Here is a 230,686-nt window from a genome sequence, read left to right on the forward strand (position 1 = left end):
GCAACATAGCTTTGGCCTTCCACCTCAAAACTGATCACTGATAGCTCAGTATCAACATCTGTGTCATTGGCTAACACGTTGCCGGTAGCGACTTCGTCTTCAGCAATGATATTGCTGTCATTTTGAGGAACTGTTGGGATATCAGTTTCAAAGCTGTATTGCTCTTGTTCTGTTAGGGTTGGGGCACTGACAAAACCTTGAGTATCGAAACCTGCTTGAGCGATTGTTTCTGCTGCATTTCGATCCAGAGAGCTAAACCCTGAACCACCTTGGTTGCTTGCTGCGGCTTCACCTGCTGCCGTTTCTGGTAACTCGGCAGTTGGATCTTCACCTGACTCAATGAGAGCTTGCAGTTGAGCAATTTCTTCAAGCGCGGCTAAATCTTCAAATGGATCTTGAGATTCTGGCGTTTCATCTATCGTAGTAGTCTCTGTGGAGTCTGAAAAAACTGTGCCATCATCAAACGTGATGACAAAGTTCAAGCCATCCTCGTAAGAAAGTGTTGCACCTGCAGGAATAGTGTCACCTGGAGTAAGAACAACTTGGCCATACTCAAGGGTTAAATTTATATCCCCTTCAGTAGTGGTAAGTACTCCAGATTTAGACGTTGTCATTAATCCCATTTTTTAGCTCCCAACAGCACAAAACAATAAATATAGTTAGTTTATATCGGCAAATTCATGATGAAATTAAGCAGTTGTTAACACTGCTTAACATGTATTTACCGCAATCTAACAATAATAACGTATTGATGCATAAAGTTCAATCGGGCTGGATTTTGTTATTGGATCTGAATGTGTGACTAAAAGTTAGTATTTTCAGTGTGTTAACTTGTACCTAAAAGTATTAGATTTGATATGTATCGCACTGGTACAGATTTGATCATTAGGTTGATGTTTTATAAATACTTTGATTGAAATATGTACAATTTTGATGATGTAAAAAATAAGAGGGTTCTATATCCGCCTTGTTATTCACTTGAGTTAACTTAATGAAATAAAATAGGTTAATTCTGACAGGAGGTTCAGAGATGCAGAATTTGAAAGCTGGGAGAGTAAATGGATTTGAATAGCCCCAAATGATGTATTAAGTCATTTGGAGCTGGAATGTGAAGTTGTTTACATCATTTTTCAGATTTTGCAGCTTTTCTATAGCAATGCATAGCATTAGGATTGTCGCCTAACTGCTCATGGATTTGCGCTAATGCTAGCCAAGCATCTGTACTTGGTTCTATTGAGCAAACAGATTGCCAATGCAGTTTAGCTTGCTTAACATCACGCGTTTGTTGGGCAAGTTTAGCCATACACTCATGGTATACCGCGTCTTGTTCATGTTGCATAGCAAACTGCTCTAGCTGCTTACGAATACCTTGATCATCAGCATTGATAATGTTGGGTAAGGACATCAGTAATTCATTAGTTAACCCTGACTTAATATGTTTGCTCATTAATTTTATTGCATCAGGCTTACGTTGATAACGGCATAAGCCCATAACATACAAGATGAATGTACGAGGGTGATTTTTTTCAGCCTTGGATAACCAATGCCAACGTTTGTCTAACTCGGCTTCACTGACACAGGTTGCTTCACGGATTAACGCTTGATTGGTTTCACATGTGAGCGTTTCTAATTCATTACTGTCTAGTATTTTCTTCTTGGATAGTATCGGTAGAAGTAGTTTGAGTGACTGCCAGTCTTTTTGTTTTAGGTACAGATCTTTAGCCAATTGAAGCACTGGCACTTTACTGCGACTGGTCGGATTCAATTTTGCTAAACAGGCTTTAGCCGTTTCAAAATCACCTTGTTGCATTAAGTAGCGCGTTTTTGTGGTCAGTGCCGCCGTTTCTGTTTTAGGCTCATTGGTGACACGTTCAAGATATTCATCTCGTAGCTCTATCTTATTTTGGTGATGAGCGGCCCTTGCGGCTGCAAACAAGTTTAATGCCGGTATTTCACCTTTTTCTGCACCCTTTACCATTGCTTTTTCGGCTATTGCCCAGTCTTCTTCAGCTAGGGCAAGTGCGCCTATTAAAGTATGTTTCTTAGCCGCTTGTTTACGCCATTTTTCTGGTAAATAGCGACTGCTTAAAAAGACATTTAAAATAAATACGATTAACCATTCAGCGACTTGTAATAGGCTGAAAAATAGTATTAAACCAAATACGGCAAACACCAATGACGTTTCAATTTGGTAGTCACCCGCAGCAATGTAGACATAGCCACTATGACCAATCAAATATGGACTAAGGCATAAGCCAATTAGGATAATAATCACATATGCGAGGGTTCTGATCATAACTCAGGCTCCTCCATTGGCATTAATTCACCATAAGTAATCAACTGTTGAAGCAGTTTTGTTGACTGAAATTTATGCTGCGAAATTCGTTCAATTTTTAATGTGCTCAATGCTTGAAGCGTGTCCAAACTTGCTTGAGTTTCTGTGGCTTCAAGGTCAAAATATTGGGTAATCCACTTATTGGCAAAAGAGATTGATTGTCGATAATTAACCTCGTCATAGTTATATAAGGCTAGTTGTGCTTGCAGTAGTTTGTTTCTGATATTCTCAACCAAATACCACTGCTGTTCAGGTGCAAGTAAGGGCTCTAAATCTGTTGTTCGCTTGCGCACAGTGATGAAGGTTTCTGTCATTTCCTGCCAGGTTTTTGCAAGATTTGACTGCCAATCACTGATTGAATCAGTAATGGGTTGCTGTACGACATCTTCTCCAGCTTGTGCTTTAGCACGGTTCAGCGGCAAAGTGTCAAGCTGCGAAATTAACGCATCGATGGCATAAACGGTGCCAACGACATCTGTGCTCTTTACAGATTTAGTTTGTTTGATATCGTTAGCCAGCGCTTGTCTGATCGGCATTAATGCTGGATCGCGCATAGACTTTATTCGTTCATCTGCCGCTTCAAGCAGCCCTGTTGCAGTTAATGGATCTTTTTCCAGCCATAATTTTCTCCCAGCCATTCTAACTAAATATTCAGCTTCTGAAGCCATCCAATGATTTGGGCTGCGTCTAGCCACAACAGACACTCTTTGGCTTAACTCTTCAGTGGTGGATTTAAGCTGCTGCAATTCTTGGTAGGCTTGAGTATCGCTGCGTTGTAACACTTCCAGTTCAGCAATTCGTTGCGACGTTTGGCTCAAAGATTGATTGAATTGGGATGCTGTTGAATCTAGTCGGCCGGTTTGGCTATTTAGCTGAGTTTCAATCTGGTTACTTGCTTGCTGCTGAGCATTGAGTGAAAAGTATAACCATGCTGAAAACCCGCTAACACCAATGGCAATCAATGCGATAAAAAACAAGCTAAGTTTCACGCCAATATGGGTTTTATTTTGCTCGTTTGCTGAGCTTGATTGGTTATCTTTTACCTTGGGTGCAGCTGCTGAACTCACCTCTGATACGGACTCAGATTCAGTTTTTTCCTCAATATTCTCTGAATGGTGCGCTTCTTGGGGCGTGTCGACAGCAGCGGTCGCGTTTTCCTTTTCGACTAAATCAGTCTCTGGAGAATTGGGCTTTTTGTTTTCCATGAACAGTCCTTGAAGCAAAATGAAACCAAAGTATTTCTGCAGCACAAACAATCGTCGAGGAAATTTATTTTATAATTGAGCTAATATCGCCTGAGTATTGGCACCTTGTGCATTACTCACATTTATCAATCCTAACTCAAGAGCTTGTAATTCGACTCGCGTACTAGGGACAATGATATGACATGAACGGAACCATGCAAATAGTTCTTTTGGTAATAGATTGACTAAGTTCGATAAAATTTCACCGCTGGTCACGACAATCGTATCAATATTGAAGTCTACCCATTGCTGGCAAGTATGGTTATCTAACTCTTGTGGTCGTTGACGTGTATAGGTTTCCCAGTAACTCACATGTGCGCCACGTAATCGTAATTGCTCGGCAATGGTCTCACGACCACCGTTACCTCTAACAATCAACACGTTTTGTTGATTTACTTGCTGAAGCTCAGTTAATGACAATAAACCTTCGCTGTCTTGGCTTGAACTCGGCGCGCGGGTGACTGCTAATCCAAATGATTCTAGTAAGTCGGCTGTGGCATTACCCACTGCAAAATAGTGGCAATGTTGTGGAAAGCCATTGGTTAATTGCTTTGCTGCAAATTCAACGGCATTTGTACTGACAAAAATCAGAATTTCAGCTTGTTGAAGCAAGTGGCTATCAACAGGCTGATTTGAGCTTATCACCTCAATCATTGGGGTGATAAGGTGAGCAATGCTACGTAGTTGCAATTGCTCACTCATCGCTTGATTACGTCCTTCTGGACGAGTTAACAAGACTCTCATTTAGGGTTAGTTTACTTATTGTAAACCGCATCCAAAATGGTTTTAGCGCCGCGGCTAAGTAAGTCTTCTGCAAGTGACTCACCTAAAGCAACAGCTTGTGTTTTATCACCTGTGACTGTGCCTTCAATGATTTGGCTGCCATCTGGATTACCCACTAAACCACGTAAAGTAAGACTATCACCTGTGATCTCAGCGTAAGCCCCAATCGGTACCTGACAACCACCTTCTAAGCGCGTATTCATAGCACGCTCTGATAATACTCTGTAGCGTGTTTCTAAATGCTCAAGCGGAGCAAGAAGTGCTTTAACGCGTTCGTCATTCGTACGACACTCGATACCTACAGCGCCTTGACCATTTGCTGGTAACGAAGTTTCAGCAGAAATAAAGCTGGCAATGCGTTGCTCAAGTTTAAGACGGATTAAACCTGCAGCAGCTAAGATAATGGCGTCATAATCACCGCTATCAAGTTTCGCTAAGCGAGTACCTACGTTACCGCGAAGATCTTTAATCACTAAATCTGGGCGTAATGCGCGGATTTGGCATTGGCGACGTAAGCTTGATGTCCCCACTACAGCGCCTTGTGGTAGCTCATCAATCGACTTGTAAGTGTTAGAGACAAACGCGTCACGCGGATCTTCACGCTCACAAATCACCTCTAGACCTAAGCCCTCAGGGAAATCTACCGGTACGTCTTTCATTGAATGCACGGCAATATCTGCACGATTTTCAAGCATTGCAACTTCAAGCTCTTTAACAAACAAGCCTTTACCACCGACTTTAGCCAAAGGAGTATCAAGGATCACATCGCCTTTAGTGCTCATTGGCAGTAGTTCTACTACTAAACCTGGGTGAATACGTTCTAATTCAGCTTTTACAAATTCAGCTTGCCACATTGCAAGTGGGCTTTTACGTGTCGCAATTCTTATTAAGTTCTCAGACATGCCAATAAATTCCATCAGATAGCGTAATTTCGATAATGCTAACATTGCCGCAAGCTTTATGTCACAAGCGGATAGTAATTGTTTGAACTCTGTTCATTAAATTTGCGTGATCAAGGTCACATTTACTGGCGTAATCGGATTTAACTGTTAATATGATCACACTTAGCCAATATATTTGACCTACTTCAAATAAGTTGAAGGTTAAAGCACACAAGCTGTGATGCTGTTATATGGAATAGGGATACCGTTAATGCCGTCTTCTTCAGTTGCACAACATGTTGAAGTTGCAGAAAAATTGAACAACGTGCGTTTGGCGCGCGTCAATGATGTTTTGTCTGAAACTCAGTCATGTTTGCTGAAGAGTATTCCAGTATTATTTCATGCAAACTCTCCCAATTTACCTGGCTATATTGATTCGCAAACCCCACGAGGGATATGCCAGTTTGTCCCAATGCAAGACTCTCTTAATGCCTGTAAACAATTACTGCTCGAGTTACCTTCTTCACAGCCCTATCAACCATGGGCATTTGAAGGTATTTACGCCATGGGGAGTACGGCAAGCTTTGGGCAAAACCCTAAAAGTGACGTCGATGTATGGCTGGTATATCGCCAAGATTTAACCGAGTCCGAGCTATCTGCTATTTCACAAAAAGCACAACGATTAACAGCTTGGTACGCGACTTTTGAATTTGAGGTCAACTTTTACCTGATCCATCCGCAACAATATATTCAATGTGACTTTTGTTCACCACAGCAATCTTTAGGTGCTGAGCACAGTGGTAGCAGCCAACATTGGTTGCTACTTGAAGAATTTTATCGCAGCCATATCCGCTTAGCGGGCAAACCTGTTGCTTGGTGGCCTGATGCTCCGCAAACTGATGAAAAATTATTGTATTTAGGTGCCGTTGAGGAATTACCAGCTGCAGAATATTTTGGTGCCTCTCTTTGGCAGTTGTATAAAGGCTTACAAAAGCCTCATAAAGCCTTATTAAAAGTACTGCTGTTAGAAATGTATGCAGCTGAGTATCCAAATAATTTATTACTCACCCAACAAATTTGGCGTTTATGTTTGGCCGGGAATTACTCTGATGCCAATGATGCTTATTTATTACTTTATCAGCGAATTGAAGCGTATTTACTGCATAAGCGGGACGTTAGGCGGTTAGAGATTGTACGCCGTTGTTTCTACTTAAAGTGCGGCATTAAGCTGTCTAAAAAGGCATCCCAATCCGCCGATTGGCGCACTGAATCAATGCGTAACATGGTCAACACTTGGAGCTGGCCGGAAAGCTTATTAACCACGCTTGATCAAAGTCAGCATTGGCACTCTGGCCAATTGAAATGGTTTAATCAACAGCTCAATGAACTGTTACTTGCTAGTTATCGCACTCTTTTAAAATTTGCTTCAAAACATACGCTTAGCGATACAATGAGAGTCGAAGAATTAGGTATACTCGCGCGTAAACTGCATGCCTATTTTAGTGAAGATGAACATCAATTATTACCTTTAAACCCACTTTGGAGTGAAGGGTTTGCTGAAAGCCAATTGTCGGTTATTTCATCTAAAAATAAGCAAGCCTATTTTTTATATCGACGCTTCGCTTCAAAAAGCCGACTAATGAGCGAATCGGCATTAGCCAGTGCTGATAATCTATGCGCGCTTGTTGCTTGGGCGGCTGTCAATCAAATAGCCATGCATCAAACCCAGTGGCAAGAATATGGTCGCAACAGATCACAGGCAGAAAAGCTCACTAACTTGTCGCGTATACTCGTACACAATATGTGTCGTCCCAATGTGTCGAAACGTGATTTGTGTCAGCCATGCTATTTCAAAAAAATTATTATTGTCGCAAATTTAGGGCTAGATCCTACCGAGCAATGGCAAGGCCAGGAAGTCATGCTGGATTACATGAATGCCACACCACTAGCATTAGGACCTGCAAAAGCCAATATGCTAGGTGATATCAATATTATTTGCCTTAATAGCTGGGGAGAGTGGCAAAGCCATCACTTTGATAACCAGCAAGGGATTTTAGAAGCGTTATCATTTATCTCTGTAGGAATGAAAACGGCCAAGAAAAGGGCTGATATTGTCACTGTGAGCTGCTCATTGAAATTGAAGTCGCACATTGAGCATCAATTAAATAATATTGTCGCAGAGTGTCAAAACTTACTATTACAAGCGGGTTCATCCAGTACATTTATGTACCCAATGCAGTTGGGTAAACAGCGCTATGGTTTGTATTTTAACTCTCGAGGCATGATTTATAAGAAATTAGAGTCACTGCCTTATAAAGACTTTTCGAGTTACTCCCAACCTCAGCAGTTTGAATCAGTGTTATTACCACGACCTGACTTAGGGGATGACCCTTTTTCCAGTATGCCAAGCGTGATCTTGCAGTACATCACTGAAGGTGCAGAACAATATTTTTTACGCCAAAGAGATGCATGTATTGATGTGTTTTTAATTGATGAGCATAACGGGCTGACGTATTTTGAATGTCATGATATGACAATGAGTGAGTTAGCTGTAGCGAAAACCAGTGAGTATGTCTTTCAAGCAAAAGACGATGCTAAACGCAACTATTTTAATATGCCTCAGTTTTTCTTATTAAAACGCAAGGATGGGGATTTAACGGTTGTTCCATTTGGTATTGATGATCAAGAATTAGGCTCAGAGTTTTAAGTCTGAGCCTAGGACCTGTTGATCTTTGCTGATTAGAATTTGTTCGAATTAAAAGCACTTTAATCGAGGCGTGAGCGATGACGTTTAGTAACCTAAACAAGTTCGCTCATAACAATCTGAACTATTAGCTAAGAGCTCAGTGCTTTTAAACGAACCTTACAGGCAGCGCTTGATGTCATTTCTACTGCGTTAACGACTTATCATGTGGAATAACCACACATCAAAGTCGTTGCCTTGTATTAATTTCCAACAAGTCGCTGCAAAAATAATCTTGAAAGATCAACAGACCCTAATCAAAACACTTCATGATAATAAACTTACGCAATACGTTTCCATCAAGCACAAATTCAACACTAAATCGATAGTTGAATACCTGATTGCTTAGTAATAGAGTCAAGTACAAAAGGCATGAATTCAAGGTTATTACGAGTATCTAACCATTTTCCGTCTTCATAACCAAAGTGATAACCACCAAATTTAGTGGCGATCCAAATTTCATGAAGGGGTTCTTGTTTGTTGATGACAATTTGTGAGCGATCTTCAAAGCTTAACTGAAGCACGTTTCCGCTAGCATCAATATCAACGTCAGCGTCTTGCTCATCAATGGCTTGCTCAATGGCTGTCTCTAATGCGGTAAACATTTCATCGGCCAAATGATGAAATTCTGAATCTGTCATAGCCATGTATATCTGTCCTTTGCTTTCTGCGAGATGAATGCGATTATAAGGCCATTATAAGACAGAAGAATAGATGTTGAGAAAAATGAGACTGCTTTTATTATTTTTGCTTGCTAGCCTAGCGATGACCGCATGCGGTCAAAAAGGGGATTTATACATGGCCCCGCCAGAACCTGTTGCCAATAAAACTGACGAAGAACCTAAACCCTCTGCCAAACAAACTGAGGTGCAAGCCCCAGAGAAGCAACAGCAGTAATTACCAACAAGCAAATTTAACAATAAAAAATATAGGAGTTTTCTCTTGGATTATTTTGGTTATCAACAACAATCGCTATATGCGGAAGGATGTAGTGTTGCTGAATTAGCAAAAGAACACGGTACACCTTTATATGTGTATTCAAGAGCAACATTAGAACGTCACTGGCATGCATTTGATAATGCCGTAGCAGAGCACCCTCATATGATTTGCTATGCCGTTAAAGCCAATTCTAATATTGCCGTGCTGAATGTATTGGCGCGTTTAGGCAGTGGTTTTGATATTGTTTCAGGTGGTGAGTTAGCGCGAGTGATTGAAGCCGGTGGCGATCCTAAAAAAGTGGTGTTTTCAGGCGTAGGTAAAACTGTTGCTGAAATGCAGCAGGCGTTAGAAGTCGGTATTTACTGTTTTAATGTTGAATCGAGTGCTGAATTAGAACAGCTTAACCGTGTCGCTGGCTCTTTGGGTAAAATTGCCCCAGTATCACTACGAGTGAACCCTGATGTCGATGCCGGCACACATCCTTATATTTCTACAGGACTGAAAGAGAATAAGTTCGGCATCTCCATGGACGAGGCTGAAGTCGTGTTCCAGCGTGCAGCTGATTTACCTCACCTAGATGTTAAAGGGGTTGATTGTCATATCGGTTCACAGCTGACAGAGCTGCAACCATTTTTAGATGCCATGGATAGAATGCTAGCCCTCATTGATCGCTTAGCTGACATGGGCATTAAAATTGCGCATTTTGATGTGGGTGGTGGTTTAGGTGTCACCTATGATGATGAAACGCCGCCACACCCAGATAAATATGCCGCGGCATTACTTGAGCGTTTAAATAAGCGTCCTCTCACTTTGATTTTTGAGCCAGGTCGAGCGATTGCAGCTAATGCTGGTATTTTTGTGACACAAGTGCTGTATCTCAAAGAAAACAGCGATAAACGATTTGCCATTGTGGACGGGGCAATGAACGACTTAATTCGTCCTTCGTTATACAGTGCATGGCAGAATATCATTGAAGTAGAGCAGTCTAATAAGCCTAAGCTGGCCTATGATGTAGTTGGCCCCGTATGTGAAACCGGTGATTTTCTTGGTAAAGATCGTGAGTTAGCTATTTCTGCAGAGGATTACTTAGCGGTACGTTCGAGTGGGGCATATGGTTTTACCATGGCGTCGAATTATAATACTCGCCCTCGTGCTGCCGAAGTCATGGTTGATAAAACTGAGCATTTTGTTATTAGACAGCGAGAAAAGTTATCGCAATTATGGCAAGGTGAGCAGTTACTCCCATAAGTTCTGCTAAAGCAGTATTTAGCGCAATTGTTTGCACAAGTTTAAAAAGGAAGATCATTTGATCCACTTTACAAAAATGCATGGCCTTGGAAATGATTTCATGGTGGTTGATGGTGTAACACAGAATGTGTTTTTTTCGCCGGATCAAGTGCGCCGTTTAGCAGACCGTAACTTTGGTGTCGGATTTGACCAACTTTTGTTGGTGGAACCGCCTTATGATCCAGATTTAGATTTTCATTATCGCATTTTTAATGCTGATGGCAGTGAAGTTGAACAGTGTGGTAATGGTGCCCGTTGTTTTGCCCGATTCGTAAAGAACAAAGGGCTTATTCAAAGGCATAAGATTAAAGTCAGCACCAGCTCCGGCAAAATTACCTTGCGTATTGAGCGAGATGGCAAAGTGACCGTCAATATGGGGGTGCCTGTAACTGAGCCGAATGCGATTCCTTTTAAAGCGAAAAAAGTAGAGAAAACCTACCTATTGCAAACGCCACTGCAAACGTTTTTGTGTGGCGCGATTTCAATGGGCAACCCTCACTGTGTGATTGAAGTTGATGATATAGACACGGCCGAGGTGGAAGAAATAGGCGCGTTGATTACCAATCATGAGCGATTCCCCAAAGGGGTTAACGTCGGTTTTATGCAAGTTATCAATGAAGGTCATATCAAACTTCGGGTATACGAACGTGGTGCCGGTGAAACCTTGGCTTGTGGTACAGGTGCATGTGCGGCCGCGGCAATTGGTCAGTTACAGGGCAAATTAAATCGACAAGTCAAAGTTGACTTACCCGGTGGTCAGCTCACCATTAATTGGGAGGGTGCAGGTAAGCCGTTATGGATGACTGGCCCAGCTGAGCATGTATACGATGGACACATTCAGCTATGACTGATTTAACAAAAGAGATCAATTCACTTGGAACAGATTTGAAAATTGACATGGAAGATATAGAACTAAAGCAACCGTTTGATGAAATGCTGATCCGTGAGTATTTATTAGATAACCCTGACTTTTTTAACCGATACCCTGAACTTTTGCTCGCATTAAGAGTGCCGCATCACGAACGCGGTGCCGTCTCTTTAGTTGAGCGTAGACAAGAAATGCTGTCTCAGCGGGTTGCCCAACTTGAAGAAGAAATTACCAGTTTAATGAATGTGGCGGTGCGTAATGAAAAGATATTTGAATTTAATACTCAGCTTTGCCTCGACGTTTTAGATAGCGAGGATTTAGGGCAGTTACGTATAACACTAGCCAATGGGTTGAAGTCAGAGTTTAATTTTAGTCACGTACGTTTAATTACTGTGCATGACATTGATAGTGAGCTTGCCAACATTTGGCGCAGCCGCATCAGCAATGATTACTACTTTGGCCGCCTCACACAATCAGAATCGAAACGGTTATTTGGCAGTGAGGTTGGTTCGGTCGCGTTGACACGCTTGAAGAGCGAAAATGGCCAAGTGATTTTTGCTATTGCCAGCAAAGATCCAGCTCATTTTCATCCAGAGATGGACGCATTGTTATTTAGCCAATTGAGAAGAATTCTAGCGCACAAGCTACCTAAGCTATAATTCATTGCATGTGGTCATATAGGTAAATGGTTTATGGCGAGCCTTGATAGCTCAACAACAAAAGCAATGTCTGAATTTCAGCGCTATTTAAGCGCTGAACGGCAATTATCAAACCATACTGTTCGTAATTACCTATTTGAACTTGAGCGAGTAGGCAATTTGCTTTTACCCACTTCACTGCCCCAAGCCGACCGGCAACAACTGCAGGCGGTGATAGCCAAGTTACATAGGCAAGGTTTAAGCCCTAAATCACTCGCTCTCAGCTTGTCGGCACTTAAGCAGTTTTATCGCTTTTTGATTGCTCAAGGTGAGTTAAACCAAAATCCTGCAGCCTTAATCAATGCACCTAAACAAGCCAAAACCTTACCTAAGAACATGGATGTTGATGCCGTCAGTCATTTATTGTCCATTGATGGTGATGACCCGTTAACTCTACGTGACAAAGCCCTAATGGAGCTTTTTTATTCCAGTGGTCTACGTTTAGCAGAATTGGCGCAACTTAATTGCCATGATATTGAGTTTGCTGCCAAGCAAGTTAAAGTACTCGGTAAAGGCGACAAGCATAGAATTGTGCCCATTGGTAACCAAGCACTTGCAGCCATTAGGCAGTGGCTTGCTTGCCGACATCAGTTACCTAATGTCGGGGCTGATGAAGCCCTGTTTACCAGTCAGCAAGGTAAACGTTTATCGCATCGCAGCATTCAGGCTAGGATCAATAAATGGGGTCAGAGCCAGGGGCTCTCGGTTAAAGTGCACCCCCATAAACTGCGCCATTCATTTGCAACTCATATGCTAGAAGCCAGTCAAGATCTACGTGCAGTCCAAGAGCTGTTAGGTCACGAAAACCTGTCAACGACGCAAATCTATACCAGTTTAGACTTTCAGCACTTAGCTAAAGTGTATGATGGTGCTCACCCTAGGGCAAAAAGGCGAAAATAAGTCTTAGCTCATCTGATTACAGCGATAGTTTATAAAGGGATAGTGATGATATTTCACCAGTCAATGCGGCCATTTTCTGCCATCAGTTTTGATCTTGATGACACCTTATATGATAACCGTCCATACATCATTGCTGCCGAACAGGCGCAAATACAATTTTTGCATACGCAATTTCCTAAAGTAAAAGGTTGGCACACTGGGAAATGGCGAGCATTAAAGACTCACTGTATCAATGCGCAACCAGAGTTAGCCCACGATGCCACGCTAGCAAGGTGGCAAACCCTCTATCAAGGGTTGTTACTGGCTGGATATGACACGTCCACCGCCATGCAAGGGGCTGACGCAGGTCTGCAATGTTTTGTGGAACACCGCTCAAATTTTACCGTCTCTGCTGAAGTCATCGATATTTTACAAAAGCTAGGCCAGTATGTTCCGTTAATCGGCATCACCAATGGCAATGTTGATAGTCAAAGAATTGGACTATCAAAGGTGATGAAATTTGTACTGAATGCCAGTGTAGATGCAAGAGTAAAACCCTACCCTGATATGTTTGAATACAGTTACCTGCAGTTGGGGATCCCACCTAAGCAATTGCTGCATGTGGGTGATAGCTACGCTGCAGATGTGCAAGGTGCACGCTTGAATGGTGCACAAGTAGCTTGGTTAAACCCAGCTGTAGGACGAACCCGCCAGCCATACGGTCAAGGTTGTTTGCCTCAAGTAGTCATTGAAGATATTGCAGAACTTATCCAATTATGCGAAGGCTTCGCTGTTAGGTAATTGAGCTGCTGAATCGATGATAATGCAGGTTGTTTTACTCAGACTTGTGTTAGCTGATTACTGTTAATTTGAATGCGTTGCAGTTAAAGGACGTGAATAAAACTTATCGGTGAAGAGGGCAAAAAAATGGCCCATGTTGACCACTTATCAAAGATAAGTGGGTGCAGAAAAAGTTGCACGCATGGGCTCAGTAAGCAGAGATAAAACAAAAATGGTTCAGTTAACTCCCCTAGGCTTGCGCCAAAGTACGAGTGAATAGTTGGTTATTTTCAATGTCGATATGCGCTAACAAGTCGGCCTCAAATTCTGCGAGTGTTTGGTAACAAAGTTTCCATGTTTTACATGCTGATTCAGGAGCTTGGTAGTTATCGGTTAACTCGCGCAATTTATTCAAAATATCGGTTGCATGATGATGTTCATGCTCCATTGCGGTGATTGGATTACCTATATGGCCAAAGCAGCTATTGACTTGATTACCTGTTTCCATGGCTTTAATAGCCGGAAACAATATTTGTTCTTCCTTCATTAGGTGAGGCATTAAATCTTCAACTAATGCATTCACCCACATTGACAGGTTGGTAAGCTCTGGGTGTTCGTCACTGTGCACTTCAACTAGGGTGCTAATGTATTCCAGTAACATGGGGGCCGTTTTGCGAACATACTGATGATGTGTTGCTTCAATATGATCGATTAACTGAGTCAAACTCAAGTTGCTAGTATCTAATGACATGGCCAACCTCAAAGTAACAATTGTGTCGCACTAAAGTAACACGCATATTATTTACCTGTTTTGGTCGGCACAATCTAAACCGAGTCATTCTGCTAAGTTGATCACATTGTAATAGGCAAAATATCCCTTAGGGAGTACACATTTCATCTGCCGCTAATGACTGACTTAACACGGCATCACTTACTTGTTGAGAGGCTAACATACCGCCGACCCTTAACAGCGTATTGTCATGGCATATTAGTCCTCGGTGATCCATGCTTGGTGTTTCTAGCTTTACTGCTGGCAACCAAGATTGACTGGCAAAATCAAAACTGTATTGCCACTGGCTAGGTTCACTTGGCTGGCCATTGTAGCCAATGCCTTCATAGTTATAGGGATTATCGCTGCCGCCCACAAAGGTGGCTTGACCTTGCTTAGTATTTGCCACACCGGTCGCTGCCATTCGGTACAGAGCGGTTACTGACTTTTGATTTGTTTCGCTGAAATGTTCAATGGCCTGCCAGCTAATACGCAGATGGTTGTTCGGGTTAATTTTGCCATATAAGCAAACGGGTGATGCTTGATAACTTCTGCGTTTATGCAAGTTGGCTTTCACTTTTACGCCATCACAAAACACCAGCTGGTTATCAACCATTGCCACTGCTTGGCCAAATACTGCAGGCGCTGGCATCGGGCTCGCTTGTTGCCAGGTGTTAGTTTGTGTGTCATAGACTTGCACTAAATTAACATTGCCATCGTTGTGCCAACCACCAAATAAATACAAATAACGGTTTTGATATACGCTAATTGCAGTGTCATCTACAGCGACAGGCATGTCTGCGATGCGCTGGTAAGTGTTGCTCAGTACGTCAAATCGATAGTTATCGACTGTGCTAATTTCTTGATGATTTTTCGCGACTGTGAATCCGCCAAATACATAGGCCATATCCGCAACGCCCACTGCGACGGCTGCAAGCCTACCAGCCAGAGGTGCAACATAAGGTACTGACTTAGCACTTTGCCATGTTGCTTGTTCATCATTGAGTTTTAATGACCAAACTTTGTTATGCACGCCAGTGTAATCTTTGGCATTGTTCAGACCCATAAATGACAGCAGATAACTTCCTTGTGCAGTAGATACTTTCGCGACTGCATTATTGGATACAGGTTCTGGTAAAGAAGGGTAAGCAGCTTGAGCATGGCTGCCCAAAATTACTGTGCTGGCAAGTACAGAAAATACTGTCCAATTGTTCATGAGATAATCCATTATTAATTTTACCCATAGCGTAGCGTAATTTTATGTTTGGTGTTGAACGTTTATTCGCCGCTTACCAAGATGATTAATCAGTCATTTAGATTAAAATGGCTGTTTTACATATCAAAAAATCTAAAATGGTAATGACTTTGTTCAAATTCTGAAAAGGATTGTGACCAGCTAGATTATTTACTCTATACATCATGGTCTTACACGTATTTCCGCGGCAAGATTGACACTCAAATTCATTTGTATATCACCACTTTATTATGCGAATTCATCGTTGCGGATTATATGCCGGCATTGCCCTAACAATATCGCTGAGTACGACTTCTTTAAATGCTGCAGAGGAAAACTTAGCCGCTGAAATTTCACCTCTTACTGTTGAGCGAATGAGCATTACCGGCAGTCGGATTCAACGTGAAGAGATGACATCAACTGCGCCAATGACGGTGTTCACCGCCGATGATATCGCTAAAACAGGGGCGACCAGTGTCGATGCCGTGTTACAGCGAATGTCTGCTTCAGCAGGTTTTGCCGGTAATCAAACTAACGCTTATTGGACTGATGGCGGATATGGTTCTACTCAAGTGAACCTTCGCGGCATTGGGGTTAATCGCACACTAGTGCTACTTAATGGCCGCAGAATGACCAATAGCGGCACAGGGGCTAATGCTTCTGTTGATTTAAATACGATTCCTGTCAGTGTTATTGAGCGTATCGAAGTACTTAAAGATGGTGCATCTGCCATTTATGGTGCGGACGCCGTGGCCGGTGTTGTTAACATTATTACCAAGCAGCATATTGATGGAGTAGAGTTTCAGGCGCGTACCGGAATAACCGCTGAAGGTGATGGTGAGCAATATAATTATGATTTAGCCATGGGGAAAACCACAGATCGCGGCAGCCTATATATGGCCATGAGTTATGACAAAACCCAAGCCGTGGATATGACCAGTCGCGCAGCATGTCCACTAACGGAAGTGAACGGAGAGTTAGTGTGTACAGGCAGTTCAAACCTCTCTGGTGGTTGGGGTGAAATATTAGATGAAAATGGTCAGCCAACGGGTGAGAAAATTAAGCTAACGCCAGATGGCAGCAGTGAATATGACCCAAGCGAGCGCGATAATTACTACAAGTACTTTAATGCCGTGCAGCCAAACGAACGCTTTAATGTGTTCGCCTATGGTGAATACGATATCAACGATAAAGTGCAGTTTTACTCCGAAGCAATGTTTACCCATCGCAACACTCATTTACCCGCAACCCCGCAAACAGTGAATGGTATTGTGGTATCAAGTGAACATGAATCAAACGATACCGGCCATGAGGTGATGATTTACGGTCGGCGCCTTGCTGAAGCGCCAAGAGAATTCCATATTAAAAGTAATACATGGCGTTTAGTGACTGGCTTAAAAGGTGAGTTTGACAATGGCTGGCTTTGGGATACCTCCATTAACTATGGCAGTAATCGTGGTACTGATGAAACCAGTAATGTCATCAATAATTCCCGCTTAGCAGAAGCAACAGATTATGCCAATTGCAGCAGCGACCCTGCTATTCCTTGTCCAGATTTTTGGGGTGAAGGTTCATTATCGCAAGAAGCGATGGATTACTTTCTTTTCGACATGAAAGATAGTGGTGGCAATGAGCAAATGAACATTAATGCTCAAGTCACGGGCGAATTGTGGCAACTTCCGGCTGGAACAATGAGCTTTGCAAGTGGTTACGAATACCGCAAAGAAAAAGGTTGGAGTGACCCAGATCCGTTGAAAATGTCTGGCGAGGCCGAAGCACCGCAACAGGATCCTATTAGTGGTAGCTATGTGGCTAATGAAGTGTTTATTGAAACCATGGTGCCACTTTTAAGCGATACACCTATGGCAAAGCAGGTAGAACTCACGGCAGCACTGCGTTATTCGCACTTTGACACCTTCGGTAGTGATACAAATTATAAGTTAGGTTTGCAATGGGCGTTGAATGACCAATTTAGAGTGAGAGCGACGCAATCAACTGCGTTTCGTGTGCCCAATATTCCTGAGCTATTTGGTGGTGTCAGCCAAGGTTATATGAATACGACTGATCCGTGTAGCAATTGGACATCACTTGACCCGAACTCAAACCGCTACCAAAACTGTCAGGCAGCTGGTGTGCCCGGTGGTTACATCCAAGAAGGTACCATTCTTACGGATCGTGGTGGTAATCCAGACTTAAAACCCGAGGAAGCAGAAACCTTCACTGCTGGAGTTGTATGGAATGTTGAGGCCATTAAAGGCCTGAGCATGACGCTAGATTACTATCGCATTGATGTCGACAATGCCGTAAACACAGTCAATGGCTCAAGCAAATTAGCTGCTTGCTATGATAGTGCGGGCATGAGTCATCCATTTTGTAGCGATGAACACTTTATACGTGACCCTAATACAGGGGAAATAACCTATCTACAGACTCAATTAGGTAATGCTGCAAATGAAACTGTATCGGGTGTCGATTTTGCGTTATTTTATCAGCGAGATTTTGGTGAGTATTCGACAAGCACCACGTTAGAAGTTGGCTATTTGGATGAGTACAGCATTCAGACCTATGAAGATGGTCCAGTAGAAGAGCGCGCAGGCACAATAGGCTATGACGGCAGCTATACTAAATGGCGTGCCAATGCGTACTTTGATGTCGCTAAAGATGATTGGCAAGTGAGTTATAACATCCAATATATTGGCGCTGCAGATGATCAATATGCGACTGCAGGAGACATAGGCGACTCGGTCGATGCGGTCACTTATCACAATGTACAAATGCAGTATCGCTTCAATCAACAACTAAGTGTGAATGGCGGTATTGATAATATCTTCAATCAACAAGCGCCTTACCATCAAAGTTATACCGATGCTAATACCAACACCATGACTTATGATCTCATGGGACGCCGTTTTTACATTGGGGTAAAAATGGCGATGTAAGCCAGTTGCATTATTCGGCGTTTAAGGTAATTTAAACGCCTGAGTTGATGAATTTGCATTGAGTAAACAGGAAACCTTAACTATTAACATCCGCACCAAACGTCTTACTGCTCACACTTTGCATCGCTGGCTGATGTTGCTGTTGGCAGTGCCTATTCTGATTTGGACGGTGACGGGTAGCTACTTTGTGTTATTTGATATCGGTTTTATTCGTAGCGATCATATTACTCCTGCGACACAAAAGACGCTGCCAGTCGCGAGTTTTTCTGTCTCTAAAGGAATAACAGTCACAGGAGCAACAGAAAAGTACCCCATTGCTCAGGTTTATCAGCGTTACCCTAAAGCACAGCAAATACATTTAATTCATGTTGCAGGGCAATGGGTTTACCAAGTCATGTTGACAGATGAAAAGCTCAGAATCGATGCGCAAACAGGTAAACAATTACCTCCTCTCACACAGCAACAGGCTGAATTAGTCGCCACGGCTCACCAGCATCAACAGTCAATCCCATCCTCAGCGAGTATTCAAATTACGCAGTTGATCACAGATAAAACCAGTGACAATATGCCAACCGAATTATCATCAAGGCACTTACCTGTTTGGCAGGTGATGTTTGATGATACAGCGCGCACCACTTTGTATATTTCCAGTGGTTCAGGCGAGGTGGTTACTCGACGTCATGAGTATTGGCGTTGGTTTGATTTATTCTGGAAATGGCACATCATGGATTATGATGACGGCGCTGATGTGGATAATAAGCTGCTGTTATTGACCACCTTATTGGCTTTAGTTGCCACAGTATCTGGAGGCTTGCTTATCTGGCAACGCCGCAAAAGGTACTGCTGATGCGCATGCAAAAATTGACTCGCACGGTTCGAATCATTCATTACTGGTTAGGCGTTATTGTGGGCTTACAATTACTTATTTGGTTAGGCACAGGGTTATATTTTAACCTTACTCCTTATGAGCAACTAAAGGGCTTAAATCAACAACAAGCCTTGCCAACTAGTATTACAGAACAATTTAACCCGAATCGTTTATTACCTCTTACAGAAATTTTGCAGCAGTTTGATTCAGTTGAAAAAGTCAGTATGACTGCAATGCTGGGACAGCCAATCTACCTGCTAGATACGCAGGTGACACGATACCCTCACGATTGCCAGCAACAAACCTTAGTTAATGCGTATTCAGGCAAACCAGTGAGCATTGATGCTCAAATGGCAACTCAGTTAGCTGTGCAAACTTATACCAGCGACGCGAAGGTAATTTCTACGCAGCAGTTGCATCCACCGATTGACGCCTGGCCTAAGCAGTGTAATGGCTTATGGCAAATTACTGTGCAAGATGAGTTAAATACGCGTATTTATATTAATGCCGTAAATGGTCAGTTGGTTGGCCATAAAAATGATCAAACGGATGTGGCTGACTTGATGTTTAAATTGCACTTTATGGATTACTTGCACCAAGGTAGCTTCAACAATCCATTCAGTTGGGTGTTTGGTTTAATGGCGTTATTGCTGTCTTTGTCAGGGGTATATTGGGTGGTAGAAAGTCTAGCCAAAAAGCGTTACCGCTTCAGTTAAACCATATTCAAAACATGGAAACATGAATGTCGGTAACGCAGTCGTGAGTATGTCAATTATTGCCAAAGCTGATTTAGCGTTTCTACCATGTGTTGGTTGTTTTTCGTGTCCATTGCATCAGGGTGAGGGTTAGCAAATGCGGCAATATCATTGTCATAGTATTTGCTATGTGCATCAGCGAACTCATCAGCGAGTGCCGCACTTACCAAAATATCAGCCCCAACACTTAAATCACTGCCTTTAATACCATAAGCATCTTGTACCATTTTACTGCCCAATAGCGATTTAGGATTAACCGACACAATCATAGGTCCAGTGGATTTATGCTGCTCACCTAGATATGCAGACCACATCGTCAATGCCAGTTTACTTTGAGCGTAAGCAGGGTTATCAGTTAACGTACGTTTGCCAAGTAGGGCATTATAATCAACCGTAGCTTGTGCGGCGGATGATAGGTTCACCACTCGACTGTTTTTACTCATTAATGGGAGTAGTTCAGTCGTTAATCGGTATGGCGCAAAGGTATTGACCACAAAGCGCACGTCAAAACCATCTTCAGTGTTAGCTTGGGCGACATTAAATACCCCAGCGTTATTGATGAGCACATCTAGGTGCGCAAAACCTTGCTTCACTTCAGCAATCATGGTTTCAACCGAACCAAATAAAGACAAATCGGCCACTAAAGGAGTTAGCTTAGCTTGTTTGTTTATTGGCGCTAGCTGATTAACTACCTTGTCCACCTTCACAGGATTACGGCCATGCACAATCACATGATGACCTAATTCAACCAGTTGTTTTGCCGTTTCAAAGCCAATACCGTCAGTTGCACCGGTCAGTAAAATAGTTTTTTGCATGGTGTATTCCTAAACAATTTTATGAATATACAAGAGTTAAAGGCGAACTCTGCTCTCCACTCTTTATGCTAGCTTACTTTCTGCAAAAGTTAGTTTAAAAATGATCAAACTCTTTGATTAAAAATGGCCTTTAACCTCAGATAAACTATCAAACACATGCGCAATAAATTAGTGCCTTTACCCTTGAGCAGATAACTCTTCCTCACGCTAAAGGCAAATTGCTGCTTGGCGTTTATAAACCGTTAATATACTGGCTGTCGGTCGACTCTGGCACCATGTTGGCTAAGTCTGTTTTAACGCTGTTATCACCTTGCAATAATTGCTCAAATTGGCGAATTAACGCGGTTTTGTCAGGCGAGACTCTATCGCCAGCACCAATATTGGTTAAATCAATCATAAAGCCATCAAATAAGTCACCTAAATCGGCAATGATGTCGGTATTCATAAATTGCTCTTGATGATAAATGCTCGGGTAACCGGCTTTTTGTTTATCAATAGCAAATGATTCACCTTTCAGGTTTTTAATGCTGGTGGATTTATCACAAGACAACATGCAGCCATTATCAATACGCGGTTTGTCACAGCCGACACTTTGTTGGAAAAAGCACTGTCTGCTGGCCATTAATAAAATGGGATGATAAATGCTGTAGAATAGCTTCATGTTTTGTGGACGCACAATTTGTTTGATTTGCTGGCGGTTAATTTCATTGGATATAAACGCGCCACTGCAATCAAACCCTTCTTTTAGTGCCATTAAGGCATAAGAGTTGGTGGTGTTTAACAGTGGCCCTGCAATCCAGTTAATGCCAAGTTGCTTGGCGTGGTAGGCAATGCCGGTATTGTTGGTGACAATTAGCGCAGGTTTTACTTGCTGTAATATGTTTAATGCCACATCAAAATCTTTGCCAATTAATACTGGCGGAAACCACGGGATTAACTTTGGATGCTGCTTGAACAAGTCCACATACTGAGTGCAACCACGCTTGTAAGCATCGGGTAACTTAAAGTAAATATCGGCGTCTGTATGGTCTGCAAGGCTGGCGTCGGCTTTATCACAAATGAGGATTGATAACGCCGCAGTATGCTCGCCCTCAGCGCGTGCTTGGCGGTTAAGTTTAGGCAGCTCAACTGGAGCCACCACGGCTTGGCCTTCATTTAAATAGGCTAACATGGCGTTTTTAAGCTGAGTGATCTCGCGATACGGAATGCTTAATCCGTCAGGTAGGCCACTGCAATCGAGTGTGACGAGGTCATAATTGGCGTTGTGAATATTCTTAAAGCGTTTTTCGAGTTCTGCTTTATCCACACTGAGTTTTTCACTGGGTAACATCTGACTTGTTGAATACAGTACCTGCGTATCCGTTTTTGCTTCAGCCAGCTGCGTTGCCATATGCTCGGTGATAATCGTTAGGCTTAACGGTTGCCCTTGTTCGCTGGCAAAAATCAGCGATAAGTTAATTTTATCAAGGCGTAATTGGGCAATTTTATCGTCGACCGAGGCATTGATTTGTTGTTTGTCTTGTTGCAATTGCTGCTTGGCATCGTGAATTTGCACCACAGAAATTGACTCGCCTTTATCGGCTTTTAATTGATCAACCATGTGATTTTTTGAATGATCACGCGGATTATCAATAAACATCGATTGGTTTAAATCGCCTCGCAAAAACGCATTGGTAAAGTCGCGATTAAATACTTTATATAAACGCTCACCTGTTTGGGTTAGCTCGCCTGTTTCAATATAGCCGTCAATTTGCTTACGAAAGCTATCAATTACGGTATGCACATAACTGGCGCCTTTAATGCGTCCTTCCACTTTAAAGGAGTATACGCCCGCTTCAATTAAAGCGGGTAGGTCAAAAAATGCTGAATTATCTTTTATATTGAGCGGAAAATTATTACCTGATTCAGTGGTTTCGTACTCATCACGACAAGCTTGGCTGCAACGGCCACGATTGCCTGAATTGCCTGCGGTTGCAGAGGTGGAGTAGCACAAGCCTGAGAACGCAACACATAGCGAGCCATGCACAAACACCTCAAGTAGCATGTCATGTTGTTTACTCACCGTTGCCAGTGAGGCGATTTCACGTAAGTTAAGCTCCCTAGACAAGTTAACCCGCGTGGCCCCTAGCTGTTTTAAGAAAGGAATTTGCCCAGCATTATGGGTCGTTAACTGGGTTGAGGCATGAATATCCAGTGTCGGAAAGTGTTTTCGCAAGACATAAAGCAAACCTAAATCCTGAACAATCACCCCATCTAGGGTGGTGTTGACTAGTTTATTGAGTAAGTTGATTAAGGTTCTAAATTCACGCTCTAGAATCACAATATTCAGGGTTAAGAATATTTTGCAATCATATTGATGGGCAAGGCGAGTGAGGCAAACCAATTGCTCGAAAGAAATATTAGCCGCGCGATTACGGGCGTTGAACGTATCTAGACCACAGTAAACCGCGTCTGCACCGGCAATAATGGCGGCTTTAATTGCTTCTGCATCACCACCGGGTGCTAATAATTCTATTTGGGGTTTCATAACTCACTAGCTCTATACATGTTAATGCAGGGGATCTTACGCTTATCTGTTGCGAAAGCCCACGTTTAAAGGGGATAATTAATTAGCAGTTTTGCATGTAGGCTTCAAGGAATGTGCTCTAGCATGAATAAAATCAGCCAGTTACCTATTATCTATTCGTTACGCAATTGCCCCTTTGCAATGCGTGCCAGAATAGCCATTTATAAGTCGCAACAGGCAGTACGGCTGCGCGATATTGTATTAAGCAATAAACCCGCCGACATGATCAGTGTTTCGCCTAAAGGCACAGTCCCTGTGCTGGTGACTCCTCAAGGGCAAGTAATAGAAGAAAGCTATGAGCTGATGCTATGGGCATTAGGGCAAAACGACCCTGATAACTTATTGTTTAGCGATGATGAGTCAAAGTTTACCGCCATGCTTGAACTCATTTACCGCTTTGACAGCCAATTCAAACCTTGCCTAGAAAACTACAAATGCGCCAAACGCTACAGCGAAGATAATATTGAGCAGTGCCGACAGGCCTGTGAAGTGCATATTGCTGAGTTAGAAAAGCGTTTATCGATGCATTCGTTTTTTATCGCCGACAGAGAAAGCCTCGCGGATATCGCCATTTTACCTTTTATCCGCCAGTTTGCTCGGGTAGAGCGCCAATGGTATTTAACTGCGCCGTATCCCAAGCTGAGGCAATGGCTGGATAGGTATTTACAGAGCAAAATGTTCAGTAAAGTGATGGCCAAACATCCGTTATGGATTGATTCAGGTGAGGAAGTCTTACTAGGTGGGCAACAGTAAAACACTGCGGCTATGGTTAATGTGATTGCCTATACAGCAGAAATCTAGGCCCCGAAAAGGTGACCTAGATTGGAGGGGGATTAGAAGTGGCTGCTTGATTCACAAACGTTTGAAACATAAAGAATCATGGTCACTGCATGATTTGCGAAGAATATTTGCAACCAAATTAAATGATTTAGGCATTGCGCCATATGTTGTCGAACAGCTACTAGGGCATTCGTTAGGCGGTGTAATGGCTATCTACAATCGCAGCAATTACTTGCCAGAAAAACACGCTGCACTCGACATGTGGTGTGAATGGCTGGAGCAACACATGAACCCTAGAGGTAATGTGGTCTTGCTTAACCCATCGCAGAGGTCACTAATTAAAATGGCTTAAGCCCTTTGTTACTTTCAATTGAGCACAAATGCTTTAACGCCTTTAGCGTGTAATCATGTGTGTAACGGTCAATAAAAAAGGGTTAGCCAATTACGGATAACCCTTTTCAATACATCATGTTAAGAATTGCTTCTTAGTTCATGCCGTATTTTTTTAATTTCTTGCGTAAAGTACCACGGTTGATACCTAGCATGTTGGCAGCACGAGTCTGGTTGCCACGAGTGTGCTGCATGATGATGTCTAGCAGAGGCGCTTCAACTTCACATAGTACCATTTCATATACTTCTTCAGCTTCTTGGCCGTCCATTTGGGCGAAAAAGTTAGTCACAGCGCGCTTAACTGCGTCACGTAGTAATTGTGGCTTGATAGTACCGTTAGCAGTTTCAATTTTGCCAACAGTAAGCTGATGAGGTTCTGTGTTAGTAGTAGTCTGATCAAACATTCGTATTCTGCTCTTTAATTAATTCTAAACTAATTCATCAAAATAGCGTTCTATAATAGAACGCTGTTGGGCGGCGCTTTCTAACCGATTAAACTCGGCGCGAATAGAGCGCTGCTCCTCTGTATTTAGGTACCATCCGATATGCTTTCTAGCAAAGCGGACTCCCTTAAATTCGCCATATAAGCCGTAAAGTTTTTCAAGATGTTCAAGCATCACTGTGCGTTGCTCTTCCATCTTGATTGGCGATAACTTTTCACCTGTTTCCAAGTAGTGCTGAATTTCTTTAAAAATCCAGGGCCTTCCTTGTGCACCTCTTCCAACCATCACTGCATCGGCGCCAGTGTAGTCCAAGACAAACTTGGCTTTCTCTGGACTGTCGATGTCTCCATTGGCGACAACTGGAATCGAGATATTCTGTTTAATGGCTTTGATTGTGTCGTACTCAGCAAAGCCTTTGTACATGCACTGGCGCGTTCGACCGTGAACGGCAAGTGATTGGATACCACAATCTTCGGCTATCTGGGCAATTTGAAGACCATTTCGGTTTTCTGGGTCCCAACCCGTGCGAATCTTTAAGGTCACTGGTACATCTACTGCTGCGACCACGGCTTGTAAAATATCTCTTACTAGCTCAGGTTTTTGCATCAGGGCAGAGCCTGCAAGTTTCTTATTCACTTTCTTTGCTGGGCAACCCATATTGATATCAATGATTTGCGCACCTTGCTCAACATTGAGTTGGGCAGCGTTTGCCATTAATTGTGGGTCAGCACCTGCAATTTGAACCGAGCGAATACCTTCTTCGCCAGAATGCATCATGCGCTGGCGGCTTTTATCTGTATCCCAAACTTCAGGATTGGATGAAAGCATTTCTGATACGGCTAAGGCTGCGCCATAGCGTAAGCAGAGGTTTCTAAAAGCTTGATCGGTGACACCTGCCATTGGTGCCACGATCAGCTGATTACTCAGTTGATAGGGGCCAATTTGCATTGCGAATTTCACCTTGCTCGTCAAAGGGGCGCTATATTATCCGTTTTTTACCAGCTTGAAAAGGTCAATAAATGACCTAAACGAAACTTTTTTTCTTGACTTTTGGCATTGGAGCTAAAAGCGCTAACTTTTTTGTGAACTGAGCATGTTTTTGAGTGCTGGCGCGAGTTACAGGGTAAAAATTTTGTTGAAAATGTTACTGTTTCGCATGAAAAGCGGGGGAAATGGCTAAATCTAATTTGGCTGTTTTTTATTCAAATTGTGAGGGGCGTCAAATGCCCCTCAGCAATAATATGGCTGACTACTTTCGAATACCGTTAAGTCGGCTCCAATCTTCCTTGTGAGTCACAGGTTCCATATCAAACCACTGACTGTAAAAGTCTGCCACATCTTGAGCTTGCTCTTGTAGCAGGCCTGATAAGGCTAATAAACCGCCAGGTTTCACTTTTTCTGCAATAAGTGGTGCTAACTCTTTTAGCGGGCCTGCAAGGATATTGGCTACCAGTACATCAGCTTGTAAGCCTGTGGGTTGATCTTCGGGTAAGTATAATGCCAGTTTATCAGCTACATCGTTACGCTCAGCATTGGCTTTAGAGGCATCAATCGCTTGATAGTCGATATCGACACCGGTGACTTTCTTGGCTCCTAGCTTAATGGCGGCAATGGCAAGAATGCCTGAACCACAACCAAAATCGATGACTTCTTTATCTGACAAATCCAGACCATCTAACCATTCAAGGCACAGCGCCGTTGTTGGGTGAGTACCTGTACCAAATGCTAAGCCGGGATCCAATATGACATTAACAGCATCAGGCTGAGGGATGTCACGCCAACTTGGGCAAATCCATAAACGCTCACCAAACTGAATAGGGTGGAAGCTGTCCATCCATTCACGTACCCAGTCTTTGTCTTCCACTTGTTCAATCTTATGCTTAAAGCCTTGGCCTAAAAATGGCATTGATTGTAAGAACTCAATGGTTGGGGTCAAATCTGTGCCGGCATCAAATAGTGAGATAACTACAGTGTCTTGCCACAATGGCGTTTCGCCTAGCTTAGGTTCAAAAATGGGTTCATCTTGGCCATCTTCATAAGTGATTGAGACCGCACCTTGGTCCATGAGTAAATCGCCAAGCATATCTGCATGGTCGCTGTGAGTGTGAATGCGAAGTTGGATCCAAGCCATGGTGTGTCCTAAAAATCAGAAGAAATGCAATTGAGCGGCATTATAACCTGATTGAGTCAGTGATGGGAAAAACCATCATCCTAGGATGACCCAAAAGGAAACAGCACCCAATTGGGTGCTGCTTATCGTAGTGTATGGTAGTGGCGTATTGCTAAAACCTTAATGACCAAACCCTTCAAGGACGATTTTGCCAACACTGGAGTTTGATTCGATTTGCTGGTGGGCTTTAATCAAATTAGTGGCATTGATTTCACCAAAGTGTTCGCCCATAGTGCCTTGTAGTTTTCCTTGATCAATGAGTTCTGCTACACGGGTTAACAAATGGTGCTGCGCTATCATATCATCGGTTGAAAACATGCTGCGGGTGTACATAAACTCCCAGTGCAATGATAAACTTTTTTGCTTCATTGACATGATATCTAAGGGCTTTGCTGGGTCGTCAATTAGTGCGAGTTTGCCTTGTGGTTTTAATGCTTTAATGCACTCGTCAAAGTGCTGTTCTGTGTGAGTTAAGCTACATACATGGGTCACGTCATTTAGGCCCACTTTTGCTAACTCTTCACTAATCGGTTTGCTGTGATCAATCACTACATCGGCACCTAGGCTTTTTACCCATTGTTGGCTTTTAGGACGTGAAGCTGTGCCAATAACCGTTGCACCGGTTAACTTAGCTGCAAGCTGAGTTAAAATTGAGCCAACACCGCCTGCTGCCCCAATCACGAGTACACGAGCATCTTTTGCACTGCCATCTTGAGGTAAGCCTAAACGATCAAATAGCATTTCCCAGGCGGTAATGGTTGTTAATGGTAACGCGGCAGCTTCCGCCATTGATAATGACGTTGGTTTACGGCCTACAATGCGCTCATCAACTAACTGATACTCAGCATAAGTACCAGATCGAGTTAAATCGCCTGCATACCAAACTTCATCACCTACATTAAATAGACTGGTTTTATCGCCGACGGCCTTAACCACACCGACAGCATCCCACCCCAGTATTTGTGCTTCACCAGCGGCTGGCTGCTTACGTTGACGTATCTTAGTATCAACAGGGTTAACAGCTATGGCGTTGACTTCAATTAACAGATCATGCCCAGTGGCTTGTGGCATAGGTAATTGAATATCTTCAAGTGCGTTATCGGCTTTTATTGCACCAGTGTGGTAATAACCAATGGCTTTCATGTTAACTCCTAGGTGAACATCGCTAAATAAAATGGCTATTTTGTCTAACGATACTGTTAAGATAAATAGGGTAAAGTTTGTTTGTTTTTCAAAAGGTTTTTGATAATCATGCATGTACAAGATTTGGCATTATTTATACGTATAGCAGATTGCGGCAGTATTTCAGCAGCAGCAATAGAATTAGACATGTCGGCTGCATCAGCTAGTGCGGCGGTTAAGCGTTTAGAAAAGGAGTTAGGTGCAAATTTATTTATTCGTACCACGCGTAATTTACGCTTAACTGAGCAGGGAGAGCGTTACCTTATTCATTGTCGCCGTGCGCTAGATGACTTAACCCTAGGTCAGCAAGCAATTATGACTGAGCAAGATGACTTTGCTGGTGCTATCAGTATTTCTGTGTCATCAGATTTTGGCCGAAACCTGTTCTTACCTTGGCTTGAACCCATTTTACAGCAACACCCTAAGTTGTCGGTGAGATTGCATATGGGCGATCAGTTATCAGACTTTTATCGTGACAAAATTGATGTTGGGCTACGTTACGGTAAACCTGAAGATTCGACTCAGGTTGCCTTTGAAATCTGCAAAGTCAGACGATTATTGTGTGGCTCTGCTAATTATATCGCCCAAAAGGGCGCGCCGAGTACGCCTGATGAATTACGTCAGCATCAATGTTTAATCTATAAACTGGATGAACGGACTCACGATCAATGGCAATTTAGTCGTGAACAGCAACAATTCAAAGTGAGAGTTACAGGAACCCGCAGTACTAATGATGCGGAAATTGCTCGCAAGTGGGCGGTTGCTGATCAAGGCTTGGTATTTAAGTCCACATTGGATTTAGCCGATGATATTATTAACGGCCGCCTGCAGCCAGTAATGCCCAATTATCTGGGTGAACAAATTAGCCTGTATTTGGTGTGCCCGAGCCGAGAACAAGTCACGCCAGTGATAATTATGCTCAGAGAAATGCTCAGACAGCAGTGTAAACGACTGTTACGGCAAGTATCGTCCTATTTACCAGAATAGCGTTTTAATTACAGAACAATATATGTTATTGATTTTCATCAAGTTGAATTCTTGTAATACAAATTAGTAATATATGTTGTTTGTGATCTGTGTCTAACAACTTTGGTGTGACCAGTGACCAGTGTCACGGTTTTTTTTACTGCTCCCTTTATTTACAGATAGTCTTGATATGCTCGTTGCTCTCGAGGGAACAACATAAGAGTAGTCATCATGAGTGTGAATGAATCGCAGCAGCCAAGTGCTGACCTGTGTGCGAACAAGGGGTTTTCACATCCTGTATGGGCGGCAAGAGCCGATCGATTACAAAGTGCTACTGGTGTGTTGCTTGGGCTATTTATTGTGGCCCATCTTCATTTCGAGTCTAGCATCATGTTGGGTAAAGACGCGTTTTACCATGTGGTGCAATTTCTAGAAGGTGGTATTTTTAGCGAATCGGGTCATGGCTTTCCCATTTTAACCCAAATCTTTTCGGTGTTTTTGCTGGTGGTGGTAATGATCCATGCAGCCTTTGCATTACGTCGATTTCCAACTCAAATCAATCAATGGCGACAGTTACGCAGTCAAATGCAGGTGGTAAGCCATCAAGATACCAAGCTATGGTTTTGGCAAATGGTAACTGGCTTTGTGCTGTTTTTCCTCGTGCCGGTGCATTTATACACCATGATTGCCACACCTGATATTGGGCCTAACCTCTCTGCTGAGCGGGTTTACCATGATAATGCTTGGATGCTGTATGTGCTGCTACTGCCTGCGGTTGTATTTCACGCCATTGTCGGCCTGTATCGCGTAGCGGTTAAGTGGGGACTGGTGAGCAATCGCTTTGCCTTACTTAAGTTTGCCAAAATCTTGATTGTGTATCTGATGGTATTAGGTATCGCTAGTTTAGTGACATATATCATTCTTGGCCGAGCGCTTGAATTACCAGTCGTGCCATACGTGCCAAATTAATGATGTCTTGGCTAACCGCTCAATGCCGTTAGCCAAGATGTATTAGTTCGCAAGATTTGAGTTTTAAATATTAAACAGTTGTCGAGGTAAACCTGTGAAAATTATATATACCGATTCACTTGTCGTAGGTGCCGGGTTAGCAGGATTGAGGGTAGCGATTGCTGCCAAAGAACGTGGCCTTGATACTGTCGTGTTATCGCTTATTCCCGCTAAGCGTTCTCATTCATCCGCAGCCCAAGGTGGCATGCAAGCATCCCTAGGAAATACCGTAAAAGGGATGGGAGATAATGAGGATGTGCATTTTCAAGATACTGTAAAAGGCTCCGACTGGGGCTGTGACCAAGATGTCGCCCGAATGTTTGCCCATTGTGCACCTAAAGCCGTGCGAGAACTTGCCAATTGGGGCGTGCCTTGGACACGTGTGACTAAGGGCGATCGCCAAGTGATTGTGAATGCTGAAAAGGTCACGATTACCGAAGCTGAACAAGCACATGGCCTAATTAATGCGCGTGACTTTGGTGGGACTAAAAAGTGGCGTACCTGTTACACCGCAGATGGTACCGGCCATTCACTGTTATATGCCGTGGATAATAAAGCGATTTCAATGGATATTCCTGTGCACGAGCGCATGGAAGCATTGAAAATTATCCATGATGGTAAGCGTTGTCATGGTGTCATTGCTCGGTGCCTGATCACGGGTGAGCTGCGTGCTTATATTGCCAAATCAACAACCATGGCCACGGGTGGCTACGGTCGTATCTATGAAGTGTCTACCAACGCCATTATCTGTGAAGGTGTCGGGCAGGGTATTGTACTTGAAACCGGCGTGGCAACACTGGGTAATATGGAAGCGGTGCAATTCCACCCAACAGCCATTGTACCTGTTGGTATTCTCACCACCGAAGGTTGTCGTGGTGATGGTGGTATCTTGCGTGATAAAGACGGTCACCGTTTCATGCCAGAATATGAGCCTGAAAAGAAAGAACTCGCATCACGAGATGTGGTTTCACGCCGTATGACTGAGCATATGCGAAAAGGAAAAGGCGTGGAAAGCATCTATGGTCCACACCTTTGGTTAGATATTACCTTACTTGGTCGCAAACATGTGGAAACCAATCTTCGTGAAGTGAAAGAGATTTGTGAAAACTTCCTAGGGATAGATCCTGCGAAAGATTGGATTCCAGTGCGCCCAACACAGCATTACTCAATGGGCGGGATCCGCACGACAGCAACCGGTGAAAGCCCACAACTGTCAGGCTTATTCAGTGTCGGTGAAGCGGCATGTTGGGATATGCACGGTTTTAACCGACTCGGGGGGAACTCGTTAGCTGAAACGGTTGTTGGCGGCATGATCATTGGCAAATATGTGGCTGATTATTGTGAAACAGCGACACTCGAAATAGACACTCAGCTGATTGAGCAGTTTGGTGAAGAGCTCGCTGGTGAGATTGATCAGCTAGTTGATGGTGACGGTACAGAAAACCCATTTGAAATCAAACAACAAATGCAACAAGTGATGATGGATTATGTGGGGATTTTCCGTAACGGTGAAGAACTCACTAAAGCTGTTGATGTACTTAAATCACTATTACAACGCGCCAAAAATATCGGCTTAAAATGCAAAAAACGTCACGCTAACCCAGAGTTAGTAGAAGCATTACGGGTAAGACGTATGTTGAAGGTGGCGCTGACCGTCGCTTGTGGTGCAAATGCGCGTACAGAAAGTCGAGGGGCGCATTCTCGTGAAGATTACCCACAACGAAACGACAGAGAATGGTTGAACCGTACCTTAAGCTCATGGCCCAATGCCAATGCATTAGAACCTATGCTTAGTTATGAACAACTTGATGTGATGAAAATGGAGTTGCCACCTGGATACCGAGGTTACGGCAATGACAATGCAATTGCTCACCCTGATACAGAGAAGCGTGAAGCCCAAATTAGTCAAATTTTGTCTGAATTAGGCGATGACGCTGATCGTCATCAGCAACAGGCGGCCATTATGCCTTTCGAGTTACCAGAAAGCTTGAGACCACATAATGAAAGGCTTGAAGATAGCCTTAGCCAAACCAGTGAAAAAACGGATAAATCAACCGTTTCAGGAGGAGCAAGCGAATGAGTACAGCGAGAACCTTAACGTTTGAAATTTTTCGCTATGACCCACAGTTAACTGGTGATAAGCCAAGGATAGAGACATACGAATTAGCAGAAGCGCCAGGCATGACAGTATTTATTGCGCTTAATATGTTGCGTGAAAAACAAGACCCATCACTGCAGTTCGATTTTGTTTGCCGTGCAGGTATTTGTGGCAGCTGCGCCATGGTCATTAATGGTATACCTACCTTAGCGTGTCGTACCCTAACGGCTAATTACCCAGATGGTGTGATTAAGTTGATGCCGCTACCAGGTTTTGAATTAATCGGCGATTTGTCGGTTAACACGGGTAAATTCATGCGTGAGTTGGCTGAGCGTCTACAGCTGTGGTTAAAACCAAATGATGCCGATAGCGATATTCACCGCATTGAGAAGCCAATGGACCCTGAAGAAGCTGCCAAGCTTTATGAGCTAGAACGCTGCGTTGAGTGTGGTGTGTGTGTCTCTGCTTGTGCCACTAAGCAAATGCGAGATACCTTTGTTGGCGCAGTGGGCATGATGAAAATAGCCCGTTTCGAGCTAGATAGTCGTGACAGTCGCACCAATGAAGATTTCTACCATGTGATTGGTAATCAAGATGGTGTATTTGGTTGTATGACCTTATTGGGTTGTCAGGATACCTGCCCGAAAGATCTGCCACATATGACACAAATCGCTTATTTACGTCGTAAAATGGCAACTACGATTGTGAGTTGTTAAATCAACTAATTGATAAACTAAAGCCGCATATCTGCAAAGATAAGCGGCTTTTTTGTTGGTGGGTTTTATACAAACAACCTAGTCGTTTCGCTTTGGAATCAGCCAGCGCTCCATAAGAAAAATGCAGAAGAAGCATAATTTTCGATGATGATTTCTACAACTGCTGATTTTGTTTGGCGTCCTAACTCATTTCTGCCCCCAAATGAGTTGGCTCGTAATTTCGGTAACTAAGGGCGTCTATCATAAAGTTAGAGCTGGGGTTGTTGACGAGCCGCAAAAACTCTAAAAACTTGTATTGCGGATGAGTGTTACGAATGGACGTTTTCTAAATCGGATATACTCCGAACTGGTGAGTCGAAGAATGAATTTTTTCACTTCAGATTGAAATAGTGCAATATTGGGCTTCTGCATAGTGAGAAGCCCTATTCCACGTCTATCTAACCGCCGTGGTGCCCACCCCCATGATGCCCACCATTACCGTTACCGCATTCATGAATGGTTTGCTGTCCCCCCTGAGATCCAGTCTCGATGATGATCTTGCCAGAATCTTTAAACATCACATACGGGCCACCACTGATATCGTCAGCTATTGGGTCATCCAGATGCCCTAAGCAGCTGTAGCCCACTCTGTACTCACCCGCAGGCAGGTATCCCATTGTGAAATACCAGTTACCGTTAATATCTTGCATCATCGGACTGACCGCCGAAGGCGCAGTACGTCCACTTGGAGGCGTAACTCCCATATCAGCCATCTGACTTATGTTGTTGATGGTTTTAGGATAAAGATAGGCTAAATGGGAAAACTGTCCGCCGATAGGTGCTAAGTTTGAGTAAGTCGACTCACAGTCGGCTATCCATTGAGGGTCGACTTCTCCTAGTAAGTGGCCCATATAACGGTTGTCTACACTCCACATCCCATCATGGTTTAATTTATATTGGCCTTGATGATATGAAAGCCCTCGATATAGATCAATCTCCACCGTTAGCGAAAGGTGCTGCCCTGCAGTCAGTTCGAAATCATGGATAGGTAGTTGTCCATCTGTCACATGGAGCCCATGGCGTCCCTGACCATTCTCTAAGTAACAACCTTGACCGCCGTCACCTTGATGAACGGTGATATAAACATCGTGATATCGACCTTGAGGCAGATCAATACCTGAAATCACCATATAACTGTCCATACCCTGGTAATTGAGCAAATTAAAAGACATATCTTGCAAATCATATCTATGCATAACGCCCGCAGCATCTGTCATGATGAGCTCGTCTAATACTAAGGCCAAATGAGAAATATCTGACATAGGGGAGTCAGAAACACCAAGTGATAACTTACCCATTGGCGACACCGTTTCTTTTTCAGGATTAGATCCGTCACTTCCACAGGCACTTACGAGTAGCAAAGAGGATAACAATAACAGCACTATATTAGTATTCATAGCAGGACCAGTGTTAAACAAATAGCACCCAAAGATAACCATTTGTAGGTAGTTTGTTACTGATCTGTATCAACACTTTCTGCTTTAGGATTGAAAATTTTACTGAGATATCCCTTCCGAATAAGAGTTAAATTAATGATGTAGCGGAATAGACAGCTTAGCCTTACTTGTCGTAATGTGGGCTGGAGTTTGTTTAATTATTAACTGTAGCTAATTTCTGTCCAGAAATGCGTTATATAGAATCTAATGTAGTGGCCAGTATTCATTGTCCACGACAAATTGCCACGACGTTTTTTGGTATTGATAAAATTTGAATACGCCAAATTGAAAATGTTGTTCAAATTATCAGGTGATTTATTGACTCAACCTCTGGTTGCTTAATGAGAAATTGATAGTCACTGTGCACGTTTTGCAAAGTACTTATGATTAATACGCACTATCTAAATGATATGTAGTTTGTGGACAGTTTAGTATCTCGAGGATAAAATTCGCGCTCGCGGCTGCACATAGGTTTCAGTCAATTTTAGAGAAAATACGATGATTGTAGAAAATGTGCTTCCTGAAAATCACGTTGAAATGCTTAATGTTTGGGAAAATTCAGTCAGAGCAACTCATGACTTCATCACAGAAGAAGATATTGAGTTTTTTAAGCCCATCATCATTGAGCAAGCTTTTCCGGCTGTCACTTTGAGATGTGTAAAAGATGAAAGCGGTTCAATACTAGGTTTTGTGGGCATCCACGATTCAAAAATTGAAATGCTATTCATTTTTAACGAAGCAAGAGGCAAAGGCGTTGGTAAAGTGCTACTGAAATATGCGGTAGAGCAACTAAAAGCAACCAAAGTAGATGTAAACGAACAAAACCCACAAGCGGTAGGTTTTTATGAGCATATGGGTTTCAAAGTTGTTTCACGTTCTCCACTTGATGATATGGGAAAACCATTTCCAATTCTGCATATGACACTGTAAAGCTCGGTTGTCGTCACCCAATTTGTTAGAAGAAACGCCCAAAGCTAATAACTTTGGGCGTTTCCGTATTTTGTGGAAATATCACCTAAATAAGCGTTATTGAGCGTTTTACACGGTGTTATTTGCTATGGGCGGAAATATACATATCGAGTATTGGCCGGTTCATGAGTTTATTCGTTAGTGAGGATTGTAGTCAGATTAACTGGCATGAAATAGAGGAATTTCTAGCATCAGAAGGTATGGCAACATATGGTGCAGAAAAGCACGAGTGAGCTTTTGAAGACAGTGATGCCAAAGTCTTCATATATGATGCTTTAAAACTAGTTGGTTTTGGTGCTATCTCTGATGGGGAATATTAAGCTGCTATCTATGATATTGCTGTATCCTCGGAAACCCAAGGAAAAGGGGGAGGTAAACGGGTCGTTCAAGAACGCTTTAATAGGTTACCAAACTGCAATGTTATTTTGTATGCAACAACTGGTATGGCTAGGTTACAAGTGAAGCAGCGCTGAAAAAGTTCACCAAAACATAAACCTAATAACTACTGTCATTTGAGCAGAGTGATATCAGCTCGATATTAGTTTTCATTTTAGTTTTAATTCCTCAGTATTTACTACTCAGCAATAATAAAAATGCTTCAACAAAAAAGCCGCTAAGTTAGCGGCTGTTTGATATTTATTAAAACGTTTGTTTTGGTGCTTCTGCTAATTCAGGGATAACATTTTTGTCTTTACCATCTTTCATATGCTTTGGATGATATTTGCCAACGGGAAGCGTTGTTACAGCATTTTCGTGTACGCGCCTTGCGACGGGAACATAATCAGTTGCAGCAGTAGAAACTGCTGTGACAATAAGGTCAGCGATTAAATTACCTGAAGAGCTTGAGGTATCTAACACAAAAGTGTTCTCATATGACCATAGCACTTGGTTTGTCGTTGAAGACATTAATATGTATTCCATACCAACAGTGACATTACCAGCGATGACCATATAGTTTGTTTCCCAGTCTGTTAGCTTAATGAATAGAACTGTATCAGCACCAAACTTCTCTTTATAGCTAGCCATTGGTATGCCTTTTAACTGTGCGCCATCGATAACTCCAGCCTGTTTGAAGATATGATTGACAATAGGAACAGGCATCACATAGTAGCCTTTGTTGGCTAGAGGTTGGGCGACAGTAGCATTCAGAAAGTCAGCAGCATCAGCAGCAGTTGTTTCATTAATAACAGGAACAATTAGCATAGCCTGACGATCAGAACCGTCATACATTGACGGAAAAGCTGATTCTTTGGTTGTAGTTGTTGCAGCGCAACCACTAAGTAACAGCAAAACGAATATAGATAATAAAAAGCGCATTATGAGTTTCCTTTCTCGTTATTATCAGCAATTAATCTTTCAATAAAAGGTTTTGACTCTGGGTAAAGTTGAGTTTCTTGTTGATAATAGTTAAAACTTTCTTGCTGTTTACCTTGTTTCGCTAGAATGTAGCCTAGTTCAGCGTAAATACCTGGCGGAACTTTTAAGCCATTTTTCTTTGAAAACTCAACTATTTCATATAGTTCTTCTATATGTCGATCAAGGGTTTTGTCTGAAGGTGTTTTAATATAATCATAATATGTTTCTGAATACCCTCCCCAGTAATAACCACTTTCAGTAACTGTGGCACATCCTGATATCAGCAGTATTGCAGAGAAAACACCTAGTTTTGCAAATATTCGCATTCTTATTCCTTAAAGTCTTATTGTTCTTATTTGGCCACTAGCTAAATATAATTCTTTAGCTAGAATGGTCGTTCCGTGAGCATTTTGAATAGATAATTTATGGTTACCTTTATCAACTTTGATTGATAAAATTTGCTTATTCTCATCAGCAGCATCTGCTGCACCCGCTACTCCCGTTTTATAAGGCGTTAAATCAGACTTTACAATAGTATGATTAGCCACTTTTCCTACTGAAATAGTCAGTCCTACAAGTTGATCGGCAATGAGGACAATTTTTTGTTCATGCTCTAGCCCAGACTGAGTATGCTGAACATTAGATCCACACGCAGTCAAAAAAAGAGCAGTAACAATAGCGATAAGATATTTCATCAAATAGTCCTTATTGATCAGATAAATAGTATTTAGAAAGCTCTTGAGACAATGAACCCTCAATCATTTCTACGAATGATATTTGTTCGAACTCATCCGTACCATAAGTCGAAATCACTTTAGCTTTACCGATTTTTTTCCCTGGTAGAGTCAGCATTCCACCAGTTTGAGGGTTTTTAACCAGTTTCCCTTTTTGATAAACAAATAGTTCTAGGTTTGGAGTGAGGCCTTGAGCATCGCCACCAGAAATTATCAAGCTATCATCTTCATTTGATAAGAAAAATGACTCCCAAGGTTCTGCTGTCATATTTTCAACTAAATTACTTATTAGTTGAGAAATTGCCTGAGAAAGTGCTTTGTCAGTAAGACTTTGGTCATAAGCTGCTGATGTACCTGCGCCGAAAGATTTTTTGGTTTCAGTAGTAGCTTCACCTGCGCCTTCTTCTGAGCTAATAATTCGGCCAGTTTTGATATCAACGAGGCGAACATTGACCTTGGTATAGGCTTTTTGTAGTTTAGAACGGGAAAATACACCTGTTGTGCTTTCTACTGAACGTCCAAATTCGCTCACCGAGCCAACTATCAGGTAATCAACCCCTACTCCTGCTTCGTTTATCCCTTGAAGAATGTTTTCTGCATTTACTTCATTTTGATCAATACGCTCAAACATGATGAACTTGTTTGTTTCTGCTAGCCTAGCGCTTAGTATATCGGCAGCTTGCTTACCAATTCTGTTACCAGCATCATCTACAAGAAAGCTGTTAGCTGCTTGAGTTTCATTTGAAAATCGTGAGATTGCAATTTTACGTTTTAAAAATGTTTGTGGATGTTGTTCTTGAGTAGTAACGGAAGCAGTTGTAGCGTCAAGCCCTGAAGCTGTGGATGATAAAGGTAGTAATACGAGGGCGGCCGCGAGATATAATGGCTGGAAATTCATAAAAGTCCTTTTTAGTAGTTTGCGGACAACTTTATAGAAAACTACACTATATTGTGTCTATTAAGTTAAATCCTTTTAAGTGAAATGAATATATCACTTATTTCACTTTTATGACAAAGACTTTTACGAATAACATTCTGATAAGAAAGTGATTTAGTGAAAAGTAATATACTATTTCAGTGAACTTTAATGATGATTTGTAAACACAAAAAAGCCGCTAAGTTAGCGGCTTTTTTAATGCGATTTTCAACAACTCAAATTATGATTTAGCGCGTTTCATTGCAGTGAAGAATTCATCGTTGGTTTTGGTCATCGCCAATTTATCGATAAGGAATTCCATTGCACTTACTTCATCCATTGGATTTAGGATCTTACGTAAAATCCACATCTTCTGCAGTTCTTCATTCGTGGTGAGTTTCTCTTCACGACGTGTACCTGAACGGTTGAAGTCAATCGCAGGGAAGACACGTTTTTCAGCAGCTTTACGAGATAAGTGAAGCTCTTGGTTACCCGTACCTTTAAACTCTTCGTAGATAACTTCATCCATTTTAGAGCCAGTATCAACCAGTGCAGTAGCAATAATGGTTAAACTGCCGCCATTTTCAATGTTACGTGCAGCACCAAAGAAGCGCTTTGGACGGTGCAGTGCGTTGGCATCAACACCACCTGTCAGTACTTTACCTGACGATGGGATGACCGTGTTATAGGCACGAGCTAAACGGGTGATTGAGTCAAGTAAGATCACTACGTCTTTTTTATGCTCTACAAGACGTTTTGCTTTTTCAATTACCATTTCGGCAACTTGAACGTGACGAGATGCTGGTTCATCAAAGGTTGAAGCAATGACTTCACCTTTCACCATCCGTTGCATTTCGGTCACTTCCTCTGGGCGTTCATCAATCAACAATACCATCAGTTTCACATCAGGGTTGTTGTTGGTGATGCTTTGCGCCATGTTTTGTAGCAGTAGCGTTTTACCCGCTTTTGGCGGCGCAACAATCAAACCACGTTGGCCTTTACCAATTGGCGAACATAAATCCAAAATACGCGAAGTGATATCTTCGGTTGAACCGTTACCACGCTCCATGCGTAAACGTTCTTCAGCATGCAGTGGGGTTAAGTTTTCAAAGAGGATTTTTGTGCGGGAATTTTCAGGCTTATCGAAGTTAACTTCAGACACTTTAAGCAATGCAAAATAGCGCTCGCCGTCTTTCGGTGGGCGGATTTTACCAAAAATGGTATCACCGGTACGCATGTTAAAGCGGCGGATTTGGCTTGGTGATACATAAATATCATCAGGGCCTGCAAGGTAAGAGCCATCTGCGCTTCTCAAGAAACCAAAGCCGTCTTGAAGGATTTCGAGGACACCGCCACCGAAAATATCTTCACCACTTTTAGCGTGGGCTTTTAGGATTGAGAAGATGATATCTTGCTTGCGAGCACGTCCCATATTTTCAAGTTTCATGCTTTCAGCAAGTGAAACTAGATCCGATATTGACGTGTCTTTTAATTCAGTTAAATTCATGAGTAGGAGGTCTTGTATTACGCGACAAAGCTTACCGCGATCAATCAGTAAGGTTGTTTAAGAATTTATGATTGATATGCGAGAATGGTTAGTTGAAAATCTGTAGAATAAATTAGCACTATCTGAGTAGTACGTCCAGATTTTTAGGGAAAAAGCGGCACAAATTGTTCATAACTTGTGCCATTTATCACTAATTGATGCTTGTCTACGGTTTATAGTTGCGCGTCGATAAATTCTTTCAATTGAGTTTTAGATAACGCGCCAACCTTGGTACCGACTAGCTCGCCACCTTTAAACATAAGCAAAGTAGGAATACCACGTACGCCGTATTTAGCTGGTGAAACGTTGTTTTGGTCTACGTTTAGCTTGGCTACGGTTACTTTACCTTCGTATTCTTGTGCGACGTCATCTAAGATTGGCGCAATCATTTTACAAGGACCACACCACTCAGCCCAAAAATCAACTAATACAGGTGTATCAGCATTAATCACGTCATTTTCGAAGCTGTCGTCGCTCAAGGTTACAATTTTATCGCTCATGTTGTTCTCCAGATTTGGTTCCATTGCTAGTTTATTAATGGCTTACCATGTATATTGGGTCAGCTAAATCGGTTTTCAAGAGACCGAATGAATATCCGTTTACTTATTTAACAAATTAGATGCATAGAAAAGATGCATTTTACATAAGAACGGATGAACAATGACGTTATTTCAAACGAAAGTTTATTTTTTTGCAACCCCAACAGGTATGCTGGTGCTATGAGCCAAACACATTTATCGACACAGAAGTTTGCCGACTTCCCTCTAAAAGATGAGGTTAAAGCGGCATTAAACGAGAACGGCTTTGAATTCTGTACGCCAATTCAGGCGTTATCACTACCAATATTACTGAATGCTAAAGATATTGCTGGTCAGGCACAAACCGGAACCGGTAAAACGATGGCCTTTTTAGTGGCCACTTTTAACCATCTATTGACAGTTGCAGCGCCAGAAGCGCGCACGGCAACACAACCTAGAGCCATTATCATGGCGCCAACCCGAGAGTTGGCTATTCAGATTGCTAAAGACGCGAACTTACTTGCAAAACATACCGGCCTTAAGGTCGGTATTGTTTATGGTGGCGAGAGTTACGAAACCCAACGTGAAGTGCTAGATAAGGGTGTAGATATTCTTATTGGTACCACTGGGCGCATTATTGATTATGTGCGTCAGGGAGTGATCAACTTAAATCACATTCAAGCTGTTGTGTTAGATGAAGCTGATCGCATGTTTGATTTGGGCTTTATTAAAGACATTCGCTTCTTATTCCGCCGTATGCCGGATGCCAATGCGCGTTTAAATATGCTGTTTTCTGCCACGCTTTCAATGAAAGTGCAGGAACTTGCATATGATCATATGAATGATCCTGAAAAAGTCGAAATTGCACCACTTGAGAAAACCTCAAAGAACATCAAAGAAGAGCTATTCCATCCTTCGATGGAAGATAAAATGCGTTTGTTGTTGAGTTTGATTGAGGAAGATTGGCCAGAAAAAGCCATTGTATTCTCAAACACCAAACACAGCTGTGAAAAAGTATGGTCATGGCTTGAAGGTGACGGTCATCGAGTGGGCTTGCTTACGGGTGATGTGCCTCAGAAAAAACGAATTCGCATTTTAGAGCAATTTACCAATGGTAACTTGGATCTATTAGTGGCGACAGACGTTGCCGCTCGTGGTCTACACATTTCTGATGTGTCACATGTGTATAACTATGACCTACCAGATGACTGTGAAGATTACGTTCACCGTATCGGTCGTACAGGTCGAGCCGGTGCAAAAGGTGTTTCTGTTAGCTTTGCATGTGAAGAGTATGCGTTAAATCTTCCTGCAATTGAAAGCTATATTGATCATCAAATTCCGGTCAGTAGCTATGACCATGAAGCGCTGCTTGATGACATTCCACCACCGGTGAGAATTCATCGTAAGCACCCGAGTAGTCGTACTCGTGATAACGCTTCTAGCCAAGGTGCCCATCGCAGTGGCGGGAAACGACCACCGCGTCATAGGACACGTCGTCATTCATAGTAGTAGTTGATATATGACTCAAGCTGCCTCGCCATTTTATGCGGCCATTACTTTGGGCTCTAACAGTTTCAATATGTTAGTTGCCCAAACGGTGGCTGGCCATCCAAGTATTGTTGCCAAATATAAGCAAAAAGTGCGTCTTGCTGAAGGCATTACTGACGCTGGTGCATTATCGACTGAGGTAATGCGGCGGGGATTAGATTGCTTAACCCTGTTTGCACAAAAAATTGCCGAACATCAAATTCTGCTAGATAACGTTGCCGTGTATGCGACAGCTACGCTGAGACAAATCAATAATGCTGACGAGTTTCACAAGCTTGCCTTGCCTATTTTAGGGAAGCCGATTGAAGTGATCTCAGGCTTGAAAGAAGCTGAGCTTATTTACCAAGGTATGGCGGCGACCACAGAGGGTGACGCAAAACGCTTAGTGATCGATATTGGTGGAGCAAGTACGGAGTTTATTGTTGGCGATGCTGAGCAATTGCTATTCAAGACCAGTTTACCCATGGGATGCGTCTTGTTTAACCGAGAGGTGTTTGCCAAAGGTCCATATACTTTAGCGCACTTTTCTCAGGCTAAAACCTTAGTCTCTGCTGCCATCAGTGATGACTATGATGATATTGCCCACGCGGGTTGGCAACAGGTATTGGGCGCTTCAGGTGTCGTGCAGTCGGTGATTTCAGTATTGAAGTATCGCCAGCAAGCTGAGCGAATTACCCTTGATGTATTGCTGCAACTGCGCGATGAAATCATTGCTTTACCCAGCACTGATTTAACACTTTTATCTGGGTTGGATGCAGAGAAAGCGCCTACATTCGCCTCAGGTATTGCCATTCTTTTAGCGTTATTTGAACTGCTAAAAATTGATCACTTAATACTCGCAGGTGGTGCACTTCGTGAAGGGGTGTTGTATCAGTTGGCAGCTAACATTCATTCCACTACAGATGATGAACCTGCCTGATTGAGCGAATAAGCTCAACACATTCAGTGAAGCTCATTTGTTCAAAGTTAGTGTGGCGACAATTAAAAATGCCTGTGATTATCACAGGCATTTTTCTATTGAGGCTATACACTTATGGGCGTAAAATTTTCAGCAAGTCTGCTTCTAAACTCACTGTTGGGCGTTCCACAATAGTTCCAATTGATTCACCTTTTTGGTGAACAATAAAGGTTGGAATGCGTTGGAAATCATACTGCGCAGCCAAACCTTCAGGATCTGTGCGGGTACGGTCAATACCGATGAACTTAAAGCTGATATTCGGGTTAGCCACTTGTTCCATAATACGAATGAAACGCGGCGTTTCTCGGTGGCAATCAGGGCACCAAGTACCAATGATAACCACGATTTCAGTAGGCTCATTAATTTGTTTTAGCTGTTCGATAATAGCTTGGTCGGCTTGGTAATCTCCATGTTCCATGGCATAACCAGGTGACTTCTGTTCAAGCTGTTCTTTTGTGACGATACCAGTAAGAATCACTTCTTGTTTTTCCTCGCTACAGGTTGCGATGAAGCCTTTGCTTTCTTCGTCAAAACCACAGCCACCTTCTGCAATTGCAGGTGAAATGAGGTTGGCTGAAAGAAGTAGTGCAGATGAAGCTAAGACTGTCTTTAGGGAATTATGCATATCAGAGTCTACTCAATGAACAAAAATTTCAAGTACTATTCAATCATTTCAGTGAGTATTTAAGAAGTTCCGCATGTAGTAGTTGCTAACTGGGTCACTAAAAAAGGGAAGCGGCTGCTTCCCTTTCACTTTGATTTAAGGTTTTGGCGTTACTTATCTTCTTTAAGCCACTGCGCAGCTTGCTTGGCGAAATAAGTTAAAATGCCATCAGCTCCCGCGCGTTTAAAGCAAAGTAGCGACTCCATCACGATGGCTTTTTCTGATAGCCAACCATTTTGAATTGCTGCCATATGCATGGCGTATTCGCCACTGACTTGATAGGCGAAAGTCGGCACGGCTAATTCTGTCTTAACACGGCGGACGATGTCTAAATATGGCATGCCAGGCTTCACCATTACCATGTCAGCACCTTCTTGAATATCAAGTGCGACTTCATGCAAGGCTTCATCACTGTTAGCTGGGTCCATTTGGTAGCTGTGCTTGTTGCCACCTTTTAGATTGCCTGCTGAGCCGACTGCATCACGGAATGGGCCGTAGTAGTTAGATGAGTATTTAGCTGAATATGCCATGATTTGCGTGTTCACATGACCCGCTTCTTCTAGTGCCTCGCGAATAGCACCAATACGGCCATCCATCATGTCAGATGGGGCAACCATGTCGGCACCGGCTTCTGCATGAGAGAGGGCTTGCTTAACTAAAATTTCAGTGGTGATGTCATTTAGGATATAACCTGTGTCATCAATGATGCCATCTTGACCATGGGTGGTGAATGGGTCTAAAGCCACATCTGTCATGATGCCTAATTCAGGGAAGGCGTGTTTCAACTCACGTACAGCACGTTGAACCAGACCTTCTGGGTTGTAGGCTTCCTCGGCCATCAAAGACTTTTTGTCACTCGGTGTCACTGGGAACAGTGCGATTAACGGAATGCCAAGTTCAACTAATTCAGCGGCTTCTTTAAGCAATAAGTCAATTGAATAGCGCTCTACACCTGGCATTGATGCAACTTGCTCAGTGCGATTATTACCTTCAAGTACAAACATCGGGTAAATAAGATCATTAACCGACAGTTGGTTTTCAGACATTAAGCGACGGCTAAAATCGTGTTTACGCATGCGGCGCATTCTGCGCTGTGGAAAGGCACTAGTAATAATATTCACATTTGGCTCCTAGACTGAGATTCTATTTCTGGCTCGTAGTTGCACACTTTATTGCGACCTGAGCGTTTAGCTTGGTACAGCGCCTGATCCGCTTGATCAAGCAATTCGTTCGGGTGGTTATCACTTTCAATGGTAGCCACACTGACGCCTATACTGATAGTGAGCTGAATTGACTGCTGTTGCCATGAAATATCTAACTCTTTGACGTCAGCACGCATTTGCTCAGCGACTTTCATCGCCCCTTCAGTAGAAGTGTTTGGCAGAATAATAGCAAACTCTTCACCCCCATAACGTGACACCAGATCGGTTGGGCGTTTTATTTGATGAGATAATGATTTAGCAATGGCTTTAATGGTGGTGTCACCGGCAAGGTGGCCGAACTGATCATTAATGGCTTTAAACTTATCTATATCAACCATTAAAATTGCAATCGGGGTTTGTTGTCGACGGCTAATTCTGCCTTCTGCTTTTAGTCTGCGGTCAAATTCGCTGCGGTTTTTGACACCAGTGAGTGAGTCAATGGTATTTTGCTCAGTCAATTTCTGGTTAACTTCGTTGAGTTCTCTAAGGGTGATTTCTAGTTCAAGGGTGCGTTCTTGCACCATATTTTCGAGCTTCTCATTGGCTTCTGCTTCGATACGGATCGCTTCTTCTCGGGTTTCTCGGATCCGCTGTGCTTGCTCAAGTGCTTTCTGTTGAATGCGCATTTTCTCTTTACGTTCATCTTGGTAACGTACAGCTAGCGCGGCTGACATAGTGATGACCTCAACTGTGAGCCCCAACATGATGGGGGTTTGCAAGTCCCAATTCAATGAAATCAAGCCAAAGTACATGCAACCACTGATGACACAGCCAAGCAAGAATAGTGTTCTGCCTGCAGCAAATAATGGTGCATTTCGCATACCTCTGAAGGCTTGTATGCTCGAAAAAACGACGAGGATTAATGTTGCAATGAGTACGAATGGTACTGCTATACGTATGGTGTAAGCGTAATTTATTACAGGAAATATAAGACACATGGCGAATGATATTGCTGCCAGCAAGCGGCAAGCTCTTAGCATGTTGATGCTGTAATATTTCAGTCGCAATAGCTTCTCAGTAAACATGAATGAGAAGCCAATTATCAATGGCACAAAAAAGGAAATGACAAATCGTTGCAGCTCAGGTGTATTTGGCCATAGGTACCGAAAAGTTAAGCCATGGTAGGTAGCAGTTAATACTGCAATGCCCATGACATAACAGCAATAGTAACTATAACTGAACGACTTTGATGCTAATGCAATGAACAGACTAAATAACGCAATAGCCGCCAATAGTCCTATTTGTAAACCTTGCAATAAGCTCTTTGTTTCAGTGTATTGAGCGAGCTGTTTAGGTGCCCATAATTTTATTGGCAAATCAATGTTGCCGAGGGTGTTAATTCTCAATAAAAAAGTATGTTGTTCACCAGGGCTTAACTCGATTGGCAGCATGAAGGTGTTGGCTTGTATAGGGCGCTCAGTATAAGGCAGTGAATCACCCATATGCTCAAAATTAACCAATCTGCCGTCTATCAAATGAAACAGCTTGATACTGTCGATCAACGGGTTATCAATAGTTAACACCCGTTCTAAATATTCATTGGGATTATAGACGCTAAAACCAACCCAGTAATTTCTTAACCCTATAGCATGTATTGGGTGTTGTACGACTTTATGCCAATTGTTTTCTGGCTGATCTAATAAGGTTGGCAGTCGTGTTATGTCGTTACTGTCATGAAAATAGAGCCAATCTTGTAGGTCTACTTTAGCTAAGGATGATGAGGTGATTCTGACAGGCGTAAAGTCTGGTGCATTATTGATATCTGTATTTGCGTTCGCAGGCGCTGGCAGGACGTTTACTATGACCAGTAGTAACATACCCAAATAGATATTAAAGATTCGGCGTAACCCATTACCAATCATTTGTATTCGCCTTACTCACATGGGGTAAACCAAAAAAATGCTGGCTATTTTGATAGCAGTGTTGTGCAAACTCCGCGACATTTTGTTGCCTTAAATTAGCCATATACTCGACTATATAGGGTAAATATTGCGGTAAGTTTTTGCTAGATTTTGGCTTGGGGCGCATACTCCTGGGTAACAAATACGGACTATCGGTTTCAGCCATAATGCGATTGTTGGGAATTAACGGCACCAGTTCAGCTAACTCTTTGCCCCTGCGTTCATCACAAACCCAACCAGTAACCCCAATGTATATATCCTGTGCTATGCACTCAGTAAGCTGCTCATGGTTGCCTGTAAAGCAATGCAATAACGCGTTAGGTAGGTGAGGGCGATACTGGCTAAGAATATCGATGAAATCATCATGGGCATCACGGCAATGCATTAACACTGGCATGTTGATTTCAGCGGCAATGGCGAGTTGTTTAGCAAACACATCACGTTGTTGAGCTCTGGGTGAAAAATCGCGATTGTAATCTAATCCACATTCCCCCACAGCGACCACATGTTCCTGCTGACATAGCTGCTTTATGATTTGTTCACTATGCTCATCCCAGTCTTTGGCATGATGTGGATGCACACCAGCTGTACTGTATAGCTGTTGGGGGTATTGCTGGCACAGGCTATTGGCATCTAGGCTTTCTTGAATATCGCTGCCAATAACAATTAATGGCGACACTTGATGAGATGCCGCATCATTAATCACATTATCTATTTTATCTGCAAACTGAGGGCTTAGCAGATTAACAGCAATATCAATATAGTTGGCCATTTACTTTATACGCTTGACTCGAATAGTCGTATTACGCTTGTCAGTACCGAGTATGAATGAACCTAGTGCCGCGGCTTCAATGTAGACTGTCTCGCCCTGTTTTACTTTATAGCGACGGCTTTCAATTTGTTTCCAAACTTGTCCATTGTCTAAAGTGACAATAAAGGCACCGTATTGATCTTTTTTAGATTCAGTGACAGTGGCATAGAGTTTTTCTACTTTTGCTTCAACTGGCGCTTGTTTAAGACCAAATTCGGCTTGTTGCTGAGCAACCGTCTTTGTTTGTGAAGTTGCTACAGCGACTTGAGGTGAAGTCACTTGTGTCGTGGGTACAGCTTGAGACGCTGCAACTTGAGGGGATGCCACTTGAACTGGTTGGTTTGAGTTCACTGAGGGTGATTGTACAGCCACAGATCCAGCTTGGGAGCTAGTTATTGATTGCGCCACTTTATCAAAGCAGATTAATCGCTCAAGTTTGTCTGAGTATTGAGTACATGCGCTGATTTGCTGTTCTAATGGGGATTGTGCAAAGGCGTTAAGAGACACAAGTAGAGCGGTAGCTGTCATCCACTGAAAACGCATAATAATCTTCCTTTTTTATTGTTTTATTTTTATCAAAAAAGGGTGGATATACCACCCTTTTTACAGTTTAACTTTTCTCTTGCTCGCTGTCGTTGACTTCATCGTCATCGTTTTTTGGGGTGTACATCTTCGCGGCAATGAGTCCACCTTCAAACAATATGAGCATAGGAATTGCTAGCATTGTTTGTGAAATAATATCAGGTGGTGTCAACATCATACCAGTAACGAACGCACCAACAATAATATATGGACGTTTTTCGGCTAAATCTTTAGGTGTTGTTACCCCAGCCCAGCACAGTAAGACTACTGCAACCGGAATTTCAAAGGCTAAACCAAAGGCAAAAAACAGTTTCAGAATAAAGCTAAGATAACTGCTAATGTCGGTGGCGACTTCTACACCTTCAGGTGCAACACTTGTAAAAAAGCCAAATACCACAGGGAAGACAACGTAGTAAGCAAATGCAATTCCCATATAAAACAACAAAGTACTACTGGTCAGTAGCGGCACTATCAGTCGTTTTTCATGTTTGTATAACCCTGGTGCGATAAAAGACCAGACTTGCAATAATACATACGGAATCGCGACAAAAAATGACAACACTAATGTCAGTTTAAATGGGGCAAAAAACGGTGCAGCAACATCGGTTGCAATCATGCTGCCAGTTTCTGGCAGCGCCTGCATTAATGGTGTCGCGACATATTGGTAAATGTCGTTGGCCCAATAAACAGTAGCAATGAACACCAATAGTACACTGGCTATGGCTTTGAGCAGTCTGGTTCTTAGCTCAAGTAAATGGCTAATTAACGGTTGCTGTTGCGACATGAATTACCCGTTAGGTTTGGAGTTACTATCACTTGCACTGGATGCTGTTGACTCTGATGACGGAGTTTTGGCTTCAGGCGTCTCTTTTGCTGCAGGTGCGACATCGTCAACGCTATAAGGACGATTCACAGACTGTGCGGCATCTTTCAGTTGATCAATAGACTCTTGCAACTCAGGTGAAAGGTTTGATAATCCCTTGCTTTCAGCTTTTTTCAAATCTGAATGCAATTGCTCGATCTTTAACTCTTGTTCAAGTTCATCTTTTACTGAGTTTGCCATGCGTTTTATTGCACGGATCCACCCGGTAATGGAGCGCACTGCGACGGGAAGTCTCTCGGGGCCAAGTACTACTAGCCCCAATATGCCAATCAGCAGCAGCTCTAAAAAGCCGATACCGTCAAACATAATTAATTACGCCTGTTCTTTATCCTTAGACTCAGGCTTTTTTTCTTCAGCCTGCTGTGAGGTTTGTGCTACTTCTTTCTCTTCTATGGCTTTTTTATCATCTTCATTTGCCATGGCGTTTTTGAAGCCTTTTACTGCGCCACCTAAGTCACCGCCCAGTGAACGGAGTTTCTTTGTACCAAACAATAAAACAACAATTAATGCGATGATAAGAAGCTGCCAAATACTAATGCCGCCCATGAAGGTATCCTCTAAATAATTAAAAAAGTAATGCTTTACTCTATATGCACACAAAATTAGCTAATCGTAAATTATAAGTGACTAAGTTGTGCGCTATGCGTACTTAGTATTATGAACTTCTAATAAATTAGTGCTAGCTAAAATTTGCGATTCTTTGGCCTAGATCGCCAACCTAACAACCAGAAAATAGTACCTAAGCTAATGCTTAAGTAAGCAGGCCATAGTGTACCGTTCTGGGATAATAATATTGTGCCGCAGATCAACAAAACGGCAGAAGTTAATAACATGTAGTTACTTTTATGTGACTTTTGCTGAAATTTCAGATACCTGTCAAGCATTTGCTGTTGTGAGCCGACTAATTTACGACCCATCTTTAGGTTGTCGTAAATCAGCTCTGGCAACTCTGGCAGTTTATCTGACCAATAAGGAAGATTACCTTTTACTTTATCGAACATAGCTTTAGGGCCAACTTGCTCAGCCATCCAGCCCTCTAAGAAAGGCTTAGCCGTTTGCCACAGATCTAATTGTGGATATAACTGTCGACCTAAGCCTTCAATGTAAAGTAAGGTTTTTTCTAAAAGTACCAGTTGTGGCTGCACTACAATGTCAAACTTTCTGGCTGTGCGGAATAGTTCAAGTAGTACATGGCCAAATGAAATCTCATCAAGTGGCTTGTTGAACATGGGCTCACAAACCACTTTTACCGCTTGCTCAAAGGCCAGCACATCAGTGTTTTCCGATACCCAGCCAGATTCAATATATAGCTGAGCGATCCGGCGATAATCGCGATTAAAGAACGCAAGAAAATTCTCAGCTAGGTAGCGCTTGTCTTGTTCGGTAAGGGTGCCCATAATGCCGCAATCTAGACCTATGTAGTAAGGGTTATCTGGGTGCTCTTTACTGATAAAAATGTTGCCAGGATGCATGTCAGCGTGGAAAAAGTTGTCACGGAATACTTGGGTGAAAAACAATTCAACACCGCGTTCAGCCAGTAGCTTTAAATTTGTTCCTTGCGCTTTTAGGGCTTCAACATCAGAAACGGGAATGCCGTAAACGCGTTCCATAACCATTAAACGAGTAAAGCAGTGCTCTTCGTATACGTAAGGCACATATAAGGCGTCAGATTCCAGAAAGTTATTTCTTAATTTAACGGCATTCAGCGCTTCAAGTTTTAGGTTCAGTTCACCTAAAATCGTGGTTTGGTAATCTTCAATCACTTCAGCAGGACGCAGACGGTTGCCATCGCCTAATAAGCGCTCAAGTAGCGCTGCACCTTGGCTCATGAGTTGTAAATCGGCTCGTATGTTAGCTTCTACATTCGGCCTTAATACTTTCAGTACAACTTCTTTACCATTTGATTTTAAGGTTGCTGTATGAACCTGAGAGATGGATGCGGAGGCCAGTGGGGTGTCATCAAAATCATCGAATAGGCTTTCGATAGGTGCATTGAGTTCAGTTTCAATGGCTTGCCGTGCAAGTTCACTGTCAAATGGTGGTACACGGTCTTGCAGCATCGCAAGTTGATATGCCCATTCATCATCAAGCAGATCACGTCGTGTTGATAACATTTGTCCAAGCTTAATATAAACCGGCCCTAGTTCTTGCATGGCTAGCTTAAGACGTTCAGCTGGAAGTTTGTCTTTATGCTTGTTGCGTAGCCAGAATAGGCAAGCGCGCATGAATGAAAAGTACCAAGGTGACTTATGTTTAGGGATTAAATCGTCCAAACCGTAATGGAGAACGGTTCTAATGATTTGATAGCCGCGCCTGATACTTGCAATCGTCATGGGGTTAATTTTTCTCTTATTTTATCGATTCGCTTGGCAATATCGTCAGTTTGCTTTTCTAATGTTTCGATGTTGTCGCAAAAATGCACAAAATTAATTTTGTGGATCGCCAGCTGATATTCTTCAGTGGTTAACTGACCAATGTGATCCCAGCTCTTGCTTGCTATACGCTTTGCTTGGTTGGATAACCATTTGCCATGCTCAATCGCAAAGTGAGTAGGTGCATCACCAATATATTTAGATAATGGCTCAGCAAAATCAAATTCAACCAATTGTAAAAACTGGCTAAAGCTTTGTAACAGTTGCAGATCGCCTTCTAACTTAAGTTTATCTTGTTTGATTAACTCAGTGAGATTGGCGCCTTCTGACACTTGATACAGAGTTGATGCGTCTGCATGGACAGCGACATCAACCTCGCCAGAGTATTGACTAAATACTTGAATTTGCTTGGCGAATACAAAATAGATAGGCCAGCTTAATTGGCTTAATTGAAAACAAAAAACCTTACCTTGTAAGGCTTTCTGTTTTTGATACTGCGCTTGAGCTTGGGGAGGTAACAGGCTAAAACCGGTTTCAATTGCCGCACAAGCGAGTATGGCAAGGTGGTTTACCTGCATTAAAATTTGAACCCTCGGTGCAGTGCAACAACCCCATCAGTCATGTTGGTGTAATCGACTTGCTCTAAACCTGCATCTTCCATCATTTGTTTTAATGTGTCTTGATCTGGGTGCATACGGATTGATTCTGCTAAGTACTCATAGCTGTCAGCATCCTGAGTGATCACTTGACCCATTTTAGGTAACACTTTAAAGCTATAAAGGTCATAGATTTTACGCATCACGTCATGCTTAGGCTTAGAAAACTCAAGGACTAGTAGCTTGCCGCCTGGCTTCAAAACACGCTGCATTGAACGTAATGCTTTGGCCTTGTCGGTGACATTACGCAGGCCAAATGCAATGGTGATGATGTCAAAGTGGTTATCAGGAAAAGGCAGTGCTTCGGCGTTGGCTTGTACATAACTCACATTATTGACGATGCCTTTATCGCGTAGCTTACTACGGCCAACTTTGAGCATAGAGTCATTAATGTCGGCTAAAACTACATTACCAGTTTCACCAACAATGCGTGAGAATTTTGCTGTTAAATCACCCGTGCCACCGGCTAAATCTAAAATGTTCATGCCTGGACGTGCTGCTGCCGTTTCAATGGTATGACGCTTCCATAGACGGTGGATACCGAATGACATTACATCATTCATGATGTCGTATTTGGCCGCCACAGAATGAAATACATCTGCAACTAAGTCGGCTTTCTTTTCAGAGTCGACAGTTTTATATCCAAAGTGGGTGTTTTTTGAATCGCCCTCAGACATCGGTAGTTTCCTATTTTGTGCATAATTTGGCTGCGAGTGTATGTCATTGTAACAAATTGCTGAAACACTGCGCATTCATATTGTGATGGCTATCAATGCAATGGATACGACACAAATAGTCATTTGGGTCGCTTTTGGCATATATAGCAATCAAATTGGGACTGCATTAGAGCATAAATCACGGATGAAAATCCACTTAAACACGCGCTTGCGATCGTCCTTGGATATAGGCATAAACCAATTCACTGAGTGATTGCCCTACATGCTTATAACCGGCTGCTTCACCAGCGCTATGGCAACAGGGGGCAGCCTCGGCTAAATGACAATAAGCACTTGGTGTATGCCGACCAAGATAAAACAAATAATGACAAGCATCTGCTAATGGCACTCCTGCGCAAGTAGATGCACTGCTTGGCATTGCTGTGATGGCATCAACATCTATTTCCACACCTACAGGCAGCTGTGTTCTATTGAGTTGTTTACAAGCATCTTCTAGCGCTTGCGTTAAGCTGATTTCACGGCGTAACCATATTTGTTGATAAGTATGCCAAGTGCCACCAAATAGACTCAATTGCTCTAGGCTAGCTTCACTGTTTTTTAGCTCATGTAACCCTAGTACATGATAATAATTGAGTGCGCCATTGGCTGCTGCGTAGCTAAAACCATTACCACTGTGACGTCCCTCTCGAGGCCTGAAATCACAATGAGGGTCAAGATTAATCGCTGAAATGGATTGATTAAATGCTTGCTTTGCTGCCATTAAAATTGGATAGGCATTATTGTGCCCTCCGCCAATGACAATGGGTTCTAGGCCTGCAGCAAAAATACTGTTGATAACAGGTGTCACAGCAGCATCCAATTGTTCAGTGGCTTTTCTGAGACTACCTATTGAAGCGGAATCCGTTGTTAGGCTGGCGCTTGTCACTTCATTAAGACTGACCTCACCTATCACAACACATTCATTGCCATTCAAGAAGCGGTTAGATTGCAGGTTTAACCATTGAGATAAAAATGCGTTAAAAGCGATATTGGCTCCACCGCGGCCTAAATTGGCTCTTGGACCTACATCCTCTGCGATACCGATGAGTGCGAATTTAGCACCAGACTGTTTGGCTAACAGTAATGATTGATCTAATGATTTGTCTTGAGGCAATAACTGCACTTGTTGGCCCAGCTTTATTTCGCCGTCTCTGGGCTTTAAGTGGTGCTGTTTTACCTGTTCATTAAAAAGAGTGAGCATACCGCATCCTTGGTTTTTATTATTGTGTGCTGAAGTGACTACGCAAAACCTAGCATCTAGGGTGGCGTATTGCTTTGGCTAAACATAGTAGATTGCTCGTGCAAAAAAACAAGCAAGATGGCTCATTGCAGGTAATAAAAAAGCCAGCAAAGCTGGCTTAAGTATTATACCCATAAACACAAGTATGTGATCATTCCTACTGGTTAAAATCGCTTATAACTTCGTTAGACATTTTGAAGTTAGCACAACTAGCTAGCCACAATTTTTGTCTTGTTCTAAGCGATTTTTCCTACGGAACATCTGGTCACTTAATTATCCCAATTGGTATTAGTTGAGCTTACAGCTCAGAGTCAACAAGGCGTATTGGCTATTATTCAATATCCAATGGTTCTGGCGATAGAATGATGCCCGTGTTGTCAGCGTATATATGATCGCCAGGTAAGAAAGTGACGCCGCCAAAGTTCACTGGGATTTCAGCCTCACCAACGCTATTGGTATCTGCGCCAACAGGAATAGACGCTAATGCTTGAATACCAATATCAAACTCTTCAATGGCATCAACATCTCTTACAGAGCCATAGACGATAATGCCTTCCCAATTGTTATTCACTGCTGCTTCAACAATGCTGGCATCAACTAGTGCACGGCGAAGCGAGCCACCACCATCAACAAGCAATACTTTACCTTCACCGTCTTCTTGCAGGGCTTGAGCAATTAAACCGTTATCTTCAAAACACTTGATTGTGCTAATTGCGCCGCCAAAAGAGCTGCAACCACCATAATTACTGAACATCGGTTCTACGACGTCTACCACATCAATATACATATCGCACAGTTCTGAGGTGTTGTATTCCATAGTTAACTCCTATTGGGCAGCAATATCGGATGCATTGCTGTATAAGGCAAAGTTTAATGAATTATATGAGTTTTTTGTAGAAATAAAAGCGCTATCAGTCACGACACTCAGTTAATTTCTCAATCTTTAAGTTCGCATTAAGAAACTCTTTGTTTTATAATTAGAACGTGAGGTGGTATTTTTAGTAATTTAATTTCACAATTAGGCGCTTATCAAATAACTGTTGCGCTAAATCACTATTTTTCGTTTTTTTATTACGAGTGTGGTTGTGGTTTTGTTATTATATTGCTCGGATTATTAACGTTTAATTTAACAGTTAGTCAGCTTTAGGGGCAGGGATCCCTCGTAACGCTTAGGGAAGGCAGAGAGCCTTAAAGAGGTTCTTATGGAAAATATCAATATGGTTGAAGTACTCGGCTACATGGCGTCAGTGATGGTCGCTATTTCATTAATGATGAAAGACATCATTTGGCTTCGCTGGATAAACTTCGTAGGTTGTAGTTTGTTTGTGATTTATGGTGTTCAAATCGAGGCTTGGCCTGTGGCGGGTATGAATGCATTTGTCGCATGTATTAATATTTATCACTTAACGAAAATTTACCGTGCTCGCTTAACCGGCAAACAAGCGGTAGCCGCGAGTTAGTATTTACTGCAGCGTAAATACGTCTACCTGTCCTAGAATGATATTGCGTTAAAGCCGGAACGCTCGCTTTGTATGATTCAATTAATCTACAAAGCGAGTGAGAAGGGTGGCACGTTTATGCTGAATGGCGAGTGTGCAGAATTTCCAACAATTGATCTTCCAGTTCAAATCGCGATTCCATCGCTTGGGCTAATTGAGATAAATCCCCATCGAGTTGATACAAGACTTGATCATCAATGACTTCAGAATATTTATCATTAAAGTCTAATGCCGAATCTGTGCTTTTACTGATTTTAGGTAATAACAGTTGCGCGGTTTGCTTACTCTGAACACCAAATTTTTCACAGGCTGATACGACGTTGTCATACACCTCAAAGTGTCCCTCAGAGACATAATCAACCAGTTGAGCACAAAATTGCTTTACGTCTTCTAAAGACGGTAAGGTTTTTTCATCGCGAGTGTAAGGTGCTAAGCCCGCCAGCATAAAATACTTGATCAGTAATTTACGTCTGTGGTTTAGCCATTGATCAATTAACTTGTTAGAACCACCCCAACGCTGCTCGGCTTTTTCTAATCTTGTAAGCATCTCAATCCTCTACTGATAACCTTCCCATAACATCTAATGTATGGGACAAGTTAGGTATTGATCAACTGTTTTATTTAACCAAGATAAATTATGCGAAGTATTCAGAGGGTTATTGTGTTTTATCTATATGCTAATTGGCTATAAAGAGATAATTCGGTGTGAAAATATATAAAAAACCCGGTGATAGTAAACTATCACCGGGTAAGTAAAATATACGGGCTCGATTCTTCGGGCTTCTTGATTGTTCTTGCTAGCGCACATTTTTTATATCAAACCCAGCATTGAGGTGCAACTATTTCTCCGCATAATTAATGTTTGTTGGTAAATATGGTGTTAAAGCACTGAAGATTATCAATTTGCTATCGAGATTTAGGAATAGCTCACATAAATTTACCTAGGCTAGTTACATTAATCGCGTAAGTGCTAAACTACCGCTCAGCGGATATCACAATAAGTAGGAAAGAAGCCAAATGGCAGAATTAAAGAATGATCGTTATTTACGTGCTTTACTAAAACAACCTGTCGATAGAACGCCTATCTGGATGATGCGTCAAGCTGGACGATATCTACCAGAATATAAAGCGACTCGCGCTGAAGCAGGTGACTTTATGTCTCTTTGTAAAAATAAAGAGCTGGCTTGTGAAGTGACCTTGCAGCCTTTACGTCGCTATGATCTTGATGCGGCTATCCTTTTCTCTGATATTCTGACGATTCCAGATGCGATGGGCTTAGGGCTATACTTCGAAACAGGTGAAGGCCCACGTTTTGAGCGTCCAACAGATACCATTGATTCAATCAAAAAGCTTTGCGTACCTGATCCAGAAGATGAACTGAAGTATGTAATGGATGCTGTGAGCACCATTCGTCGTGAACTAAAAGGCGATGTACCGCTGATTGGTTTCTCAGGCTCACCATGGACACTAGCAACTTATATGGTTGAAGGTGGCTCAAGCAAGACGTTTGAAAAAATCAAAAAAATGGCTTATGAAGAGCCTGCTACATTGCACATGCTATTAGATAAGTTAGCTGATTCAGTTACTTCGTACTTGAATGCGCAGGTTGCTAATGGTGCACAATCGCTGATGATCTTTGATTCATGGGGTGGTGCATTATCTCATCACGCTTACCGTGAATTCTCTTTACGTTACATGCAAAAGATCGTTGATGGCTTAACTCGCCATGCAGATGGTCGTCAAGTGCCTGTGACGTTATTCACTAAAGGCGGCGGTTTATGGCTTGAAGCTATGGCTGAAACCGGTTGTGATGCATTAGGTTTAGACTGGACTGTTGATATTGGTGATGCTCGTCGCCGTGTTGGTGAGAAAGTGGCATTACAGGGTAATATGGACCCATCTGTATTGTATGGTACGCCTGAGCGAATTCACCAAGAAGTTGACCAAATCTTATCTTCTTATGGTGAAGGTACTGGTCATGTATTTAACTTGGGCCATGGTATCCATCAGCATGTTAATCCAGAACATGCCGGCGCATTTATTAACTCAGTTCATGAGTTATCGCCGAAGTATCATAAGTAATCATCTACGCGTAAATGAGTTATTACGAATAAGATTGAAAAGGCGAGCCAAGTGCTCGTCTTTTTTATTGATTTAATTCGTGCAGTTGATCACAAGGCATTAGCTACGATGAATGATTATGTGATTACAAAGCATTTATTAATATTGGTGGTATGCTATTTTTTGGTGAGTTCAATTATCAACTTGTACTGTTACCTTTATAAAAAGTCATGATTCTCAAGATGAGTGAAATCAAGACCATTTTCATTTGATGGGAGTAACCCTATGAAGATTCAAATTATTGTTGCTTTGGTGTGCTTTGCGGTTTTTGCTGCGTTGTTACCAGGTTCACACTATTTCTATGTGGCGAACAGCGACACTATGATCGGCACATACATGTCATTTGTGGTTGTATTAGTTATGTGGGGAAGTTTATTTGCAGGTTTTGCGAGTTTATTCTTCCACAAACTAAAAGCGCTGTACCAATCCGTAATTGATTATCGCGCGGCATAGTTTTCTATACGACAAACAAGCCAACTTTCTGATGATAAGCCAACATGTATTTGTTGGCTTATTTTTTTGGATTACTTTGAACAAAGCTATACAACTTTGACCTCTTCAACCGATAACTTTCTTATCCTTTTGCTATGAAAACAAGCTTTTGAGCTAAGTTTGTATTTAATGGCCGATATTCATGGAATGTATGCACGAGTAGCAGGTACGCAATCTGAAATATATCTGGTCGCTGCGCTAGTATGCATGATCTGGGGGAGTTTATTTGCCAGCATTTCTAGCTTAGCATTATCTATGCTTCACAATGTTTATCATCAACGATGAGGGGGCGCCTTTGATGTGTACCCAAAATATCCAGTTAGCGTCATTAAATTACTGGGTTTATGTGGAATAGATTCAGGTCAGCTCAATCATAAATTCAGTGCCTTTTCCTGGGGTACTTTGAATATCAATTTTGCATTTCAGCAATTTAAGTAATTGCCGCACAATGGCTAACCCCACACCTAATTGAGGTAATGGCTGTTTAGCTTCAAAACTCAAGCTTGCGGGTTTGTCATCACTGGCAGCCAAAGACATCTGTTTTAACGCTTCAACTTCGTGTTGGTGCATACCGGCGCCAGTATCATTAACGGCCAACCAATGCTGTCCGTGTTTTTTGGCAGTATAGATTCGGATTGTACCGCCTTTAGGTGTATACCTTAAGGCATTATCAATTAAGTTATTGAGTATACGGCGCATTAAGTGCGGATCAGTGGTGATACGTTTTACTTTTATGTCGCAAAAATCCAATGTTATTTCTAGCTTATCGGCTCTTGGTAAAAATGTCTGCTCTATATCAGCTAGTAACTCGGTTAGTGATACTTGTTGAATTTGAGTGTTAATTTGACCATTTTCAAGTGCGGCCAGCTCCAGCAATTGAGCCAATAATTGTTGCAATGTTTGTCCAGAGTTGGCGGCGTATTGAATTAATGCCGCATCTCGCTCTTGTGGTGGTAATAATAGCCAGGTCTCTATGTAGCCCAGCAAGGCTGTGAGCGGTGTTTTTAAGTCGTGTGACAAGTGTAGAAGAAAGTCATGTTTGGCTTTTTGTTGGCGTTTAACTTGTTGTTGCTGGCGCGTAATTTCTGCCAGTAAGGTATTAATATGTTCACTTAATTGGCTTATCTCACTACTACCTTTGTAGCGTCTGGGCAGTGCAATATCTTCAGATAAAGGTTGTTGTTGTAACTGATTTAAGTCCCGAGTAAGTATGCCTAATGGGCGTGTGAAATAGCGCAGTAATATAACAAATAGCAGTAAAGCAAATATTACCCAGAAACCTAACGTTGCGCCCCACAACTTCGGTTGATTTTCAGCATTAATCAGTGCTTGCCAACTGTCATAGTTTTCGCCGCCAATGATGACGTATAAATAGCCACTATGTAGTCCTTCAGTATTAATTAGCTTACTTACCGAAAATATTTTTTGGGTTTCTCTAGAGCGCGGATCCGTGCCAAGTATCGGCAGGGTATCGCCAGAGAGAAACTGCTGGATATGTTGGAGGTTGACTCTGGATGTTTTAATCTTTTCTTCTTTAGCGTCATAAGCAATGACATTACCTTCAGGGTCGAGTGTATATATCTCAAAGCTGGGACCTAGCAACATAAAATCATGAAATGCTTCTTTTAGTGCTGCATCAGATGTAACCCCTTGAGATAAAAGCGGGTTAATGTGTGCCATGTGGTCTGCCAGCTCTCTATGTAGCGATTGTTGGATTTGGTTACGGCTAAACTGATGATTTAACTGCAGCCACTGCCAAAGCGCCACAAACAACAGTAAAACAATTGAGGTTGCTAATAAAAAAAGTCGGTTAAATAAGCGATTCATTAGTGTGCTAGTGCCTCAGGTGGAGAGAATTTGTAACCTACCCCCCATACTGTTTTGACCAATTCAGGGTGATCGGCGTTTTGCGCTAATTTATTGCGTAAGCGATTAATGTGGCTGTTAACTGTGTGCTCGTAACCTTCATAGCTATAGCCCCAAACCGCTTCTAATAATTGGTTACGGCTAAAGACCTGCTGAGGATGTTTTGCCAGAAATAGCAATAAATCAAACTCTCTGGCTGTGAGCTCTAAAGGGCAATCAAATGCCGTGACCTGACGTGTGCTAGGGTTAATGCTCAGGCCATCGTATGCTACTTCATCTATTTGTGCTTGCTGCACTATGCCACGTCTGAGTAGCGCTTTGACTCTCGCTCTAAGCTCTAAAACACTAAAAGGTTTGACTAGATAGTCATCAGAACCCGCCTCTAAGCCTAATACTATGTCAGCTTCAGTGTCTTTTGCTGTTAATAGCATGATGGGTAGGGGCTGCTGTTGTTGCCTGAGCTGCTGACATAGCATGATGCCATCGCCATCGGGTAGCATTCTGTCGAGCAAAATAAGGTCTATTCGCTTAGTTTCAATCACCTGTATTGCTTGTTGCAAAGTAGATGCGTGGATGACCTCGTAATCCATTGCTTTCAGATTTAGCATCACCAGCTTTGCTAAGTCTTGTTCATCTTCAACCAATAAAATCTGCTCGCGATGAGCATGTCCTTTTGTCGTTAAGGTATTCATTCTACTGTCTCCAGTCATAACCTATCTCGTGAGTTAGCTCACGATATAAGCAGACCAGAGTCAGATAGAATAAATTTCAGCAAGTGGCAAAATAATCATTTTGGATGATTACGATAGCCTGTTATTCAGTACGTGTAATAGTCACTTTAACGCCTGGGTTATCGAATCGGTGAGATGCATCGAGCACCGAATCCATTAAGCCATCGTACATAGAGATTACGCCTGGGTGTACATGAATAAAGTCCACGTCATCACGCATACTGTTGTAACCTTCGCCGCCATCTGCAGGGCCAGGTAAACTGCCTTTTGCTTCAGAGTTTTGCTCGGTACCTGCGTCATAAACCATCATGCTCATCATGCTGGTTTCGTCAACATCAAGCATGGTTAAGTTATAAGCATTCACACCTGCAAAAGCATCATTAGTATTGACCAGCATTGTCGCTAAACTCAAACTGGCAACGTCTTCTTCATCTAATGTCACAGAGATGGTTTCAGACATGCCCGGCATGATGACACCAGTGCCATTGGCTGAACTGGTTAAGCCATCTAACTCGGCAAGATCTGCACTATCGCCACCTTCAGCTAACTTCTCAAGTGCGACAGAGGCACTCATGCCCGCCTGCCACAGTGATAGGTCTGCACTGTGTGTTGCAACAAATACCGGTGATAAAGGCTGGTTAGCCGTTAAGTTAGTCACAGTGACTTCATAGGTTTGCATCACAGGTTCTGGCGTAGGCGGCACAGATGCGGCAACGGGATCATCATCACTGTCTGAGCAACCTGCTACTAATAGGCCTGTTAGCGTTACCGCCAGTAAGCTTGGTTTGAGTGAAAGTAAGTTCGCTTTCATGGTGAGCCTCCTTATTTCACTGTTACAACAACTTTAGCAACTGGATTTAACCAGCGGTGGATGCGGCTGTCTAGGTCACTGGCACCGCCATCGGCATCTGTGTCACCTAATACACCAGGGTGAACATGAACGTATGTATTGCTAGCACCATCCATTACACCTGTACCATTACTGCCACCATCACCACCTGGCGCCGCTGGAATACCTGCAACTCCCAGCATGCCACCACCATTGATTATTTCATCGTTAGCTTCGGTACCAGCATCATAAGCATTGACATAAACGGTATAGGTGCCTGCTTCAGATGGAATCTCCCAGCTGTCTAGGCCGATAAATGCATCATTAGTGGGTAGCACCATGGCAACAATTGATAAACGGTCATTATCACCCGTGTCTAGCATCACGCCGTCAACTGAATGGCCAGCGGCCAGAAGGCCCATAGCAGGATTCGCACTCGTCACACCATTGATGCCCATCACGGCCGAATCAAGATCGGCAATATCGCCGCCTTCAGCCATTTTTTGCAGCGCAGGTGTTGCCATTTCGCCTACTTGAAACAGGTGGTTGTCACTGTCATGTGCAGCCAACAAAATGGGAGTAAAGTGATTACCGTGAGTGAGGTTAGTGACACTAACTTCAATTTCAGCAGCATTAACAGATAAGCTTGATAGTCCAGCGAGTAATAAACCAGCATTGACAAGTGTACGTTTCATAACAGATCTCCTTTTGTTTGATTGCAAACAAGTATGGGAGGTAGACATCACTGGCCTATCGCTAAATTATCACAAAAGTTTAACATCGCTTTATTTTGACTTAATGTTCTGATTTTATTTGGAAAATGAAGGTTTACTTTTTGTGGTAAACTGACTGGAACACCAATAAATCTGATAAAAATAATGAAAATAACACAATTAACGCCAGCTGATTTTCACGCGGTTATTACCTTAGGTGAGCAAGTCCATGGGGCGGGTTATTTGGATATGGCTGAGCTAGAAAAAATTTACCAGCAGGGAATAAAAAATGGTATCAATGCGCACTTTGTTGCTATTGAGCAAGGTCAGTTAATCGGCTTTAGACTGACCTATGCTGCAGGTCAGTGGCCAAAAGATCAGTGGTGCAGTGTCGATAAATGGGGAATAGATTTTGAAGATGTGTGTTACTTCAAATCCAATACCCTGGCTGAACAAGCCAGAGGGAAAGGTTTAGGCGGTAAATTGCTGTCAGCGTCCATTGATGCGGTAAAAGCACAGGGGGCTAAAGCGGGAGTCAGCCATTTATGGCAACAAAGCCCGAATAATGCTGCGGTGAAATACTTCTCTAAAGCTGGTGGAAAGTTAATTGCAACGCATCCACAACGTTGGAACCAACGATATGTGGGTGACGACTACCATTGTGTGCTGTGTGGTGATGATTGCCAATGTGATGCATGTGAAATGTTGCTCGTCTTCTAGCAGAACCCCGTGGAAATAACGCAAGTCATATTGTCAGAGTTAATCATCATCAGGGGTAAGTTATGCATTATGACCCATTAATATCAGCATCCCCTCAAGGGCAAGCTAATGCCTCAAGCTACTGGGCAGATACCATTGATTTAGGTCAAGCTGAACCGGCATTAAAATATAGCCAGCACTGTGATGTAGCTATCATCGGTGGTGGTTACACAGGCCTGTTAACTGCCTATTATCTTGCCAGTGAGTTCAATCTCGATTGCCAAGTGTTAGAAGCTAATCAAGTCGGTTTTGGCGCAAGCGCACGCAATGCGGGATTTGTGTTAAAAGGGTCTGGTCGCTTGGGTTATGCAGCCATGACAAAACGATGGGACTTAGCCACAGCCAAGGGGATTTATCATGAATTCAGTGAAGCGGTTACACGTGTCCAACACTTAATTGAACAACATGAAATAGACTGTGATAAACAGCCAATGGGTTACATTAAAGTGGCCCATAATGCCAAAGCGCTACAGCAACTCTCGCAGGCGAATGACTTTATCACCAAGCACTTAGGCGATGATGCACAGCTATTGACACGCCATCAACTGTACTCTGATTACATGCATAACCAGCAAGCCCTTGGGGCGTTAAGGGTGAAACAGAGCTTTGGTGTGAACCCGCTAAAATTACTGCTGGGTTATAAATGTGCTGCACTAGCTGCCAAGGTTAAGATCAACGAGCATAGTTGCGTGCTTGATTGGCAACAACAGCATGGAAAACACCGCCTTGTTACAGCTGACGGTGAATTGCTAGCTAGCAAGGTTATTTGTGCTGGAAATGGTTATAGTTCAAAGCAATTGTCGAGTGCCATAGATAATAAGTTTCTGCCTTTTCTCAGCAATATTATTGTGACAGAACCGCTTACCCAGGCTGAGCTTGAACAAGCAGGCCTGCAAACCCATCAAGTGACCATGGATACCCGAATCCTTAAATATTATTATCGATTATTGCCTGATAATCGCATCTTATTTGGTGGCCGAGGTGCAGTTTGGGGGAGAGATTCCCATGATGATATTTATGCGCAGCGTTTAAAGCTCGCATTAGATAAATGCTTTCCTGTTTGTGCAAACAAAAAAGTGGATTATCAATGGCATGGTTGGATTGCTGCGTCTATGGACGATATGCCTCATGTGTACCTCGATGGTACAACAGGGTATAGCTTAGGGTATTGTGGCTCAGGTGTGGCATTTAGTGCTCAAGCGGCTTATCGTTTAGCTCAACAAGTTGCCGGAATAACCGTGCCTAACTTGCCCTTATACACACAACCCCTGCCTAAGCTACCATTCGCAAATTTACGACGTTATGGTCAGTGGGGGTACTACCATTATGGTTGGCTAAAAGATCGTTGGGGCTAATTCTAAGCATTTCTCTAGCGATAATGTCACATAATGCTGATGATGGTATAACCGTGATCAGCATTTTTAATGCATTTATAATTTTCTGGTATAAATCAATTTTAGTAATTGGCTAATATGGGTTAACTTAATTAAATACAGTTTATGTACATAGACATTTAATAGTATTCTTATCCTTCTTTGCAAGTTGCTTTTAGCCAACGGATATTGTCATGGATCTAAATCTACTTACTACCTTTTTGACTGTATATAAGCACGCTTCAATCACGATTGCTGCAGAAGAATTAAATATCACTCAACCCGCAGTCAGTGCAGCGTTGAAACGATTAGAAAAAGTGGTGGGTAAAAGATTATTTGTACGAGAGGGGAGAGGGATATCACCAACTGGAGCAGCAGTTGCTCTAGCGCATAAAATTGAATCTCCGCTAAGCGTATTAGATAGCATTGAGCAGCAACAAGAACACTTAAATATGTACTGTAGTGAGTCTGTGATGCACATGGTAGGTCACTTGAATGATATTTATTTTAGTGAAACCCCTTTAGATGAAGATGTCATTGTTGATGATCTCGTGACACAAAAAGTGGATTTAGTGATTGATGCAATGTCGAGTAAAAGGCATTCACTGATAGTGGAGGAGTTTCATCAAGAACGTGCAGTGTGCTTAACACGGTTAGCGCATCCAAGAATACAAACACAAATGACCATTGAGCAATTCTATGCAGAAGAGCATATTGCATTAAAAGTCAGACGTAACAACCTCAACACCTTAGGAAACTTGGCTCGTGAGCAAGTATTCAACCGCACGATTAAGATAGAAACTGGCTCAGTAGCGAGCATGTTAGCATTATGTGCTGAGTCTGATTATATTGCGGCTGCAACTACATCGATTGCTGAAAAACTCGCCCCAAAACTGGGCTTACGTATCCACAACTTCCCAATTGATTTAGCCCCTGTGAAGTACTTCATGCTTTACCATCGGCGTTATCTCCATGATCCTAGCCATAAAGAAAAGCGTGAGTTATTGAAAAGCACCATAGCTGGGGTTAAACATAAATGAAATTGATGTTTTAACTAAATCTTAGTTTATTTATCACTAAAGTAATTATCTCCATAATCCTCCCCACTTACTGATATGAGGATTAATTATGAAATTACGCACGATTGCAGCTTTATCAAGCACCCTGTTAGTTAGCTCAGCCTATGCAGCAGATGTTGAAGTATACCTTGAGCAAAATATCTCTTCTAATGCGACAGACCACGGTGTGTATACCACTGAAGCTGGTGCAAAAATTAATACCTCCGAAAATGGTTATGTGACTGTTCAGTTTGATGACCAAGGTTGGCTTGCTGCTGGCTACGGTCATCGCTTTGGCATTACAGAGCAAGCGTCTTTCACTCTTTACGGTGAGTTAGGAAAATGGGATGAAGCTAAAGAAATCTTAGTTGAAGCTATTTTTGACTACCAAGTGAATGAAAACATCAATGTATTTGCCGGATATGGTTTCAGCCAGATAGAGCAAACTAGCGGCCTAATGGGTGGTGATGACATTGACTCGCACAAATTTATCGCTGGTGCACATATGACATTCCATGGCTTCGATCTGAACTATGAGTACACGCATACAAATACTGACGGTAATAATGGTTATATTCACGGCCCAGGAAATAGCTTTTGGTATATGACAGAAAGCTTCAGAGCAAATGAACATGAGGTTATTTTGTCTAAAAAAATCGGTGACTGGAGACCGTACCTGAAATACACCTACTTCAATACTAGTGAAGGTAATTTAGGCTATGGTTATGGCCAAGGTATTGGTGATAGTAATGAATTTGCCCCTATAGATAATGACCATGTTTGGACATTAGGTGTGTCTTACACATTTTAATTTAAGAAGTCAGTAGTTTACGCTTGCTTAATCGTCCCCTCTATCGAGTTAAGTTGCTACTGACTTCACCCTTTAGCAACACTGAGGAACTTATGCTGCCGCTTTTTGTTTAGTGTGTAGGATTTCATCCGTCAAACCTGATTATCCGCTAGGGAGGTTTGCTATTACATTAGGGGCTGTTGATCTTTCAAGATTATTTTTGCAGCTACTTGTTGGAAATTTATACAAGGCAGCGGCTTTGATGTGTGGTTATTCCACATGAGAAGCTGTTAACGCAGTAAAAATGACAACAAGTGCTGCCTGAAGGTTCGTTTAAAAGCACTTTACTCTTTGTTGCGAGCGAGTTTGTCTAGGTGGCTAGACGTCATCGCTCACGCCTCGATTAAAGTGCTTTTAACTCGAACAAATTCTAATCGGCAAAGGTCAACAGACCCTAACCTCATTGAAGCACAACACACGAAATAAGAGACGGCAGCATGAACAAAGCAGTAATTGGTTTACTTGTAGCAACAGTGTCATTTAGCACAGTCGCACAAGAGAGTATTGAGCAACATCATTTAGATATCGCGATGGAGCAGTTAGAGCAGGTGGAAGCGAGTATTGTGGTTTTAGATAGTGGTGATCAGGATCATATTACTTTCACTGCTTTAACTGCGCCACGCTTTCGCGATGTTTACGTTAACCATGAAGCGGCTAAAGAACTTGAGCTAAAAGTGACTAAGCACTTTTTAGTTCAAAATCAACACAATGTTGAATCGTTGGCAGATGCAATTGCTACGCAGATTGAAGTTGATAATCCAACATTTTTCTCAGTGAAAATGCACCGTGAATATAATCGTATTAACGGCCATTACAAGCTGGGAGCAAAAGTTTATGAGTACCAGTAATGCCTGACTAGCATTAACCCTTTTTGATTAACCTTCTATGGATGGACTTTTGTATTGAAATCAACCCTAGTATTTCATACACCCTTGCCGAGCGCGTTGCTCGGCTTTTTTTTGTCTATGATTTAACCCTAAACGTAGCAGGTCATATTTGAAATATAAAAAATCCCTGTGATAGCAGTTGCCACCACAGGGATTGTATAATTTAAATAGGCGTTAGCTACAAACCTAGTTTATTTACCTTGCTCACGTGCAATCGCACGGTAAGCAATATCTGTACGGAAATACACATCGTCCCAATGAACAGCATCCACTAATGCGTAGGCACTCGCTTGTGCTTCTGTCACTGAGTTACCCAAAGCGGTCGCACATAATACGCGTCCACCATTTGTCACAATGTGACCGTCTTTTTCAGCAGTACCAGCATGGAAAACTTTGGCATCATTGTTACCTAAGTTTAAGCCTTCAATGATATCGCCTTTACGATAAGCTTCAGGGTAACCGCCGGCAGCCAGTACTACACCCACTGCAGCGCGAGAATCAAACTCTGCAGTCACTTTATCAAGCTCACCACGGGTTGCTGCAAGACATAATGCCACTAAATCAGACTGTAAGCGCATCATAATAGGTTGAGTTTCTGGATCACCAAAGCGGCAGTTATACTCAAGGACTTTAGCACTGCCATCAGGCGAGATCATTAAGCCTGCGTATAAGAACCCCGTGTATACATTGCCTTCAGCAGCCATGCCATCAACCGTTGGACGAATCACATTGTCAATGGTCCAATCGTGAACGGTTTGGGTTACCACTGGCGCTGGTGAGTAAGCACCCATGCCACCAGTATTTGGGCCATTATCGCCGTTATCACGGGCTTTATGATCTTGGCTAGATGCCATAGCTAAGATGTTGTTGCCGTCTACCATGACGATAAAGCTGGCTTCTTCACCTTTTAAAAATTCTTCGATAACAACGCGAGAACCAGCATCGCCAAACTTGTTGCCTGCTAACATGTCTTCAATAGCTGCGTCAGCTTCTGCTTGGTCTTGGGCGATAATTACGCCTTTACCTGCTGCAAGGCCGTCAGCTTTGATCACGATAGGGAAGCCAGTGCTTGCTGTAACTTCAGTTACATACGCTTTTGCTGGCTCAATTTCAGTGAAGTTTGAGTAAGCTGCTGTCGGGATGTTATGACGCGCTAAGAAGTCTTTAGTGAAGGCTTTTGAAGACTCAAGCTGTGCTGCCCCTTGGGTTGGACCAAAAATAGCTAAGCCTGCTTCTTTAAAGGCATCAACTACGCCTAATGAAAGCGGCACTTCAGGGCCAACGATGGTGAGTTCAATTTTATTGTCTTGAGCAAATTTAACCAGCTCTGAAATTGCTTCAACCTTAATGTCGACGTTTTCTAATTTTGGCTCTAACGTTGTGCCCGCATTACCTGGCGCCACAAATACAGTGTCAACTTGTGGTGATTGTGCTGCTTTCCAAGCTAACGCATGTTCGCGTCCGCCGCTGCCAATTACTAAAACTCTCATTGATTCACCCTCAAACAATTATAAATATAATCTTTTTAAAACGAAAAAAGCAGCCAAATGAGGCTGCTCTATTCAAATGCTATTTAGTGACGGAAGTGACGCATGCCGGTGAATACCATCGCCATGCCGTGCTCGTCTGCAGCTTTGATGATCTCTTCATCGCGGATTGAACCACCTGGTTGGATGATGCAGCTAATACCTGCTGCCGCTGCTGCGTCGATACCATCGCGGAATGGGAAGAAGGCATCAGATGCCATCACTGAGTTCTCAACCACTAGCCCTTCGTCAGATGCCTTAATGCCAGCAATTTTAGCTGAGTAAACGCGGCTCATTTGGCCTGCACCTACGCCAATTGTCATACCGTCTTTTGCATAAACGATGGCGTTAGACTTAACAAATTTAGCTACTTTCCAGCAGAACATCAGATCTTTTAATTCCGCTTCAGTCGGTTGGCGCTTAGATACCACTTTGACTTCATCAAGGCTTACCATACCTTGGTCGCGATCTTGTACTAGCATGCCACCGTTAACGCGTTTGTAGTCTTGGCTGATGGTTTGAGTATTCCATTGGCCACATTCTAATAAGCGTACATTTGCTTTGGCAGCGACTACTTCGCGAGCATCTTGACTGACAACAGGTGCAATGATCACTTCAACAAACTGACGGTCCACAATCGCTTTGGCTGTTTCAGCGTCTAGCTCTTGGTTAAATGCAATAATACCGCCAAAGGCTGAAGTAGGGTCAGTTTTGAAAGCGCGATCGTATGCTTCTAGTATGTTGTCACCTAATGCGACACCACAAGGGTTGGCGTGCTTCACAATGACACAGGCAGGTGCATCAAACTCTTTTACACATTCAAGTGCGGCATCAGTATCTGCAATATTGTTGTATGACAAGGCTTTACCTTGTAATTGCACTGCGCTAGCAACAGAAGCTTCATCAATGTGAGTGTCAACATAGAATGCCGCTTTTTGGTGACTGTTTTCACCGTAGCGTAGGTCTTGTTTTTTCACTAACTGAGTGTTGAATGTACGAGGGAAACTTGAATCTTCATGGCATTCATCTTTTGAATGCGCTGGTACCATAGTACCGAAGTAGTTCGCAATCATGCCATCGTATGCTGCGGTATGTTCAAAAGCAGCAATAGCAAGATCGAAACGCGTTTCTAATGTGGTGCTACCTTCATTTGCCTGCATTTCAGCAACAACGCGGTCATAGTCTTTCGCGTTAACCACAATTGTAGTGTCTTTGTGATTTTTTGCAGTAGAACGCACCATGGTTGGGCCACCGATATCGATGTTTTCTACAGCGTCAGCTAGTGTACAACCCTCTTTTGCCACAGTTTGTGCAAATGGGTATAGGTTTACTGCAACCAAATCAATCGGCTTGATTGCATTTTGCTCCATGACCACTTCATCAATGCCACGACGGCCAAGAATGCCACCATGCACTTTAGGATGAAGGGTTTTAACACGACCGTCCATGATTTCTGGGTGACCAGTGTAGTCAGAGACTTCAGTGACAGGGATATTGTTGTCAGCCAATAATTTAGCTGTGCCACCTGTTGAAAGTAATTCAACACCTTGTTCGTGCAAGGCTTTTGCAAAGTCCACGATGCCAGTTTTATCAGATACGCTTAACAGCGCGCGACGAATGGGTCTGATAGTATTCATGTAGGTACAGGGTCCACTAAGTTGTAGTTTAAAGATCTTTCGAAAAGCAGAAGCGATACAATTCAACTTTGCCAAAGATCCTCGATTACCTTGCCTATTATTGTTGTTATGAGGTTAACCGTGTTCGGGCGCGCGTATTTTAGCGTAATCCACTGCCCTGCGGGATTTTTATGCGCGATTTCACAATATTGAAATGCGAACAACAGAAAATACAATAAATCGCTTTCAAGTATTGACCTTTGATTTAACTCTAAGGTTTATACTTTACAATATTCGAGGTTATTGTCGTTAAATTTACGGCTATATAAGGTAGCAATTTATGTATCGAATTGGTGAGTTAGCAAAACGCTGTGGTATTAAATCTGACACCCTGCGATTTTACGAAAAGCAAGGCCTGTTAGCACCACTGCACAGATCAGATTCAGGCTATCGGGTATATTCCGATGATGATGAAGCTAGGTTACGCTTTATTCTGCGCGCCAAAGCTGTGGGTTTTACCCTGAACGAGATTGCTGAGCTGTTATCTATTGAGCTAGACAAGTCTAATTGGGCCTGTGCTGATGTGAAAGGGCTGGTGGATAGTAAGTTGCTGCAGGTGCAAACCAAGATTGCTGAGTTAATGCAATTTTCATCCTCATTACAAAGTTTGTCAGATGCCTGTTGTGGTGGACCCGACAGCGCAGAGCATTGTTCAATTTTAGAAGCCTTGGAATCATCAGATAATATGCAAGTTAAGCCTGAAAATCATCAACAGGTGATGGAGAAAACATCATGCTAGTCAGTAATTTTATTCACCTATTTTTAGAGTCAGCGCCTTGGTTGTTACTCGGTTTGATTCTGGCTGGCTTGCTAAAAGTATTTGTACCTATGCAATGGATGCAAAAGCAGCTTGGAGGGCACGGTTTTAAAACGGTACTTAAAGCCGCAGTACTGGGTGCACCTTTACCTTTATGTTCGTGCGGTGTTATTCCCGCAGCAGTGGGGCTGCGTCGTAGTGGTGCATCAAAAGCAGCCACCACATCATTTTTAGTGGCCACACCTGAAACAGGTGTTGACTCCGTCTCAGTATCTTATGTGTTATTGGGCCCATTTATGGCGATAATTAGACCGATCGCTGCCATTACCAGTGCCACAGTGGCCGGTTTACTCGTCGGCCGTGATGAATTAAGCGACACGAAAACCTCATCAGTTGAGCCTAAAGCGACGACAAAACAAGACTTAGCGACCAAAGCCGGTTCTACAGCAGCAACACAAAACAGTTGTTGCGCCTCAAAAAAAGCCGCTGAGGTCGAAGTGGTTAAGTCATGTTGTTCGAGTCAGCAAGCCGCTCCTAACGTTGCTTCTAATGTTAATAAGGAAAGTTGCTGCAGTAAGGGAGCAGCAAAAACGACTTCTCATGATAAAAATGAGAGCATTAATGAATCTGCTGAAGAAAGCTGCTGCGCATCAGCGCAAGACGATCTTGCTGCGCAATTAAAGCATCAATCTGTTATTGAACGTGTCGGCTCTGGCTTGCACTATGCTGCAACCGATTTAGTACGGGACACCACTTTGTGGTTGCTGGTCGGACTATTCTTTGCTGCATTAGTGCAAACCTATGTGCCGGGCGATTTCCTCGCGAAGTGGGGCGATGGTGTATTAGCCATGTTGGTCATGGTGCTAATCTCTGTGCCTATGTATATTTGCGCAACGGCATCCACACCGATTGCAGCAGGTTTGTTACTGGCAGGAGTTTCTCCTGGTGCAGTATTAGTGTTCATGATGGCAGGCCCTGCAACCAATGTTGCGACTTTAGGCGTGGTATCAAAAGAGTTAGGCAAGCGAGCATTGTTTGGTTATCTGGGAGGCGTACTGGGTGTCGCACTTTGTTTCGGTGTACTAGTGAATTATCTTGTGAATAACTTTGGCTTTGAAGTCATGCCACAAATCGGCGAAGAGCATGAGTTGCTGCCACAAGGAATTGTTATGTTGTCCGGTATCGTACTTGCTGGACTGATGCTAAAAGCCATGTGGGATAAAATCCCGAGAAAGTCAGCTGACAAATCTTGTTGTTCTTAAATTAGTACTTCCACCAGAAAAACTCTCCATATTGGGGAGTTTTTTGTTTTTTTTATTGTGAGCTGCAACTGCTTGTTGTGGTTATGTTGCTGTTGATGTTGTCATGTAATTATTTGGGGTGTTCTGTCGTGGTGATTTTCGAGATAAATTCCACTGTTAATCTATTTTTAATCTCTGCCACTTTTAAGATTTTTATCTTATTGTTTTTTAATAAGTTTAAAATATGAGGCAGTTTTGCTTAAAAAAAGAAATTGTTGATAATTTGCAGTGCTTCAATATTTTCAAATAAAGATTAAGTGCATGTTTTGATTGTACTTTGCTTGTGAATTGGCTCTCATCATAAATTATTAAAACCTAATAAAATGATTGATTATGGTACTAGCCATAAATAATAAATATGATGGGACAAATGATGAGACAATTTAATAAATGCAAAGTTGCATTAGTTATTGCATCAGCAATGACACTTGCTGCTTGTAGTGATGGTAAAGATGGCAATGATGGTGCACCTGGCGAACCAGGTCCTGGTCCAACACCTCCTTCAAGTGAAACTTCTCTAGAAACCAGTGTTAATGTACTTACTCACACTCTAGAAGAAGGTGTGATTAAGTTTGAGCTAGAAATCACCAATGAAGAAGATGTGCTTGTGACTGGCTTGCAAAAAGCCAGTGTAGAGTTTTCTGAGCTAACGGATAATGGTATTGCCCGCAGTCGTGATGGTCTTTTCGGTGGTAATGCTAATGAAGCAACAGAAGGTGCTTCACTCACTGAAACAGATCTTGGCCGTTATGAATTTGTCGCGCCAATTGAAAATATTAATGCCGCATCGGAAGGTATCATCCGTTTATCAGTAGGCGGTAGTGAGAAGGTTGCTTCTTCTAATTACATCGTGGTTGATAAAACAGACGGTATTCATACTACTAGCACTCAAGCGTGTTATGAGTGTCATATTGATTATGCCGAATTTGGTTCAAAGCACCCACACTACACTGCAATCAACACTGACGGTGAAGCTGACTTCCTAGGTGGTTGTATGTCTTGTCACGGTAACATTATTCGTGATGAAGGTGGTTATACCCGTAACACCATACAAAAAATTGGTCATATCAATCACATGAACTTCGAGAAAGGTTTCGAAGGCAGTAACTGTTATAGCTGTCACGTAGAACCTGTGACAGCAACATATTCAGATGCGACTTGCTCTGATTGTCACCAAGCAGCTGGTATGAGTGAATATGTTGATATGAATTCATTTGCAGCTGGTACAGACTTCCGTCGTTTGCACACTAAGTTCCCTGAGCAAGTGAAAGTGAACGAAGTACATTATTCGGTAATGTCTGAAGTAGTAGAAACTGAAGATGGTCTATCTTCTTGTTCAACCTACTCGCTATACAACACCGAAGGTGAAGAAGCGGTCATGTTGAATGCTGCAGAGATGGTTGTCGATGGTGACATTTCTCTAACCATTACCTTCCAACGTTTACTGCATAACATCATTGATAATGCATCAGGCACCACTACCTTTACTGATAATGAAGACGGTAGCCGTGAGTACTGTATTGATGCACTAGCAGTTGATGGTGAGTCTTTCTCAGCATTAGCTCGTACTGTGTTTCAAACGAATGAAGATGACAAAGTCATCATGGCAACATTGTCTGAGAACGGGCGTCGTTTAGGAGTAACACAAGAAAGCTGTTCAACTTGTCACAATGTGGCTGGTGAATACCACAGAACAGCAGGCTTTGCTGACGGTGGTGCTAGCTGCTTATCATGCCACTATGCAGGTAAAGATAGAAGAAGCGCATACTCAGGGCCAGGTTTCGGTCCAATGATACACAGCATGCACTGGGGTAATGGCGGCGAAGGCAACTCGGCTGATAAACTAGCAGCTAAAGGTTGTGTGGCTTGTCATGATGGTGTAATTGATTTATATGAAGTGCCTGCACAATACATGCCTTCTAAGTCAATGAACAACAATGTTTCAGGTGTTTACACTTCTCAAATTACTGCTAACTGTGCCGGTTGTCATACTGGTAACTCGGCTCGTCAACACATGCAAGATAATGGTGGTGACATCAATAAGCCTGAAGATGAGTTAGGTGGTGATGAATGGTTCTTAGCACCAACGTCAGAATCATGTGCGGTTTGCCATGCTGAAGGTAAAACTTTTGGTATTGAGAAATACCACACGTTTTAAGTGATAGCGATGTAAACTCAATTAAGGGTTTAAACCATAATTGAACATGGAGGCAGCGATGCCTCCATTTTTTATATCTATAGTCATATTTTTTATTGCTGGAACGATAAAATAATTAATATCAGTTCAAAGGTACATCCTGATACATTTGTTGGTATTTTGGGGGTGTTTATGAGTTCTATCATACTGATTTTATGACTTAATTCTCATTTGTGAAATTGGTAATTTTGATTAAACGAAAATTGTGAACAAGGTCGTCATCCACCATTGATTCTTCATTTAATATTCAGTTTCGTATACCTATAAAGATATACGGTGATGAGAAAAATAAAATGGTGAGGTAACGATGAGACAATTTAATAAGTGCAAAGTCGCATTTGTGATTGCTACGGCAATGGCAATGACCGCTTGTAGCGGTGATGACGGTAAAGATGGTGATGATGGTGCTCCAGGCGAACCTGGTCCTGGCCCAACTCCACCAGTAACTGAAGTTGCTGAAGTGACTAATATCAACGTGATTAGTCACACAATCGAAGAAGGTCAAATTCGCTATGAATTTGAAGTCACTAACGAAGAAGATGTGTTAGTGAATGGCTTGATGAAAGCTGAAGCTAAGTTTGCAGAAAAAACTGACAAAGGTGTTGTACTAAACCGTGACGGTGAAATCGGTGGTTACACTGATACTACTAAAGAAGGTTCAGTTCTTAATGCTTTAGGTGATGGCCATTATGAATTTATCGCAGCAATGCCAGCGGTGAATGCCGGTTCTGAAGGTATTGTTTGGTTACGTGTTGGTGGTGATGATTCAACTGAAATCGCCCGTTCTGCACCAATGGTCGTATCTAAAGCTGATATGGTTCACACTTCAACCACTGAAACATGTTTCAGCTGTCACGTTGACTATGGTACATCGAGCCAACGTCACGCAAGCTATACAGCAATTAATGCTGAAGGTGAGACTGACTTTGTAGCGGGTTGTATGGTGTGCCACAACAACGTATCACGCAATGAAACAGTTGGTGGTGGTTACGCTCGCGCTACTTTGCAGCAAATCGGCCACATTAACCACCAGAAGTTTGAGCAAGATTTTGCACCAACAAATTGTTATTCATGCCATGCTGAGCCAGTGATGAACACCAGCATTAATGGAAATGGTTGTAGCGATTGTCACTCATTAGACACTGCTTCTGATATGTTAGCGTCAATGAACGAATTTGATGCGCGTGCATTCCATGCTGAAAAAACAGGCCTTACAGAGAGTCAAGCTATTCGTGCTGAACACTCAACTAGCCTTTCAGCTGTATACATGAATGAAGGTGCATACTGTACTGATTTAACTCTTTATAAGGGTGAAGAAGTGCTAGATATCGAAGCATTGTACGCAGATGGCACATTAAGCTATGCAAGTACTTACCTTCACGGTTACTACAACGAATCTATCGTTGGTCGTGAGTCACGTAACTATGCAGAATCTTACAAAGGTGATGGCACTAAGACTTTCTGTCACCCAACGTTGGATCTAAACACTGCTCAAATCATGGCGAGCTCGCGCGTTACTTTCGCGATTGGTGACGATCCATCATATGAAGGTGTTTCATTCACTAGTTACTCTCCAGTAGCTGAGTTAGCAGATTTAACGCAAGTGACTGACTATGACCGTCGTCATGCTGTAACTGCTGATAGCTGTACTACTTGTCACACCAACAACTCTAACTTCCACAAAAACGGTAGTTATGCTGAAGGTGGTTTAGACTGTGTAGCTTGTCACAACAACGGTCAAGACCGTAATGCAAGAGGTTCTGCACCAGGCTTTGGTCCTATGGTTCACAGCATGCACTGGGGTATCGGTAATTCTTTAGGTGCAACAGCTCCTGATGCAAACTCAGCTGCAAGCTTGAATGCAGATAACTGTGTGTCTTGTCACGCAGACGGCATTGAATTGTCAGAAATTCCAAATCAATTCATCCGTGCTAAAGCATTCCACGGTGGTGATAACACTAAGATGGCTAGCCCAATCACAGCTAACTGTTTTGCATGTCATGACAGTGCTCAAGCATTGAACCACATGGAGCAAAATGGTGGTGAGATTGATGCTGAGGTTGTAGCTGATTGGTACATGCAACCTACCTCTGAATCTTGTGCAACTTGTCACGATACGGGTAAATCATTCGGTATCGAGAAGTTCCACGTATTTGAGCGTTAATTTGCCTAAATAAAATAACCTGCTAAGAGGGACAACCTCCCTTTTAAACAGTGTGATCAAATCAAAATGGGAGCCTTTGGCTCCCATTTTTTGTGCTTGATAATAAAGAAGGTTACTTAGTTGTCTGTTAGCTAACGGTCAAAAATAGTATCTAGATCACATTTTTGACATTTGGTTTAAACACTAACGCTGTCGTTTTGTCGTCATCCAATCGAATGCTCCACTATCTGCTTGGTACCATCACAACTAGAAGTACTAATGGCTGAAACTCACAACCAAGCGGTATTTGCGGTAACAGGGGCGCCCTAGTTGTGTTGAACACCTCACTAATTACGACCAATGTCTGATACATACAAACTGACTTGGTGATACATTTGGCTACACCTTGTTCTTAACTAAGTTTATGTTTTTAAGTAGTAATTTTCATGGTCGATAACTCTGTTTCTGTAATGTGAAATTTGTGAGCGAGGTCGACCTATTTTAACTATTCTTAAGCTATTGTTTAACCAAGGTGTATACCTAAAAATATATACATAGATATATAAACCACGGATTAGCAACAAGTTGTATTTGGCACGGACGGTTTTTGCAGTGAATTAGCAATAAGTGACCCAACAAGAAACAGGCTAATCAGCAAGTTTACAACAGTAAGATGATGAGGCATAAGATGAGACAATTTAATAAATGCAAAATCGCATTTGTCATTGCAACCGCAATGGCAATCTCCGCATGTAGTGACGGTAAAGACGGCAAAGATGGTGAAGATGGTGCACCAGGTGAACCTGGTCCAGGGCCTACTCCACCAGTGACAGAAGTTTCTGAAGTCACCAGTGTAAATGTGATTAGTCATGCTATCGAAGAAGGTCAAATTCGTTATGAATTTGAAGTAATGAATGAAGAAGGCGTATTAGTTGACGGTTTAGTAAAAGCTGAGGCCAAGTTCGCTGAAAAAACCGAAAAAGGCATGGTGTTAAATCGTGATGGCGTAATTGGTGGCTATACTGACACCAGTAAAGAAGGCGCTGTATTGACAGCCATGGGTGAAGGTAAGTATGAATTTGTCGCACCTATGCCTGCAGTTAATGTTGCATCAGAAGGTATTGTTTGGCTACGAGTAGGTGGTGATGATACTACTGAAATTGCACGCTCAGCCCCAGTTGTTGTTGCGAAACCAGACATGATCCACACGTCAACCACTGAAACATGTTTCAGCTGTCACGTTGATTATGCTACTTCAGACCAACGTCACGCGAGTTACACAGCGGTGAATATGGATGGTGAAACTGATTTTGTTGCTGGTTGTTTGGTATGTCATAACAATGTTTCTCGTGCAGAAGAAAACGGTGGTTATGCAACAGCTACACTTCAAAAAATTGGTCATATCAACCACCAAAAATTTGAAAAAGACTTTAACCCAACTAACTGTTACACCTGTCACGCTGAACCTGTAGTCAATACAAGTATTGCTGGTAATGGTTGTAGCGATTGTCATGGTGATGGTATGTCGGCGCCAATCGTACCTGCTGATGGCTTCGATGCACGTGCATTCCATGCTGACAAATCTGGTCTAGACACGCTTCAAGCAATGCGTGTAGGTTACATGGCTGAAACGACTGACCCGTTCAAGAATGATCTTGGTGAGTGGTGTACAACTATGTCGCTATATGAAGTTGAGGGTGAAACAATGACTCAACTAAATATTGGTGACCTGTATAACCCAGGTGATGAGAATGGCGATCAAGTTCATATCGCTGAGCAGCCGATTGTATACGCTGGCGCATATCTACATGGTTACTATGACGAGTCAATTGTAGGTCGCTTTGGTGGTCACACTACGGGTGAATACAAGGTTGACAATGATGACGGTACACGTACCCATTGTTACCCAGTGACTAATGCTGGATTTGAAAGTTCATCAATCATGGCTTCAGCACGTATTGGTTTAAGCTATGACGGTTGGATGGACAGCGATAATGAATACACTATCTCATTCACTGCTTATTCTGATGCAGTAGACTTCGACACTCTTGAGCCTGCAATGGCGTATGAGCGTCGTCTATCAGTTTCTAGCGATAGCTGTACTACATGTCACACCAGTGAAACTAACTACCACAAAAATGGTGCCTACAATGATGGCGGCATGGACTGTGTAGCGTGTCACAACAATGGTCAAGACAGAAGAGGTGCATACTCTGCTCCTGGTTATGGCCCAATGGTTCACAGCATGCACTGGGGTCGCGGTAACATGCTAGGTGCTAAAGCGCCAGAAGCTAACTCTGCTGACAGCTTAAATGCTGATAACTGTGTGTCTTGTCATGCTGAAGGCGTTAGCCTTGCTGATATCCCTAACCAATACATGCTTTCTAAAGCATTTAATGAAGGGGTTTCAGGAGTAATGACTAGCCCAGTAATGGCGAACTGTATTGCTTGTCACGATAGTGCTGCAGCTCAGAATCACATGGAGCAAAATGGTGGTGAGTTCAATGTTCCAGCTGTAACTGGTGAGTGGTATAAGCAAGATACAATGGAATCTTGTGCAACGTGTCATGATACTGGTAAGTCGTTCGGTATCGATAAGTACCACGTATTTGAACGTTAATTGTTCTGAGACTTAGACATCTGTTAAATAACGCTTCATCACGTTACACAAGGATGTGATTATAGCCCTGATGTTTGAGTCACTTAAAGGGAGCCTGTAGGCTCCCTTTTTATATTTATCTATCCGACAATCACTGCTTAATTAGCAGCATCATTATTTCTACATGGCACCACTTCATAATCACTTTCGATTAAGCTTCATCCTTAAATCGGTTATAGCTAGCTAACGGCTTGATAGATCGGGGAGTCGACATTCGTTACAGACATCTCATTTATTGAGTCTTTGAACGTGACTTTTAATGTGAACGTGACTTTGAGTGCGAGCCTTATTTTAAGTGCGAGCCTTATTTTAAGTGCGAGCCTTATTTTAAGTGTGAGAGTATCTAGACACGATTATGAAAATGAAAAAGCGCAGACCATATGTTGCGCTTTATTATAGGAGACTCAACTAGAAGGCTGGTTAAGTTTAATGACTCGTAAGCATATGAGAGTTACTTGGCAAAGAGAGTATTAAGCTTATCTGCTAAACGAATGCCAGCTTGTTGTAAGCGTAATTTAATTGTTGGAGTATGGTCGTACACATATTGCCAACATAGATCAGGTTGTCCATCACGGTTCTTTTCTAAATTGTAGGCGGCAGCACGCAAAGACTTAGACTCATCGGCCCAATCGTAGTAGCTTTTTCCTACCCAGTTTTTCATGTTTTCATCTGAGATACGACTGATGAAGTCAGTGAACTCTGTATAACTTAATTTTTGATGTTCAATCAGCTTGGTATCCCAAACAGAGTGTAGATTTGTCTCTTCACCAAACCATTTGAGCTTAATTTTATTACCACCATGATCATGATTGTAGCCAACATGCAATGGCTGATGAATATCACCAACAAAGTGGACGTAAAAAGCCAATGCCTGCCATTTTTCTAATTGGCTTGCTTTAGGATCGATTAACACTTTTTCAAACCTCTTGAGGCCTTCGATAATATCGCCCTTTGGGTTTCTATCTAGTGTTTTCCAAGTTTCATCATCTTCTATTGAAACATAATGCCACGGTGATGCGTGATGCCAGTTTGGGTTTGAGCGTATTTCATCAGCCCATGTTGACATTTGTGCTAGTGATTCGCCTAGTGTCAGCTGGTTAATATTGTCCTGTGCAGCTTGCGTGAGGTTTTTTTGCGCTAACTCACCTATTATGCGGTGACCATTTTGTCCCCACGCATGAGCATGAGAATTAATGAAGCTTGTTAACGCGACGGTTGCAGTAAATAAGATAATTGTAGTTTTCATTATAATTCCATAAATGATTTAGGTGGCTTGGCGCTTTTAGAGGCACCGAATCATGAAGTTAGAGTATTATGAAAATATCTTTTTTAAATTATATTTTTGTGACAAATTTGATTGGGTAGTGCTTGTATTCTTAAATAACTCATTGAGTCTAATCAAGTAAGCTGCCGCGGTGTAACTGCGGCAGAATCTAATATGTGCTGTATATGTCACTTTAATTCAGAATAAAATATGAACTGAGTGCTCTATAATTCTTAGCTGATCATACACTAGCTACTCTAGTAAAGTTGCCATTTTGTTTGATTTTATTTTCATGTTTGTAAGCGGCTTGTTTTGGGGTTGTATTGAGTCTTTGACTTTTAACTTAGTAGTAAAACTTTAAACAAACAGTCATAAAGCAATTTAAATATAAACACGTTCTTAAATGTCTCGCATTATTAATAAGATTAAAGTCTGTTAACCGACATTGTATCGGCTTTCTAGCTCGATCAATAAAAAAGAAGCAAGAATAGCCCGTTACATAAATGGGCAATCTGTAAATGTATAATTTATTTATCGATGCGTTTTTCTACAAACATGAAATATCTCTGAAATAAACGATTAATAGCATCCGCCCTGAAGTTTTATTACGGCTTCATATAAGGCTAAACCAATTAGCTAATTATAATTTTTCAGGGGTAACAAAATGATAAACCATAAAATAAGTCGTTTAGCGCTAGCGACTTGCTTTGCATTAGGTGTCGTATCTTTGCCTGCGACCGCGTCTCAAACAGCATCTAACATTCGAGGTCATATTGTTGGTCCGATGGGGAATGCTGTTACTGATGCAACTATTACCATTATTCACGAACCAACAGGCACTGTTACTGAAGTACCCGTCGGTGATGATGGTCAATTTTCGGCTCGAGGATTACGTGTTGGTGGGCCATACATCATTAAAATTGACTCTGACGAATTTGCCGATGATGTCGAACAAGGTTTGTTTCTTAATGTAGGTGAAACATTACGCTTTAATCGAGCGTTAAAGCCAGTAACTGAGATAGAACGTATTGGTGTTGTGGGAAATGCAAATTATTACCGCTCAGCGGGAAGTAACAGCGAGTTTGGTGCTGATGATATTGCCAATGCACCAGGCATTAGCCGTGATCTTAAAGATGTATTACGTCAAAACCCCATGGCCGTAGTGGGGAATGATGGCATATCGATGAGTGTGGCAGGGATAAACCCGCGTTTTAATACCTTTGTCGTTGATGGTGTATCACAAAATGATGATTTTGGTTTGAACTCCAATGGTTACCCGACTCAGCGTTCGCCAATTTCCATTGATGCCGTAGAGAGCGTAGCACTGAATACCTCACCGTTTACTGCGCGAAGTGGTGGTTTTTCAGGTGCACAAATTAATGCGGTAACTAAATCAGGCACCAATGAATTAACCGGCACCATGTTTTGGGAGACAACCAATGACAGCATGGCTGGGGATGGTAAAGATCAGTCAACGGGTGAAGCACTGAAACAAGATTTCGAAGAAACCACATTTGGCGGCACCATTGGTTTCCCGCTGATTAAAGATAAGTTGTTTTTCTTCGGTTCGTACGAGAACTTTGATGCTCCTCAAGCGGCTGAATGGGGACCAGCAGGTGCTGGATTCCCTAATGATTCAAGGGTAACACTTGAAGAATTAGAACGCATAAATAGCATTGCTAGCAGTGTATATGGCCTTGATAACATTGGTAGCTATAATGCGACTCCTCAAGAAAAAGATGAGAAGATCCTCGCTAAACTAGACTGGAATATTAATGATGATCACCGCGCATCGTTAACTTACCAAAAAACCGTCGGCAATATTACAAACCGAGTATCAGATACTGAAGGCTATTTAAACTTATCGAGTTATTGGTACGACAAAGAAGAGGATTTCGAGTCATTTGCGGCGATTTTATATAGTGACTGGAGTTACGACTTTACCACTGAGTTTAAAGTTGCATATAAGGATACTGTCAGTAATTCCAATCCTGTGGACAACCTAGGTATTGGCCAAGTAGCAGTGAAAACGGAAGGTGGCACGGTTACTTTCGGTACCGAACGCTCACGTCAATCTAATGAGCTAGACAATCAAAACTTAGAAGTGCGTTTTGTAGGTGATTACTACTTAGATGATCACAAAATTGGCTTTGGTTTCCAATACAACAATATTGATGTATTCAATTTGTTTGCTCAAGACACGATGGGCACATGGGACTTTAATTCGATTGAAGATTTTGAGCGCGGCATAGTCGCTCGTTTCCGCTATCAAAATGCACTATCGGGTAACCCTGATGATGTCGCTGCTCAATTTAACATGGAAACCCTCGCGATATTTTTAGAGGATACGTGGGAAATTAACCATGACTTGGAAATGACCTTTGGTATGCGCTACGAAAGGATCATGATGTCTGATTCACCTGAATTAAATGAGAACTTTGTTGAGCGCTATGGCTTTGCAAATAACAGTACCATGGATGGCTTAGATATTTGGTTACCTCGTGTAGGGTTAACTTATGTCATGAATGATAATGTGACTTTAAGAGGTGGTCTTGGACGTTATAGTGGTGGTTACCCTACCGTATGGATGTCCAATAGCTTCTCAAATGACGGTAACAGTTTATTAAGTTATACCGGTGGTTGGAATGATGAATGGGGTATCCCTGACTTTGGCAATGTGCCGGGCGGAGCACAAGATGGTCTTGTGGGTGGCGACGGGAATACTAACTCACTAGACCCTAACTTTGAGCTGCCATCTGACTGGCGTTTCAGTGTCGGTTTTGATAGTACTTGGGACTTAGGAGCGTTGGGTAAAGACTGGTTCTTCGGCGGTGAATTCCTTTATATCCAAAAAGAGAATGACGTTGCATGGGTTGACTTATCCCGCCGTAAGGTGAGAACAGATGATACCGGCCGCGTGATTTATGAAACCTGGGATCCATTAGCCAATGATGGTCAAGGCGGGAATACAGAGCGCTCAGATCTCATGCTGACCAATGCTGATGAAGATGGCTCAAGTAAGACATTGAGCTTTTCATTGGCAAAAAATTGGGACTCAGGACTGAACATGCGCTTTGGTTATGCATATAACCAAGTTGATGAGGGTAACCAAGGTTCTTCCTCTACAGCAGGCTCAAACTACCAATATCCAATTGTTGGTTACGACCGTAATGGTACAACAATGGGGCCTGGTTACTATGAAACGCCTCACCGATTTACCTTGAGCTTAGGCTATGACACAGAGCTGTTTGCGGGCTACAAGTCTAGTTTCAATATGTTCTATGAGGCGCGCCAAGGTAATCCTATGAGTTGGGTATTAGGTTCATATAATGACCGTGGTTTTGGTGACCAAGGTGATTACGCCTACTCAAACGCTTACTTGCCTTATATTCCAACTGGCGCTGATGATGCCAATGTTGAATATGCTGGTGGCCTAACCTATGAAGAGTTCAAGAGAGCGATTGATGAACTTGGATTAGGTAAATACGCGGGTGGATTAATTGGTAAAGGCACCCATAATCAACCTTGGGTTCATCAATTAGATTTCCGTTTTACTCAAGAACTACCGGGCTTTACTCAAAAGCATAAAGGCATGTTGTACTTTGACATTAAGAATGTGCTGAATTTACTCAATGATGATTGGGGTCGAGTAGAGTATCAAAGTTATGGTAGCAAGGTGCTTGTTGACCACAGCTACGATCCTGAAACAGGGGTTTACACATACTCAATCCCATTTGGACAAGATGGCATTGATACTTCAACGCATAATACTTATGACATCAATCAGTCTGCATGGCAGATGAAAATCGGTGTGAAATACATGTTCTAAGATGCCGTACCTTGTCAAAAATGCCGAGCATTTGCTCGGTATTTTTTTGATTGTTTAGATGTGTGTGAATGACACTATTTTTTCATGGTAAGATTAGCGGATAAGCCTCTTTGTTATTATTAATCACTATGCCTTTAACAGATTCAATAAAGTGGAAATTCCTCAGTTTTAATGAGCTTAGCCTTGATGAGCTTTATAACATTATGCAGTTGCGTGTGAATGTGTTTGTCGTTGAGCAAAACTGTCCCTATCCGGAGTTAGATAATAAAGACAGACACGCTGAAGCCGTACACGTATTTGCGGTTAATGACCAACAAGACATGGTTGCTTATGCCCGAGTACTGCCGCCGGGGCTAAGTTATCCGCAAGCAAGCATAGGCCGAGTGATTGTTGCGTCAAAATACAGAGGCCACAATTTAGGCGCGCCATTAATGCATCATGCCATCAATACAGCGTTAGCTAAGTGGCCAAAGGCGGGTATACAAATTGGTGCACAACAAGCGATAGAACGCTTTTATGTGGAGCTTGGTTTCAAAACCATATCCCCCATGTACCTTGAAGATGACATCCCACACATTGATATGGTTTATCAAGCTGAATAGTGATTAACAACTCAATGCTTTAAAGCCTTACGCAATATAAGCACTCACCATATTTACAATTAAAAATAAGGATTTACATGTCTGACTACACTATTAATACAGCACAATTAGTTTGTGTGGCGCAATTTGTTGCAAAGCCAGGTAAACGTGATGCGTTAGTGGCTGCATTGGCCGCACTTATTCCTGATACTCGTCGTGAATCAGGCTGTATTCGCTATGAGCTGAATGTCAGTTTAGAAGATGAAAATAAAGTCGCATTTGTGGAAAAGTTTGTAGATAGAGCGGCTTTTGATATGCATTGTCAAAAAGATGCCATCCAAGATTATTTTCATAATGTGATGCCGCAATTAGTTGAGTCACATCATGTGGAACTATTCAATCAGGTGATTGCGTAGCGCATATCATTATATGCCATTAAGCTTTTTTCGTGTGGAAGATGTTAGGGAGCTGGAGAGAGGTCGTATTTCACTCGACTCGTTTGTTAGAGAAGGGCAGTGTGCCCTACCTACGGGTAAGGCATGAATCACATTGGCTATTTATATTACTGCTTAGTGCTTAGTGTTCAGTACGCAGTGTAATTTTGGGTCTTAAATCAACCTCTCCATCTGCATGAATCACAGCAATGTCATTATTTTGAGTGACGACTGCCAGTGGCCCTTTTGGGGTTTGTCTGACAAACATCAGTTGATACCCGTAACGATTCAGATCATATAGCGCGACTTTTTGATCTGCAGTTGTGTTATCCCAGTGTGCTTCATTAGTTAAACTCGTTTGGCGACGATCATTTAATTGATGTGCGACTTGGTTCATAATCAATGCTACCTGTATATTTATTATTGTTAATAGAAGGTTAACGGAACTAATATAACAATAAAAATGGGTTTGGAAAGTAGTTTTAGTCAAATACTCATGCAAATACCTACGTAAATTATGCATATTGAGTTCACTTTTAATGTGTTATTGATCGTGAATTTGACATTGTTCAACAAGGGATGCCTGTGATCCAGTATATTGAGCCCGTGTTTCGACCTCCTTCTGAGTGGAAATCATTAATTTTGCAAGTGACTAATGGTTGCAGTTGGAATCGCTGTAGCTTTTGTGACATGTATACCCAGCCTCAAAAAAAGTTTAGGGCTCAGAAAGTGGATAAAATTGAGGCGGACATCTTGGCTGCTGCACAATCGAGTCAGCCTATTTCAAGGGTCTTTTTAGCTGATGGTGACGCGATGAGTCTACCTTTTGCACGGTTAAAGGCCATTTGCCAACTGATCAATACACATTTGCCCAGTGTGACGCGAATAAGCAGTTATTGCTTACCTAGAAACTTGAATAATAAGACGGTAAGTGAGTTAACTGAATTACGTGAAATGGGCTTATCGCTTATGTATGTCGGTTGTGAGAGTGGTGATAACGAGGTACTTGAAAGAATTGCAAAGGGTGAAACTTATCAGAGTTCGCTTACCGCGTTACAGAAAATCCGTGATGCCGGCATGAAGTCTTCAGTCATGATATTAATGGGGCTGGGCGGTGAGCAATTATCGCAGCAACATGCTCGCCATTCTGCGTTGCTAATGAATGAAGCGCAGCCAGACTATTTATCCACACTCGTCGTCACTTTACCCTTAGGTACTGAAAAAATGGATGCCGCATTTGATGGTCAATTTTTATTGCCTGATCAGCGAGGTCTATTAACGGAAATGCATACCTTATTGGATGGTTTAACGCTCAACAAAACGATATTCCGCTCTGATCATGCGTCTAACTACCTCGTATTAAAGGGCGTGCTAGGCAAGGATAAACCAACATTGCTTGCTCAAGTAGAGCAGGCACTGCAAGGCATGGTGCCATTAAGGCAAGAGTGGCAACGGGGTTTGTAAGACGATAATTTTGTACTTTAACCTATTTCTCATCCTTGGGCTTTTAGCACTTAGTTTTAGCACTTAGTTTTAGTACTTAGTTTTAGCTCTTAGAACTAAAACTTTATTAAGAAGCTGTGCATTAGCGAATATTCCAATACAAGCTTCATGGCACCCGAGCTTGGTAGCGCGAGTGCCATTAAGGCTATACCTCATCTTGAAATATCTCTTCAATTTTTAGCTCAAATAAGCGGGCAGCTTTAAATGCTAAAGGTAAACTAGGGTCAAACTTACCTTTTTCAATAGCGTTAATGGTTTGTCTAGAGACACCTAGTAAATCTGCCAGTTGTGCTTGAGTGAGATCGCGTTCAGCTCGTAACACTTTGAGTCGATTCTTCATTGATATTTCCTATTGCCCAGTAAAATGCCCGACATATATGTTAGCGACATTAAAATGACCAAGTGTGAGATCTCTGCATGGCTATTAATAATGCCAGTGGTATCGAGTGTTGAATAACTGATACCAGCCACTAATCCGATACCTAAACTGAGCCCCATGGCATTTAATTGTATGCGCTGTTGTAGTTCATCAAGACCAGTTAAATGTTTCTTGTTAGCAATAATCATCACTAAACCCACTGCAAAATTGATCAGAATAGCGGATAAGGTCATTGAAGGATCTTGCCAAATAAATTCTGGGCCAAAGACGGCTACCGCTAACGAAACGACCCATGCAAAGGTCCAACGAGCTAAACGTTTGGTATTAACACACTGCTGTTGCTTCCATTCATTGTCTGCTGATTTCATTTCTTTCTCCTTAAAGTTACCTTGTCATTATGTAAAGCTAGCTTGACCTTTACTATGTGCTGAAATATCAATCATGTCAAGTTTGTTTTACTTAATGTTTTGTAAAGTTGACTTTTATGACTTTAATAATCGTTTTGTAAAGATTTTAGGTATTTGATTAGAAAAACAATGTGTCAATAGCCGAGCTGGAAGTTGGGCGTGCTATTAAAGAGGAAGGTGGCTATCTAGGTGTGCTGCAGGCTTAAAATCTTGTATCAAGCTGAGTGCTTGAAAAGTGCTAAAATGCTTGGCCGCCAGTTGCACTGATGCGAAATGGCGGCCTTGTGTAGGAGCTAAAATTAGTGTTGTATATGAACTTCTCTGACCGGGCATGGGATGCTGATGCCAGCGCTGTGTAATGCGTTAATCACAGCGAGGTTTGTTTGATATTTGGCTTCAAAATACTGCGGTGTTGGCACCCAATAACGAATGCCGATTTCGATGCCGATAGAGTTAAAGGCATTAACACCAACCAGAGGTTTCTGCTGTTGATTGACAAAATTTGACTGGGCGAGCTGTTGTTCGATGATGGCAATGACTTGGTCTGTGTCGGATTGGTATTCAATATTCAAGCGGGTTTCAACAAGCTTATATTCAAAGGAATTATGTAAAATCTCGCCCACAATATGCTTATTAGGAATGCTGATTTGCTCACCTTCTTCATTGGTTAAAATTGTTTGTCCAAGTTTGATTTCATCAACAACACCTGCAACACCTTTGATTTCAATCGTGTTTCCCACAACAAAGGGGCGGGTCACAATGATAGTGATACCTGCGGCATAATTAGACAACATGCCCTGCAATGCAAGACCAGCACCTAATGAAGCCGCACCGATGGCGGCAACCATTGGCGTTACACTTATCCCCAGCTTGCCTAAACAAATCACCGCAACCATGATGATGATGGTTATTCGAATTAAATTCGAGGTGAATTGGGTTAAGGTAATATCGATATTGTGCTTTTTCAGTTGCTTGGCAACTAAATTTGAAACCTTGCTAGCAACGAGGAGACCGATCAAGAAAATCACAATCGCGCCAATAAGTTGTAAGCTATAGCGCATTAAAAAGTCGAGAATAAAATTGTAGGCATTTTCGAGTTGTTGCAATTCTTGGTCTAAACTTGCTTGGTTCATTGGATTGTCCTTTATCACATGTGGCTTACAGCGGTTGCCAGAGTGAGCATGATAACAATTTTTTTATCTTTGATCGAAGTTGTTTCTGGGTGTGACACACTTCAAGGAAAACTCTCCTGTTGCTAGTTAAATCACTGAGATAGTGCAAGATACCATCAACAAATATCATTTATAGGATTGAGCATGGCCTCATTATTAAAATCTGCATTTTTATGTATCGGCTTTTTAGCCAGCTTCGCTGCTGCAGCCCAAACCATCAATGTGGGTAGCCAGTTGGCTGAAATTAAACTGGAAGACCAGTTTGAGCAATCGTTGTCACTCACGAGCGAAACACAATATTTACTGTTTAGCCGGGATATGAAAGGGGGCGAAGTGGTACAACTTGCGTTAGAGCAGCATGAAAATAACGATGCCGTTGACATTATTTATCTTGCGGACATCAGTAAAATGCCTGGTTTGATTTCTCGATTTATTGCGGTCCCAAGAATGAAAGACTATCCATTTTCAGTTGGGCTTGATAGAGAAGGTGATGCAACATCAAACCTGCCAAGCAATAAAGATGTGGCGACATTGGTGACATTAGATAACTTAACCGTTAAAAGTATTCAGTTTATTGATGATGCGGATGCATTGGCAAAACTATTACGTTAAGTCATTAAACTTAGGCAATAAAAAGGACGCTTAGCGTCCTTTTTTATTTTCAGCCCTAAACCACCAACTTCAGTAGGTGGTTATCATCAATTAGGGTTTGCCTGTATCTTTGTTTGTATGGCATGCCAGCTTGAGGTTGATTCAGCTATGCAATGATATTTAAAGCACGCAGCAAGCACATCCCTGTGGGCTCGACGAAAACATCCATGTTTTCAACGGCTTTAAATATCATTACTCATAGATGCTACTGAGGCTACAAAATAACTGAAACGCCCCCTTTTAGGGGGCTGAATGAAAGCCACCTTCTTCAGAAGGTGGATTCTTTACTTAGTAAACACGATTACGAATAGTCCATGACTGCTGCGTAAGCCTATGCTGATTTTTTGCGCAATATTTCGAAAATTTCTTCTTTTAAATGGAGTTTTTTGGATTTAAGCACTTTGAGCTCAGAATCTAGATCGGTACTGCTGTGGGTTTCAAGTTCCTTTATTTTTTCATCTAGTTGATTATGTTCGGTAAACTTTCTTGAGAAGTAAGCGTCACTGGTCTTTAGTTGGCTAATAAGTTCGCGATATTCTGGAAACATAGGCTGGGCTCCGTGAGTCTTAGAAAAATCCTTATTGATTAATTTAACCCTATGCCTTTATGGGGAATATATATTTGATATAAATCAAATTCACAGTTAATTCACAAATGAAACCAGATAATTGGACTATGCTAGCTGCCTAGCAAATGAATTATTTGATAGCAAAATTTATCTACAACTCAATACTGGTGGGCGTTATCCGTAATATCAGTTGAATGAGGGTAATTGTGAAGTTAATAGAGGGTTATCAGAAGATAAAAGACATTATGTGATCCAGTTAACCTTTTTTCAGTGTAGACTAGTATACAGTTTTTAAAACAATGAATTTCATATACAAGATAATTAGAGGTTCCACATGTCTGATGTATTTCACTTAGGACTGACCAAAAGCATGTTAGATGGGGCGACACTGGCAATTGTGCCTGGTGACCCAGAGCGTGTTCAGCGTATTGCCGAACTGATGGATAATGCTACTTTTCTTGCCAGTCATCGAGAGTACACTTCTTACTTAGCGTACATTGACGGTAAGGCTGTTGTAGTTTGTTCTACAGGTATTGGTGGACCTTCGACTTCTATTGCTGTTGAAGAGCTAGCACAGCTTGGGGTAACCACTTTCTTGCGCGTGGGTACTACTGGTGCAATTCAGCCAGAAGTGAATGTGGGTGATGTGATTGTGACACAAGCTTCAGTACGTTTAGATGGTGCTAGCTTACACTTTGCACCACTAGAATTCCCAGCCGCTGCTGATTTCAATTGTACTACTGCAATGGTTGCAGCTTGTCGTGATGCAGGAGTTGAACCTCATATTGGCATTACTGCTTCTTCAGACACTTTCTATCCTGGTCAAGAACGCTATGACACCGTTTCAGGCCGAGTGACTCAGCGCTTTGCCGGTTCAATGAAAGAGTGGCAAGCCATGGGGGTGCTGAATTATGAAATGGAATCGGCAACCTTATTTACCATGTGCGCATCGCAAGGTTGGCGTGCAGCTTGTGTCGCAGGTGTGATTGTTAACCGCACTCAACAAGAAATTCCTGATGAAGCAACAATGAAGAAAACGGAAGTAAGCGCCATTTCAATCGTGGTCGATGCCGCGAGAAAACTGCTGTAGAGAGTGGTGTTTATTAATAATAAAAAGGTGCTTAGGCACCTTTTTTTGTGGTTTTTTTAGCTTTGATATCATGTCAGACAAGGCATTTTTTTCATGGATTAAAAGGTAAAAGTAGCAGAGTGTATTTGAGGATAAATGGCTTTTTTACCGATAATATTTTGCAGTATGTCAGAGGTTAATATTTTGCTTTTAAGTGCAATTGCTGTATTGTGACATATTATGTCTCGCAGTGACGTCGTACAATTATGCTGTAACGTTATTGAATGGTAGGTTAGCTTTTTTAAATATATTCATGGGCTTATCTTTGGAGTAGAGTTAACCAACATTTTTATAGTTAGCTGCCTTCATTAACTATTTCTATTAGGCCATATTCAAGGAGTTGAGATGGATTTATCAAACCCAACTGTTGTGTGGTTCACCATCGGGGTACTCCTGATGCTATCAGAAATTATCCTGCCAGGTGGGATAGTGATTTTGCTCGGTGCGGCGTGTGTCATAGTCGCAGCAGCGTTAGGGCTCGGTATAGTGGAAGGGCTTGCGCAGAGTATGACCTTGTGGTTTATCGTGTCGATAGTGCTGCTACTTAGCTTTAGACATGTGACACAACGTCTTATTGGTGGCGATTCACATGTAGATAATACTGACGAAGAATTAGATTTATACAATCAAGTTGCCATAGTGAAAGACCAAATTGGACCAGGAAATAAAACAGGAAGAATTAGTTGTTTAGGCTCAGATTGGGTCGCGTTAGGTGACGGTTCCGTCATCGATAAAGGGATTCAGGTGAGGATTATTTGCCGCGACAATATTGGTTTCGTGGTGGAGCCAGTTACACCCAAACAAGATTAAATTACGGCTGAATATAAGGAAATAATATGTTCGTTTTTACCATCGGATTTTTGTTTATCGCGTTTATTTTATTCAAACTCATGCTCATTGTGCCAATGCGTGAAGTGAATGTCATTGAGCGCCTAGGTAAGTTTAAGAAAGTCTTAAAACCCGGGTTTCATTTTTTAATCCCCTTTGTTGATCGCGTGGCTTATCGCCATGATACACGTGAAGAAGTACTAGATGTGCCACCACAAAGCTGTATCTCAAAAGACAATACACAGTTAGAAGTGGATGGCCTCGTTTATCTTAAAGTGATGGATGGCAAGCTAGCGAGTTATGGTATTGAAGATTACCGACGCGCGGCAGTGAATTTAGCACAAACGACCATGCGCTCTGAGATTGGTAAATTAACCTTATCGCAAACCTTTTCAGAACGAGACAGCTTGAATGAATCCATTGTGCGTGAAATTGATAAAGCCTCAGATCCTTGGGGGATCAAAGTACTGCGTTATGAGATTAAAAACATTACGCCTTCACGCCATGTTATTCACACGCTTGAGAAACAAATGGAAGCTGAGCGTCAAAAGCGCGCAGAAATTACCTTAGCCAATGCTGAAAAAGCAGCCATGATCAATATGTCTGAAGGTGAACGCCAAGAAGCGATTAACTTATCAGAAGGTCAAAAACAAAAGCGGATTAATGAGGCTGTCGGTACGGGTAAAGAGATATCCATCATTGCCAATGCTAAGGCACAAGGCATGGAATTAATCTGTCAGTCATTGGCGACAAAAGGCGGCAATGACGCCATGAACATGCTGCTTAAGGAGCAGTTTATTGAGCAGGTGGGTCATATCTTATCTGAAGCACAAGTCTCTGTGGTTCCCGCCGAAATGGCAAAGCTTGAAGGCTTCTTCGAGGGGATGGAACAAGTGACAAACACAGTTGCTGGTAAAGCAAAAGGAGCACGCTAATGATTAATATCAATGGAATTGATACCGACATGATTGTGATGGTGATTTGGGGGGCTATTTTTGCCATTTTTGTGGTGAAGCTATTCCAGTCAATTCGTTTAGTGCCGACTAAATCTGCTTATATTGTTGAGCGTTTAGGTAAATACCATTCAACCCTCGATGCGGGTTTTCATGCCTTAGTGCCATTTATTGATAAAGTGGCTTACATTCATGACTTAAAAGAAGAAACCATTGATGTGCCACCGCAAGAGTGTTTCTCAAGCGATGAAGTGAATGTTGAAGTGGATGGTGTGATTTATATTTCAGTGACTGACCCCGTAAAAGCTAGCTACGGTATTACTGATTACCGTTACGCAGCGATTCAACTGGCACAAACTACCACACGTTCAGTGATTGGTACATTGGATTTAGACCGTACTTTCGAAGAGCGTGACATTATTTCTGCCAAGGTTGTTGAAGTGCTCGATGAAGCCGGTGCTATGTGGGGTATTCGCGTACACCGTTATGAAATTAAAAATATTACCCCACCTGAAACCGTTAAAAATGCGATGGAAATGCAGGTGAATGCAGAGCGAGAGCGCCGTGCATTATTAGCGAAAAGTGAAGGTGATAAGCAATCTAAAATTAACCGCTCTGAAGGTGTAATGGCAGAAACCATTAACTTATCAGAAGGTGAAATGCAGCGCCGTATTAATGAAGCTGAAGGTAAAGCGGAAGAGATTTTAACCCTTGCAAAAGCCACGGCTGAGTCGATTGAAAAACTGGCCGTAGTCATTTCTGCTGAGGGTGGTCAAAGCGCGCTAAGAATGCAATTAGGTGAGCAATACATGAAACAGCTAGATGGCTTAAGTAAGTCTGATAGTCGTATTGTGCTGCCGGGTAACATGGTTAATTTTGAGTACTGGCTAGACAGTATTGGTTTGAAGGATGATAAAACTTCAAATTCATAATTGAGACTAGAAAGCCGGCCCAGCCGGTTTTTTATTTTCAGCCCTAAACCACCTACTTCAGTAGGTGGTTATCATCAATTAGGGTTTGCCTGTATCTTTGTTTGTATGGCATGCCAGCTTGAGGTTGATTCAGCTATGCAATGATATTTAAAGCACGCAGCAAGCACATCCCCTCTTTGTTTTAAAAGATGGCTCGACGAAAACATCCATGTTTTCAACGGCTTTAAATATCATTACTCATAGATGCTACTGAGGCTAAAAATAACTGAAACGCCCCCCTTTTAGGGGGCTGAATGAAAGCCACCTTCTTCAGAAGGTGGATTCTTTACTGCATAATTGTCGGGTGCGGTTATTCAATTGCAGGGCGTTATAGTCCTGTTTTTACAGAAAGTATTGATGTATTTTTTTAGCTGTTATCGCTTTGAGTTATGTGCTAATCGCAACTGAGAAGCTTCAGTTAAGAAAAAGCCCCTGTGACATTCACAAGGGCTGACTTTATCAACTTAAGTTCATTATCTAATGTTGCTTAGCTAAAATGGTATGAGCAAGTAACTTACTCTGCCACCTTGCTTGCTGCAGCACTATTTACGTCAGCGTTTTCAGCTCCTGCATTTTCAGCATTAGCATTGTCAACATTAGCACCGTTCGGTTGATTCTCGACTTGCCAGTCACCGCCTAGCGATTTGTTGACCAATAACAGGTTATTAGCCACGTTTAACTTGGCTAATACCATGGCATCTTTGACTTGATTATCTTGCCTTTGTGCATCCAGCACTTGTAAATAATCAATTAAACCAGCTTGATATAAGCTTTTGGCTTTGGTTACCGCCATTTGTGATTGTTCGGCAGCTTCAGCGAGTTGCTCGTGGAACATCATGCTGTTGCCATACGTCATCAAGGTGGTTTCCACTTCATTGAATGCGTCATTCACGGTTTGTTGATATCTCAGGCCAGCTTGTTTGAAGCGAGATTCTTGTAATTCAACCATGGCATCACTGCGACCACCATCAAACACATTCCAAGTTACACCAGCCACACCTAACCAACTGCTCGAGCCAGAGCTAAATAAGTCATCGGCATTTTTCGCTAAGGTTGCCGGTGATGCCGTGATGTAAAAGCTAGGATACTTAGCTGCGATACTGGCACCGAGTTCTTGGTTGACTGCTGCCATCTCACGTTCAGCAAATGCAATATCGGTTCTTCGCTTTAACAAGTCAGACGGTAAACCAACAGGGATTTTTCCGGTAACTGTTGGCAAAGGTGCATCTTCAAACTTACCTTCTAAGCTACTTGGGTGTTGTCCTAGCAGCGTAGCAATACGATATAAATGCACTTTCTCAGCAGTTTCAAACACGGTTTGTGAGGCTCTAACGCCCGCTAAAGCCGCTTTGGCTTTGGCTAAGTCTAAATCAGAACCATAGCCTGAATTAACTAGGCTTTTGACCATGTCTAATGTTTGATGCTGTTCGTCTATATTTTGCTTGGCAATGTTGAGCCTTTCTTGCGCGCCACGGTATTGAATGTAGTTATGAATGAGATCCGTAGTAATTAAGGTCACCATGCCTTGCTGCATAATCTCAGCTTGTTCAAGTCGAATGCTGGCAGCTTGGCTAAGAGCATCTAATTTACCAAAAATGTCCATCTCCCAACTGATGTTTGCACCGACCATAAAGCCATACTGATCTCTGTCAACTAAATCGATAGTTTGCCCGTTAAGTGGGTTGTCTATGCCTGAGACAATGCCACCTAATAGTGGGTCTTTCTCAGAGATGCCATATGAAAAACCGCCAGCCCCTAATGAAATTGTCGGGATGTTAAAAGAGGATACGGCTTGTTCATAGGCTTTGGCCGCTTGGATTCGTTGGGCAGCAATACTAATGGTTAAGTTTTGCTGCTGAACTTGTTCAATTAACTGGTTCAGTTGGGGATCGTTAAAACCTTTCCACCAATGATCCGTGTTTTCTTCAGAGGAAGTCACGGTATCCGCTTGGTTAAGGTAAATCTGATCCATACCAATTGTTTGTTCAACTTCATAATCTGGGGTGACACTACAACCAGCCAAAAGCAATGCGATAGCAAGGGTTAAGTTACGCTTTTTCATTCACATACTCCTGAGATGAAATTGAAGCTGAATTGCTGAACCAGACTTTATAAAGCGCTGGCATCAATAATAAGGTTAAGGCTGTTGCCACCATAAGACCGCCAATAATGGTGGCTGCCATTTGGTCGAATAGCAGATCGCTTAATAGCGGGATCATGCCCAATGCTGTGGTTAACGCACCCATGGTAATGGCCATCGTACGATTTAAGGTGGCATCGAGGATGGCATCATCCAGTGACTTACCGTTTTTACGCTCCAGTTCAATTTGGTCTGCTAATACGATACCGTTTTTGATGATCATGCCAGACAGTGCGATAGCACCAACCAAGGCCATGAAACCAAATGGTTTATCAAACAACAGTAGTGACCAACACACGCCAATGGCTGCTAATGGCACTGTGGTTAAAATAATCAGCGGTTGTTTAAACGAACCAAATAAGGCCACCAAAATGATTACCATGATCAAAAAGGCTTTAGGTGTTTGCAGCAAAATGTCGTCAATGGCTTCTTTTTCATCGGCATACTCGCCGCCCCAATGCATGCTATAGCCTGGTGGAAGTGCAATGGCTTCAATCTGCTCACTGACCTGATTGCGTACGTTACCAATCGTGTCACCATGAACACCTGCTTGAACGGTTAAGGTCGGTACTCTATCTCTACGCCATAACATGCTTTGCTCACCTTGAATTTCAAAGCCGTCGATAACGTGGGATAAAGGTACACTGTGCATGCCTAGCATTGAGCGCACAGGAATGTCACCCATGTCATCAATACTGGCATTTGGAGAGCGCATAATAATCGGCATTAATGTGTCGTTTTGACGTAACTGACCTATGGTAAAGCCGTCTGTGGCGCGCTTAATCGCCAGTGAAATATCGGTACGATTAACACCAGCCAAGCGAGCTTTTTCTTGGTTGATTATCGGCACTAACACTTTACTTTCTTGGCGCCAGTCGTCACGTACATATCGAGTATGTGGATGTTGATCCAATATCTCTTGCGTTTGACTTGATAACTCATGTAGCACTTCAGGATCTGGCCCTGAGTATCTTACTTCGATACTGAACTTATCTTTAGTTGCCAGTTTTAAGTCGCGAAAGCGTGGTTGTGCTTGCGGGAAGTTTTCTGATAACCATGCATTACCGTCACTTACTAACGTCGTTATGCTGTCGTAATCATGAGTATTGATAAGAATTTGGCCATAACTGCTGTCCAACGGCTCAGGTTCAACCGTTACCGAGAATCGTGGTGCACTTGCACCGATGTAGCTGGCAATACTGTCAACTTCAGGACGCGCAAGTAACCATTGTTCGATGTCTTTCATGTCTGCAGAGACTTGCTCTATCTGGCTGCCACTGGGTAACCAGTAATCAAGAAAGACCATTTCCCTGTCAGATGTCGGGATAAAGTTTACTTTTACCATTGGCGCAATGAGTACAGTTAATGCGACTGCTAACGCTGCCGATGCAATAGAGCGTTTCGGATTGCTGATAGTCCACTTAATGATATGGGTAAACTTTTGAGTTAATTTATTTGGTTTTGCGTCTTCGGTCTGTGGTTTGACTTTGACAAACAACCAACACATTAATGGTGTGAAGGTCATGGCAATGACCCAAGAGAGCATCATTGAACTCGCTAGAATTTGCACAACTGAAATAGCAAACTCAGATGCATCCGTGGTTGAGAAAATCACTGGGCTTGCACCCATAATGGCAATTAATGTTGCACCTAATAATGGTATCGCCGTTTCACTGATACTTTCTGTTGCTGCAGCTAAACGCGCCTTACCTTGTTTGAGCTTTGAGGCAAACATATCGGTGATCACAATGGCGTTATCTACCAGCATACCCAGTGCCAGAATAAATGAGCCTACTGATACGCGCTGTAAATCAATGTTAAATACATTCATGAAAATCAGCGTAGCAAGGATAGTCAGTAATAAGCTACTCCCTACAATCAGTGCACTCTTCCAGCCCATAAATATCATCAGTACCACGACTACAATCGCAATACTTTCGAGTAGGTTGTTGATAAAGGTAGTGATGGAGTCGTGCACTTCTTCAGGCTGAAATGCGATGGTGCTAATCGTTACGCCTACAGGTAATTGGGCTTGATAGTCGTCAATGATCTGCGTGAGCTGATCGCCCAAAGATACCACATTAATCCCATTTACAGGGCTAACGGCTAGGGTGATAGCTGGCTCGCTATTATAGCGACTTTGTGTCAGTGCCGGTTTTTGATAGTCATAGTAAATATTGCTGATGTCGCCTAACTTGATTAACCCAGTTGAAAGTGGGCCAACGCCAGATTTGATCATCAAGTTTTTGATGTCATCAATGTCATTAAATGCACCGGTTTGCGCCACTCTTAAGCGCTCAATACCCATTTCGAAGCTGCCGGCATCGAGTGGAACATTTTGACTGTTTAGCTGACTAATCACTTGCGCAGCTGATAAGCCTGACTCTGCGATGCGTTCGTCGCTGATATCAATATGCACGACACGATTTTGTACACCATGCAGTTCAATTTTTTTAATGCCAGATACGCTTTTTAAGCGACGCTGTAATTCTTTTGAGTAATCTTTTAATTGATGTGGCTGTGCATCGGTGCTGTGGATCGCGAATAACATGCCATACACTTCAGAAAACTCATCTTGCACAATACTGATTTGCGCTTCGGGTGGTAATAACAGTTTAATATCACCTACCTTTCTTCTGAGTAAGTCCCACTCTTGTGGTAACGCATCACTAGGCAGCTCGCTGACTAAATCAACAAAAATCATTGATACACCAGGCTTTGACAATGAGCGTAGCGTTTTAAGTGAGGCCATTTCTTGCAACTTGGTCTCAACAGGATCGGTAACCAACTGCTCAACTTCACTGGCCGATGCACCTGGGTATAGCGTCACAACCACCGCTGTTTTCACAGTAAAAGATGGGTCTTCAAGTTTACCTAGATCGAAGTATGAGTAGATACCTGCAATCGCCGCTAATACAAAGAAGAAAATAACGAACACACGTTGTCTAATCGCAAATTCAGCTAAATTCATTTTTTATCTTCCTAAATCAACAATATTGGTTGCGTCAGCTCCATCAGTTAAGAATGAAGCGCCAGCAATAATGATGGTTTCTTCTCCGGTGAATTCCCCTTGGATGCAGCTTGAGTTCATCCCCGCACTGACCAAGGAAACTGGCATAACCTTTACTTTGGCCGATTCAACTTTAGAAACATGGATTTGCTTATCAATGCTGAAGATGGCCGTTGAAGGAACGCAGTAGGTTTTTGCCGATTGTTGTGCAGGTTGGATGCGCGCATTGACAACCTTGCCTGGGTAAAAGTTTGTATGTGGCGGCTTAATGGTAATCGTCGCGCTATAGGTGCGTTTAATCGGGTCGGCAATGGTGGTGATCTCGGTGATATTACCTAGTACTGTTTGCTCAGTGTCTGAGCTGCTTATCGTGGCTTGTTGACCGCGGTAAACATCACGTAACTGGGCTTCTGACACATCAATAACTGCTTGAATTGAATCAGGTTGGTGCATGATCACAAAGCTGATGCCAGGTGAAACTTGCTCAAAGTTATCAAAATTGCGCTTACCAATAACACCGTTAAATGGCGCGGTTAACTCGGTGTAAGCTAATGAATCTTGTGCTTGTTGTAAATTCAGCGACACAATATTAACCGCAGCTTCTGCTCGTTCGACACTGGTTTGTGCGCGTTCGACATTCACATCGGCAATGGCTTTGTCTTTATTGGCTGATAATGTTCTAGCTAGCTCATTTTGTGCTTGTTGATAACTTGCTTTTGCTTCTACTAAGCGGGCTTCAAGCTCGTTTACTCTTACTTGAAAATCATGTGGGTCTAACCTCGCAATCACTTGCCCAGCTTTTACGTGTTCACCTTGATTAAACAGAATTTCGTTTAAGGTGCCTGGTACTCGAAAAGCCAAACTTGCCTGCTGCTGAGACTCGATTACGCCAGAAAAACGTAAGCTCTGCTGTTGATTAATATGGTCGATATTAATCACAGCAATAGGTTGTGATGGCTTAATGTCTACATTTGTTTGGTTGTTACAAGCTGTCAGTGAAAGTAGTCCGACGGCCACTAGCGTGATCTGTTTCTTTGGCATTTTCATGTGCATCCCCTTAGTTTGCGGGGGCATTTTAAGTGCATTGGCTAGTGCTCATAAAGCCACCATTTTGGGTTTAATTGTCTTGTAAAATGAGACAATTGGTTTTTAAAGCAATTAGCTCATTTCATTTTGGTTAATCTCGTTGCTGGTGTTACCCGCTATTGTTTAATGATTATTTTCTGTTATTTAAAATGTTACATGTTTGGGTTAGGAACTTTGGGAAAATGTATCAAATTAATGCTTTTACCTTTGTCTCTATTTTGGAGACAAAGAGAGTCGGTTCAGGCGGTTAATAACCGCAATGGTTTGAACTAATATTGACCTCGTTAAACACTCACTCATTGAAAATTTACGTAAGGTGAAAATTATGAAAGCAAAATTATTTAAATCATTAGCATTAGCAGGAATGGTATTAGGTACAACTTCAGTCGCTAATGCTGCTGATATTGAATTCTTTGCTGGTGTTGGCGCTGGTTATCAAATGGATACAATAAAAGGTGATTTACGTAAGGATACGGAAGGCGCAGCATGGCAAGGCCGCATCGGTATGATTATCGAACAGCAGCACCGTATCACAGGTACTTTCAGCTACATGGAAGATAAGTTTACTCAAGGTGGCACCGAGTATAAGCAAGAGCAATACAGCTGGTTAGCTAGCTATGACTACCTTATTCCAGTTCATAAAGACGTCAACTTATTTGTAGGTGTGACAGCAGGTGCCAATGACAACAAAGTGGCTGGTAAAGCTTCGGCAGACTTTGTTTGGGGTGGTCAAGTTGGTATGCAGTACAAGTGGAATGAGAATTTCTCATCAGACCTAGGTTATCGCTACCTTGATCAAGACTATGACAAAAATGGCATCCAAATTAATGATAGCCAACAGGTCTATTTAACGCTTGATTACAAGTTTTAGTCGTTACCCATTTATCATTTAGGGTTAATGGTGTAACGCACCATTGCCCACCTTATATTTACATTCTTAGTTTTGTACACATTGTAAGGCATAGTGATTATCACTATGCCTTTTTTGTATTTGTGTGCCGAGTTTACGGTAGTTAAGAGGGGTTAATCGATGATAAATGAATTCGATTTAGTGCTATCAAACTGTTGAGCTACATCGATAATATTATTGGCAAATATTTTGGCTGCAGACGTCATATGCTGCCGACTTGGGTAGACCAAGTAAGAATCCAGTGGCTGTGACTCTATCTCTGGAAGTATGTTGACCAGCGCTCCCTTATCGACATAGTCACTCACGATACTGAACGGTAAAAATGCAACCCCGGCACCCGCTAAGCAAAAGCTAAATAACGAATTAAAGTCATTCGTGACTAGGCTGTAGTCAATAGCGATAGGATGCTCATCCACTAGGATATGGTTTTGCAGGGTGCTACCGCTAGATGAAAGCATCGAGTGATTGGCTAGGTCTTCCACGTGTTCAATAGGAGGATGTTGTGCAAGGTATTCTGGGGTTGCAAATAACTTTAACTTAAATGACGTGAGCTTTTTAGCAACGAAGCTGCTGTCTTCAAGTTCACCCACATCAATGACAAAATCCAACCCCAATCGAGTGAGTTCGCGATAACCGCCTGACACCATGAATATTTCTAGCTTCACTTGCGGGTGCTTGCGCATAAACTCGGTAATATGTTTGTCGAGCAACTTATCCATAAAAGGTAATAAGCCGATTCGCAGTTTACCTTGCAATTGTGATTGTTGATTTTCCACCAGACGTGCAGCATTAAGAAGCTGATCCACAAGGGGCTCAACTTGTTCTAAAAACTGTTCACCACTGGGTGTGAGCGACATGGCTCGAGTTGTACGGATAAACAAAGGAGCACCCAGCTGTTTTTCCAGTTCACCAATCCGTCTACTGACCAGTGCTCTGCGAGTATCAAATGAGTCTGCTGCTTTCGAGAAACTACCTAATTTTGCTACTGCAATAAATAGTTCTAAGTCATTGATATTCAAGTGGTAGCCTAATAGTCATGTGATAAGTTAGTGTAGGTGTATCCTAAGTTTACTGTCAAATAGTGCGTTGATAAGCATGATAGATCTCACAACGTCATATGGCCTTATGGTTCAAGTGCTTGCTTAAAATCAAAAACATGACAAATGTATATGACAGCTTTTTCTTTTGGGTTAACTCACTAATACCCATATTGACTTTAACGCCAGTATGCTAGCGCTCGTGCCACAGAGAATGAATGTCAGTTTACGGGTGATGTCTTTATCAATGGTATGAACCCACTTGCCCGCCACTTTATAACCGAGTACCACTGCTGGTAGTAGCATTATTGAGATTTGCAGCTGTGCTATTTCGACTAAACCCAGACTAAATAAAATCGCTAAAGCGATGAGCGAGCTAAATACAAAAAAAGCGGAAAGCGCGGCGCGGAATTTGGCAGGATCTTTCCCCGCAAGTAAGATCGCTAATGGTGGGCCACCAATAGCGGCAATGTTACCGAATATGCCAGACACTATTCCGGCGATAAACAATGAGATTTTATTGACTGGTGCTTGGATACGGTAAATGCTCAGTAAAATAGCAAGAAACACAATGCCAGCAATGATTAGGCCTAATACTGCCTGAGGTGCAAACAACAATAATCCAGCCCCTAAAAAACCACCTGGCACTCGCCCAATTAGAGCATATTGAAGACCATGAAACTCCAGTTGGCCACGATCACGCAATAGATTGAGTAATGAAATTGAAAACCCCATAACAATAACTGGCACTGGCACCAAAGCGGGATCAACAATATATAGCAGTGGGCTGGCCACCACGGCAAGACCGAAACCAATAAGGCTTTGGGTTAACGCGCCAGCAAAGATAATTACTGAAGCCAATAAAAACGTCATTGGGTCAATCATGGTGTTATATCACCTAGTTAAGGAAACGCATTAGGTACAAGGTAGAGTCGCGTTGTTTAGGGGCATTGCATCAATGTGGTTGGAAATTTACGCCGCGAAAATTTTTCATCATCTATAAAAATGCTCCAACCACGCTTAGGCGATTGAAGCACTATTTTACATTAAGTGGGGCTAATGGTGGGTGACACCAAAAGATTTATTCTAGCTCTTCCCACTCAATGCCCATCTTATCCATCAGCTCTTTGGCTTCTTGAGGGATACTGTCAGGCAGCTCTTTTGATAAATCGCCATCATTGGGTAAAGGCTGGCCTGTGTATGCATGCAAGAATGCTTCACACAGTAGTTCACTGTTGGTTGCATGGCGCAAGTTATTCACTTGGCGTCGAGTACGCTCATCTGTCAGTACTTTAAGAACCTTCAATGGGATAGAAACAGTAATTTTTTTTACTTGTTCATTCTTTTTACCGTGTTCAGCGTATGGGCTGATATATTCGCCATTCCACTCAGTCATTAACTCACCCTTTACTTATAATTCGGTGCAGATTTTAACCCCTTACAACCTAGTGTCAAATTATTGCAGTGAATATGTGCTCAATGCAAATAGAATTCTTGATGTTTAGACGTCTAAACGGCTGATAATGGTTGACTGATCTCTTAAGGTTAGGTAAATTTAGCCATCTAGACATCTCTATGTGTATTCTTCAGGAGTGAATTATGGCTAAACCTCAGCTTGACTCTGCCCTTCAAAGTGCAACTTTGGCAGTGAGACAAGGTATTGAAAGTGATACACAGTATGGCGCCATCGTGCCGCCGATTTATTTGTCTACCAATTACTCATTTGATGGTCATCAGACTCCAAGAGAATTCGATTATAGTCGCTCAGGTAATCCAACGCGTTGCGTGTTGGGCGAAGCCATTGCCAATTTAGAAAAAGGCGCAACGGGCGTCGTGACATGTACAGGTATGGCAGCGATTACTTTGGTCACTAGCCTGTTAGGCCCTGATGACCTTTTGATTGTACCTCACGATTGCTACGGCGGATCTTATCGTCTGTTTACCAACCTTGCGGCAAAAGGGCAGTTTAAATTACAAGTTGTTGATCAAACAGATGAGCAAGCGTTAGCAAAAGCCATTGCTGATAAGCCTAAAATGGTGTGGTTAGAAACGCCTTCCAACCCTTTGGTACGCGTAGTTGATATTGCTGCTATCGCAAAAGCCAGTCATGAGGTGGGAGCTCTGGTGGTGGTTGATAACACATTCCTTTCCCCCATTTTGCAGCAACCACTTGAGCTGGGTGCCGATATTGTGATCCACTCAACGACCAAATATATCAATGGTCACAGTGATGTAGTGGGTGGTGCTGTTGTCGCCAAAGATGCAGAGGTTGGTGAGCTACTACATTGGTGGTCAAATACTCTGGGGCTAACGGGTTCTGCCTTTGACAGTTATCTTGCATTGCGCGGATTACGCACCTTAGCGGTACGAATTCGTGAGCATCAAGCGAATGCGCAGCAAATTGTAGAAGTGCTAACAGCCAGTGATTGTGTTGCTAAAGTCTATTATCCAGGCTTAAAAGATCATCCAGGTCACGAAATTGCAGCCAAACAACAAAAAGGCTTTGGCGCTATGTTAAGTTTCGAGCTTGAAGGTGGTGAGGCTGAAGTTGTGGCATTTTTAGATGCGCTTAAATTGTTCAGTGTTGCTGAAAGTTTAGGCGGTGTGGAAAGTTTAGTGGCCGTTCCAGCCACTATGACACATAGAGCAATGGATCCAAAAGCAAGGTTAGAGGCTGGTGTTAAAGACACATTATTGAGATTATCTGTAGGGATAGAAGATAGTGTCGACTTGGTCGCAGATATTCAGGCTGGTTTAGCTGCTGTAGCAGCTTGTCGTAGTTAGTTGTAGCAAGTTTACATAGGGTGGTGGAGCATCATCCTGTGCTGATAGGAGTCAAAAATGGCGCGTGGTCATTTACATAAGTTTGGTGGTTCAAGTCTAGCAGATGCTGATTGCTATCGCCGTGTCGCCCATATTTTGCTAACTCACGGTCATAGTGATGACTTAGTCGTGGTGTCGGCGGCAGGTAAAACCACAAACTTTTTATACAAGCTGCTGCAACTGCGTGAGGATGGCCAGTTTTGGCAAGAAGAACTCCAAGTCTTAATTAGCTTCCAGCAAAAGCTGATTGAGCAACTGCTTTCTAATGAACAAGCCCGTAATTTGCGCGAGCGTTTATCAACCGACAAATCGCAATTAATCGCACTACTATCACTTGATACGCTGACTTCATATCAATTAAACCAAGTTGTCAGTTTTGGTGAACGTTGGTCGGCTAAGCTGATGGCTGCTTTGTTACGTGAATCAGGGGTTGCTGCATCGCACGTAGACGCTTGTTCAATTTTATTAGCAGACGAGCAAGCTGTACCCAATATTCGACTTCAAGCATCACGCGACAAGGTGCAGGCATTACTCGCCAAGCACCCAAATGAGCGTTTGGTCATTACAGGTTTTATTTGTGCCAACGATCAGGGTGATACCTTGTTACTTGGGCGTAATGGCTCAGATTACAGTGCCACATTGATTGCGAGTTTAGCTGATATTGGCCGAGTGACCATTTGGACAGATGTTGAAGGCGTATTTAATGCCGATCCGAATAAAATCAATGATGCCAAGTTACTCAATAGCCTTTCTTTAGCAGAAGCTGATCGCCTTGCACACCTTGGTTCTCCAGTACTGCATTGCCGTACATTACAGCCACTGTTTAATACTGAAGTGAGCTTAGCGGTTCGTTCCAGTTATGCTTCTCATACAGATTTCACCTTAATTGCACCACAAAGTTCATCAGCCAGCGCGCCTGTGGTAACCAACTTAGCTAAAGTGGCATTGTTTAGTTTTAGCCAAACAGCCCCTGTACCGCAGCTGTTGAACCTGTTGGAAGATAAAGAACTTCTGCCGTTGGCACATTGGCAATATGCAAATAATAAAGTGGAACTGGCATTTACTGTTGAGAACATAGCGTTAGTTCAAGCATTATTGCAAGCGCATGCTGATACACTGGGCATAAAGCATCTTGAGCATCACTGTGATTTTGGCTTAGTTGCATTAGTTAGCGCCGATGCTAAGTTGTTCCGTCGCAGTTTTGCACGTTTATTAAGTCGTGAAGCTAAACCTATTTTTGAAGATGGGTTAAGTCTAGTGACCTTAGTGCCACAGTCGCAAATCAACTTACTCACCCAAAAAGTACATCGCCGCTGTGCTGGGCCAAGAATGCGTATTGGCGTGTTGTTGTTAGGTGTCGGTAATATTGGTGAAGCATGGATTGATCTATTTAAGCGTTCAAGTCTTGGATTAAACCGTGAGTTAGAAGCCTCTGTCGAACTTGTTGGCTTAGTGAGCTCTAAAAAAGCCTTAGTGACCAGTGAAGGTATTGAGTTAGATAATTGGCAACAACAGTTTGAGCAACACTCTGATGAGTGGGACTATGCTTCTTTGTTTACACAAATTGAAGCATTAGGCTGTGATGAAATAGTGGCGCTTGATATTAGTGCAAGTGCTTCACTAACCTTGCAGTACCCAGAGTTATTTACCCGCGGTATTCATGTTGTTAGCGCTAATAAGTTAGCAGGCTCTGGGCCATTACCTTTTTATCAAGAATTAAAGCAGCAGTTAAGTAACCGCCGTTTATTCTGGCGCTACAATGCAAGCTGTGGTGCGGGTTTACCTATTCAACATGCATTAAATGATTTGCATAACAGTGGTGATACCATTGAGGCTGTTGGCGGTATTTTCTCAGGAACTTTGTGTTGGTTGTTTGAGCATTTTGATGATGTAAAACCTTTCTCGGAATTGGTGATTGAAGCCAAAGGGTTAGGGATCACTGAGCCAGACCCAAGAGACGATCTTTCCGGTCGAGATATGCAGCGTAAGCTATTGATTTTAGCACGCGAAATTGGCTTCTCTATTGAATTAGATGACATTAAATTGAATTCCTTAGTGCCTCAAGAACTGGCCGATGTGCCACTTGATGAGTTTTTAGCTCGGATCGGGGAGCTTGATGCGGATTTATCGCGTCAATTCACAACAGCTGCGGAGCAGGATAAGGTGCTGCGCTATGTCGCGTCTTTAGATAAAGTGGATGGTGAATTAGTAGCTGAGGTTGGTTTGCAATGGGTTGATAATCACCATCCATATGCCAACTTAACACCAGGTGATAACGTCTTTGTTATCCGCAGTGCTTTCTATCAAGGTAATCCACTGATTATTCGCGGCCCTGGTGCAGGGCGGGAAGTGACGGCTGCGGCTGTACAATCTGATTTAGTGCATATTTGTAAAGATCTCTTGCAAGAGTAACAACTAAGTCATGCACAATATTTAAAGGCTCTTCGGAGCCTTTTTTGTTATATAAATTATTAAAAATGCGTTGTTGACTATAATTCATCATCAAAAGCCGTGTTTTATCGACTTTATGGCTTGACTTCATTGTTGGATAATCTAGTATGTAGACATATAGACGTCCAAACGGCTAAATATGTATGTGTTTTACTTATGCTTAACTGCGACTGTGACCGATGTCTTTCTCATTTTGAAGTTGAAGGAATTTGAATATGGCTTTTCATCATGCACAACATGCACAATCTCTTAACCAAAGTTTGACCGAGTTAAGTGATATCAATGTTTCATTTGAATTCTTTCCACCTTCAACACCAGAAATGGAGAAAATCCTTTGGAACTCGATTCGTCGTCTTGAGCCGCTAAACCCTAAATTTGTGTCTGTGACTTATGGGGCCAATTCAGGTGTACGCGACCGTACTCATAGTGTGATTGAGCGTATTCAACAAGAGACTAACCTTGTGGCTGCGCCGCATCTAACCTTAGTTGATGCGAGTGATGAAGAGCTGGTTGAATTAGCCAAGCATTATTGGAATTCAGGTATTAAAGATATTGTGGCATTGCGTGGTGATTTACCTGATGGCAGCCCTAAGCCAACACGTTTTGCTAATGATTTGGTTAGCCTGTTGCGCTCCGTGGCTGACTTTGACATCTCGGTGGCAGCTTATCCAGAAGTGCATCCCGATGCCAAAAATGCCCAAGCTGATTTAATTCACCTAAAGCGTAAAATTGATGCGGGTGCTAATCGTGCTATTACCCAGTTCTTTTTCGATGTTGAGTCTTATTTACGTTTTCGTGATCGCTGCGTTGCTGCCGGCATTGATGTTGAAATTGTTCCTGGCATTTTACCTGTCACTAACTTTAAACAAACCAAACGCTTTGCTGATATGACCAATGTGGCTATTCCTTCATGGCTTCATAAGCAGTTTGATGGCCTCGATGATGATGCCAGTACGCGTCAGCTAGTAGGGGCAAATGTAGCAATTGATATGGTGAAAGTACTCGCTCGTGAAGGAGTGAAAGACTTTCATTTCTATACACTAAACCGTGCAGAATTAACTTATGCGATTTGTCATACCTTAGGTGTGCGTCCTAAATAGCCGGTTGTGACTGAAAAACTAAAGCCTAGCTCTGCTAGGCTTTTTTGTTTTCAGCCCTAAACCACCAACTTCAGTAGGTGGTTATCATCAATTAGGGTTTGCCTGTATCTTTGTTTGTATGGCATGCCAGCTTGAGGTTGATTCAGCTATGCAATGATATTTAAAGCACGCAGCAAGCACATCCCTGTGGGCTCGACGAAAACATCCATGTTTTCAACGGCTTTAAATATCATTACTCATAGATGCTACTGAGGCTACAAAATAACTGAAACGCCCCCTTTTAGGGGGCAGAATGAAAGCCACCTTCTTCAGAAGGTGGATTCTTTACACTTGCATTTGGTTAAGGTGCTATTATCGAATTAAGCTATTTTCTTTATTGTGAGCTCACCACCATGTCCAGTTCAGCCGCGTTATGTCCTATTTGTTTGCATGAAAATGGGTGTGCCATGGTTCGAGGAGAATCGATTGAGCAATGCTGGTGCCTTGAGCGAGGTGGCGATATTACACAAGCACTGAACGCCTATCTGCAAGCTAACCCTGAACATAACATTAAAGCTGATAAGTGCCTTTGTGCTAACTGCTGTACCAAGTTACAAGCGATGTTTTCCACGAAAGATAATTCGCTACCAAGCCAGTTAAATACAGATCCTATTGTGAAGCACTACAAGCCTTAACGGGTCGTAAAAGTATAATGTAAACTATTTGTTAGTCGTTATTGTGGCTATTGTTGAACTGGGTATACTTAACCATTCAGCGTAACTGTCTAATAGAGAATAATAATTATGTTTAAAAAGTTACTTATCTTCTTCATCATGCTTTTTGCCTCGCCATTTATTGTGGCCTTATTTGTCCAAAAAGATTACTCAGTTGTGAGAAGTGTGGTCATAGAAAAGCCACTCCCTGAAGTGTTTGCTTATGTAAAGCTGTTGAAGAATCAAAACGAATACAGCAAGTGGGCGCAAATTGACCCTCAGATGGAGAAAAGTTTTACCGGCGTTGATGGTACCCCGGGCTTTATATCTGCTTGGGCAAGTGAACACCCTGATGTGGGGGTGGGTGAACAAGAAATTTTATCCGTTGTTGATGGACAACGCATTGAGTATCAACTGCGGTTTATCAGCCCATTTGAATCTACTTCCCCTGCGTATATGCAAACAACAGCTATTTCAGGGCAACAAACCCAAGTTGATTGGGGGTTTAGCGGCCATATGAATTATCCAATGAATATTATGTTCTTGTTCATGGATTTTGAAGCTATGATTGGTGATGACTTACAGCAAGGATTAGATAACTTAAAAGTCATTGTTGAGCAATAAGACTGATTAGAAAAAGCACTGCATTAGCAGTGCTTTTTTTGTGGCTTTCTCCGATATAAGTTTGGCAAATAACTTACTGTTTGTACTGTATTGGAAACATTATTTAGCTGATAACAGACTGAGTTAGCTTGGATTGCTGTTTTTTAAGCATAACTATGGTTTTGCTTGTTGCTAAATTTAGTTTAATCGAGGTAATCTAAAAAATTGCTGCTTTACTGAATGTACTGCATTTTAAGGAAAATGACTTAACCCTTTGGCTGAGTCATTTTACAGAGCATTTTAAATACTCTAGTACAGCAAATAACAATTAAAACGATAACAAGCATGCTAACAAGCAAGCGTAAAGAGGTTTTGCATGGAAGTGGTTACAGATATAGTTAATACGATCAATGGCGTAGTGTGGGGTGTACCTATGCTTGTCATGATTTTGGGTGTGGGTTTATACCTCTCTATTGGTCTTAAATTGATGCCCATTTTGAAACTTGGTCGAGGGTTTAAATTATTATGGAGTGGCCGTCAAAGTGACGGCAAAGGCGATGTCAGTCCATTTAATGCATTAATGACCTCCCTGTCAGCCACCATTGGTACCGGTAATATTGCTGGTGTTGCCACTGCGATATTTTTAGGTGGGCCAGGTGCATTATTTTGGATGTGGTGTACGGCACTCGTAGGTATGGCTACCAAGTTTTCAGAAGCCGTATTAGCCGTAAAATTTCGAGAGACAGATAGCTCAGGTAATCACATTGGTGGCCCAATGTATTACATTAAAAATGGCCTGAGCAGTAAATGGGCTTGGTTAGGTACTGCTTTTGCCTTTTTTGGTGCCTTTGCTGGGTTTGGTATTGGTAACACAGTGCAAACCAATTCAGTAGCTGATGCCATGAGTGCCAATTTTGGTGTACCAAACTGGGTAACTGGCTTAGTGTTAATGGTACTTGTGGGTGCCGTTCTCATGGGCGGCATTAAGCGCATTGCTGAAGTTGCCGGTAAGTTAGTTCCACTAATGACGGTATTTTATATCACTGCAGGGTTAGCTGTGCTGGTGGTTTACGCTGATAGAATTCCAGATGCAATTAGCTTAATTATTCATTCGGCATTCAACCCCGTAGCTGCACAAGGTGGATTCGCAGGAGCTGCAGTTTGGGCTGCGATTCGCTTTGGTGTCGCTCGAGGTGTATTTTCAAATGAAGCGGGTTTAGGTAGTGCGCCGATTGCACATGCTGCAGCGAAAACAAATGAGCCAGTTAAGCAAGGCTTAGTGGCTATGTTAGGTACCTTTATTGATACCATCATTGTCTGTTCTATTACGGGTTTAGCGATTGTGGTATCTGGTGCGTGGACTTCAGGTGAAACGGGTGCAGCACTTACTTCGCAGGCGTTTGCACATGCTATTCCTTTAGGTAATTATATTGTTGCTATTGCATTAGCTGTTTTTGCATTTACCACCATATTAGGTTGGAGCTTTTACAGTGAGAAATGTGTGCAGTACTTATTCGGTGAGAAAGCCATAAAACCATTTAGATTAATTTGGACAATTGTGGTGCCGATTGGTGCGGTCAGCTCGTTAGAATTTATCTGGTTATTAGCTGATACGCTTAATGCTATGATGGCGATTCCTAACTTAATCGCGCTGGCATTATTAAGCCCAATGGTATTCGCTCTCACTCGAGAATACTTTATCAAGCAGCGCCAGATAAAAGCAGATTCAGAACAAGCTTAATCGCTGTTAATCGATATAAAAAAACCACCTTTATGAGGTGGTTTTTTATTGGGTACGTCCTGTTAATTTAAAAGAAGTCATCTTCTCCAATATCCTTACGTAGCTGTACATCAGCCAGATAATCATCAATTTTTCGCCTAACTTCACGTTTATGTTCTAATGCTTTGGCCGCTTTTTGGTTACGCGGCGTTGCCATTGCATCAATCTCAGCATCATTGGGCACACGATCAGCAAGATTAGCCATAACAAACCTCATCAATTAGTGTTGATATGAACCGGACTTACACTTTCAGCATAGCACTAAACTTGGTTGTTGCTAGAAGGTCGCAAAAGATTTTGATGGTGGAAAAATGAATACGCCACCCTGTTAATGGTGGCGTATTTGAACATCAATGATAGGTTTTTGTTAGCAAACAGCTTATAAAGTGAAGCCGTATGAGTAACCTAAGACTAATTTAGCATCATCATCATCGAGGTCAGTTTTAGATACCATAAAAGATACTGTGCCAATATCAGTATCTGAACTTAGTGTGGCATTATATTCAGAGTAATCCTCTGTGCCATACCAGCTTTGGATAACATCACCCTCAGAGTAGCCATAGTGCAGACCCAATGACAGTTTCTCAGTTAACGGATAGCTAAAGTTTACCTGGGCATACATCATGTCTTTAGAATCTAGTGGTGACTCAGCGATATCATCGCCACCATTCACTGTGTAAGAGTATGAAGCATCAAACCACTTCCAAGCTAACCCTACAGTGACCTCACCGAAGTCTACGCTGCCTGGCGAATCAGGATAAGCGTAATAGAGGTAATTAATATCATATGAAAGATCTTCTGTGATATTGCCACCAAAACCTGCATAAATATCCAGCTCATAAGATGTACCATCACCAAAATCAACATTTGATGCCCATGAGCCAACATAGAAACCAGACTCGTGGCTGTAATCAATACCACCTTGAACCGCAGCGCCGCCTGTTTGAGATACACCGCGCCATAGGTAATCAGACGTTGCACCAATGTTGCCTGTTACTTCAGCTGATGCACTGGCACTAGCAAGTAAAGTACTGATTAATAGCGCAGTATAAGTTGTGGTTTTTTTCATGCTCATCCCCTTAAGATTTATGTAGCTAACATTTGTGGTGCAGACCACTCAGTTAGGCTTGTGTTTTGTTATTGAATGAGCGAAACCTGTGCCAATTTTAAAAAATCCATAAAATCAGTAGGTTATATAATGTACTGTTGTAGCAATATTAGTTTTTGCTACTTAATGAGGCGTTGCTGCACTTAAGTTGTGCAAAGATTGAGCAGGAATTTGATTGGAGGGCATAAGTCATATTTGCGCGGAAGACATAAAAAAACCTCCACTTTGGGAGGTTTTTTTTTAAAGAAGCTAGGTTTAGTTAACACTATCTTTAAGTGTTTTGCCTGCTTTGAATTTCGGTACAGTTGCTGCAGGAATTTGAATTTCTTTACCGGTTTGTGGGTTACGACCAGTACGAGCAGCGCGTTGGCTTGTCTCGAATGAACCGAAACCAACGATTGAAATCTTGTCACCGTTTTTCATCGCTTCAGTTACTGCTTCTTCAAAAGATTTAAGAGCGCGACCCGCTTCAGCTTTTGTTAAATCGGCATTTTCAGCCATTTTTGCAATTAGTTCACTTTTGTTCATTGTAATAATCTCTGCTTTCCATAGACACGTTTTGTTAAAACTTAGTTAACATGCCACAAGCCTGTAGGGTTGAAAAGCCTTTTATGCGATAAATAAAGGCTTCTCGAGACTTTTTCAGGTTATTTTATTAAAAAATGTGGCGTAAAACCTGTTTACTCTTCAAGCAGTTGATACAGAATTTGTTTCACTAATTTAGGCTCAAATGGTTTATCGCACAGTGCGTTGACGCCAGCACTGGATACATTACTCAAATGGGTATCATTGGCTTCTGACGACACCATTAAGATTGGCACATGCGATTGGGTGCTTTCATTGCGGATAAACTGAGTGAGCGCTAACCCATCAACACTGGGCATGTTGTAATCGGTAATGACTAAGTCAAACATTTGCTGCTGCATTTGATCTATGGCTTCTTGACCATCGGTTGCCTCTGTAATATTCACTATGCCTAAATTACCAATGGTACGCTTGATGACATTACGTGCCATACGAGAGTCATCTACCACGAGAACACGTAGGTTTTGAACATCAAAGTGGGTTAAGTCGAGCTCTTCATGGGAGATAAGATCGATCGTTGAGTTCAATGCAGTGGCTAAGTGATGTGCATCAAAAGGTTTAGGTAAAATAGCGACCACACCTGATTGACGAAACACTTCAAGATTTTCTCGGCGGCATTCACTGGATACCAACATAAATTGAATATCTTGCAATTGCGGGTCACTTTTAATGTAATGCAAAAGCTCTGTTGCTTCACCGTCATCAAAGTGCAACGCGCTGGCTATAAGGTCGGGCTTGTAGCGGGTAATGGACTCAGTGGCTTGTGCTAAGTTAGCAGCGGTTTTAATTTGAGTGACGCCTTCTTTATTTAGCAATGATCTTATGATCTTACGTTGTGTTTCTGAAGGTTCAATCAGTAATATTGACAATTCTTCTGGCGAAAGTTGATTCATACTCTCAATCTCAATGTTTGCTTATTATGGGGCAGAACCCCTTATGTTTTTATGCTTAACTTATTTGTTGACGTTGCTCGTAGTTTATTGCTGTTTATTCACTTGGTTGGCTGGTTTTATTGGAGTTGTTCGGTTTGTAAGTACTTTTTAGCAACTGCTGACAGCGCTACCCACCATTGAAAAATAATTAATGCCAGCAAGGTGAAGCCAAAGGGAATCACTGGAATATTGATGCCCATAAAAGTCAGTTTCACATCTTCTGGCGTTATCTGGTATGCAATCAGTGCGACAACTGACATAGCGATGAGGCCAATCGATTGGATAATGATAAACATAAACCAAACGACACGTGCCCACTGTGCTTTTATCCAAAGTCCTATGATGACAGGAAATACTGCGATACTTAACAGGTCATATGCGCTGAATGTCGCTGTTCGCCATAAAGTAATGATAGCAAGCACAGTATATAGCACAAAGATGAAAGACATTCTTACAGGCATTGTTGTGGACATAGAGCAGTTCCAAATCGTCTCAATAGATAGTTTTGCTGTAGAATACCTCATTCATTTTTATTTGGGTAAGATTACATCATGACTGAAGAGCAGTTTTGGCAAATAGTGACTCGGGGATCTGCACAACAATCATCGCAAGAGTGTATTGCTAGATTAAGTGCACAGCTACAAACCTTAAATGATGAAGAGTTAACCGCGTTTGATAAAATGCTGGGTCAACAATTGCGCCGCAGTTATTTATGGTCCGTGTGGGGCGCGGCTTATGTCATTACAGGTTGCGACTCTGAACATATGTTTACTGAGTTTCAATGCTTTTTATTGTCACTAGGGCAAGATGTTTATGAGGATGTGATAGTTAATCCAGATAATTTAGCTAAACTTGAACAGTGGCCATTAAAAGATGATTACCCTTACCCGTTTATTGAAGATTTTGACTTGATTGCTGGCCAAATTTTTGAGGATAGAACTGGGGATGAATTACCGTTTGTACCAGCAGGTACACATAGTCCTGCTGGTAAAAAGTTTAATAATAAGCCTAAGTTTTTACGTAAAGCCTATCCGCAGTTAGCCGCGGCATTTCCATTTTAGTGACGATGAGTATTTAATATCAAAGCGAGAGTAAAATAAACAGCCCGCACTTAGTGTCTAAGTGCGGGCTGCTTTTAGAAATATGTATAAGGTAAGCTTGACCCACTTTTAGCTTCTGAGCTGTTTAACCATGCTAAAGGTAGCTATCCAGTCTCAATTACTCGATGCAGATATGGCTGTCGGCGTCATATTTCATATCATGCTGCTCACAGATATCAGCTACGAAACCTTGTTCTGCTTTAGCTAACGCAAGTTCAAATTGATCTTCTTGCTGCTGCTCTAGTTTATTTTCAGCTTGTTGCTGCTGCTCGGCCAAAATATCCCAATGTTTGGTGACTGCTTGGTCGATTTGGGCTTCTGTTAATCCTTCAGCCTGACTGGGTAGCGCAATAAATGCTGCGGCAAATAAACTCATGGTTAGGGTAAGTTGTTTAAATGTAGGTAACTGAGTTGTGTTAGTCATGTTTTTCATAGTTGGCTCCAAAGTCTTTAAATATTATTGGCGACGTTGAGTCCATTAAACGTGCTAAAAATGTGGTGAATAATTCGTGTCTGTTGACGTTGAGGCAAATACTATCATCGACATGTTGAACGTAAACTGAACAAAGTGTTCAAAAAAACATCTGCTTTGTTCTGACTGAATAAACGTATGAAGAAGGAAATTAACGGACAAGTGTTAAGGGAGTGTACAGGTTAATTTTTGTATAGTTATGCCATCAAATGTAAAACAACGTCATTTTGAGTGATTGAATTTACCCTATTAAGATGACTTGCTCGAAGAGAGAGGAGCTGATTATGAAATTAAGAATGCTAATAATGCTTGGGGCATTGGTTTGCCATACTAGCTTTGCAGATGAAGCGAAAGATGAACATCCTATCACTGAAGATGGCATGGTGAAAATTGAATGGCAAGATCCAAGCAGTTACCGAGATATTAAAACTTCAAATGAACGTCAGTCGCGTTTCGAAGTTCGCTTATTTGATACTTTGACAAAAAACTTGAATAAGGAAGCTGAGAAAACCCTTAAACCCGAGCAAAAATTGGTCATGCAGGTCACTAATGTTGATTTAGCCGGCGACATGCGTCCAACCTTTGGCGCAACTGCTGGTGACTTACGTATTATTAAAGACTTATATCCACCGCGTATGACGTTTACATATCAGGTACTTGAAAATGATCAAGTCGTCGTAGCGGGTAGTGAGAAGCTAGTCGATATGACTTTCATGAATAGTGTTCGACGTTCAAACCCTCGTCCATTTGAGTATGAGTCGACGATGCTTAAAAATTGGCTGAACAAAACTGTGGTACCCCAATTAAACTAATAATAGCCCACTGATGATTGTCAGTTGATGGCTGTGAATATTCAACAAAACCGCTTAGTATTATCACTAAGCGGTTTTTTGTTGTTTCAGTGCCGCTAAAGATTGCAGATCATAGCTAGCTGACTGGCTTAACTGGGGTAATATTGCAAAACCAGTTTCATTCGCCTTAGCCATTTTCTTTGCTTGAGCACTGAGCATAGATAATTGATGTTCAGTCACTTGGGTCGTTAATTGGGGCGCGATAATACCGACACACAAGGATAATAGAGGGTGTTGATATGGTTGCCCTTGACGGTCACTGGCGAGCATTGTTTGAGCCAACCAATGTTCACTATTATAAAAACTAGGCTTCTTTTGCTCAAACTGGCTAACAATGGATTGGCATTGGCTAACGATTTGCGTTTGAGTACAAATCATCACAAAGTCATCTCCGCCAACATGACCGACAAAACAATGTTCACTTTGATATTGTCCTAATAAGTTTGCCACGAGTTGAATGACTTCATCACCACGACTAAAGCCATAGATATCGTTATATGGTTTGAAGTGGCACAAATCAAAATATGCCAAATAAAATGGTTTCTGTTGACTCTTTAACCTTGCCAACTCTTCCTGAATGGGCACATTGCCTGGAAGGTTTGATAACGGGTTTGCATGGCGAGCGATCTTGATTCTATGTTCAGTGATCCTTTGGAGTAAATCCTTCGTGAGTCCAATTCCGAGTAATTTTCCATGACGTGTGATCACAAATTGTTGTGCCACAGTGTTAGCTGACTCAGAGGTGATTAACTGACTGACATTAGATAAGGGTTCACTTGCTTCAATTTGAATGATGCGTTTTTCCATCACGGCATTGGCTTGATGGTTTTCGTGTAATGCACGGCCGTAAGGTGTACTAAATAGCTCAAGTAAGTAACTGCGATTGACTATTCCCAGTGGGCGTTGCTGATCGGTAATGACTATACCTTGCAAACTAGGACGCTCAATGAATAACTGGCTGAGATCTTTTAAACGGCTTTCTGGTGTTGCCGTTATCGCCTTCATACACAGACTTTCAGCCGTTTCGCAGTAACGAGGTTGGAACACTTGGTTAAGATTGGTGAGCGCAGAGTTGAACGTCGACTCAGGTGCCAATGCTGGCCGCCCCAGTAAATAGCCTTGGCAGTATGTGACGCCTAGCTGCTTGATAATGGTTAACTCTTGTTGTGTTTCTATGCCTTCAGCAATGACTTTACAGGTGAGGCTTTGGCATAGATCGACAATCGATCGTACGAACTCTTGTTTGACTGGGTGTTGGTCAATTTGGTGGATGAAATGGCGGTCTATTTTCACGTAATCTGGTGCGAGTTCAGACCATAACCTTAACCCAGAGTAGCCTGCTCCAAGGTCATCAATAGCCGTTAAAAAACCTTGTTCACGATAATAGTTTAAACAAGATTTGAGTAGGTCAATATCATCAGCTGGATGTTGTTCTGACAATTCGATAACCACATCAGAAGCGGGGATGCCCAATTGCTTTATTAGCTGAAGCGTTAAGCCTTTAGGGTGCTTTGGATCGAGCAATGCTTTAGGAGAAATATTAATAAATAATTTGCCTCCTAATTGCCTTTGATGAAACGCATCAATTGAAATTGAGCGGCACAGTGTTTCTAAATCGCTCAGCATGCCATGGTGTTCAGCCGTTTTAAATAAGGGCACTGGTGAAAATAACGGACTGTGCTCAGGGCCGCGGGTGAGGGCTTCATAACCATGTAGCTGATGGCTATTGATATTAAAGATAGGTTGGAAATATGCGCTGAGTGATTGGCGCTTCACTATTTTATGAAGCTCGCTAGCAAGGTCAATGACGCTCATAATATGTTGAATATGGTCGAATTATAGACCCAGCGTAAGCAATCAGTATGACAAAAAGATGTCATTTAAAATGAGCAGAGTTCAGATTCTGGCTACCAAGTAACACCAAATGGTAGCCAGAGCAGTGTTATTTACTGGATTGCTTAAATGCCTGCATTGTTTGCAGTAAGGTAGCTAAGCGCTTAACAAAGCTTTCTAATGCTTCAGGTTCAATATGCGTGCTGTCTTGAAATGTTTCAAACTCAGTAGCGAGTTCTTTTACATAAGGCAGAAAACGGTTACTTTTTTGGCTAAAACCTTGTTCTTCTGTAAAAATAGCGACAAACTTACCATGTCCAGCTTTACGCAGCTCATCGAGCCTTGTATCGCAATCAATCGACTGACGATAAGCGGTTTGAAGGTTTTCTTTAATTTGCTGGAGCACTTTAGTATACGGCATGACAATCTCAAAAAACGGTAATAATCGTTAATTATACCTAATCCATACTAAGATGCGAAAGTCACAACCGTTATGGACAATGGATATCAGTAATAGTGAGTTTTCGCTAACAGTATGATCAAAAGGAAATCAATGTGAAACGACTCTTGATATTTATTCTTGTTTCAAGCCTGTGCTTGGTTGCGCAGGTTGCATCTGCCACAACTAATCCTGTTTTTTATAAAGTGACTAAGCAAGGTAATACTGCTTACCTGTTGGGGTCTATTCATGTGGGTAATACAGACTTTTATCCGCTAACCCCCGTGATTGAATCAACATTCACTGCTTCTGATGCATTAGTCATAGAAGCGGATATTACCAAGGCCAACGTTGCCCAATTACTACAACGTTTTGGCATGATAGAGCCAGACATGATGGCGAAAGCAAATCAGGTAACCGCTAAATATTGTCAAGATAAGCAGGTGATTTGTCAGTCGTTACAAGGCTTTGCACCTTGGTTACAAGCTTCACAAATTAGCATGGCGAGGTTTGCTCAATTAGGTTATTTGCCCGATCATGGCGTGGATCTATTTTTACAGGCTCGGCACGGCACAAAGCCACTTTATGAGTTAGAAAGTGTGGCATTCCAGTTTGATTTGATTTCATCTTTTTCTGAGCAAACTCAACTGACGATGCTAGATGAAGCTGTGAATGCATCTGATGAAGAAATGTTAGCCTTAATTAATGCATGGCGGCAGGGGGATAAGCTGCAACTTGCTAATATTATGGAAGGGCAAGCTGCAGATTCGGATGAGTTGTTGGAAAAGCTATTGTGGCAACGTAATCATTCAATGGCTGCTAAAATTGAACAGTTGATGACTCAACACTCAGGTAAACAGTTATTTATCGTTGTAGGAGCAGGGCATATTGTGGGGCGACAAGCTATCCCAGATTTATTGAAGCAACAAGGCTTTACGCTAACGCAATGCCAGGAGAAACTGTGTGATTAACGGTCTTAGTTTCTGTGCGTTAGCACATAGATAAGGAATGCCTTAGTGAACAATGCACCTCATTCACAGCAGTTAGTTGCTTCCACGAGAAAGTTTAATCGTGAGCAAAACGCGATGATGGTGCGCGTCGATCCTGGGCAATTCTATGTCAGTGGTCAAGATGAGTTGATTTTTACCCGTTTAGGTTCTTGTGTCGCAGCCTGTATTTGGGACCCTGTGACGGGAGTGGGTGGCATTAATCATTTCTTATTACCAGGTAATGAGCAACAAAATGAGTGGCAGCAAGTCACCAGTTACTCTTGCCGTTATGGAAACTGGGCGATGGAGCAATTGATCAATGGCATACTAACATCTGGCGGTTTACGTTCTCGTTTGCAAGCTAAAGTGTTTGGTGGAGCGAGGATGAGTGCGCATATCCAACAAAATATCGGACTCGATAATATTGAATTTGTGAAACACTATCTCGCACTGGAGGGGATAAATATCGTGAGTGAAGATTTAGGGGGAGAGCAACCTAGGAAATTAATGTTTCATCCACAGACTGGTCGTGTGTTATTAAAGTGGCTGCCTGCCAATATTATTGAACAACTTCAACAACAAGAAACCCAATACATTAGCCACCTTAAAGATGATGATGCGGATACCTCTGATATCGAGTTATTCTAATCAACTTTGTCGTGTTGAATAGGTTGTCCAATAAAGTGTATATAACGGCCTAATGACAAATAAGGTTGGCGTTGGGAGTATTTCAGCTCCATTTCAATCAGTTGTTGTTTATCAAAATTTTCTGGCAAATGGGTTTTAAGATAATCGTTGATCACTCTAACACCTGACTGACATTGCAGCGTTAGTTGCCATTGATTAAACCAGTCAGTGACTTGGTCAATGTACAGAGGGTAAGTTGGCGTGAGACCAATTTTCTTTTTTACCTTCAAGCCTTTGGCGACATAATCAAGATTACCCGATACCAAGCTGTGAAAGCGCAACGCCTCTTTGTTATAAAACATCAGCGAGAATAAGCCGGTGGGTTTAATAAATGCGAGTAAGCCTTGCAAAGTTGCTTGTGCATCACTGAGCCATTCTGCCACAGCATGGCACATAACGAGATCAAATTGCCCTAGTTGTGACACATCTAAATCTTGAATCGCGCTGTGTACTAGCGTGATATCAAGCGGTGTATCACTAGCATCAATCTGCTGCTTAGCCTGTTCAAGCATGTTTTCAGATATATCACACAACACAACTTCGTGTCCCTGTTGGGCAAGCTTCTGGCTTAGATAACCAAAACCGCCACCCGCATCCAAAATTCGAATCTTGGTTTTTCCTAACTGTTCTATTGCAGGCATCAGATCGCGCCATAGCACCGCAGCACGTATTTCGCCTTTGGTGGTGCCATAAATATTCTTGGCAAATTTTTGGGTGAGCTTGTCGAAGTTTTTATCTTTCACGGGTATTGAGCTTCTGGTATCGGGCATTTGGGGTTTCAGGATACGAGCAGTGTCATATAAAATGGATTGTCGCATTGGCTTAGACTGTATGCAAATGCGATGTTTGTATGATGTACTTTGTTGTCATCTCTTACCGAGATAGACATGGTTTCATCAAACACTAAAGCCATATTGTGTATGGTATTTTCTGCACGGTTAGACCGAGCCGCAACAGTCAGCTATAATATGCGGCTAATTTTTAGCTGTGCATATACATTTTAGGTCTATTTAGGGGTTTATTACTTTGAGTCACGACTATTCCATCGAGTTTAAATCGATGCCATCTTTGTTTTCCTTGTATCGCAAAATATTTTTTAGCCGCAAGCCAGGATGGGACCAACAGCCATTACCAAACATTTTCATTTCTGCTGATAATGTGCAATTGGCTGAAGATAAAGTCGCGCAATATGCCAAAGTTTGCGAGTTTAACTTTGATGGTGAAACCATACCTCCCACCTATTTATACGTTTTAGCCTTTAGGTTACATGCCAGCATTTTCACCCATAAGGCGATCACTTTCCCATTATTGGGCATGATCCACTTAAAAAACAGCATCACTGTTTATCGCCCTGTGAAAATGGATGAAAAATTAACAGTACAGTGCGAGCTAACTTCTAGCACAACGACAGACTCAGGTTTGGAATTTGAGTTAACCTCGAAAGTGTTTGTCGGTGATGAGCTTGTTTGGCAGGCATTATCGACTTACCTATACCGTTTTGAATCTAAAAAACGTGTCCGCCCACCAAGAGCATCAGATATGGCGTGGGAAAATGTTCAGCATTGGCAATTATCTGAAGACTTAGGATTAAGATATGCCAAGGCATCAGGTGACTATAACTTGATCCATTTGCACCCAGTACTATCAAAGCGTTTTGGCTTCGAGCGCGTATTGGCGCATGGTATGTGGTCAAAAGCCCGCTCAATGGCTCACTTAATGACATTTGTAGGTGATAAGCCATTTAAGTTGGACGTTGAGTTTAAACTGCCTGTGTTTATGCCGTCTGAAGTGACCTTCGGTTATGAAAGTATCGAAGGTGGAAAACGCTTTGAAATGCGCGATGTAAAAGGCCGCAGACCTCACTTAAAAGGTGAACTCAGTTACCTATAAGCTTTTCAGTTTGCCATTTCTGTAGTGATACTAGAAAAGTCCAAGGCTTGCCTTGGACTTTTTTGTTGCCGTAATTCCTAAGTGTATCCACGTCTACCTTTGTTTGTAGCATCTATCCGTCCATAAATCTTAAACGATAAAGCTGCGATGTTTATGAGGGATTATTCATTTGGGCTGCATTACAATTGTGTTAGATAAGTCATTAAATGATAACTAACCACTACTTTGGTTAAAAAATTTTATTGACTCAGCAGGCATTCAACATTAATTTCTCAGCAATTATTAACAATCAGTCGTTGCGACATAATCAAGGATAAATGTAATGACAGAGCCATCAGCAATCAGTTTAATTCCTCCTGTCGTGGTGCTAATGCTAGCAATTACACTGCGTCGCCCGATCTTGTCACTGGTGATCGGTGCCATTGTAGGCTTGCTGTTGTTATCACCTGCTGATGTATTGCATAACTTTTCAGATATTTCACTTAAAGTGATGGCCGACGAAACCATAGGTTGGTTGATTTTAGTGTGTGGCACCTTCGGGGCATTAATTGCACTGCTAGTCAGGACTGGTGGCGCTTTTGCTTTTGGAAAGCATGCACTAACCGTGGCAAAAGGGCCTAAATCATCGTTATTAATGACCTACTTGTTAGGTGTGGCTATTTTTATTGATGATTACTTAAACGCACTGACTGTGGGTGAAACCATGAAGCGGGTGACGGACAAGTTTAAAATATCCCGTGAAATGCTAGCTTACGTGGTTGATTCCACCGCAGCACCAATATGTGTGTTAGTGCCACTGTCAACTTGGGCAGTATTTTTTGGCGGTTTGCTGGTGGATAATGGTATTGCCGAAGCTGGCCAAGGTATTTCGGTTTATATGCAGGCGATTCCTTATATGCTGTATGCTTGGGTGGCAGTGTTGATGGTGCCATTGGTGATTTTGGGCGTAATACCGATTTTTGGGCCAATGAAAAAAGCGCAAGCATTGGCGCAGCAAGGTGATAGTAAACCTGTGGGCGAAACCGATGTTAATACGGCTGACGATTATGCCGTTAAAGCGATTGAAGATGAGTTTGCAGGAGCAGAGCGTAAGGGCAAGTTACACAATTTTTTAGTGCCCATCATCATGCTGATTAGCTTTACTGTGTATTTTGATATTGATGTTTGGTTAGGATTGTTAGCCACAATGGCATTAACTATTCCGTATTATGCCGTGCAAAGATTAATGCCAATCTCTGAAATGATGGAACAAATGATCGATGGCTTTAAGAGTATGCTCCCCGCGATTGGTACTGTCGTTGCGGCTTTCATTTTCAAAGATGTGTGTGATCAATTGCTGCTACCTCAATACGTGATTGATAGTTTAAGCCCATATATGACCGCGCAGTATTTACCAGCGGTCGTGTTTGTTGCGATGGCCATATTGGCATTTGCTACTGGCTCTAGCTGGGGGATTTTTGCTGTTTCAATTCCGATAGTGATGCCGTTATCGCAAGCCGTTGGTGCTGATACGCCATTAGTGATTGGTGCATTGTTATCTGCATCATCTTTTGGTAGCCAAGCGTGTTTTTATAGCGACTCTACCGTACTGGCAGCGCAAGGTGCGGGTTGTAACTTGGTGAGTCATGCTGTCACGCAATTGCCTTACACACTGATAGCAGCAAGCATTACGCTTGTTGGGTTTATCCTGTTAGCGTAAACCCCTCTTCATGACAAAAAAGCTGTCCTACCTGGACAGTTTTTTGTTTTCAGCCTACTGATAAAGCATAACTTTTTCGCTGTCTTTACTTATGGCCTTATTTCAAACTTGGCACTTTGCTTAATGTCATCGGATGATGCTGCAGCGTGCACTTTAAATTTGCCCGGTTCGACGACCCACTTTTTTAACATTGGGTCGTAAAAGCTAAAATCATCGGGAGTTAAAGTCATTGACACTGTTTTACTTTCGCCGGGAAGTAGGTGGACTTTTTCATATCCTTTAAGCTCTTTTATTGGGCGAGGTAGACGGCTTTCAATATCCTCAACATAGACTTGAATCACTTCTGAACCTGCACGTTGGCCGATATTTTTAATGGTGACTTTTGCCGTTAGGTTTTCAGTCGTGTTAATTTTGTCGGCACTAATTTCAAGCTGAGTGTATTCAAATTGGGTGTAGCTTAATCCATAGCCGAACGGGAAGCGTGGTTTTTGCTGCACTTTGTCCCAATAACGGTAACCTAGGAAAATACCTTCACCATAGAACACTCGCAGATCGCCATCGTCGTCAAAATAGAAAGGGTATGCTGGATTTTCTTCAATACGTTTAGCAAATGACGCTGGCAGTTTTCCACTCGGGTTAGTGTCTCCATAAAGGATTTCGGCAAGTGCAAGCGTGCCTTCTTGTCCTGGATACCATGCCATTAATACGGCATTAACCTTATCAATCCAGCTTTCCATTTCGACATTTCCACCAGAGTTAATAATCACAATGACATTGTTATTTACCTCAGCAACCTGGTTAATGAGTTCACTTTGGTTATAGGGCATTTCAAAGCTACGATCATAGCTTTCGCCCTCTGTTTGCCAGTCAAACCCGACAGCCATGATGACATAATCGACGTCTTTCGCTAAGGCAATGGCTGGTGCAGAGTAATCATCTGGGCTTTTACTCATCTCAGCAGGTTTGATACCTAATTGAATGGTTGCACCGCCGCCAGCTTGATAAAATTCAACAACAACTTTGTACTCTTCTCCGGCGTTCATGAAAACTTCGTGTTTCGCCGCAGTCGGGCCTTGGTTGCGCCATAAACTGACGACTTCAATGTCATTCAATATGATACGATAACCGTCGTCACCTATGCCTCCAATACTGTAATACCCAGTTGTTTTCGGGCTATAAAAACTGGTGAAACGCACTGAGAAATCTGTTTTAGGCACTGTTGGAAATTGCCATAACTGTTCATTTTCGAGCTTCAGCCAATCGAAAAATTGCTTATGAACTGGGTCTCCTTGTAATTCAGTTCCTAGATAAAACTCAGCATGGGTACCTTGTACTTTTTGATCATCTTGATAAATGTACAGTGGAAAGTCATCCCAGAGATTTTCAGGATACGGTGCGCCAGTAAACACGCCGCTATCGGAAACAATGTCAGTACCTTGGTGTGATATCTGCTTTAATGCATTGACTAGTGAAAGTGGGTGCAAGGGGGCTACCCCAGAGCTGCCACCGCCACCAGTAACCACACGATTACCATTTGGGCCTATGACACCAATACGTGCAGGCTTATCACGTTCAAGAGGCAGAATGCTATTATTTTTCAATAACACGGTACCGGAACGTGCGGCATCAATTGCGACTTGCCTTACCCAAGCTTCATCTAATGTAAAGCCTTGTGATAAGTCACTTTGTTTGAATAAGCCAAACCTGTCATAAGTGCGCAATATGCGTCTGACTTTGTCATCAATAGTTGCTTCATCGACTGCGCCAGAGTTTAATAAGGGAATTAAATTTTGCTGGTTCATAAAGGCAGCCGAAGGCATTTCTAGGTCGAGTCCTCCATTGGCTGCATTTTTGGCATCATATGTCGCCACCCAATCAGAGACGATAAAACCCTCAAAGCCCCAATCACCCTTTAAAATTTCGTTATTAAGTTGATGGTGCTCGCTCATATGGATGCCATTGACTAAGTTGTACCCTGCCATCACAGTCGCGACATTTGCTTGTGTTACCGTTGGCTTGAATGCCGCTAAGTAAATCTCGTGCATGGTTCTTTCATCCATGTCTGAAGATACATGATTACGATTAAATTCTTGGTTATTCGCTAAGTAATGCTTGGCATCAGCCATGACGCCTTGGTCTTGCATACCATTGATGTAAGCCACAGATGTTTGCGCTGCTAGATGTGGATCTTCACCGAAGTATTCGAAATTTCTACCTGTAATAGGTAAACGGTAGATGTTTAAACCAGGTCCTAATAATAAATGAACATTTTTAGCGCGAGCTTCAAGTGCAATGGCTTTGCCGAAATCATAAGCTAATGATTTATCGAATGAGGCTGCCAGTCCGATTGCAGCAGGATAGGCAGTTGATTTACCAAAATTGCGAACGCCAACAGGACCATCAGAAATACGAATTTGCGGAATGCCTAAATGCTCATAACCTCTGATATAGAAATCATTGTAACCACCAATAAAGTCAATCTTTTCTGACAGTGTCATAGCTTGGATTTTCTTCTCTATGGCTTGATGACCAATCGTTGTCTGAGAGTTTACCGAGGTAAGTAGACTAAAAAACAACGTGATACTCATGAGTAATCTGAACATTTGATGAATTTCCTTTCCCTATGAATGTTTCGTGTTCATTTCAAACTACAATGCTTTTTCTAAAGATGTGTAAGCGCTTACATTTCATGGTTAAACTATATTAGAAAAACACAAAGCAAACTAGGCTTCCTGAGAAAACATTGCAAATAAGAGTGTTTAGGTAAAGGGATATCGTGGTTAACTCATTAAGCTGAACAGGTCATTGTCTCTGTGGCGCCGATGCTTAGTGGCTTTTATCATTAAAGCTATCTAGAAGGAATCAGGCCAGACAATAAGTCTGACCTGTGTTTCAGCTTACTTACCAATGATTAGTCGGCTTTGGTTTGATAAATATGCACATCGCGCTGCGGGAATGGAATAGAAATACCTTCTGCATCAAAGCGCATTTTCACTTCACGGGTAATGTCCCAATAGACATTCCAATAATCTTCTGGGCGAACCCAAGGACGGACAACAAAATCAACTGACGATGAGTTTAGCGTGTGTAATTTAATGGTCGGTTCTGGCGAGGTTTGCACGCTTGCATGCTTGTCTACAATCTCTTTTAATACACGTTCAGCATGTTCAATATTGTCGCTATAGCTAATACCGAAAACCATGTCTACTCGGCGTAAATGCTCAGCAGTAATGTTATTAATCGTATCACCCCAAATTTTGTTATTTGGAATGATTAGTCTTTGGTTATCAAGGGTTTTTACTGTCGTCGAGACTAGGCTCATATGGCTGACTGTACCTGTGACTCCTGCAGCATTGATTAAATCGCCCACATCATAGGGGCGATAGATTAAGATCATCATGCCCGATGCGAAGTTAGACAGGGTGTCTTGCAACGCAAAACCAATAATCACACCAGCAATACCAAAACCTGCTAGTAATGGACCCAGTTCAAAGCCTAACTGCGATAAGGCAATTAACAGCCCTAGAGCGTAAACTGCTTTGGTAGACAGTGAGATGAAAAACTCTTGCAGTAATTTACTGAAGTTGAGCTTCGAAGTTCCCACCGCTTTTGAGACCACCTTGCTCACCACTTTTGAAATAAGGTTTGCCACGACCAATATGAGTAGGAAAATAAATATCTTAAAAGTCATGCTTGGACCATTCTCAATGACCTGATTTTTAACGACTTCTCCCCATTGTGTCAGTAAGCTGGTAGCAAAGTTAATACTGAGCACATCTTGAGTGATATCGCCTGACACGTTGAATAAGGTCTTCTTGATGGATGTTGTATCTTGGCCAAGTTGCTCAAGGACTTCTGCGCTGACAGTCAGGCTTTCGATATTTTTTTCAACGCGGGTTTTTAAAAATAACACTAAGGCTTTTTGTTCAGATGAGGCATCCGCACCAGCATTTGCCACATCTTCCACTGCCGTTTGTAATTTGCTCTGGTTATAATTAACCAGGCTTTCAAATTTATCCGCTCTGACAGTTAAATCCGCTATTAAAGTTTGTTTTTGTGTTTGGGTATCGATGCTTAATTTGTCAGCCCACAGTAAGGTTTCAAACTGTGCTTTGATAAATAAATCTCGCTGATTTTCTCTGTCTGACATTTGCAAAATGGTTTCAGCATCATTGTCTGTGCCCAACTGGCTATTCAGTAGAAGTAGTTGCTGATCAAGATAGTTTTGAATGCCTTCAAGAAACTTAAGCTGGTGCTGCACTAGAGGAGTGACGTATTTTGTGTCTATTGGAGAAACATCCATTAATTGTCGAATATGTTCTCGCAACTGCATAGTTTTATCAGTGATGCGATATTCAGTGATGGTTTGCATCTCGCCTTTTCGAGAGGGCAGAGCATCAACATCTTTGTCGATAAACTGCTGTAAGCTGGCTATTTCAGATTGAGTCGTTTGTGGTGTGTCAGCCAATACAGATGGCGAACTGACAAGGCAGGCGAGGGCGATGATAATTGGATAAATGGCACGCAACATGATGACTTCCATATGCAATTGTTGGCTTGAATCCTCATCATAGGTGCTAGCTAGTCTAAGCTCAACCAAGGAATTTACATAATTTACAAAAAATGGCTCTTTATTGTTAAAGCTGAGCCTGTATTGCGCTGAAAATACCTATTATTAATAAACTTTGATAAAATCGTGCCGGTTTTTATGAGGATAAATCAATGCAATTAAAGTGTGCTCACTGCTACCAGTCATTTAATGCGACAACAATTGAACAAACCCGTGGTAAAGGGTTACTTACCCAAGTGCAATGCCCACATTGTGATGCCTGGTTGTCGCGTCATAAATGGTTAACGTTAGGGAAGCTTATTGGCTTTTATATTGCGTTATCCATGGTGATATATGGTGTGTTTTTTGGTGGGAAAATGATGGTGGTAGTGCCGTTATTGATACTCTCGGTAGCGATGTTTGTTGCGAGCCATATGATGGATCACTTAGTCGTGATTGAACCTGGTAAGGATGCTGAGCAGCTAGAGGCAGAGAAACAAGCTAACAAAGGGGAAGGAGCAGAAGAGTAGGATACTCCTCTGCACAATGCTGATATTTACTCAACAACAATCACTTGGTTTTGTAGTGATGTTTCTACGTAGTAAATGCCGCCTAATACTACAACACCGATGACTACCATCGCTGTAATGATACCAATGTTTTCACGTAAAAAATTAGCCATATCTTTGTCTCATCTATGTTGAAATAGGCAGTCAAGCTGCATAAAGTCGTTCATTAGTAATGTTGTAATTTTATGCAGTTGAGCTTAAAGCTATCTTAAAAAAAACTTACTTTAGTGCTTTGAAATATAGTCTGGCGCACACAATTAACATTAAGCATAGCAAAAGCCCAAAAATGTTTCGCTTGTACGGTTTTTCAGCAATGTGTGATTTGTAACATTCTACTTGTTGCAAAATTAGCAATGTCTTTTAAAATACGTGACAACTTATTTGGCTCGCTTCACAAACGGACATTGCTTTTATGCGCCAATCAACGACAAAATCGCTTTCAATATGGCTAAGTGCCATATTATTGCTATTGTCGTTTTCTACCTCGGCACATATCGCAGAGCTTGATCATGACCATGATCTAATTAGTGAATGTACTCTGTGCTTTAGCCAAACCCAACTTAGCCAAGCATTGCTAACCGATGATTTTGGCTTACTTCCACAAAAGCAAGTGCAAGATTTTTCCCCTTGTGCCAGCTACACATCTATTACTCACTTCTTCGCTGTTTACCACAGCCGTGCGCCACCTGTTATCTCTTAATTCAACATTACTTACACATTTATCTATTTTTTTCGGCTTCATTAAGAAGACCGAGGTTTGTTGTATTAGGAGACAGTATGTCTGTTTTAACTGCGCGTGTTTCAGCTGTAGCGATTGCTTGTATGTTTGGTTCTGTGTCAATGGCTCATGCCAACTCAACCTCTAGTTTGTCTAATCCCAATATCAGTGCGGTACTAGACGGCTATTATCAGAGCGGTGAGCGCGCTATGTCAGAGCGTGTTGAAGGATTTGGTCTAGGTGAAACTGAGCTTGCTATTAGTGCCAACATTGATGATATGTTCTACGGTAAGTTAACCACAGTATTAGAAATGCATGACGGTGATACTGAAGTTCATTTAGAAGAAGCCTTTATTCAAACCTTAGCGCTACCAGGTGGTATGTCTATTCGTGCGGGTCGTTTTTTATCTGATATTGGTTATTTAAATAATCAACATCCTCATACAGATAGCTTTTCTGAGCGCCCAGCTGCATACCGTGCGTTCTTAGGTGGTCATTATTTTGATGACGGTGTGCGCTTTAGTTACGTTGCGCCAACCGATCTTTATTGGACTATGGGGGCAGAAGCCTTCAGTGGTAAAAAAATGCGCGCTGAAGATGAGCATGGTGAGCGTGACTTCAAAGATGTAGGGATTTATACCGCCTTCACAAAAATTGGTGGTGACATTGGTCAGCATAGTTCATGGCAGCTAGGCTTGAACTATATGCGCAATGAGAATGGTAAAACCATTGGTGAAGAAGGGCATGAACATGAGCTTGTTGATGAAGATGAACATGATCACAGCCATAGTGCACATTACATCGGTGAGAATACCTATATTGCTGACTTTGTCTATAAGTGGGCTCCGCAAGGCAATTACAAGTACCAGCATTTAACCTTGAGTGGAGAGTACTTCCGTACCACTGACATCTTTGCGGTTGAAGAGCATGATGATCATGAAGAAATGCATGAACATGATGATTATTATCAAGGTTGGTATTTAAGCGGTGCTTACCAGTTCTCACCTAGTTGGTCTGCTGGTATTCGTTATGGCGAAGTGGATGGTTATGAAATCCATGGTGATCACCTTGATGAGCAAAAACTAAAAGAAACAGAAGTGAGTTTAGCTTGGCACAGCAGCCATTTCTCAACGGTACGTTTACAATATACCAATCAGCGCGGCACGAATTTCGATGGTTTTGAAGACGATAATATTATTACACTTCAATATGTCATGACATTAGGAGCTCACGGTGCACATCAATTCTAAATGGTTAAAGATGGCTGCAGTTGCTGCCATCACGCTATCTAGCTCAGCTCAGGCAGACATTAATGTGTTTGCATGTGAGCCAGAATATGCAGCGCTTGCAAAAGAGTTAGCACCTAATGCGAGTATTTATTCGGCAACGACAGCAATGCAAGACCCACATTTGGTGCAAGCTAGGCCGAGCCTCATCGCGCGTATGCGTCAGGCCGATATAGCTGTTTGCGCAGGTGCGGATCTTGAAATTGGCTGGTTGCCAATGCTGCAAATGAAAGCCTCTAACTCAAAAGTGACTTCAACAGATCGTGGCTTGTTTTTCGCCGCGGATCATGTTGAAACATTAGATCAGCTAGAGCATGTTGATCGTTCAATGGGCGATGTTCATGCGCAAGGAAATCCTCACTTACATTTTGATCCGATGCGTTTACTGCAAGTCGCTAAAGCGCTGTCGGCCAAACTCGGTCAAGTTGATGCTGATAACGCAGCGCAATATCAAGCTAACTATGCTGATTTTGAACAACGTTGGTTAGCTAAAGTACCTCAGTGGCAGGCACAAGCTGAAGGGTTAAAGGGTAAAAAGGTTATCGCATATCATTCAAGCTTTCGCTACTTATTTAAGTGGTTGGGCATTGAGCAAATTGCTGACCTAGAACCTAAGCCTGGCTTAGCGCCGACCAGTGGTCATTTGGCTTCATTATTAACCCAAGTGCAAGAGCAGGATGTGATGGCTGTATTAGTTACATCATATCAGGATGTGCGTGGTGCTAATTGGCTAGCTGACAGGGCTGATCTTAATATGAGAGTCTTGCCTATGTCTGTTGGTGGTAATGCTCAAAGTCAGGATCTGTTTGGGCTATACGATAGTGTCATAGCCTTACTTAATGAGGTGAAATAGGCCTATGGTCGATTTCCAGTTAGTGTCGATTTTACTGCCAGCGTTTGTTGCTGGTTTACTGGTGTTATCCACTCATGTTGTTCTAGGTCAGCAAGTGCTGAAGCGTGGCATTATCTTTATCGATCTTGCTATTGCTCAAGTTGCTGCCTTAGGGGCTATTGTGTCGCATATTAATCACGATATTGAAGCTTTGCCCTTTTCACATGTTTGGATGCCAGCTATTTTCGCACTAGCTGGGGCGGGCACTATTGCTTGGTTAGCGCGACATTTTGAACAAGAGCTAGAGGCATTTATTGGTAGCTTCTATGTATTAAGTGCTGTCGCAGCCATGCTTTTGTTAGCTAATGACCCTCATGGTGCTGAGTTACTTAAGCAATTAATGAATGGCCAAATACTATGGGTAAGTTGGGAGCAGCTCACCTTACCCGCTATTGCTTATGGTGGCATTTTGTTGCTGATTGCCTTGAAGCCACAAGTTTTAGAAGGTGTTGGTTTTTATTTCTTGTTCGCTTTAGTTATCACATTATCAGTAGAGTTAGTGGGGGTTTACTTAGTGTTTAGCACATTAATTTTACCTGCGTTGGCGTTGAATCAGTATGCAGGCAAAGGCAAATTAGCCATAGCCTATGTGGTCGGTGTTGTCGGTTACATGCTCGGGTTGCTATTGTCTGCCAGTCTAGACTTACCCAGTGGTGCCGCAATTGTGGCTTGTTTAGCCGTAAGCGCTGCTGTCTGTCGAGGCTTGTTTGCCGTTAAGGCCAGACGTACACTTGGTTGAGTTATTGTTATTGTAATGTAACTCAATCTTGAGTTTCAGCGTACAGCTGTAAACAAAATATTGAGTCTGGTGTCTAGCCTGTTTATACTGTCGCCAACTTAAATGCAGGAGTATGCTGTGCTGCTAATTCTACGTTCTATATTGCTAGGCTTGATGCTTTGCTTAGCGTTCATATTTTCTATTGTATTTTGTCTTATTCGTCCTATGCACCGTGACAATGTACATGTGATCGCTGGTTTATTCGCATCTGCAGCCCCTATACTTGGGGTAAAGGTTATTAAGCGTAATGCGCAAAAACAGCAATCTGAAGCGCCAAACATCTATTTGGCGAATCACCAGAATAATTTTGACTTATTCACTTTAACCTCTGTTGTGCCTAAATCTACCGTGAGTATGGGTAAGAAGAGCCTTGCTTGGATGCCGTTATTTGGCCAGATTTATTGGTTATCAGGCAATATTCTGATTGATCGTAAAAACCGCCATAGTGCATTCGACACCATGGCAAAAACAGTCACTAAAATGAAGCAAAAGTTGTTGTCTGTTTGGATTTTCCCAGAAGGTACTCGCTCTCGCGGTAGAGGTCTACTGCCATTTAAAGTGGGAGCATTTCATACTGCTATCGCTGCTCAAGTGCCTATCATTCCTGTGATTGCATCCTGCCAGAATCATATTAAGCTCAACCGTTGGAATAACGGTGTTGTCATTGTTGAGATGATGGCACCGATAATGACCAAGGGTCTTGAAAAAGCAGATGTGAAAGATTTATGTAAACAAGTACATGATAAAATGTCTCAACGATTAGCTGAGCTGAATAACGAAGCTAAATCGTTGATGGTGAAGCCAACTAACGCCGCCTAAACACTGTATTGAGCAAGCATAATAATTGCTTGCTCAAGCAGGTGATTGTTCATGTATAATCCCTTGGTTGAGAATTTCATTACGGAGTTGACCCATGTCTATTGAACGTCTGTTAAAAGAGCAGCAAGAAGAAAACCGCGAAATTGTGGAAGCGTTGCTTGGTGATGGTTCAGATCCTGATGCGGAATATACCATTGAGCATCACTTTTCATCGAGTCACTTCGATAAGCTAGAAAAAGCGGCGGTAGAAGCTTTTAAGCTAGGTTTTGAAGTCAATGATGCTGAAGAAATGGAGCTAGATGATGGCTCGGTAATCTTCTGCTTTGATGCGATTGGCTACCACAAACTAGAAGTGGCATTACTTGATCAAGCCAGTGAGCAACTTATTCAACTTGCCGTTAAACAGAAAGTCGATTATGACGGTTGGGGCACATATTTTGTCGGTGACGAAGTAGATGATGAAGATGATATTGAAGAGTAGCCTTTTCTAGTTTATTGAGCTCAATTGGCTAAAATATATAAATAAAAATGCCCAAACAAGACTGTTTGGGCATTTTTATTGGTCAATCTAAGCGTCTATTCTTCAATGCTATCTTCTTTATTGATAACACTGCAGTTTCGGCCCTGCTGTTTAGCTTCATATAAGGCTTTATCTGCTCCTGATAACCAATTAGAACTGCTCTTTATGCTAGGGGTTAAATCATTAATTCCTAGACTGATTGTTACCTTAAGCTTGCGATGGTTATACACCACTTCTGATGACTCAATCTTTTTACGTAAGCGCTCAGTAAAGTGTAATGCTTCTTCTGCATTGGTTTTAGCCAATACCACAGCAAACTCTTCGCCGCCATATCGTCCTGCACAATCGGTTTCTCGCAAAGACTGTTTCAGCAAGTGGGCAATATGTTGGATGACTTTATCACCAGCAGGGTGTCCATACTGATCATTTACTTTCTTAAAGTGGTCGATATCAAGCATCACTAGAGTGGCACTGTCGTTATACCGCGAGAAACGTTCAAACTCACGCTCTAAGCAATGCTGCCAATGGCGACGATTGTGTAACTGAGTCAACCCATCTGTTTGGCTTAGTTCCTCTAAGCGTAAGTTGGCATTTTTCAGTTGTAACTTGTTGATGGCGATATCGGTTACATCGTAAATAATGATGCTGATATGGGTAATTTCACCTGTTAATGATGCCAGAGGTAACAAGGTGATATTTTGGTACATGCTATCTGCACGACCAGTAATAGGGCGGTAGTTTTTGAACTTAAATACGTAAGGTCGTTGTTCCCAACTAATGAAAGTACGGTTTTTAAGCAAAAATACCGACTCCATTTTTTGTTTCAGCCATTGCTCAGGTAAGTCAGAAAACTGCTCGAAAACATTTTTGCCTTTAATGGCATTAGGTGACACACCACTGTGGTTTTCCATGAAACCATTCCACAACTGAATGTTGTATTGGCGGTCTAACACGACTAAGCCTACTTCAATGGTCTGCACCATATCAATTAGCCAGTGAAGTTCATTCATCGCACTTTGGTCTTTTGACATATTAAAGCCTAGCGTTAATCGAGTAAGTACCCAAGCTTATAATTAAGCGTGGGAATTGAGTCTTCAGTGAACAACAGTAATAAATCACATTGAATGTTGTAATCTTCAATACGGTAGTTAATTTCCATTGCCAAAGTGCGTTGCCATTTTTCAGAGTTATCGTGGATAAGGTCATTAACGGTACAGTGTCGACCAATGACCACCGGATGTGATTGGCTAAATTTCATGTCTAGTTGCTCAGAGATCCCGTTAAGAAAAGCGCCGATGAGGACATTACCGGTATCCATCATCACTTCTACTTCGTTGTTACTGTCTTCAGGGTTAGCCAGTCCCATTAGTTTAGCCATGTCTTCAAAGCTTGAATCATGAAATAACAGCAATGCTTCACCCGCTACACCTGCACCAATAAAGCCCTGACAAAGTGCAGAGACCATTGAGCTTTCTTCAGTCGCTTTGAGCGCCATAGTGAGCTCGCTCACTTCGAGAACATTGACGTTAGGGATAGGCAGTAGCACGAACACATCTAATAATTTTGCCAGTAGATCTGCTGCGCGCCCCATAGCGACGTTCGCAATCTCTTGACATGCGTCGCGCATGTCAACTTCGAACATGGGTTGGCTATTTTCTTGTGAGGTTTGCGCTAAAGTCAGGATGCCATATTCTTGCAAAATATTGCTGATAGCATCGGCGCTGACAGGCTTTTGAATGAAATCGAGTGCGCCTAAAGCTTTGACTCGCTCATGGGCTTTAACTTGAATATCACCAGAGACAACGATGACCAATGCGGGTAAATCTTCACTTTGAACGGTTTGAAGTACTTCATAGCCATCCATCACAGGCATATTCAAATCGAGGAAAACAATCTCCCCTTTACCTGCGCGAATGACTTCTAAGCCTTCAGCACCATTCGTAGCAAAAGTGACATCAACATCCCACTCTTTGGGCAGGGTTCGTGCCATTTGCTTTCTGGCTAATGCAGAATCGTCGCAAATTAATACTGGGATTGTCATATTGAAAGGTTGTCCTTATTCGCCAATGGCTCTGACTCAAACGTTTGCGTTACGCTGCAATCATTGGGGCGTTTTTATAATTATAAGACAGAGGTATAAAACAATGTTGTTATCCTAGTAACACTTTCTATCGTTAACGCTACGTTAACATCAAACCATTGTTGTCGTTAAGGTTTAACTTTAGACGCTACTTCATTTGACGCCACTTCATTGTACACCTGATTATAAGTAAGGTGATATTCACTTTTGTCGACTTTTTGACTGATGACAATAAACTGCCATGTTATAACTATTCGACACGCGCAACAATTATGCTACCATGAAAACTGGACTGACCAGTAAGGGATTGTTTCATGGAAGACAAGTTAGTGAGTGTGACGGTGGATAATGGCATAGCTCAGGTACAGCTGAATCGACCTGATAAATTTAATGCCCTTAATTACGATATGTTTGTCGCCATTGATCGCACCATTAAATCATTAGCCAAGCAACGGCATGTTCAAGTTGTGGTGTTATCTGGAAGTGGTGGAAATTTTAGTTCTGGCCTTGATGTGAAAGGTATCTCTAAGTCGCCGATGACCGCAGGTAAATTACTATTTAAATGGTTACCAGGTAATGCAAATTTAGCTCAACGTGTATCAGTCGGTTGGCAACGCTTACCGATTCCTGTCATTGCTGTGTTGGAAGGTTTTTGTTATGGCGGTGGCACTCAAATTGCGTTGGGTGCTGATTATAGAATTGCAGGAAAAGACGCTCAGTTATCCATTATGGAAGCAAAGTGGGGCTTAGTTCCAGACATGGCAGGGTTAGTGGGGTTAAGGCAAATTATGCCTAAAGACCAAGCTATGCGATTGACGTTAACGGCAGAGATATTAGATGCACAACAAGCTTTAGCTTTTGGTTTGGTAAGTGAAGTCAGTGCTACCCCGCATGAGCAAGCATTATTGCTTGCAGAACAAATCAAACATACCTCACCAGATGCATGTGCCGCCATAAAATTAAGTATCAACAAAAGCTGGACAGCAAGTGTACGCAGCCTACTTAGCCGCGAATCGCTCAGTCAGGTTAAGTTACTTGCAGGTAAAAATTGGCGTATTGCTGCACTAAGACAAACTAAAAAGCCAGATAAGCAGTACAAGCCTCGTGCTGGCGGCTGGTGGTAATCTGAGTCAAATCTTAGCTGTAACAGCCTTATTTCAATTGTAATCACTCTGTATTATGCTGCCTGCGAGATATCGTTGAAGATACTTCGTTTTTAGGTGGCTTAATGCCTTAATTTATAATGCGTTACTAATGTAAAAAGTTACTAGGTAATGTGTTGTATGCAATATAGGGAATGTGTTGGTTATGATGGCTTTTTTTGAACGCCTGCTATGGGGGAGCCGTTTATCGGTAGTCACAGGAGTACTTGCCTGTGTGTTGGCTGCGTTTGTTATTTTTGCGTTGGGTCTTAAGGACCTTATCCATTTATTTGCTTTGTTATGGAGCTACATTGTCACCAGTAATCTTGATGTTAGGGTTGAGTTAGTGATGGTGGTCGTCGAGTTATTAGATACGTTTCTATTAGGCTCAGTATTACTGATATTCGCATTTGGTTTATATGAACTCTTTATCAGTAATATCGACGTTGCTGACAAACAAGAGTCAGGTGGAAAAATTCTGGTTATTTCGAGCATCGATTCTTTGAAAAGTAAGCTCGGTAAAGTCATTCTCATGATGCTGGTTATCAAGGTATTTGCATACTTTAATGAGCTCAAACCTACCTCGATGATTGAATTGCTCTATATGGCTATTATTGTGGTGTTAGTCGCTTTGGCATTAATGCTGAGTAAAGATAAAGCCAAGCCATAATTGAACACAATCAATAGAAACCGTAGCTAGATTGTTTTGAATAGACATTGCTGCGGTTTTTTATTGTCTGACAATCGCTGGGCTATTGCTTCAATACTCGATTACTAAAGCCTTTTAATACATATAGCACTTCTTCCCATGCACTTGGGGTGTCCATGTTTAAGCTTAAGGTGTATTGATGGTAAAAGCTGACCGGCTTGATCTGATTTAAGTTGTAACGCTGAGGAGCATGAAGCTGTGACAGAGGGTGTCCGTCAGGCGACTGAATATCCAAAATAGGTACTGATAATGCAGTGAGTTGTTCAGCAATGCTTGCTGTTTGTTGTTCTGCATCTAAGTCTTGCTCAAACTCGCGATATGGGTTGATGACTGCCAGAAGGTTGGGGAATGGTATGGCGTTTTCATATAGCAAATTACTGATTAACCCTGCGCTATCATCGACCACAATAATCATTCTTTTCCCTGGGTAAGCCTTGCCAATTTCGGTCAGCTGCGCCAGTGCACTTTTTAAATAGTCTTGTTGGTAGTTTCTCAGTTCTAACAGTTGCTGTGCTTGGTATCTAGGCGTGGTTTGATTAGTTGCCAGTGCTAATTGCTGCTCTCCCGCTTTTTCGACAGCTTCTGCTGACGTCGCAAAGTTGGGGTAAAACATGCCTTCACTGGGCTCGATGCTGATTGTTGCCCAACCATATTGATTAAGTTGTTGGCGTAAGTAACTAATGATGCCAGCAGTATCAGGGTGGTGATCTGTTGGGCCAATAATAATCGCAGCGCCATGACGTGTTTTGCCTGACCATGGCCTGACTAAGACATGTGCGTCTTTCTCATTGACCGTAATGGATTTGACTTCGGATGGGTCAAGGTGAACATAAAAAGGTTGTGCAGACAATTGATGAGAAAGCGTAAAAAAAGTCAGCAGCCCAGTTATCCAAACTAGGATAAGGCGTAAGAATCTGTTGTGTTGATTTGTGGTTAACTCAATCAATGGCTACTCCAACAGATTGCTAATAATAGTGTAAGTTTAACAAGTGATAAGCAAGAACACATCATTTTAGGCAGCTTCCTTGCTACCTAACATGTGTCTTATGGATCAACTATGCATGGCTGACTAATACCATTCTAATGGCATCAAGTTGCAGCTGAGCATCATCCATATAATCTGCCAGTTCAAGCATTTGGTTACGTAAATAATCTAATTCGTCTTCACGAATATTTGGATTAACGGCCTTTAGCCCTTGTAGACGTTCAAGTTCAGTGGTGAGCTGTTGCGTCATAGACTCTCTAGAGGCGCTCACTAACTGATCCAGCTCTGTTTGTGCGTGTGTTTCACCTTGAGCAAATAACGGATGCAGCAATGTCTGAGAGGCGCTCACTAGCTTACTGGCAATATGACGATTTACAGCACTGAGCTGTTTGTCGAAGCTGGTGTAGTCAACTTTATCAGCCATATTATTACCGTTTTTATCCAGTAATACTCGGATAGGTGTGGGTGGCAAGTAACGGTATAACTGACTTGATTTAGGCGCAGATGCATCAGCCATATAAATCAATTCTAAAAATAGGGTACCAGCAGGCAGGGCCTTATTCTTTAAAATAGCCACACTCGTGGTGCCCGTTTCTGAACCTGTGATTAAATCCAAACCGGTTTGCACAAGAGGGTGTTCTTGTGAGATGAAAGCAATATCGTCACGTGATAACGCGGTCTCACGATCAAAGGTTACTGTGATGCCATCTTCTGGTAAACCTGGATAGGTTGGGAACATCATGTGCTCTGATGGACGCAAAATAATGGAGTTCTCACCGCGATCTTCTTGATCGACACCAATAATGTCCCATAAGCGGATCACCGAGCCAATGAGGCTAGTATCGTTGTCCTGTTCAGCTAAGCGATAAATAAGTGCATTAGCACGCTCGCCGCCGTGAGAGTTAATCTCTAGCAGTTTGTCGCGGCCTTGTTCCATTGCTTGCTTTAATGCTTTGTACTGAGATTGGGTATGATTGAGCAGCAAGGTCATGGCTTGCTCATCTTCAGACAACAGCACTTGCAGTAACTCTTCACTGAATTCTTGGAATAACAGGTGACCACTGGGGCAGGTAAGCTCGAATGCATTTAATCCTTCATGGAACCAACGCATTAAGCGTTCTTGGGCAGTGCCTTCTAGGTATGGCAAATGAATTTGTACATCATTTTGTTGACCAATACGGTCTAAACGTCCAATGCGTTGCTCAAGTAAATCAGGATTAAGCGGTAAGTCGAACAATACTAGATGGCTGGCAAACTGGAAATTACGCCCTTCTGAGCCAATTTCAGAACAAATGAGTGCTTGAGCGCCGCCTTCTTCTTGGGCAAAGTACGCGCCGGCTTTATCGCGCTCAATGATCGACATGCCTTCGTGGAATACGGTAGCTTGAATGCCTTCACGGGTTCTTAATGCTTCTTCAAGGCTCAGTGCGGTTTCTGCTTGGCTGGCGATGATCAGCACTTTTTTGTTGCGGTGTTGCTTTAAGAAATCAATTAACCAATCAACACGAGGGTCAAACTTCCACCAAGCTGCACTACCTGCATCAAAATCTTGGTAGATTTTTTCGGGACATAGTGCTTGTTTGGCTTGCTCATTAGCGCCTTTATTGCCATTCATCATGGCATTAACGCGTGAGGCGGTTACATATTGCTCAGGCAAGGTTTGCGGATAAGCATGGAAAATACGTTGCGGGAAACCTTTCACTGAAGCGCGACTGTTACGGTATAACACGCGACCCGTACCATGGCGGTCTAGTAACTCTTGCAATAATTCTTCACGCGCAGCTTGTTGTAACTCTTCATCCACATCATCAGCCTGAATGAGACGAATGCTTGGGCTAATGTCTTTCTCTGATAATAACTCAGTGAGATTGTTAATGGCTGTGTCTGGCAGCTTTTTAGCATTTGCTAGTGCTTCTGCCGCTTCAGCAACTTCTTTATAGCTGTTTTCTTCATTCAAAAACGCTTCATAGTCGTAGAAACGATCTGGGTCGAGCAAGCGTAAACGGGCAAAGTGACTTTGGTGGCCGAGTTGATCTGGGGTTGCTGTGAGTAGCAACACGCCCGGAATAGTTTGGCTTAAAGCTTCAACGGTTTGATATGCGCGACTCGGTTTATCTTCTGACCATTGCAAATGATGGGCTTCATCAACCACCATCAGATCCCAGTCAGCATCCATCGCTTGATCTAAGCGGCGCTTACTACGCAATAATTCCAGTGAGCAAATCACCAGTTGCTCGGTATAAAATGGATTGTCATTGTCTGCATAAGCTTCAACGCAGCGGTCTTCATCAAACACGGAAAAGCGCAGGTTAAAGCGGCGCAGCATTTCAACTAACCATTGGTGGCGAAGTGTATCTGGCACAATCACTAAGATACGTTCCGCTCTGCCAGTCAATAATTGCTGGTGGATAATCAATCCAGCTTCAATGGTTTTACCTAGGCCTACTTCATCGGCTAATAGCACTCTGGGTGCATAGCGGCGTCCTACTTCATGGGCAATCCATTGTTGGTGGGCAATTAAGCCAACGCGTGGGCCTTGAAGGCCTAGCAAGTCTGAGGTGGCTAATTGATGGCGTAATTGCTGGCATTGATAACGCAGGCCAAAGCGATCTAAGCGGTCAATTTGTGCGGCAAATAAGCGATCTTGTGGCTTATTGAAACGAATATTATGATTCAGCTGCGTCTCACGCAAAGTGACCGTTTCTTGGGTCTCGACATTGGTCCCATGATAAGTGACCAACTGATTTTGCTCTTCAATGTCACTGATCAATAAATGCCAGCCTTCACCACTTTCCACTGTATCGCCTGGATTGAAAATGACCCTAGTAAGCGGTGCTTCACTGATTGAGAACATTCTATTCTCACCCGTAGCCGGAAACATCAAGGTCACCATGCGACCTTCTATTTGCACCACGGTGCCTAATCCTAATTCTGACTCGGTATCACTGATCCAGCGTTGACCTAAGGCAAACGACATTGCTTCACTCTCATTTTTGACTGCAAATAAAAAAGGGGGCGTATGGTAAACCAAAGCTATCTAGAATGAAATTCTAGCATTGATATTAGATTTAAATGGCGTTTATTTGTACGTAATGACACATCAGTGTCATTTAACCTAGCTAGCTTGGTGTTGGTATGGCACCGCTTGTGGATAATCTTGGGTATTTATCTGGGCGATTAGTGATGGAAAAACGTCATAAAGTGATGTAAAAATAATGATGACAGTTGTTTTTTAAGTTATGCCATTGAGATTTTCAGGAGACGATGTACCCACAATAACTATCATCTAAACACTCTGGAGGCACCATGAGTCAAAACGACAAGAAGTTGTTTGTATTGGATACCAATGTGTTACTGCATGAACCGTTAGCGATATACTCATTTAAGGAACATGATGTTGTCGTACCCATGACGGTGTTAGAAGAACTCGATACCATTAAAGACCGAAAGCGCGACGTTAGCCGTGATGCCCGAGTCGCAATACGCGCCCTAGAAGATATATTAGGTGGTAAGATTACCCCAGAGGAAATTATCAGCGGGGTGCCCTTGCCCACCAGAGAGGGGCATACCGATGCATCAGGCAGCTTATCCATTTTCCCCGATCACCAGGTCAACTTTGAAAGCCACTCTCTCCCCGATAGCAACAACGACAACCGCATTATCAATACCGCGCTCTACCTTCAACAGCAATATCAACCTCGGCAAGTCATCCTAGTTACTAAAGATATCAATATGCGCCTGAAAGCTAAAGGCGCGGGTATTGAGCAAGTGGAAGACTATCGTACCGATCAGCTAATTGATGATATTCGCTTTTTAGCTAAAGGCTTTTATGAATTTGAAGGTGATTTCTGGCAGCAGTTCGATGATGTTGAAACCGAAAGAGCAGGCCGCCACACTATGCACCTTGTACCTAGGGAGCAATTGGGCAAAGAACCGTTTTACATTAACCAGTACCTCATTGATGAAGATACCGAATTTTGTGCCAGAATTAGCGGACATACTGATAGCCAACTTCAGCTTATTGATAGGGGTAGAGACAGGTTAAACCATTACGAAGCATGGGGTGTTAAACCTAAGAATATTTATCAGGGAATGGCGTTAGATGCCTTACTTGACCCAGATATCGAATTAGTCATTCTCACCGGTCCTGCAGGCTGCGGTAAAACCTTACTTGCAATGGCTGCAGCACTTGAGTTAGTGGTTGAACGTAAGCAATACGACAAAGTGATCGTGACGCGAAACACCCCAGAAATTGCTGAATCTATCGGTTTTTTACCAGGAACAGAAGAAGAGAAAATGGCGCCCTGGCTAGCCGCCATTACCGACACGCTAGAAGTGTTACATAAGAATGACGTCAATCCTTCTGGTAGTGTGAATTACATTATGGAAAAGGCGAACATTCAGTTTAAATCAATCAACTTTATGCGTGGCCGCTCAATTCAAAACTCTGTGGTATTACTCGATGAATGTCAAAACCTTACAGCGTCGCAAATTAAAACCATGATTACCCGTATGGGCGAGGGGACTAAATTAATTTGTAGCGGCAATTTGGCGCAAATTGATTCCACGTATCTAACTGCTGTCACTTCGGGGTTGACGTATATTGTGGAACGCTTCAAGGACTTTGAAGGCAGTGCCAATATTTATCTCAATGGCGTGGTGCGTTCTCGCCTCGCTGAATTTGCTGAGGAACATTTATGATTTAACCATAAACAATCGTGATTATTTTTAGGATAACCATCATGCAAAAGGCATGTATGCTGGCGTCAGTATGCATGCTTTTGTTATTTGAGTGAGCGATTGTGGTAGTCATTTGCACTTGTATTGATGCGCTCACTTTACGGACAAAAGTAAAGTTTTGACAAAATGCTTTCTTCTAATCACATTTTTTTTGTAATTTACTCACTTTATGAGTGATATGGGTGCGCATCTTAATATGTTCCTGATATTATGAAAAAATGATGGTTTTAATGCGCGCGATCTATACTTAGTCGCTGCATCCAGCGCAACCCAAGGTAAGTGAATGCTTTCTAAAGACTCAGATCCACAATTAAAAGCACCAATTCAAAAGAATTATAACCGTGCGGTGTTTTATACCTATATGGGCGTGATTGTCATGGCCCTATTGACGGCGGTGGTGTTTTTTGAGCGTCAAAAGGCGCAACAAGTTGAATTGCGTGAAGATCAAATTGCACGTCATGTGCTGCAAATAGACTTATTGTTGGAGTCTGGCATTCGGGCGGTTAAGAGTCTGCGAAATGTTGCAGTCGATCATTTGCGCTTAGGAGAGCTCGTTCGTAAAGAGCGTTTGCCTCAGTATGAAAAATTCAACGAGGACGGACAGTTTTTTACTCTTGAGCCAAGTTATGCCCTCTCGGGCGAGCCATTTACTAATATGGGGCGCATCACCGGTATGGGCTCCCTCGATGGCAGAACCGAACAGTTCTATCAAGAGTTGGAAATGATGTTTGAGTTGTCACTGTCGTTTCCAGTCGCCAAAGAAGCCGCGCCTAAAGCTTCATCTATCTATTATATTTCCAACCGTAAAATGATGTCGCTCTACCCCTGGCCGAATGAAGAGCAAAGGTTTAGAGAAGAGTCACTTAATAAACAACAATTTAAATTAACCACCCCAGAAATGAATCCACAAAGAAATGTGGCATGGAGTGGCGTATACGTAGATGAAGCTGAAGATGGCTTATTAACTACGCTAGGTATGCCTGTGTATTTAGATGATAACTTTATGGGGTCAATTAACCTTGATATGAAGTTATCATCGCTGGCGAAACAAATTCGCACCTATTTCAAAATGCCGGGTACGGTAATTTTACTCGATCAGCGCAATAACATCGTGTCACACAGTGACTTTAGTGCGAATGAAATGGGTCGGGTTTACCATATTAGTCAGCGTATCCCATCCGAGTTGCACTCACTGCAAGAATCTGAATTACTTGATACTTCTGATGGGGTGATCCGTAACGGTTACTACATTCAATCAATCCCGTTGCATAATCCACCTTGGCGCTTGTTGTATTTACAACCTGAAACCGAGCTATTTAAGGACTCTTGGGAAAAGTTACAGATGACTTTCCTGATGGTTGTACTTGCCTTGTCGATCCTTGTGACCATAGTACATTGGCAGACTCGCCGTGCATTCGTAAGCCCTGCATCGAGACTGCTTTCACACCTTGATGCTTGTTCGCAATCGCCAATCAAACCTCCTGAGAAAATGACTCAGGGCTGGGAGCCGTGGTTTGCCTTGGTCAGTCGCATTTTTGATGAAAACCAGCAGTATACCAAAAACCTAGCTGAGCAAAATAAACGTCTTGATAACCTTGTGGCAAGACGTACTCAGCGTTTACGAGAATCGACTGAGCGCCGCGAGCGAGAATTTGCATTGTTACGGTCACTGATTGACTCCTTACCAGAAGCCATCATTTTCAAAGACAGAGAGGGTAAGTTCTTAGGTTGTAACAAATCTGCTGAGCGAATGTTGGGTCATGCTGAAGATGAGATAATTGGCCTATCTGCTGATGAGCTTGATTTGCCAGTGCAGGGCAAGCAAGTGCAATCGGAAGACCGTCAGGTATTGCGTGATAAGCAACCTCTACGATACCAAGAAAAAATTGATATCACGGGCAAGTCCATTTTATTCGATACCCTTAAATTGCCATTTTACAATCGCCGCGGTGATTTATTAGGGTTAATTTCTGTATGGCGTGACATTACCCATGAATTTGAGTCAGCTGAACAACTGAGGTTGTCCGAAGAGCGTTACCACTTGGCCATGGATGCTGTAGAAGATGGACTTTGGGATTGGTATTTAGACTCAGAGCAAATTATCTGTAACCCTGCGTTTTATTCCATGTTGGGCTACACGCTTAATGAGTTCCCTGCATTGATGAGCTCAATTGATAATTTGGTGCATTCAGATGACATCGACAGACTGCTTGAGTCGCGTAAAGCCTATCTAGAAGATCCGCAAGGCACTTATGAGATTGAATTCCGTATGCTCAGTAAAAATGGCGAATACCATTGGATACTGTCTCGTGGACGGGCTGTAGAGTTTTTCAACAATGGCTGCGCTAAGCGTATGTTAGGTACACACAAAGATATTACTCGCCAAAAGAGCAACGAAGTGGCCATGTTGGAGGCGAAGCAAGATGCTGAATCTGCCAATATGTACAAGAGTGAATTCTTGGCCAATATGAGTCATGAAATCCGCACGCCAATGAATGCCATTATTGGTATGTTGCAATTGGCGCAGCGAACTCAACTCACAACACAGCAACAGGATTACCTAGATAAAGCAGGATTTTCGGCACAGTCACTGCTGCGGATTATCAACGATATTCTTGATTTCTCAAAAATTGAGGCAGGTAAGCTTGAGCTTGAGCGAGTGTCATTCCCGCTTGATAAAGTGCTGGATCATGTGATTGATATGAACGCCCTGAAAGCACAAGAGAAAGGTGTAGAGTTATTATTATATGCGCCAGTGACTGCGGGTTTAACCCTAAAAGGTGACCCATTACGCTTGGGCCAAGTCCTCATTAATCTATTGTCAAATGCGGTTAAGTTTACTCAAGAAGGGGAGGTTGAACTGGGCTGTGAGGATGTCGGTGAGCGCGATGACCGTATCACGATGACATTCTGGATCCGCGATACCGGTATTGGGATCAGTAAAGAGCAGCAAAGAAAGCTATTTGATGCCTTTGCACAAGCGGATGGTTCAACTACCAGAAAGTATGGTGGTACAGGACTGGGCTTATCTATCAGCAAACATTTAGTTTCCTTGATGGGTGGCACAATGCAAGTGTCTTCTGAACCCAATGTTGGTAGTACTTTCAGCTTTACAATCAGTTTTGAAATTGCAGAAGAGAACACCGCGCCGCCGTTGGTTGTGCCGGAGCAATTAAATAACTTATGCACACTGGTGGTCGATGATAATCCGAGTGCGCTGCATATCTACTCTTCAGTTATGAAAGAATTCAGCTTTGAGGTTGAACAAGCCGGTGGCGGTCAAGAAGCGTTGAATATCCTACAACGCAGCGAGATTGACCTGCTATTGCTTGATTGGATGATGCCTGAGCTCAGTGGAGCGCAAGTTATCGAGACAATCGATCAGATGGTGGCTGATGGTCGGATTAAAAAGCGTCCTGTGATCATAATAATGACAGCTTACAGTGCGGAGCCATTAGAGAAGCAACTGGACGATGAAGCGGTCTATGCCGTGCTCCAAAAACCATTCAAGCCTTCGGCATTGTTCGATTTAATCATTGAAGCTTTTGCCAAAGTCCCTAAACTCAATGCGATACCAGTGATTGAGGAAGTAACAGAAGCGAAAGATTCAGGTCTCGTATTGTTGGTTGAAGATAACTTTATCAATCAGCAAGTTGCTTCAGAATTACTAAAAAGCGCTGGCTACGAAGTTGTGATGGCAGATAATGGGCAAATAGCGTTAGATCTGATTGATACTCGTGACTTTGATGCGGTATTAATGGATATTCAAATGCCAGTCATGGATGGTTTAACCGCAGCAAAAGAGTTGCGTAAACGTTATACCAGCGAACAAATGCCGATTATTGCCATGACCGCCCATGCGATGACAGGCGATAGAGAGAAAAGCTTACAAGCGGGCATGAATGCGCATATTACTAAGCCGATTGTATTACCCGAGTTGTTTGAAACATTGACTCATTGGATTGATTATAAAAATAAACATAAAGGCTCTTAGCTTTGTCTTGAGACAAGGATGTGAGTGATTTAGGGAGAAAACACCATGAGACGACGCAGTATATCCTTTGCGTTACTATTACTGAGTACACCAATGGTCATGACAGGTGCCGCCCCTGCTCTGGCAGCTTCTGAGGCGCAAACTGTTGTTAAAAACAGCGTTGCTGCCAATGGCTTTTTAAATATGTTTTATCACACTTCAGGTGAGTTATACCTTGAAGCGAATCGTCTTAATCAACCCTTTTTACTGCTCACTAGCTTACCTCAAGGTGTTGGCTCAAATGATATTGGGCTTGATCGGGGGCAGCTAGGTTATACAAGAATGGTGCAGTTTGAGCAGCAAGGGCCGTATATTGTGCTCAAGCAGCTCAATACTGATTATCGCGCGAGTGCAGAAAACCTTGCCGAAAAAAATTCAGTAAAACAGGCGTTTGCAGAGTCTATTTTGTGGCGTGGTAAGTTGCTCGAGGGTAAGCGTGCGATTGTTAATATAAATGAATTAGTCGTTAACGATTTACATGGTGTTGCTGACCGACTTGAAGCTACCAAACAAGGGAACTTTAGACTAGACACGCAGCGCTCAGTGCTTATCAAAGACAGCGTGAAGTCGTTTGAAAAAAATGCTGACGTGGATGTCAATCTCACCTTCACAACAGGCAAACCTGGTGAATATGTGTCGTCTGTCACGCCAGATCCTAAGTTTGTTTCGGTTAGAATGCGCTACTCCTTTATTGCCCTTCCAGAAGAGGGCTACCAAGCACGTTCATATCACCCCATGAGTGGTTACTTGTCTAACTCGCATTTAGATTATTCAGTGCCGGTTGACCAAGATATTACTCAGCGCTACTTACTTCGCCATCGTTTAGAAAAAGTCAATCCAGGGCCCGAACCAAGTCCTGTGGTAGAGCCTATTGTTTACTATCTAGACCCAGGTGTACCTGAGCCAATTCGAACGGCATTATTAGATGGTGCGCGCTGGTGGGAAGATGCCTTTAACGCCGCCGGATTTATTGATGGTTTTCAGGTGAAAATGTTACCTGAAGATGCCGACCCACAAGATATACGCTACAACATGATCCAATGGGTGCACCGTGCCACACGTGGTTGGTCATATGGTGCAGCGATTACCGATCCGCGCACGGGTGAAATCATCAAAGGCCATGTGACCTTAGGCAGCTTGCGTGTTAGACAAGACCACCTTATCGCACGTGGTTTAACCGCCGGTTGGGAAGACAGAGAGGCAGCAGAACAAGCGGCTATGGATTTATCTTTGGCGCGCATTCGACAGCTCTCGGCACATGAAATTGGCCATACATTAGGTTTAGATCATAACTTTGCAGCATCGAGTAAGAATAATGCCTCTGTGATGGATTATCCACATCCGAACGTCACCATTGAAGGCGATAGAATCGATATTTCTGAGCCTTATACTGAAGGTATTGGCCCGTGGGATAAATACACGATTGCTTTTGGCTATGGTGATGAAAGCCAGCAGGCAGAATTGCTTAATACTGCATTATTAGAGGGCTACCGATATATTGGTGAGGCGGACTCACGTAGTCAATCTGCAAGCCATGTTTACGCCAGCCTTTGGGATACAGGCAATGATGCTGTTGCCGAACTCGCTAGATTAGAGCAAGTAAGGCGTAAGGCAATTAATGAGTTTAATGCAGATGCGTTACTTCAAGGTCAACCCATGGGTGAGCTTGCAGATGCATTTGTCCCTATTTACCTATTAACGCGTTACCAAATACAAGCTGCAGCGAAATTTGTTGGGGGTACAGAATACAGCTATCAACAGGTGGGTTCAGGTCTACGCTGGAACTATGTTTCACCAAAACTTCAATTGCGAGCCTTAGAGGTCTTATTACAAAGTTTGCATTGGCAAAGTCTGGTTATTCCGGCAAATGTGGTGGAAATGCTAGTACCTAAAGCAGGTAATTATCGCAAAACAAGAGAGAGTTTTGATTCGCAACTTGGGGTCGCAACAGACCCATTAGCTATGGCAGAAGTCTTAGGTCGCCATGTAACAAAGTCATTACTTAATTCAGCTAGGTTGAATCGCGTGAATCAGGCTTACATGGGTGATAATGAACAATTGTCTGTGCCTAAGTTGGTTGATAAATTACTCGCGGCAAGCTTGTATAGTGATTTAAAGCGAGGTGAATCTTTAGGGATTCAAATGCGCATAAATGCAGTGGTCGTTGATGAGTTGCTAGTAAGTTATCACCATAAACAGACCGCAGTTGAAGTCAAAGCACAGCTTAGGCAAAAGCTGCAACAAGCAGCAAAACAATTAGAGCGTCGCTCCCGTCGTGCCAGTGATTATCAGTCTGCACATTATGACTGGCTAATGCTTGGTTTGAAAAAAGGCTTAGCAGATCCTAAGGTGAAAATTTTGTCGCAACCGATGAAAATGCCACCTGGTTCACCTATTTAAGTTTGAATCAGTTTGAAAAAAGCGAGTCTTATGACTCGCTTTTCTGTTTAATTTTCCTCAGTCCCCATAACCGATTTAGGGTTACGAGGATAGAAGTGGTCAGCTTTTTTATCGATATGCTCAAATTTACGGGTATTCTTATAGGGCAGTTTCATAAAACCAGAAATACCATGGCCTTGGATGCGATTACAGTGCGCCATAATCCTATCTAAGCTGGCTCTAAATGCGGCCTGTTTGCGTGGATTGAGCAGTCGCAAATAGCTGTGTACCTTGAGATGATTGGGTAAAGCTTCAAAAATAATACAGCCGGTATGGTGGATCTGGTTAATCCGATTAAGTTCAGCAATAATCTCGCTTGGCAATTCAAGGTTCTCTTCTGGATCTCTGCCATCTTCAAAGTAAGAGTGTAAACGAGACTTATCTTCTAGTAATGGTGCATCACCTATCTCAAAAGGGAGTTGGGTATCACCAGTAATTTGGTAAGGTTCATCAGTCGAACTGCGCTCTAGATGTAAGGTGTCTTTAGCATTGAAGAAGCAGGCTTTAAATACCCCTATGCGACGGATCCCGCGGGCTAATGTCACAATGTTATTGATGGCTTTAATCACTGAACTGCGTACGTCACGGTCGTATATCGTTAAGCTCGAGTCGATGAACACTCCTGTTTCCTGCCAATGAATAACAAGGCCACCTACCATGGGGTATTGGGCTAAACGGCTCACTGCGGCGATAAATCCTTTTGCGGTATCACCCATGCCGACCATGAAATTACGATAATATTTCTCAATCTGAATATCGTCCATTTTGGCTACTGGATCATCGACATTGTGTTCTTTTAAAAAGGCTTTACGCGAACTATAAGTTACGGTTTCAATCGCGCGTGTGCGTGGGTGATGTAATACGGGAATTTGCGCAGGTTCCGGCGTTAGTGGAATATCAGGTAAGTGAATAGGGTGGTGGGTACGCAGCGTCTTTAAAAAGTAATCACCGGCTTTATTACGGGTTTGCACGCAGTCACTTAGCATGCCATCCAGTGTTTTAGCGAGCTCAATGGGTAAACCAATACTAGTGGCAGGGATCACCTTGCTACCAAAACGGCTGGCTTGTCCTGAAGCAAGTGCGTATAAGGTGGCAGCGACGCCTTGTTCATCAAATCGTGGACTGGATAATGCGCCATTAAGCTGCTCGTCTCCAATAAAATACACATCGCCCATGCGTGCGTTGGTTTGATGTTGATCGCTTGACATTAATGACATGACATTGTCTTCAACAGGGCGGTTATACTCATCTCGTTGGGCAAACACCGCTGAGCCCCAATCAATCAGAGACAAATGATCATTATCAATGTCATAGACTAAATTTGATGGTTTGATATCGCCATGAACCAGCGGTTTTCCGGTGCGTAGGTAGAACAAAATATTGGCCAGTTGCCGTGCGATACTCATTATCATGGCTGCTGGTAAAGCCCCCATACGTAGGCAAACTTGCTCTAAATCTTCGCCTTGTGCACGCTCCATGACCATGATGCCTTGTTTACCCACCCGCTGAAACTTTATCGCACTCGGTACATTTGGGTGATCAACTTGACTCAGCATATACGCTTCTTCTTCGAGTCGGTCTTGGATATTTTGCGGTAAATTGAGGCGAGAGAATTTAAAAACGTGTGATTCACTTGAGGTATTCTCACCAGAAAATACGAAACCATAAGCGCCTTTACCAATAAACTCTATGTCTTGGTAACCTAACTTACTCAGTTGCTGCTTACATAAACGGATCCACGCCTTGTGTTTTCGTGCATCGGTCGCTCCTAGCAAATAGATGGATTGCTCTTCGTTAATATAAAAGTGCTGTAATTCTGGCGTTTGCAAGGTTTACTCCTTTACTGGCATAGGCTCATTAAACCTTTTTATGACCTTGTTGGGCAAGTTTCCCTAACGAATTTCTCACAATATGTAAACCTTGACCTGTATCAATAATTAACATGCCTATAATCGGTAAGATTAACTTACGCTAATTAAAGTTGTCGAAAGGAAAGCAGCTATGGCAGAAATTAAAAAAGAAGAACTAATTCAACTATTTGATTTTCCGAGAAAGCGAATTTTGCAGTCAATGGAAGTCACTCACTGCCCCCATGCCGTGTTCTTTAATGCCGCTGACGAACAATGCATTAACTGTCACCAAGGCGAAGAGTGCATTTGGATGAATCACAATGATGAGCTGGTTGCCTTAGAGAAAAAATCAGTGGATGAGTTAAAGCAACAATTGTTGATTGCTGTGGATTTTGTTGACTCTAACTTGAGCCCGCATCATTTATCTCGACGTAATTGCGATTGTGATAACTGCGCGTGGTTACGTAAAGTGAATGCCACTCTTGCTTCTAAATAGTCACTCCTCAACCGTTTATCTTGTCATCAGCTAAGCCTGATAATGATGGCACCTCGCTTTAGCTATGGTCAGTGTTGAAAAGACTATAGCTTGGCTTTGTTTATTGATTATCAATTAAAAATGTTGCCTTATAACCGAGTATTATGGTGCGCTTTGTTGCATCTCAAAATTGCATCTCAAATTTGAAGCGATTAAAGTAGCCGCATCTCACAATAATGGTAGAGCAATAACATGGAACCGAGTTTTTGGCATCAAAAATGGGAATCAAAACAAATTGGTTTTCATCAAGATCAAGTGAATCCTTTTTTAGTTAAATATTGGGCGAGCGTGAAGGCTGACCCAAGGCAAAGTGTATTCGTCCCCCTGTGTGGCAAGTCTCTTGATATGTGTTATTTGGCTGAACAAGGCCATCGGGTGATAGGATGTGAGTTGAACCTAACCGCGGTAAAGGATTTCTTTGTCGAAAACCAACTGAGCTATCAAACTCATCAACATGGTGAGCATACTGTACTTGAGGATGACACTATCAGCCTCTATCAAGGTGATATTTTTACTCTACCACCTGAGGCGACTCAACATATTGGCAGTTTTTATGATCGAGCAGCACTGATTGCTTGGCCAGATGATTTACGTCAACAGTATGCAGCTAAATTAGCGCAACTTATTCCCGCTGGTACTTCAGGTTTACTGGTTACCTTGGATTATCCGCAGGCAGAGCTTAACGGTCCACCATTTGCAGTTAGCCCGCAGTGGATTGAGCAATATCTTGCTACTCACTTTGACGTTGAATTACTTACCTGTGAAGACGTATTGGCTGAAAATCCACGTTTTGTAAATAAGCAGGTATCTTGGCTGAATGAAGCCGTGTACCGGCTAACACGTAAATAGTTAATTTTTTTAACATATGCTCATAAAAAAAGGCGACCTTAGGTCGCCTTTTTTGAAAGAGTATATTTAATTAGAAGTCGTAACGTAAGCCGACAGTGAATACGTTGTCATCTGTTAAATCAAATTTTGTACCAGCAACTTTGTGGTCGCCTTCGTACATTGCATAGTGGCCATACACTAACGTTGACTTAGCAATACGGTAGTCGGCACCAACAGTGATATTAGTGACGTTAACATCAGTACCAGCTTCTTCAGTGATGTTTGAGTAGTACTTACCAAAACCGGCTTCATCTTTACCGTATTCAGCTTTTAAGTTCACACCATTTAAGTTGTAAGCAATATTCACAAAGTACGTGTTACCATCAACACTGCTATCTGTTGAGCTTTCAGAGTTTTGGAATAAACCACCTACTTTGAACTCGCCAAACTTAACTTGGCCTACAACACGGTATGCATCAATATTTGAAATACCTTTGTTGTAAGCACCTGCAATATAGTAATTTTGTGCTTTAAGCTTCTTGTCACCAATCGTTGCACTAATTGCATACTGGCTATCGTCGCTAGATTGGTTATCTTCCATTAAGTAAGTTGCATTGAAAGTAACAAGATCAGCTAATTTTGGTGAGTAGTACCAAATACCATCAGCACTACGAGTTTGGCCACCGACTAAACGGTCGATATCGGCGTTTGAGTTACCAAATAGGTCAACACCACCTTCAGACTGCTTAAATACCGTGTCATTACGACCAACTAACAGACGGCCAGCATCGGTTTTAATACCTAAGAATGTGTTACGCGCTTTGAACACATCGCTGTTGGTAGATGTATTTTCTACCTGGAATTCCATTTGGTAAATGATATCAACGCCATTAGCAACGGTTTCGCTGCCTCTAACGCCTAAATGTGAAAAGTTGTTTTCGAAAATCGTGCCATCTTTACCTTCTTGAGTAGTAGCACCTTCATCAGAGCTGGTTACTGCGATATCTAAACGGCCATAAAAGTTAGGGCCTTCTGCCATAGCGCCAAATGATGCGAGTGTTAATACTGAGGCTACTGATGCAGAGATTAATGCTTTTTTCATGTTCATGCTCCCTAGAACGCGGCGTTCTAATTCCATTTTTACAATGGATATTATGTAAATTAAGCTGAGGATACAGCGCGTTAACAACTAGGTGCGAATGGTTACAGTTTTTACCTATGTTAAGTGTGCACTAGATCAAAGTTTGTAGCGGACACATGGCTAAAAAGCCCAGAAATGTGATCTAAATTGGTGTTTTGGTAGGTTCTTAGTAGCTTTTTTGTGTTCAAACGGTGTTTTTGTTACAGGCTGGGTGCTTGTATGTTGCGGTGGTTTGAGTGGGGCTAAGGAACAAAAAAGCGGCAATCAATGCCGCTTTAAACTTTATGACTATCTAACTTTAAAATAGCTTATAGGGCTTTCTATATTTAGAAGTTTAGACGTAAACCAACAGTGAAAATATCATCACTGATGTCATGCTTGACTGTTTCAAGTGTCATGTCACCATCGTATTTAGTGTAGTGGCCGTAAAGCATCGCGTTTTTGCTTAACTTGTAATCAGCACCAACACTGAATTGCTTAAGATCAAAGTCAGTCATGTCTTCATGAGCACCGTTGTCATTAGCAAAGCGTTTTGCGTAGTGACCTAGGCCAGAATCATCTTGACCGTACATAGCTTTCAATTTCCAGTCACCGATAACATACGCAGCGTTAACAAAGAAAGTATCACCCTTGATGTGCGACAGTTTCTCGTCAGTACTTTCACTGTTTTGGTACATTGCACCTACGATGACATCACCGAACTTAGCTTGACCTACAGCACGGAAAGCTTCAATGTCACCAATTCCGTCTTGATAGGCAGCCGCGAAATAGTAGTTTTGAGCACGTAATGCTCTGTCACCGAGGGTAGCACTAACAGCATACATAGTGTCGTCACTCTTGCTATTGCCGTCTGCATCTACATGGTTGTCATCCATTAAGTAGGTAGCGTTAAGAGTGATAAGATCGGCGATCTTTGGTGAATAGTAAGTTACGCCGTCTGCTTCACGGTTTTGACCTGCAGCCATACGGTCGATGTCTGAGTTAGTGTTACCAAATAAATCTACACCACCTTCAGATGCTTTGAATACAGTGTCGTTACGACCAACAACTACAGTACCGTAATCGGTTTTAGCACCCACAAATGAGTTACGTGCAGAGAAGGTGTTACCAGAGTTGTCGAAGTTCGTTACGCCAAACTCCATTTGGTAAATGATTTCAACGTGCTCGTTTACTTTTTCGGTGCCTTTAACACCTAACCAAGAAAAGTTGTTTTCTAGAACAGTTCCTTCCTTTTGGTTGTTTGTAGCATATTGATTGTCGGCATTAGTTAAAGCTAAGTCAGCACGACCGTAGAATTGTGGTCCAGAAGCAGCTGCGCTAAAAGAGGTAATTGCAGCGCAAGAAATGATTGCGGTGGTGATCAGGTTTTTTTTCATCTCATCTTCCCTTAATACAAGGTTTATTTAAGTAAGCGGCAAAAAGATTTGCCTGTTATAACCTTTTTCTGGCACAGAGTGTCGCACATAAAATTCAGGTGTTTTTGTGATCAAAATCATAAGCTGATAATTACAATGTTATTCAAGCTATTGTTTTACTTTAATTTTAATTTCTTGCAACAAGGTGTGGTGGTGGTGGTAACTGAAAGTGTTTTTTTGGGTACAAGTGGTGCTGGGGTGTAACTTGAAGCAAACGAATTTCACCAAAGCGAGATATGTGTAACGGTGTTTTAGGGGTTACTTAAGGTAGCAGCTTTTGCTTTAGCTTATAGATACGTTAAAATCGCCAGCATCAAAAGTATATTTATCAAATATAAGGCTCTTTTATGCTTACAGACGCGTATCTTAATCGGTTTAGTGGCATTGGCCGATTGTACGGTCAAGCGGCGCTATCACAGTTTGCTAAGACACATGTTGTTGTTGTTGGTATTGGTGGCGTGGGTACTTGGGTAGCAGAGTCCTTAGCGCGTAGCGGTATTGGTCAAATAAGTGTAATTGACTTAGATGACATCTGCGTGACGAATACCAACAGACAATCGCATGCTGTGGCAGATACAATTGGTCAGTCAAAAGTGGAAGTGATGTCCGCACGCATTAAAGCAATTAACCCTGAATGCGTTGTGAATGAAATAGAAGACTTTGTCACATTAGATAATTTGGGAGAACACTTTCCAAATAAGGCTAATGGTGGCTCGATTGATTATGTTATTGACTGCATTGATGCCGTGAAACCAAAAGCCGGTTTAATTGCTTGGTGTAAGCGCAATAAAATCAACATTGTGACCATAGGTGGTGCCGGTGGCAAAACAGACCCTAGCCAAATACAGGTGACAGATCTTGCGAAAACAGTTCAAGACCCTTTATTAGCAAAAGTGCGTAATATTCTACGAAAAGAGTATAACTTCAGTAAAAATTTACAGCGACGCTTTGCTGTAGATGCGGTGTTTTCAACGCAGCACCTTGTTTATCCGCAACAAGACGGTAGCGTATGCTCAACCAAGGCATCAATGCAGGGGAGTGCCAGAATGGATTGCGCTTCTGGTTTTGGCTCGGTCACTATGGTAACTGGGACCTTCGGGTTTATGGCTGTTGCACGGGTTTTAGACAAAATTACTGCTAAGGCTAATCAAGCCAGTTAATCGCTTAGGATGGATTAGCAGTTGCACTTGACGTTTATTGCCTAACTGACGCTTATTCGAAATGCTCGATGTTGTTACCCATATCGGGCTCTTTTTCGCAGGTGAAGCCTTTCGGGAAGCTTAGCACAAACGCTGGCCCGCCCAGAGAGTGACTCTCAAAATATTGGATGGTCCCTTTGAGTAATGTAGCTGCATTAAACGCAGCAGAGAGGCCTAACCCCGTTCCTCCCTTATTTCGCGTAGTAGTATAAAAAGGTTCAAACATGTGCTCAGCCACTTCTTCTGGTATCGGCACACCATTATTTTGGATTTCTATTTTGACCACCCCTTCCTCAACGTAGGCATTAATCAATATTTTGCTGTACTCGACCCCAATAAAAGCATGAGTGAAAGCGTTTGATAGGATATTACCAATAATCTGATTTAATAAGCTTTGATTGCTACTGACATAAATATCTTTATCGACGTTTATGCCAATCTCAACATCTTGCGGTGAGAACATAATCTGTGTTGATTCAGCAATGTCAGTGATGAGTTGCAGCAAGTTAAATTCGGAATGCTTTTCATTGCGTTGCTCAGCAGCCATAGACTTAAACTTTTGGATCAAGCCGCTAGCACGGGTAATATTGTTGACGATCAACTGACAACTTTGCTTGTACTCTTCCAATATGTCATTAATTTGCTCTAACGTAGCATGATCGCTGTGAATTAATTCAATTAACTCTTCAACGTGCGTCAATTGCGAGCTGGCCGCTGTTAAACAAATACCAATAGGCGTATTAATCTCATGGGCAACTCCAGATACAAGCCCACCCAAGGCGGCCATTTTTTCTTGTTCAACTAGCACTTGTTGTGCACGTTTTAAGATAAGTAAAGACTGTTCAAGCTCTTTGGTTTGCTCTTTTACTTGTCTGGCTAATTCATCTTTATAGCTTCTTTCTAACTCAAGCAAACGTTCTCTATCTTCTAGTGCGGCTTGTAACTCATCTTTAGATTCTTGTATTGTTTTAAAGGATGCGCGTACTTGCTGCTGCATAGTATTGATCGCATCAGCCACCAAAGAAAATTCGTCTTGTTTGTTTTTTCGGTCAAATTCTAAGGGAGTGAAAGGGGTGTCTAAGCTAATTTGCTCGCAATATTGACTTAGTTTGAGTAGATGCTTAGTGACGTTTAACCAGACTAAAAACAAAATAAACCCGGCAACCAGGAATGTTTTTATCGCATTGGATAACAGAATAATAATGGCTTTGTCGTATAGGCGCTGGTAAATCGTGTTTAAATCGGCTTGAACAACTAAGGTACCGACTTGTACATTGTCGGTATTTTGATACATGAGTGGAAAGCTTCGCTCAATCACATCGCGGTTTTTGAGTTCACCATAAATCCACTCTTGGCCACTGTCGTCTTTTATCGATATGTAGGAAAAGTCAGGTAATTGGCTCAAACCATTAAGTTGAGTATTAATTAAGCGCTCGTCAATCACCCATATACTGGCAGCTAAAACGTCTAAATTTACTTTTTCGATACTTGAAAACGCACTATCAATTCTAGAGATATCGCTTTTATAGTCATTAATTAATTGATAAACCGTAGTGAGCAAGGTAATTAACGAACTAAACAGCACAATGGACAGCATGAGTTTGCGGCCAATTGGACTTTTGAGTAGTTGTTTAGACGAAGAAATCATGGCATTTATCTAATCATTATAATTACTTGGCTATAGTATTACCCAAGTTACTCTAGTTTGCCGCTTTCGGCCACAATTTATTCACATTTGCTCTTTGCCAACAAAAAAGTAGCATATAATTTTGGCATCAAGCTTGCTATGAATTAGGAAAGTAACAATTTTCTGACGCAGTGAGTGATATATGAATAAAGTTGAAGTGACCAAAATCGTCAAAAACAATAATAAGCGCCATTTTGCCAATGTGATGCTGTGGTCGGTAATTGCGTGTGCCAGTTTATTGTTTATTCCACAGCACATATTGCAAAAGCTCGCGCTAGCGGAGTTTGTATCGCAAAACTCGCATTTCATTGGTTTGGGGATGTTAGTTGGGATAGCTTACTTTTTAAGTCAAATGTTATCTTTCTTTGCCGATGAATCGATTGCCTACTTGAAAGAGAAAAAAGTCACCGAAAACATTGAGTCAAAAGTGCAACTACTTGACCCGAGTGAACGTGCGCTTCTCAGAGAGTTCTTTTTACAAGGTGCCACCATTTTGACATTACCGCAAAATGAATTAGCAGTTAAAAACTTAGTCGCGACCAACATTCTAGAAATGTTAGGTAATGAACGCCATTATGCGATTCAAGGACCAACGGCTGAATACAAAATTTCCATGCAAGCACGTCACTACCTAAACCGTGATGTATTACGCTTACCAAGTGGTGAACCTAGTCAGGAAGAAATGACTTACCTAATGAAAGCCCGACCACAATTTATTAATGGCTTAGTACAAGCCCGCAAACATGCCGCATAGACCGAATGTGGTTTGAATAAGTGGTGAAATGACCTTGCTAGGTATATTTGAATTGTTTGGAAAAGAGAAAAACAAAAGGGGCTAAAATTAGCCCCAAAATGATTTACTTTCACATGATTTGTGGAGATGAGCCACTCATGTTTAGTTGTTGATTTAGCTATTTGGGAGCTGATTTCACAACAAACATCCACATAAGGTACGAGATGATACCTATTGTGCTGAAAATCACGATCATGGAGAGTAATCCTATTGGGTTACCGAACATTAAATCTAACCAAAATGCCATGACTGCTATCCTCTCAATTGTGAAATCACAGTTATCATAATGCTGCAGAATGATTCGGGTTATGATCTAAATCAACTTTATGTTGCATTCGTGTAACGGTTGGTGGCAGTGGGACATTAAGCTGCTATTTAGATCACATTATTCCGGCTGAATTTTACTGAAAATCTAATCTTGAAATTGCTGTTTAACTAAAATGAACCAATTAAGATTTTGCTCAGTATTCTAATGCAAATCATGATTTCATCGCACTTTTGAATAGCACATAATAAAGTTGCATGAGAAATAAGCGGTCATGTACTTTTTCATTAAAAGGCTTCGTAAAGGACTTGCCATTCAATAAGGTAAAGGTATAATCCTTGCCACTGATTAGCGTCTTGCTAAGCAGTGTGTATAAAGCATTAGGTTTTTCGCCAGCAATGGCACCGAGAGTTTAATTCTTTGCATACAGTAATGTTTGCTCATCGCTTTGCCGGAGTGGTGGAATTGGTAGACACGACGGATTCAAAATCCGTTGCTTTCGAGCGTGACGGTTCAAGTCCGTCCTCCGGTACCATTATTAAAAAGCCTCAACTTTGTTGAGGCTTTTTTTGTGCCCGCTATTTTATCAAGTATGTTGGATTTTCTTAACTTGATGGAAGCAAAAGTGTATAACGATTGATGTGGGCGGTTAATCAATACCTAGCCATAATTTTGTTCACAGTGAGATCATTAGGCAATAAAAAAACCGGCTTAAAGCCGGTTCATGTATGTGTTTATCAATCGTTTATTTATTTGATAAACGCAAATGCATCGCCATAGAGGTGCGCTTCGTCTACCCCTATTTCTCTGAATACTTCTCTTGCAGCACCGACCATATCAAAGCGACCCGCAATGTAGATGTCATAAGGGGTTAAATCTGCGTAATCTTGCTTGATCTGTGCCAGCAAATTAGCGGTTTTGCCATCCCAGTTTTCATTGGCTTGCTCAACCACAGGCACAAATGTCAGCCAGTCATGCGCTTCATGCCACTCACGGGCAATTGATTGGTAGTACATAGCTTCTTCAGTACGGCAGCCCCAATAAAGCGTTGTGGGGATATGCTGTTGGCGATGTATTTGATCTTCAACAATGCTTTTGATGTAAGAGAATCCTGTACCGCCAGCTACTAATAAGCGGGATCGTTCACTTTGATGGCGCAATTGAGCATTACCAGCAGGGGCTTCAATGTCGATATAATCACTGTTTTGCAGGCGCTCAACTACTTGCATTGGGTAGCTTTCTGTTACGGCAGCACCAATATGGAGCTCAATCGTTGTTTGTGATGGGGCAGAAGCAATCGAGAATGGGCGCTTATCTTGTTCGCCCATAACAATGCATAGGTATTGTCCAGCATCAAAGTCAAACGCGACTTCAGGTGTCAAGATGACTTGATAGACGGCTTCATTAAATGCGTTAACTTGTTCTATTTTACAACGAATGGTGTTCATCTAATTTCCTTTAGACCTTTCTGCTGAAGGCTTATATTTGTTTATCGCGCTAGCTCTTCATAAGCATAGCGCGTGGTACAGTCAGTGATTACTTTGCTGGATCATCAATACCGAGATCTTGCCAGATTTGATCAACTTTATCTTTTACGGCTTGCTCCATCACGATTGGAGTACCCCATTCGCGATCGGTTTCACCTGGCCACTTATTGGTGGCATCTAAGCCCATCTTGGAACCTAAACCTGCAATAGGTGAAGCAAAATCCAAATAGTCGATAGGTGTATTATCGACCATAACCGTGTCTCGTGTGGGATCCATACGGGTAGTGATCGCCCAAATAACATCATTCCAATCACGGCAATTGACATCGTCATCGACAACCACAATAAACTTGGTATACATGAATTGACGCAAGAAAGACCAAGCGCCCATCATGACGCGTTTTGCGTGCCCTGGATATTGCTTACGTATGGATATCACTGCCATTCGATAAGAACAACCTTCTGGCGGTAAGTAAAAATCGATGATTTCAGGGTACTGTTTACGCAAAATAGGCACAAAAACTTCGTTCAATGCCACACCTAGCATTGCTGGCTCATCAGGTGGCCTGCCGGTATAAGTGCTGTGATAAATAGCATCACGTCGTTTGGTTATGTGAGTGACGGTAAAGACTGGAAATGAATCAGTTTCATTATAGTAGCCTGTATGGTCGCCATACGGGCCTTCTTCAGCCATCTCATCAGGGGCTATGTAACCCTCTAGAATGATTTCGCTGGTGGCGGGCACTTCAAGGTCGCAGCTGATAGCTTTACAAACTTCAGTGCGCTCGCCTCTCAATAAGCCTGCAAAGGCATACTCACTCATCGCATCGGGTACTGGCGTAACAGCCCCAAGAATCGTCACAGGATCACTGCCGAGTGCAACCACTACAGGGTAACGTTCACCTGGGTGTTTTTCTTTAAAGTCTTTAAAATCCAGTGCGCCGCCACGGTGATCTAACCAACGCATTATTAGCTTGTTTTTACCCAATAGCTGCTGACGGTAGATCCCTAGGTTTTGCCTTTTCTGACGCGGGCCTTTAGTGATAGTTAGCCCCCAAGTGACAAGTGGTGCTACATCTCCTGGCCAGCAATGCTGTATGGGTAAAGCTGTTAAATCAACATCATCCCCGCTAATAACCACTTCTTGGCAGCTTGGGTTACGCACTGTCTTAGGAGGCATGTTCAAGGCTTGTTTGAACATTGGGATTTTTGATATTGCGTCTTTAAACCCGCTTGGTGGCTCTGGCTCTTTTAAAAAGGCGAGTAACTCACCTACATCACGCAGTGCAATAGGGTCTTCTTTGCCTAATGCCATGGCGACACGTTTTGGCGTGCCAAATAAGTTAGCTAATACAGGCGTACTATTGTTGGTAGGATTTTCAAATAGCAACGCAGGACCGCCTGCGCGAAGCACGCGATCACAAATTTCTGTCATCTCTAAATGGGGATCGACAGGGTGGCTTATGCGCTTCAACTCACCTTCTTGTTCTAGGTGATTGATAAAGCTACGCAAATCTTTAAAGCTCATGATTGATTATCCATATGAAAGACCCTGTAGGGGCGCACTATAGCATTTTTATAAAAGTGGGTTAAGGCATTTAGTTTGTTGGCATAGCTTATTGTCATTGTTTTTTAGTGTAGGCGAAATAGCTTGATTTAGGACTTGGGTAAATAGACAAAGGAGGATGATGGCGTAAAATACAGGAATGGGGTAAACGTTTGGGGGAGTATGTTGATGCAATTTCGTATTGGCGTAATGTTTAGTGTGACAACAATGCTGTTGTCTGTCACTGGGGATTGCTTGGCAAAATCTCCAGTTGATTATGACACCCTTGAGCAAAGTCGACATAAGGTCTCTCATTCGGCTTCACATCGCTACAATTCTAATGCTTGGCGTTGGGGTGGGCACTGGAATAATCGCTGGGGTTCAAGTGTTGGTATTAGCTGGGGCAATGGCTTTTATGATCCTTGGCGCAGGTATAGACCCTGGTATGGACCGTATCGTCACCGATACTACCGAGACGATTATCATTATCGTCAGCCTAGGATTGAACCCAAAGTGACACCGGTGCAGTCAGCTCCTGTCACACGCTCTACTACCAGTCTGACTGTTGATGAAGGGCTAAGAAGTTTGCCTGCTAATGCGCGCGTGGTGCAGCGTGATGGACAAACTTATTATCAATGGCAAGGTAACACTTACCGCTTTGATTGGATTCAAAATAAGTATTTGATAGTGAATGACTAAATCTGAAATGAATTAATGTTGAAAGTAAAAGAATTCACGGCCGTTGAGTTCTTTCGCTTGATACATTGCCGTGTCTGCGGCGATGATTAGGCTAGCACTATCGCCCCCATCTTTGGGAAATTGGCTGATACCGATACTTGCTCCAACAAATAACGTTAAGTTATTGACATGTATCGGCTGTTTTATGACTTCCAATATATGATGAACTTTGAGCTCTACATCTACATTACTGTTGATCACATCTAACCAAATGACGAACTCATCACCACCTAGTCGACCGACAACATCGGTTGTACGCGTGGCTGACGAGAGCCTTTTGGCGATTGCTTCAATGACTAAATCGCCTACCTTATGACCGTGGGTATCATTAATAATTTTGAATTTATCAAGATCGATAAAAAGTAGTGCCGCGCCATCGTTGCTGCGCATATCCCGAGCGATGGCGTGATCAATCTGTTTGATAAAGGCGCGTCGATTAAAAATACCTGTCAATTCATCATGCTCTGCCAGAAAGGTTAATTGCGCTTGTTGCTCTGTTAATACTTGGGTTTGTTTTTTCACTTCTGATTTTAATGCTTCTTTGCGAATCGTGATCTTATTTAATGATATTTTCATTTGGTTAAAATCTTGCGCCAGCTTTGAGAACTCATCTGTTTTGTTAACGGTAATTTGGCTGTCTAAGTCACCTTTAGCTAGCGCTTTCATACCTTGTTTCAAAGAAAAGAATCCACTGCGAAAGCGGGTTAATGAGGTAAACGACCAAGCTATAACTAAGGTGGTTAACATCCCAAGGATGCTACCACTCACTATGATGAGCATATGTTGCGTATACCTAGCTTGGCTAATAGTTTGCTGATGAAGCCGAGACATCTCACCGCTCATTTCCTCAATAAGAATATTGTACTTTGATTGCAGTAAATCAGCAGCAGAGGTAGATAACCCCGAATTAGCTTGAAAAGCGTTAGTGCTGATTTGGGTATTAATTAATGCTCGAATATTGGTATTTAAACGGTTTAGATTTTTGAGATGCTGTTGCTGACGCTCACTCCAATCAATGCTTTTCATTAATGCGGTTGCTAGGTCGGCTTGGCGAATATTGATGGCTTCTAAACTCAGGTTGTCGCTGTACTTTTGGTGAAGCCATAATTGTGCCCGTAAGCTGTCGATGCTCATTTGTAATAGCATGGAATGCTCAAGTTGTGTGTAGATGATTTGCTGATAGCGGTGGGCTTGCCAAAGCGTTGAGGCTATGACTAAGCCTAATAATGTGCTAAATAATACTGTCAGTTTTAATCTTTTTGATAGTGTCATATTACTAGTCGACCCTCCGGTTTAAGGTCGTTTCTAGTAAGTGCTTATCTATGATTGTTCTAAGGTCAGCACGATTATCTTTTGCCACAATACCAGACTCCATCGCCCACCTGGCTTGAGCCTCAACACTAGAAATGAGTGCATTACTCATTGATAAATTAAATACATAGTCATCCCAAGAATATTGAAGTTGTTCTTGAGGAATGGATAGGGCTTGGCTCATCCCTTGTTGGCTTTTTATCGGGTTATCAGCAATGTATTCAATGGCATCATCTAGTGCATAAAGCACACGGGTTTTAGTGTGATTATCAATATTGGGGTTATTTTTCATGGTGATTAAGTTAAAGAACAAATGATTTAATCCGCGGGTGCTCATGAGTTGTGTCGATTGGGGCTCAGATTTAACGGACAATTGATATCCAATCGGCTCCCATGCCGAGATGATATCTACTTGGTTTGCCATCAGTGCAGGAATTAAGTCATCTGGCTTAAGGTATATGCGTTTGATAGGAATGTGTTGTTTGTTAAATAACAATAACAGACTATCTAAAAAATATTCGCTGGCACTATTTTGGATAATACCAAATCGTGCGTTTTCAATATTTTGTAGGTTATGAAATTTACTTGGGGTAAGGCTGAGTAGTTTGAGATCGTTATCGGATTCAACAAAGCTGCTTATTACGGTAAAGTCAGTACGGCGAAAGCTTTGGAACATGACTACCGAGTCTGATGCAGTGGCAAAATCTACTTGTCTCTGAGTTAATAAGTCAAAACACTTAACGCCTCCAGAGGCTTCAATGAGTTCTACATTTAAACCATACTTTTTAAAAAATCCTAATCTTTTGGCAAGAAAGACCGGACTAGACAGTGGTGTCGTTGAGACTGCTATTGTTAGGCTTTTAGGCTGAGTTTGAGGTGATGGTTGATTGTCGTTACAGCCAAGCAACAGCATCCATGTTACTAACAATAAGCTGAATCGAAATCTATCATTCATGACTGTTACTCCAATCCTTGGGATGTAAGTCTAAGTGATACGGGCGAGTTCATTAGCACAATCAACGAGCGCATTATTGGCAAAGATACTCAAAACCTTGTTGGTGACTATCTGGTATTGAATAGTATTTGATAGTTATTAGCTAAACACTATCTCGCAATTAATAATTAAATACTATATTCAATGTTTTAGTGTAGTTGTGATTCATGAAAAAGGCTGATTTTTTAGCCGTGAATTGTAAATTTTGTTGTTGATACTACAACTATACACCTGAGCTAGGCATGAGTATTACGTCATAGGAAAGGATTTATCTGTGGCGAGTAGTATTATTGAACACACTGCAATTGGTGACAATGAAATGGCACTTTATTGAAAATAGAAAATGGCAAGAACATAAAGGCGGGCAGACAAAATATGCGTTACCGATGTTGATAATCGTGGTGGGGGGACACTAGATATCAACCTTCATGTTCTTGCCGAAAGTGGGGCGCTTATTGCGGTTCTGGTAAATAAGTGCCTAAAATATTTTTGCTAAACAGGCGCTATCTCAGCTGCTCTTGGTTATATAACTCTTGATTTAGCAATAAAATCTTTTGCTGTAAGTAAGCAATTTCATTCCTGAGTTCACTTTGGTTTTTCAACTCACTTGTTTGGGATTCTTTTATCCACTGATAAATCTTTTTAGCTGAAATACCATACTCTCTAGCCACTGCCGACAGTAGTTTATTTTGCAAAGTCACTTCTTCAATAACTTTAGATTTTAACTCTGGTGAATAGCGTAGAATTCTGTTCATTTTGTTGACCCTATACTGCTGGCGTTAGTTGACTTTCCAAGTGCTTAATCCTAAATGACGGTAGAAAAAATATTCTTGCTGATAGCGCTTTTTAGCTTGTTTAATAAGTATGTTTAGGTTCGTGTAATTGAATATATATAAGACTTTATTCATGACGATCTCCTTGTTAAATTAAACGTTTTATCTATCAAAACATTGCTTTTTTTATCTAGTGACTGCCCAAAAGTATGCGTCGCTGAATAAAAAATGAACTACCTCTTTAGGGGTACACTGTTGTATATGAAATTCCTGTGCCAATTTTAAAATAATTTTTTTGTCATAAATATCAGCTGTTTATGGTTGTAGTGGTATTTGAGTCTAAAAAGGGAAATATTAGAAATGGTGCAATTGCACTAGACTGGTGCTTTAGCAGGTATAACTTTTGGGGCGTAAGAGTGAGTTAGTGAAGGCCGTTCTGTTGAAGGAAGTTTATTTTAGCTGCTATCGGTATTATTTTTGGTAACGAGAAATAGCTTTTAAAGAAATAGCTTTTAAAGAAATAGGGCGCCACTAAGCCTACAAAGCACAGCTCCGAGTAAGCACCTTTTGTCGTCTTATGAGGGGGTTAACTTGATAATTAGCAGCCAAGCTAGCCCATAAAAATCGAGTTAGTTCATTAACAACTAGTGAGACTATTAATAAACGGGTTAATCAATAAAACTAAGTCCATTATAAACTTACGCCATTAACCGCTTATGCGATTAAGAACTTAGGTCATTAAGAACTTAGGTCATTAAGAATAAAGTTGCTAGGCCAAGGAATGCAAATAAGCCTACAACATCAGTGATTGTGGTTAGCACCATGCCGCCAGCAAGCGCGGGGTCAATATTAAACTTTTTCAAAATAAGCGGAATACTGGCACCAGCTAATCCGGCAACTGTCATATTGATCATCATTGCGCCGCCAATCAATCCACCGAGCGCGATATCATCTTTCCAGAGCCATACTGCTAAAAATACCAATACAGACCACATCAAACCATTCAAAAAGCCAATGGCAAGCTCTTTGCCTATTAACCAGCGGGAGTTACTTTGGCCAATATGACCAAGGGCAATACCACGGATCACAAGTGCAAGAGTTTGATTACCCGCTACTCCTCCCATACTTGGGACAATAGTCATTAAAATGGCAATGGTTGCAAATTGCTCCAAGGTTCCTTCAAACATGTTACTCACAGAGGCTGCGAGCAAGGCTGCAAATAAATTGATGGTTAGCCATAATGAGCGGCGCAAAGTACTTTTAAAGACTGGGCCGAAGGTATCTTCATCATCATCCATACCTGCCATTCCCATCATAGAATGTTCAGCATTTTCACGGATAATATCAACAACATCATCAATGGTGATACGGCCGAGTAACTTAGCATCAGTATCAACCACGGGGGCAGACATCCAGTCATGGCGCTCAAAGAGCTGAGCAACTTCCGATTCAGGCATATCTGCAGGTATGGATTCAAGTTCCGGGTCCATTACACTGCGAACAGTATCACTTGGGTTACAAGTTAATAAGTCGGCTAAGCGCACACCACCTAAAACATGATCATTACGGTCAACAACATAAAGCATATCAGTGGCTTCTGGAAGGTGGCCGCGTTGGCGTAAATAGCGTAATACGACATCGATGCTCACGTCAGGACGTAAGGTTACTGTGTCTGTATTCATGATACTGCCAGCAGTATCATCAGGATAGCTCAAAGCTTGTTCTACCCTATGTCTGTCTTGTGAGCTCATCGATTGCAGTACTTGCTGGTAAACCGTGTCAGGCAGACTACGTAAGATGTAGGCTAAATCGTCGGTATCCATGCCGGCTGTCGCTTGAGCCAGTTTTTCAGGAGACATGGAACTGATCAATGTATCTTTTAGCTCTTCGCCCAGTTCTTCCAGAATTTCACCGGTATGCTCTTGATCAATCAGTTGCCATAATACTTGGCGGCTTTTAGGTGGAGAGGATTCTAGGATGAGGGCAACATCTGATGGTGCCATGTCATGCAGCATGTTTCTTACATGGACAAACATACCGCTACCAAGGGCTTGAGTAAGTCGGTTTAGTCTTTGCTCTGTTAATTCAGCATCCAGTACTTCGACACCCATTGATAGACTCCTCAAATGAAACTGTGCTAATGGTAGCTTAACAATGTAAAGGCTACTAAGTGTTTTTAAGATAACTGATAAAAAAGAAGTGTTTAATCATTTATTGCGTTTTACGGGAATAAGCTTTAATGATTAAGAAGTACAAGTAATAGGTTAGCTGTTTTCGTCAAACTTAGCTTCAATAAGGCCGCTAATAGCATTAATTGCTGCTAAGGCATCCGGCCCAGATGCCGTTAGCGTGATGGTTTTTCCAATACCACTTTCTAACATCAGCAATCCTAGTACGCTGGCTGCACTGGCGGTTTTCTCACCATTAGACAAGGTGACATCAGCATCAAATGTAGTGGCTAACGTCGCCAGTTTAGTCGCTGCTCTAGCATGCAAACCGAGTTTGTTAGCAATGTTGACCTGGCGTTGATAGGTATTAGTTTGTTGGTTCATCAGCGTAATTCACTTTGAGCTTATCCAGCTCTCTATGGCTAACATTTACTTTATGTTTAACATTCGCAGTGAGCTGCTTAGCAAGTTGTTCAGCAATATATACTGACCGATGTTGGCCTCCGGTACAGCCAATAGAAATTGTCACATAACTGCGATTGTTTCGTTCAAGGTGCGGCATCCAAGTTTCAAACAAATTATCAATTTGAATAATGAGTTTATTGACGAGGTTACTGCTGGCTAAAAAAGTCTGTACCGGTTTATCTAAGCCTGTAAGAGGTCTTAATTCAGGTTCCCAGTGAGGGTTGGGTAAAAAGCGTACATCAAACATGAAGTCAGCAGCGCTTGGCATGCCATGCTTAAAACCAAATGATTGAATATTGATGACAAGCTCTTTAGCAACACTGCCTAATAATATTTCTCGGACCGTATCACTGAGGTCGTATATTGTCAGTGCCGAAGTATCGATGTAATGGTCAACAATTTGAGCAATAGGCTCAAGCAGCTTACCTTCTTGTACAATGGCGTCTTTTAGTGACAAGGCGGCTTTTGAAAGAGGGTGTAATCGGCGGGTTTCACTGTAGCGCTTTAAGAGTACTTGATCACTTGAGTTTAAAAATAGGCTAGTTAATTCGATACTATCTGAAAGTAATTCAAGCTGGGCTTTGAGTACAGTGCCTTGTTCTTCAATATTTCTTACATCAACACTGATGGCGACAAGTTCATTACTGTCTTTTAGCTGTTCTAATAAAGTATTAATTAACGGGACGGGTAAGTTATCAACACAATAGTAGCCAAGATCTTCTAGGACCCTTAGCGCCACTGACTTACCTGAACCTGAACGGCCAGAGACAATAACAAGTTTCATTGAGTGATTACCTGATACAGTTGTTGATCATCGTCTATCTTGCGTAATTGTTTTAGCATCTGTTTATCACTGAGTTTTTCGGCCATGGCAGCTAAAGTACTCAAGTGCTGTTCACATTGATCCGCAGGTACAATTAACGCAAATAATAAATCGACAGGCTTTTTGTCTAGCGCATCAAACTCAATTGATTGGTCACATTTTATGAATGCTGCAATCGGCCGTGTGATGCATTCAAGCCGTCCATGTGGAATAGCAATGCCATTACCGATACCTGTGCTGCCCATTTTCTCCCTCGCAATGAGGCTTTCAAATATTTGCTGAGAAGAAAGAGGTGGGTACTGGGAAGCAGCCAACTCGCTGATTAGCTCCAGCACCTTTTTCTTACTGCCTGGAGTAGCACAGGTGGTGCATTCCGGCAGCAGTAGTGTACTTATTTCCATTGTTAGTGCTTAGTCAACTTCTCTTTATGTTTGATAACCTGACGGTCTAATTTGTCGATTAAGGTATCAATCGCGGCGTACATATCAGCATGTTCTGAGGCTGCAAACACCTCTGTACCTCTTAAACTCACTTTTGCTTCGGCTTTTTGTTGTAATTTCTCAACATTTAATACTACGCGTACATTGTTGATTTGATCAAAATGACGTTCCAATTTTAAGAATTTGCTACTGACATATTCGCGCAAGGAATCGGTGATCTCGACATGGTGCCCAGTTAGGTTAATGTGCATATATCTTCCTCCAATTTAGTGATGAGCTATAAGCTCTTACGTTGGTTTGAGGGTGGGATAAGCATTGCTTCTCGATATTTTGCGATCGTACGGCGGGCAACATTAATCCCTTGTTCAGCTAAAAGCTGCGCCATTTTACTATCACTTAATGGCTTCTTTTGGTTTTCGGCTGCAACGAGCTTTTTAATAAATGCGCGTATTGCAGTAGAAGAGCATTCACCACCGTCATCAGTACTGACGTGGCTTGAAAAGAAGTATTTTAGTTCGAATAAGCCGCGAGGGGTATGCATATATTTTTGCGTGGTCACTCTTGAAATTGTTGACTCATGCATGTCTACAGCCTCGGCAATATCGTTAAGTACCATAGGTTTCATCGCTTCTTCACCATACTCGAAAAAGCCTTGTTGGAATTGCACGATACAATTTGCCACTTTTAGTAGTGTGTCGTTGCGGCTTTCTAAGCTTTTGATGAACCATTTGGCTTCTTGTAAATGACCACGAATAAATTGACCATCAGCCTGGCTTTTAGTGCTTCTGGCCATCGCAGCATATTGCTGATTGACGCCAATTTTAGGCATGTTATCAGGATTCAGCTCAACCACCCATCGACCATTCTTTTTAAGTACCGAAACATCGGGTATGACATACTCATCTTCAGCGGGCGCGATAGCTTCACCTGGGCGAGGGTTAAGAGACTGAATAAGGTGAATAGCCTCTCTTAAATCATCCTCTTTTAATTTGGTTTTACGCATTAGCAGTCGGAAGTCTCGCCCTGCAATCATGTCGAGGTAATCTTTAATGAGGAGTCGTGCATTTTCAAGGTGAGGTGTATCTGAGGAGAACTGGGCAAGTTGAATGAGTAAGCAATCTCGTAAATCTCTAGCCGCTACACCAATGGGGTCAAAATGTTGAATACGTTTTAATACCGCTTCAACTTCTTCTAGTTCAACCTCTTCATCGCCCATTGCTGTTAAAATATCTTCAGTTGTTTGGGTAAGGTAACCTGTGTCATCAATGGCATCAATAATAGCGGTTGCAATCGCCAAGTCAGTATCAGAAAACGGTGTCAGATTCATTTGCCACTCAAGGTGCTCATGCAAGCCGACAGTCGTTTCGCCTTGAAAAGGCATATCATCATCACTTCTTATTGCTGAGCTTGAGCCTGTACTCGCGGCTGGTGAAGCTGAATAGACTTCATCCCAAGTGGTATCGACAGGTAAATCATCAGGCATAGATTCTTTAGTGAGCGAGTCGCCAATATCTACGTTCGAAGTGTCTTGTTCTTTGTTCTTTTGATTGGTTTCGCTAAAGTCAGTGTCGGCGATATTTTGATTATCTTTCGGTGTGTCTTTAGCATCAAAATACTCATCCTCGACTTCTAATAAGGGGTTCGAGTCTAGGGCTTGCTGGATTTCTTGTTGAAGCTCCAAAGATGATAATTGCAATAGACGGATGGCCTGTTGCAATTGAGGGGTCATTGTCAGGTGTTGACCCATTTTTAGTTGGAGAGACGCTTTCATTTACCACTATTCCCTAGGTATTGTTTGAGAGAGAAGGCCGTGGAGGGAAGATTTTTTATATAATAAATTTAATGATTTACTAAAATAAAAAATAATTCAGCCTATCTCTTACTGACTCGTATACTCTTAACTATAGCTTGAATTGTTCACCTAAGTATACAGCTCTAACTTGCTGATCGCTTAAGATCTCATCAGGTGTACCTTCGGCAATTAAATTACCTTGGCTAACAATATAAGCGTGCTCACACACATCGAGCGTTTCACGGACGTTATGATCTGTAATTAATACCCCTAAGCCGCGACTTTTCAGTTGTTGAATAATTTTTTTAATATCAATAACTGAAATTGGGTCAACCCCGGCAAAAGGTTCATCGAGTAGGATGAATTTGGGGTTCGCAGCCAGTGCTCGCGCTATTTCAACCCGGCGACGTTCACCGCCAGACAAGGCCATGCCTTGGCTATCACGAATGTGGGTAATATGAAATTCTTCAAGTAGATGTTCAAGTTGTTCAAGGCGCTGCTCTTTGGTGAGTTCGTCTCGGGTTTGCAATACGGCCATGATATTGTCGTGCACAGTGAGCTTTCTGAAGATGCTTGCTTCCTGTGGGAGATAGCCGATACCTTTACGTGCTCTAAGGTGCATTGGGTCCGAAGTTAAATCATCACTATCGATAAAAATGGCACCATTATCACTTTTAACTAAACCTACAACCATGTAGAAAGTCGTGGTTTTACCTGCACCGTTCGGGCCTAACAGACCCACAATTTGTCCAGTTTTTACTTTGAGGCTAACATCTTTGACGACTTGGCGGTTTTTATAGCTTTTTGCTAAATTCTTTGCCGTTAAAGTGATTTGTTCAGTCATTCAAATTCCTACTGATTATTGTCAGTGGTTGTCGATTCAGCATGTTGATTTTCGAGCTCATTTGCAGGCTGTTCTTCTTGCTGCTCTGGCAAATCATCTTCTTCTGGTTGCTGTTCTTCACTTGGATCTTGGAAGTTTTGCGGTTGAATGATAGTAATCACGCGATCTTCACCAGTACCTGAGCTTTCTGCAATAAGCTCCTGTTTGCTGATGTTATAGCGGATCATTTTACCTGTAACCTGACTACCCGCTTGGTCCAGTTTAGCATCACCCGTTAATGTTAACGTTGTTGTTGCCAGCTCATAACGCACTTCTTTAGCACTTGCTGTGCCCTTTTTGCCATCGTCTAATGTTTGTGAAAATGTGGCAGGATTACCTGTAGCAACTAATGTTTTAGTGACGGAGTTTTCATTGGTATAAGCGCGTAATTCGTCAGCTTGAATATTGATACTGCCTTGGGTGACTTTAACTGGGCCAAAAAAGATAATTTGGTTGTTTTTAATATCAGCTTTCTGACTCACGGCACTGATTTTCACTTCCTGCTGCAGATCGCCCTCTATAGCATGACTGATACTCATGCTAAAAAATGCAATTATGGCAATCGGTATAAGGTTGATTCGCTTGCGTTGCACGCGAGTATTAATGTGGTTCATAAATTCCTTCTACCTGACTAAGTAGTGTTAATTCCTGAGTATTCAGATCGGCATGCAAGCCTAAACCGTCAATGATAAACCCTTTACCTTTAATATTCACTCTCTCTTGAGAAGTTCCTATCATGGTGGTCAGGTTGAGTGTCATATCTTTAGTACGAAGAGATTGCAGCGGTTCGTCTATATCAATGGCATCAATCAGCACATCGTCAAATAAGGTTACTTCACTGTTTTCTTTGTCTAACTGGCCTTTCGTGGCGCTGAGTCGCCACTGCGCCTCACCATTTTCAGGGAAAATCAAGTAGACAGGATCGGTAAAGTGAGTGAGATTTGTTGATTCAAAATGCTCCATATGGGTCGCAGTGACTTTACTTTCGATATATCCCTGCTCATTAAACATGGTTGTTTTCAAATCATTGGCGATAAAGTCTGGGCGCTCCACCGTTTTGACTTTACTATCTTGCATGGCATTACGTTTGACTTGTACTTGCCAGTACAAGGCAATTGCCGTAGAAAAAAAGATAATAATGGCCAGTGTGACGCGGTTCATATACTCATTCCGTGGGCAGACTCAAGCTTTCCTTGACTGAGTAATATTAAATCAGTTAACTCACGTAGGGCACCATGACCGCCGTTAATGCTGGTTGTCATATCACAATGTTTCATCACATATGGGTGACCGTCGGCAACACATACGGATAACCCAACCGCCTTCATAACCGGTAAATCAACCATATCATCACCAATATAAGCTACTTCGTCAGGGGTGACTTGATAGCTCTCTAATAAGGCCTTAAAAGGTACGAATTTATCATCAATACCTTGATAAATATGCGTGACTCCTAGCGCTGTCATGCGGTTTTCTACAATTTGAGACTTTCGGCCGGTAATTACGGCAACTGCAATATCACTAGATAACAGTGAGCGCACGCCATAGCCATCACGGGTATGGAAAGCTTTGGTTTCTTCGCCTGCGTTGCTTAAGTAGATACGGCCGTCAGAAAATACCCCGTCAACATCACAAATGAGCAATTTAATCTTTTTTGCCTTTTGCCAAATGTTGTCGCTGACTGGCCCATATAGCCCTTGATGTACATTCATTAAATGACTCCTGCTTTGACCATATCCAGCATGTTCAGTGCGCCAATTGGTTGATTTTGGGCGTTCACAACAATTAAACCATTAATGTTTTTATCATCCATCACTTGCAGTGCTTGTGCTGCAAGAATGCCTGCTTGGATAGTGACGCAGTTTGGTGTCATCACTTCGCTGATATTTGTACTACGTAAATTGACTTCAGCATCAATGACTCTGCGTAAATCACCGTCGGTAAAAATACCGACTAAGGTATTATTGTTGTCAATGACGCCAGCCATACCGAGGCCTTTCTTGGTGATTTCATACAGAGCGTCGGTTACGCTAATATCTTGCTGCACAAGCGGTAAGCTATCACCTTGATGCATCACATCATCCACTTTAAGCAGTAGCTTTCTACCTAGAGAGCCTCCCGGATGAGAGAGTGCAAAATCATCACGGGTAAATCCGCGAGCTTGTAATAAGGCAACAGCGAGTGCATCGCCCATGACTAAGGTTGCTGTTGTGCTTGATGTTGGTGCGAGACCAAGTGGGCAGGCTTCTTCAGGCACCTCAATGCATAAATGTAATTTCGCAAGTTTTGCCATGTTTGATCGTGGTTTGCCCGTTACAGCTATAACAGGTACGCCCATGCGTTGAATTACAGGCATTAGCGTGAGGATTTCACTTGATTCACCAGAGTTAGAGATGGCTAACACAATGTCATTTTTGGCTAATGCGCCTAAATCACCGTGGCTTGCTTCTCCGGGGTGAACAAAAAATGCAGGCGTGCCGGTGCTAGCAAAAGTGGCTGAAATCTTATTACCAATATGGCCTGACTTACCCATTCCCATGACAATGACTTTGCCTTTACACTGCAAAATCAATTCACAGGCTTGGCCGAAAGCATCAGAGTCTACATATTGGTATAGGTTTTCCAGAGCTTTTTTTTCAATATCAATTACATTGCGGCCCCATTGGCGCAACTGTGTTTGGCTGGTCATTCGCTATCTCTTTTGAAATTAGTTCAACTCAGTCATCGTTATGATTGAAAAACGACAACTTGATAAGCAATAAAGGTGGCTAGTAAAAGCAGGCCGTGGAAACGAGTGAGCTGTTTCTTCGCCCCTGTAGATAACACCAAAACTGCCAAAGCGGCACTGGTTCCCAGTACCATATAAAAGTCACGTCCACTTGCCGATGCATCAATTTCACCTGGGGCAATTAAGCCTGGTAGCGCTAATACAGCAAGAATATTAAATAAATTTGAGCCGACAATATTACCGATGGCTAAGTCATCTTCGCCTTTTAATACACCAGCTATGCACGCTGCTAATTCAGGTAGGCTAGTACCAACAGCTATAATGGTTAGACCAATGACTAAGTCAGATAAACCGAAGAACTTCGCAATACCTACAGCGCCATCAACCATCCAACCAGCTGAAAGCGGTAATAAAATCATGCCGACAATAATCCATATAATAGCATGAAGTGTTGAGACATTTTTTGGGATTTCGGCTTCAAGGTCTTCATCTAAAGTATCTGGCGAATCTTTAGACATACCTTGCCAAACAAAATATGCCATTAGCGCGATAAACGCGCTCATCAGTATTACCCCGTCAACAAAGGTCAATAGCCCATCATGGATCAGGTAGCCTGCCAGAGCTGTGGCAGCCAACATCAATGGGATTTCACGTTTTAGGGTTTTTGAGTTAACACTAATAGCACCGAATAAGGCTGTAATACCTAAAATTAAGGTGATATTGGCGACATTTGACCCTAATACATTTCCGATTGCGGTATCTAGCATGCCTTCTTTTGCTGCCGTCGCTGCCACGAACATCTCAGGTGCCGAACTACCCATTGCTACAATGGTTAGGCCAATCAACATTGGTGGTAACCCCAAATTACGAGCAAAGGCGGCTGCGCCATACACAAACCGATCAGCACTCCATACAAGCACTAATAAACCGACAATGAGTAAACCAATATTTAGTAACATGATATTTCAGATAATATAAGTAATAAGCGGGCATTTTCGCTGGAATTTAACAAAAATGAAAGCTCTGAAATGCAAATGTTCATCTTTGGCATGTCTTATGTGCAGATAATGTTGTTTGTATTAACTAAATTGCGTACAATTTTATTTTGAATTTATTGCCAGGAAGGCAGTGGTCTCATACTAATCATGTCAGATCTAAATGCATTGCACTCACCCCCTTTAGTTGAAGTCAAACAAATGGGCTTCAGTCGTGGATCTCATGTCATCTTCGATGAAATATCGTTAACTATTCCCAAGGGCAAAGTTACTGCCATTATGGGCCCCAGTGGTATTGGTAAAACAACCTTGCTCAAACTCATCGCGGGGCAATTAGTGCCAGATCAAGGCCAAGTCCTTTTTGATGGGCATGACATTCATAAACTGAATCGTAAATCTTTGTTTGAAATTAGAAAACGGATGAGCATGTTGTTTCAAAGTGGCGCTTTGTTCACCGACATAAATGTGTTTGACAATGTTGCCTTCGCCTTGAGAGAGCACAGTGGTTTGCCCGAGGCGATTATTCGTAAAATTGTGTTGATGAAGCTGCAAGCTGTTGGTTTAAGAGGTGCAGCCAAACTGATGCCAAACGAATTGTCTGGTGGTATGCAGCGTCGCGCTGCACTGGCTAGAGCAATCGCATTAGAGCCAGAGATGGTGCTCTATGATGAACCGTTTGCAGGCCAAGACCCAATTTCAATGGGTATGTTAGTCAAATTAATTCGCGAGCTGTCCGACTCGCTTAATTTAACTTCAGTCGTGGTCTCCCATGATGTCAGAGAAGTGTTGGATATTGCTGATTATGTTTATGTCATTGCAGATAAAAAGATTATTGCTCATGGAAGCCCACAAGCGCTGCAGCAAGCTGACAATCCGCAATTGCAGCAATTTGTTAATGGTAGGCCAGATGGCCCAGTACCATTTCATTATCCTGCCAGTGATTATGACGAGGAGCTGTTAAGTGAGCGTGATTGATCGTATTGCCTTTATTGGTGAAGCAGCAATGAAGTATATCGCTGGTCTAGGCCGCGCAACCCTTATGTTATGGGGCGCGATTGCACACCTTCCCAACTTTCGAAAAGGCTTTCCTTTACTCGTTAAGCAACTGTATGTGTTAGGTGTGCGATCAATGGTGATTGTCATTGTATCTGGGCTGTTTATCGGCATGGTATTGGCATTACAGGGTTATACGATTTTAGTGGACTTTGGAACTGAGGAAAGCCTTGGTCCTATGGTAGCGCTAAGCTTGTTGCGTGAACTTGGCCCAGTAGTGACTGCGTTGCTCTTTGCCGGTCGAGCGGGCTCTGCGTTGACGGCAGAAATTGGTTTGATGAAATCAACAGAGCAACTATCCAGTTTAGAAATGATGGCCGTGGATCCATTAAGACAAGTGATTGCCCCACGTTTCTGGGCTGGTGTCATCAGTCTGCCACTATTAGCAATGATGTTTACCTTAGTGGGGATATGGGGTGGTCATTTAGTTGGCGTAGAGTGGAAAGGCATTGATAACGGTGCTTTTTGGTCAATTTTGCAAGCTTCGATAGAGTGGCGACAGGATATTGTTAATTGCCTAATTAAGAGCGCCATATTTGGTGTCGTGGTGACTTGGATTGCACTGTATCGAGGCTATGAGGTGATGCCAAATCCAGAAGGAATAAGCAAAGCAACGACATCGACTGTCGTGCAAGCCAGTTTAGCGGTTTTGGCATTAGATTTTTTACTGACAGCTTTAATGTTCGGCAGTTAGTCTGCAGCAATCATTGTGTAATTACGCTGATGGTTAATACTGAATAATAAAGTTGGCTGAAATAAGTCAGGGTTGTATGAGTTAGCTCTGATTAAGTTTGTTTCATTTTATAGATAAATTTGAGTGGTTCTATCGTATGTTGTCAAGGAAGCTAGAAGTACTGGTGGGTGTGTTTGTATTAGCAGGAATATTGGCTTTTTGTACATTGGTGTTCAATGTAGCCAATGTCAAAGTTCAAGCTAATAGCAGTACCTACGAGCTAAGAGCAGAGTTTAATAATATTGGTGGCTTGAAAGTGAGGTCACCAGTCAAAGTGGGAGGTGTTGTTGTTGGCCGAGTAAGTGATATTACTCTTGATGATCGAAAGTTAGTGCCAATCGTGACCTTAACTATGGATAAACGCTTTGACCAGTTTCCTGAAACCAGCAGCTTATCTATTTTGACTTCTGGGTTGCTGGGCGAACAGTTCATTGGTTTGACACCTGGTTTTTTGGATGACGATATTGAAATGCTAGCAGATGGTGACAAGGTTTATGACACACGTGGTGCCCTTATTTTAGAAGATTTGATCGGACAATTGTTATATAGCATGTCATCAAAGGATTAGCAGGAGGCTGAGATGAAGCGATTTAGCGTAAAGCTTATTTCATTAATAGCAGGGGTGTTGGCTTGTATCTGGTTACCTGTTCAGGCGGTTGAGCAAACTCAGTTAAATCAAACAAATCCTTATGCGTTAGTACAACAGGTCGCAGACAAAACCTTTGCTCGATTTGCTCAGGACAAAAGTCTCATAGAGGCTGATTTAGGTCACTTAAAAGTCATTGTTGCTGAAGAGCTTATTCCGCATGTAGATTACAAATATGCTGCTTACAAAGTGATGGGGCAATATTTAAGGGAAACCTCACCTCAGCAACGAGCAGATTTTGTTGAAGCTTTCAAAGGCTATATGATTGCTACTTACGCTCAAGCGTTAACTGAGTATACAGATCAAACCGTTGAGTATGCGCCAGCAATGGATTTTACTGGTGAGAAAATAGTTGATGTGAATGTCCAAATTGTTGAGCAAGGTCGTCCTCCGATTAAAATACAATTTAAGGCCAGACGCTTGAAAGATAATACTTGGAAAGCCTTCGACATGGTGGCAGAAGGCGTGAGCTTGTTGGCGTCTAAACAGGCTGAGATTTCGAATTTAATTCGCAAGCAAGGTATTGATGAAGTGATAGTTTTATTGCGAAGTAAAACGGATCAAACCATTGATCCTGAGCCCCAAAAGGATAGCTAGCTTGGTCAATTTTCAACAACAGGATTACACAGTCTTCGTCGATGGACGTCTGACTCAGTCTCAGGTCGCACAATTGTGGACAAATCGACATCAGCTATTTACTGAAAAAACTCAAGTGGTAGACTTGTCGGCTTTGGAATATGCAGACAGCGCGGGAATTGCGTTATTAATCTCGTTGATCAGAGCAGACGACCGTTCGCCGGCAAGTGATACAGACACTAGAAAATTGGTGAACCCAAGTCCACAGCTTCAAAAAATGATAGCGCTTTATGACTTAGATGCGTTTTTCACCATTCAATAGAATTCATACAAGGTATATTTTCATGGATTGCAAAGAAATCGAGCAATTATTACAAGCTGCCATTGAGGTTGATGAAGTACACGTAACTCAAGATGGTAGCCATTATAAAATTATCGCAGTCGGTGAGATGTTTGATGGCATGAGCCGAGTGAAGCAGCAGCAAACTATTTATGCACCATTATCTGAGCAAATAGCAAGTGGTGCCTTACATGCGCTGACTATCAAGACATTTACGCCGACACAGTGGAAGCGTGAAAAAATGTTCAATATGTAAGTTGAGATATTCCATTGGATAAATTAACCATTAAAGCCAGCCAACCATTGGCGGGTAATGTTGTTATTTCAGGCGCAAAAAATGCTGCGCTGCCAATATTAATGGCAGGGGTATTAGCCGAAACAGATTTTGTTATTTCGAATGTGCCTAACTTGCGCGACGTAAACACCAGTTGTAGTTTGCTGCGTTGTTTAGGTGCAGATGTAGAGCAGCGAGACGATGCAACTATTCGTATTTCTACGCAAAACTTAAACGAGTTTTGCGCGCCCTATGATCTTGTTAAAACCATGCGTGCCTCTATTTTGATTTTAGGGCCGTTACTCGCTCGTTTTGGTACTGCAGATGTTTCTTTACCTGGCGGTTGTGCCATTGGTGCTCGTCCTGTGAATCTTCACCTCAATGGCCTTGAGCAAATGGGTGCCAAGATTGAAGTTGAAGAGGGTTACATTAAGGCGCGAGTGGATGGTCGATTACAAGGTGCGCACATCATCATGGATATGGTGAGTGTCGGTGCCACTGAAAACTTGTTAATGGCTGCAGCCTTAGCTGAAGGCACAACAGTGATTGAAAATGCCGCCCGAGAACCTGAAGTGTCAGATTTAGCACATTGCTTAGTTGCAATGGGGGCTAAAATTTCTGGCATTGGTTCAGCTACGCTGACAATTGAAGGTGTTGAACGACTCATGGGCTGCGAGTACCGTGTGATGCCTGACCGCATTGAAACCGGTTCATTTCTAATCGCAGCAGCTGTTACGCGAGGCAAAATTCGTTGTAATCGTGCGGACCCTAAAGCCTTAGAGGCTGTGTTAGTAAAACTGGAAGATGCAGGTGCTGTTATTCAAACAGGCGAGGACTGGATTGAACTTGATATGCAAGGCCAGCGTCCTAAAGCAGTTAATATTAAAACGGCACCATACCCTGCTTTCCCAACTGATATGCAAGCCCAATTTTGCGTGCTGAATGCATTAGCAGAAGGAACGGGGCGTGTTACTGAAACCATTTTTGAAAACCGCTTTATGCATGTGCCTGAGCTCAGCCGTATGGGCGCAAAAATGGAGTTAGAAGGCAATACTTGCATCATCGAAGGCATTGAAAAGCTAAATGGTGCACAGGTAATGGCCACGGATTTACGTGCGTCGGCAAGTTTAGTTATTGCTGGGTTGATGGCTGAAGGCACAACAACAGTTGATAGAATTTATCATCTTGATCGTGGTTATGAGCATATTGAAGAAAAATTCAAAGGTTTAGGCGGAGAAGTCATCCGTGTGAAATAATGGTATTTTTCCAACGGTGTCTTGAGACTTGACTCTCAATTTGAAAAACCATCAGCTAATGCTGGTGGTTTTTTATTTTCGTTTGCAAACGGGATCACTCTCAATTGTCTTTGTAAGTGTTAGTTTGTTTAAATGTCGACTTTTCTGATCTTTAATATCTACCTTTTCTATGGCCTCGTATTCTTTGCGATTGGTTGTGTAGTCGTATTTCGAAATTTTAAATACAGTCAATTAGCAATATCTCCAACACTTTGGGCTTTGGCTTTATTTGGTTTTTCTCATGCGTTCCATGAATGGTCAGAATTGTATGTTATTTTATTCAACCATGAATTGAACCGCTTGTCTCAACAGGTGGTTCAATGGCTTATTTTACTGAAGCTTTCACTGTCTTTTGCTGGCTTGATGATATTCGCTTGGCTACTATTTCATATTGATCACTCTCGTTTTTCGAAGCTTGGTAGAGTACTGGCAATAATTGTGATTGTGGTTTATTCCTTGTTAATGCTGAATTACTACTTTGATGGGTATTGGTTTGCAGAAACATATTCTGATGCGACCACTTATACTCGATTCTTGATGGGCTTTGGTAGTGCAACATTAGCTGGTGTTGGATTAATAAAGTACGGATATGATTTGGGTCAAGATGATCACCAGTACGGCGGCTACTTTATGGCTACAGGTGCGAGTCTATGTTTATACGGAGTATTGGCTGGGCTAGTGCCAACTGATGCGCATTTTTCCGTACCGGTATATAGAACAATAGCTGCTGCATGTGTACTAGTGTCACTTTACAAAGCATTAAAAATTTTCGATATTGAGAAAGAAAATGCCACAGAAGCAAAGCTGACTAGAGCAATAGAAGCTGATAAATATAAAGCGATTGGCCACTTAGCCATGGGGGTGGCTCATGAAATAAATAACCCGTTAGCCTCCTCAAACCTTGCACTGGATCTCATCGAGCGTAAATTACCGGATAATAGCCAAGCAATAACACCTTATATCGAAAGGGCACGTTTAGGCATTTCGCGCGCATCATCAATCAGTAAAGAGCTTTTGACTTATGCGCGACCGGATAGTGCGCCTGAAAGTAATGTGCAGTTATTAGAGGTGATTGAAGGTGTGACGCATTTATTAAGTCATAAATTCAATGATTATGATATTGAATTTCATTGCCCTGTATCAGCCCGTATCTGCGGTCGTAAAGTAAAACTTGAAGAGCTGCTCATCAATCTCATCAACAATGCTATGGATGCTAGTCAACGAGGACAACGCATTCGCGTCAATGTTACTGACACTGATAATGCGATTACTGTCACTGTGAAAGATGAGGGAGAAGGCATGGCATTATCGGAGCTAAAGCGTGCGACAGAATTGTTTTATACGACTAAACCTATTGGTGAGGGTACAGGGTTAGGTTTGGCCATTTGTGAACAAATAGTCAGTGCTCATGGCGGTACTATGGAATTACACAGTGAAGTAAAAAGTGGGACTGAAGTGTTACTTACATTCCCTAAGCAAGGATTTATTAATGATTAATGTTCTTATTGCTGAAGATGACTGTGACTTGCGTGACAACATGACAGAGTTACTTATCTTAGAAGGCTACAATGTCACTGATGTTGGTTCAGCCGAAGAAGCCATTGCTGAGTGTGAAAAAAATACGTTTGATATTGCTCTCCTAGATTTGGTGATGCCTGGTATGACTGGTGTAGAAGCTATTTCAAATATCAGGCAACACAACCCATTTATGGCTGTGGTAATTGTCACTGCTTATGCCACAGTAGATACCGCGGTTGATGCTATGAAGAAAGGAGCAGACAGCGTATTAACTAAACCGTTTCAAAGTAATGAACTGATTATTACTTTGAAACGCAGTATTCAAGAAAAGCAGTTATTAAAATGTAGCCATGATATTGACCCTGATACCGTTTATGCAGCGTTAGCCAACAGTATTCGTCGAGAAGCCTTAAAGCATCTAGCCGTCAATAAACAGCTTAAATTTATGGACTTATGTCGGTTGCTTGAAATTGAAGACCACACCAAATTTAATTTTCATTTACGTCAGCTTAAGAAGGCGGGTCTAGTTATGCAGAATGAGAGCAAGGTCTATATTTTGACAAATACCGGTCAATTTGTACTGCAAAATCACAATCTAATTTAGTTATTAAAACTGTTTTATATCAATAGATTACCTTTTCTTTGTGAAGTTTGGTTCACAGTGAACAAATGAGTTGTGAAATTCGTTTATCTATTTCTTTTTATGTAATCCACAAATACTAATTGCATGTCCAAAGAGACATGGCAGTTGCTAAACAAAGTGATTTGGCAATTGGATATTACATTTGAGGATGACTTATGATGAACGACATTCCGTATAAAAAGCTCGTACTTGCAAGTACGATTACCATGCTTGTTGCTTGTAGTAGCGACAACGACAATGATGTAACTCCTCCTCCCGGAGATAATACGCCACCTGTTGCTGACAATAGCACTAGAGTTACTGATGCAAATCAATCAATGATTATTAACCCCATGTTGCATGTCTCTGACGCTGATGAGTCAGATGTGTTAACACTAGTCAGTGCCACGAGTGATAAAGGTAATGTAACACTACTGGATGACAATAAAATATTACTCGATCCAGAGCATCAGCAAGGTGATATCGTGATTAGCTACACGGTAACCGATGGCACTGATGAAGCGAGTGCTGAGATAGTTGTTACGGCTAATAAAGCCATTTTTGCTGGCACACAAAGATGTTTAGATTGCCATGGTGCAGGCAGCCCTATCAGTGATATTTCAAGTCATCAGTTACATGGTCACAATTTTAAAATCAGTAAAATTGATAATGATGAAACGCCGTCATTTCCATATTCAAGTGTTGAAGGGGCAATCGATAAACTATTGGCATCAAGCGAAGGCGTCGACAATAGTTTAGGTAAGCCAAACAGTTATGCCGACGTTAGTTACACCTCTGGTGGCTACGGCTGGAAATATCGCTGGATGGATAAAGATGGTTACTTGGTTACTGGTAGCGAAGCTCAATTCAACATACATGCAGAAAATTTAGGTTTAGATGACCAAATCATGGTGAACTACAACGGAGGCTCAGTAGACAAACCTTATAATTGTGGCCACTGTCATACTACAGGTTGGAAGCCTTACTCTGCGGAACTTCATGATCAAAAACAAGATGATCTTCCTGGCATTCATGGTAGCTTTTTTGAAGCTGGCGTTCAGTGTGAGGCATGTCATGGTGCAGGTTTAGCGCACTCAAATTCTGGTAATCCTGATGATATTGTTAGAAAAGCGACGCCAAGAGCAACAGCATCACTGCAGTCAGAAAGCATGGGGTATGGTGAGCCGATCCACTGTGCAGAATGTCATACTCGGGATGGCGATCGTAATGTCAATAATGGCTATATCAGTAGTTTTAACAAAGCTTTTCCAGAGGGGCCTGAGTACGGAGCGCGTGTTGCAGTCCGCAGCGGCTTACCTCGCCATCATCAAGGACATGATGAATTCATGCGAATCGACCCTGATACTGGCGAAATCATGAGTAAGAAATTGCAAGCTGGAATGACTTGTAGCTCGTGTCATGACACACATAAGTCAGTGTTAAATCAAGATCAAGCAGAGCATATTGGCGCCATAAGCACAGATTGTACTACCTGCCACTCTGATAAAGTTGATTTGAATGCAGGGCATGGTCCTAATGGTTACTTTGCAAAAGCCTGTATAGATTGTCATATGCCAGATGTAGTGAAAAATGCAGTGGCATATGAAAATGAGCATGGCAATAAAGTAGCAGATATCCGAATTCATACATTTGCCATTGATTTATACAATGAAAAAGGCCAACTGCAGGATAGCGAAGCTAAGGACACCTACATGTATCCATACTTGCAAGATGGCTTTGCTTGTGGAGAGTGTCACGAGAAAGGTTCGAAATTAGACAGCCTTCAGAACAACTATGGTGGAAAAATGCACCAAAATTAAATGTAACTCCTCAACTTAAATCTTACTCATCACTTTCAAGCCCAACATTCGTTGGGCTTTTTTTATACTGGCTACGTAACACTCTCAGTTTCTGTAGAAGGTCGTTTGAGGATATACAGGGAGGTATTCAATATAAAGGTAGCTACTGTGGGTGTCTTATATTGAAAGTGAGTTTGAGTCTGCTGTATTCAACATTAAGATACTAATCGGGATTTAATCAATGATAAGAAATGAAGCCTCTTGGAATTGACTTTATATATTTAGAATTGATTTATCAAAAGGAAAAGCTGAACCTGATAAGTCGTATGAGATGCGACACTGACTGAGCAAGAGTTATCAACCATAAAACTCGCTCGGGTTGGTATTATAGTGTATCGGATGAATGCAGCTTTATATTTAACGGCACGACTACTGCGTATCTACAACGGCGAGTATTTTTCGCCAACAATCACTTCAATGGCTTGCTCTTTACCGCCGCGAATAACGGTTAATATTGCCTTATCTCCCGGTAAGGTTTCTGCAATTCTGTCCATGAGGATTTCAGTGCCAGGTATATCTTCACCATTATATCTGATGATGACATCTCTAGGCATGAGATCTGAGCGGGCAGCAGGGCCATCTGGATCTATATCTGTTACCAAGACACCATTCAAATCGGGTAAATTCAAAATTTGAGCTACGACAGGGTTTAAGGCTTCACCAGAAAAACCTAACGCCCCACGTATTACACGGCCGTGTTCAATGAGTTTACCCATAATGCTGTGAGCAAGTTTAATGGGGATTGCAAAGCTAATACCGTTACCACTACTTTCGCCACCAACTTGGAACGCTGCTGTGTTGATACCGATTAACTCGCCTGTGGAATCAATTAACGCACCACCGGAGTTACCTGCATTAATTGCAGCATCAGTTTGTAAGAAATCAAGAAACCCAGAGCTTAAACCGTTACGACCCGTTGCACTAATAATACCTTGGGTGATGGTTTGACCTAGGTTATATGGGTTACCAATAGCCAGTACAAGATCCCCCACTTTCGGCGTTTTGTTAAGATTGATTGGTACTAGGGGTAAATTGTCGCCTTCAATTTTAATGACAGACAGATCTGTTTCAGGATCGGAGCCCACCACTTCAGAAGTGAACTTGCGACCATCTTGCAGTGCAACCACAATTTCATCAGCTTTTTTGATCACATGGTAATTGGTCAGAATGTAACCTTCATGACTCATAATGACGCCGGAACCTAATCCTTGGAGTGAACTTGAAGTGAGCGGTCGCTGCTGATCAATGCTTAAACTGTAAATGTTCACTACAGCAGGGGCTGCATTTCGTACTGCTTTAGAAAAAGAAATAACCTTGGTTGATTGTTGAGTTTGAATCGACAAGTTAGGGAATGAATCATGCTGCCATAATTTATTGAACAGTAAAAATACTCCAGCGATCACTAGACCGAAAAGCACAGCTTTTGCTAAATACAAAAATATATTTTTAATGTTCATGGTAAACAGTAACTGGTTAATTGGCATGGGGATCTTATCATTAAACCAAAAAATAAGCACTGCATGAGACCATTGCAGTGCTTAGTTGATAAGCTGTTGTACTTTTATTCACATGGTCTCGTGATCAAAGATTCACTTTTACCACTATATATCTAATAAGCACTTAACGTAATACAAGATACATTTGATTATTATCCCGCAGAATCTTCAGTGCAACAGTACCTTGCTCTTGCTCAAGCGTTGATTTAAGCGACTTAATACTGTTGATCTTGGTGCGGTTAAGACCCGTTATCATGTCACCTTTGCGTAATCCACTTCTCGCAGCTGGAGAGCCATTAGCTACTTCAGTAATCTCAATGCCGTCATCAGCGTTTTTCAATGTCGCTCCCTCGAGCATAGGGTGCACACCACCGTTAGCATTTTCTACTTCATCAGCCGCCCCAAGTGTGGCACGCACGGTTTTTTCATCGCCATCTCGGATCAAATCAAACTTAACTTTTGCACCCGCTCCCATGGTTGCGACACGTGCACGTAACTCTTGGAAGGACTTAATTTTCTTACCATTGACAGCAATGATGACATCACCGGCTTTAATACCTGCATCATCAGCAGCACTGTCTGGCATGACTTCGTTTACAAAGGCACCGTGTTGAGACTCAAGTCCAAAGGCTTTAGCGAGTTGGTTGTCTAAGTCGCGGCCAGCGACGCCTAATACACCGCGACGCACTTCACCATGCTCGATAATCTGTTCAACTAGGCTATTGACCATATTGGCAGGAATCGCGAAACCAATACCCACATTGCCACCGGTTGGTGCGACAATTGCTGTGTTAATACCGATCAACTCACCATTAAGGTTGACTAAAGCCCCGCCAGAATTACCACTGTTGATAGCGGCATCAGTTTGAATGAAGTTTTCAAGCATCTCTATGCCTAAGCCACTTCGTCCAAGCGCACTCACAATGCCAGAGGTAACGGTTTGTCCCAAGCCAAAAGGGTTACCAATAGCAACGGCAAAGTCACCGACACGAATGGCATCAGTATTGGTTTGTTTAATTTCAGTGAGGTTATCAGCTTCAATTTGTAGAAGAGCAATATCCGACTCAGCGTCAGCACCAATCAATTTAGCTTCAATCTCACGGCCATCTGATAGACCAATTTGAATATTGTCGGCACCATTGATTACGTGATTATTGGTGACAATATATCCTTCTTTAGCATCAATAATGACCCCTGATCCTAAGCCTCTAAACGGGCGCTCTTGCACTTGCTCTTGTGGTGCATTTGGGCCAAAGAAATAGCGAAACATATCTGGAATTTGTTGCTTAGAGACTTGAGTACCAGAAACCGCAACGGACACAACTGCCGGTGTTGTTTCTTGTAACATAGGAGCAAGACTAGGTAATGCCTGACCATCAACTGAGTGTGGCAGGGCGGCATGCGATGCAATTGGCGTTAATGCGAGTGAAGCAGTTAGTACAGCTGCAGAAAGTAAACTGAGTTTAGTTTTCATTGAATAGGTTACTCCTTAAAACAATTCAAGCTTATCCATTGATATAGTGGTGAATGGCCAAAAGTCAAAATTAAACTTCTTTCATCGAATAATACGTTGAATGTAATCCCAATAGATTAATTGTTGAATGACAATATATTTAAATGCTCGGTTACCTCATCAGAGTAGACTCAACTTGGATAGTTCCAGTGGGATTAACAAAGGTTAATTTTATTTTTCAAGGCAGTTATTCAATCAGTGCAATAGTGTTATTATCTTGAACATAATCAGCGTTTAAAGAGATGTGGCAGTGACACAAAGTAGTACTCAGCAGTTAAGCCCTTGGCAGCACTATCAACAAGACCTTACCCGTGAAGATTTCTCTCATGACAGCGCACAAGAGCGAGCTGTGCAGTCTTTACAACGAGTTTATGATGAATTGCTCGAAGCAAATATGCCGCAAAAAGGCCTGAGTCGCTTGGCTAGAGTATTTAAACGCCAGTCATCGGCACAGGTCAAAGGGCTTTACTTGTGGGGGGGGGTAGGTCGCGGTAAAACCTATTTAATGGATACCTTTTTCGACGCGATCCCAGGTGATAAAAAACTTAGGGCGCACTTTCATCGCTTCATGCATCAATTACATCAAGAATTAGACAAGCTAAAAGGTGTCCAAGATCCACTGGTAACCATAGCTAAAAAGATGGCAGAGCAATATCAAATTATCTGCTTTGATGAGTTTTTCGTATCGGATATTACCGATGCAATGTTGCTAGGCACTTTATTTGAACAGTTATTTGCCAACGGTGTTGTGTTGGTTGCTACATCCAACATTATCCCAGATGACTTATATAAGAATGGTCTGCAACGTGCGCGCTTCTTACCTGCCATCGCACTGATAAACCAACATTGTGAAGTGTTAAATGTCGATTCTGGTATTGACTATCGATTGCGTACGCTGGAGCAAGCTGAAATTTATCATTACCCATTAGATGAGCAAGCTGACTTAAATTTAGTCAAATATTTCGGCCAGCTGGCGCCTGAATCTGAAGTGTTCACCGACGACATTGAAATTGATGGCAGACATATTGCGATTAGGCAACAGTCGCAAGGCGTATTGTTAACCAACTTCAGAGATCTATGTGATGGGCCGCGATCGCAACGTGATTATATGGAGATCGCAAGAATTTATCATACGGTTCTACTCAGTGGTCTTGAGCAAATGGGCGCGCAACAAACAGGTGATGATATCGCTAGACGTTTCCTTGCCATGGTCGATGAATTTTATGAACGTAACGTCAAATTAATCATATCGGCTGAAGTGGATTTAGATGGCATTTATACAGATGGGCAGTTGTCTTTTGAATTTCGCCGTTGTCGCTCAAGGTTAATTGAAATGCAGTCTCATGATTATCTGATGTTGGAGCATCTACCTTAAAAGGTAGCGTAACCGGACAGCACTTCTTTACTTCATTTTGTGCCGCAGTAACCCAATATTGAAGGATGCTAAACATCAGCATCGAGCAATTCTAATTTTTCTGTAAAAAGCAGGTGATTTTTAATGCGATATTACGTATAATCCGCGACCTGCCCACGTTAATCCGCCGAGTGAGGCGGAAGTTGTAAGCCAATATTCTTGCTCGAAGGGGCACAGAATCGGCATCTTTGTGTTGATTGCAGGTGCATTCAACATGTGTGACAGAATTTAAACTTTGGGTTTTTGAAATAATGAAAACTTTTACTGCTACGCCAGAAACTGTAACTCGTGACTGGTATGTCGTTGATGCAGACGGCAAAACATTAGGTCGTATCGCTACTGAGATTGCTTCACGTTTACGTGGTAAGCATAAGCCAGAATACACTCCTCACGTTGACACTGGTGATTACATCATCGTTATCAATGCTGAAAAAGTAACTGTAACTGGTAACAAAGCAGCTGGTAAGACTTACTACTCTCATTCAGGTTTCCCTGGTGGCATCAAGCAAATCAGCTTTGAAAAGCTACAGGCTCACAAACCTGAAATGATCATCGAGAAAGCAGTTAAGGGTATGTTACCTAAAGGTCCTTTAGGACGCGCTATGTTCCGTAAACTTAAAGTTTACACAGGCGCTGAACATAACCACGCTGCACAACAACCACAAGTTCTTGATATCTAAACGGGAGTAAGAAATGTCTGCAACTCAGTACTACGGCACTGGCCGTCGCAAAACTTCTACTGCTCGCGTATTCGCAAAAGTAGGTAGTGGCAATATCGTTGTTAACCAACGTCCTTTGGATGTTTACTTTGGTCGTGAAACTTCTCGTATGGTTGTTCGTCAACCACTTGAGTTAGTTGAAATGACTGACAAATTAGACATCTACGTAACTGTTAAGGGCGGTGGTACTACTGGCCAAGCTGGTGCAATCCGTCACGGTATTACTCGTGCACTGATGGAACTAGATGAGTCATTACGTCCTGCATTACGCGGCGCTGGTTTCGTTACCCGCGATGCTCGTAAAGTTGAGCGTAAGAAAGTTGGTCTACGTAAAGCACGTCGTAAGCCTCAATTCTCAAAACGTTAATTCGTTTTATGGAATTACGAAAACCCAGCATTTTGCTGGGTTTTTTATTGCCTGAAATAAATCGACTTGCTTCGCTCTGTTGACAATTTATTAGTTTGACAACGTCAGGTATGATGCTCTCAAGTTAGTGAAACAGGCAGAAAGTTAATGACAACTCAAACAATTGTGATCGCTTTGGCATTAGTTTTGATCGTTGAGGGGATCGGGCCGTTATTTTTTCCCAATCGATGGAAAAAATATCTTGCAGAGATTTCAGTGCAAAATCAAAATGTTCTCAGACGTTTAGGTGGATCTTTAGTCACGATCGGCATCGTGTTATTGATTATTTTTTCATAAAAAACTTGCCTAACGCCCCCTAAAATCTGTTAAAATTCCCCTTTATACCACAACCTTGCAGCAAACAATGGGCAAAAATGTAGTCGTACTCGGCACTCAATGGGGTGACGAAGGCAAAGGTAAGATTGTCGACCTTTTAACAGAACAGGCAAAATACGTAGTTCGTTACCAAGGCGGCCATAATGCCGGCCACACATTGGTCATCGATGGTGATAAAACCGTTCTTCATTTAATTCCATCAGGAATTTTACGCGATAATGTTAAGTGCATTATCGGTAATGGTGTTGTACTTGCACCTGATGCATTAATGAAAGAAATCAGCATGCTTAAAGAGCGTGGTATTCCGGTTGACGATCGCCTTCTTATTTCTGAAGCATGTCCGCTAATTCTTCCATTCCATTGCGCACTTGATATGGCTCGCGAAAAAGCGCGCGGTAACAATGCAATTGGTACCACTGGTCGCGGTATTGGTCCAGCATACGAAGATAAAATCTCTCGCCGTGGTTTACGTGTGGGCGATTTATTCAATGCTGAGTTATTTGCTAAGAAACTGAAAGAAGTGATGAAATATCACAACTTCATGTTGACCGAATACTATGGTTGCGAAGCAGTTGATTACCAAAAGACCCTTGATGATGCATTAGCGATTGCTGATTACTTCAAGAGCATGTGTGTTGATGTAACAGAGTTGCTAGATACTGCGCGTAAAGCTGGTGAGCCAATTTTGTTCGAAGGTGCACAAGGTACGTTGCTTGATATCGACCATGGTACATATCCATTTGTTACGTCTTCAAACACGACTGCTGGTGGTGTTGCGACGGGGTCTGGTTTCGGTCCACGTCACTTAGACTACGTACTGGGTATTATGAAAGCCTATACCACACGTGTTGGTGCAGGTCCTTTCCCAACTGAATTAGACAATGAAATCGGTGATTACATCGGTGAAAAAGGTCAAGAGTTTGGTGCGACTACCGGTCGTAAGCGTCGCCCAGGTTGGTTAGACGTTGTTGCTATGCGCCGCGCCGTACAAATCAACAGCATTAGTGGTTTCTGCTTAACTAAGCTTGATGTACTTGATGGCCTAGAAGAAGTTAAAATCTGTGTTGGTTACCAATACCCAGATGGCACGATTGAAAAAGTTACGCCATTGGCAGCTGAAGGCTATGAGCAGGTAACACCTGTGTATGAGTCAATGCCTGGTTGGACAGAAAATACCTTTGGTGCTACGTCGGTTGAGCAACTACCTCAAGCCGCTCTAAACTACATTAAGCGTATTGAAGAGCTACTTGAAACACCTGTTGATATTATTTCAACCGGTCCAGATCGAAATGAAACGATGACATTAGTTAATCCTTTTAACTAATTTCAACATTTTGATGAATAAGGCCGCAGATAGCGGCCTTTTTGTTGGGCGTTAACTAATGAACTGACTCATGGAATAAGAGATCCAGTTCAAGAAATGCGCTATACTGCCGATGCAATAAGTAACAAGATTGTCATCGAGAGTAAGTATGTTACGAATCATATTAGTCCTATTAGCAGTGATCAGTTTTCAAGCTCAAGCAGAGTTAGAAGCCATTGATATTTATGGTGACGAGGAGCTGATCTCACTTATCCGTTCAAATCAATATTTGCAGCGGGTAAAAGATGATGACTGTCAGTTAGTGCAAGATATTGAGGCCAGAGCAGAAGTGCTGCAACAGCCAATGTATCAATTTTTATGGGGTGAAATGCTCAATCATGGTGTGTGTGTTGAGCGCCACTCATCCCGTGGCATGAAAATGCTACAAACGTCAGCGGATCAAGGTAGTGCTGAAGCAATGCTCAGGTTAGCAAGATATTATTATCAAGGTAACTTGGTAGTTAAAGATAGAAATCGTGCCGTGAATTACGTAATACCTGCCGCAGCAAATGGCAATGTAAAAGCGCGAATATTATTAGTGAGACTGTTTGGTGAAGGTTATGGTAGCCCACGTGATTATGAATTGGGTTATCACTGGCTTTACAACAGTTATTTTGATGACAAGGCACAACATACAGAGGCCATGTCATTACTCGACATGTTAGCGGCAAAGATGCCTGAGTCCATTGTAAGGCGGGCACAACAGTCGCAGATATATACACAGTAAGGCGCCAAGTGTGCCTAAATAATGGAAATTGAATGATCAACGATCCTCATTTTGAGAGAGAACAAGACAAGTACCAAAACCCAATCCCAAGTCGCGAATTTATCTTAGCGTACTTACGCGAGCAAACCTCGCCAGTCACCCGCGACAATATAGCCAAAGCGTTAAATATTGTAGATGAAGAACCACTAGAAGCATTGCGTCGTCGCTTACGTGCGATGGAGCGTGATGGCCAGTTGGTATTCACTCGTGGCCAGAGTTATGGGTTACCTGAAAGAATGGATCTGATTACGGGGACAATTATTGGTCACCGTGATGGTTTTGGCTTTTTTAAACCAGAAGAAGGCGGAGATGATTTATTCATCAATAACCGCGATATGCTTAAGTATTTTCATGGCGATAAGGTATTGGCTCAAAAAGCGGGTACAGATCGTCGTGGCCGCCGTGAAGCAAGAATTGTACGCTTGGTACAAGAACGCAGTGCAGCATTAGTTGGCCGATATCATGTTGATAGTGGTATGGGTTTTGTGATTGCCGATGATAAGCGAATTACTCAAGAAATATTAATTGCCCAAGAAGACAAGAGCGGTGCACGTGCTGGTGATGTGGTGGTGGTTGAGCTAACAAGACGTCCAGGACGGTTTGTAAAAGCTGCAGGCAAAGTGACTGAAGTGCTAGGTAAAACCATGGCGCCGGGGATGGAAATTGAAATCGCCCTGCGTAATTATGATTTGCCTCATACTTGGTCGCCTCTCATCGAGAAAAAGTTACGCAAAATTCCTGATGAAGTCCCTGAGTCAGATAAGCAAGGGCGCGTAGATTTACGTCACTTACCGTTAGTGACCATTGATGGTGAAGATGCACGTGACTTTGATGATGCGGTATACGCAGAAACTAAGCCAAGCGGTGGTTGGCGGCTATGGGTTGCTATTGCCGATGTCAGCCATTATGTCAGAAGTGATTCTGCATTGGATAGAGAGGCACGCAGCCGCGGTAACTCGGTGTACTTCCCATCGCAAGTAATCCCAATGCTGCCAGAGAAAATCTCTAATGGTTTATGTTCGTTAAACCCGCATGTTGACAGATTATGTATGGTGGCTGAAATGACAATTTCAGCACGAGGTAAGCTATCGGGTTATAAGTTTTACCCAGCCGTGATGCACTCACATGCCAGATTAACTTATACCCAAGTGGCTGACATGTTAGAAGGTGGCCATGTTACTGCTGAACATGAGCCGATATTACCGCATCTTAAATGCTTACAATCCTTGTACTTAACCTTGGATGAAGTTCGCGCACAACGTGGTGCGATAGCATTTGAAACTGTTGAAACGCAGTTTGTTTTTAACGAGCAGCGTAAGATTGACAAAATTGTGCCAAGAAGCCGCAATCAAGCCCATAAAATCATCGAAGAATGTATGATTCTGGCCAATGTAGCCTCGGCTAAGTTTGTACAAAAAAATAAAGGCGAAGTACTGTACCGCGTTCATGAATCGCCATCAGAGCAAAAGCTCACCCAGTTTAAAGACTTTTTATCTGAACGTGGGTTGAGTTTAGACGGTGGATTGGAGCCAGAGCCCAGTGATTATCAAGATTTGATGCTGCGTATTACTGACAGACCTGATGCCGAGTTAATTCAGGTGATGTTATTGCGCTCTATGCGACAAGCCACGTATACGCCCGATAATGAAGGCCACTTTGGTCTAGCGCTGGAAGGCTATTCACACTTTACGTCACCTATTCGACGTTATCCGGATTTGGTTTTGCACCGTGTGATTAAATATTTGCTGGCAAAACAGCAAGGCAACGTGACGGATAAGTGGACTGCCGATGGTGGTTTCCATTATGAACTTGATGAGCTAGATAAGTTAGGTGAAGAGTGCTCTAACACTGAGCGACGTGCTGATGAAGCCACTCGCGATGTCAGTGATTGGCTTAAGTGTGAATATATGCAAGACCATGTAGGTGATACCTTTGATGCAGTGATTGCCTCTGTCACCAATTTTGGTTTATTTGTCCGCTTAAGTGATTTATTTATTGATGGCTTGGTGCATATTTCAAGTTTAGCAAGTGATTACTATCAATATGATGCTAGTCGTCAACGTTTAATCGGTGAACATTCACGTAAGATTTATCAAGTGGGTGATGAAGTCACAGTAAAAGTTGCGGCAGTAAATTTGGATGATAGACAAATTGATTTGGTGATGCTGGGTGATAATGTCAAAGGCCGTGGCCGCAAACGTAACCCCAACAAACCGCTTAATGCCCGTGAACGTGCCAATTTAGAAGGTGCTAAACGAGCAAGCAAAGAGCAGCGTGGTAAACAAGCTGAAAATACATCTTCAGGCAATGAGGCTAAGAGCGCTGGTCTTAGCGGGTCTGATAAAAAAGCTAAATCGCCGAAAAAGTCTCGCGTAAATAAGTCGAGTAACAAGAAACGTTCAGCTAAGAAAACAACAGCTAAACGCAGTAAGAGAAAGTAATTGATGAAAAAACAACAAATGATTTTTGGTATTCATGCCTTAAAAGCCCTTTTGAATAATAGTCCTGAACGGGTTATTGAAATGTGGGCGCTGCAAGGGCGTGAAGATGAGCGTCTTGAGCCATTACTTGCTTTAGCTGCAAGTATGGGAGTGACGGTACAAAAAGCCTCTCGTAAAGTCCTCGATGAAAAAGCGGCGAGTACGCAACATCAAGGTGTAGTGGCGCGTGTGAAACCAGCTAAGCAATTGGGTGAGAATGAGCTGGACGATTTATTGGCAAATACCGAAACGCCATTTTTATTGATCCTTGATGGTGTAACTGACCCACATAACCTAGGCGCCTGTTTACGTAACGCAGATGCCGCTGGCGTGCATGGCATAATTGTTCCGAAAGATAATTCGGTGGGGTTAACCGCAACCGTCAGTAAGGTGGCTTGTGGCGCGGCAGAAGCTGTGCCGTTATTTCAGGTAACAAACCTTGCTCGTACTATGCGCCACATTCAAGATAAAGGCGTATGGATCGTTGGTACCGCGGGTGAAGCTGAAGGTAATGTGTATCAAGCAGATCTAAAAGGTTCTCTTGCGATTGCAATGGGCGCCGAAGACAAAGGTTTACGTCGCTTAACTCGTGAAAGCTGTGACTCATTGGTTTCAATTCCAATGGCTGGAAGTGTTTCTAGCCTAAATGTGTCAGTGGCGACAGGTGTATGTTTGTTTGAAGCAGTAAGACAACGTTTAAGCTAACTTATACTCTGAACAAAAACGGCGCTAAGCGCCGTTTTTTTATGTTCTCAATATTGGTGCCTTGTACAAATCAGCTAACAAAACGAGTTAACTCATATATTAGCGGAACGTATAAAGTAGATTGAAGGTGGTAATGGTATCGAGCTTTTCAGAATCTTCAGGCACATCACTGTTGTATTTGAAGTTCATTCCCACTTTAAACGCCCAGTCTTGTATAAAGGTATTTTTGTAGCTTAAGTCGAGAGTTAGCGTGTTGTTATCTTCACCAGTTTCGGCTGTTAAGTCAGCATTTAAGCTAGTGTATTCCTGCAGTTTAAGTGAGTACTTGGCAGCAGAACGTACAATGATCGAGCTATTGTCACTCGGATTAGGCTCAGCCTCACTTGATTGCGGTTGGTCATAACGATAACCAGGACCAATCTCAAAGCTCAGTGTCGTGGTGCTGTCGTTAATGATATCGAAACCGTAACCGGTAGACACAGTGTAAATGCGTGTAAATGAACCAAACTTGTCCCAGGTTAATTCACCACGGCCGTATAAATAACTGTCGGTGAATTTATAATTAGACTGTAAGTATATATCAAACTTTTCAGCCGTCGACTGATCGCCATCTGCAGCATAGTAAGCTTTTAGCGTTGCTTCTTGTTTGGCCTGGTCTGTGTCATAAGAAAAGAAAGTGCGGCCATTAAAGTTTTTAGTTGAGTTATTACCACTATTTAATTGCAGCCCAGCCTCAACTTCTGCAGTAAAGTCACTCGGCGGTTCTTTATAGTCAGGCGGCACCAGTGCCCACGCTTGCGCAGGAAACAATAAAAGGCAGGTGATATAACACAGTTTGTTCATTTATCTTTAGTTCTTCTTTATTCGCTGGGTATTTATAGCACTTAGCTGCCACATCATACTCGCTATCTATAGTTGAGAAAAGGCCTAGCTATTGAAGTGAATATTCATCATCTATTCTTTATAAACATCGTGCGTATAAGTGGCGAGGGATAGGTTTCACACCGATATAGTATGTAGCTTCAGCGGGTTATGCCTAGGCGAGACATAAAGATGATCCCAGCTTCGTTTATTTCTTGAGTTTTGGATTGTTTTTCTGTAGTATCGCGCGCTCAAATCAGTCACTTTAATTCGTTCCTTGCCTCAAACTTGGTCTGACTGAGCCAAAACGAGGCTACATAACCGTAAGGAGCAATAAATGCGTCATTACGAAATCGTATTTATGGTTCACCCAGATCAAAGTGAACAAGTCCCAGGTATGATTGAGCGTTACACCGGTGTTATCACCGCTGCTAACGGTACAGTTCACCGCTTAGAAGATTGGGGCCGTCGTCAATTGGCTTACCCAATTCAAGACCTACATAAAGCTCACTATGTTCTTATGAATGTAGAGACTACTGCAGAGTCTGTAGAAGAGTTAGAAACAGCTTTCCGTTTCAACGACGCTGTTCTGCGTAACATGGTAATGCGCACTAAAGCTGCTGTTACTGAAGCTTCTCCAATGGCTAAAGCAAAAGATGAGCGTGATTCACGTCGTTCACCTGCTGCTGAAACCAAAACAGAAGAAAACGCTGAAAAAGCTGAATAATTTACTCTGTGAATAACCACTTAGTGTTGTCGGGCGAAATTAAGCGCAGTAGACAATTTGAAAGCCCAAGCGGAATCAAGCACACAGTGCTGACCCTTGAGCATAAATCACAACGATATGAAGCAGAGTTATTACGAAACGTATACTGTTTAATCCAAGTGATATTAAGTGGCCCACGCTTTATAAGCGTAACAGATGAATTAAAAGCAGGTATGCAAGTTGATGTTGAAGGGTTTCTTTCACTACAACAAGGGCGAAATGGCCAAAACCGTTTAGTCTTGCATGCTGAAAATGTCGAATTGAAAACTTAGGAGACTGTCAAAATGGCACGTTATTTCCGTCGTCGCAAGTTCTGTCGCTTCACTTCTGAAGGCGTTACAGAAATTGATTATAAAGATATCGTAACTTTAAAGAACTACATCACTGAAAGCGGCAAGATCGTTCCTAGCCGTATCACTGGTACTAGTGCTAAATATCAACGCCAACTAGCTCGCGCTATCAAGCGTGCTCGTTATCTTTCTCTTCTGCCATACACTGATTTACATCAGTAATTGCAGACTTTAAACAAGAGGATTAGATAATGAACGTTATTCTACTTGATAAAATTGCTAACTTAGGTGGCTTAGGCGACCAAGTATCAGTTAAAGCTGGCTACGCACGTAACTACCTTTTACCACAAGGTAAAGCAGTTGTTGCTAACGCTGCAAACGTTGAAGTTTTTGAAGCTCGTCGCGCTGAATTAGAAGCGAAACTAGCTGCTGAACTTGCAACGGCAAGCGAGCGCGCTGAAAAACTTGCTGCATTAGAAGCTGTTGTTATTGCTTCTAAAGCTGGTGATGAAGGTAAGCTTTTCGGTTCTATCGGTACTCGCGATATTGCTGATGCAGTTACTGCTGCTGGTGTTGAAATTGCTAAATCTGAAGTTCGTCTTCCATTAGGTGCATTACGTACTACTGGTGAGTTCGAAGTTGAAGTATCAGTTCACACTGAAGTTCAAGCTGTTGTTAAAGTTTCTGTTGTTGCAGAAGACTAATAGCAATTTGCTTTGAAGAAAACACCGCCAATTGGCGGTGTTTTTTTATGTCTGAAATAAGGTTGTTCAAGCGCTGTGATTTTACTCGTAAGTGTGACGGATGTTATTTTTATATCCTGTTACTCGCACCTGTCTCACCGTTCCCATTGCTTATTATTAATCACAGCAGTTTACTTACAATGGCATTAAGCTAGCTTAGCTAAAAGAGCTACATTGCTAATCTAATTGAGTTATTAGGCTGTATGCATAGCTGGTAATATTCAGCCAGGTTTTGGTTTGAAAGTGCCATAAAAAAGCCACCAGAATACAGGTGGCTAATACTTGAAGTCTTTGGCTCTAGGATTAATTAGTCACGAGTTCTAATTCTTGCATCAAGTTTTCAGCATTATCTACCTTGTCCATCATCCACAAGATATAGCGCACATCAACATGTACAGCGCGAGTGATAGTAGGGTTGAAGAACCAATCTTTAGTGATTGCTTCATAGGTGGAGTCAAAGTTTAATCCAACAAGCTCTCCTTTACCGTTAAGTACGGGTGAGCCAGAGTTGCCTCCTGTGGTATCAACGCTTGACAAGAAGTTAACCGGTACGGAATTAAACTCATTCGGTTCAGCTTCACAGGACATCAGCTTACACATCCAAGAACGTGGGTCTTGGTAAACAGATTGAATACGGTGTTGTCCATGCTCGCCTTTGCTAATCGCGTCTAAGACTTTTTGCGGTGCATTAAACGGTTCTACACCCGTATGCTTAGCGACAATACCCTCTAAGCGCGTAAATGGTTGCTTGTACAAGGCATCTTTAGATTGATAGCCATCAACCATACCGTAGGTGATACGCAAGGTTCGGTTAGCATCTGGATACACAGGCCAATTATTGGCTTTGTAGTAGCTAATTACTGCGCTCATATATTCTGGGCGAGCTTTGGATAACTTACCTTGCAGCGTTTTTTGCTGCTTTTCTAGTGTCATATTTGCATCATGCAGCGCAACGGCTAAACGAATGAAAGGATCATCGCTGGTTTCAAAGTCTTTCGCTGGCTTTTCCATCCAAGCTAAACGAGCTTGTTGATCTGACAACTCTGTCAGCGCGTAAAAACCGTCAATTTTTGCAATCAAATCTTGCTGATCCGTTGACTGGCTTAAAGCGTTATCTAGCACTTTTACTTTTAGCGGTTGTGCGATGTATGCATTAAGATCTTGCAGCCACAAGGTTTTATCTACGCTCGCGTCAAAGCTTGTGTCGAGACGTTTTAATCTCGCTTTGAACATTTTCATGTCACGTTGTTGATAGCCAGACTCTCTTTCTTCGTCAGGTAACTGATTTTCTTTAGCTAAACGATATAAACGTTTTGCGGCATCAAGTAATGAGCTTGATTGTGCATTTTCAAAATAGTAGTTGGTTTGAGCAAGTGTTTGTTGCTTTTCAAGTAATGCTTCAAGTTCGCTGATCACCTGTTGATTAGCATTTTCATCTTGTTTCAACCAAGTCAAAAAATCATCTTCACGGCTTTGCTTAATACCAACGATATCAGTAGCTTTAAAGCCATCTAATAATCCGTTAAGTTTTTTCATGCGGTTAGCCATTGAAGCAAGCGTGCCGGCATATTTTATTTTAACTGCTTTATCTTCATTACCCATTCGCTCAATAGTATCGATGCGTAATTGATAGCGTTCTGCATGTGTTGGGTATAACCAATTGCTGGCAAATTCTAGTTCGCTAGTTAAACGGTAGCGGCTAGTTGAACCTGGGTAACCTGCCACAAACACGCCATCGCCTGCTTTGACGCCATCACTATTTATCTTTAAATAGCTTTTAGGTTGGTAAGGTACATTGTCTTCAGCATACGTGGCAGGCTGTCCATCTTTGCCCACGTAAGCGCGTAAGAAAGTAAAGTCGCCTGAATGACGAGGGTATTCATAGTTGTCGATATCGCCACCAAAAGCACCTACGCTTTCGGGCGGTGCGTATACTAGGCGAACATCACGAATGATTAACTGCTTAATTAAGTAGTATTCAAGACCATTATGAAAACTACTAACCGAGCAACGATAGTTTTCATCGGTTTCACAGTCTTTAATCAGTGCTTTACGATTACGTTGAATATCTTGGTAACGAGTGAGTGGGTCATCAGATAAATCAGCCGTGACTTTTTGAGTTACATCTGTGACAGACTCAGTAATGTATAAACGCTCGTTAGGGCCTGCAGAAGGCTCATCTGCCATAGCACTCGCTAAGAAACCATCAGCGAGGTAGTTATGTTCAGTTTTACTGTTATATTGAATGGCTCGATAAGCGCAATGATGGTTTGTGACAACAAGTCCTTGGGGGGAGACAAAACTGGCTGTACAATACCCTAATCCAACAACCGCATTCATTGGGTATTGAGTTAGATCAGCAAGTTGTTTTGCAGGTATTTCAATACCTCGTTGTTGTAATTTATCAGCTATCGAAGGCATTTGATGAGGTTGCCATTGGCCTTCATCGGCATAGGCAAAACCAGAAGACAGCACTAGAGCCGCAATCAATGCAGTACGCATGTTTATTCCTTAGGTTTTATTGTACTTATTAGGTGGATATTCTTAGTTATGGAGGCGTTAAAATTGTGCCCCAAGAATCTCTAGGCTGTTATATCATATTTCATTAAGAAAAGACGTTGTTAATTGGGAGATTTAATGTCACAACAAGGTATGTTTAAGGCAAAGAAAAGGCCTGTTGACGCAGAAGTTAATGCGTTAAAGCTACCTCCGCATTCTATTGAAGCAGAGCAGTCAGTATTAGGTGGGCTAATGCTCGATGCCGATGCTTGGGATAGAGTTGCTGAAGCTGTGGTACCAGAGGATTTTTATTCTCGTTCTCATAAGATGATTTTTAATGCCATGCAACGTTTGATGGAGCTTGGCCAACCCATCGATTTGATTACTGTGTCTGAGCAGCTCGAAATTGAAGACCAACTCGATGATGCTGGCGGTTTTGCTTACCTCGGTGAAATTGCTAAAAACACGCCAAGTGCCGGTAATATTTTATCTTACGCCGATATTGTGCGTGAACGTGCCGTTGTGCGAGACATGATTGGTGTCGCCCATGAAATTGCCGATGCGGGTTATAACCCTGAAGGGCGTGACTCTAGCTCACTCCTTGACTTAGCTGAATCCAAAGTATTTAAAATTGCTGAGATGCGCGCCAATTCTAATGAAGGCCCTGAAGGCATTAAATCCATTCTTGAAAAAACCGTCGATAAGATTGAAGAGCTCTACAATAACCCGCATAACGGTGTAACGGGTGTCTCTAGTGGTTTCCGTGATTTAGATAACATGACCGCAGGTTTCCAATCTGGTGATTTGATTATTGTGGCAGCTCGTCCTTCTATGGGTAAAACCACCTTTGCGATGAACTTGTGTGAGCAAGCTGCCATGAATGAAGATAAGCCGGTGCTTATTTTCAGTTTAGAGATGCCTTCTGAACAGATTATGATGCGTATGCTCGCCTCATTAGGCCGAGTGGATCAAACCAAAATTCGTACTGGCCAACTCGATGATGAAGATTGGGCGCGAGTATCATCCACTATGGGGATCATGCTTGAGCAAGGCAAGATGTACATTGATGATGGTTCAGGCCTTACACCAACAGAGGTTCGAAGCAGAGCAAGGCGTATTGCACGCGAGTATGGTGGGCTATCGATGATCATGATCGATTACCTCCAATTGATGCAGGTACCTGCGTTAAAAGATAACCGTACCTTAGAAATCGCCGAAATTTCTCGCTCGTTAAAAGCGCTTGCTAAAGAGCTGGAAATCCCTGTCATTGCGCTGTCACAGCTTAACCGCTCGCTTGAGCAAAGAGCCGATAAACGCCCAGTAAACTCTGACTTACGTGAATCAGGCTCTATTGAGCAGGATGCCGACTTAATCATGTTTATTTATCGTGACGAAGTGTATAACGATGATTCAGAAGATAAAGGTACGGCTGAAATTATTATTGGTAAACAACGTAACGGTCCTATTGGTCGTGTCAGGTTGGTATTCCAAGGACAATTTTCGCGTTTTGACAATTATGCTGGTCCACAAATAGAAGAAGATTAACGGGCACAAAATGCCACGTTATCAATGAACGCCCTGTAACTTTTAAAGATAAAATGGCCCATGACTGATGGGCTAGAGGCAGTCGTATTTGAAACCCTTTCCACGTGCTGAGATTAGCCAGCAAGCTATTCAACATAACTTGCAGCGGCTAAAACAAATTGCACCCAATAGTAAAGTGATGGCCGTTGTGAAAGCTAACGGTTATGGCCATGGTTTACTTAATGTTGCTAATTGCTTAACCACCACAGAGCATCGAGCCGATGGTTTTGGTTTAGCACGTTTAGAAGAAGCATTGCAGTTAAGAGAAGGCGGAGTAAACGCTAAGCTGTTATTACTTGAAGGTTGTTTTAGGCAATCTGATTTACCTTTGTTGGTTAATCACGATATTGATACTGTTGTGCATCATGAATCACAGCTGGTCATGTTAGAGCAAGCAGAACTCTCTAGCCCTGTCTCTGTGTGGTTAAAAATCGACTCTGGTATGCATCGATTAGGGATTGGTATCGATGAGTTTAAGTCGATTTATCAGCGGTTAGCGAGCTGCAGCAATGTCAAAAAGCCGATTAATCTAATGACTCACTTTGCTTGTGCAGATGAGCCAGACAACCCCATGACAGCAAAACAAATTGCCGATTTTGAAGCCACAGTGGCGCATTTAACCGGTGAGCAGACACTTGCCAACTCAGCCGCAACATTATTTTGGCCTCAAAGTCAGGCGGACTGGATCCGCCCAGGAATTGCCCTTTACGGGGTTTCACCTGTTACTGGCGATCGTGGCTATCAACATCAGTTAATCCCTGCAATGGAATTGGTCTCTAACTTAATTGCTGTACGTGAACATAAGCAGGGGCAACCTGTCGGCTATGGGGCGTATTGGACTGCTCCTAGGGACACACGTTTAGGCGTTGTGGCAATTGGCTATGGTGATGGTTATCCGCGAAATGCGCCTGAAGGCACGCCTGTGTGGGTCAATGGCCGCAGAGTCCCCATTGTTGGCCGAGTATCGATGGACATGCTCACCGTCGACTTAGGGCCGGATGCCACTGATGTCGTGGGTGATAATGTGCAGCTTTGGGGCAAAAGCTTAGCTGTTGAAGAAGTCGCTGAGCGTATCGGTACCATCGCATATGAATTAGTGACTAAGCTCACCCCACGCGTTATAGTTGATTTGATTGAATAATATAGGGATATGTCTTGAAAAAACATTTCTGGTCAGTTGTTTTTTTGACAAGCAGCATTTTCTCCGTAAGTGCTTATGCTGAGGTTTCAGAGAACCATCATTTGCCTTCAATGCCTAATGCAGAGCCGGATAAGGGCCAAATTGTTGAATTTGACCCAGAGCTTGAGCTAAAGCAAGAGCCTGGCGAAGAAGTTGATGAGCTAGAGGAGCTCGAGGCTGAATACCCAATGGCTTTCCAAGCAGTGCCGATTGTTTTACTTTCTGAGTCGATGAAAACAGCGTATGGCGCAGCAGGTATCATCAAACATGCTGGCCAAGTTCAAGCGAGTATTCTTGGTGTCGGCTTATACTCCAGTAATGATAGCTGGATTGGTTTTACCGGTCTCTACAACTACCAATTGCCTAAAATGGATCAATGGTTTTTCTCTTTTGAAGCTTACCAAGGTCATATTACAGAAGCTGTGATTTTTCTAGATCCAGATGACTCACAAGGAGATTTATCAGGTGCGCAAAGCCCTGAGCGAATTATATCTTTGGTCGATGAATCTTCTTATAAGTTCCATGCTGAATATGTGTTGCCTATTGGTGCTGGCCGTAATGGGGCTTTATTCAGTATGTTTGAAAGAGATAAAGAAGTTAGTTGGAACCCTTTAAAATCAGGTGTTTCTAGTATTACATTTACGCCTTTTTATGAAACTCGCGAATTAGCTTACTTCCCTGAGGTGCCTGATACCGCAAAAGGTATGCAAGTTAAGTTTGAGTGGGATAACCGCAATAACACCTATAGCCCAACTCAAGGTGGTAGAAGTCAATTTATTGTAAAGCATGGTGTTGATGTCGATGATGAGGCACATTGGACGACGTGGGAGTTTGAGCAGAGTTTCTTTTTTGATCTTTCTGACAATGATTGGTTTAAAGAGCAAGTTATCGCGACCAACTTCTATTTGGCTGATACGCCTACTTGGAATCATTACGACAATAGCACTGGCAAGTACCGACGCCCGCAAGATTTTTCTGGGATCAGCCTTGGTGGCTTTGACCGACAGCGTGGTTACAATACTCAAGAGTACACTGGTAGAACGGCATTGAATTACTCTTTGGAGTATCGTGTCAAACCTCATTGGCAACCTTTACCTAATTGGCCGCTGTTTAAGCTGTATGACATTCCTTGGTGGCAATGGGTTGCTTTTGCTGAAGTCGGTAATATCACTGATGAATTTAGTTTTTCACAGTTGCATTCAGATATGCTTTATACCGTAGGCGCTGGTGTGCGCCTTGAAGTAGAGGATCTTGTTATCCGTGCTGATTACGCTTTCAATCAAGATGGTGATAGTCACTTTTGGGTGATGGTAAACCAACCTTTTTAAGGTTGGTTATGTATCCTCAAAACATATTTCAATGTATGCATTACCACTTTCATGGGTAAAAGGGACAAGTAACTTTTTACCCTTAGATTTATGGGCAATCGTGTGGTTTTTTCCTGCTACGACAACCGGTGTGGCCATATCAAAATTATAGCCTTTTTCACCTAACAAATTCTTAGCGCCGCCTGTGACCATATTAGTAATTTCGCCAACCAAATCGCTGACTTCTTCGTTGATATTAGAAGGCTTTTCTCCCAGCATCTTATTCATGACTTCTAAGATCAAACCTTCTTCAAACGTAATAGACATTGAACCTTTTGTTTGCTGTCCAACCATGCCTATTAAGCCAGAAATATCACCTTTTGCGATATCATGACCTTTTAATTGGGGTTTCCCTGGAGTCAGTTCCATCATTGCCATCGTGGATGTGACGTTAAGTAGTGAGGTTAAAAAAGGGTTGATAAACTCTACATTCATGAAAAATCATCCGATAAAAAGCTTGGAAAAGTAGCTAAATTATAAGTTTAGTCTTAGCTAGGCTAAATGCATAACTAGTTAGTTAATCAAATTTTCATTACAACAATTAACTACATACCTCAGAATACAGGATACAACATAAAAATATAGCTAATCGCTCACATAAAGCCGTGAAGACGAGTCTGAAAAATGTATATTCTCTTCATTGTTACTTCTGTCATGGTTATAAAAGCGGTGTCTCATCAAATAGCTGATATTAATGGCATAAGATCCAAATGCAACTTTAATAAACCGCAGACATTATTGAACAACCTGATATGCCAATTGAAGCTAAGGTATCTGAGCTGTATAATCCTCCGCCTTATTCGCAAATTAGTTGCTGGCAGTACAATAACACTCTTTTGTTCGTAAGGGGGTTAGGCTTTGCGTTGTACATCCGTTTACATTGAAAATGAACATATCATAAAGTGAAATCAGCTTTTTCTCTGATCATTAACTAGGTTACTTATATGCACTTATCATCACGCTTTTCTGTCGCACCTATGCTTGACTGGACAGATAGACATTATCGTTATTTTGCGCGAATTATGTCGAAGCAAACCTTGTTATATACGGAAATGGTGACAACAGGGGCGATTATTCATGGCAAGGGGGATTACCTCCAGTTCAATGAAGAGGAGCACCCCGTTGCATTGCAACTTGGCGGCTCAAATCCTGAAGATCTTGCTAAGTGTGCGAAGTTGGCTGCTGAACGTGGTTATGATGAAGTGAACCTCAATGTAGGCTGTCCATCGGATCGAGTGCAAAATGGCCGGTTTGGGGCTTGCTTAATGGCTGAGCCTGAATTGGTTGCCCAGTGTGTTGATGCAATGCAGCAAGTGGTCGATATCCCTGTGACGGTAAAGTCACGCATTGGTATAGATGAACAAGATAGTTATGAGTTTTTAACTCGTTTCATTGACGTGGTATCAGCCGTTGGCTGCCAAGACTTTACCATTCACGCTAGAAAAGCGTGGCTACAAGGCTTAAGCCCCAAACAAAATCGTGAAATACCTGAACTGATATATGAGCGTGTTTACCAAGTGAAACGTGATTATCCTGAGCTAAATATTGGGATCAATGGTGGTATTACTAGCCTTGAGCAAACAAAGCAGCATTTAAACTTTGTTGATGGGGTGATGGTAGGGCGTGAAGCCTATAATAATCCTTATATACTTGCAGAAGTTGATCAGCAAATATTTGATTGCACTAACCCAGTGGTGACTCGCGAGCAAGTGGTCGAGCAAATGTTGCCTTATATTGAGCGTCATTTACAGCAAGGTGGCCGATTAAATCATATCACTCGACACATGATTGGTTTATTTCAGGGATTACCAGGTTCAAGGAGTTGGCGACGTTATTTAAGTGAAAATGCTCACAAAGCTGGGGCAGGTATCAGTGTAGTGACCGATGCCATTGAAGCCATGAATGCAGGTAAGTAATGCCGCTGTCAGCAATGAAGCATTAATTCACTGTAGGTTATGATGATAACAGCAGCATGATGCTCTAGATTAAGCGCCTAATGGCGCTTTTTTTATGCCTCAAATAACCAGATATAGTCGATATAGTGAATTTGACTAAGCAGGTAGTGAATTTCACTACCTGTTGGTTTTTTGGCCTAAGGCATAAATGTATAATCAGCGAATATTTTACGATTTGCTTGATTAAGCAGTTGTTTTTGTTTGCTTTGTTAAAGTTGGCACGTAGGTTGTAATACTAAGTCTGTACCCAGTTAAACAGGGGTTTAACTGAAATAACATACAAAAGGATTGCATTATGTTTACTTTAAACTCAACCAATATTATTTCTCGTACTATTAAGTCAACGATTGCTGTAGCGGTATTAGCAACAGCGAGTTTATCAGCACAAGCTACTGAAATTTCTGTCTCAGATACGCTAGTGTCAATTGAACAAAATATCTCACGTGCTAGCCAAGACATGATAGCCAATATGCAGCAAGAAATGATGCTGACATTACAAGCGCAAATTGCGGAGCAACTGTTCGAAGTTGCACAAGATACATCAGAGCAAGAGTCTGTATCTGAAACCCAAATTGCTGCGGCTAAGGACGAGTAATGCTAGAGAATGTCGGATTTGTGGCCCCATTAGTTTCACTGTTATTGCTACCGGTTTTAAGTTTTATGGTGTGTGCATTGATGGCCAGTGTAATGTGGGGCGCAACTTGGAACAAAAAATAGCAAACATTGGTCAGGTAACGCTAAGGAGCGATTATGTTAGATAGCATTGTAGACAGACTGAAAAATGATAAGCGCATAGTGTGTGGTGTATGTGCTAGATTAGCGAAACAGTACGATTGGTCATTAACGGTGACAAGGTTAGTAGCAGTAGTGATTTTATTAACTAACCCAAGTTTAACGTTATTAGCTTATTTTATTATCGCAGTAATCTTTACCCAGAAACCAACTCGTTATTAGCATCAATTATTTTCATTGATGCTAATAACTCGAACAAATTAAATAGCATTGATGAGCATTCACTCGTAAATACGAGCTTCTTGTTTATCGCTTATACAATCCGCGTTACAGCATTTGATAGACAAACAGACAACTCAGCTACCTGGTTAGAAACGTTATTTAGTTAGAAACGCTACTGAGTTAGAACAGCTATTTTGAGAGAAACTGTTTGAATTTAGCCTTAGCTTCATCACTGTGTAAACGTTGATCGAATATTTCCAACTCTTTTTTCATCTGCTCAACCACCTGCTGCTGGTTATAGCGCAATAGTTTTTTTGATGCCTGCATGGCTAATGGTGGCATAGAGGCTAATTGTGTAGCCTTGGATAAAGCGAAATCATATAACTCATCTGGCGCCACAATTTGATTGACTAAATTCAGTGAATGGGCCGTACTTGCCGTGAATGGCTCTCCCAGTAAAATGAGTTCAGCTGCTTTTTGCTGACCAATAAGTTGCGGTAGCAATAAGCTTGATGCCGCTTCAGGTACCAGCGCTAAATGCACAAATGGCATATGCAGCTTGGCTGTTTTATCGGCGTATACTAAGTCACAATGTAATAGTAGTGTGGTACCTATGCCGACAGCGGCGCCAGAAACCGCCGCAACTACAGGCTTAGTTAATTGGGCGACGCACATTAAAAATTTTACGGTTGGATGATTTGCATCTAAACTGCCACTTTGTAAAAAGTCACTGATATCATTACCTGAAGTAAAACAGTTATTTGTACCGTGAAACATAAAGGCACGAATATCATTGTCCGCTTCACCTTGGATCAGGTATTCTGTGAGCTGTTGATACATTTCCAGATTAAAAGCATTTTTTTTCTCTGGACGATTAAAAGTGATGATGCGTACCCCTTGCATATCATTAACCTGTATGAGACTCATTCGTTATTTCCTTATTTAAGCGGATAGGTATTAAATGGAGTTTAAGACATTGAAAATAATATTCAAACACTTGTTTAAGTTTATTGCTGTTGCGAGTTTCTCAATCCCAGCTTTCGCAAACATTATTACCACTGACGGCTATGTACGAGCGATGCCACCAAGTGTGCCTAATACTGCCGCTTATCTCACCATCCAAAACCACGGCGATAAACCCGTAAAATTGATTGCTGTGAAAACGGATGCCGCTGCCAAGGCTGAAATACATACCATTGTTGAAGAGAACGGTATGGTGAAAATGCGTCAAATTCCACATATTGAAATTGCCTCTCATGGTGCAAAGAAGCTGAAGCCTTCTGCAGAACATATTATGTTGCTATCGCTAACAAGCCCATTAAAAGAACATGATAAAGTGAAGTTGCAGCTAATATTCGAAGACTTAGAAGCCGTAGATGTTGAATTACCCGTGATGAAAAAAGCCGTCGAATCAGCTGATGCACATCACCATCATCACCACTAATTTATGTATTGCCTGAGAGGGTGTTCAGTTACCTTAGGTACAACAAGGAGTGAGTATGCAAATTACCAGAAATAGGATTCTTGGTGTTATTGGAGTGGTATTGCTTATTGGTCATTTGCTCAGCGTATGGTGGAGCATTGAGCCTTCCCCTATAGAGCCTGAGACCTATGCAGGTTCATCAAAGCATGTTGTTGGTTATGCCACAACAAGCTCGATTATTAATACGATGGAAACCTTATTAGATAAGCCAGGAGGTTGGTTATCGAATGATGTTATGCCACCTTCAGTGTTAATGGACAATATGCCTGCGTTTGAGTTTGGTGCTCTAGAACAAACGCGCGATTTGGCTTTGATCATGCGTAAAGAGTTTAGTCGCTCTCAATCTCAGTCAACAGCAGACTCTGATCTTTCAGAAGCTCACTCTAAGTTGAATATTGATCACACTAGCTGGCTCGTACCTAGCAGTGAAAGCCAGTATCGTGAAGCCATAAAATTGTTTAAACTTTATCGCGCTAAAATCAGTGATACTGAAAACAGCGATGCACAATTTTATGCAAGAGCAGATAACCTGAACGAATGGCTTAAAGAAGTGCAAAAGCGTTTAGGCAGTATATCGCAGCGATTGTCGGCAAGTGTTGGTCAAGAGCGAATCAATACAGATTTAGCCGGTGAAACTGCCGCAAGGCAATCAACACCAGGCTATGCAATAGCTGAAGTCAAAACGAGCTGGTGGGAAATTGATGATGTGTTTTATGAAAGCAGAGGCTCAGCGTGGGCATTACTGAATTTCATGAAAGCCGTCGAAGTTGATTTTGCCGATGTATTGCAAGATAAGAATGCAGAGGTCAGTCTGAAGCAGATTATTAGAGAGCTTGAGGCGACTCAACAAACAGTTTGGAGCCCTATGGTGCTCAATGGCAGTGGTTTTGGTCTTGTGGCCAATCATTCACTGGTCATGGCTAACTATATATCACGTGCCAATGCGGCAGTGATTGATTTAACTAACTTACTTTCTCAAGGATAAAGATGAAAAAATCACTGATTGCCACAGCCTTAATTGGCATGTTGGGTGCAACAAGCGCACAAGCGGCTACCTTAGTTGGCTTCAAAGTCGGCGGTGATGTATGGCGTGCAGACACTTCAGGTACCTTCAACGATGACGATGGTGGCCAACAAGCCTTTAATTATGAGTCTTCAACTTCAGGTAGTGTTTGGTTAGCAGTAGAACACCCAGTCCCAATTCTGCCTAACTTGAAAATTCGTGAAAACAGATTGGACTCTAAAGGCAGCATGGCTGATGCCGACTTTACTTTTAATGGTTATGATTTTACCGGCAATGTCACTACCTATAACAATCTCAATAATACTGATTTCATCTTGTACTATGAGTTGCTGGATAATGATCTAGTTGAGCTTGATTTAGGTGCTGCATACAAAAAAATGAATGGTTCATTACGTGTGCAAACTGAGCAAGGGCGTCCTGAAGACAGAGATGTCGATAGTGGCGTCATTATGGGGTATGCCAGTGGTAAAGCTGGGATCCCAGGTCTTGGCTTATATGCATTTGCAGAGCTAATGCAAGGTGTTGATGAAACTGGTGTTCATGACTATAGCGCTGGTTTAGGTTGGGAGTTCGATGGCATAACTGTCGACACACGAATACGTGTTGGCTACCGTGATTTTACCTTTGATGTGAGTGATTTTTCTAACGTGACTCAAGACATGCAGTTTAAAGGTGCATTTGCAGGTTTAGAGCTCAATTTTTAATGTTGAGCTGATGGGACTTGATTCATATCGATAACAAAAAAACCGCCATATTGGCGGTTTTTTTATTAAGCAATTTTGCTTATTAGTTTTGAGAAATCAAACCATTGTTGATGGCAATGACATCATCTTCATTTAACGTACCAGCAGCCTGCTTAAGTGCGACGATAGAATTGATGTAGCCATAACGTGCTTCAGATAGCTGACGCTTTGAATCGTATAAATCACGTGTACGGTTTAGTACGTCAACAATCGTACGCGTACCCACTTCAAAACCTGCTTGAGTGGCTTTTAGGGCCGATTCGGAAGAGATAACCGATTGCTCGTAAGCTCGGATAGAACTAATTGAAGCGGCAACGTTGTTGTAGTTGTTACGCACATCACGAACTACGCCGCGGTGAGTTTGTTCAAGCTGTTCACTCGCTGTAACAAAATCATACTGTGCTTGTTTAACCTGTGATGACACACGGAAGCCTTCAAACAGTGGAATGCTCAAATTTACTGCGATATTTCCATTATCGTAGTCAGGCCCAGGTGTACGCTCAAAACCTTTAGAATAACCCGCATTAAGGTTTAGTGATGGCATGTGACCTGCTTTATATAGGTCAATGGTTTCTTTGGCAATATCTCTGGCAAGACGCTGTGTCATCAGGTCAATGCTGTTGGTTTCAGCCATTTTTAACCATTCATTTGATGAGCTAGGTGCAACTGATGATGCTGAGAAACGGTTCGTATCGAGTACATTAATCGACTTGTGGTCGATACCCGTAATTTCACGTAGTGCTTCATAGCTATTGAATAGTGTATTTTCAGCTAGAATTTCTTGAGCAGATGCTAAGTCATACTGCGCTTGAGCTTCATGTACGTCTGTAATTGCAGTTAAACCAACGGCAAAACGCTGTTTAGTTTGTTCAAGTTGACGCTCAATGGCACGTTTCTCTGCACCTTGGAACTCAAAGCTATCTTTAGCTGTTAGTACGTTGAAGTAGGCTGTCGTCACGCGAGTAATCAAAGATTGTAATTGCGATGCGTACGCAGAGTCAGCTTGCGAAGCTGCCAACTCAGCCAAATTTAAACCAACCCATGCACTGTGATCGTAAATCACTTGGTTTAAGCTCACATTACCCACAAAGCCGTCTGCATCATCAGACGGGTCATTCCATGCTTTGTCATAACCTACATTAGCACTGATGGTAGGTAAGAGTGGTGCTCGGTTTTCTTCGATTGCTTCATATAATGAGTCACGCTGAGCTTTAGCTTGCAGCACAATTGGGTCGCTGGTTAGCGCTTGTTGGTATATTTGCAGTAAGTCATCAGCTTGTAGTGCTGGTGCTGTAAAGGTAAAAGCCAATGCAGCGTATATAGAACTCATTTTGAATTTCATGTTCTGCCCTTATAGACATGTCTCAATAGAGATGATGGTAACTCATTAACGTTTAGCAAATTAAAAATTTGGTTTTCACTTGCTGAAAATCAATATAGTTGAACATTCGGTTTAAACCATATTCAACAGATTTTTTATCTACTATAAAACACTAATATATTTAGTATAAAATAGTAAGAAGACTTGTGATTTCAAGTCAACTTATAAGTGTAACAGATTTTATTTATATATCGTTTAGATCACATATAAATAGTGTGACAGCTTTACAATTTTTTACCTAACACCCGGTTAAATAGCCAAATATGGGGCTTTTATGTCTAAAAACTTACAAAATTCTCCACTGAATGCCAAAGCTGATGTTGAAATTTTAGAGAAAAAGTCGCTATATCAAGGTTTTTTTCGTCTGGAACAATACACATTTAGACATAAATTATTCGCAGGTGGCTGGAGTCAGCCCATAACACGGGAAGTATTTGAGCGTGGACACGCGGTGGTTGTGCTGCCATATGATCCAGTAACCGACCAAGTTGTGCTCATTGAGCAAATTCGTATTCCTGCCATTACCACGACCGATAAGGTGTGGTTATATGAATTAGTGGCTGGCATGATAGAACCTAATGAGTCGCATATTGATGTAGCAAAGCGTGAACTACAGGAAGAAACAGGATTAAGCGCCAATACTTGGCAATACATTAATAGTTATCTTTCAAGCCCTGGTGGCACTAGTGAGCGATTTTACCTTTATCTTGCTCATATTGATGCTACACAAGCGGGAGGCGTGCACGGTCTAGAAGATGAGTCTGAAGATATTAAAGTGCATGTGGTATCACGTCAGCGGGCGTATGCCATGACGCAAACGGGTGAAATAGATAACGTTTCCACGGTATTAGGTATTCAATGGTTGATGCTCAATCACTCACAAGTAATTGAAGATATGCAGTAATCATTGTACAAGCCACATCACAAACTTTTTCATAATGGGTGTTATGTGAACGTTAGTTCATTTATAATTATCACCGCTTCGCAGGTCAGTTAAACTGCCTTCGTTGAAATACAAGAGCACACATTTATCAATGCGTAACAAGCAAAAGTATCAACCAAACCTGAGTGCGTTCCTCGCATTATGTACACGCAATTATGTGAACATACTCAAATGGTTACCTGAAAATATTCAGGAAAATGATACTTGGGTAGTTAAAGGGCAATTTGGCGACTTGAACATAAAACTGATTGAAAACACCAAATATACTCAGTTATTGTCGCTTTCTCGTCATTTACCAACGAGTTACTTTTTTAAGTCTCCCAGCGCTTTGGTACGCGTTTATCATGATGCGAAATTAGCAGAAGTGTTAACTAGCCAGCAGATTTTCAGGTTAAAACCTGTGTATGATTATCCAAATCTGTACATGTATCAATCTGATGAAAAATGGCGCGTAAATGCTTTTCTTGAGGAATTACTTAAGATTGGTCGCTTACCTGTGTCAGATTTTTCTTAATTATTTACACAACTTTGGGAATGTTGCGTGTTGCAAAATGAAATGAATTATTCCAATCACCAGAATGATTCTGTGCGTATAGTCCAAATGACCGACCCGCACCTATTTGCTGATCCTGAATCTCAACTGTTAGGGGTGAATACCTTTAATAGCTTCAGTGCTGTGATTGATACTTACCTTCAAAGTAAAGTTGAAAGTGACCTCCTATTGGCGACAGGTGATATTAGCCAAGACTATTCTCCTGAGTCCTATCAAAGCTTTACTAAGCATGTTGAACGCGCAAATGTGCCTTGTCACTTTTTACCGGGCAATCATGATGACCCACGTTTGATGAATCTGCATATGCAAGGTAAGCATATGTTTGGTCATCAAGTGGTAACCATCGGTCACTGGCTTATTTTAATGCTAGATTCAACGGTTAGGGGGAAGCCTGCAGGTTTCTTAGGTAAATCTCAGTTTGAACTTATTGACAAAGCTATTGCTGACAACCCTGACAAGCACGTATTGCTGGTGATGCACCATAATCCAGTATTGGTCGGCTGCAAATGGTTAGATCAACATTGTATGGCTAACGGTGAGCAGTTTTTGAGTCATGTTGGCCAATATGCTCAAGTCAAAGGCGTGCTTTGGGGGCATGTTCATCAAACCTATGATAAATTTTACCAAACTGAGCATGGTGCGATTCACTTAATGGCGACTCCCTCTACCTGTATTCAGTTCAAGCCAAAGTCTTCTTATTTCGCATTAGATGGTTTGCAACCGGGTTACCGTTTGCTGGACTTAGCGAGCGATGGTAGCATTCAAACTCAAGTTTATCGTGTCGAAGGTGACCGATTCTCTCCAGATAATGAAGCTAGCGGTTATTAATAAAACCTGCTTAACAATTTGTCACTTGAGTTATCGGTTGTAGCGTGAGGAAATATGCTGCTTTATATACATGGATTTAATAGCTCTCCAAAATCGGATAAAGCGGTACAAACAGCCGAATATATCCAACGCCATTACCCAGATTTAATCTTTCATCAGCCGCAATTGCCCACATCTCCGAATGATGCAATGTCGCTATTGTGTGGTATAACAGAGCAAGCGAAACAGTCAGGGCAACCGCTACGCTTTTTAGGCTCGTCTTTAGGCGGGTATTTTGCGAGCTTTTTGGCTGAAAAATATGGTGGTAAGGCGGTTTTAGTCAATCCAGCGGTAAAACCGTTTGAATTATTTGAAGAGTTCATTGGAGCGCAATACAATCCTTATACTGATGAACATTATCAAGTGCTTGGGCAACATAAAAATGATGTTGCGCAATTTAATACACCAGTGATCCGCCACCCTGATAGATTTATGGTGCTGTTGCAAAGCGGCGATGAAGTGTTAGATTATCGACAGGCGCTACATAAATACCACTGTTGCGAGATGCGATTAGAGGCGGGAGGTGATCATAGCTTTGTTGGTTATGACAAGCATTTAAACCAAATCTGTCAGTTTCTTGAACTGGGTAAATAATAATGAATGAGTCCTGTGAGCCTTATCTCCAGCGACAAACAAACAATATGTGTGGACTATGACCAACCAATATACCTCTGATGCCATTGAAGTCCTTAATGGACTTGATCCTGTAAAACGCCGCCCAGGCATGTACACAGATACCACTCGTCCCAATCATCTAGGCCAAGAAGTTATTGATAATAGTGTTGATGAAGCATTAGCAGGGCACGCGTCAAAAATTGAGGTGACACTGCATCAAGACAACTCACTTGAGGTTGTAGATGATGGCCGTGGTATGCCTGTTGATATTCACCCTGAAGAAGGGATCCCTGGGGTTGAACTTATTCTGACCAAGCTGCATGCTGGTGGTAAATTCTCCAATAAAAACTACCAATTCTCAGGTGGTTTACATGGTGTCGGTATTTCGGTCGTAAATGCCTTATCTACCCGTGTTGAAGTCACTGTCCGCCGTGATGCGCAGGTGTCTCAAATTGCCTTTGAAAATGGTTTTAAGGTTGAAGATCTGCAAGTTATTGGTACATGTGGTCGCCGTAATACAGGCACTAGAGTGCATTTCTGGCCCGATACAAGTTACTTTGATTCTGCCAATTTCTCGATTACCAAACTGATTTACCTGCTGAGAGCTAAGGCCGTATTGTGCCCAGGTTTAAGAATTAAATTTACCAATAAGCAAACCAATGAAACCCATGAATGGCATTATGAAAGCGGTTTAACCGACTATTTGAAAGAGGCGGTTAAGGGGTCTGAATTATTGCCGCAAGAGCCATTTGTAGGCAGTTTTAAAGGCGACTTAGAGGCTGCGGATTGGGCGATTACTTGGTTGCCTGAAGGTGGCGAAAGTATCAACGAAAGCTACGTTAACTTAATTCCCACACCATTGGGCGGCACCCATGTTAATGGTTTCCGCCAAGGATTATTAGAGTCAATGCGCGAGTTTTGTGAGTTTAGAAACTTGATACCTCGCGGGATTAAATTATCACCAGAAGATATCTGGGATCGAGCATCTTTCATTTTGTCGATCAAAATGCAAGATCCGCAATTTGCTGGCCAAACCAAAGAAAAGCTCTCTAGTCGCCAAAGTTCAGCGTTTGTATCTGGCATTGTCAGAGATGCCTTTTCACTATGGCTAAATTCCCATACCGATCTGGCACAACAATTAGCTGAACTGTGCATTAATAATGCGCAGCGACGTTTGAAAGCCGCCAAAAAAGTTGCCCGTAAGAAAGTCACTTCAGGGCCTGCACTACCCGGGAAATTAACCGATTGTAGCGGACAAGACCCCATGCGAGGTGAGCTATTTCTGGTAGAGGGTGACTCGGCAGGCGGCAGCGCAAAACAAGCTCGTGATCGTGAGTTTCAAGCCATCATGCCGCTTCGAGGTAAAATTCTAAATACATGGGAAGTTGATGCTTCTCATGTGCTTGCTTCTCAAGAAGTACACGATATCTCTGTCGCGATCGGCTGTGATCCAGACAGCGAAAATATTGATGAGCTGCGCTACGGAAAGATTTGTATCCTAGCGGATGCTGACTCTGATGGACTGCATATTGCCACCTTGTTGTGTGCATTATTTTTAAAGCATTATCGTGTGCTGGTGGAAAATGGCCATGTGTATATTGCTATGCCGCCACTCTTTAGAATCGATATCGGCAAAGAGGTGTACTACGCCTTAGATGAAGATGAGAAAACCGGCATTTTAGACCGCCTCGTTGCAGAGAAGAAAAAAGGTAAAGTGCAGGTAACTCGCTTCAAAGGATTGGGTGAAATGAATCCTTTGCAGTTGCGGGAAACCACAATGGACCCCAATACACGCCGCTTAGTGCAGCTAACTATTGATGATGCGCAAGAGACGTTAGCTGTCATGGATATGTTGTTAGCGAAAAAGCGCTCTTCTGACAGAAAAAGCTGGTTGGAAAGTAAAGGGGATTTAGCGCAAATCTAGTTTGCACTAAAAACAAGATGCAAACATTACATCAAAAAATGTTTACGTATAAAAAATTGAACCAAATGGGTACAGGGATGGACTGTTTTCGTTATCTTTTAGGTAGCATTGTACTATCACTGGCGTTAGCGCCGACTAAACAACTCTACGCTGCAGATTCTGTCACGATTACCGTGACCAAGGGATTTGGCATTAGCCTCTATGCGTCAGAGCTTGGGGATGTAAAACAAATGGCATTGGGTGATAAAGGCACACTCTTTGTTGGCTCAAGGAAAAAGGGCACGCTTTATGGGTTAGTTGATAGCAATAATGATGGCAAAGTTGATAAACAATATTTGATAGCTAAAGGGTTGAATTCACCTGAAAGCGTCGCGTTTAAAGATGGCCATTTGTATGTCACTGAAGATGATCGCATTGTGAGATTTTCTGATATTGAAAGTCGGCTTCGTAGGCCGGGGCGCGCGCGCGAAGTCTTTTCTAATCTGCCCGATTTAGGCAAGAAAAAATATACTCGCTCAATTCGCTTTGGCACAGACGGCTTGTTGTATTTAGCCATAGGCTCACCTTGTAATGTGTGTGAGGCCGATATGCCTTATTCCAGCATTTTAGCAATCGACATTGAAACGGGAGCTTCTGAGCAAATTGCCGCGGGTGTGCGTAAAGTTATCGGATTCGATTGGTCGCCAAAAGATGGCAAGCTTTGGTTTGCAGACCTAGGTCGAAATTGGATGGGTGATAATATTCCGCCAGATGAAATAAATCGATTAGATACAGCAGGCAGTCATTTTGGTTTTCCCTATGTTCATGCAAAGAGCATTAATGAGCCTGCCTATAGCAAACCAGAAAACTTAAATGTGGTCGCGCCAGTTTTTGAGTTGCCCGCACATGTTGGCCCAACCTCAGTGCACTTCTATGCAGGTGACCAGTTCCCTGAACGCTATCAAGGGCAAATGTTCATTGCTGAAAATGGTTCATGGAATCGTTCCAGTAAAGTGGGTTACCAAGTCGTGATGCTTGCTGAGCAAGAAGATGGTAGTTTGAAAAGAGAAACCGTAGCCAGCTTTTTAGACGGAGGTTTTCCCGTTGCTAGACCATATGACTTAGTCACAGCACCCGATGGGAGCATGTACATTTCAGATGATTTGAAAGGCAATATTTATCGCCTTTATTATAAAAATTTAGAAACTTCACAGGATTAAAATAATGAGTGATGCGATCGAGTTAAGTCTTGATGGGGTTGAGCAAATGCCGATTAGGCGCTTTACTGAAGAGGCCTATCTTAATTATTCAATGTACGTGATCATGGACCGTGCATTACCGCACATTGGCGATGGGTTAAAGCCTGTTCAGCGTCGCATCATTTACGCCATGAGTGAGCTGGGGTTATCAGCACAATCTAAGCATAAAAAATCTGCTCGTACTGTTGGTGACGTACTTGGTAAATATCACCCACATGGTGATAGCGCCTGTTATGAAGCGATGGTATTAATGGCACAGCCATTTTCTTATCGCTATCCGCTTGTTGATGGTCAAGGTAACTGGGGTGCACCAGATGACCCTAAGTCATTTGCCGCAATGCGTTATACGGAAGCAAGGTTATCCAAGTTTTCTGAAGTATTGCTTTCTGAGTTAGGGCAAGGGACAGTCGATTGGGGCGTCAACTTTGACGGCACCATGAAAGAACCGCTGACGTTACCTTCAAGACTGCCACATATCCTACTTAACGGTATCACGGGTATTGCTGTGGGTATGGCGACAGATATTCCCCCACACAATGTCAAAGAACTAGTGGGTGCTTGTGTTGAATTACTAGAAAACCCGAAGGCCGATCTTGAGCGTCTAATGGAGTTTGTGCCCGCTCCGGATTATCCAACCTCTGCAGAAATCATCACGCCTAAGCGCGATATTGAAAAGATTTACAGTACCGGTCGCGGCTCAATTAAGATGCGAGCGGTATATAGTGTTGAAGCTGGTGAGGTGGTGATCACCGCGCTGCCACACCAGGCGGGCAGCGGCAAAATCCTTGAGCAAATTGCGTCGCAAATGCAGGCGAAAAAACTGCCAATGGTGTCTGATTTACGTGATGAATCAGATCATGAAAACCCAGTCAGACTGGTCATTGTACCGCGTTCAAATCGTATTGATTGTGAGCAGTTGATGGCACATTTATTTGCCACAACCGATTTAGAAAAAAGCTTCCGCGTTAATTTAAACGTGTTAGGACTAGACGGTCGCCCACAGGTTAAAGGGCTGAGAACGCTACTCACAGAATGGCTAACGTACCGTATCTCCACAGTAACTCGTAGACTGCAATTTAGATTAGATAAAGTATTAGCGCGTTTGCATATCCTTGATGCGTTAATGGTTGCCTTCTTGAATATTGATGAAGTGATTGAAATTATTCGCTTCCATGATGAGCCAAAAGCTGAATTGATGTCGCGCTTTAACTTATCGGAAAAACAAGCTGAAGCCATTTTAGAGTTAAAACTACGCCACTTAGCTAAGTTAGAAGAAGTTAAAATCCGCGCTGAGCAAGAAGAGTTAGCTAGTGAGCGAGACAAGCTACAACTGACATTAAGCTCAGAGCGTCGCTTAAAGACACTCGTTAAGAAAGAGTTGATCAAAGATGGTGACACTTATGGTGATGAGCGCCGTACACCGATTATTGAGCGCAGTGAGTCTAAAGCCTTAACCGAACAAGAACTCACACCTGCAGAAGCTGTAACCGTTGTGCTGTCAGAAAAAGGCTGGGTACGTTGTGCTAAAGGCCATGATGTTGATGCCAAAGGCCTAAATTATAAATCCGGTGACAACTATTTATGTAGCGCCTCGGGCAAGAGTAATCACCCGTCGGTGTTTATTGACTCTTCAGGTCGGGCCTTTGCCACTGAAACCCACACGCTACCTTCCGCACGAAGTCAGGGTGAGCCGATAACAACCCGGTTTAATATCGCCGCAGGTGAGACTGTTCAGCATGTATTGCTCAGTGATAACAAGCAATGTTATTTGGTGGCAAGTGATGCCGGTTACGGGTTTATCTGTTCTTATTCAGACATGGTTAGCCGTAATAAGGCAGGTAAAGCGTTATTGTCATTACCCGCCAATGCACAATCATTAGTGCCGCAGAAAGTCGAGAAAAACAGTGAGCAATCGTTACTGGCGATTACCACTGAAGGGCGTATGCTGATTTTCTCACTGGAAGCCTTACCGCAATTATCAAAAGGTAAAGGTAATAAGATTATTGGTATTCCAACCGATAGGGCTAAGAGCCGTGAAGAATTGCTATTACATATTGCTATCGTACCGCAAAATGCCGCAGTGACCCTATGGGCTGGCAAGCGAAAACTGACGCTCAAAGCATCTGACTTAGAACACTATCGTGGTGAACGTGGTCGACGTGGTGCGAAGTTACCGCGAGGTTTACAGCGTGTTGATAGTGTTGAGATTGAAGCTACGGTCAATGAAGTTGAGCCTGATTCTGAACAGTCTTAACGCTTCTACTATATTGTTTAAAATGCTGCCTTAGGGCAGCATTTTTGTTTTCAGCCCTAAACCACCTACTTCAGTAGGTGGTTATCATCAATTAGGGTTTGCCTGAATCTTTGTTTGTATGGCATGCCAGCTTGAGGTTGATTCAGCTATGCAATGATATTTAAAGCACGCAGCAAGCACATCCCTGTGGGCTCGACGAAAACATCCATGTTTTCAACGGCTTTAAATATCATTACTCATAGATGCTACTGAGGCTACAAAATAACTGAAACGCCCCCTTTTAGGGGGCTGAATGAAAGCTACCTTCTTCAGAAGGTGGATTCTTTACTTTCAGCCTGCAGCGAACTTATTTGATAATGCTAACGCTTTCGATGTAGCGGTGCATGTTTTCGTTCCAAACTGCGTTTGGATTTACTTCGTGGCGCTTCGCCCACACCCGAGCAAGAAGGGGGAAACTGCTCCCCCCCTCTAGCATCTCCCGCGAAGTGCTAATCCTCATGCTACAGAGTTAATTCACTAGCGCCTCATAATCGCCATCTGATGTATATGGATATACGAATGTCACGGTGGCATGGATGCCAAGGAGCGACCATGGCTCATCTGAGGCTATGTCGGCGTCGATAGGTAGGACATCTGAATGTCATGAAGTGCATGGATGCACGAGAATGACCTGCCTCCATCACGTGAATTAACTCAACGCATTCGGGCACTTCCAAGGGAGGAAATTGAGCCTGCAGGTGCATTTGTATTAGTTCAGTTTACTGTCGTTTAACTGTGCTGAATTAGTTAGAAAATAAATAGAGGCTGCAGCCTACGGCTATTCCCCATTCCAAGTTGCTGAAATACCGTATAACTATCATGGATGATGGTTAAAGCTCAGGGGCACATGGATGTGTTATCTGAGCTGTTAGGTATTTTTATTGGAGTATGAAGCTTATTCGCTTTGAAAGAATAACTTGGTCGGGTGTGGGCGAAGCGCCACGACATTAATGTATATTGATAAAAATTTGAATACAACAAGTTGTCACACCTTGCTCGATTTACCACATGGTGTATTGAACTATTCTCTGTTAACTTAATGAAATATGGATAGTTAGCCGTATAAACTTTCAATACTTCGAAATTAATTATCATGCGCGTTAACAGCATTATTTAAGCATGTGCACTCTACAAATGTTAGGTTTCAGGATGAATGATAAAGCAATGGAAGGTAAGCAAAACTTTTTCAGAAGAATCTACTCTGGTGGATTTGAATTATTTGACGTTTTTTGGGCAGGCTTTGTTCTGGTTGGTGGTGTAATAAGTCTATCCGCTTCTAAATTAGAAACAGTTGAATCAATAATTATTGGTGATTGTTTGAAGTCAGGATATTTTATTTTGATCAGTGTTGCAGTATGGAAATCAGCAAGTGTGTACCAAGGAAAAAAAGTTTGGAAAATCCTAGCTAAACTAACCGCTGTATTAACTGTTATCGGTAGTATTTTTACGTTGGGTTTGTGGGCGATTTACTTATCACCCAACTACACTCCCTAAAAATACACAAAAAAACCGCTTGCGCGGTTTTAGTGTTAACGAGTGGCTTAATCAGTTAAGCAAATGACATCAATTAGGCCACTTCGTAGAAATTGGGTTCAAACTCTAGTTGTGTTTGAATAATCTGATTTGCCATTCTGGCACACTTGCCACATTGACTGGCCACACCTAAGCGTTTTTTAACATCAGCGAGTGAGCTATCGCCTTGGCTGACAGCTTCTTTGATTTGGGTATCTGTGATTGCATGACAAAGACAAACAAACATAAGTAACCTTATTTAAATCAATATTAACACTAGAGAATAATGCAATTGTAAATGAAAACAGTTCTCATTGCTAATAACTTTTTGTTTGTTTCTTATCTTTTTTCGAATGACAGGGTTATAGCAAAGTATGAAGGCGATCAAACTTCTTAGTAATATTGCACTTAGGATCACCTAAACTTGTCATATAGGCTTAATAGCCTTTATCAAAATCGACCACACTTTCTAATGGTTGTTGCTGGTGCCAACGTTTGTAATTATCGCAAAAGATTTCCACGACTTGTTCAGGAAAACTCGGCGCTGCAATGTGGGGGGTGATGGTGGCGTTAGCGCATTCCCAAATGGGCAAATCTGCTGCCAGAGGTTCTTGATTAAAAACGTCTAGTACGGCGTATTGCTTAGGCTTTTGCTGCAACTGTGAGGTAAGTGCGCTTAAGTCCAGCACGTTGCCGCGACCTAAGTTAAATAGCACGACATCATCTTGCAGTAGTGAAAGCCTGTCTTGGTTCAACAGCCCTGCAGTGGCAGGCGTACTAGGCAGCACGCTAACAACACAGTTCGCTATAGACAGGTGTTTATCTAGCTGGCTTATGCTATCAACCACATCAAAACCTGCTACGGCAGTGCCATGTTGATTAATACCAGTTACATGCATGCCAAAATGTTTGGCTGTTTTGGCGATGTGCTGTGCAATGGAACCTGTGCCGAGTAGCAATAAAAGCTGCTTTTGTAGGCTAATAAAGCTTCTTGGCTGCCAAATTTTTTGTTGCTGTTGCTGGTGGTAATGTTGATGCTCACGGTAATGAGACAGCAAATAACCGAATAGATACTCGCTCATTAATGGGCCAAAAATGCCCTTGATGTTGGTCAAATGATAATCGCGCCTTTGCCTTTGACCTGTGAGCTTATCTACACCAGCAAATGTCGATTGCAACCATTGAAGCTGTCGTCCGTGCCCCACTAAGGGTGCTGCAAGTGCCGGTTCTGCTAGCCAGATATTAGCTTGAGTAATACAAGCAGGTGAATCGTCCATGATTTGTATATCAGGTAAATGGCAATGGTTGAGTAATTCTCGATAATGCTGATTGTCATTGGTGAGCAGTAACAGTTTATTGGGCATGGGTATCGATATTTCACAGTGAATATATAGAGTAAGTATAAGAGTTAAATCAGGGTTAACCTTGTATTTGGAGGGCAAATATAGCAAATAAGTATAATCATCTAGCAACTAAAATAATGCTAGATAAAGACATTGTTAAAGCTTATTCAAACCACGATTTATACTTGTCTTCGTCAACCGCTAGTGGTGTTGAAGCATATTGTTCTATCACAGCTTGCGCTTTATCTGGGTAGTTACTAAAAATGCCATCCACTTTTAGGTGCATTAATGCTCTGATATCGTCAGCGTCATCAACTGTGTAAACATACACTTTGGCTTTTCTTTGATGAGCGTCATCCACCATGGCTTGGTTGACAAAGTTGATTGATAAGTGCACAGAAAATGCATCTAAATCCGTGACTGCCTGCGCTAAGTTTAACGGTACACCGTCAATGAGCGGAGCAATAAATGCTTGTGGGAATCGAGTACGCACGGCGAGTAAATAATGGTGATTAAAAGCCGAAATGAGTATTTGGCGAGGGCTGAAAGATAGTTCATTTAAAATTTTGGGATAAAGTTGTAGAAACGGCTCTAGGCAATAACAGCCTTTAAGCTCAATATTGACCATGCATTTTCCATCTATTAATTCAAGCACTTGCCATAAAGTGGGGATGGGCTGCCCAAGAATTTGTGTCTGGTCTATTTCATCTTTTGTCGCATAGTGAATGGGCCCCACACCGGTCGTTTTATTGTCTAAGCGGCGGTCGTGGAAGACATACAATTCATCTTCAACATTATGAACATCGAGCTCGATGGCTTTTACTCCTAGTTCTAATGCCATCGCCATAGCGCTAAGGGTATTCTCAACTTGATAGCCACTGGCTCCACGGTGGGCAAACACTAACATAGGATTTCCTAGACCTTAATTAATGAATTAGCTTCTTTGCTTTGCATACTGTTAATGTGAATTTCCATTTGTGGGTATGCCAGCTCCACCTGATTTTCACGTAGTTTCTTGGTGATACGTTTATGTAAGTTATGTCTTAGCGGCCAACGGTCGTCCATATCTTTGGCATAGGAACGCACTTCATAATCTTGTGTGTGTTGACCGAAACCAGCAAACCACACTTCTGGCTCAGGCGTAGCGAGCGACATTTCACATTCACGAACTGCTTGGTGTAATAGCATTTCCACTTTAGTTGGGTCGGAGTCACGGGCAACCGCGACTTTGACGATAACACGCGTAATAGGATCTGATAGTGACCAGTTAATCAGTTGCTCGGTAATAAAGGCTTTATTGGGCACAATAATTTCTTTTCTATCCCAGTCAACAATAGTCGTAGCGCGAATTTGAATTTTGCTGACTGTGCCGGTGAGATCGCGGATGGTAACCGTATCGCCAATGCGGATCGGTTTTTCGAATAATATGATCAAACCCGATATAAAGTTGGCAAAAATTTCCTGTAAACCAAAGCCTAAACCAACAGATAAAGCGGCAATCAGCCATTGCAGTTTGGACCATTCAACACCAAGGCTAGAAAAGGCGATCATTAAGCCAATGAAGATAACCAAATAGCTGCTGACTGTAGTAATCGCGAAAGCTGTGCCTGGGGTGAGGTCGAGTTTTCGTAAAATGGTTAACTCAAGTAAACCGGGTAAGTTCTTGGCTATCATCATAGAAAAACCTGCCAAAATTAACCCAAATAACAGCGACTTCAATGTGATTGGTAATTGCTGCTCAATGCCATTAATGGTGCTATTTGTGGTCCATAAATCAATGCCATCTAGAAATGACAATACCGCGGTATGAGTGTGAGATAGTGAGCCGATTAAGCTGGCGAAAAATGCCAGTAGTATGATAGAGCGAACTAAGCCAATAGACTGACTGGCAATCACATCTAAATCAATTTCAGGCTCTTCAAAGCTCTCTGGGGTATCTGTATTAGTCTCGCCTCGTTCACGTTGAGCCAACTGCTCGGCACGTTTCGCTTTTGCGCGTTCAAAGGCAATGACGCGCTGTTCTAGTAACATCCAGCGTTTAATGATGTTGTAAAGTAAGACGAAGCTGAGGCCTAAGGTAATGAATATTTGCAGCTGAAACAGTAATTGCGCCGCAGTAAAGTAATAACCCACAGCGGCTAAAACAGCACAGACAACAGGGATGGTGATAATTAAGATCCAAATCAGCTTTTGGAATAAGCGCATGTTCTGTTTATCAGGCATGATGGCGAGTTTGTTACCGATAAACACAAACATATTGCGATAGAAATTAAACAGCACAATACACAACAGAATAAAGGCGACTCGACCAATACTGTTATGCACAAAAGGCACATCTAATGATTCTGAAAATAAGATAAGCCCCACCAAAGGAGAGGTAATCATGACTATGTTGAGTATTTTGCTGCGAATTTTGGCAAAGGTATCTTCAGACTGTTTAAAGTGATTGATAACAATGCCATTTTCTGCACAAAGTAAATAGATCAGTCTGAATGCGAAATAGTTCAAGCCTATAGCAATTAATCCATAGCCAAGCGAGTAGACAAAACTGACTTTAGAACTGATCAAAATAAAACCCGCAAATACGATTGGCAAAGGTTTTATCATTGCGTACACCGCCGTGACCAGCAGTGTTTTGAAGGTATATTTGATTTTATCTTGGGTGACATTACCGACGAGACCAGCGTATCTTTGGTTTAGGCGATCAAATTTCGGTGTAAGCATATCTTGCGCAATCAAACACAATACCACCAGAATCGCCAACCATGCCCAGTAGAGATCCAATTGTTGCCTTTCTTGCAATAGTTGCTGCCAGTGATCAGCTTGGATAATCCAAGAGATACTCTTAACAATGTCGGCGAGAATACTTGGGCCAATCCTTGGGGCATTTGGTACCCAGAATAGATGCTCACTTAATGTGTTCTTTAATGTGTTGTGCTGCTGGGTGAGCTGTTCATATGCAACGCGTAATTTACCTAACTCAGTTAAGTAGTGGTAATTGTTATCTATGATGCTATCGAGTATGGCGGCTTGCGATTGCATTAATTGCAACTGTTCTTGAGTATATTGCCCTTGATTGACCAGTTGGTTATTCAGCTCTAATCGAGCTTGCTCAAGTTGATAGCGTTGAATGCGAGTATCAGCCAGCTCGTTAAGCAATTGCGCTTGATTCGGCAATTTGGGCAAGGAATGCAATATCGATAAAAAACGTTCACCAAACGCCGCATTATTTCGCACCCAGGTGACTTGCTCTTGCACATTACTTAATTGAATTGCCTGAGTTTGATAGCGTTTCTCAATGGTTTGCTGCTCAGTGATCGTGGTATTAATTTTGTCATTCAGTTGAATGAGTATCTGGGCATATTGCTGGTTAGTTTGGTTGAGCTTATTCGCCATATCGTCTTGATAAAAGCGATTATGAATGCTGGCGACGGTACTATCTGTATAGGCTTGACGTTGTTGAACATTCTTTTGATTTAACTTCTCAATCAGCTGCTCTTGTTGTTTTAGTGAGTAACGTGAAATTTGTTGCTGTAATTGATTAATTTCAATTTGGATTGGTGATGCAGACAATTGAGATTGTAAGGTGGTTATCTGCTGCTCAAGTAATTGTGCTTGAAGACGATACTTTCTACCTGTAGGCGAATCTTCAGGAGGTTGAGGTGTGCGAAGGTGTTGAGTGAGTGAAGACTGCGCTTCAGCAAGCCGTTGACTGAGGTTGATGCTTTCTCTAGCGAGTGCATGACTTGTTTGATTTAGGGTCGCTTCTGTTTCTTTTAACTCTGATAAATGGATGTAAGCCATTGAGGCTTGTTGAGTTAAATTGCCCTCATTAATGACACTCAGAGATTGTTTACTCTGTTTTAATTGCAGCTCCAATTGCGCCAGTGTGTTGTTGCGTTGATGAATAATCTCATCAAAGCTTTGTTGCTTCGTGCGTAATTGCGCAATGCTTTGTTCTAGATCTGCTATTTGTGCATCGATGCTGCTACTTAGATCTGAGTTGGAGCTGTGAATACCTAAACGCTGATTCAGTGGTGATGAAGGCGAAGCAATAGCTTGCGTAGATAATGCAAATAGTGTCAAACAAATAAAGCAAGAATGCGCTAAACGGAACATGTCGATTAACCTAAGTGTAGATAAGGTTATGTTAGCTAAAATTAGTGGTTTATGCTTTCTTTTTTTGCTGATGTTTTAAGGTTTCAAACACCGCAGTTGCGACAATGATGATCCCACCTAAAATCGTGCTGTTTGATAAGGGTTCATTGAGAATTAATAATGCCAAAATAGCACCATAACAGGGCTGCAAGCAGGAAACTAACCCTACTGTTTTTGCTTGTAACTGTCTTAATGCCGATGCAAATAACGCATGAGGTGCGGCAGTAAAGAACACCCCAAGTACGAGTATTAATAGCCAAGTTGAATTAGCTACATGTGAAAACTCAACCTGTTGCCATGGTGCGAGTATCACCACAGCGATGACAGTTTGGTAAAACATTGCTTTAGCGCCGCTATAACGTGAAAACGCTTGTTTGTGCAGCAGGTTCCTTGCAGTAAAAAGTACGGCAGATAATATACCGACCGCGATACCTAAGGTGACATCATTCGCTAAGCTGGCTTCTGGAATTAATAGACTCACACCAAAGAGTACAGCGAGTCCTGAAATCACATCCACTAGCTGAAGCCGTTGTTTAGTGAATATTGGCTCAACAAGCACTGTCATTACTGGATAGGTATAAAAGGCTATCATGCCAATGGCCACGGTGGAGAGTTGCATGGCAGCAAAGTAAGTCACCCAATGAGTGCAAACCAGTAATCCTAAAATCAGGGCGA

The 230,686-nt window shown here is 42.2% G+C and carries 213 protein-coding genes, 1 tRNA gene and 1 pseudogene (1 of these 215 cut by a window edge); 111 read left to right on the top strand and 104 right to left on the bottom strand.

The window, feature by feature from the left end; genetic code table 11:
- The 5 genes from ACHUGF_RS07330 to hemC form a co-directional block, all read right to left on the bottom strand.
- Window positions 1–623 (bottom strand): retention module-containing protein (locus ACHUGF_RS07330; RefSeq protein ID WP_394130143.1); only part of this gene is annotated, 623 nt, incomplete at its 3' end.
- Between the two features lie 500 nt (window positions 624–1,123).
- Complete coding sequence (locus tag ACHUGF_RS07335; protein WP_394130144.1) at window positions 1,124–2,296, bottom strand: heme biosynthesis HemY N-terminal domain-containing protein; 1,173 nt, start codon at window positions 2,294–2,296, stop codon at window positions 1,124–1,126.
- Complete coding sequence (locus ACHUGF_RS07340) at window positions 2,293–3,540, bottom strand: uroporphyrinogen-III C-methyltransferase (RefSeq protein ID WP_394130145.1); 1,248 nt, start codon at window positions 3,538–3,540, stop codon at window positions 2,293–2,295. The genes ACHUGF_RS07335 and ACHUGF_RS07340 overlap by 4 nt, the downstream gene beginning before the upstream one ends.
- A gap of 69 nt (window positions 3,541–3,609) precedes the next feature.
- The gene (locus ACHUGF_RS07345) at window positions 3,610–4,323 is read right to left on the bottom strand and encodes a uroporphyrinogen-III synthase (protein ID WP_394130146.1); all 714 of its coding nucleotides are present in this window, start codon (window positions 4,321–4,323) and stop codon (window positions 3,610–3,612) included.
- Between the two features lie 11 nt (window positions 4,324–4,334).
- Complete coding sequence (gene hemC / locus ACHUGF_RS07350) at window positions 4,335–5,264, bottom strand: hydroxymethylbilane synthase (RefSeq protein WP_394130350.1); 930 nt, start codon at window positions 5,262–5,264, stop codon at window positions 4,335–4,337.
- A 250-nt stretch (window positions 5,265–5,514) separates the two neighbouring features.
- Here hemC and ACHUGF_RS07355 point away from each other — a divergent pair, with 250 nt between their 5' ends.
- The gene (locus ACHUGF_RS07355) at window positions 5,515–7,950 is read left to right on the top strand and encodes a class I adenylate cyclase (RefSeq protein WP_394130147.1); all 2,436 of its coding nucleotides are present in this window, start codon (window positions 5,515–5,517) and stop codon (window positions 7,948–7,950) included.
- A 353-nt stretch (window positions 7,951–8,303) separates the two neighbouring features.
- On the opposite strand, the gene cyaY is transcribed toward ACHUGF_RS07355, so the two are convergent.
- Window positions 8,304–8,633, bottom strand: a complete 330-nt coding sequence (gene cyaY / locus ACHUGF_RS07360; RefSeq protein WP_394130148.1) for an iron donor protein CyaY — start codon at window positions 8,631–8,633, stop codon at window positions 8,304–8,306.
- A 79-nt stretch (window positions 8,634–8,712) separates the two neighbouring features.
- Here cyaY and lptM point away from each other — a divergent pair.
- From lptM to ACHUGF_RS07390, 6 genes and pseudogenes are all read left to right on the top strand, one after another.
- Window positions 8,713–8,784: pseudogene (lptM, locus tag ACHUGF_RS07365) on the top strand (LPS translocon maturation chaperone LptM); the annotation flags it as partial.
- A gap of 144 nt (window positions 8,785–8,928) precedes the next feature.
- Complete coding sequence (gene lysA, locus ACHUGF_RS07370; protein WP_394130149.1) at window positions 8,929–10,173, top strand: diaminopimelate decarboxylase; 1,245 nt, start codon at window positions 8,929–8,931, stop codon at window positions 10,171–10,173.
- A gap of 58 nt (window positions 10,174–10,231) precedes the next feature.
- Window positions 10,232–11,059 carry a diaminopimelate epimerase gene (dapF, locus tag ACHUGF_RS07375; RefSeq protein ID WP_394130150.1) on the top strand — a complete coding sequence of 276 codons (828 nt, stop codon included), beginning with the start codon at window positions 10,232–10,234 and terminating at the stop codon, window positions 11,057–11,059.
- Between the two features lie 50 nt (window positions 11,060–11,109).
- On the top strand, window positions 11,110–11,739 hold the full coding sequence (locus ACHUGF_RS07380; protein WP_394130351.1) for a DUF484 family protein: 630 nt from the start codon (window positions 11,110–11,112) through the stop codon (window positions 11,737–11,739).
- 33 nt (window positions 11,740–11,772) lie between these two features.
- Window positions 11,773–12,678, top strand: coding sequence for a tyrosine recombinase XerC (gene xerC / locus ACHUGF_RS07385; protein ID WP_394130151.1), 906 nt, complete (start codon window positions 11,773–11,775; stop codon window positions 12,676–12,678).
- Between the two features lie 45 nt (window positions 12,679–12,723).
- Complete coding sequence (locus ACHUGF_RS07390) at window positions 12,724–13,458, top strand: HAD-IA family hydrolase (RefSeq protein ID WP_394130152.1); 735 nt, start codon at window positions 12,724–12,726, stop codon at window positions 13,456–13,458.
- A 229-nt stretch (window positions 13,459–13,687) separates the two neighbouring features.
- On the opposite strand, the gene ACHUGF_RS07395 is transcribed toward ACHUGF_RS07390, so the two are convergent.
- Window positions 13,688–14,188, bottom strand: a complete 501-nt coding sequence (locus ACHUGF_RS07395) for a hemerythrin domain-containing protein (protein ID WP_394130153.1) — start codon at window positions 14,186–14,188, stop codon at window positions 13,688–13,690.
- 127 nt (window positions 14,189–14,315) lie between these two features.
- Complete coding sequence (locus ACHUGF_RS07400) at window positions 14,316–15,422, bottom strand: Kelch repeat-containing protein (protein ID WP_394130154.1); 1,107 nt, start codon at window positions 15,420–15,422, stop codon at window positions 14,316–14,318.
- Window positions 15,423–15,691: 269 nt separating this feature from the next.
- Here ACHUGF_RS07400 and ACHUGF_RS07405 point away from each other — a divergent pair, with 269 nt between their 5' ends.
- Genes ACHUGF_RS07405 through ACHUGF_RS07415 form a run of 3 tightly spaced genes read left to right on the top strand, consistent with a single transcriptional unit; the run spans window position 15,692 to window position 19,963 of the window.
- Complete coding sequence (locus tag ACHUGF_RS07405; protein ID WP_394130155.1) at window positions 15,692–18,379, top strand: TonB-dependent receptor plug domain-containing protein; 2,688 nt, start codon at window positions 15,692–15,694, stop codon at window positions 18,377–18,379.
- A gap of 58 nt (window positions 18,380–18,437) precedes the next feature.
- On the top strand, window positions 18,438–19,226 hold the full coding sequence (locus tag ACHUGF_RS07410; RefSeq protein ID WP_394130156.1) for a peptidase: 789 nt from the start codon (window positions 18,438–18,440) through the stop codon (window positions 19,224–19,226).
- Window positions 19,226–19,963, top strand: a complete 738-nt coding sequence (locus ACHUGF_RS07415) for a PepSY domain-containing protein (RefSeq protein WP_394130157.1) — start codon at window positions 19,226–19,228, stop codon at window positions 19,961–19,963. Before ACHUGF_RS07410 ends, ACHUGF_RS07415 begins: the two co-directional genes overlap by 1 nt.
- 56 nt (window positions 19,964–20,019) lie before the next feature.
- On the opposite strand, the gene ACHUGF_RS07420 is transcribed toward ACHUGF_RS07415, so the two are convergent.
- Together ACHUGF_RS07420 and ACHUGF_RS07425 are read right to left on the bottom strand one after the other, a co-directional pair.
- Window positions 20,020–20,817: an SDR family NAD(P)-dependent oxidoreductase gene (locus ACHUGF_RS07420; RefSeq protein ID WP_394130158.1), complete on the bottom strand. Its 798-nt coding sequence runs from the start codon at window positions 20,815–20,817 to the stop codon at window positions 20,020–20,022.
- 232 nt (window positions 20,818–21,049) lie between these two features.
- Window positions 21,050–23,344, bottom strand: a complete 2,295-nt coding sequence (locus ACHUGF_RS07425; RefSeq protein WP_394130159.1) for a peptidase U32 family protein — start codon at window positions 23,342–23,344, stop codon at window positions 21,050–21,052.
- Between the two features lie 123 nt (window positions 23,345–23,467).
- Here ACHUGF_RS07425 and ACHUGF_RS07430 point away from each other — a divergent pair, with 123 nt between their 5' ends.
- Both ACHUGF_RS07430 and ACHUGF_RS07435 read left to right on the top strand, forming a co-directional pair.
- On the top strand, window positions 23,468–24,136 hold the full coding sequence (locus tag ACHUGF_RS07430) for a glutathione S-transferase (RefSeq protein ID WP_394130160.1): 669 nt from the start codon (window positions 23,468–23,470) through the stop codon (window positions 24,134–24,136).
- Window positions 24,137–24,230: 94 nt separating this feature from the next.
- Window positions 24,231–24,515: a tyrosine-type recombinase/integrase gene (locus tag ACHUGF_RS07435; RefSeq protein ID WP_394130161.1), complete on the top strand. Its 285-nt coding sequence runs from the start codon at window positions 24,231–24,233 to the stop codon at window positions 24,513–24,515.
- Between the two features lie 133 nt (window positions 24,516–24,648).
- Here ACHUGF_RS07435 and fis read toward each other — a convergent pair whose 3' ends face one another.
- The 4 genes from fis to ACHUGF_RS07455 form a co-directional block, all read right to left on the bottom strand.
- On the bottom strand, window positions 24,649–24,957 hold the full coding sequence (gene fis / locus ACHUGF_RS07440) for a DNA-binding transcriptional regulator Fis (RefSeq protein WP_394130162.1): 309 nt from the start codon (window positions 24,955–24,957) through the stop codon (window positions 24,649–24,651).
- Window positions 24,958–24,981: 24 nt separating this feature from the next.
- Window positions 24,982–25,944, bottom strand: a complete 963-nt coding sequence (gene dusB / locus ACHUGF_RS07445) for a tRNA dihydrouridine synthase DusB (protein ID WP_394130163.1) — start codon at window positions 25,942–25,944, stop codon at window positions 24,982–24,984.
- Between the two features lie 301 nt (window positions 25,945–26,245).
- Window positions 26,246–27,127 (bottom strand): 50S ribosomal protein L11 methyltransferase, encoded by an 882-nt coding sequence (prmA, locus tag ACHUGF_RS07450; RefSeq protein ID WP_394130164.1) that lies wholly within the window; start codon window positions 27,125–27,127, stop codon window positions 26,246–26,248.
- Window positions 27,128–27,286: 159 nt separating this feature from the next.
- Window positions 27,287–28,309, bottom strand: coding sequence for a zinc-binding alcohol dehydrogenase family protein (locus ACHUGF_RS07455; RefSeq protein WP_394130165.1), 1,023 nt, complete (start codon window positions 28,307–28,309; stop codon window positions 27,287–27,289).
- 108 nt (window positions 28,310–28,417) lie between these two features.
- Between ACHUGF_RS07455 and ACHUGF_RS07460 the strand changes: the two genes are divergently transcribed.
- The 4 genes from ACHUGF_RS07460 (at window position 28,418) to ACHUGF_RS07475 (ending at window position 33,136) form a co-directional block, all read left to right on the top strand.
- Window positions 28,418–29,335, top strand: coding sequence for a LysR family transcriptional regulator (locus ACHUGF_RS07460; RefSeq protein WP_394130166.1), 918 nt, complete (start codon window positions 28,418–28,420; stop codon window positions 29,333–29,335).
- Between the two features lie 210 nt (window positions 29,336–29,545).
- A complete protein-coding gene (locus ACHUGF_RS07465) occupies window positions 29,546–30,283 on the top strand; it encodes a fumarate reductase cytochrome b subunit (RefSeq protein WP_394130167.1) in 738 nt (245 codons plus the stop codon).
- Between the two features lie 94 nt (window positions 30,284–30,377).
- Window positions 30,378–32,402, top strand: a complete 2,025-nt coding sequence (locus ACHUGF_RS07470; RefSeq protein WP_394130168.1) for a fumarate reductase flavoprotein subunit — start codon at window positions 30,378–30,380, stop codon at window positions 32,400–32,402.
- Window positions 32,399–33,136, top strand: a complete 738-nt coding sequence (locus ACHUGF_RS07475) for a fumarate reductase iron-sulfur subunit (RefSeq protein ID WP_394130169.1) — start codon at window positions 32,399–32,401, stop codon at window positions 33,134–33,136. Before ACHUGF_RS07470 ends, ACHUGF_RS07475 begins: the two co-directional genes overlap by 4 nt.
- 437 nt (window positions 33,137–33,573) lie before the next feature.
- Here ACHUGF_RS07475 and ACHUGF_RS07480 read toward each other — a convergent pair whose 3' ends face one another.
- The gene (locus ACHUGF_RS07480; RefSeq protein ID WP_394130170.1) at window positions 33,574–34,572 is read right to left on the bottom strand and encodes a DUF4382 domain-containing protein; all 999 of its coding nucleotides are present in this window, start codon (window positions 34,570–34,572) and stop codon (window positions 33,574–33,576) included.
- A gap of 537 nt (window positions 34,573–35,109) precedes the next feature.
- Between ACHUGF_RS07480 and ACHUGF_RS07485 the strand changes: the two genes are divergently transcribed.
- On the top strand, window positions 35,110–35,541 hold the full coding sequence (locus ACHUGF_RS07485; protein ID WP_394130171.1) for a GNAT family N-acetyltransferase: 432 nt from the start codon (window positions 35,110–35,112) through the stop codon (window positions 35,539–35,541).
- Window positions 35,542–36,219: 678 nt separating this feature from the next.
- On the opposite strand, the gene ACHUGF_RS07490 is transcribed toward ACHUGF_RS07485, so the two are convergent.
- The 6 genes from ACHUGF_RS07490 to trxA form a co-directional block, all read right to left on the bottom strand.
- Window positions 36,220–36,897, bottom strand: coding sequence for a GNA1162 family protein (locus ACHUGF_RS07490; RefSeq protein ID WP_394130172.1), 678 nt, complete (start codon window positions 36,895–36,897; stop codon window positions 36,220–36,222).
- Complete coding sequence (locus ACHUGF_RS07495; RefSeq protein ID WP_394130173.1) at window positions 36,897–37,262, bottom strand: DUF4810 domain-containing protein; 366 nt, start codon at window positions 37,260–37,262, stop codon at window positions 36,897–36,899. The genes ACHUGF_RS07490 and ACHUGF_RS07495 overlap by 1 nt, the downstream gene beginning before the upstream one ends.
- Window positions 37,263–37,271: 9 nt before the next feature.
- On the bottom strand, window positions 37,272–37,631 hold the full coding sequence (locus tag ACHUGF_RS07500) for a hypothetical protein (RefSeq protein WP_394130174.1): 360 nt from the start codon (window positions 37,629–37,631) through the stop codon (window positions 37,272–37,274).
- A 10-nt stretch (window positions 37,632–37,641) separates the two neighbouring features.
- Window positions 37,642–38,568 carry a CsgG/HfaB family protein gene (locus tag ACHUGF_RS07505; protein WP_394130175.1) on the bottom strand — a complete coding sequence of 309 codons (927 nt, stop codon included), beginning with the start codon at window positions 38,566–38,568 and terminating at the stop codon, window positions 37,642–37,644.
- A gap of 259 nt (window positions 38,569–38,827) precedes the next feature.
- Window positions 38,828–40,093: a transcription termination factor Rho gene (gene rho, locus ACHUGF_RS07510; RefSeq protein ID WP_394130176.1), complete on the bottom strand. Its 1,266-nt coding sequence runs from the start codon at window positions 40,091–40,093 to the stop codon at window positions 38,828–38,830.
- Window positions 40,094–40,305: 212 nt separating this feature from the next.
- The gene (gene trxA / locus ACHUGF_RS07515) at window positions 40,306–40,632 is read right to left on the bottom strand and encodes a thioredoxin TrxA (RefSeq protein ID WP_394130177.1); all 327 of its coding nucleotides are present in this window, start codon (window positions 40,630–40,632) and stop codon (window positions 40,306–40,308) included.
- A gap of 219 nt (window positions 40,633–40,851) precedes the next feature.
- Between trxA and rhlB the strand changes: the two genes are divergently transcribed.
- Together rhlB and ACHUGF_RS07525 are read left to right on the top strand one after the other, a co-directional pair.
- Complete coding sequence (rhlB, locus tag ACHUGF_RS07520) at window positions 40,852–42,156, top strand: ATP-dependent RNA helicase RhlB (protein ID WP_394130178.1); 1,305 nt, start codon at window positions 40,852–40,854, stop codon at window positions 42,154–42,156.
- A 13-nt stretch (window positions 42,157–42,169) separates the two neighbouring features.
- The gene (locus ACHUGF_RS07525; RefSeq protein ID WP_394130179.1) at window positions 42,170–43,117 is read left to right on the top strand and encodes a Ppx/GppA phosphatase family protein; all 948 of its coding nucleotides are present in this window, start codon (window positions 42,170–42,172) and stop codon (window positions 43,115–43,117) included.
- A gap of 112 nt (window positions 43,118–43,229) precedes the next feature.
- Here the strand turns inward: ACHUGF_RS07525 and ACHUGF_RS07530 are convergent, their stop codons facing one another.
- The 13 genes from ACHUGF_RS07530 to rraA form a co-directional block, all read right to left on the bottom strand.
- A complete protein-coding gene (locus ACHUGF_RS07530; protein ID WP_394130180.1) occupies window positions 43,230–43,781 on the bottom strand; it encodes a thioredoxin family protein in 552 nt (183 codons plus the stop codon).
- Between the two features lie 149 nt (window positions 43,782–43,930).
- Window positions 43,931–44,941, bottom strand: a complete 1,011-nt coding sequence (gene hemB, locus ACHUGF_RS07535; protein ID WP_394130181.1) for a porphobilinogen synthase — start codon at window positions 44,939–44,941, stop codon at window positions 43,931–43,933.
- On the bottom strand, window positions 44,938–46,884 hold the full coding sequence (locus ACHUGF_RS07540) for a sensor domain-containing diguanylate cyclase (protein ID WP_394130182.1): 1,947 nt from the start codon (window positions 46,882–46,884) through the stop codon (window positions 44,938–44,940). The genes hemB and ACHUGF_RS07540 overlap by 4 nt, the downstream gene beginning before the upstream one ends.
- Entirely contained in the window at window positions 46,874–47,695 is an 822-nt protein-coding gene (locus tag ACHUGF_RS07545; protein WP_394130183.1) for a TatD family hydrolase, read from the bottom strand. Before ACHUGF_RS07545 ends, ACHUGF_RS07540 begins: the two co-directional genes overlap by 11 nt.
- Window positions 47,696–48,277 carry a hypothetical protein gene (locus tag ACHUGF_RS07550; RefSeq protein ID WP_394130184.1) on the bottom strand — a complete coding sequence of 194 codons (582 nt, stop codon included), beginning with the start codon at window positions 48,275–48,277 and terminating at the stop codon, window positions 47,696–47,698.
- A 67-nt stretch (window positions 48,278–48,344) separates the two neighbouring features.
- Window positions 48,345–49,100, bottom strand: a complete 756-nt coding sequence (gene tatC / locus ACHUGF_RS07555; RefSeq protein WP_394130185.1) for a twin-arginine translocase subunit TatC — start codon at window positions 49,098–49,100, stop codon at window positions 48,345–48,347.
- 3 nt (window positions 49,101–49,103) lie between these two features.
- A complete protein-coding gene (tatB, locus tag ACHUGF_RS07560) occupies window positions 49,104–49,505 on the bottom strand; it encodes a Sec-independent protein translocase protein TatB (RefSeq protein WP_394130186.1) in 402 nt (133 codons plus the stop codon).
- Window positions 49,506–49,511: 6 nt separating this feature from the next.
- Window positions 49,512–49,745, bottom strand: a complete 234-nt coding sequence (gene tatA / locus ACHUGF_RS07565; RefSeq protein ID WP_394130187.1) for a Sec-independent protein translocase subunit TatA — start codon at window positions 49,743–49,745, stop codon at window positions 49,512–49,514.
- Window positions 49,746–49,882: 137 nt separating this feature from the next.
- Window positions 49,883–51,532, bottom strand: a complete 1,650-nt coding sequence (gene ubiB / locus ACHUGF_RS07570) for a ubiquinone biosynthesis regulatory protein kinase UbiB (protein ID WP_394130188.1) — start codon at window positions 51,530–51,532, stop codon at window positions 49,883–49,885.
- On the bottom strand, window positions 51,529–52,149 hold the full coding sequence (locus ACHUGF_RS07575; RefSeq protein ID WP_394130189.1) for a ubiquinone biosynthesis accessory factor UbiJ: 621 nt from the start codon (window positions 52,147–52,149) through the stop codon (window positions 51,529–51,531). The genes ubiB and ACHUGF_RS07575 overlap by 4 nt, the downstream gene beginning before the upstream one ends.
- Window positions 52,149–52,904 (bottom strand): bifunctional demethylmenaquinone methyltransferase/2-methoxy-6-polyprenyl-1,4-benzoquinol methylase UbiE, encoded by a 756-nt coding sequence (gene ubiE / locus ACHUGF_RS07580; protein WP_394130190.1) that lies wholly within the window; start codon window positions 52,902–52,904, stop codon window positions 52,149–52,151. The genes ACHUGF_RS07575 and ubiE overlap by 1 nt, the downstream gene beginning before the upstream one ends.
- A gap of 196 nt (window positions 52,905–53,100) precedes the next feature.
- Window positions 53,101–54,144 (bottom strand): formimidoylglutamase, encoded by a 1,044-nt coding sequence (locus tag ACHUGF_RS07585; RefSeq protein ID WP_394130191.1) that lies wholly within the window; start codon window positions 54,142–54,144, stop codon window positions 53,101–53,103.
- Window positions 54,145–54,514: 370 nt separating this feature from the next.
- Window positions 54,515–55,000 (bottom strand): ribonuclease E activity regulator RraA, encoded by a 486-nt coding sequence (rraA, locus tag ACHUGF_RS07590; RefSeq protein ID WP_394130192.1) that lies wholly within the window; start codon window positions 54,998–55,000, stop codon window positions 54,515–54,517.
- Window positions 55,001–55,385: 385 nt separating this feature from the next.
- Here rraA and ACHUGF_RS07595 point away from each other — a divergent pair, with 385 nt between their 5' ends.
- The gene (locus ACHUGF_RS07595) at window positions 55,386–55,643 is read left to right on the top strand and encodes a uroporphyrinogen decarboxylase (protein ID WP_394130193.1); all 258 of its coding nucleotides are present in this window, start codon (window positions 55,386–55,388) and stop codon (window positions 55,641–55,643) included.
- A 115-nt stretch (window positions 55,644–55,758) separates the two neighbouring features.
- Here the strand turns inward: ACHUGF_RS07595 and rsd are convergent, their stop codons facing one another.
- The gene (rsd, locus tag ACHUGF_RS07600) at window positions 55,759–56,229 is read right to left on the bottom strand and encodes a sigma D regulator (RefSeq protein ID WP_394130194.1); all 471 of its coding nucleotides are present in this window, start codon (window positions 56,227–56,229) and stop codon (window positions 55,759–55,761) included.
- Window positions 56,230–56,699: 470 nt separating this feature from the next.
- On the opposite strand from rsd, the gene hemE reads away from it, so the two are divergent.
- Entirely contained in the window at window positions 56,700–57,764 is a 1,065-nt protein-coding gene (gene hemE / locus ACHUGF_RS07605) for a uroporphyrinogen decarboxylase (RefSeq protein WP_394130195.1), read from the top strand.
- 264 nt (window positions 57,765–58,028) lie between these two features.
- Window positions 58,029–58,256 (top strand): hypothetical protein, encoded by a 228-nt coding sequence (locus ACHUGF_RS07610; protein ID WP_394130196.1) that lies wholly within the window; start codon window positions 58,029–58,031, stop codon window positions 58,254–58,256.
- Window positions 58,257–58,652: 396 nt separating this feature from the next.
- Here the strand turns inward: ACHUGF_RS07610 and ACHUGF_RS07615 are convergent, their stop codons facing one another.
- The 4 genes from ACHUGF_RS07615 to ACHUGF_RS07630 form a co-directional block, all read right to left on the bottom strand.
- Window positions 58,653–60,122, bottom strand: coding sequence for a sensor histidine kinase (locus ACHUGF_RS07615; protein WP_394130197.1), 1,470 nt, complete (start codon window positions 60,120–60,122; stop codon window positions 58,653–58,655).
- Window positions 60,122–60,871, bottom strand: coding sequence for a response regulator transcription factor (locus tag ACHUGF_RS07620; RefSeq protein ID WP_394130198.1), 750 nt, complete (start codon window positions 60,869–60,871; stop codon window positions 60,122–60,124). Before ACHUGF_RS07620 ends, ACHUGF_RS07615 begins: the two co-directional genes overlap by 1 nt.
- A 103-nt stretch (window positions 60,872–60,974) precedes the next feature.
- Window positions 60,975–61,703 (bottom strand): spondin domain-containing protein, encoded by a 729-nt coding sequence (locus tag ACHUGF_RS07625; protein ID WP_394130199.1) that lies wholly within the window; start codon window positions 61,701–61,703, stop codon window positions 60,975–60,977.
- 11 nt (window positions 61,704–61,714) lie between these two features.
- Window positions 61,715–62,416, bottom strand: coding sequence for a spondin domain-containing protein (locus ACHUGF_RS07630; protein WP_394130200.1), 702 nt, complete (start codon window positions 62,414–62,416; stop codon window positions 61,715–61,717).
- A gap of 183 nt (window positions 62,417–62,599) precedes the next feature.
- On the opposite strand from ACHUGF_RS07630, the gene ACHUGF_RS07635 reads away from it, so the two are divergent.
- The 5 genes from ACHUGF_RS07635 to ACHUGF_RS07655 all read left to right on the top strand — a co-directional run bounded on the left by ACHUGF_RS07635 (window position 62,600) and on the right by ACHUGF_RS07655 (window position 67,322).
- On the top strand, window positions 62,600–63,154 hold the full coding sequence (locus ACHUGF_RS07635) for a GNAT family N-acetyltransferase (RefSeq protein ID WP_394130201.1): 555 nt from the start codon (window positions 62,600–62,602) through the stop codon (window positions 63,152–63,154).
- A 62-nt stretch (window positions 63,155–63,216) separates the two neighbouring features.
- Window positions 63,217–64,548 (top strand): NAD(P)/FAD-dependent oxidoreductase, encoded by a 1,332-nt coding sequence (locus ACHUGF_RS07640; RefSeq protein WP_394130202.1) that lies wholly within the window; start codon window positions 63,217–63,219, stop codon window positions 64,546–64,548.
- Between the two features lie 212 nt (window positions 64,549–64,760).
- Complete coding sequence (locus ACHUGF_RS07645) at window positions 64,761–65,606, top strand: LysR family transcriptional regulator (protein WP_394130203.1); 846 nt, start codon at window positions 64,761–64,763, stop codon at window positions 65,604–65,606.
- Window positions 65,607–65,694: 88 nt separating this feature from the next.
- Entirely contained in the window at window positions 65,695–66,435 is a 741-nt protein-coding gene (locus ACHUGF_RS07650) for a hypothetical protein (protein WP_394130204.1), read from the top strand.
- Between the two features lie 476 nt (window positions 66,436–66,911).
- Window positions 66,912–67,322 carry a hypothetical protein gene (locus ACHUGF_RS07655; RefSeq protein ID WP_394130205.1) on the top strand — a complete coding sequence of 137 codons (411 nt, stop codon included), beginning with the start codon at window positions 66,912–66,914 and terminating at the stop codon, window positions 67,320–67,322.
- Between the two features lie 230 nt (window positions 67,323–67,552).
- Here the strand turns inward: ACHUGF_RS07655 and purD are convergent, their stop codons facing one another.
- Window positions 67,553–68,851, bottom strand: a complete 1,299-nt coding sequence (purD, locus tag ACHUGF_RS07660; protein ID WP_394130206.1) for a phosphoribosylamine--glycine ligase — start codon at window positions 68,849–68,851, stop codon at window positions 67,553–67,555.
- Window positions 68,852–68,934: 83 nt separating this feature from the next.
- On the bottom strand, window positions 68,935–70,524 hold the full coding sequence (gene purH, locus ACHUGF_RS07665) for a bifunctional phosphoribosylaminoimidazolecarboxamide formyltransferase/IMP cyclohydrolase (protein WP_394130207.1): 1,590 nt from the start codon (window positions 70,522–70,524) through the stop codon (window positions 68,935–68,937).
- A 319-nt stretch (window positions 70,525–70,843) separates the two neighbouring features.
- Here purH and zntR point away from each other — a divergent pair, with 319 nt between their 5' ends.
- The 5 genes from zntR (at window position 70,844) to ACHUGF_RS07690 (ending at window position 79,581) form a co-directional block, all read left to right on the top strand.
- Window positions 70,844–71,302 (top strand): Zn(2+)-responsive transcriptional regulator, encoded by a 459-nt coding sequence (zntR, locus tag ACHUGF_RS07670; protein WP_394130208.1) that lies wholly within the window; start codon window positions 70,844–70,846, stop codon window positions 71,300–71,302.
- A complete protein-coding gene (locus ACHUGF_RS07675) occupies window positions 71,296–72,582 on the top strand; it encodes an SO_0444 family Cu/Zn efflux transporter (protein ID WP_394130209.1) in 1,287 nt (428 codons plus the stop codon). The genes zntR and ACHUGF_RS07675 overlap by 7 nt, the downstream gene beginning before the upstream one ends.
- A gap of 409 nt (window positions 72,583–72,991) precedes the next feature.
- Window positions 72,992–74,779 carry a multiheme c-type cytochrome gene (locus ACHUGF_RS07680; RefSeq protein ID WP_394130210.1) on the top strand — a complete coding sequence of 596 codons (1,788 nt, stop codon included), beginning with the start codon at window positions 72,992–72,994 and terminating at the stop codon, window positions 74,777–74,779.
- Window positions 74,780–75,125: 346 nt separating this feature from the next.
- The gene (locus ACHUGF_RS07685) at window positions 75,126–76,982 is read left to right on the top strand and encodes a multiheme c-type cytochrome (RefSeq protein ID WP_394130211.1); all 1,857 of its coding nucleotides are present in this window, start codon (window positions 75,126–75,128) and stop codon (window positions 76,980–76,982) included.
- A gap of 667 nt (window positions 76,983–77,649) precedes the next feature.
- Window positions 77,650–79,581 carry a multiheme c-type cytochrome gene (locus ACHUGF_RS07690; protein ID WP_394130212.1) on the top strand — a complete coding sequence of 644 codons (1,932 nt, stop codon included), beginning with the start codon at window positions 77,650–77,652 and terminating at the stop codon, window positions 79,579–79,581.
- Between the two features lie 490 nt (window positions 79,582–80,071).
- On the opposite strand, the gene ACHUGF_RS07695 is transcribed toward ACHUGF_RS07690, so the two are convergent.
- Window positions 80,072–80,866 (bottom strand): S1/P1 nuclease, encoded by a 795-nt coding sequence (locus tag ACHUGF_RS07695; protein WP_394130213.1) that lies wholly within the window; start codon window positions 80,864–80,866, stop codon window positions 80,072–80,074.
- 682 nt (window positions 80,867–81,548) lie between these two features.
- Between ACHUGF_RS07695 and ACHUGF_RS07700 the strand changes: the two genes are divergently transcribed.
- From ACHUGF_RS07700 to ACHUGF_RS07710, 3 genes are all read left to right on the top strand, one after another.
- Window positions 81,549–84,713 carry a TonB-dependent receptor gene (locus tag ACHUGF_RS07700; RefSeq protein ID WP_394130214.1) on the top strand — a complete coding sequence of 1,055 codons (3,165 nt, stop codon included), beginning with the start codon at window positions 81,549–81,551 and terminating at the stop codon, window positions 84,711–84,713.
- Window positions 84,714–84,859: 146 nt separating this feature from the next.
- Window positions 84,860–85,315: a GNAT family N-acetyltransferase gene (locus ACHUGF_RS07705; protein WP_394130352.1), complete on the top strand. Its 456-nt coding sequence runs from the start codon at window positions 84,860–84,862 to the stop codon at window positions 85,313–85,315.
- 77 nt (window positions 85,316–85,392) lie between these two features.
- Entirely contained in the window at window positions 85,393–85,710 is a 318-nt protein-coding gene (locus tag ACHUGF_RS07710) for a putative quinol monooxygenase (RefSeq protein ID WP_394130215.1), read from the top strand.
- Between the two features lie 160 nt (window positions 85,711–85,870).
- On the opposite strand, the gene ACHUGF_RS07715 is transcribed toward ACHUGF_RS07710, so the two are convergent.
- A complete protein-coding gene (locus ACHUGF_RS07715) occupies window positions 85,871–86,125 on the bottom strand; it encodes a hypothetical protein (protein ID WP_394130216.1) in 255 nt (84 codons plus the stop codon).
- A gap of 182 nt (window positions 86,126–86,307) precedes the next feature.
- Here ACHUGF_RS07715 and ACHUGF_RS07720 point away from each other — a divergent pair, with 182 nt between their 5' ends.
- Entirely contained in the window at window positions 86,308–87,192 is an 885-nt protein-coding gene (locus ACHUGF_RS07720) for a radical SAM protein (protein ID WP_394130217.1), read from the top strand.
- A 184-nt stretch (window positions 87,193–87,376) separates the two neighbouring features.
- Here the strand turns inward: ACHUGF_RS07720 and ACHUGF_RS07725 are convergent, their stop codons facing one another.
- The 3 genes from ACHUGF_RS07725 to ACHUGF_RS07735 form a co-directional block, all read right to left on the bottom strand.
- Complete coding sequence (locus ACHUGF_RS07725; RefSeq protein WP_394130218.1) at window positions 87,377–87,571, bottom strand: helix-turn-helix transcriptional regulator; 195 nt, start codon at window positions 87,569–87,571, stop codon at window positions 87,377–87,379.
- Window positions 87,568–87,978, bottom strand: coding sequence for a hypothetical protein (locus ACHUGF_RS07730; protein ID WP_394130219.1), 411 nt, complete (start codon window positions 87,976–87,978; stop codon window positions 87,568–87,570). Before ACHUGF_RS07730 ends, ACHUGF_RS07725 begins: the two co-directional genes overlap by 4 nt.
- Before the next feature lie 338 nt (window positions 87,979–88,316).
- Entirely contained in the window at window positions 88,317–89,150 is an 834-nt protein-coding gene (locus tag ACHUGF_RS07735; protein WP_394130220.1) for a mechanosensitive ion channel family protein, read from the bottom strand.
- A 183-nt stretch (window positions 89,151–89,333) separates the two neighbouring features.
- Between ACHUGF_RS07735 and ACHUGF_RS07740 the strand changes: the two genes are divergently transcribed.
- A complete protein-coding gene (locus tag ACHUGF_RS07740; protein WP_394130221.1) occupies window positions 89,334–89,801 on the top strand; it encodes a hypothetical protein in 468 nt (155 codons plus the stop codon).
- Between the two features lie 370 nt (window positions 89,802–90,171).
- Here ACHUGF_RS07740 and ACHUGF_RS07745 read toward each other — a convergent pair whose 3' ends face one another.
- Window positions 90,172–90,387 (bottom strand): YdcH family protein, encoded by a 216-nt coding sequence (locus tag ACHUGF_RS07745; protein ID WP_394130222.1) that lies wholly within the window; start codon window positions 90,385–90,387, stop codon window positions 90,172–90,174.
- Window positions 90,388–90,742: 355 nt separating this feature from the next.
- Between ACHUGF_RS07745 and udp the strand changes: the two genes are divergently transcribed.
- The 4 genes from udp to ACHUGF_RS07765 all read left to right on the top strand — a co-directional run bounded on the left by udp (window position 90,743) and on the right by ACHUGF_RS07765 (window position 94,250).
- Window positions 90,743–91,498: a uridine phosphorylase gene (gene udp / locus ACHUGF_RS07750; RefSeq protein ID WP_394130223.1), complete on the top strand. Its 756-nt coding sequence runs from the start codon at window positions 90,743–90,745 to the stop codon at window positions 91,496–91,498.
- 384 nt (window positions 91,499–91,882) lie between these two features.
- Entirely contained in the window at window positions 91,883–92,347 is a 465-nt protein-coding gene (locus tag ACHUGF_RS07755) for an NfeD family protein (RefSeq protein ID WP_394130224.1), read from the top strand.
- A 26-nt stretch (window positions 92,348–92,373) separates the two neighbouring features.
- Window positions 92,374–93,300 carry an SPFH domain-containing protein gene (locus ACHUGF_RS07760; protein WP_394130225.1) on the top strand — a complete coding sequence of 309 codons (927 nt, stop codon included), beginning with the start codon at window positions 92,374–92,376 and terminating at the stop codon, window positions 93,298–93,300.
- A gap of 2 nt (window positions 93,301–93,302) precedes the next feature.
- Entirely contained in the window at window positions 93,303–94,250 is a 948-nt protein-coding gene (locus tag ACHUGF_RS07765) for an SPFH domain-containing protein (RefSeq protein WP_394130353.1), read from the top strand.
- Window positions 94,251–94,803: 553 nt separating this feature from the next.
- On the opposite strand, the gene ACHUGF_RS07770 is transcribed toward ACHUGF_RS07765, so the two are convergent.
- From ACHUGF_RS07770 to ACHUGF_RS07780, 3 genes are read right to left on the bottom strand one after another with little or no spacing between them, the layout of a single operon-like run.
- Window positions 94,804–96,351, bottom strand: coding sequence for an efflux transporter outer membrane subunit (locus ACHUGF_RS07770; RefSeq protein WP_394130226.1), 1,548 nt, complete (start codon window positions 96,349–96,351; stop codon window positions 94,804–94,806).
- Window positions 96,338–99,400, bottom strand: a complete 3,063-nt coding sequence (locus ACHUGF_RS07775) for an efflux RND transporter permease subunit (RefSeq protein ID WP_394130227.1) — start codon at window positions 99,398–99,400, stop codon at window positions 96,338–96,340. Before ACHUGF_RS07775 ends, ACHUGF_RS07770 begins: the two co-directional genes overlap by 14 nt.
- Window positions 99,401–99,403: 3 nt before the next feature.
- A complete protein-coding gene (locus tag ACHUGF_RS07780) occupies window positions 99,404–100,486 on the bottom strand; it encodes an efflux RND transporter periplasmic adaptor subunit (protein ID WP_394130228.1) in 1,083 nt (360 codons plus the stop codon).
- Window positions 100,487–100,850: 364 nt separating this feature from the next.
- Here ACHUGF_RS07780 and ACHUGF_RS07785 point away from each other — a divergent pair, with 364 nt between their 5' ends.
- Entirely contained in the window at window positions 100,851–101,396 is a 546-nt protein-coding gene (locus tag ACHUGF_RS07785; RefSeq protein WP_394130229.1) for an outer membrane beta-barrel protein, read from the top strand.
- A 152-nt stretch (window positions 101,397–101,548) separates the two neighbouring features.
- Here the strand turns inward: ACHUGF_RS07785 and ACHUGF_RS07790 are convergent, their stop codons facing one another.
- The 3 genes from ACHUGF_RS07790 to metJ form a co-directional block, all read right to left on the bottom strand.
- Window positions 101,549–102,454 carry a LysR family transcriptional regulator gene (locus ACHUGF_RS07790; protein WP_394130230.1) on the bottom strand — a complete coding sequence of 302 codons (906 nt, stop codon included), beginning with the start codon at window positions 102,452–102,454 and terminating at the stop codon, window positions 101,549–101,551.
- 171 nt (window positions 102,455–102,625) lie between these two features.
- Entirely contained in the window at window positions 102,626–103,357 is a 732-nt protein-coding gene (locus tag ACHUGF_RS07795; RefSeq protein WP_394130231.1) for a TSUP family transporter, read from the bottom strand.
- A 196-nt stretch (window positions 103,358–103,553) separates the two neighbouring features.
- Entirely contained in the window at window positions 103,554–103,868 is a 315-nt protein-coding gene (gene metJ / locus ACHUGF_RS07800) for a met regulon transcriptional regulator MetJ (RefSeq protein WP_394130232.1), read from the bottom strand.
- A gap of 203 nt (window positions 103,869–104,071) precedes the next feature.
- Between metJ and metB the strand changes: the two genes are divergently transcribed.
- The 6 genes from metB (at window position 104,072) to ACHUGF_RS07830 (ending at window position 111,882) form a co-directional block, all read left to right on the top strand.
- Complete coding sequence (metB, locus tag ACHUGF_RS07805) at window positions 104,072–105,256, top strand: cystathionine gamma-synthase (RefSeq protein ID WP_394130233.1); 1,185 nt, start codon at window positions 104,072–104,074, stop codon at window positions 105,254–105,256.
- 57 nt (window positions 105,257–105,313) lie between these two features.
- The gene (locus ACHUGF_RS07810; RefSeq protein ID WP_394130234.1) at window positions 105,314–107,707 is read left to right on the top strand and encodes a bifunctional aspartate kinase/homoserine dehydrogenase II; all 2,394 of its coding nucleotides are present in this window, start codon (window positions 105,314–105,316) and stop codon (window positions 107,705–107,707) included.
- 254 nt (window positions 107,708–107,961) lie between these two features.
- Window positions 107,962–108,846, top strand: a complete 885-nt coding sequence (gene metF / locus ACHUGF_RS07815; protein WP_394130235.1) for a methylenetetrahydrofolate reductase — start codon at window positions 107,962–107,964, stop codon at window positions 108,844–108,846.
- A gap of 392 nt (window positions 108,847–109,238) precedes the next feature.
- Window positions 109,239–109,520, top strand: coding sequence for a cysteine-rich CWC family protein (locus tag ACHUGF_RS07820; RefSeq protein WP_394130236.1), 282 nt, complete (start codon window positions 109,239–109,241; stop codon window positions 109,518–109,520).
- A 108-nt stretch (window positions 109,521–109,628) separates the two neighbouring features.
- The gene (locus ACHUGF_RS07825; protein ID WP_394130237.1) at window positions 109,629–110,162 is read left to right on the top strand and encodes an SRPBCC family protein; all 534 of its coding nucleotides are present in this window, start codon (window positions 109,629–109,631) and stop codon (window positions 110,160–110,162) included.
- A gap of 355 nt (window positions 110,163–110,517) precedes the next feature.
- Window positions 110,518–111,882, top strand: coding sequence for an alanine/glycine:cation symporter family protein (locus tag ACHUGF_RS07830; protein WP_394130238.1), 1,365 nt, complete (start codon window positions 110,518–110,520; stop codon window positions 111,880–111,882).
- 67 nt (window positions 111,883–111,949) lie between these two features.
- Here the strand turns inward: ACHUGF_RS07830 and ACHUGF_RS07835 are convergent, their stop codons facing one another.
- The 5 genes from ACHUGF_RS07835 to ACHUGF_RS07855 form a co-directional block, all read right to left on the bottom strand.
- Entirely contained in the window at window positions 111,950–112,126 is a 177-nt protein-coding gene (locus tag ACHUGF_RS07835) for a PA3496 family putative envelope integrity protein (protein ID WP_394130239.1), read from the bottom strand.
- Window positions 112,127–112,300: 174 nt separating this feature from the next.
- Window positions 112,301–112,990 (bottom strand): TorF family putative porin, encoded by a 690-nt coding sequence (locus ACHUGF_RS07840; protein WP_394130240.1) that lies wholly within the window; start codon window positions 112,988–112,990, stop codon window positions 112,301–112,303.
- Window positions 112,991–113,284: 294 nt separating this feature from the next.
- A complete protein-coding gene (locus ACHUGF_RS07845; RefSeq protein ID WP_394130241.1) occupies window positions 113,285–113,557 on the bottom strand; it encodes an HU family DNA-binding protein in 273 nt (90 codons plus the stop codon).
- A gap of 152 nt (window positions 113,558–113,709) precedes the next feature.
- Entirely contained in the window at window positions 113,710–114,507 is a 798-nt protein-coding gene (locus ACHUGF_RS07850; protein ID WP_394130242.1) for a response regulator, read from the bottom strand.
- 116 nt (window positions 114,508–114,623) lie between these two features.
- A complete protein-coding gene (locus tag ACHUGF_RS07855; RefSeq protein ID WP_394130243.1) occupies window positions 114,624–115,019 on the bottom strand; it encodes a hypothetical protein in 396 nt (131 codons plus the stop codon).
- 78 nt (window positions 115,020–115,097) lie between these two features.
- On the opposite strand from ACHUGF_RS07855, the gene ACHUGF_RS07860 reads away from it, so the two are divergent.
- The gene (locus tag ACHUGF_RS07860) at window positions 115,098–115,607 is read left to right on the top strand and encodes a DUF4240 domain-containing protein (protein WP_394130244.1); all 510 of its coding nucleotides are present in this window, start codon (window positions 115,098–115,100) and stop codon (window positions 115,605–115,607) included.
- A 157-nt stretch (window positions 115,608–115,764) separates the two neighbouring features.
- Here the strand turns inward: ACHUGF_RS07860 and ACHUGF_RS07865 are convergent, their stop codons facing one another.
- The gene (locus tag ACHUGF_RS07865) at window positions 115,765–116,079 is read right to left on the bottom strand and encodes a hypothetical protein (RefSeq protein ID WP_394130245.1); all 315 of its coding nucleotides are present in this window, start codon (window positions 116,077–116,079) and stop codon (window positions 115,765–115,767) included.
- Between the two features lie 323 nt (window positions 116,080–116,402).
- Between ACHUGF_RS07865 and ACHUGF_RS07870 the strand changes: the two genes are divergently transcribed.
- Window positions 116,403–116,930: a DUF3016 domain-containing protein gene (locus ACHUGF_RS07870; protein ID WP_394130246.1), complete on the top strand. Its 528-nt coding sequence runs from the start codon at window positions 116,403–116,405 to the stop codon at window positions 116,928–116,930.
- Between the two features lie 66 nt (window positions 116,931–116,996).
- Here the strand turns inward: ACHUGF_RS07870 and ACHUGF_RS07875 are convergent, their stop codons facing one another.
- Window positions 116,997–118,784 carry an EAL domain-containing protein gene (locus tag ACHUGF_RS07875; RefSeq protein WP_394130247.1) on the bottom strand — a complete coding sequence of 596 codons (1,788 nt, stop codon included), beginning with the start codon at window positions 118,782–118,784 and terminating at the stop codon, window positions 116,997–116,999.
- A 127-nt stretch (window positions 118,785–118,911) separates the two neighbouring features.
- Window positions 118,912–119,223, bottom strand: coding sequence for a prephenate dehydrogenase (locus tag ACHUGF_RS07880; protein ID WP_394130248.1), 312 nt, complete (start codon window positions 119,221–119,223; stop codon window positions 118,912–118,914).
- A 134-nt stretch (window positions 119,224–119,357) separates the two neighbouring features.
- On the opposite strand from ACHUGF_RS07880, the gene ACHUGF_RS07885 reads away from it, so the two are divergent.
- Window positions 119,358–120,212, top strand: coding sequence for a TraB/GumN family protein (locus ACHUGF_RS07885; protein ID WP_394130249.1), 855 nt, complete (start codon window positions 119,358–119,360; stop codon window positions 120,210–120,212).
- A gap of 45 nt (window positions 120,213–120,257) precedes the next feature.
- A complete protein-coding gene (locus tag ACHUGF_RS07890) occupies window positions 120,258–120,878 on the top strand; it encodes a chemoreceptor glutamine deamidase CheD (protein WP_394130250.1) in 621 nt (206 codons plus the stop codon).
- Here ACHUGF_RS07890 and ACHUGF_RS07895 read toward each other — a convergent pair.
- Entirely contained in the window at window positions 120,875–121,660 is a 786-nt protein-coding gene (locus ACHUGF_RS07895; RefSeq protein WP_394130354.1) for a methyltransferase domain-containing protein, read from the bottom strand. The genes ACHUGF_RS07890 and ACHUGF_RS07895 overlap by 4 nt on opposite strands.
- Before the next feature lie 316 nt (window positions 121,661–121,976).
- Between ACHUGF_RS07895 and ACHUGF_RS07900 the strand changes: the two genes are divergently transcribed.
- Window positions 121,977–122,807 carry a MaoC family dehydratase gene (locus tag ACHUGF_RS07900; RefSeq protein WP_394130355.1) on the top strand — a complete coding sequence of 277 codons (831 nt, stop codon included), beginning with the start codon at window positions 121,977–121,979 and terminating at the stop codon, window positions 122,805–122,807.
- A 322-nt stretch (window positions 122,808–123,129) separates the two neighbouring features.
- Window positions 123,130–124,506, top strand: coding sequence for a Na+/H+ antiporter NhaC family protein (locus ACHUGF_RS07905; RefSeq protein ID WP_394130251.1), 1,377 nt, complete (start codon window positions 123,130–123,132; stop codon window positions 124,504–124,506).
- Window positions 124,507–124,595: 89 nt separating this feature from the next.
- Here the strand turns inward: ACHUGF_RS07905 and ACHUGF_RS07910 are convergent, their stop codons facing one another.
- Both ACHUGF_RS07910 and ACHUGF_RS07915 read right to left on the bottom strand, forming a co-directional pair.
- A complete protein-coding gene (locus tag ACHUGF_RS07910; protein ID WP_394130252.1) occupies window positions 124,596–127,109 on the bottom strand; it encodes a beta-glucosidase in 2,514 nt (837 codons plus the stop codon).
- Window positions 127,110–127,417: 308 nt separating this feature from the next.
- Window positions 127,418–129,037 (bottom strand): mechanosensitive ion channel family protein, encoded by a 1,620-nt coding sequence (locus ACHUGF_RS07915; RefSeq protein ID WP_394130253.1) that lies wholly within the window; start codon window positions 129,035–129,037, stop codon window positions 127,418–127,420.
- A 191-nt stretch (window positions 129,038–129,228) separates the two neighbouring features.
- On the opposite strand from ACHUGF_RS07915, the gene ACHUGF_RS07920 reads away from it, so the two are divergent.
- Entirely contained in the window at window positions 129,229–129,585 is a 357-nt protein-coding gene (locus ACHUGF_RS07920; RefSeq protein WP_394130254.1) for a hypothetical protein, read from the top strand.
- A 26-nt stretch (window positions 129,586–129,611) separates the two neighbouring features.
- Here the strand turns inward: ACHUGF_RS07920 and ACHUGF_RS07925 are convergent, their stop codons facing one another.
- Complete coding sequence (locus ACHUGF_RS07925; protein ID WP_394130255.1) at window positions 129,612–129,737, bottom strand: hypothetical protein; 126 nt, start codon at window positions 129,735–129,737, stop codon at window positions 129,612–129,614.
- A 299-nt stretch (window positions 129,738–130,036) separates the two neighbouring features.
- On the opposite strand from ACHUGF_RS07925, the gene ACHUGF_RS07930 reads away from it, so the two are divergent.
- The 6 genes from ACHUGF_RS07930 to rraB all read left to right on the top strand — a co-directional run bounded on the left by ACHUGF_RS07930 (window position 130,037) and on the right by rraB (window position 134,598).
- A complete protein-coding gene (locus ACHUGF_RS07930) occupies window positions 130,037–130,324 on the top strand; it encodes an ABC-type zinc uptake system zinc chaperone (RefSeq protein WP_394130256.1) in 288 nt (95 codons plus the stop codon).
- Window positions 130,325–130,401: 77 nt separating this feature from the next.
- A complete protein-coding gene (locus tag ACHUGF_RS07935; protein WP_394130257.1) occupies window positions 130,402–131,592 on the top strand; it encodes a hypothetical protein in 1,191 nt (396 codons plus the stop codon).
- Window positions 131,576–132,481, top strand: a complete 906-nt coding sequence (locus ACHUGF_RS07940; RefSeq protein ID WP_394130258.1) for a metal ABC transporter solute-binding protein, Zn/Mn family — start codon at window positions 131,576–131,578, stop codon at window positions 132,479–132,481. Before ACHUGF_RS07935 ends, ACHUGF_RS07940 begins: the two co-directional genes overlap by 17 nt.
- A 4-nt stretch (window positions 132,482–132,485) precedes the next feature.
- Window positions 132,486–133,259, top strand: a complete 774-nt coding sequence (locus tag ACHUGF_RS07945; protein WP_394130259.1) for a metal ABC transporter permease — start codon at window positions 132,486–132,488, stop codon at window positions 133,257–133,259.
- 117 nt (window positions 133,260–133,376) lie between these two features.
- A complete protein-coding gene (locus tag ACHUGF_RS07950; RefSeq protein WP_394130260.1) occupies window positions 133,377–134,117 on the top strand; it encodes a 1-acylglycerol-3-phosphate O-acyltransferase in 741 nt (246 codons plus the stop codon).
- A 94-nt stretch (window positions 134,118–134,211) separates the two neighbouring features.
- On the top strand, window positions 134,212–134,598 hold the full coding sequence (rraB, locus tag ACHUGF_RS07955) for a ribonuclease E inhibitor RraB (RefSeq protein WP_394130261.1): 387 nt from the start codon (window positions 134,212–134,214) through the stop codon (window positions 134,596–134,598).
- Window positions 134,599–134,693: 95 nt separating this feature from the next.
- On the opposite strand, the gene ACHUGF_RS07960 is transcribed toward rraB, so the two are convergent.
- Together ACHUGF_RS07960 and ACHUGF_RS07965 are read right to left on the bottom strand one after the other, a co-directional pair.
- The gene (locus tag ACHUGF_RS07960; protein WP_394130262.1) at window positions 134,694–135,668 is read right to left on the bottom strand and encodes a sensor domain-containing diguanylate cyclase; all 975 of its coding nucleotides are present in this window, start codon (window positions 135,666–135,668) and stop codon (window positions 134,694–134,696) included.
- A 14-nt stretch (window positions 135,669–135,682) separates the two neighbouring features.
- Window positions 135,683–136,678 carry a response regulator gene (locus tag ACHUGF_RS07965; protein WP_394130263.1) on the bottom strand — a complete coding sequence of 332 codons (996 nt, stop codon included), beginning with the start codon at window positions 136,676–136,678 and terminating at the stop codon, window positions 135,683–135,685.
- A 353-nt stretch (window positions 136,679–137,031) separates the two neighbouring features.
- On the opposite strand from ACHUGF_RS07965, the gene ACHUGF_RS07970 reads away from it, so the two are divergent.
- Both ACHUGF_RS07970 and ACHUGF_RS07975 read left to right on the top strand, forming a co-directional pair.
- On the top strand, window positions 137,032–137,841 hold the full coding sequence (locus ACHUGF_RS07970) for a crotonase/enoyl-CoA hydratase family protein (RefSeq protein ID WP_394130264.1): 810 nt from the start codon (window positions 137,032–137,034) through the stop codon (window positions 137,839–137,841).
- Window positions 137,842–138,025: 184 nt separating this feature from the next.
- On the top strand, window positions 138,026–138,529 hold the full coding sequence (locus ACHUGF_RS07975; protein ID WP_394130265.1) for a YqhA family protein: 504 nt from the start codon (window positions 138,026–138,028) through the stop codon (window positions 138,527–138,529).
- A gap of 82 nt (window positions 138,530–138,611) precedes the next feature.
- Here the strand turns inward: ACHUGF_RS07975 and ACHUGF_RS07980 are convergent, their stop codons facing one another.
- Both ACHUGF_RS07980 and rapA read right to left on the bottom strand, forming a co-directional pair.
- The gene (locus ACHUGF_RS07980; RefSeq protein WP_394130266.1) at window positions 138,612–139,514 is read right to left on the bottom strand and encodes a DUF3530 family protein; all 903 of its coding nucleotides are present in this window, start codon (window positions 139,512–139,514) and stop codon (window positions 138,612–138,614) included.
- Between the two features lie 109 nt (window positions 139,515–139,623).
- The gene (gene rapA / locus ACHUGF_RS07985; protein ID WP_394130267.1) at window positions 139,624–142,530 is read right to left on the bottom strand and encodes an RNA polymerase-associated protein RapA; all 2,907 of its coding nucleotides are present in this window, start codon (window positions 142,528–142,530) and stop codon (window positions 139,624–139,626) included.
- 329 nt (window positions 142,531–142,859) lie between these two features.
- On the opposite strand from rapA, the gene ACHUGF_RS07990 reads away from it, so the two are divergent.
- The 3 genes from ACHUGF_RS07990 (at window position 142,860) to ACHUGF_RS08000 (ending at window position 150,726) form a co-directional block, all read left to right on the top strand.
- The gene (locus tag ACHUGF_RS07990) at window positions 142,860–144,254 is read left to right on the top strand and encodes a PhoH family protein (RefSeq protein WP_394130268.1); all 1,395 of its coding nucleotides are present in this window, start codon (window positions 142,860–142,862) and stop codon (window positions 144,252–144,254) included.
- A 322-nt stretch (window positions 144,255–144,576) separates the two neighbouring features.
- Entirely contained in the window at window positions 144,577–148,287 is a 3,711-nt protein-coding gene (locus ACHUGF_RS07995; protein WP_394130269.1) for a response regulator, read from the top strand.
- 45 nt (window positions 148,288–148,332) lie between these two features.
- Window positions 148,333–150,726: a zinc-dependent metalloprotease gene (locus tag ACHUGF_RS08000; RefSeq protein ID WP_394130270.1), complete on the top strand. Its 2,394-nt coding sequence runs from the start codon at window positions 148,333–148,335 to the stop codon at window positions 150,724–150,726.
- Window positions 150,727–150,773: 47 nt separating this feature from the next.
- Here ACHUGF_RS08000 and ACHUGF_RS08005 read toward each other — a convergent pair whose 3' ends face one another.
- Window positions 150,774–152,594, bottom strand: coding sequence for a serine/threonine protein kinase (locus tag ACHUGF_RS08005; protein WP_394130271.1), 1,821 nt, complete (start codon window positions 152,592–152,594; stop codon window positions 150,774–150,776).
- A gap of 172 nt (window positions 152,595–152,766) precedes the next feature.
- Between ACHUGF_RS08005 and ACHUGF_RS08010 the strand changes: the two genes are divergently transcribed.
- Both ACHUGF_RS08010 and ACHUGF_RS08015 read left to right on the top strand, forming a co-directional pair.
- Entirely contained in the window at window positions 152,767–153,111 is a 345-nt protein-coding gene (locus ACHUGF_RS08010; protein WP_394130272.1) for a hypothetical protein, read from the top strand.
- Between the two features lie 231 nt (window positions 153,112–153,342).
- The gene (locus tag ACHUGF_RS08015; protein WP_394130273.1) at window positions 153,343–153,999 is read left to right on the top strand and encodes a thiopurine S-methyltransferase; all 657 of its coding nucleotides are present in this window, start codon (window positions 153,343–153,345) and stop codon (window positions 153,997–153,999) included.
- Between the two features lie 70 nt (window positions 154,000–154,069).
- Here ACHUGF_RS08015 and ACHUGF_RS08020 read toward each other — a convergent pair whose 3' ends face one another.
- Window positions 154,070–155,080 carry a porin gene (locus ACHUGF_RS08020; RefSeq protein ID WP_394130274.1) on the bottom strand — a complete coding sequence of 337 codons (1,011 nt, stop codon included), beginning with the start codon at window positions 155,078–155,080 and terminating at the stop codon, window positions 154,070–154,072.
- A gap of 365 nt (window positions 155,081–155,445) precedes the next feature.
- On the bottom strand, window positions 155,446–156,495 hold the full coding sequence (locus tag ACHUGF_RS08025) for a porin (RefSeq protein WP_394130275.1): 1,050 nt from the start codon (window positions 156,493–156,495) through the stop codon (window positions 155,446–155,448).
- A 386-nt stretch (window positions 156,496–156,881) separates the two neighbouring features.
- On the opposite strand from ACHUGF_RS08025, the gene tcdA reads away from it, so the two are divergent.
- Window positions 156,882–157,694 (top strand): tRNA cyclic N6-threonylcarbamoyladenosine(37) synthase TcdA, encoded by an 813-nt coding sequence (gene tcdA, locus ACHUGF_RS08030; protein ID WP_394130276.1) that lies wholly within the window; start codon window positions 156,882–156,884, stop codon window positions 157,692–157,694.
- Window positions 157,695–157,746: 52 nt separating this feature from the next.
- On the opposite strand, the gene ACHUGF_RS08035 is transcribed toward tcdA, so the two are convergent.
- Window positions 157,747–159,381: a sensor histidine kinase gene (locus ACHUGF_RS08035; protein WP_394130277.1), complete on the bottom strand. Its 1,635-nt coding sequence runs from the start codon at window positions 159,379–159,381 to the stop codon at window positions 157,747–157,749.
- Window positions 159,382–159,562: 181 nt separating this feature from the next.
- On the opposite strand from ACHUGF_RS08035, the gene ACHUGF_RS08040 reads away from it, so the two are divergent.
- The gene (locus tag ACHUGF_RS08040) at window positions 159,563–160,174 is read left to right on the top strand and encodes a superinfection exclusion B family protein (RefSeq protein ID WP_394130278.1); all 612 of its coding nucleotides are present in this window, start codon (window positions 159,563–159,565) and stop codon (window positions 160,172–160,174) included.
- A 157-nt stretch (window positions 160,175–160,331) separates the two neighbouring features.
- On the opposite strand, the gene ACHUGF_RS08045 is transcribed toward ACHUGF_RS08040, so the two are convergent.
- On the bottom strand, window positions 160,332–160,460 hold the full coding sequence (locus ACHUGF_RS08045; protein ID WP_394130279.1) for a DUF3149 domain-containing protein: 129 nt from the start codon (window positions 160,458–160,460) through the stop codon (window positions 160,332–160,334).
- Between the two features lie 468 nt (window positions 160,461–160,928).
- Here ACHUGF_RS08045 and ACHUGF_RS08050 point away from each other — a divergent pair.
- Window positions 160,929–161,013: transfer RNA gene (locus ACHUGF_RS08050), tRNA-Leu, on the top strand.
- A 214-nt stretch (window positions 161,014–161,227) separates the two neighbouring features.
- On the opposite strand, the gene fre is transcribed toward ACHUGF_RS08050, so the two are convergent.
- Both fre and ubiD read right to left on the bottom strand, forming a co-directional pair.
- Window positions 161,228–161,926, bottom strand: coding sequence for an NAD(P)H-flavin reductase (gene fre, locus ACHUGF_RS08055; RefSeq protein ID WP_394130280.1), 699 nt, complete (start codon window positions 161,924–161,926; stop codon window positions 161,228–161,230).
- An 88-nt stretch (window positions 161,927–162,014) separates the two neighbouring features.
- Window positions 162,015–163,493 carry a 4-hydroxy-3-polyprenylbenzoate decarboxylase gene (gene ubiD / locus ACHUGF_RS08060; RefSeq protein WP_394130281.1) on the bottom strand — a complete coding sequence of 493 codons (1,479 nt, stop codon included), beginning with the start codon at window positions 163,491–163,493 and terminating at the stop codon, window positions 162,015–162,017.
- 207 nt (window positions 163,494–163,700) lie between these two features.
- On the opposite strand from ubiD, the gene ACHUGF_RS08065 reads away from it, so the two are divergent.
- Window positions 163,701–164,210, top strand: a complete 510-nt coding sequence (locus ACHUGF_RS08065; protein ID WP_394130282.1) for a hypothetical protein — start codon at window positions 163,701–163,703, stop codon at window positions 164,208–164,210.
- Window positions 164,211–164,222: 12 nt separating this feature from the next.
- Here ACHUGF_RS08065 and ACHUGF_RS08070 read toward each other — a convergent pair whose 3' ends face one another.
- The 16 genes from ACHUGF_RS08070 to ACHUGF_RS08145 form a co-directional block, all read right to left on the bottom strand.
- Window positions 164,223–165,521 carry a diguanylate cyclase domain-containing protein gene (locus tag ACHUGF_RS08070; protein ID WP_394130283.1) on the bottom strand — a complete coding sequence of 433 codons (1,299 nt, stop codon included), beginning with the start codon at window positions 165,519–165,521 and terminating at the stop codon, window positions 164,223–164,225.
- A 4-nt stretch (window positions 165,522–165,525) separates the two neighbouring features.
- Window positions 165,526–166,515, bottom strand: a complete 990-nt coding sequence (locus ACHUGF_RS08075; RefSeq protein WP_394130284.1) for an ABC transporter substrate-binding protein — start codon at window positions 166,513–166,515, stop codon at window positions 165,526–165,528.
- 542 nt (window positions 166,516–167,057) lie between these two features.
- Window positions 167,058–167,309 (bottom strand): transposase, encoded by a 252-nt coding sequence (locus ACHUGF_RS08080; RefSeq protein WP_394130285.1) that lies wholly within the window; start codon window positions 167,307–167,309, stop codon window positions 167,058–167,060.
- A gap of 24 nt (window positions 167,310–167,333) precedes the next feature.
- Window positions 167,334–167,462: a hypothetical protein gene (locus ACHUGF_RS08085; RefSeq protein WP_394130286.1), complete on the bottom strand. Its 129-nt coding sequence runs from the start codon at window positions 167,460–167,462 to the stop codon at window positions 167,334–167,336.
- A gap of 611 nt (window positions 167,463–168,073) precedes the next feature.
- Window positions 168,074–169,438 carry a magnesium transporter gene (gene mgtE, locus ACHUGF_RS08090; protein WP_394130287.1) on the bottom strand — a complete coding sequence of 455 codons (1,365 nt, stop codon included), beginning with the start codon at window positions 169,436–169,438 and terminating at the stop codon, window positions 168,074–168,076.
- A gap of 153 nt (window positions 169,439–169,591) precedes the next feature.
- The gene (locus ACHUGF_RS08095; protein ID WP_394130288.1) at window positions 169,592–169,879 is read right to left on the bottom strand and encodes an HPr family phosphocarrier protein; all 288 of its coding nucleotides are present in this window, start codon (window positions 169,877–169,879) and stop codon (window positions 169,592–169,594) included.
- Complete coding sequence (gene rapZ / locus ACHUGF_RS08100) at window positions 169,863–170,744, bottom strand: RNase adapter RapZ (RefSeq protein ID WP_394130289.1); 882 nt, start codon at window positions 170,742–170,744, stop codon at window positions 169,863–169,865. The genes ACHUGF_RS08095 and rapZ overlap by 17 nt, the downstream gene beginning before the upstream one ends.
- Window positions 170,741–171,184 (bottom strand): PTS IIA-like nitrogen regulatory protein PtsN, encoded by a 444-nt coding sequence (gene ptsN / locus ACHUGF_RS08105; protein ID WP_394130290.1) that lies wholly within the window; start codon window positions 171,182–171,184, stop codon window positions 170,741–170,743. Before ptsN ends, rapZ begins: the two co-directional genes overlap by 4 nt.
- Window positions 171,185–171,186: 2 nt before the next feature.
- Complete coding sequence (gene hpf, locus ACHUGF_RS08110) at window positions 171,187–171,474, bottom strand: ribosome hibernation promoting factor (RefSeq protein ID WP_394130291.1); 288 nt, start codon at window positions 171,472–171,474, stop codon at window positions 171,187–171,189.
- A 26-nt stretch (window positions 171,475–171,500) separates the two neighbouring features.
- Window positions 171,501–172,994, bottom strand: coding sequence for an RNA polymerase factor sigma-54 (locus ACHUGF_RS08115; protein ID WP_394130292.1), 1,494 nt, complete (start codon window positions 172,992–172,994; stop codon window positions 171,501–171,503).
- 130 nt (window positions 172,995–173,124) lie between these two features.
- A complete protein-coding gene (gene lptB, locus ACHUGF_RS08120; protein ID WP_394130293.1) occupies window positions 173,125–173,859 on the bottom strand; it encodes an LPS export ABC transporter ATP-binding protein in 735 nt (244 codons plus the stop codon).
- Window positions 173,860–173,867: 8 nt separating this feature from the next.
- The gene (lptA, locus tag ACHUGF_RS08125; RefSeq protein ID WP_394130294.1) at window positions 173,868–174,512 is read right to left on the bottom strand and encodes a lipopolysaccharide transport periplasmic protein LptA; all 645 of its coding nucleotides are present in this window, start codon (window positions 174,510–174,512) and stop codon (window positions 173,868–173,870) included.
- Window positions 174,499–175,059, bottom strand: coding sequence for an LPS export ABC transporter periplasmic protein LptC (gene lptC / locus ACHUGF_RS08130; protein WP_394130295.1), 561 nt, complete (start codon window positions 175,057–175,059; stop codon window positions 174,499–174,501). The genes lptA and lptC overlap by 14 nt, the downstream gene beginning before the upstream one ends.
- The gene (gene kdsC, locus ACHUGF_RS08135) at window positions 175,056–175,610 is read right to left on the bottom strand and encodes a 3-deoxy-manno-octulosonate-8-phosphatase KdsC (RefSeq protein WP_394130296.1); all 555 of its coding nucleotides are present in this window, start codon (window positions 175,608–175,610) and stop codon (window positions 175,056–175,058) included. Before kdsC ends, lptC begins: the two co-directional genes overlap by 4 nt.
- Window positions 175,610–176,587, bottom strand: coding sequence for a KpsF/GutQ family sugar-phosphate isomerase (locus tag ACHUGF_RS08140; protein ID WP_394130297.1), 978 nt, complete (start codon window positions 176,585–176,587; stop codon window positions 175,610–175,612). The genes kdsC and ACHUGF_RS08140 overlap by 1 nt, the downstream gene beginning before the upstream one ends.
- A gap of 38 nt (window positions 176,588–176,625) precedes the next feature.
- Window positions 176,626–177,585, bottom strand: a complete 960-nt coding sequence (locus ACHUGF_RS08145; RefSeq protein ID WP_394130298.1) for a calcium/sodium antiporter — start codon at window positions 177,583–177,585, stop codon at window positions 176,626–176,628.
- A gap of 186 nt (window positions 177,586–177,771) precedes the next feature.
- On the opposite strand from ACHUGF_RS08145, the gene ACHUGF_RS08150 reads away from it, so the two are divergent.
- The 10 genes from ACHUGF_RS08150 to ACHUGF_RS08195 all read left to right on the top strand — a co-directional run bounded on the left by ACHUGF_RS08150 (window position 177,772) and on the right by ACHUGF_RS08195 (window position 186,498).
- Window positions 177,772–178,596 (top strand): ATP-binding cassette domain-containing protein, encoded by an 825-nt coding sequence (locus tag ACHUGF_RS08150; protein ID WP_394130299.1) that lies wholly within the window; start codon window positions 177,772–177,774, stop codon window positions 178,594–178,596.
- The gene (mlaE, locus tag ACHUGF_RS08155; protein WP_394130300.1) at window positions 178,583–179,368 is read left to right on the top strand and encodes a lipid asymmetry maintenance ABC transporter permease subunit MlaE; all 786 of its coding nucleotides are present in this window, start codon (window positions 178,583–178,585) and stop codon (window positions 179,366–179,368) included. Before ACHUGF_RS08150 ends, mlaE begins: the two co-directional genes overlap by 14 nt.
- A gap of 136 nt (window positions 179,369–179,504) precedes the next feature.
- Entirely contained in the window at window positions 179,505–179,975 is a 471-nt protein-coding gene (gene mlaD, locus ACHUGF_RS08160; protein ID WP_394130301.1) for an outer membrane lipid asymmetry maintenance protein MlaD, read from the top strand.
- A gap of 12 nt (window positions 179,976–179,987) precedes the next feature.
- Complete coding sequence (locus ACHUGF_RS08165; RefSeq protein WP_394130302.1) at window positions 179,988–180,650, top strand: MlaC/ttg2D family ABC transporter substrate-binding protein; 663 nt, start codon at window positions 179,988–179,990, stop codon at window positions 180,648–180,650.
- Between the two features lies 1 nt (window position 180,651).
- Window positions 180,652–180,951, top strand: a complete 300-nt coding sequence (locus ACHUGF_RS08170) for an STAS domain-containing protein (protein WP_394130303.1) — start codon at window positions 180,652–180,654, stop codon at window positions 180,949–180,951.
- Window positions 180,952–180,973: 22 nt separating this feature from the next.
- Complete coding sequence (locus ACHUGF_RS08175; RefSeq protein WP_394130304.1) at window positions 180,974–181,225, top strand: BolA family protein; 252 nt, start codon at window positions 180,974–180,976, stop codon at window positions 181,223–181,225.
- A gap of 14 nt (window positions 181,226–181,239) precedes the next feature.
- Window positions 181,240–182,499 carry a UDP-N-acetylglucosamine 1-carboxyvinyltransferase gene (murA, locus tag ACHUGF_RS08180; protein ID WP_394130305.1) on the top strand — a complete coding sequence of 420 codons (1,260 nt, stop codon included), beginning with the start codon at window positions 181,240–181,242 and terminating at the stop codon, window positions 182,497–182,499.
- 132 nt (window positions 182,500–182,631) lie between these two features.
- Window positions 182,632–184,035 carry a sensor histidine kinase gene (locus ACHUGF_RS08185; RefSeq protein ID WP_394130306.1) on the top strand — a complete coding sequence of 468 codons (1,404 nt, stop codon included), beginning with the start codon at window positions 182,632–182,634 and terminating at the stop codon, window positions 184,033–184,035.
- On the top strand, window positions 184,028–184,660 hold the full coding sequence (locus tag ACHUGF_RS08190) for a response regulator (RefSeq protein ID WP_394130307.1): 633 nt from the start codon (window positions 184,028–184,030) through the stop codon (window positions 184,658–184,660). The genes ACHUGF_RS08185 and ACHUGF_RS08190 overlap by 8 nt, the downstream gene beginning before the upstream one ends.
- Window positions 184,661–184,854: 194 nt before the next feature.
- Window positions 184,855–186,498 carry an Ig-like domain-containing protein gene (locus ACHUGF_RS08195; protein ID WP_394130308.1) on the top strand — a complete coding sequence of 548 codons (1,644 nt, stop codon included), beginning with the start codon at window positions 184,855–184,857 and terminating at the stop codon, window positions 186,496–186,498.
- Between the two features lie 419 nt (window positions 186,499–186,917).
- Here the strand turns inward: ACHUGF_RS08195 and degS are convergent, their stop codons facing one another.
- Window positions 186,918–187,994 (bottom strand): outer membrane-stress sensor serine endopeptidase DegS, encoded by a 1,077-nt coding sequence (gene degS, locus ACHUGF_RS08200; protein ID WP_394130357.1) that lies wholly within the window; start codon window positions 187,992–187,994, stop codon window positions 186,918–186,920.
- Between the two features lie 163 nt (window positions 187,995–188,157).
- Window positions 188,158–189,507, bottom strand: a complete 1,350-nt coding sequence (locus tag ACHUGF_RS08205) for a DegQ family serine endoprotease (RefSeq protein ID WP_394130309.1) — start codon at window positions 189,505–189,507, stop codon at window positions 188,158–188,160.
- 289 nt (window positions 189,508–189,796) lie between these two features.
- Here ACHUGF_RS08205 and zapE point away from each other — a divergent pair, with 289 nt between their 5' ends.
- The 8 genes from zapE to rlmB all read left to right on the top strand — a co-directional run bounded on the left by zapE (window position 189,797) and on the right by rlmB (window position 197,735).
- On the top strand, window positions 189,797–190,921 hold the full coding sequence (zapE, locus tag ACHUGF_RS08210) for a cell division protein ZapE (RefSeq protein WP_394130310.1): 1,125 nt from the start codon (window positions 189,797–189,799) through the stop codon (window positions 190,919–190,921).
- Between the two features lie 290 nt (window positions 190,922–191,211).
- Window positions 191,212–191,640, top strand: coding sequence for a 50S ribosomal protein L13 (gene rplM / locus ACHUGF_RS08215; protein ID WP_394130311.1), 429 nt, complete (start codon window positions 191,212–191,214; stop codon window positions 191,638–191,640).
- A 13-nt stretch (window positions 191,641–191,653) separates the two neighbouring features.
- Entirely contained in the window at window positions 191,654–192,046 is a 393-nt protein-coding gene (gene rpsI / locus ACHUGF_RS08220; protein ID WP_394130312.1) for a 30S ribosomal protein S9, read from the top strand.
- A 147-nt stretch (window positions 192,047–192,193) separates the two neighbouring features.
- Window positions 192,194–192,382 carry a DUF2065 domain-containing protein gene (locus tag ACHUGF_RS08225; protein WP_394130313.1) on the top strand — a complete coding sequence of 63 codons (189 nt, stop codon included), beginning with the start codon at window positions 192,194–192,196 and terminating at the stop codon, window positions 192,380–192,382.
- Window positions 192,383–192,449: 67 nt separating this feature from the next.
- On the top strand, window positions 192,450–193,745 hold the full coding sequence (locus tag ACHUGF_RS08230; protein WP_394130314.1) for an adenylosuccinate synthase: 1,296 nt from the start codon (window positions 192,450–192,452) through the stop codon (window positions 193,743–193,745).
- Between the two features lie 148 nt (window positions 193,746–193,893).
- Window positions 193,894–194,511, top strand: coding sequence for a tetratricopeptide repeat protein (locus ACHUGF_RS08235; protein WP_394130315.1), 618 nt, complete (start codon window positions 193,894–193,896; stop codon window positions 194,509–194,511).
- Window positions 194,512–194,543: 32 nt separating this feature from the next.
- A complete protein-coding gene (gene rnr, locus ACHUGF_RS08240) occupies window positions 194,544–196,991 on the top strand; it encodes a ribonuclease R (RefSeq protein ID WP_394130316.1) in 2,448 nt (815 codons plus the stop codon).
- A 3-nt stretch (window positions 196,992–196,994) separates the two neighbouring features.
- Window positions 196,995–197,735 (top strand): 23S rRNA (guanosine(2251)-2'-O)-methyltransferase RlmB, encoded by a 741-nt coding sequence (gene rlmB, locus ACHUGF_RS08245; RefSeq protein ID WP_394130317.1) that lies wholly within the window; start codon window positions 196,995–196,997, stop codon window positions 197,733–197,735.
- A 99-nt stretch (window positions 197,736–197,834) separates the two neighbouring features.
- Here rlmB and ACHUGF_RS08250 read toward each other — a convergent pair whose 3' ends face one another.
- Window positions 197,835–198,578, bottom strand: coding sequence for a DUF481 domain-containing protein (locus ACHUGF_RS08250; protein ID WP_394130318.1), 744 nt, complete (start codon window positions 198,576–198,578; stop codon window positions 197,835–197,837).
- Between the two features lie 355 nt (window positions 198,579–198,933).
- On the opposite strand from ACHUGF_RS08250, the gene rpsF reads away from it, so the two are divergent.
- Genes rpsF through rplI form a run of 4 tightly spaced genes read left to right on the top strand, consistent with a single transcriptional unit; the run spans window position 198,934 to window position 200,356 of the window.
- On the top strand, window positions 198,934–199,323 hold the full coding sequence (gene rpsF, locus ACHUGF_RS08255) for a 30S ribosomal protein S6 (protein WP_394130319.1): 390 nt from the start codon (window positions 198,934–198,936) through the stop codon (window positions 199,321–199,323).
- Window positions 199,324–199,331: 8 nt separating this feature from the next.
- Window positions 199,332–199,634, top strand: coding sequence for a primosomal replication protein N (priB, locus tag ACHUGF_RS08260; RefSeq protein ID WP_394130320.1), 303 nt, complete (start codon window positions 199,332–199,334; stop codon window positions 199,632–199,634).
- 12 nt (window positions 199,635–199,646) lie between these two features.
- Window positions 199,647–199,874, top strand: a complete 228-nt coding sequence (rpsR, locus tag ACHUGF_RS08265) for a 30S ribosomal protein S18 (RefSeq protein ID WP_130598554.1) — start codon at window positions 199,647–199,649, stop codon at window positions 199,872–199,874.
- A gap of 29 nt (window positions 199,875–199,903) precedes the next feature.
- Window positions 199,904–200,356, top strand: coding sequence for a 50S ribosomal protein L9 (gene rplI, locus ACHUGF_RS08270; RefSeq protein WP_394130321.1), 453 nt, complete (start codon window positions 199,904–199,906; stop codon window positions 200,354–200,356).
- A 342-nt stretch (window positions 200,357–200,698) separates the two neighbouring features.
- Here rplI and ACHUGF_RS08275 read toward each other — a convergent pair whose 3' ends face one another.
- Entirely contained in the window at window positions 200,699–202,897 is a 2,199-nt protein-coding gene (locus tag ACHUGF_RS08275) for a S46 family peptidase (RefSeq protein WP_394130322.1), read from the bottom strand.
- A gap of 135 nt (window positions 202,898–203,032) precedes the next feature.
- On the opposite strand from ACHUGF_RS08275, the gene dnaB reads away from it, so the two are divergent.
- From dnaB to ACHUGF_RS08290, 3 genes are all read left to right on the top strand, one after another.
- Window positions 203,033–204,439: a replicative DNA helicase gene (gene dnaB / locus ACHUGF_RS08280; RefSeq protein ID WP_394130323.1), complete on the top strand. Its 1,407-nt coding sequence runs from the start codon at window positions 203,033–203,035 to the stop codon at window positions 204,437–204,439.
- A gap of 88 nt (window positions 204,440–204,527) precedes the next feature.
- Complete coding sequence (gene alr, locus ACHUGF_RS08285; RefSeq protein WP_394130324.1) at window positions 204,528–205,619, top strand: alanine racemase; 1,092 nt, start codon at window positions 204,528–204,530, stop codon at window positions 205,617–205,619.
- A 14-nt stretch (window positions 205,620–205,633) separates the two neighbouring features.
- Entirely contained in the window at window positions 205,634–206,986 is a 1,353-nt protein-coding gene (locus ACHUGF_RS08290; protein ID WP_394130325.1) for a BamA/TamA family outer membrane protein, read from the top strand.
- Window positions 206,987–206,992: 6 nt separating this feature from the next.
- On the opposite strand, the gene ACHUGF_RS08295 is transcribed toward ACHUGF_RS08290, so the two are convergent.
- Window positions 206,993–207,460: a chemotaxis protein CheX gene (locus tag ACHUGF_RS08295; RefSeq protein WP_394130326.1), complete on the bottom strand. Its 468-nt coding sequence runs from the start codon at window positions 207,458–207,460 to the stop codon at window positions 206,993–206,995.
- Between the two features lie 509 nt (window positions 207,461–207,969).
- On the opposite strand from ACHUGF_RS08295, the gene dusA reads away from it, so the two are divergent.
- The 3 genes from dusA (at window position 207,970) to ACHUGF_RS08310 (ending at window position 209,934) form a co-directional block, all read left to right on the top strand.
- On the top strand, window positions 207,970–208,941 hold the full coding sequence (dusA, locus tag ACHUGF_RS08300; protein ID WP_394130327.1) for a tRNA dihydrouridine(20/20a) synthase DusA: 972 nt from the start codon (window positions 207,970–207,972) through the stop codon (window positions 208,939–208,941).
- 334 nt (window positions 208,942–209,275) lie between these two features.
- Window positions 209,276–209,575 (top strand): hypothetical protein, encoded by a 300-nt coding sequence (locus tag ACHUGF_RS08305; RefSeq protein ID WP_394130328.1) that lies wholly within the window; start codon window positions 209,276–209,278, stop codon window positions 209,573–209,575.
- A 155-nt stretch (window positions 209,576–209,730) separates the two neighbouring features.
- Window positions 209,731–209,934 carry a PspC domain-containing protein gene (locus ACHUGF_RS08310; RefSeq protein WP_394130329.1) on the top strand — a complete coding sequence of 68 codons (204 nt, stop codon included), beginning with the start codon at window positions 209,731–209,733 and terminating at the stop codon, window positions 209,932–209,934.
- Between the two features lie 189 nt (window positions 209,935–210,123).
- Here the strand turns inward: ACHUGF_RS08310 and ACHUGF_RS08315 are convergent, their stop codons facing one another.
- Window positions 210,124–210,861, bottom strand: a complete 738-nt coding sequence (locus tag ACHUGF_RS08315) for an enoyl-CoA hydratase-related protein (protein WP_394130330.1) — start codon at window positions 210,859–210,861, stop codon at window positions 210,124–210,126.
- Window positions 210,862–210,895: 34 nt separating this feature from the next.
- Here ACHUGF_RS08315 and ACHUGF_RS08320 point away from each other — a divergent pair, with 34 nt between their 5' ends.
- Genes ACHUGF_RS08320 through ACHUGF_RS08330 form a run of 3 tightly spaced genes read left to right on the top strand, consistent with a single transcriptional unit; the run spans window position 210,896 to window position 213,145 of the window.
- Window positions 210,896–211,378, top strand: coding sequence for a copper chaperone PCu(A)C (locus tag ACHUGF_RS08320; RefSeq protein ID WP_394130331.1), 483 nt, complete (start codon window positions 210,896–210,898; stop codon window positions 211,376–211,378).
- A 55-nt stretch (window positions 211,379–211,433) separates the two neighbouring features.
- Complete coding sequence (locus tag ACHUGF_RS08325) at window positions 211,434–212,402, top strand: DUF2333 family protein (protein ID WP_394130332.1); 969 nt, start codon at window positions 211,434–211,436, stop codon at window positions 212,400–212,402.
- Window positions 212,403–212,404: 2 nt separating this feature from the next.
- Window positions 212,405–213,145: a TIGR04219 family outer membrane beta-barrel protein gene (locus ACHUGF_RS08330; RefSeq protein WP_394130333.1), complete on the top strand. Its 741-nt coding sequence runs from the start codon at window positions 212,405–212,407 to the stop codon at window positions 213,143–213,145.
- A gap of 82 nt (window positions 213,146–213,227) precedes the next feature.
- Here the strand turns inward: ACHUGF_RS08330 and tolC are convergent, their stop codons facing one another.
- Window positions 213,228–214,526 (bottom strand): outer membrane channel protein TolC, encoded by a 1,299-nt coding sequence (gene tolC / locus ACHUGF_RS08335; RefSeq protein ID WP_394130334.1) that lies wholly within the window; start codon window positions 214,524–214,526, stop codon window positions 213,228–213,230.
- 313 nt (window positions 214,527–214,839) lie between these two features.
- Here tolC and nudF point away from each other — a divergent pair, with 313 nt between their 5' ends.
- The 8 genes from nudF (at window position 214,840) to ACHUGF_RS08375 (ending at window position 224,492) form a co-directional block, all read left to right on the top strand.
- On the top strand, window positions 214,840–215,469 hold the full coding sequence (gene nudF, locus ACHUGF_RS08340; protein ID WP_394130335.1) for an ADP-ribose diphosphatase: 630 nt from the start codon (window positions 214,840–214,842) through the stop codon (window positions 215,467–215,469).
- 130 nt (window positions 215,470–215,599) lie between these two features.
- Window positions 215,600–216,022: a DUF1249 domain-containing protein gene (locus ACHUGF_RS08345; RefSeq protein ID WP_394130336.1), complete on the top strand. Its 423-nt coding sequence runs from the start codon at window positions 215,600–215,602 to the stop codon at window positions 216,020–216,022.
- Window positions 216,023–216,049: 27 nt separating this feature from the next.
- A complete protein-coding gene (gene cpdA / locus ACHUGF_RS08350) occupies window positions 216,050–216,889 on the top strand; it encodes a 3',5'-cyclic-AMP phosphodiesterase (RefSeq protein ID WP_394130337.1) in 840 nt (279 codons plus the stop codon).
- A gap of 54 nt (window positions 216,890–216,943) precedes the next feature.
- Window positions 216,944–217,522 (top strand): YqiA/YcfP family alpha/beta fold hydrolase, encoded by a 579-nt coding sequence (locus ACHUGF_RS08355; RefSeq protein ID WP_394130338.1) that lies wholly within the window; start codon window positions 216,944–216,946, stop codon window positions 217,520–217,522.
- A 58-nt stretch (window positions 217,523–217,580) separates the two neighbouring features.
- Complete coding sequence (gene parE, locus ACHUGF_RS08360; protein ID WP_394130339.1) at window positions 217,581–219,467, top strand: DNA topoisomerase IV subunit B; 1,887 nt, start codon at window positions 217,581–217,583, stop codon at window positions 219,465–219,467.
- A 77-nt stretch (window positions 219,468–219,544) separates the two neighbouring features.
- Window positions 219,545–220,666, top strand: a complete 1,122-nt coding sequence (locus ACHUGF_RS08365) for a PQQ-dependent sugar dehydrogenase (RefSeq protein ID WP_394130340.1) — start codon at window positions 219,545–219,547, stop codon at window positions 220,664–220,666.
- A gap of 4 nt (window positions 220,667–220,670) precedes the next feature.
- Entirely contained in the window at window positions 220,671–222,959 is a 2,289-nt protein-coding gene (gene parC, locus ACHUGF_RS08370) for a DNA topoisomerase IV subunit A (protein WP_394130341.1), read from the top strand.
- A gap of 1,188 nt (window positions 222,960–224,147) precedes the next feature.
- On the top strand, window positions 224,148–224,492 hold the full coding sequence (locus ACHUGF_RS08375) for a hypothetical protein (protein ID WP_394130342.1): 345 nt from the start codon (window positions 224,148–224,150) through the stop codon (window positions 224,490–224,492).
- A 73-nt stretch (window positions 224,493–224,565) separates the two neighbouring features.
- Here the strand turns inward: ACHUGF_RS08375 and ACHUGF_RS08380 are convergent, their stop codons facing one another.
- The 5 genes from ACHUGF_RS08380 to ACHUGF_RS08400 all read right to left on the bottom strand — a co-directional run.
- Window positions 224,566–224,757 carry a bacterioferritin-associated ferredoxin gene (locus ACHUGF_RS08380; RefSeq protein WP_394130343.1) on the bottom strand — a complete coding sequence of 64 codons (192 nt, stop codon included), beginning with the start codon at window positions 224,755–224,757 and terminating at the stop codon, window positions 224,566–224,568.
- Window positions 224,758–224,947: 190 nt separating this feature from the next.
- Complete coding sequence (locus ACHUGF_RS08385) at window positions 224,948–225,874, bottom strand: D-2-hydroxyacid dehydrogenase (RefSeq protein ID WP_394130344.1); 927 nt, start codon at window positions 225,872–225,874, stop codon at window positions 224,948–224,950.
- A gap of 142 nt (window positions 225,875–226,016) precedes the next feature.
- Window positions 226,017–226,760 (bottom strand): glycerophosphodiester phosphodiesterase, encoded by a 744-nt coding sequence (locus tag ACHUGF_RS08390; RefSeq protein ID WP_394130345.1) that lies wholly within the window; start codon window positions 226,758–226,760, stop codon window positions 226,017–226,019.
- 8 nt (window positions 226,761–226,768) lie between these two features.
- A complete protein-coding gene (locus ACHUGF_RS08395) occupies window positions 226,769–229,972 on the bottom strand; it encodes a mechanosensitive ion channel domain-containing protein (protein WP_394130346.1) in 3,204 nt (1,067 codons plus the stop codon).
- Between the two features lie 49 nt (window positions 229,973–230,021).
- Window positions 230,022–230,686, bottom strand: the 3' portion of a protein-coding gene (locus ACHUGF_RS08400) for a DMT family transporter (RefSeq protein WP_394130347.1). The gene runs 220 nt beyond the window's last position; the window shows 665 of its 885 coding nt (coding positions 221–885); the start codon falls outside the window, past its right edge — the gene reads right to left on this strand; its stop codon occupies window positions 230,022–230,024.

This window comes from Shewanella maritima, assembly GCF_043643735.1.
In the GTDB taxonomy this organism is placed as follows: domain Bacteria; phylum Pseudomonadota; class Gammaproteobacteria; order Enterobacterales; family Shewanellaceae; genus Shewanella; species Shewanella maritima_A.

Coding starts and splice junctions, on each gene's coding strand:
- ACHUGF_RS07650 (WP_394130204.1), top strand. CDS start 65,695: ATGAAATTACGCACGATTGCAGCTTTATCAAGCACCCTGTTAGTTAGC.
- ubiD (WP_394130281.1), bottom strand. CDS start 163,493: ATGAGCTTTAAAGATTTGCGTAGCTTTATCAATCACCTAGAACAAGAA.
- ACHUGF_RS07525 (WP_394130179.1), top strand. CDS start 42,170: ATGACTCAAGCTGCCTCGCCATTTTATGCGGCCATTACTTTGGGCTCT.
- ACHUGF_RS07840 (WP_394130240.1), bottom strand. CDS start 112,990: ATGAAAAAAACCACAACTTATACTGCGCTATTAATCAGTACTTTACTT.
- ACHUGF_RS07610 (WP_394130196.1), top strand. CDS start 58,029: ATGAAGATTCAAATTATTGTTGCTTTGGTGTGCTTTGCGGTTTTTGCT.
- ACHUGF_RS08195 (WP_394130308.1), top strand. CDS start 184,855: ATGATGAACGACATTCCGTATAAAAAGCTCGTACTTGCAAGTACGATT.
- ACHUGF_RS07335 (WP_394130144.1), bottom strand. CDS start 2,296: ATGATCAGAACCCTCGCATATGTGATTATTATCCTAATTGGCTTATGC.
- dusB (WP_394130163.1), bottom strand. CDS start 25,944: ATGCAAATTGGCCCCTATCAACTGAGTAATCAGCTGATCGTGGCACCA.
- ACHUGF_RS08040 (WP_394130278.1), top strand. CDS start 159,563: ATGAATAAAGTTGAAGTGACCAAAATCGTCAAAAACAATAATAAGCGC.
- metF (WP_394130235.1), top strand. CDS start 107,962: ATGGCTTTTCATCATGCACAACATGCACAATCTCTTAACCAAAGTTTG.
- cyaY (WP_394130148.1), bottom strand. CDS start 8,633: ATGGCTATGACAGATTCAGAATTTCATCATTTGGCCGATGAAATGTTT.
- ACHUGF_RS07455 (WP_394130165.1), bottom strand. CDS start 28,309: ATGAAAGCCATTGGTTATTACCACACTGGTGCAATAAAAGCCGATAAC.
- ACHUGF_RS07675 (WP_394130209.1), top strand. CDS start 71,296: ATGCTAGTCAGTAATTTTATTCACCTATTTTTAGAGTCAGCGCCTTGG.
- tatC (WP_394130185.1), bottom strand. CDS start 49,100: ATGTCGCAACAGCAACCGTTAATTAGCCATTTACTTGAGCTAAGAACC.
- ACHUGF_RS08225 (WP_394130313.1), top strand. CDS start 192,194: ATGACAACTCAAACAATTGTGATCGCTTTGGCATTAGTTTTGATCGTT.
- ACHUGF_RS07905 (WP_394130251.1), top strand. CDS start 123,130: ATGACAGAGCCATCAGCAATCAGTTTAATTCCTCCTGTCGTGGTGCTA.
- ACHUGF_RS07930 (WP_394130256.1), top strand. CDS start 130,037: ATGCGCCAATCAACGACAAAATCGCTTTCAATATGGCTAAGTGCCATA.
- tatA (WP_394130187.1), bottom strand. CDS start 49,745: ATGGGCGGCATTAGTATTTGGCAGCTTCTTATCATCGCATTAATTGTT.
- ACHUGF_RS07865 (WP_394130245.1), bottom strand. CDS start 116,079: ATGAAAAACATGACTAACACAACTCAGTTACCTACATTTAAACAACTT.
- ACHUGF_RS07835 (WP_394130239.1), bottom strand. CDS start 112,126: ATGGCTAATCTTGCTGATCGTGTGCCCAATGATGCTGAGATTGATGCA.
- ACHUGF_RS07625 (WP_394130199.1), bottom strand. CDS start 61,703: ATGAAAGCGAACTTACTTTCACTCAAACCAAGCTTACTGGCGGTAACG.
- ACHUGF_RS07820 (WP_394130236.1), top strand. CDS start 109,239: ATGTCCAGTTCAGCCGCGTTATGTCCTATTTGTTTGCATGAAAATGGG.
- ACHUGF_RS07855 (WP_394130243.1), bottom strand. CDS start 115,019: ATGTCCACAACAATGCCTGTAAGAATGTCTTTCATCTTTGTGCTATAT.
- ACHUGF_RS07785 (WP_394130229.1), top strand. CDS start 100,851: ATGAAAGCAAAATTATTTAAATCATTAGCATTAGCAGGAATGGTATTA.
- prmA (WP_394130164.1), bottom strand. CDS start 27,127: ATGGCTTGGATCCAACTTCGCATTCACACTCACAGCGACCATGCAGAT.
- ACHUGF_RS08380 (WP_394130343.1), bottom strand. CDS start 224,757: ATGTTTGTTTGTCTTTGTCATGCAATCACAGATACCCAAATCAAAGAA.
- metB (WP_394130233.1), top strand. CDS start 104,072: ATGGCTAAACCTCAGCTTGACTCTGCCCTTCAAAGTGCAACTTTGGCA.
- ACHUGF_RS07935 (WP_394130257.1), top strand. CDS start 130,402: ATGTCTGTTTTAACTGCGCGTGTTTCAGCTGTAGCGATTGCTTGTATG.
- ACHUGF_RS07340 (WP_394130145.1), bottom strand. CDS start 3,540: ATGGAAAACAAAAAGCCCAATTCTCCAGAGACTGATTTAGTCGAAAAG.
- ACHUGF_RS07395 (WP_394130153.1), bottom strand. CDS start 14,188: ATGTCATTAGATACTAGCAACTTGAGTTTGACTCAGTTAATCGATCAT.
- ACHUGF_RS07485 (WP_394130171.1), top strand. CDS start 35,110: ATGATTGTAGAAAATGTGCTTCCTGAAAATCACGTTGAAATGCTTAAT.
- rplM (WP_394130311.1), top strand. CDS start 191,212: ATGAAAACTTTTACTGCTACGCCAGAAACTGTAACTCGTGACTGGTAT.
- ACHUGF_RS07460 (WP_394130166.1), top strand. CDS start 28,418: ATGCATGTACAAGATTTGGCATTATTTATACGTATAGCAGATTGCGGC.
- rapZ (WP_394130289.1), bottom strand. CDS start 170,744: ATGAAACTTGTTATTGTCTCTGGCCGTTCAGGTTCAGGTAAGTCAGTG.
- ACHUGF_RS07465 (WP_394130167.1), top strand. CDS start 29,546: ATGAGTGTGAATGAATCGCAGCAGCCAAGTGCTGACCTGTGTGCGAAC.
- ACHUGF_RS08000 (WP_394130270.1), top strand. CDS start 148,333: ATGAGACGACGCAGTATATCCTTTGCGTTACTATTACTGAGTACACCA.
- fre (WP_394130280.1), bottom strand. CDS start 161,926: ATGAACACCATTCGTTGTAAAATAGAACAAGTTAACGCATTTAATGAA.
- ACHUGF_RS08365 (WP_394130340.1), top strand. CDS start 219,545: ATGGACTGTTTTCGTTATCTTTTAGGTAGCATTGTACTATCACTGGCG.
- ACHUGF_RS08080 (WP_394130285.1), bottom strand. CDS start 167,309: ATGAACAGAATTCTACGCTATTCACCAGAGTTAAAATCTAAAGTTATT.
- zntR (WP_394130208.1), top strand. CDS start 70,844: ATGTATCGAATTGGTGAGTTAGCAAAACGCTGTGGTATTAAATCTGAC.
- ACHUGF_RS08325 (WP_394130332.1), top strand. CDS start 211,434: ATGCAAATTACCAGAAATAGGATTCTTGGTGTTATTGGAGTGGTATTG.
- ACHUGF_RS07845 (WP_394130241.1), bottom strand. CDS start 113,557: ATGAACAAAAGTGAACTAATTGCAAAAATGGCTGAAAATGCCGATTTA.
- ACHUGF_RS07870 (WP_394130246.1), top strand. CDS start 116,403: ATGAAATTAAGAATGCTAATAATGCTTGGGGCATTGGTTTGCCATACT.
- ACHUGF_RS07420 (WP_394130158.1), bottom strand. CDS start 20,817: ATGCAAAAAACTATTTTACTGACCGGTGCAACTGACGGTATTGGCTTT.
- ubiB (WP_394130188.1), bottom strand. CDS start 51,532: ATGACGATTGCAAGTATCAGGCGCGGCTATCAAATCATTAGAACCGTT.
- tolC (WP_394130334.1), bottom strand. CDS start 214,526: ATGAAATTCAAAATGAGTTCTATATACGCTGCATTGGCTTTTACCTTT.
- ACHUGF_RS08330 (WP_394130333.1), top strand. CDS start 212,405: ATGAAAAAATCACTGATTGCCACAGCCTTAATTGGCATGTTGGGTGCA.
- ptsN (WP_394130290.1), bottom strand. CDS start 171,184: ATGGAAATAAGTACACTACTGCTGCCGGAATGCACCACCTGTGCTACT.
- ACHUGF_RS08250 (WP_394130318.1), bottom strand. CDS start 198,578: ATGAACAAACTGTGTTATATCACCTGCCTTTTATTGTTTCCTGCGCAA.
- ACHUGF_RS07860 (WP_394130244.1), top strand. CDS start 115,098: ATGACTGAAGAGCAGTTTTGGCAAATAGTGACTCGGGGATCTGCACAA.
- ACHUGF_RS08205 (WP_394130309.1), bottom strand. CDS start 189,507: ATGAAAACTAAACTCAGTTTACTTTCTGCAGCTGTACTAACTGCTTCA.
- ACHUGF_RS07415 (WP_394130157.1), top strand. CDS start 19,226: ATGCGCATGCAAAAATTGACTCGCACGGTTCGAATCATTCATTACTGG.
- metJ (WP_394130232.1), bottom strand. CDS start 103,868: ATGACTGAGTGGAATGGCGAATATATCAGCCCATACGCTGAACACGGT.
- rpsI (WP_394130312.1), top strand. CDS start 191,654: ATGTCTGCAACTCAGTACTACGGCACTGGCCGTCGCAAAACTTCTACT.
- ACHUGF_RS08140 (WP_394130297.1), bottom strand. CDS start 176,587: ATGACCAGCCAAACACAGTTGCGCCAATGGGGCCGCAATGTAATTGAT.
- ACHUGF_RS07975 (WP_394130265.1), top strand. CDS start 138,026: ATGATGGCTTTTTTTGAACGCCTGCTATGGGGGAGCCGTTTATCGGTA.
- ACHUGF_RS08020 (WP_394130274.1), bottom strand. CDS start 155,080: ATGAAAAAAGCATTAATCTCTGCATCAGTAGCCTCAGTATTAACACTC.
- ACHUGF_RS08075 (WP_394130284.1), bottom strand. CDS start 166,515: ATGAATGATAGATTTCGATTCAGCTTATTGTTAGTAACATGGATGCTG.
- ACHUGF_RS07760 (WP_394130225.1), top strand. CDS start 92,374: ATGTTCGTTTTTACCATCGGATTTTTGTTTATCGCGTTTATTTTATTC.
- ACHUGF_RS07380 (WP_394130351.1), top strand. CDS start 11,110: ATGGAAGATATAGAACTAAAGCAACCGTTTGATGAAATGCTGATCCGT.
- ACHUGF_RS07875 (WP_394130247.1), bottom strand. CDS start 118,784: ATGAGCGTCATTGACCTTGCTAGCGAGCTTCATAAAATAGTGAAGCGC.
- ACHUGF_RS08310 (WP_394130329.1), top strand. CDS start 209,731: ATGTTAGATAGCATTGTAGACAGACTGAAAAATGATAAGCGCATAGTG.
- ACHUGF_RS07735 (WP_394130220.1), bottom strand. CDS start 89,150: ATGAACCAAGCAAGTTTAGACCAAGAATTGCAACAACTCGAAAATGCC.
- ACHUGF_RS07530 (WP_394130180.1), bottom strand. CDS start 43,781: ATGCATAATTCCCTAAAGACAGTCTTAGCTTCATCTGCACTACTTCTT.
- ACHUGF_RS07505 (WP_394130175.1), bottom strand. CDS start 38,568: ATGAATTTCCAGCCATTATATCTCGCGGCCGCCCTCGTATTACTACCT.
- rnr (WP_394130316.1), top strand. CDS start 194,544: ATGATCAACGATCCTCATTTTGAGAGAGAACAAGACAAGTACCAAAAC.
- ACHUGF_RS08315 (WP_394130330.1), bottom strand. CDS start 210,861: ATGAGTCTCATACAGGTTAATGATATGCAAGGGGTACGCATCATCACT.
- tatB (WP_394130186.1), bottom strand. CDS start 49,505: ATGTTTGACGGTATCGGCTTTTTAGAGCTGCTGCTGATTGGCATATTG.
- ACHUGF_RS08355 (WP_394130338.1), top strand. CDS start 216,944: ATGCTGCTTTATATACATGGATTTAATAGCTCTCCAAAATCGGATAAA.
- ACHUGF_RS07480 (WP_394130170.1), bottom strand. CDS start 34,572: ATGAATACTAATATAGTGCTGTTATTGTTATCCTCTTTGCTACTCGTA.
- ACHUGF_RS07720 (WP_394130217.1), top strand. CDS start 86,308: ATGCCTGTGATCCAGTATATTGAGCCCGTGTTTCGACCTCCTTCTGAG.
- mgtE (WP_394130287.1), bottom strand. CDS start 169,438: ATGGGTGTCGAAGTACTGGATGCTGAATTAACAGAGCAAAGACTAAAC.
- ACHUGF_RS08165 (WP_394130302.1), top strand. CDS start 179,988: ATGAAGCGATTTAGCGTAAAGCTTATTTCATTAATAGCAGGGGTGTTG.
- ACHUGF_RS07775 (WP_394130227.1), bottom strand. CDS start 99,400: ATGAATTTAGCTGAATTTGCGATTAGACAACGTGTGTTCGTTATTTTC.
- ACHUGF_RS08375 (WP_394130342.1), top strand. CDS start 224,148: ATGAATGATAAAGCAATGGAAGGTAAGCAAAACTTTTTCAGAAGAATC.
- ACHUGF_RS07995 (WP_394130269.1), top strand. CDS start 144,577: ATGCTTTCTAAAGACTCAGATCCACAATTAAAAGCACCAATTCAAAAG.
- ACHUGF_RS08175 (WP_394130304.1), top strand. CDS start 180,974: ATGGATTGCAAAGAAATCGAGCAATTATTACAAGCTGCCATTGAGGTT.
- ACHUGF_RS07540 (WP_394130182.1), bottom strand. CDS start 46,884: ATGATTGGTAATGGGTTACGCCGAATCTTTAATATCTATTTGGGTATG.
- ACHUGF_RS07545 (WP_394130183.1), bottom strand. CDS start 47,695: ATGGCCAACTATATTGATATTGCTGTTAATCTGCTAAGCCCTCAGTTT.
- ACHUGF_RS08295 (WP_394130326.1), bottom strand. CDS start 207,460: ATGAATGTAGAGTTTATCAACCCTTTTTTAACCTCACTACTTAACGTC.
- hpf (WP_394130291.1), bottom strand. CDS start 171,474: ATGCACATTAACCTAACTGGGCACCATGTCGAGATCACCGATTCCTTG.
- ACHUGF_RS07920 (WP_394130254.1), top strand. CDS start 129,229: ATGCAATTAAAGTGTGCTCACTGCTACCAGTCATTTAATGCGACAACA.
- ACHUGF_RS07830 (WP_394130238.1), top strand. CDS start 110,518: ATGGAAGTGGTTACAGATATAGTTAATACGATCAATGGCGTAGTGTGG.
- ACHUGF_RS07825 (WP_394130237.1), top strand. CDS start 109,629: ATGTTTAAAAAGTTACTTATCTTCTTCATCATGCTTTTTGCCTCGCCA.
- ACHUGF_RS07965 (WP_394130263.1), bottom strand. CDS start 136,678: ATGACAATCCCAGTATTAATTTGCGACGATTCTGCATTAGCCAGAAAG.
- kdsC (WP_394130296.1), bottom strand. CDS start 175,610: ATGAATGTACATCAAGGGCTATATGGGCCAGTCAGCGACAACATTTGG.
- fis (WP_394130162.1), bottom strand. CDS start 24,957: ATGTTTGATCAGACTACTACTAACACAGAACCTCATCAGCTTACTGTT.
- ACHUGF_RS07880 (WP_394130248.1), bottom strand. CDS start 119,223: ATGCCGTATACTAAAGTGCTCCAGCAAATTAAAGAAAACCTTCAAACC.
- ACHUGF_RS07405 (WP_394130155.1), top strand. CDS start 15,692: ATGCGAATTCATCGTTGCGGATTATATGCCGGCATTGCCCTAACAATA.
- ACHUGF_RS07810 (WP_394130234.1), top strand. CDS start 105,314: ATGGCGCGTGGTCATTTACATAAGTTTGGTGGTTCAAGTCTAGCAGAT.
- ACHUGF_RS07490 (WP_394130172.1), bottom strand. CDS start 36,897: ATGCGCTTTTTATTATCTATATTCGTTTTGCTGTTACTTAGTGGTTGC.
- hemC (WP_394130350.1), bottom strand. CDS start 5,264: ATGTCTGAGAACTTAATAAGAATTGCGACACGTAAAAGCCCACTTGCA.
- ACHUGF_RS08010 (WP_394130272.1), top strand. CDS start 152,767: ATGGCAGAAATTAAAAAAGAAGAACTAATTCAACTATTTGATTTTCCG.
- ACHUGF_RS07620 (WP_394130198.1), bottom strand. CDS start 60,871: ATGACTGGAGACAGTAGAATGAATACCTTAACGACAAAAGGACATGCT.
- ACHUGF_RS07630 (WP_394130200.1), bottom strand. CDS start 62,416: ATGAAACGTACACTTGTCAATGCTGGTTTATTACTCGCTGGACTATCA.
- purD (WP_394130206.1), bottom strand. CDS start 68,851: ATGAGAGTTTTAGTAATTGGCAGCGGCGGACGCGAACATGCGTTAGCT.
- rlmB (WP_394130317.1), top strand. CDS start 196,995: ATGAAAAAACAACAAATGATTTTTGGTATTCATGCCTTAAAAGCCCTT.
- lptB (WP_394130293.1), bottom strand. CDS start 173,859: ATGACTGAACAAATCACTTTAACGGCAAAGAATTTAGCAAAAAGCTAT.
- ACHUGF_RS08145 (WP_394130298.1), bottom strand. CDS start 177,585: ATGTTACTAAATATTGGTTTACTCATTGTCGGTTTATTAGTGCTTGTA.
- ACHUGF_RS08085 (WP_394130286.1), bottom strand. CDS start 167,462: ATGAATAAAGTCTTATATATATTCAATTACACGAACCTAAACATACTT.
- ACHUGF_RS08035 (WP_394130277.1), bottom strand. CDS start 159,381: ATGATTTCTTCGTCTAAACAACTACTCAAAAGTCCAATTGGCCGCAAA.
- ACHUGF_RS07495 (WP_394130173.1), bottom strand. CDS start 37,262: ATGCGAATATTTGCAAAACTAGGTGTTTTCTCTGCAATACTGCTGATA.
- hemE (WP_394130195.1), top strand. CDS start 56,700: ATGGCAGAATTAAAGAATGATCGTTATTTACGTGCTTTACTAAAACAA.
- ACHUGF_RS07550 (WP_394130184.1), bottom strand. CDS start 48,277: ATGCGTTTTCAGTGGATGACAGCTACCGCTCTACTTGTGTCTCTTAAC.
- parE (WP_394130339.1), top strand. CDS start 217,581: ATGACCAACCAATATACCTCTGATGCCATTGAAGTCCTTAATGGACTT.
- ACHUGF_RS08185 (WP_394130306.1), top strand. CDS start 182,632: ATGTCGACTTTTCTGATCTTTAATATCTACCTTTTCTATGGCCTCGTA.
- degS (WP_394130357.1), bottom strand. CDS start 187,994: ATGAACATTAAAAATATATTTTTGTATTTAGCAAAAGCTGTGCTTTTC.
- rplI (WP_394130321.1), top strand. CDS start 199,904: ATGAACGTTATTCTACTTGATAAAATTGCTAACTTAGGTGGCTTAGGC.
- ACHUGF_RS07910 (WP_394130252.1), bottom strand. CDS start 127,109: ATGTTCAGATTACTCATGAGTATCACGTTGTTTTTTAGTCTACTTACC.
- ACHUGF_RS07970 (WP_394130264.1), top strand. CDS start 137,032: ATGGAAGACAAGTTAGTGAGTGTGACGGTGGATAATGGCATAGCTCAG.
- nudF (WP_394130335.1), top strand. CDS start 214,840: ATGTCTAAAAACTTACAAAATTCTCCACTGAATGCCAAAGCTGATGTT.
- ACHUGF_RS08390 (WP_394130345.1), bottom strand. CDS start 226,760: ATGTTAGTGTTTGCCCACCGTGGAGCCAGTGGCTATCAAGTTGAGAAT.
- rho (WP_394130176.1), bottom strand. CDS start 40,093: ATGAATTTAACTGAATTAAAAGACACGTCAATATCGGATCTAGTTTCA.
- ACHUGF_RS07740 (WP_394130221.1), top strand. CDS start 89,334: ATGGCCTCATTATTAAAATCTGCATTTTTATGTATCGGCTTTTTAGCC.
- ACHUGF_RS07755 (WP_394130224.1), top strand. CDS start 91,883: ATGGATTTATCAAACCCAACTGTTGTGTGGTTCACCATCGGGGTACTC.
- ACHUGF_RS07475 (WP_394130169.1), top strand. CDS start 32,399: ATGAGTACAGCGAGAACCTTAACGTTTGAAATTTTTCGCTATGACCCA.
- ACHUGF_RS08230 (WP_394130314.1), top strand. CDS start 192,450: ATGGGCAAAAATGTAGTCGTACTCGGCACTCAATGGGGTGACGAAGGC.
- ACHUGF_RS08065 (WP_394130282.1), top strand. CDS start 163,701: ATGCAATTTCGTATTGGCGTAATGTTTAGTGTGACAACAATGCTGTTG.
- lptC (WP_394130295.1), bottom strand. CDS start 175,059: ATGAACCGCGTCACACTGGCCATTATTATCTTTTTTTCTACGGCAATT.
- lptA (WP_394130294.1), bottom strand. CDS start 174,512: ATGAACCACATTAATACTCGCGTGCAACGCAAGCGAATCAACCTTATA.
- ACHUGF_RS07915 (WP_394130253.1), bottom strand. CDS start 129,037: ATGTTGCGTGCCATTTATCCAATTATCATCGCCCTCGCCTGCCTTGTC.
- ACHUGF_RS07680 (WP_394130210.1), top strand. CDS start 72,992: ATGATGAGACAATTTAATAAATGCAAAGTTGCATTAGTTATTGCATCA.
- ACHUGF_RS08305 (WP_394130328.1), top strand. CDS start 209,276: ATGTTTACTTTAAACTCAACCAATATTATTTCTCGTACTATTAAGTCA.
- ACHUGF_RS07795 (WP_394130231.1), bottom strand. CDS start 103,357: ATGATTGACCCAATGACGTTTTTATTGGCTTCAGTAATTATCTTTGCT.
- ACHUGF_RS07780 (WP_394130228.1), bottom strand. CDS start 100,486: ATGAAAATGCCAAAGAAACAGATCACGCTAGTGGCCGTCGGACTACTT.
- ACHUGF_RS07900 (WP_394130355.1), top strand. CDS start 121,977: ATGCCATCTTTGTTTTCCTTGTATCGCAAAATATTTTTTAGCCGCAAG.
- ACHUGF_RS07710 (WP_394130215.1), top strand. CDS start 85,393: ATGTCTGACTACACTATTAATACAGCACAATTAGTTTGTGTGGCGCAA.
- ACHUGF_RS07575 (WP_394130189.1), bottom strand. CDS start 52,149: ATGCAGGTAAACCACCTTGCCATACTCGCTTGTGCGGCAATTGAAACC.
- udp (WP_394130223.1), top strand. CDS start 90,743: ATGTCTGATGTATTTCACTTAGGACTGACCAAAAGCATGTTAGATGGG.
- parC (WP_394130341.1), top strand. CDS start 220,671: ATGAGTGATGCGATCGAGTTAAGTCTTGATGGGGTTGAGCAAATGCCG.
- ACHUGF_RS07595 (WP_394130193.1), top strand. CDS start 55,386: ATGGAAAATATCAATATGGTTGAAGTACTCGGCTACATGGCGTCAGTG.
- ACHUGF_RS07355 (WP_394130147.1), top strand. CDS start 5,515: ATGCCGTCTTCTTCAGTTGCACAACATGTTGAAGTTGCAGAAAAATTG.
- ACHUGF_RS07645 (WP_394130203.1), top strand. CDS start 64,761: ATGGATCTAAATCTACTTACTACCTTTTTGACTGTATATAAGCACGCT.
- ACHUGF_RS08235 (WP_394130315.1), top strand. CDS start 193,894: ATGTTACGAATCATATTAGTCCTATTAGCAGTGATCAGTTTTCAAGCT.
- mlaD (WP_394130301.1), top strand. CDS start 179,505: ATGTTGTCAAGGAAGCTAGAAGTACTGGTGGGTGTGTTTGTATTAGCA.
- ACHUGF_RS07850 (WP_394130242.1), bottom strand. CDS start 114,507: ATGAATCAACTTTCGCCAGAAGAATTGTCAATATTACTGATTGAACCT.
- ACHUGF_RS08070 (WP_394130283.1), bottom strand. CDS start 165,521: ATGACACTATCAAAAAGATTAAAACTGACAGTATTATTTAGCACATTA.
- ACHUGF_RS07585 (WP_394130191.1), bottom strand. CDS start 54,144: ATGCTCACTCTTTTTAATGAACAGGTAAAACAGCACCACTTAAAGCCC.
- ACHUGF_RS08150 (WP_394130299.1), top strand. CDS start 177,772: ATGTCAGATCTAAATGCATTGCACTCACCCCCTTTAGTTGAAGTCAAA.
- ACHUGF_RS07770 (WP_394130226.1), bottom strand. CDS start 96,351: ATGAAAAAGCGTAACTTAACCCTTGCTATCGCATTGCTTTTGGCTGGT.
- ACHUGF_RS07430 (WP_394130160.1), top strand. CDS start 23,468: ATGAATAAAATCAGCCAGTTACCTATTATCTATTCGTTACGCAATTGC.
- ACHUGF_RS07345 (WP_394130146.1), bottom strand. CDS start 4,323: ATGAGAGTCTTGTTAACTCGTCCAGAAGGACGTAATCAAGCGATGAGT.
- rhlB (WP_394130178.1), top strand. CDS start 40,852: ATGAGCCAAACACATTTATCGACACAGAAGTTTGCCGACTTCCCTCTA.
- ACHUGF_RS08395 (WP_394130346.1), bottom strand. CDS start 229,972: ATGTTCCGTTTAGCGCATTCTTGCTTTATTTGTTTGACACTATTTGCA.
- ACHUGF_RS08275 (WP_394130322.1), bottom strand. CDS start 202,897: ATGCGTACTGCATTGATTGCGGCTCTAGTGCTGTCTTCTGGTTTTGCC.
- rsd (WP_394130194.1), bottom strand. CDS start 56,229: ATGCTTACAAGATTAGAAAAAGCCGAGCAGCGTTGGGGTGGTTCTAAC.
- ACHUGF_RS08015 (WP_394130273.1), top strand. CDS start 153,343: ATGGAACCGAGTTTTTGGCATCAAAAATGGGAATCAAAACAAATTGGT.
- ACHUGF_RS07695 (WP_394130213.1), bottom strand. CDS start 80,866: ATGAAAACTACAATTATCTTATTTACTGCAACCGTCGCGTTAACAAGC.
- ACHUGF_RS07725 (WP_394130218.1), bottom strand. CDS start 87,571: ATGAAGAATCGACTCAAAGTGTTACGAGCTGAACGCGATCTCACTCAA.
- ACHUGF_RS08345 (WP_394130336.1), top strand. CDS start 215,600: ATGCGTAACAAGCAAAAGTATCAACCAAACCTGAGTGCGTTCCTCGCA.
- ACHUGF_RS07635 (WP_394130201.1), top strand. CDS start 62,600: ATGAAAATAACACAATTAACGCCAGCTGATTTTCACGCGGTTATTACC.
- ACHUGF_RS07640 (WP_394130202.1), top strand. CDS start 63,217: ATGCATTATGACCCATTAATATCAGCATCCCCTCAAGGGCAAGCTAAT.
- ACHUGF_RS08385 (WP_394130344.1), bottom strand. CDS start 225,874: ATGCCCAATAAACTGTTACTGCTCACCAATGACAATCAGCATTATCGA.
- ACHUGF_RS07425 (WP_394130159.1), bottom strand. CDS start 23,344: ATGAAACCCCAAATAGAATTATTAGCACCCGGTGGTGATGCAGAAGCA.
- ACHUGF_RS08115 (WP_394130292.1), bottom strand. CDS start 172,994: ATGAAAGCGTCTCTCCAACTAAAAATGGGTCAACACCTGACAATGACC.
- ACHUGF_RS08045 (WP_394130279.1), bottom strand. CDS start 160,460: ATGGCATTTTGGTTAGATTTAATGTTCGGTAACCCAATAGGATTACTC.
- ACHUGF_RS07730 (WP_394130219.1), bottom strand. CDS start 87,978: ATGAAATCAGCAGACAATGAATGGAAGCAACAGCAGTGTGTTAATACC.
- xerC (WP_394130151.1), top strand. CDS start 11,773: ATGGCGAGCCTTGATAGCTCAACAACAAAAGCAATGTCTGAATTTCAG.
- ACHUGF_RS07390 (WP_394130152.1), top strand. CDS start 12,724: ATGATATTTCACCAGTCAATGCGGCCATTTTCTGCCATCAGTTTTGAT.
- ubiE (WP_394130190.1), bottom strand. CDS start 52,904: ATGTCTGAGGGCGATTCAAAAAACACCCACTTTGGATATAAAACTGTC.
- ACHUGF_RS07700 (WP_394130214.1), top strand. CDS start 81,549: ATGATAAACCATAAAATAAGTCGTTTAGCGCTAGCGACTTGCTTTGCA.
- ACHUGF_RS07745 (WP_394130222.1), bottom strand. CDS start 90,387: ATGTTTCCAGAATATCGCGAACTTATTAGCCAACTAAAGACCAGTGAC.
- ACHUGF_RS08190 (WP_394130307.1), top strand. CDS start 184,028: ATGATTAATGTTCTTATTGCTGAAGATGACTGTGACTTGCGTGACAAC.
- ACHUGF_RS08320 (WP_394130331.1), top strand. CDS start 210,896: ATGGAGTTTAAGACATTGAAAATAATATTCAAACACTTGTTTAAGTTT.
- rraA (WP_394130192.1), bottom strand. CDS start 55,000: ATGGAATACAACACCTCAGAACTGTGCGATATGTATATTGATGTGGTA.
- rapA (WP_394130267.1), bottom strand. CDS start 142,530: ATGTCGTTTGCCTTAGGTCAACGCTGGATCAGTGATACCGAGTCAGAA.
- ACHUGF_RS07945 (WP_394130259.1), top strand. CDS start 132,486: ATGGTCGATTTCCAGTTAGTGTCGATTTTACTGCCAGCGTTTGTTGCT.
- tcdA (WP_394130276.1), top strand. CDS start 156,882: ATGCTTACAGACGCGTATCTTAATCGGTTTAGTGGCATTGGCCGATTG.
- ACHUGF_RS08025 (WP_394130275.1), bottom strand. CDS start 156,495: ATGAAAAAAAACCTGATCACCACCGCAATCATTTCTTGCGCTGCAATT.
- ACHUGF_RS07400 (WP_394130154.1), bottom strand. CDS start 15,422: ATGAACAATTGGACAGTATTTTCTGTACTTGCCAGCACAGTAATTTTG.
- rraB (WP_394130261.1), top strand. CDS start 134,212: ATGTCTATTGAACGTCTGTTAAAAGAGCAGCAAGAAGAAAACCGCGAA.
- ACHUGF_RS07500 (WP_394130174.1), bottom strand. CDS start 37,631: ATGAAATATCTTATCGCTATTGTTACTGCTCTTTTTTTGACTGCGTGT.
- rpsF (WP_394130319.1), top strand. CDS start 198,934: ATGCGTCATTACGAAATCGTATTTATGGTTCACCCAGATCAAAGTGAA.
- ACHUGF_RS07690 (WP_394130212.1), top strand. CDS start 77,650: ATGAGACAATTTAATAAATGCAAAATCGCATTTGTCATTGCAACCGCA.
- ACHUGF_RS07960 (WP_394130262.1), bottom strand. CDS start 135,668: ATGTCAAAAGACCAAAGTGCGATGAATGAACTTCACTGGCTAATTGAT.
- ACHUGF_RS07715 (WP_394130216.1), bottom strand. CDS start 86,125: ATGAACCAAGTCGCACATCAATTAAATGATCGTCGCCAAACGAGTTTA.
- dnaB (WP_394130323.1), top strand. CDS start 203,033: ATGTCACAACAAGGTATGTTTAAGGCAAAGAAAAGGCCTGTTGACGCA.
- ACHUGF_RS07615 (WP_394130197.1), bottom strand. CDS start 60,122: ATGAATCGCTTATTTAACCGACTTTTTTTATTAGCAACCTCAATTGTT.
- ACHUGF_RS07685 (WP_394130211.1), top strand. CDS start 75,126: ATGAGACAATTTAATAAGTGCAAAGTCGCATTTGTGATTGCTACGGCA.
- ACHUGF_RS08095 (WP_394130288.1), bottom strand. CDS start 169,879: ATGAACCAACAAACTAATACCTATCAACGCCAGGTCAACATTGCTAAC.
- dusA (WP_394130327.1), top strand. CDS start 207,970: ATGCACTTATCATCACGCTTTTCTGTCGCACCTATGCTTGACTGGACA.
- rpsR (WP_130598554.1), top strand. CDS start 199,647: ATGGCACGTTATTTCCGTCGTCGCAAGTTCTGTCGCTTCACTTCTGAA.
- ACHUGF_RS07925 (WP_394130255.1), bottom strand. CDS start 129,737: ATGGCTAATTTTTTACGTGAAAACATTGGTATCATTACAGCGATGGTA.
- purH (WP_394130207.1), bottom strand. CDS start 70,524: ATGAATACTATCAGACCCATTCGTCGCGCGCTGTTAAGCGTATCTGAT.
- ACHUGF_RS07990 (WP_394130268.1), top strand. CDS start 142,860: ATGAGTCAAAACGACAAGAAGTTGTTTGTATTGGATACCAATGTGTTA.
- ACHUGF_RS07655 (WP_394130205.1), top strand. CDS start 66,912: ATGAACAAAGCAGTAATTGGTTTACTTGTAGCAACAGTGTCATTTAGC.
- trxA (WP_394130177.1), bottom strand. CDS start 40,632: ATGAGCGATAAAATTGTAACCTTGAGCGACGACAGCTTCGAAAATGAC.